This is a genomic window from Bradyrhizobium sp. SZCCHNR1002 (assembly GCF_032381435.1).
In the GTDB taxonomy this organism is placed as follows: Bacteria; Pseudomonadota; Alphaproteobacteria; order Rhizobiales; family Xanthobacteraceae; genus Bradyrhizobium; species Bradyrhizobium aeschynomenes.
The window spans coordinates 172,488-400,944 of the sequence record NZ_JAUHIS010000002.1 but is presented as its reverse complement, the minus strand read 5'-3'; the positions used below and the strand labels follow the sequence as shown (position 1 = coordinate 400,944).

Genomic DNA, 228,457 nt, shown 5'->3' with positions numbered 1-228,457 from the left:
TCATGGTGTCGTTGTTGACGAAATTGTAGTGCTCCAGCATGCCCGAGATGCGTTCCTCGTGAATGCTCGGGGCGAACAGCTCGGTCAGCGACGAGGCGATTGCCTCCAGCGGCGAGCGGTCGCGGCAGAAATGCACATAGGCCTCCACCGCGAAGCGCGTCGCCGGCAGGATGCCCTCGGTGGATTCCACATAGGAAGTATCGAGGCCGAGGCCCTCGGTCAGCTTCAGCCAGCGCTCGATGCCGCCTTCGCTGCCGACGTCGCCATCATGATCCTCGATGCGGTGCCGCCATTCCAGCCGCGTGGCGCGGTCGCGGAAGCGGGTCATCACCATCGCGTCCTTCAGCGGGATGGTCGACTGGTAGTAGTAGCGGTTCAGCGCCCAGGCCTGCACCTGGCCTTTGTTCAGCTTGCCGCCGTGCAGCAGCTTATGGAACGGATGATGATTGTGATAGCGCGTCGCCCCAATGTGGCGCAGCGCCGCTTCCAGCTCGCTCGCATTGTTCAGCGTCACGCCGCTGCCGATCGACAGCGCCGTCATTCCGCTCAGATTGACCTCACTCACAGTACGATCTCCATCCCTTCAGCGGGGATTTCCCATCCCTCGCGTTCCAACGTTTGCCGCTCGGGTGAGGCGTGCAGCCACGCCGGATTGGAGTTGTTGATGTGCAGGAAGATCTTCCTGCCGATCCCGAGGTCCGCCAGCTGCTTGATCGCGCCGCTCTCTCCGGACATCGCGATATGCCCCATGCTCTGCCCGGTCTTGTTGCCGAGTCCGGCCTGGATCATCTCGTCGTCGCGCCACACCGTGCCGTCGAACAGCACCAGCGGCGCGCCTTTCAATCTCGTTTTCAAGTCAAAGTCGACGTCGGCACAGGCGGCGATGACGTAGGCATATTGTCCGCTGTCGACGTCCTCGATCCTCAGGCCGAGCGTGTCGCCCGTCGAGGAGCTGCCGCCGGGATGCTGCTTGTCGCGCAGATACCAGGCGCTGGTGCCGGATACCGCGAAGGCGGTGATCTCCAGTCCCGACGGCGCGCCATCCTGCAGCAAGGGGCGGAATGGAACGTCGATCACGATCGGCACGCGCTTGACGTTCTCCTCCTTCAGCACGTCGAAGATGTTGTTGGAGCGGAGGATCGCAAGCACCTTGGGGTGCGCATGGATCGAAAAAGGCGAGCTCTCGCGCATCGACAGCAGCCCCGTGACCGCATCGATCTCGCCATTGGTCAGGATCACGCCGGCGATCGGGCTGTGGCGCAGCGCGCCCGGCTTCGGATGCAGCTGCGGCGTGTTGGTCACCTGCTGGCGCAAATCGGGCGAGGCGTTGATCAGGAACCAGTTGGCGCCGTCGGCGCTGACCGCGACCGAGGCCTGGCTATTGCGGATCTCGGGATGGCCGGTGCGCGCGGCGCGGCACACGGCGCAGCCGCAATTCCATTGCGGGACTCCGCCGCCCGCGGCGGCGCCCAGGACGACGAGGCGAAGCATGAGCCGTCTCCTGGAATTCAGCTGTGGTGACGCACGCGATTACCAGCGGCAGCACGACCGGCCGTCAGGACGACTGGCAGGTCGAGGAAGGTGACGAGGGTGGGACATCGGATCTGCGCAAGCGTCCTGCGCATGGGCCGGCACACACGCGATCGCTGATCCCCACCCTCAAGCGTCGACGTCCTGATCGGCGAGACCGGGACGTCACACCCGCGAATTATTTGCGAGCGGCGCAGGCATACATGTTGATTTCCATGCCGACCGGCACTTCAACGATCTTCGGTGCTTTCCAGGCCATTGTCCTCTCCTTCAAGACGGGACGGTTATCGTCCTCAGCATTAAACTACCGTGCTACGAAAAGTTCGCCAGTGGAATCTTTTTGTTTGAGCCTCTCAGGCCTGCTTATTGCAGTGCAAAGTCGCAAGCGCGAATTGCTGTCGTTTTCGCCGGATTGAGCCGCGAAAACAACGAATTCGTGATCGATGGCTTCGCAACGCCGTCCTGTTCCGCCATTAGCCTTGGGTGGAATGGGCTGGATAAAGCAGTTGTGAGACGTTCGAGACTTCAAAATCCCAGCGTGTGACCCCATTGGAAGCTGACGATGCCTAGATATTTCTTCAACACACGGATCGGCGAGGAACTGGTCTCCGACACCGACGGCGAAGTGCTGCGCAACCCCGATCGCGCCTGGGAAGTGGCGCGCGACATGATCAAGGAATTGCTGCGCACCGAAGGTGGCAACGCAGCGTTGATGACGGCGGTCATCGAGGTCACCGACGAGGATGGCGAGATCGTGCTGGAGTTTCCGTTCTCCGAGGCGATCTTCAGCATGCCCGCGCAATCGATGACGCGCCACTGAGCGCGCGTAGGCGCGGCGCGGTTGCTCGGTCGGCGTTGCCGCGGATCGAACGGGCGGGGCTGGGCCGCCGCGACGGTTGATGGCCCGTCGGGCTCAGACCGAATGCCGGGGACGCACGAGATCGCCGCGCGTGCTCGCGATCCCCATCTCGAAGCTGTCGGCGATGCGCCGCGCCCGGATGATGAAGAGCTCCGCGAGCTCCGGCGCGAACAGGTCCTTGGCCGTCGCCTCGAACAATCCCAGCCAGCGGTCGAAATGCGCGCCCTGCAGGTCCAGCAACAGATGCGGCCGCATCGGTGCGCCGCTGTAGCGGCCGGTCTTCAGGAACATCGACGACCAGAAATCGCTGATCTTGCCGATATGCTCGTCCCAATCCTCGACCGTGCGGTTGAAGATCGGGCCGATCAGTTCGTCCTCGCGCGCACGGCCGTAGAAGGTCTCGACCATGAGTCGGATCGCGGCGTCGTCGAGTTCCGGATGTTGGACCGCGAGGGGATGGCGGTCGGGCTGGGCGGCAGGCATGGTCATGGCGTTGGATATAGGCACTCGCAGCGCGGATGGAAACGCTGGAGCCATCCGGGCCTCATGGTTCGAGACGCCCGCCTCCGGCGGGCTCCTCACCATGAGGGGAGGCATCACAACGCGGAAGAATTCCTGCCGCACCCTCAGCCCCTCATCCTGAGGAGCCCGCCGGCGGCGGGCGTCTCGAAGGATGGCCGCAACAGCGGTGTTGCAGCCCGCCGCTCACGGCAGGCTGACGAATTCCACCCAGTTCGGCTTCTTGCCGACGGCGTAGGACTTCACCTTCTCCAGCGCGCCGCTCGTGGCATCGATCCGATACACCGTCATGCCGTTCGACACCTCGCCGACGGCGGCGAGAGTGTGCCCCGTGGGGTCGATGGCGAAGCCGCGCGGCTGGGTCTCGGTCGGCACGCTGCCGATCAGAGTCAGCTTCCCACTTGCCGGATCGACCTTGAAGCCGGCCAGCGTGTTCGAGCCGCGCTCCGAGGCGTACAGGAACTTGCCATCCGGTGTTGCATGAAGATCGGCCGCCCAGGGCTTGCCGGTGAAGCCCGGCGGCAGGGTGGTGATGCGCTGCTGCTCGCTCCACGTGCCGTTGTCCGCGTCATAGGCATAGACGGCGAGATCGGCGTTGAGCTCGTGCAGAAGGTAGATGAACTTGCCGTTCGGGTGGAAGATGAAGTGGCGAGGACCGGACTTCTCCGGCGTCTTCACCGTCAGCGCGTCCTTGGCCGTCAGCGTGCCCGTTGCCGCATCGAAGGCGAAGCCGAGCACCTGGTCGGAGCCGAGATTGGTCGCGAACACGAAGCGGTTGTCGGGCGAGGGAAGCACGGCGTGGGCGTTCAGCCCGGTCGGGATCACCTGGCTCGGTGCTCCGACCACGCCATTCGCCTGCAGCGGATTCACCGCCACCTTGTTGCCGCCATAGGAGGCGCTGAACAGCACCTTGCCGGTGCGGTCGAAGGCGATGTTGGCCATGCTGTCGGCCAGCGGTCCGTTGCCGATGTGGGTGAGCTGGCCCGTCTTGCCGTCGATCGCGAAGCTCTCCGCCTGGAAAGGCTGCGAGCGGACGCCGGCGACCAGCACGCGTCTGTCCGGGCTGATCGCGAGCGGGGTCGACGAGCCCGGCTTCTCGACGCCTGCGAACGCCGCCGTCTGCACCAGGGTCATCTCGCCGGTCGCGGCATCGAACTTGAACACGCTGATGTCGTTGCTGTCGGCATTGCCGACATAGGCGTAGGTCTCGGCAGAGACCGCGCGCGGCGCAAGCGTGGCCGCGGCGGCGAGGACGAATGTTGCGGCCATGATGGTGCCCGATCTGATCATGTGTTTCCCCCTTTGTGATGTTGTTGGTTGAGGTCTTAAAGTCGTTTGTCAGGCTTGACCAAGCCTGTTTCCGGATCGATCGATGCAGGACGGGTATTGATCGCGGGGCACCTTGCACCGCATTCCGCGCGCTCAGCTTGTTTCTCCGTCATGCCCGGGCTTGACCCGGGCATCCACGTCCATCCACGGGCGCCGAACGACGTGGATGGCCGGGACAAGCCCGGCCATGACCAGGAAGAGAGGGCGGGGAGCAACAACACCCATGCACTTTGTTGCATAGGCCTATCAGGAGGGCCGCGCCCAGACCGCTTTCTCCGTTCTGTCCGCCGCGCTAAGAACGCGGGACCATCACGGAGCCCCTCATGACCGATCTCTGGCGCCTGCCGGCTGCCGACCTTGCCGCCCTCATCAAGTCGAAACAGGTGTCCGCGCGTGATGCCGCGACATCGGCGCTGACGCGGCTCGATGCGGTGAACCCCGCGATCAACGCCGTGATCGACCACCGCCCCGAGGACGTGCTGCAGCAGGCCGACGCCATCGACGCCCGGCTGGCGCGCGGCGAGGATCCCGGGCCGCTCGCCGGCGTGCCGGTGACGATCAAGGTCAATGTCGATCAGACCGGCTACGCCACCACCAACGGCCTCAACCTGCAGAAGGACGCGATCGCGTCCGCGCACAATCCGGTGGTCAACAATTTCGTCAAGGCCGGCGCCGTGCTGCTCGGCCGCACCAATACGCCTGCGGTGTCCTATCGCTGGTTCACCAGCAACCTCATCCACGGCCACACCAAGAACCCGCGCGACCCCGGCATTACGCCGGGCGGCTCCTCCGGCGGCGCCGGCTCGGCGACCGCCGCCGGCATCGGCCATATCGGCCACGGCACCGACATCGCCGGCTCGGTGCGCTATCCCGCCTATGCCTGCGGCATCCACGGCCTGCGCCCGACGGTCGGCCGCATCCCCGCGTTCAACACCTGCCTGCCGGAGCGCCCGATCGGCCCGCAGATCAGCGCCGTCTCCGGCCCGCTCGCCCGCACGATCAACGACGTCAGGATCGCGCTGGCGGCGATGTCGGCGCGCGACGTCCGCGATGTCTGGTGGATGCCGGTGCCGCTCGAGGGACCGCCGCTGCCGAAGCGCGTCACGCTTTGCGTCAATCCCGACGGCCTCAACCCGGTGCCGGAAGTCGTCGCCGCGCTGCGCGATGCCGCGAGGCGCCTCGAAGCCGCCGGCTGGACCGTCGAGGAGATCGTGGACACGCCGCCGATGCAGGAGGCCGCGCTGCTGCAGACCCGGCTCTGGCTCGGCGACGGCTACGAGGCGCAACTCGCCGCCGCCGAGAAGGAAGGCGACCCCGGCGCGCTCGCCTGCCTGCGCGGCAACCGTGACAAGGTGCACCCGTTCGATCTGTCGGCGACGCTCGCACGGCGCGCCGCGCTGACCCGGCAATGGCTCCTGTTCATGGAGCAGCATCCGCTGCTGCTGCTGCCGGTCTCCGGCATGCTGCCGTTCGCCGACCAGCTCGACCGCAAGGACGAGGAATCCTTCAAGCAGGTCTGGCACGCCCAGCTGACGCAGATCGCGATTCCGTTCTTCGGCCTGCCGGGTCTCGTGGTCTCGACCGGCATGGTCGGCCGCGTTCCCGTCGGCGTGCAGCTCGTCGGCCAGCGCTTTCGCGAGGACATGTGCCTTGCCGCGGGCGAGGCGATCGAGGCCGGCGGCACGCCTCCGTCGCCGATCGATCCGGTGCTGGGCTGATGGCTGGCATCTACGATTTCACCGCGACCTCGCTGAAGGGCGAGGAAGTGCCGTTGAAGCGGTTCGAAGGCCAGGTGGTGCTGATCGTCAACACCGCCAGCGCCTGCGGTTTCACGCCGCAATACCGCGGCCTGGAAGCGCTGCACCGCGCCTACGCCGACAGGGGCTTTGCCGTGCTCGGTTTTCCCTGTAACCAGTTCGGCGCCCAGGAGCCCGGCACGGCCGAGGAGATCGGCGCGTTCTGTGCCGGCAAGTACGACGTCACCTTCCCGCTGTTTGCGAAGATCGACGTCAACGGCGCCGACGCGCACCCGCTGTACCGGTTCCTGAAGGGCGAGAAGACGGGCCTGTTGGGCTCGGCGATCAAATGGAATTTCACCAAATTCCTGGTCGATCGCACCGGCCACGTGGTGTCGCGCCATGCGCCGACCACCACGCCCGAGGCGTTGAAGAAAGAGATCGAGGCACTGCTGTGAGCGACAACGAGACCTTCACCTTCCCCGACCGCCTCTCGGTCGATCCGAAGAGCCCCTATTACAACGCGGAGATTCTGTCGCGCGACGTCGGCATCCGCTTCAAGGGCGCCGAGAAGACCAATGTCGAGGAATACTGCATCAGCGAAGGCTGGATCCGCGTCGCCGCCGGCACCGCCAAGGACCGCCACGGCAACCCGCTGACGATCAAGGTGCATGGCCCGGTGGAGCCGTATTTCAAGGATTGAGCGGCGGGGACGCTGCCCTGCTCATAGCCCTATCAGCCGGTCTCTGGCCTCTGCGATCAGGCAAATCGCCAACCCAGACCTCGTCATGCCCGGGCTTGACCCGGGCATCCACGTTTTTCGACGAGGCACGACGTGGATGGCCGGGACGAGCCCGGCCATGACGCTCGTGGCGCGGACGGCGCCCCCCTCACACTCCGCTGTCATCGTCCGCGCAGGCGGACGATCCAGTATCCCAGAGGCGGCAGTAATTGATCGAGAGGCCGCGGCGTACTGGATTCCCCGCCTGCGCGGGGAATGACACTGAGGGGGACGTGCGGGCGTCGGGCCTACGGACAGGAACCGATGCGCGGGAGCGGGGACTGAGCCTTGACCTCAAAAATATTTGAGCGTCGCTCAAAATATTTCTTGAACGTCGCTCACGTTCCGGTACACTCACCCCTATCCGCCACGCCGGCGTCGGCCCGGGACGCGCAACGCGAGCAGCGTTTGCGCGACCGGCCCCCTGTGCCCGTCTGCCGGCGGCCACCCGAGGTAACGACGATGTCCTACTCCGAAACCGACCTCCGCGCCGCGTCGAGTGCCGGGGCCATCAGCCCCGACGAGCTGCAGCGCCTGCTGGCCTATCTCCACCAGCGCGCCCCCTCCACCGACGCCCCCCGCGCCAAATTCGATGCTGCGCATCTGCTCTGGTACGCCGGCGCGCTGATCGTAATCGGCGCCATGGGCCTGTTCTCGACAGTGGCGTTCTCGCAAATGGGCGGCCGCGCCCTGACCGCCTGCGCGCTGGTCTACGCCTTAGCCTTCGGCTTCGCCGGCGACCACCTCTGGCGGCGCGACTTGCGCGTCCCCGGCGGCCTGCTGATCGCCATCGCCGTCTCGATGGCGCCGCTCGCCGTCTACGGCCTCCAGGCCGAGTTCGGCTGGTGGGGCAGGTTCGGCAAGCCCGGCACGGTCCATGACTTCTACGTCTGGATCAAGGGCAGCTGGCTGTTCATGGAAATCGCGACCGTCGTCGCCGGCTGCATCGCGCTGCGCTTCTACCGCGTGCCCTTCATCGTCGCGATCATCTCGGTGGCGTTGTGGTTCATGTCGATGGATCTGACGCCCTGGATCTTCAACGTCAGCCATTTCGACTGGGAGATGCGCCGCATCGTCTCGATCTGGTTCGGCTTCGGCATCCTCAGCGTCGCCTGGATCGTCGACTACACCAGCCGCAGCCGCGACTTCGGCTTCTGGCTGCATCTGTTCGGCCTGATGGCCTTCTGGGGCGGCATCAGCGCCACCGAAGGCGCCACCGAGCTCGGCAAGGCGATCTACTGCCTGATGAATGTCGGCCTGCTTGCCGTGGCCGTCATCATCGTCCGCCGCGCCTACGCCGTGTTCGGCGCCATCGGCATCACCATGTATCTCGGCCATCTCGCCGAAATCGTCTTCAAGGACTCGCTGCTCTTCCCCTTCGCGCTGTCGCTGATCGGCGTCGCGGTGGTGGCCGCGGGGCTGGCGTATCATAGGAAGCAGCGGGTGATCGCGGACTGGCTGGCGGCCAATCTGCCGGCGGCGGTGCTGCGGCTGCGGCCGCAGGGCGGAGCGGAGTAAAGAAGCGGCTGCGACAATTGGTGCGGTCGTCCTCGCGTGCGCCTCTTGAGGACGTTCGCATCCGCAGGCACTGCTGGAGTCCTCAGGGGGCGCGCGCCGCTGCGCGCCTCGAACCATCGGGCGTAAGCAATATGACTTCGGCGATCGAGGATCGGGGCACGCGTCGCTCAGCCCGTCCGAGAGCTCCGCCGCAATCTTGTCATTCGCTCGTAGGCATTGCATGCTCGCTTGAGAGCTGCATTCCCTCCGCGCGCAGGCTGGCCGCAACACGTGATCGAACATGGGGGCAACGCCGGGTCATGCTCTATCAGACGCTGACACTGATCCACATCATCAGCGCTACGGTTCTGTTCGGTGGCGGCGTCTTCGCCGGCGTGCTCGGGACCATTATCTATGGTTCTCACAAGACCAGATGGATCGCGGAATTCGGGCCTCCTATCGTCAAGGTCGAACTCTATATGACCGTCCTCGCGGCGCTCACTCAGGTGGTCACGGGATTTTGGATGGCCTCGATCGCGGACTACCCGCTTTCGAGCGGCTGGCTCGGTTGGGCCTTGATGCTGCTGTGCATCGCGGGCGTCTGCTGGATCTTCGGCGTGTGGCTGCAGCATCGCATGGTCGACCTTTCGAGCAAGGCTGTTGAGACGAACTCGGGATTGCCTGCCGAATATCACAAGCTGTTCAAGGTCTGGACCTTCCTGGGCCTGCCTTCAACGACGGCCATGATCGGCATCTTCTATCTGATGGTGTTCAAGCCGGGCTGATCGCTTTCGGCGGTGGTTCTCGCGATCGCTTGGATCACGCACAGATCGAGAGTGGTACCGTTAATTCAATCGGTGACAGGGCAATTCGGTGACCGCTGCGGCGGCAACGAATGACGCTCGTATCGCTTTGCGCATCGCAAAACCTGCGGCCTCATCCCTGGAGGTAAGATTTGTCGTATCCGTCTGTCGGGATCTGCCAGTCTGTATCGTCCTTCGAGCACAACTCCTGCACGTCTGCAGCGAGCCGTCAAATCGAACCAGGAGCAACGTTCATGCGGATCACCGTCGAAACCACCGTCGCAGCCCCGATCGATCAGGTCTGGCGCGCCTATACGACGCCGGCAGACATCGTGAAGTGGAACGCTGCGTCGGACGACTGGCATACGACCAAGGCCACGGTCGATCTGCGGGAGGGCGGAGATTTCTCGTCGCGGATGGAGGCCAAGGACGGCAGCATGGGTTTTGACTTCGCCGGGACCTACACGAAGATCGTCGAGCACAAGCTGATCGCTTACGTCTTCGGCGACCGGAAAGCGGACGTCCATTTCGAGACCGGTCCGAACGGCGTTCTCGTTCGCGTTGTCTTCGATCCTGAAACGACGCACCCGGTCGAGATGCAACAGCAAGGCTGGCAGGCCATTCTCGACAATTTCAAACGGCACGTGGAGGCGAAGGCGTCCTGAGTGTGCCGGGCGCACGGCGTCCCGATAGGGCGTCGTGAGCGGCCTGAATCTTCGCTCTTGACAAATTCCGAAAATCAGCAATACTGCCCGCATCCTGCCTCATCGCGGAGGGGCGTACGCGTCGTCACGAACGTCGGGGCAGGATGCGGTGGCCGCAGCGGCGACGGTGGACGACCGGCGTTCTTGCGGACGGAGAAGTCGTGTGGTCCTGGCCTCTCGACGCTGAGGTCAAGTCTGCGTTGTTGCTTGGCGGCACGCGCGGGCGATGGGGGCAAAAGAGCCCGATCCCCAGGGAGAGCACGAAGGACACCGTTCCAACCATCGCGCAGGGAAGGCCGGAATGCACCGGTCGTACCTGTGGTTCCTGCCCCGTGCATTTTCTCACGCACGGGGGCCATGGGTTGCGGCCAGCACCCGGTCTTCCCTGCGCCCTCTGTCTTTGATCGGAGGGACCTGCCGATGCAGCACTCGGGCGCGATGCGCCGCGAGGCTGCGGTCGCACGTCCTTCGAGCTGTTTGAGATGTGAAAGCGGTTTTCCCACAGCGTCGTCCCGGACAAGCCGTGACGCGCAAGGCGCGTCGCGGCGCCGATCCGGGACCCATACTCCGCGGCGGTCGTGGCGTGGCGCGGTCTAACGACGGGCCTGCCTCAAACGAGGTCCTGTGGTTATGGATCCCGGCCTTCGCCGGGATGACGGCGGTGGTTGCGGCGGGAGCACAGTACATCACCGGCGTCATTGCGAGCGAAGCGAAGCAATCCAGGGCTGCGCGCGAGACTCTGGATTGCTTCGTCGCTTCGCTCCTCGCAATGACGGAGTTTGGCGTGGGTAGCGCGCCCCAACAATGGCGCGAGGCGGATGCGAGACAGTGCTGCAGCCTGCCGCAGAACTACGACGACAACCGCATATCCAGCAGCCGCCGGCCTTCGCCGCGCAGCAGCTTCTTCACCGCGCTGGACGCCACCACCTCGCCCTCGTTCGCATACGCCTCGTGGTTCTTCTCGATGTCCTCGAGGCGGTAGAGATAGTTCACCATCACCGTCGCCGACTCGCGCTGGCCCTTGGCGGAGAGGTCGCCGAGCCAGTTGATGCGCTCGAGCCGGGCGCCGTTGCCGAGGTGAAAGCGGGCGACGGGGTCGATCAGCTTGCCCTTCGACGTGCGCGCCTTGAGGAAGTAGTGCGCGGCGAGCGGCTCGATCACGGTGCGCAGCTCCGCGGTGATCGAGGCGTCTTCGACCCAGCGCGGCTCGTTGAGCAGTTTGAGCACGTTGCGATCCTCTTCGGTCGCATCCTCGGTCGATTTCAGCCAGCCCATGAAGCCCGGCACCGGCGACAAGGTCACGAAGGTGTCGAGCTTCGGCAGCTCGCGGCGCAGCTCCTCGACCACCTGCTTGATCAGGAAGTTGCCGAACGAGATGCCGCCGAGGCCGCGCTGGGTGTTGGAGATCGAGTAGAACACCGCAGTGCGGGCGCGATCGGCGGGCACCGGCGCGCGATCCACCGCGAGGAGCGGCGCGATGGCGCCGGGGATGGTCTCGGTCAGCGCGATCTCGACGAAGATCAGCGGCGCGTCGGGCATCGCCGGATGGAAGAAGGCGTAGCAGCGGCGATCGACCGGATCGATGCGGCGGCGCAGATCGTCCCAGTCGTGGATCTCGTGCACCGCCTCGTAGCGGATGATCTGCTCGAGGATGTTCGCCGGCGTCGACCAGTCGATCTTGCGCAGCACCAGAAACCCCCTGTTGAACCACGAACTCAAGAGATGCACGATGTCGCGATCGAGCGCGGCGAGTTCCGGATTGGACTTCAGCAGATCCAGCAGATCGGTGCGCATCGCGACCAGCTCGGGCGTGCCGCCCGGCGCGCGGTTGAGGCGGCGGATCAGCTCCTGCCGCCGCGGCTCCGAGGCGAAATGCAGCGCGCTCGCGCCTTCGTCCGACGGCGCCGCGCGCCATGCCTCGATCGCCTTGGTAAGCCTGGCATTGTCAGGACCGAAATCGTGAACCAGGGAGGTGAAGAACGCCTTGCGGCCGTCGGCGTCGAGATCGTGATAGCCGTCGAGCACGTCGCGGGCCATCGCGGTGCCCGAAGCTTCGCCGGCACCGGACACCAGCGCCTCGCAGAGCTCGGCGAGGCTGGCGGCATCGTGCTTGTCGACCGCGGGCGTGCCGCCGCGCAGCAGTGTCCGGCCGCGCTCGGAAATGGTGGTGATCAGGTCAGTAAAAAAGGCGTTGGCCATCTGGTCTCAGTCGAATCCCGCAAAGCGTCAGGCTGTGATGTTACATGGATTTATGGCAAAGGTAGCGACATTCAAACATAACAAATCGTCAACGCCGCCGTCGCTGTCCGCATGCGCGGTAGCGCCGTCATTCCCTCGCGCCGGCGAATTCGGTCGGTGTGCGGCCGGTCACCTGCCGGAAGGCGTACGAGAACGCCGGTACGCTGGCGTAGCCGAGATCGGCCGCGAGCTGCTTGACCGAGAGATGACGGTCGGTCGACAGCCGCTCGATCGCCGCCGCGATGCGGGCGCGCTGGCACCATGCCTTGAAGCTCAGCCGCGTCTCCGCCGCGAACAGCCGCGACAGCGTGCGGGCCGAGCTGCCGACGGCGCTCGCGAGAGTCGCGAGATCCTGCTCGCTCGCGGGCGAGGCGAGCACGAGCAGCGCGGCGCGCCGCGCGCGCGGGTCCTGCGGCAGGGGAATGAAGGTCGAGGAATCCTCGGCGCGGCGGAGTTCGAGCAGGGCCAAGCGCACCAGCAGGGCGGTGCGCTCGGGCCCGCCGGTGGCGTCGAACAGCGCGAGGATCGCCTGATGCAGCAGCGGCGAGACCTGCACCACGAATTCGCGGTCGAGCCTGATACCGCGCGCCTCGCGTGCGAGCCAGTCGAGTTCGAAATACAGCGTGCGCATCTGGCTGTCGGCCAGCATGTCGATGGCATGCGCATGCCGCGCCGGCACCCACACCGCGCGGTCCGGCGGCACCAGCCAGCGGCCCTGCGGCGTCGTCACCTGCATGGTGCCGGCGGAGGCGTAGATCAGCTGCGACTCCCGGTGCATGTGCGGATCGAGCCGGGCGCCCTTGAGGTAGCTGCGCGCGATCAGATGCACGCCGGGCTCGGTCGTCACCCGGTCCGCGCCGAGCGGCTTCAATGGCGTGTCCACGATGGTCATTGGCGGCTTCTCGTTGGGGCGAGCCAGTATAACCGATTTGTCCGGGAATCGAGGAACCGCTCATGAACAGCCCCCGCCGCGTCATCGGCTTCGTCAACGCGGCCCATTTCATCGACCACTATGCGATGCTGATCTTCGCGGCCGCGGTCATCATCATGGGCCCCGCGCTCGGCATGGCCTATGCGGACCTGCTGCCCTATGCGACGCCGGGCTTCATCGCCTTCGGCGCCGGCGCGCTGGTGACCGGCTGGCTCGGCGACCGCTGGAGCCGGCGGCACATGATGCTGGTGTTCTATCTCGGCATCGGCCTGTCGATGATCTCTGTCGGTCTGGTGCAGACGCCGTGGCAGCTCGGCGCGGCGCTGTTCGCGATCGGCCTGTTTGCCTCGATCTATCATCCGGTGGGAACCGCGATGCTGGTGTCCTATGCCGACCGGCTCGGCCGCGACATGGGACTGAACGGCGTCTTCGGCAATCTCGGCGTCGCCTCCTCGGCGCTGGTGACGGGTGTGGTGGGGCAGTATCTCGGCTGGCGCTTCGCCTTCATCGTGCCAGGGGTGATCACGATCGGCATCGGCGTTGTCTTCGCGATGCTGGTCGCGCACGAGGACCGCCGCGGCTCGAAGCAGGCGGCGGCGCAGGCCCGCGTCGCGCGCGAGCAGATGTGGCGGGTGGTGCTGGCGCTGCTGCTGGTGGTGATCGCGATCTCCACCACATTCAACGCGATCACCGTGGCGCTGCCCAAGCTGTTCGCGGAGCGGCTGGCGGGGCTGACGCAAAGCCCGGCGCTGCTCGGCGTGATCGCGGCCGGTGTCTACGTGTTCGGCGCGATGACGCAGTACACGATCGGGCGCTTGCTCGATCGCCACACGCTGAAGGCGGTCGCGCTGCCGCTGTCGCTGGTGCTGGCACCGCTCTTGTATCTCGCCGCCGACGCCCGCGACTGGGCGCTGATCCTGGCCTCGATCGGCATCGTCATGGGCGCATTCGGCCAGGTCACGGTCAACGACGCCATGGTCGGCAAGTACACCGCGGAGGAGTGGCGCTCGCGAGCCTATGCCGTGCGCTATTTCGTCGGCTTCACCGCGGCCGGCGCCTCGGTCGGTCTGGTCGCCTGGCTGTACGAGCGTGGCGGCTTCGTCACCATGCTGCAGGCCTTCGCCGCGCTGGCCCTGGTCGCAATCATCGCCGCGCTGATCCTGCCTCCGGAGCTCCCAGTGGCGCGGCCGGCATTGCGGGAGGTGCCCGCCGAATGATGGTTCACTCCGCCGGCTGCGCGATCACCGGCTTGGCCTTGCGCGCCGCGCGCCAGTTCTCGAAGCGCTGCACCACGACGAAGAACGCCGGCACGAACAAGACGGCGAGGCAGGTCGAGGCCAGCATGCCGGAGAACACGGTGATGCCGATCGACTTGCGTGCGCTGGCGCCGGCCCCGGTCGCGAGCACCAGCGGCACGACGCCGAGGATGAAGGCGAACGAGGTCATCAGGATCGGCCGGAACCGCGACCGCGCCGCCTCGATCGCGGCTTCCATGAGCGGCTTGCCGTCGCGGCCGTGCAGTTCCAGCCCGACCTCGACGATCAGGATCGCGTTCTTCGCCGACAGCGCGATCAGGAGGATGAGGCCGATCTGGACATACAGATTGTTGTCGATCTTCAGCGCGGTCAGGACCGCCATCGGCCCGAGCAGCGACAGCGGCACGGCGAGGATGACCGAGACCGGGGCGTACCAGCTTTCATATTGGCCGGCGAGTACGAGATAGACCAGGAGGAGGGCGAGCGCGAAGGCGAGATAGATCTGATTGGAGACCACCTTCTCCTGATACGACATCGCGGTCCATTCATACCCCGCGCCCGGCGGCAGGGTCTTCGCCGCGATCTCCTCCATCAGCTTCAGCGACTGGCCGGAGGAGTAGCCCTGCGCGGGCAGGCCGACGATCGCGGCTGACGGATAGAGGTTGTAGAGGCTGATGAGCGACGGTCCGACTGACGGCTTGACCGTCGCGACCGTGCCGAGCGGGATCATGTCGCCCGACTGGTTGCGCACCATCAGGCTCTCGATCTGCCGCGACGTCAGCCGCGCGGTGGAATCGGCCTGGACATAGACCTGGAACACGCGGCCGAACTTGTTGAACTGGTTGACGTAGGAGGCACCGAGATAGGACGACAAGGCCGAGAACACCTGGTCGGTGGTGACGTGCAGGGTCTGGGTCTTGACCCGGTCGATCTCGACGTCGAACTGCGGCACCATGGCGCGGAACGGCGACTGCACGCGCTGCAGCGCGCTCTGGCTCTGGGCGCTGGCGACGATCGCCGAGGTCATCGCCTGCAGCTTGGCATAGTCGCTGTTGCCGTCGCGCAGCTCGACCTGCATCGCAAAGCCGGCGGCATTGCCGATGCCCTGGATGGGCGGCGGCGGCAGCACGAGGCTGCGGGCCTCGATGACTTCGGCGAGCTTGTCGTTGAGCCCATAGACGAGCGAGCGCAGATCCTCGCCCTTGCCGCGCGCCTCCCAATCCCTGAGGATGATGTAGGCGACCCCTGCATTGGCGAGGCTCGCGCTGTTGTCGAGCGCGGAGATGCCGGCGATGGTGATGACCTGGGCGACGCCGGGCGTGGCCTTTGCAATGGCGCCGACCTTGTCGAGCGCCTTCTGCGTCCGCTCCAGCGAGGCGCCGTCGGGCAGCTGGACGGCGGCGATCAGGTAGCCCTGGTCCTCGATCGGCAGAAAGCCCGTCGGCACGCGCGACAGCCCGTAGCCGCCGGCCGCGATCAGGACCAGCGCGACGACGACGGACGCGGTGCTGTGCCTGACGAGGCGCCCGATGAGATTTGTGTAGCGCCGCTCCAGCCGGGCATAGAGATCGTTGAAGACGCGGTAGAGGATGTTGCGCTGCTCCAGCGGCACCGGCGGCCGCAGCCACAGCGCGCATTGCGTCGGCTTCAAGGTCGCGGCGTTGATCGCCGAGAGCAGGGCGGTCGCCGCGATCACCAGCGCGAACTGCGCGTAGATGCGGCCCGTCAGGCCGGGCAGGAAGGCGGCCGGGAGGAACACCGCGATCAGCACCAGCGTGATGCCGACGATCGGTCCGAACAATTGGTCCATGGCGCGGATCGCCGCGTCGTGGCCGTTCATGCCGCGCTCGATGTTGTGCGCCGCGCCCTCGACCACGACGATGGCGTCGTCGACCACGATGCCGATCGCCAGCACGATCGCGAACAAGGTCGAGAGGTTGATCGTGAAGCCGAGCGCCGCCATCGCCGCGAAGGCGCCGATGATGGTCACCGGCACGGTCGTGGTCGGCACCAGCATCGCGCGCCAGTCCTGCAGGAAGATCAGGATGACGATCAGCACCAGCACGCCGGCCTCGATCAGGGTCTTGTAGACCTCATGGATCGAGGCATTGACGAACTTGGTGGTGTCGAACGGCGTGTCGTACTGGATTCCTTGCGGGAACGTCTTCGACAGCTGTGCCATCCTGGCCTCGACGGCCTTCTCCACCTCCAGCGCGTTGGCGCCGGGCGACTGAAACACGCCGATGCCGACGGCAGGCTGGCCGTTGAGCGAGAACATCTGGCCGTAGGTCTGTGCGCCCAGCTCGACCGAGCCGACGTCGCGCACGCGTGTGACGTCGCCATTGCTGCCGGTCTTGACGATGATGTCCTCGAACTCCCTGGTCTCATCGAGGCGGCCTGCGACGTTCAGCGTGTACTGGAACGCTTGGCCGGAGGGCGCGGGAGGCGCGCCGATCTGGCCGGCGGCGACCTGCTGGCTCTGCTGCTGGATCGCCTGGATCACGTCCTGCGGCACGAGGTTGCGCACCTGCAGCTTGCTCGGATCAAGCCAGATCCGCATCGAATACTGCCCCGCGCCGAACACGGTGACATTGCCGACGCCGGGCAGCCGCGCCAGCTCGTCCTTCAGGTTGATGGTCGCGTAGTTGCTTAGATAGAGGCTGTCGTACTTGGCCTCAGGCGAGGTCAGCGTGACGAACAAGAGGATCGACGTCGACCGCTTCTGCACCGTGACGCCCTGGTTCTGCACCGCCTGCGGCAATTGCGCGAGCGCACTGGAGACGCGGTTCTGGACCAGCACCTGCGCGAAGTTCAGATCGGTGCCGATCTTGAACGTGACCGTCAGCGAATAGCTGCCGTCCGCGCCGCTGTAGGACTGCATGTACAGCATGCCGTCGACGCCGTTGACCTGCTGCTCGATCGGCAGCGCGACGGTGTCGGCTACGGTCTTGGCGCTGGCGCCGGGGTAGCGCGTCGTGACCTGCACCGTCGGCGGCACCACCTCGGGATACTGCGCGATCGCGAGATTGAACAGCGCGACCGCGCCGATCAGCATCATCAGGATCGCGATGACGTTGGAGAGGACCGGGCGCTCGATGAAGAATTTGGAGATCACGGGCCGCTCCTATCTGGTCGCGGAGGCGGGCTGCTCGATGGCCTTCAACTGTGGATCGACCTTTTGCCCGGGAATGGCCCGCAGCAGGCCGGCGACGACGACGCGGTCGTTCGGCCTCAGGCCGTCGTCGATCACGCGCAGGCCGCCGTCGAGCGGGCCGACCTTGACCTTGCGCTGCTCGACGACGTCGTCGCCGTTCACGACGAGCACATAGCGCCCGCTCTGGTCGCTGCCGAGCGCGGTGTCCGGCACCAGCAGCGCGGCTTCCGTCCGATCGACCGGCACGCGGATGCGCACGAAATAGCCCGGCAGCAGCACGTGACCCGGATTCGACACGACGCCGCGCACCGCCAGCGTGCCCGTCGATGCGTTGATGGTGGGCGCGGCGTAGTCGAGCTTGCCCTGATGCGGATAGCCGTTCTCCGTCTGCAGGCCCAATTCGATCGGGAACTGCTTCAGATCGGAGGACGTCATGCCGCGGCGCCGCGCCTCGGCGCGGATGCGCAGCACGTCCTGCTCGTTGACGGTGAAGTTGACGTAGACCGGATCGAGCGAAACGATCGTCGCCAACTGGGTCGGCGACGCCACCCCGACGAGTTCGCCGACCGAGACCTGGTGCGCGCTGACGACGCCGTCGAATGGCGCGATGACTTTGGTGTAGCCGTAATTGACCTTGGCGATCTTGGTGTTGACCTGCGCCTGCTGCAGATTGGCCTGGGCGTTGTCGCGGGCCGATGTCGAATTGTCGAGCGCGACCTGCGAGGCGGCCTGGCGCGCGACGAGATCGGTCTGCCGCTTGTAGTCGGCCTCGGCCTGCTTGAACGAGGCCTGCGCACCGGCCTCGGCCGCCTGCGCCTGGTCGAGCTTGAGCTTGTAGGTCTCCGGCTCGATCGTGAACAGCGTCGTGCCCTCCTTGACGGTGTCGCCGTCCTTGTAGTCGATCGACTGCAGGAAGCCCTGGACGCGGGCGACGAGATCGACGCTCTTGACCGGCGCCGTGTTGCCGGTGGCCTCCAGATAGCGCGTCACGGTGCGCTGCACCGGTTGAGCCACCTCGACCTTTGGCGGAGGCGGCGGCTGGTAGCTGTTCTGCTCGCAGCCGGCGAGCAGCAGCGCCGCCGAACTGATGAGAAGTGCGACGGATCCGGCTCGCGGCACGGACGTCGTGGGCAGCTTCGGGGCTGCGGATGCCGTGGGAGTTTGTCGAGACGACGTGGGTCGATCCGGGCAGGTCGGCGCCATTCCGCTTTCCATATGCAATGACTGCGAACAATGTCGACGTCGAGAAACAACAAGAATGTTGGTCGCCTGAATAACAACAATCGTTCAGCGGAGGAACTGCAATGCGCAGTCGCAGCACGAAGAAATCTGCGCGCCATGCCGATCCACCCAATTTTTCCCACTTGCCAACTGCCGATCGGCGGCGCAGCGTTGCGTCATCATTTCTTCGGGCGCCGCTGGATGACGAGAGGTCGGCCGGCGGTGCCGAATTTGCGTGCGAACACATACTCACGAGCTCCAATCGAACGCCATGCACGCCGCCGCGCTGGCGACGACGGATTGACGCTCAAGACCATTGAGGATCGGCCCATGATCAATCGCTTCAGATGGATGCTCGCTCTCGGCATGGCGGCCGCGACCGGGTTTGTTGCAACGCAGGCGCTGGCGCAGACCGACGCCCAGCGCAATGCGATCAAATCGGCCTGCCGGTCGGACTACATGTCGAAATGCGCCAGCGTGCCGCCTGGCGGCGCTGCGGCGTTTCAGTGTCTGCAGAAGAACATGGCGAGCCTGTCGTCGTCCTGTCAGACGGCGGTGAAGGCGCTCGAGCCGGCGGCCGAAGCGAAGCCTGCGGCGGACGCGAAGCCCGCCGCCGAGGCGAAGCCGGCACCGCAGCCTGCTGCGAGCAAGCCGGCCGCCGCCGAAGCGAGCCAGCCGGCCGAGCCGCCGAAAACGGCCGCGCTGCCGGCGCCCGCAGCGCCTGCGCAGGCTGCAACGGCGAAATCAGAGCCGGCCAAGCCGGCAACGGCTGCGAAGCCAAGCGAAGCCCAGGTGGCGGCGATCCGCAGCGCCTGCAGTGGGGACTATCGCAAGGTCTGCAGCAGCGTGCCTCCCGGCGGCTCGGCGGCGCTGCAATGTCTGGAGCAGAACAAGGCCAAGGTATCCGCCTCCTGCGCCCAGGCGATCGCGGGCGCCGGCGGGGCTCCGGCGGCGAAAAGCGTCGCCGTGGCGGCTGCTCCCACGGCCTCGCCTGCTGCGACGCCGGCACCGGCGGCACCCGCCATGGTGCTGCGGCCGCTGCGGCCGCTGGAGGAATTGCGCATCGTCCGGGTTGCCTGCGGTTCGGATGCGCGCGCCTATTGCAGCGGGATCGAGCCCGGCGGCGGCCGGATCGCGCAATGTCTCGCGGCCAATGCGGGATCGCTGTCGCCGAGCTGCAAGGGCATGCTCGCGCAGTTCGCCGCTAGTCGGTAACCGGATGGGTGCTAGGGGAGTGCCGCAAGGAGGGGCACGAGCTCGCAGCTGTTTCGATCCACCCAAATTGTCACAGTTGTCAGGCGGCGGCGCGCTCGGCAAAGTTCTAACAGGGTGGATATTTTACTAACCAATGATGATCAGGAGTTCGACATGCGCGCCATTCTTTCACGTATCGTTCTTTCCACCCTGTGCGGCCTTTTCGTCCTGGCATTGATGCCCTTCGTGTCGATGTCGGACGCCAACGCCGTTGTCTGCGCACGCGGCGTCGTCCGTGCCGGCTGTGCCGGCGCGGCCGGCGCCGTGGTCGTCCGTAAGCCGCCGGTGGCTGCTGCGACGACGGCCTGCCGAACGGTGCTGGTCAACGGCGTCTGGGTGCGCCGCTGCGTTTAAGGCGCACTTAATAAGTATTTGGTATCGCCTTATTTGAATCGACAATTGCGGCGCGCAAGTTTTACGCGCCGCATGCTGCTTTGCATAAGCAAGGTAAGCTGTATTTAACGGGCTCCCGGCAAGGTGCGGTCTGGATTCACTTGCATCGGATGGGAGAGGGCCATGGCGTTCTGGCGCTGGCTGCGTGATGCAGCCCTGGCAGCTGCGGTAGTCACGGTTATCGGCAACACTGCATTCGCAGCCGGCCTGAAAGAAGAAATCGCGTCGACCGGCAAGCTCCGGGTCGCCATCGCCGTCGGCCCTGCGGGCGGCGCATTCTGGTGCGTCAAGTCCGACAGCGGCTATGCCGGCGTGCCGGTCGAACTCGGAAAGGCCATGGCGGCGCAGATCGGTGTGCCCGTCGAGTTCGTCGAGCATCCGAACTCCAATGCCATCACGGATGACGCGGGGAAGGGCATCTGGGATGTGGCGTTCATGCCGAAGGATTCCGAGCGCGAGACCAAGGTCTCGTTCGGACCGGTCTACGACTCGGTCGAGACCACGTTCATCATCCGCGCCGGTCTCGATATTCCCAACATGGCGTCGCTCGACCAGGCCGGCCATGAGATCGCGGCCATCAACGATACCACGGTGCTGCGTGGGGCCAAGGCGTTCCTGAAGAAGGCGACCGTGACCGGCTTCAAGTCCTACGAGGAGGTCTACGCCCTGCTGTCGGCCGGGGAGATCGATGCGCTGGCGCTCGCGCGTGATCAATTGACCCTCATTGCCAAGCAGGTCCCCGGCACCAAGGTGCTGGCCGAGACCTTCAAGAAGACGGACAGCGCCGTCGCGGTGCCGCAGAAGCGGCCGCAATCGCTGGCTTTCGTGACGAAGTTCATGACCGAAGCCAAGGCCAACGGTACGCTCAAGAAGGCCTACGGCGCCAACAATCTCAGCGAGTCGACGCTGCTCACGCAGTGAGCCCGTCCGCCGCCGTCAACTCCGCCCATGAAACTCTCCCTGCGCGTCGTGCGAGGGAGAGTTTTTCGTTGTGCCGTCGATGCGATCGGATCAGTTCGGAGACCTTCTGACGATCGGATCGAGTCCGCTCTCGGCGATCGTCTTGCGCGCGTCCGGTGAGCCCAGGAAATGGATCAGCGCCTTGCCGGCCTCCGGCTCCTTCGCCGCCATGGCGATACCGGCCGAGAACACCGTGATCTTCTGCAGCCCGGCCGGCAGCGGCCCGACGATGTCGATGCCGTGCACCGGCTTGAGCTCGCTGATCTGCTGGAAGCCGATCTCGGCCTCGCCCATGGCCACGATCTCGCCGACGGGAGTTGCCGGAATCATCCGCGCCTTGCCCTTCATCTCCTCCTTGATGCCGAGCTTGTCGAACATCTCGGTCGAGACGTAGACGCCGCTGGCGCTGTCCGAATAGGCAATCGTCTTGGCGGCGATCAGCATGCGCTTCACGGCGTCGGCGTTCGAGATGTCCGGATGCGGCGTGCCCGACTTCACCGCAATGCCGATCGGCGAGTTGGCGAGATCGGCACGGCTGTCGGGCATCACCTTGCCCTTGGTGGTGAGATCGCTCAGCGCATAGCCGACCATGATCAGCACATCGGCCGGCTCGCCGCGCTCGAGGCGAACCGGGATCGCATTCGCCGTCGTTCCCATCGACGGGCCGTAGGCGATCGTGACCTTGTGGCCCGAACGCCGCTCGAACTCCGGCACGAGCGACTTGAACGCAGCCGTCATGCCGCCGGAGATCATCACATGGATCTCCGCTGCGTGGACTGAGGTGGTCAGGAGGACGGCGGCCGAGACCGCAAGGCCGATGGTGCGCAGACGGGCGGTGATTGTCATGGCAGGCTCCGAGGCGGACCGCTGAAGGCGGAGGGCGCCCTGGATAGCGTGACCGTGCAGCGAAGGCCAGCCTTGGACTCAGCCTTCTCAGCCTTGGACCCGGCGACGCCCCTTCGACACGGCGGATGCGAGCGCCATTGGAGCCTGCTTTCGCACCGTCATTGGCCACGCTTGCGGCGCCGCGGTGTTTGCAGTGCGGCGCGCGCCCACGCCGCCTTCGCACGTCAACTCGCCTGGTAGGTCGGCGCGGATGCCAGGAAGCGGCCATATGCGTCCGCATCTGGCGGCGTGAACATCTCGGCCAATAGATGTCTCTTCCGCCTTGTCGCGCCGATGTCAGCGAGCAGTTCGTCGAAATGCTTGAAGTGATAGGGGGCGACGCACAAGCCGCCATAGACGGCTGCGGCCGGGCGCTCGACCCGCTTGAAGTGCAGCATCATCTCGATGTTGTCTCGCATGTCGCGCTCGCTCGGCTGATGCGCGAGCTGCTTGTCGGCGTAGCGAACCAGCCAGTGCGCTGCCATGTCGGCGCAGAGCACGGTGCAGAAGCTGGAGTTGAAGCCGACGAAGCCCATGTCGGGAAGATCCGGATTGGCGATCAGCCGATACAGCCGGTATTGCCCGTCGGGATCGATCAGCTTGGCGCGATCGGCCTCGGAGAGAAAGGGAACGCCGAGCTTGTAGCCGATGGCGAGCACGGCGACGTCGGCCTGAATGCGTTCACCGCTGCTGGCGACGATCGTGTTCGGCTCGTAGTGATCGAACGTGCCGATCACCGCCTTGATCCGGCCGTCGGCGACCATCGGGAAGAAGTCGGGCGTTGCGATCGGGACCGAGCAGTTCACGCCGTCCTCGATGCGCTCCTTGGGCACCATGTTGCATGTGGCCAGCTTGAGCTGCGCCTTGAGCAGGCTTTCCAGGCCGCGCCAATTGGCCCACACGAGAGGCTTGGCGAGACGGTGGGCGAGGCGCGCCAGCGGGCCGATGCCCCAGCTCGCGAACATCTGCTCCTGCGCGCGAATGTAGAGGATGCGCTTGAAGTTGATGAGACCGCCGATGAAATAGGGAATGCGCCACACCGGCTCGCGAAACACGATGGTCACCGAGCGCGCGCCTGAGCGCACGGCGTTGACGGCGATGTCGGTGGCCGATTTCGATCCGCCGAGCACGACGACGTTGCGGTCCTTGACCATGCCCGGGTCATTGTACTTCGACGAGTGCAGGACGACGCCGCCGGCGGCCGTGAACTGATCCTCGCCGGGAAGCGACAGCGTCTGCGGCTCGTTGAACTGTCCGGTGCATACGGCCACGAAATCGAAATCCTCACGGCCCGCATGATCGCCCGTCTTCAGATCGAGGGTCCAGCCCGGCTTGCCGTCCGCACGCCGCTGCATCGACAGAACGGTGGTGTTCAGCCGCATCAACCGCGTGAGGTCGTGGCTCCTCGCGTAGTCGGCCAGATAGGCGTAGACCTGCGGTCCCTTCGGCCACTCCGGATAGCTGTCGGGCATGGCCCTGTCGGTGTAGCGATAGAGCTCCTTCGGGCTCTGCGTCTGCACATCGGGGTAGGACCGCGCCGGCTCCCAGACGCCGCCGAGATCGGCGCTACGCTCCACGATGGCGACATTGTGGCCGCGCGCCGTGAATGCCTTGGCTGCAGCGAGGCCGGAGACTCCGGCGCCGATCACGCAGACGTTTTTTCGAGTGATCATGGGACCTCCTGTTGTCGAGCAAAAGCCGCGTGCGGCCAGCCGCGACCGGCCGCGCTGCAAGAGCTCGCTGAAGACGTGATGATGACGAAGGCCGCCCGGCGCGACCGCAGCATGCGACGATGGACAGGGCCAGCATCGAAGACCCGGCGAGACCGCTCTCGCCGTTCAGAAGTCGTTCAAGCCAAGCACCCGCTCATCCCGCAGGGCGTGCAGGGCCGATCGCGCTCACCGCGCGCCGCATTGCAATGATGAGCTTGTGCGTCCGGCGTCGTCGCGCCTAGTCGTTGGCCTCAGGCGGGAGGAAATTGACTTCGTGTTCGGCAGAGATCCGCACCACCTCGGCCGGGTCGGCAAGATTGTCCAGCATGTTGAACAACGCCTCCAGCTTCTGCATCGGCGAGACCCAGAACAGCGCCCGTGCAGGCTTGTCCGATTTGTTGAAGTAGCCATGCGGAATGCCGCGCGGCATGCGCACGAGATCGCCGGCATGCGCCTTCACCCAGGCGCCGTCGAGCTTGAGGTCGAGCACGCCCTCCTGCACCAGGATGAACTCGTCCTGGGTGGGATGAACGTGCACCGGCACGAACTGGCCGGGATCGCTGTTGGTCTCGAAGGCGAAGGTGGAGTCGGTGACGGCCTTGGGGAAGTAGAGCTGACCCAGGATGTTCCAGGTCTTGCCGGCATAGCCGGTGCCGGCGCGCGTGATGCCTTTTTCCAGTGTGGTCATGGCGGATCTCCTTGCTGCACACGAGGCGAGGATCGAGCAGGTCGCGACGACAAGTCTATCCAGAAAACGAATCCCTCGACGCCAGATGCTAATTATTATAGGTTTCAAATGATTTCGACGGACGATGTGAGCCATGACTGCCGATGCAGCCATCGATCGTAGTTGGAAGCTGCCCGCAGCGCCGCGGCTGGCGGCCTATGGTCGTGTTGCAACGCACGATGTCGATGAAGCCGCTGAACAAATAGGACGCATCTTCTGTCCGCACGGGTTGCAGCCGAAGGCCGAGACTGCGCGCGATTTCCTCGCGCTGCATAATTGTGCGGCATTCGATGGCTTCTCCATCAACTATGTCACCTATGGCGGCGTCGTCACCATCGATCCCGGCTGCCTCGATCGCTTCTTCCTGGTTCAGCTCCCATTCGCAGGGGCAGCAAGCATCCGCACGGCCGCGCGCGAAATTGCAACGGGTCCGGATTGTGCAGCCTCCTTGCTGTCGCCGACATTGCCGACGCGCATGGTGTGGGACAATTGCGCGCAGCTGATCCTGCTGCTGGACCGCGATCTTGTGGAGCAGCGCGCTGCGGCGCTGTCCGGGCGTGCGGTGCAGCCCGTCGAGTTCGAGCCCGCGGTCGCGCTGTCGACGCCTTACGGTTCGCGCCTGCGGGCCCACATGCTCGCGCTCACGGACCTCGCCGAGGGCCTGGGAGGTGAGCGCAGGCGGCCCGCCGCGATGGCCGCCAATTGGCGAGAGACGCTATTGGACATTCTGTTCGAGCACCCGAGCAACGGGCTGTCGGAGGCGATCAGACGTCATTCCGGCCGGATCGAGACGCTGCCGGGCGCTGTGCGCAGGGCTCGCGATCTGCTCGATGCGCAGGCCGCCGAGCCGCTCGATCTGTCCCAACTCGCCGCCGCGGCGGGCATCGGCATCCGTGCGCTGCAAGGCGGCTTCCGCCGTCATTTCGGCATGTCGATCTCCGATATGCTGCTCGACATCCGGCTGGCCCGGTTGAACGCGCAACTGATGACGGCGGCGCCCGAGGCACGGATCATCGATCTCGCCTTCGAACTCGGCTTCACCCATCTCGGCCGGATGGCGGGCGCTTATCGCGACAAGTTCGGCGAGACGCCGTCAGCGACGCTGCAACGGGCGCAGCGCCGTCGCGGTCGGCTCACGAATTGACGTGCACGAAATCCCGCAGCAGCGGGTAGATCTCGTTGTTCCACTTCTTGCCGCTGAACACGCCATAATGGCCGACGCCGGCCTGCATGTGATGCACGCGGCGATAGGCCCGGACATTGGTGCAGATGTCCTGCGCAGCGAGCGTCTGGCCGATCGAGCAGATGTCGTCGCGCTCGCCTTCGACGGTCATCAGGCCGATCCGCCGCACGGCCTTCGGATCGACCGGCCGGCCGCGGTGCATCAGTTTGCCCTGCGGCAGCAGATGCTCCTGAAACACGTCGCGCACGGTCTCGATGTAGAACTCGGCCGGCAGGTCCATGACCGCGAAGTACTCGTCGTAGAACGTCTTGATGGTCTCGGCCTTCTCGACCTCGCCCTTGGCGAGATGGTTGGCGAGATCCATATGCTGCTTGACGTGGCGTTCGAGATTCATCGACACGAAAGCCGTCAGCTGCACGAAGCCCGGATACACTTTGCGGAAGGCGCCCGTGCACTGAAAGGGCACGTAATGGATCAGATTGTTCTCGAACCAATCGATCGGCTTGCTCTTGGCGAACTCGTTGACCTTGGTCGGCTGCAGCCGGGTGTCGATCGGTCCGGCCATCAGGGTCAAGGTCGCCGGCCGCGAGGGGTGGTTATCCTCGCACATCACCGCGGTGGCTGCGAGCGCGGACACCGACGGCTGGCAGATCGCGACCATGTGCGGACGCGGACCGAGCTGGCCGAGGAAGGTGATGAGATGATCGGTGTAATCTTCCAGGCCGAAGCGGCCGTGATCGCGCGGAATGTCGCGCGGATTGTGCCAGTCGGTGATGTAGACGTCATGGTCCTGCAGCAGCGTCTTCACCGTGCCGCGCAACAGCGTTGCGAAATGGCCCGACATCGGCGCCACCAGCAGAACCTTGGGCTGGTCCGCCGCGCCGTCCTTCTTGAAGTGCAGCAGTGAGCCGAACGGCGTCTTGAACGTCACCTCCTCGGTGACGCCAAGCTCGCGGTTGCCGACCATCACGCTGTCGATCCCATAGGCCGGCCGCGCATAGGTCAGCGCCGAGCGCGAGATCAGCTCGAGGGCCGCCGACAGCCGCCGCATGGCGCGGCTTGAGAGCCCCGACGGGATCAGGTTGAGATAGCGCAATGCGGCCGCGGCGCCCTGGCGCCAGGGCTCGGTCAGGTCCATGTGATTCTGGTAGGCTTGGTACAGCAGCGCCATTTGGTCCCGTCCGTCACTCCAACGTCATGCATGCAATATCGAAGCCAGAGGCGGGGAGTCTTGCCTCAAAAACTGGCATGTCGCTTGCTGCGTGAAATCATTGGAGTATCCGGCTCCGGACCCGATCCTGAGCCGGCGGGGCAGCCGCACGTCGGACGGCGGCCGCATGACAAGCGACAAAGAGGGCAGGGCGATATGGCCAAAGCGACGTTGACCATCAGCAGCAAGAACTACTCGTCATGGTCGCTGCGCGGCTGGCTGCTCGCCAGGTTTGCCGGGCTCGATTTCGACGAGGTGATCGTCGGGCCCGACGATGCCTCCGCACGGGCTGAGATCCTGCTGTTATCGTCCTCGATCCTGGTGCCGTGCCTGCGGCACGATGGAGCGACGGTCTGGGATACGCTCGCGATCGGGGAATATCTCAACGAGACGTTCCCGGACGCCGGCCTGTTGCCCGCCGAGCGCATCCAGCGCGCGCATTGCCGCTCGATTTCGGGCGAGATTCACTCCGGCTTCACCACCTTGCGGGCCTCGCTCCCGGTCAATCTCAAGGGGCATTTCCCCGGCTTCAAGGTGTGGACCCGTGCCCAGGCCGACATTGATCGCATCTGGGCGATCTGGCGCGACTGCCTGGACAAGTCGGGCGGCCCATTCCTGTTCGGTCAGCGCGGCATGGCGGATGCGATGTACGCACCGGTGGTGACGCGCTTCGTCACCTATGACGTGAAGCTCGAGCCGCAGCTGAAGGCCTATGCCGATCTGGTCATGGCAATGCCGGAGATGCGCGAATGGATCGAGGCGGCCAAGGCCGAGCCGGAGGAGATCGAGGAGCTCGAGGTCGAGTATTAGCAACCGAGCGGGTTCGCGCGGCCGCGTGACTGCATCGCAAAGGCTCAGGGGAGCGGCAGGCGCTGCCCAATTTGAAGCCGTATGGCAGCCTCTCTCATGCTCGATCCCCGCGTGGCGTTGCGCGTCGTCACGTGCGCGGCCGGCGTCAAAAGTCGGTTGTTAACAATCAGTTCGGATTGCGACGACGGTTCTGGCGACCTGATTCGTGCGCTGCCGGCAGGGCGTGGCGCGGTTTTCGCATAGCAAAACGAGCTTTCGAGCGTGGTGGCCGCTGTGGCCGATCGATGGGCCACAACGGTTGCCGATGCCGCGATCAACCGGTGGAGGCGTCATGAACCAGCATGCAGTGGTGACCAAGTTCTCGCACGTGAAGCCCGAGGACACCGACTACAAGGGCGGTGGCTTGCGCGACTTCTTCCTCTATCGCGATCTCGGGATTGCCGACGCCACCGGCGGACAGGTGATCTGCCACCTCGTCAAGGCCAATCCCGATTGTCCGCCGGTCGACGGCACCGGCTGGCACCGGCACGATTGCGACTTCCAGATCGTCATCATGATGAAGGGCTGGGCGCGCTTCATGTATGAGGACAAGCCGACCTTGGTGAAGGCCGGCGACGTGGTGCATCAGCGCCCGGGGATCACGCACTACCTCTACGACTATTCTCCTGACATGGAATATATGGAGATCGTCAGCCCGGCCGATTTCAAGACGGTCGAGATGCCGCCGGCGACCGACAAGGTGCCGCCCGTGACGCCCTGGACGTGAGCAGGCCTGCGCCCACAACCGTTCGGCCCAGCCGTTAACTCCCTGCCATCCGGTCGCCGTCCGCGGCCGGATGCACCGTCTCAGGATCTCGTGGGTGACCGGCCGCGAGGCCGATATGTAGCCGTGAACGGGCGGCGTACCTGGCGCGCGGTCCGATTCGGACGCGATTCGTTCAGGGCGCGTTCCAGAGATTAAGGCGGCAACCCAGCACCGTCACGTTTTGAAACAACGTCGGTCCGATGCGGCGGTGGTCCGCTGTGACCTTGCAGCACGCGACGCTAGGACGACTCGTCCCGCGCCGGTACACAGCGGGCGAGGGGGAAATCGATCATGACACTGACCACATTGGCCTGGCTCGCATTGGCCGCCTATGGCGCGCACATCCTCGAGGAATACACCTTCGATTGGCGAAACTGGGCGCGGGCGGTGATGAAGCTGCCGGTCGAGTGGAGCGACTTCTACGTGACCAACGCCCTCGTCGTCGTGCTCGGCGCGGTGCAGGCAGAGCTCGCGGCGACATGGCCCCTGGCACCGCTCGCCTACGCCGCGCTGATGATCATCAACGCGGTGTTCTTTCACGTGCTGCCATTCGTGCGGAGCGGCGGCCGATTCTCTCCGGGCCTGGCGACGGCGCTGGTGCTGTTCTGTCCCGTCGCGATCGCAATGTGGCGGCGGGCGTGGAGTGACGGAGTGGTCGATGGCGCGACGGCGGTTGCTGCAATCGTGGCTGGCGCGCTGCTAATGGCCTATCCCGTCGTCATGCTCAATCTGCGTTCGAAATCATATTTTCGGCAAGACCGGCCCTGAGCGGAACTCAGGGCCCGGTGTGATCAATAAGACGAAGCGCGATCAGCAACGAAGCTCGCCTGCATGCGCCGCCCGTTGCGCTCGTCGAAACGCGCGCGCGGAAAGCGCCAGCCGATGACGGTGGCCTCGAGTGCGCCGCCGGATTCCTTGTTGTGCCATTTGCCATCAATGTAGAAACAGGGGAACGGCAGCTGATAGGTGCCGCTGTGATCCTCGCACAGCACCTCGACCGTCTGTCCGGGCGGCGGCTCACCGCTGCCGTCGAATTGCGCCAGCCGTTTTTCGCGCGTAGCCATTCTGTCCATCTCCCTAAAAACGGGTCCCGGCCCGAACTTCAATGCGCGATTGAGGTCTCAGTATGGTATCATTCTGGAAACAGCATCAGTTCCACGCAAAATCATGTGTTTGGCAAGCCAATGAGAAAATTGTGATGCGAATCATCGTTGCCGCACGAATCCTGTTTGCCGTGAGTGTGCTCGCAATGTGCATGGGCTCTGCCGGACATGCGCAGGATATTCCCGGCATCGAGATCTGCACCGCCGAAAAAGCGATGGACCGGCGGACATCATGTCTGCAGAGCAACATCGACTTCCTGCAGAAGACGATGACCAAGCAGTCGCTCGATCAGCAGCAGAAGCTCGATGCGGCCAATCGCCAGATCCAGGCGTTGAAGGCGGCCTTGATATCGCAGCAAGGTGCGATCGACGAGCTGAAGGCCTCGCACGCGAAGCTCGTCGACGAGCTGAAGAAGAAGGCCGATGCGTCGGCAAAGCCCGCGGGCAAATAGCAGGCATCTGCCGGTTCGACAGCAACAATTGTCAAGCGCCGCGGGCGCCGGTCGTGCACGATCGGCTGCTTCGTCCGGAGAGATGAGTGTCCAACAACCCGGCCCAGAAGGCGCTCTGGTATATCGAGAGTCATCTGTCGGCGCCGATGTCGCTCGACGACATCGCCGGCATTGCCGGCGTGTCGCGCTTCCACATCGTGCGTGCCTTCGCGGCCGCGACCGGCGTATCGGTGATGCGCTATGTCCGGCTGCGCCGTCTCAGCGAGGCGGCACGGGCCTTGGCCGGCGGCGCGCCCGACATTCTCGGTCTGGCGCTGGAAGCGGACTACGGCTCCCACGAAGCATTCACGCGCGCGTTCCGCGATCAGTTCGGCGTCACGCCGGAAGCGGTCCGCGCCCATGCACGCCTCGATGGCCTCGCATTGCAGGAGCCGATCCTCATGGACCAGACACCGCTCGATGATCTCGCCGCGCCGCGCTTCGTCACCGCCGAGCCGCTGCTCGTCGCCGGCCTTGGCGACCGCTTCACGTTCGAAAACGGCGCCGGCATTCCGGCGCTGTGGCGCCGCTTCAATGAGATCACGCAAGAGGTTCCGGCGCGGCGCGGCGCGGTGGCTTACGGTGTCTGCTGCAACGGCGACGATGCCGGCAATTTCGACTATGTCGCGGGCGTCGAGGTGGCCGATTTTTCCGACCTGCCGCGGACGTTCAGCCGCGTGCGGGTTCCGGCCGCGACGTTCGCCGTGTTCACCCATGCCGGCCACATCTCGTCGATCCGCCGCACCGTGCATACGATCTGGAATCGCTGGCTGCCGCAGTCGGGCTATGAGGTCGCCGACGCGCCGAACTTCGAGCGCTACGATCAGCGCTTCGACCCGCTCACCGGTGATGGCGGACTGGAAATCTGGCTGCCGGTGATCCGCTGAGCCGGCGCGCCAAACGCCGCTCACTTGCGTCGACACGCTGCAAGCGTCTTTCGCAGCAGGGCTGCTCTGCGGTCCCGCGGCCGGCCGCTTGCTTGGCAAGCCGGGCCGGCTTTGCGATAACCTCCCGCATAACAACAATGCGCCGCATCGCGGCAGACAAGCGGGAGGCCGTCAGATGTCCAACATGCGCGTGCTCGCCACCGATCTGGAATTTCCGGAAGGGCCCGTCGTGATGCCCGACGGCTCGGTGGTGCTGGTCGAGATCCGCGGCAAGCGCCTGACGCGGGTGTTTCCCGACGGGCGCAAGGAGATCGTGGCGCAGATTCCGGGCGGGCCGAATGGCGCTGCGCTCGGTCCCGACGGCAAGATCTACATCTGCAACAATGGCGGCTTCTCCTGGATTCCGACCGGCAAGATGATCATGCCGGGCCCGCAGCCCGCGGATTATCTCGGCGGCTCGATCCAAACAGTCGATCTGCAGAGCGGCAAGGTCGAGACCGTCGCGAGCCGCTGCGGCGAGCATGAGCTGCGCGGGCCGAACGACCTCGTGTTCGACCGTCATGGCGGCCTGTGGTTCTCCGACCTCGGCAAGCGCCGAGCCCGCGACATGGATGTCGGTGCGTTCTATTATCTCAGGCCCGGCATGACCGAGATCGTCGAGGCCGTGCACGGCATCCTGCCGGCCAACGGCATCGGCCTGTCGCCGGATGAGAAGACCGTCTACATCGCGGAGACGCCGACCGCGCGGCTCTGGGCCTATGACGTGCCGGAGCCCGGCACGGTGAAGCCGCGCGACGTGATCTATCGCGGCGAGCGCGGCCGGCCGATCTGCGGCCTCGGCGGTTACCAGATGTTCGATTCGCTCGCGGTCGAGGCCAACGGCAACGTCTGCGTCGCGACGCTGGTGTCCGGCTGCATCAGCGTCATCGCGCCGGATGGCACCCTGGTCGAGCAGGTCCCGACCGGCGACCGCGTCACGACCAACATCGCCTTCGGCGGTCCCGAATTGAAGACCGCCTACATCACGCTCTCCGGCAAGGGCGAGCTGGTGGCGATGGACTGGCCGCGGCCGGGCCTGCCGCTGAATTTTCTGAACAAGTGACGCGTCGCGTGATAGTGCCGTCATTGCGAGCGAAGCGCTTCGCATCCTCCGTCATTCCGGGGCGATGCGAAGCATCGAACCCGGAATCTCGAGATTCCGGGTTCGCTCGTTTCACTCGCGCCCCGGAATGACGGAGTCTTTGATGCCCTTTCTCGAACCGGTCACCCTCCGCGGCACGCACGCCAGCCTCGTGCCGCTCTCGCAGGACCACCACGACGCGCTGGTCGAGGCCGTCCGCGACGGCGAATTGTGGAACCTGTGGTACACCGCAGTTCCGAAACCCGAGACCATGGCCAAGGAGATCGAGCGCCGGCTTGGCCTGTTCGCCGCCGGCAGCATGCTGCCGTTCACGGTGCTCGACGCCGATGGCAAGGTCGCCGGCATGACCACCTACATGAACGTCGATGCCGCCAACCGCCGCGTCGAGATCGGCTCGACCTGGTACGCGAAGCGGGTACAGCGCAGCGCGCTCAACACGCAGTGCAAGCGGCTGTTGCTGGCGCAGGCCTTCGAGGCGATGGAGTGCATCGCCGTCGAGTTTCGCACGCATTTCTTCAACCACCAGAGCCGCCGCGCCATCGAGCGGCTCGGCGCCAAGCAGGATGGCATCCTGCGCAGCCACCAGATCGCGCCGAACGGCACGCTGCGGGATACCGTCGTCTACAGCATCACTGCGGCCGAATGGCCGACGGTGCGGGCGCATCTCGATTACCAGTTGAATGACAAGCCGCGCTGATCGCGCTATGGCCGCCTGGCCGCGTCATGCGGCAGGCATGACGAGACCGGGACGACAGACGAGATGGATAATTTCGACTATGTGATCGTGGGCGCCGGCTCCGCCGGCTGCGTGATCGCCAACCGCCTCAGCGAGGACCCCTCGGTCAGCGTCTGCGTGCTGGAGGCGGGCCCGCGCGACTGGCATCCCTACATCCATCTGCCGGCCGGCTTCATCAAGACCTTCTACATGAAGAGCATCAACTGGGGCTATCAGCAGGAGCCGGGGCCCTACACCGCCGGCCGCAGCATCTATGCGCCGCGCGGCAAGACCCTCGGCGGCTCCTCATCGATCAACGGCCATGTCTACAATCGCGGCCAGAGCCAGGATTTCGACACCTGGGCGCAGATGGGCAATCGCGGCTGGAGCTATTCCGACGTGCTGCCGCACTTTCGGCGCATGGAGAAGCGCATCGGCGCCGGCGACGAGCAGTATCGCGGCCGCGACGGCAGCCTCGAAGTCACCACCATGGAGTGGAAGGACACGCTGTGCGAGGCCTTCATGGACGGCGCGGTCTCGCTCGGCATCCCGCGCAATCCCGACTACAACGGCGCCATCCAGGAGGGCGTGTCCTACGTCCAGCGCACCATTCAAAACGGCCGCCGCGTGTCGTCGGCGACCGCGTTCCTCAAGCCCGCCAGCAAGCGGCCGAACGTCGAGATCCGCACCCACGCCCATGCCACCGGCATCATGCTCGAAGGCAAGCGCGCGGTCGGCGTGCGCTACAGCCGCGGCGGACGCGGCGGCGTGCCGGTCGAAGTGCGCGCGCGCAAAGAGGTGATCCTGTCCGGCGGCGCCTACAACTCGCCGCAGCTGCTGCAGCTCTCCGGCATCGGCGCGCCCGAGCTGTTGCAGGAGCACGGCATCGAGGTGCGCCATGCGCTACGCAGCGTCGGCGAGGGCTTGCAGGATCACTACGCGCCGCGCACGGTCGCGCGCGTCAAGAACATCAAGACCATCAACGAGCTCGCGCGCGGCCTCAATCTGTGGGGCGAGGCGCTGAAATGGGCGGTGACGCGCAAGGGCATCCTGTCGCTGTCGCCGACCATGGTCTATTGCTTCTGGCATTCCGGCGAGACCGCGGAGAGCTCCGACCTGCAGCTCACCTTTACGCCCGCGAGCTACAAGGAAGGCGTGCAGGGCCAGCTCGAGGACGAGCCCGGCATGACGGTCGCGTCCTGGCAGCAGCGCCCGGAGAGCCGCGGCTACGTCCGCATCCGCTCCGCCGATCCGTTCGCGCCGCCGCTGATCCAGACCAACTATCTCACCGCCGAGCTCGACCGCCGCGTCATCGTCGCCGGCATGAAGCTGGCGCGCCGGCTCTTGGCCTCGGCGCCGCTCGCGCCGTACTACGCCTACGAGGATTTCCCGGGCCCGAAGGTGAACAGCGACGACGAATTCCTCGCCGCCGCCATCCAACGCGCCACGACGACGTTCCACCCCGGCTGCACCTGCCGCATGGGCCCGGCCGACTCCACCTGGGCCACCGTCGACGACCAGCTCCGCGTTCACGGCCTCCAGGGCCTCCGCGTCGCCGACGCCTCGATCATGCCGCGCATGATCTCCGCCAACCTCAACGCCGCGACCTTGATGATCGGCGACAAGGCGGCGGATTTGATTTTGGGCAAGGCGAACGCGGGGGAGCGGCTGTCGGCGTAAGGCGGCGGACGCTCAGCTCAGCGGCAGTTCTATCGGGTGCTTTTCTGCCAGCGGGATACGAGCGCTCACGAAGTACGCGGTGCGCTCCCTCTCCCCGTTCTTACGGGGAGAGGGAGGGGGGCAGCCGCACCGGCGCTGCTGCTATGAGGCACTGGCTCTTGAGTCCGATGGAGCTGCGATATGGCTTCGTATGTGCTATGCCCCTCACCCGGATTGCTGCGCAATCCGACCTCTCCCCGCAAAGGGCAGGGAGAGGTTGCACCGCCGGTGCGGAGAGTGAGTGCGCCCACGCCTGGGCGTCGGAGAGTTGCTACTTCACCAGCCTGAACCTCCCGCCCTCGACCTTGATCAGGAACGCCGAGCGCTCGTCATAGCCGTTGTGGTCGGTTGGGCTCATGTTGGAGAGGCCGTTATTGAGGTAGACGTCCTTGCCGCGCTCCAGTTCGTCGCGCAGCGCGGCGCGGAATTCCGGCGTGCCTGGCTTGGCCGCCTTCAGCGCGCCGGGAATGGCGCCCTTGAGCAGGGTCGCGGTGTCCCACAGATGCGCGGCAAAAATGTTGGGCTTGTCGCCATTGGCGGCCTGATAGGCGGAGACGAACGCATCGTTGGCGCGGCGGAACGGATCCTCGGGGGCAAGATCGTCGGCGATCGAGAACGCCTCGCCGGCGAAGATCGCGCCCTCGACATTCTCCTTGCCGAGCTTGATGAACTCCTGCGTTGCCACGCCATGCGTCTGGAAGATCTTGCCGGCATAGCCGCGCTCGCGCAGCGCCTGCTGCGGCAGCACCGCCGGCGTCCCCGCCGAGGCGATGAACACCGCATCCGGATTCGTGGCGATCACCTTCAGGGCCTGGCCGGCGGCGCTGGTGTCGCCGCGCGCATAGACCTCGTGCGTGGTCACGGTGATGCCGAGCTTCGGCGCCAACTTGCTCACCTCCTGATAGTAGCCCTCGCCATAGCCGTCGGAGACGCCGATGAAGCCCAGCGTCTTGACGCCGCTCTTCGCGATGTATTTCAGCATCGCCGCCGCCATGATGTCGTCATTCGGCACCACCTTGAACGCCCACTTCCGCTTGTCGTCCATCGGCTGCACGATCGCGGTCGAGGCGGCCAGCGACAGCAGCGGCGTTCGGCTCTCCAGCGCGACGTCCAGCATCGGCATGGTGACCGGCGTCAGCGACGAGCCGATGATGACGTCGACGCCGTCCTGGATCACGAGGCGGCGCGCGTTCTGCAGGCCCTTCACGCTGTCGGACTCGTCGTCGAGCGCGATGTAGACGATCTTCTCGCCGCCGATCTCCTTGGGCAGCGCGGCGACCGCCTTGATCTGCGGCTGGCCGAGCGCCGAGCCAGGGCCGGTTGCGGACACCACGATACCGACCTTGATGTCGGCCCGCGCCGGCGCGCCGAGCGCCAGCATGGCAGCCATCCCGAGCGCTGTGAGTACGGCTCTCATCGCGATATCCTCCCCGTGAGCGTGCCCGGCGCGTTGATCGGCCGCGACTTCAGCCGCCAAACCTAGCCGCGCCGCGGCCGCGCGTCTGTCCCCGTGGTTGGTGACGCCGGGCGGCCTTTCAGGCAATGGCCGTTGCTGCTAGGCTGGAGCAAACGAGAGGTCGGGGAGAACACCATGGAGGCCATGACGCCGGGGGGCGATGCGACGGGCGCTGTCAGCGCCATGGTGCTCGCCATCGGCCAGCAATCGTTTCCAGAGGTCCTGATCGAGACGCTGCGCGCCATCGCCGGTGTCGGCCATTGCATGGTGTTCACCTTCGAGAACCAGCACTCGGCGCGCTGCCTGCTCAGCACCGGCAACATCGCGATCGGCCCTGACCTCGGCGCCGCCTATTCGCAGCATTTCCACACCGCCGATCCGAACCGCGAGGCGATCTTCGGCCAGCGCGCGCAGGCCCGTCACATCCTGCTGCCCAACTTCGCACGCCGCATGTATCCGCGGGGCTATCGCAAGCTGTTCTTCGAGGATTCCGAGATCGTCGACAAGGCGGCGACCGCGATCTGGGTCGGCGATCACTGCACCTATGTGAATTTCTATCGCACGGCGGCGCAGGGCGGCTTCGCCCCCGACGAGCGGCAGCGCATCACGGCAGTCGCCCCGCTCGTCGCGGCCATCGTCGCGCGGCACTGCCAGGCGCATGCGGCCGCAACGGACCCGGCCGACAAGCTCGCCTCACTCTTTGCGAGCGGCGGCCCGCTGTCGGTGCTGACGCCGCGCGAGAAGGATGTCTGCCGGCGCATTCTCTCCGGCTTCAGCTCCGAGGCGATCGCCGCTGATCTCGGCATCGCGTTGAACTCCGTCTTCACCTATCGCAAGCGCGCCTATGAGAAGCTCGGCATCGCCTCGCAGAACGAGCTGTTCGCGATCGCGCTGCGGCTGATGGCGGCGCCAAAGCCGCTGAACTGAGCGCACCGCAGGCTGTCACCCATCGCCGGGACAGACGCCGCTCGCGCCCGCAGCTAGGCTGCGACGTCTGACCGGAGACCACGTGTGAGCACCGCACCGCATGTCGACATCGATCCCGCAACGTTCTGGGCCGATCCCTATCCGGCGCTGGCAAAGATGCGCCAGGAGGCGCCGATCGCCTTCGTGCCGCAACTCGGCAGCACGCTGCTGTGCCGGCGCGACGACATCTTCGTCTCCGAGAAGCAGATCGAGGTGTTCAGCTCGCACCAGCCACAGGGGTTGATGAACCGGCTGATGGGCCACAACATGATGCGCAAGGACGGCGCGGCCCACATGGCCGAACGCCAGGCGATCGCGCCAGCGGTGTCGCCGCGTGCGGTGCGCGTGCACTGGCTGGCGCAGTTCCAGGCTCATGCCGACCGGTTGACCGACGCGCTCGATCCGGCGGCGGAGGTCGATCTCGTCCGCGATTTCGCGCTGCCGTTCTCGGCCGAATGCCTGAAGCTGATCACCGGCCTCACCAACATGCGCTTCCAGGACATGAACGCGTGGTCGCAGGCGATGATCGACGGCATCGCCAACTACACCGGCGATCCCCAGGTCGAGGCGCGCTGCAACGCCGCCACCTCAGGCATCGACGCCGCGATCGACGACATGCTGCCGGTGCTGGAAAAGACCCCGAACCAGAGCCTGCTCGGCGTCATGCTGGCCGTGGGCATGCCGATGGAGAGCATCCGCGCCAACATCAAGCTCGCGATCTCCGGCGGCCAGAACGAGCCGCGCGATGCGATCGCCGGCACGGTGTGGGCGCTGCTGACGCATCCGGAGCAGCTTGCGCTCGCCATGAATGGCGACGTGCGCTGGCTGCAGGTGTTCGAGGAATTCGCCCGCTGGATCTCGCCGATCGGCATGTCGCCCCGGCGCATCGCCAAGCCCTGGAGGATCCGCGACGTCGCCTTCGAACCGGAGGAGCGCGTGTTCCTGATGTTCGGCTCGGCCAACCGCGACGAGGCGCATTTTCCCGATCCCGATCGCTTCGATATCCGCCGCGACCTCACCAAGAGCATCGCCTTCGGCGCCGGCCCGCACTTCTGCGCCGGCGCCTGGGCCTCGCGCGCGATGATCGCCGACGTCGCCTTGCCGACGCTGTTCGCGCGGCTCGAGAACCTGCGGCTGCGCGATACCGAGCCGGTGCGCATCGGCGGCTGGGCCTTTCGCGGCCTGCTCAATCTGCCGGTGACCTGGGACGCGACGCAGGGGTGATCCTCGCCGCCGTCCCGGCGGGAAACGGCTCGCTCAGGCAGCTTACGCCCTGCCTGCTGCGATCGCCTGCGCCTCTGCGGCTGCGCGCTGCATGCTGGACGACATTTCGCCGGTGACCGTGCTCTGCTCCTCGACAGCAGCGGCGGTCGAGGTGACGTATTCGCTGACGTTCTGAATCTCGACCTTGATCGCGTTCAGCGCATTCACGACCTCGCTGGAAATCCCGTTCAGTCCGGCGATCTCGGCCCCGATCTTGTCGGTGGCGGACTTCGCCTGCGTGGCGAGATTCTTGACCTCCGACGCGACCACGGCAAAGCCGCGGCCGGCATCGCCGGCCCGCGCCGATTCGATGGTGGCATTGAGCGCCAGCAGGTTGATCTGCCCGGTGATGTTGCCGATCAGTTCGACGATGCCGCTCATCGCCTGTGTCGCCTCGCTGAGGCGCTTGGCCTGCGAATCGGCGGAGGCCACCCGGTCGGCCGCGCCCATTGCCGTCTCGCGCGACTTCGTCATGGCCTCGGAAATCTCGCGCACCGAGGCGTTCAACTCCTCGGCACCCGCGGCGACGGACTCCATCATGCCGCGGACGCGCTCATTGCCCATTCGCGTCAGCACCTGCCTGGTGACGTCGGTGGCGTATTTCACGACCTTGAATGGCTTGCCGTTGAGGTCGAGGATCGGATTGTAGGAGGCCTGAATCCAGACCTCGCGACCGCCCTTTCCGATCCGCTTGTATTCCGCGGCCTGATATTCTCCGCGGTTCAGGGCGGCCCAGAAGTTGCGATAGGCCGTACTGTCGCGCTCCGACGGATCGACGAACATCGAATGATGGCGGCCCTTGATCTCGGACAGCGTATAGCCGAGCGCCTGCAGGAAATTGTCGTTGGCGTTGATGACGGTGCCGTCCAGTTCGAACTCGATCACGGCCTGCGATTTGCTGATGGCGGCGATCTGTCCGGCGAGATCGGCATTCCGAAGCTTCTGGGCGGTCACGTCGGTGGCGAACTTGACGACCTTGAAGGGCTTTCCGTTCTGATCGAACACCGGATTATAGGACGCCTGGATCCATACCTCTTTGCCGCCCTTTCCGATCCGCTTGTATTCCGCGGCCTGGTATTCGCCGCGATTCAGGGCAGCCCAGAACTCGCGGTAGGCCGCGCTGTCGCGCTCCTCCGGCGGAACGAACATGCTATGATGCTTGCCCTGGATTTCCGGCAGGCTGTAGCCCAGCGCATTCAGGAAATTATCGTTGGCGGTGACGATGGTGCCATCCAGGTTGAATTCGATCACGGCCTGTGATCGGCCGATGGCCGCGACCTGAGCGCTGTAGTCGAGGTTCTGCAGCCGCACGCTGGCGTCGGACCACTCGACGACCGTTCCTGCGCGCGATCCATCCGGATTTTTCAAGGGCTGCGCGACCAGATCGAACGTCCACTTCCCGATCTTGATGGTGGCGCGGTGTTCGGAGGCGAGGGCCTGCAGCATGCGTCGCTGGTGGGTCGGATCCTTGTGGAAGACGTCGATGTTGGTGCCGATGAGTGCGTCGACACGGAAGTGCGGCAACTGCGTCTTGAGATCGGCCTCGGCCCCGCGCAACAGCTCCATCACCGCCTCGTTCATGTAGACGATGTTGAGCTTGTCGTCAGCGACCATCACCCTTGCGGTGATCGCGTTTGCGGCCAGGGCGGCCATGGCTGCGGCGTTGTTCTTGCGGCCAAACATGATGGTCTCCTGTGATGGAAGTCACGTCAGCGATGAGCAGGTGATCAAGATCACGCGATGGTTGCCATGATCGGAGACGGCGCCGACTGCGATCGTCCTGAACTCGATGACTCCCGTAGAATTCCGGGGTTCTATTCAATCTAACAGGTATTCAGTAAGATTCGGTTAGGCAGCAATCTGCAGCGATTGTTCTGATTGTGCAGGAACGGCCGCGTCGCGTGCGCCCGGATGGATCGAGTGTCGCAGGGCCGGCTTGCCTTAGGTCAATTTCGAGATTGTCGTTGCAGCTATGCTCCATGACGATTGGATGCTATCGGCTTGGACATGCCAGGGAAGGAAATTGCCGAAATCATCGCGTTGCCGAGGGTGTTTCTGGATAGCCTCGGCATCGGCATCTCGATCGTCGACAGTTCGACGGGACATATCCTGTTTGCGAATGCCGAATGCTGCCGGATCCTCGGATACCCGCTGGAGCAACTCAGGACCGGCGAACTGACCTTCATCGATCTGACCCATCCGGAGGATCGGGAGGGCAACCGGCTGCAGCACGACAAGCTGGTCACAGGCGAGGTCGCGAGCTATCAGCTCGACAAGCGCTACCTTCGTCAGGACGGAAGCGTCGTGTGGGGGCGCGTGATCGTCAACCCGATCAGAGACGCCAGCGGCCGCATGAAATGGTTCTGCGCCGTGGTCGAGGACATCACGGCGACCAAGATCCTGGAGCAACAGCTTGCAGCCGCGGAGAAGCTTGCTGGGCTGTCGACCTTCAACCTGATCGTCGACACGGACGATTCCAAGGGAGAGTTTCCGTCGGCGCCGTCATCGTCGGTGCGCGACATGTTGTGCCGCGTGCATCCGGAGGATCGAAACGGGCTCGAGCAGGCGATCGGTCGCGCGATCATGAAGCGAACCGGCTACACGCGCGACTACAGGGTTCTGACCAAAGATGGTGCGATGCGCTGGGTCCGCGGCATGGCGACCTCCGTCTACAGCCCGTCCGACGGACGAACCCGCCTCGTCGGCGCGACGATTGACGTCACCACCGATCATCTCGGTGGCGAGAACCACATGCCCGAGTCCATTCGCAACATCCTGGATCACATCGAGACGCACTGGGATCAGAAGATCTCGATCGAGCAGCTTGCGGCGCGCTACGGCGTCAGCCCCCGCACGGTCTACCAGTACTTTGCGAAGAACGGCATGTCCCTGGCCGAGAAGATCAAGCTGACACGCATGCAACATGCGCGCCGCATGCTGTACGATGCGAAAGCAGGGGATACGGTGACTTCTATCGCCTTGCGATGCTGCTTCAGCAATCCGGGGCATTTCGCCAGGGAGTATCGAAAGATCTATGGTGAGACGCCATCGGAAAGCCTGAGGCAGGCGTCATTGCGGCCGGCGTCGCACGACGATCCAACCATTGCTCCATCGATCCGTTAGGCGCCAGCCGGCCTTCACGAGGGCACGTCCGGAGGAGCACTGGCCGGATGTGCCCGACGGGCAATCCTCGCATGCGCGCCATGCGCCGATTGCCCGTCGTGTTAGTTTGTCGCGGACCGATCCCTTGCGTCGTCGGGCAAATCAGGTCGATTGTTCCGGCCAACCCGCCTCGTGCAGAGGGACGTACGCGTCGTCACGAACGTTGAGGTGGGCTGCGATGGACGTGACGGCTGCGCGGGACGAGCGTAGTCGGCACGGACGGCGAAGTCGTGTGGTCCTGGCCTCTCGACGCTGAGGTCAAGTCTGCGTTGTTGCTTATGGGCACGCGCGGGCGATGGGGGCAAGAAAGCCGATCCCCAGGGAGAGCACGAAGGACACCGTAAAGCCATCGCGCGGGGAAGGCCGGGTCTGTCCGGCTGTACCTGTGGTACCTGCCGCCTGCATTCTTTTGAGCAGGCGGGCCACGGGCCTCAGCCGAGGTCCGGCCTTCCTCGCGCCCTCTCATTGTTCAAGAGGGACAAGACGGATGCATCACCCGGGCTTTGTGGGCCGCGGGAAGGCGATGCTTTGTCCCAATGCCTGCCATGTGATGGAAGGCGCCGACCAGGATCTCCACTGTCGTCCCGGCCTTGCGCCGGGACCCATAACCCCAGGGTGATGTTTGAGGCACGGCGGTGGATACAGCTCTCCCAGCCACGACCGACTGTGGCTATGGGTCCCGGCGCAAGGCCGGGACGACACCGAATGCGACGCCCGAGCCGGGCAAACGAGACATCGATCGACGCCGCCGTCGCGGCTAGCCTACGCTTCCAGCGCCGTCCTGATCATGCGCGCGAGATCGGCGCTGACATATGGCTTCGCGAGCAGCAGCACGTCGGCATCGAGGCGGCCGTGATGCACGATCGCATTCTCGGTGTAGCCCGACGTGTACAGCACCTTCAGGCCTGGACGCCGCCGCTCGGCCTCGATGGCGAGCTGGCGGCCGTTCATGCCGCCGGGAATGATGACGTCGGTGAACAACAGGTCGATGCGCTCCTTCGCGTCGATCAGCGCGAGGCCTTCCGCGGCGTTGCTCGCGGCGAGCGTGCGATAGCCGAGCCGGCGCACCTGGGCGACGACGTAGTCGCGCACCAGCGCGTCGTCCTCGACGATCAGGATGGTTTCGTCCGCGCGCGCCATCGCCGGCCGCGTCGTGTCCGCGACGACCGCCTCCGGCGCGCTGGTGGCACGCGGCAGATACAGCTTCACCGTGGTGCCGTGACCTTGCTCGCTGTAGATCTTGACGTGGCCGTTGGACTGCTTGACGAAGCCATAGACCATGCTCAGCCCGAGGCCCGAGCCCTTGCCGACGTCCTTGGTGGTGAAGAACGGCTCGAACACCTTGTCGATCAACTGGGCCGCAATGCCCTCGCCGGTGTCGCTGACCGCGATCAGGACATAGCTGCCGGGTTTGGCTTCGCGGTTCAATTGCGCATAGTCGTCGTCGAGCGTGACGTTCTTGGTCTCCAGCGTGAGCTTGCCGCCGTCGGGCATGGCGTCGCGCGCATTGAGCGCGAGGTTGAGGATCGCGGTCGAGAGCTGGCTCGGATCGATCAGCGCCGGCGCGCTGTCGTGGCTGAGCATCGATTCGATCTCGATCTGCTCGCCCAGCGTCGGCCGCAGCAGGCGCGCCGCGTCGACCACGAGCGCGTTGATGTCGGTGGCGCGCGGCTGCAGCGGCTGGCGGCGCGAGAAGGCGAGGAGGTGCCGGGTCAGGTCGGCGCCGCGCTCGGCTGCGGCGCTGATCATGCTGGCGATGCCGGCGAGCTGCGGCTTGTCCTTGACCGCATCGGCGAGGATCTCGATCGTGCCGGTGATGACCGTCAGGATGTTGTTGAAGTCGTGCGCGACGCCGCCGGTGAGCTGGCCGATCGCCTCCATCTTCTGCGCCTGGCGGACCTGGGCCTCGTTCGCCTCGATCTCCTGGAACCGCTGCACCATCGCCTCGGCGGCGCGGCGTTGCCGGATCTCTTCCTCCAATCGTTCGTAGGCCTTCTGCAGCACGATGCGCGTCGGCAGCACCAGGATCTGGCGCAGCATCCTCACCATGGCCACGATGACCACGACCGAGATCACGGCGAGAAGCGCATAGACGAGGCTCTCGACTCTCGCGTCCGACATCCAGAGATCGAGGATCGCGAGCAGACGCGTCAGGCCGAACAGCGCCACGAACACCCCGAGCGCGGCCAGGGCGCCGCGGAACATGACCTCCTTCCAGCGCCGCCACAGGTACAGAGCGATGACGGTGGAGATCGTGAAGAAGGCGCACGCGATGATCGCGTTGGACACGACATACAGCCAGAACCATCCCGGCGCCTCCGGCAGGCCGGCCGCTTGCACCGTCAATGTCGGCATTTGCAAACCATCCTCAACAATGCACCGCGTCGCCCCCGAGGCCAGCCCGGCCTCGCGTCGTCTCAAACCGAAAGGATCATTCAGCTTTTCACCTCCGGCGCAAGGGCAATGGCGCCTCGGCGGAATGCCGTTCCCGGGGCTGCTGTCAAACCCGTGCCACACATCCTTAACCCCCCGGTCACGCGGCTGTTAACGCCGCCACCTAAGCCGCTCGACACCGTCATCACCTGTGGAGTGAACGAGATGTCGAACACGATCGCGCACAACCGGCGCGAGTTCTTGCGCCTGCTCGGAGCCTCGGCTGCAACCGCAGCTCTCAGTCAGAGCATCGAGCGCGCGCATGCCATTCCCGCCTTCCATCGGCATGGCAGCATCAAGGACGTCGAGCACATCGTGGTGCTGATGCAGGAGAACCGCGCTTTCGATCATTACTTCGGCGCGATGCGCGGCGTGCGCGGCTTCAACGACCCGCGCGCCGTGAAGCTGCCGAACGGCAATCCGGTCTGGCAGCAGCCGAACGGCACCGGATCGGTGATGCCGTTCCGCGTCGACAACGCCGGTCAGGTCTATGTCGAGGACGTGGCGCACGGCTGGAACGACGGCCAGAAGGCCTGGAACAACGGCAATTACGACAAGTGGATCGCCAACAAGGGCACCACGACGATGACCTGCATGAACCGGCAGGACCTGCCCTGGCACTACGCGCTCGCCGATGCGTTCACGGTGTGCGACCAGTACTTCTGCTCGGTCATGGGGCCGACTGATCCCAACCGCTATTATCTGTGGACCGGCTGGGACGGCAACGACGGTAAGAATGGCGGCCCGGTCATCACCAATGCCGAGGCCGGCTACGACTGGACCACGTTCCCGGAGCGGCTGGAGAAGGCCGGCATCTCCTGGAAGGTCTATCAGGATATCGGCGTCGGCCTCACCGCGGCCGGCTACTGGGGCTGGACCGAGAATCCGTGGATCGGCAATTACGGCGACAACTCGCTGCTCTACTTCCATCAATACCAGAACTCGCAGCCGGGCAGCCCGCTGTACGAGAAGGCGCTGCGCGGCAGCAACATCGCCAAGGGCGGCACCTTCGACAACCTGTTCGACGGCCTGCGCAACGACGTGCGCAACGGCACGCTGCCGCAGGTGTCGTGGATCGCAGCCCCCGAGGCGTTCAGCGAGCATCCGAACTGGCTGCCCGGACCAGGCGCCTGGTACATTTCCAAGGTGCTCGACATCCTGACGTCGAATCCGGAGCTGTGGAGCAAGACCGCGCTGATCATCAACTACGACGAAGGCGGCGGCTTCTTCGACCATGTCGTCGGTCCGTATCCGGCGATGTCGCAGGCCTGGGGCCAGTCGACCGTCGACGTCAGCACGGACCTGTTCGCCGGCGACGGCAGCCACTTGGCCGGTCCCTACGGTCTCGGCGTGCGCGTGCCGATGCTGGTGGTGTCGCCGTGGTCGCGCGGCGGCTTCGTGTGCTCCGAAGTGTTCGACCACACCTCGGTGATCCGCTTCATCGAGCGCCGCTTCCATCACAAGGCGCCGGATCTGTTCGAGACCAACATTCCGGCGTGGCGGCGCGCGGTGTGCGGCGATCTCACCTCGGCGTTCAACTTCACCTCGCCGAACGAAGGCATGGCGCCGCTGCCGAGCACGGCCGGCTACAAGCCGCCGGTGGCCGACATCACTTCGGGCGCGCGCTTCGACGACTATCATCCGGTGCCGCCGGCCAAGCAGGTGTTGCCGCAGCAGGAGCCCGGGATTCGCCCGGCACGCGCGCTGCCGTATGACCTCCGCGTCGACGGCGATGCGGATGCGGCGCGCAAAAAGTTCGGGATCCGCTTCGTCAATCCTGGGCAGGCGGGCGTCTGCTTCCACGTCCGCTCCGGCAACACCGCGACCGGACCGTGGAGCTACACGGTCGAGGCGGGCAAGTCGCTGAACGGCGTCTGGGACCTTGCCGCCGGCGCCGGCCAGTATGACCTGTCGGTGTACGGCCCGAACGGCTTCTACCGCCGCTTCAAGGGCGGCGTCGTCTCGACGTCGGCGCTGGTCGACGTCGACACCGTTCACATGTGCGACTGGGATGAAGGCGACGACGCCCGTAGCCTCGCGGTGGCGCTCACCAACAAGGGCGCGAGCTGCGTGGTGACGCTGACCGACAACTACACCGGACGCAGCGACCGGCATCGCCTGCAGCGCGGCCAGCGCCTGGAGACCAAGGTGCGGCTGCGCCAGACCCATGGCTGGTACGACCTGACGGTGACGGCGGACAGCGACGCCAATTTCAATTGGCAGCTCGCGGGCCACGTCGAGAACGGCCGGCCCAGCATCAGCGATCCGGCGATGGGCAAGATCGCCGCGAGCTGATCGCGGACAATATGAACGCGACGCGCCCGGAGCGATCCGGGCGCGTCGTCAGGACGAAGAGGTGACGAGCGATTGATCGGCGTCGTCGGCGTTGGGATCACCGGGCGCGGTGGCCCAGGCGAGTTCGACCAGGGTGACGATGCGGCGGCCGGCGCCGTCGAGCTGGCAGACGATCAGGCCCTGGTCCTCGATATAGGTCAGCAGCCGCTGCGCCCGGCGCAGCGAATGCGAGCCGTAGGCGCGCGCGATCGCGGCATCGCTCGGGCAGGGACGGCCGTCCTTGGCGGCGCGGGCGAGCATCATGAACACGCCCTGCATGTCCTCAGGGAGCAGCGAGGCGCGCAAGGTGACGTCCTGCCAGCCGGCATCGTCGGAGGTCGCGTCGTTGCCGAGCCCGGCGCGGGCGCGGGTGAGCATGCGGCGGAATTCGTTGAGGTCGGGCACCGCCGTGCCCAGCCCCTCGATGCGGCAGCGGACGACGAATTCCTGATAGAGCACGCCGACGGCGCGGAAACCGGCGTCGGGCTCGGCCAGCACGGCGCGCAGCACGCGCTCGACGCGGGCGCGGCGCTCGGCGAGCTCCTCTTCGCTGACCTCAGGCGGCGGCGGCTCGGGACGAAACTCCAGCGCGGCGGACTTGGCCGCCATGAGCTGGTCGAGCAGCTCGGGCTGCGGCTTGCGCTGCGGCCGCGGGTTGGTCTCGGGCGGCGGCGCGGCAAGGATGACCGAGCGGGCGTCCTCGAGCGAGGCCTCCGGCAGCGGCATCAGCCGCGGCGTCGCATTGCGCGGCTTGGTGTCGGTCGGACCGATGCGCAGGCCAAGGGGCCGGCGCGACAGCGCGGGTCCCAGCGCCATGAACTGGCCGCGCTCGAGGTCGCGGAAGGCCTCCGCCTGGCGGCGCTCCATGCCGAGCAGGTCGGCGGCGCGGGCCATGTCGATGTCGAGGAAGGTGCGGCCCATCAGGAAGTTCGAAGCCTCGGCCGCGACGTTCTTGGCCAGCTTCGCCAACCTTTGTGTCGCGATCACCCCCGCCAGACCGCGCTTGCGGCCGCGGCACATCAGATTGGTCATGGCGCCGAGCGAGGCCTTGCGGGCCTCGTCCGAGACTTCGCCGGCGACGGCCGGGGCGAACAGCTGGGCTTCGTCGACCACGACCAGCATCGGATACCAATGGTCGCGCGAGATCTCGAACAGGCCGTTGAGAAACGCCGCCGCCCGCCGCATCTGGTTCTCGGCGTCGAGACCTTCGAGATTGAGCACGGTCGAGACGCGATGGATTCGCGCCCGCTCGCCGGCGACCTGCAGGGCCCGCTCGGTGTGGTCCTCGGCCTCGATGACGAGATGGCCGAATCGCTCCGCGAGCGTAACGAAGTCGCCCTCGGGGTCGATGATGGTCTGCTGCACCCAGGGCGCGCTCTGCTCCAGCAGCCGCCGCAACAGATGCGACTTGCCGGAGCCGGAATTGCCCTGCACGAGCAGCCGCGTCGCCAGGAGTTCTTCGAGGTCGAGCGCCGCAGGCGATCCCGCCGCCGTCTGCCCCATCTCGATTGCAACGGTCATGTGCCCCGACTCAAACGCGCTTCCCGCAGAGGCTGGCGCTTAACAAGCCCGGACCGATGCGTCGAGCCTTCGTGCGGGCTTGTCCCAGATTCACCATCGGCTGTGGATGATTTCGGCAGGGAACTTCGAGGCTGCGGCGGGGCGGTCGAAGCCGCGGTCGACAGGAAACGCCCGGCGCTTGGCGCATGCTCGGGTTTCACGATACGATGCCGAAAAAAGGGGCAGCAAGTGAACGAGCATTCGGACGCCGTGCGCGCGGACACGCAGATGCTCGCGCCCCAGGCCGACGTCCTGCAGGGCGCCGATGCGATGGCGCGACTGCGCGCCAGCGAGGAGCGTTTCCGCGCCTTCGTGACCGCGAGCTTCGATGTCGTCTATTGCATGAGCCCGGACTGGAGCGAGATGCGCTTTCTCCGAGGCAAGGATTTCATTGCCGATACGATGACCCCGAGCCGGCGCTGGCTTGCGAAGTACATCCCTTCCGAAGACCAGCCGCAGGTGCTGGACGCCGTCGGCAGGGCCATTGCGACGAAGAGCGTGTTCGAGCTGGAGCACCGTGTCATCAGGGTCGACGGTACGCTCGGCTGGGCGCATTCGCGTGCCGTTCCCATGCTCGACGGCAACGGCGAGATCGTCGAGTGGTTCGGAGCGGCGCGCGACGTCACCGAGCAGAAGCTGGCCGAGCACGAGTTGCGCAAGAGCGAGGAGAGGCTGCGGAGTGCGGTCGAGGTCGGGCGGCTCGGCCTGTGGGACTGGAACGTCGCAACCGGCGAGGTCTACTGGTCGGACGAGCACTTCCGCCTGGAAGGCTATGGTGTCGGAGAGGTGAACCCGAGCTACGAGGCCTGGACGGCGCGTATTCATCCGGAGGATCGTGCCGGGACCGAGGCAGCGCTGCGCCGGGCGATGGAGGCCGGCGAGGAATATGTCCGCGAATTTCGCGTTGTGCATCCGGACGGTTCAATCCGCTATTTGTATGGTCGCGGGCGCTTCTTCTACGACGCCGCCGAACAGCCGATCCGCATGACCGGCGCGATGCTCGATGTCACCGAGCGGCGGGAGTGGGAGGAGCGGCAGAAGGTGCTGGTGGCCGAGCTGCAGCATCGCACGCGCAACCTGTTGGGCGTGGTCCGCTCGATGGCCGACAAGACGGCGCGCGCCAGCACCGATCTGGCCGATTTCCGCGCCCGCTACCGGGATCGGCTGGATACGCTGTCGCGCGTGCAGGGGCTCTTGTCGCGCCTGAACGAGCATGACCGGGTCACCTTCGACGACCTGATCCGCAGCGAGCTGTCCGCGGTTGCCGGCGTCTCCGAGCGCGTGGAGCTCGCCGGCCCATCGGGTGTACGGCTGCGGTCGTCGACGGTGCAGACGCTCGCCATGGCGCTGCATGAGCTCGCCACCAACGCGCTCAAATACGGTGCGCTGGGGCAACCGTCCGGTCGTCTCACGGTAACCTGGTCGCTCGAGCGTCATGGGGCGGAAGACAAGCCCTGGCTGCATATCGATTGGCGGGAGAGCGGCGTCGACATGCCGCCGCCCGGCGCGGAACCCGCCGGTACGGGGCAGGGGAGGGAGCTGATCGAGCAGGCCCTGCCGTATCAGCTCAGCGCCAAGACGTCGTACAATCTCGCGCCTGATGGCGTCTGCTGCACGATTTCGATTCCCGTCTCACTCACCACGCTGGAGCTCGATGAGCATGCCTGAACGCTCGCTGCGCGACCGCCATATCCTCGTCGTCGAGGACGAATACATGCTGGCCGACGAGCTGCGTTGCGCTCTCGGCGACGCCGGCGGCACGGTGCTCGGTCCGGTCGGAACCGTTCCCGATGCGCTCGCCTTGATCAGGCGCGAGGGACGGATCGAAGGCGCCGTCCTCGACGTCAATCTGCGCGGCGAGATGGCGTTTCCGGTGGCGGATCTGCTGGTCGCACGCGGCGTGCCCTTCGTGTTCACGACGGGCTATGACGAATCCATCATCCCGGAGCGCTTCTCGCACATCCTGCGTTGCGAGAAGCCGATTGCCGTCGATGGCATCGTCGGCGTGCTCGGGCGCATGGTCGTCGGGCGTTGAGGGCGGCCCCGGCATGTGGCTCGTCCCGCCAAGCCGCGACGTCTCACACCTCTCTGCGGCTGAGGAAGGCGAGGCGCTCGAACAGATGCACGTCCTGCTCGTTCTTGAGCAGCGCGCCGTGCAGCGGCGGGATCAGCTTGCGCGGATCGCGCTCGCGCAGCTGCTCGGGGCCGATGTCCTCGTTGAGCAGCAGCTTGAGCCAGTCGAGCAGCTCCGAGGTCGAGGGCTTCTTCTTCAGGCCGGGCACGTCGCGCACCTCGAAGAAGATCCGCAGGGCTTCCTCGACCAGCCGCTTCTTGATGTTCGGGAAGTGCACGTCGACGATGCGGCCCATCGTGTCGGCATCGGGGAACTTGATGTAGTGGAAGAAGCAGCGGCGCAGGAACGCGTCCGGCAGCTCCTTCTCGTTGTTCGAGGTGATGATGACGATCGGGCGCAGCTTCGCCTTGATGGTCTCGTTGGTCTCGTAGACGTGGAATTCCATCCGGTCGAGCTCGAGCAGCAGGTCGTTCGGAAACTCGATGTCGGCCTTGTCGATCTCGTCGATCAGCAGCACCGGACGCTGCTCGGCCGTGAAGGCCTCCCACAGCTTGCCGCGCTTGATGTAGTTCTTGATGTCGGAGACCCTGGAGTCGCCGAGCTGGCTGTCGCGCAGGCGGGAGACGGCGTCGTATTCGTAGAGGCCCTGCTGCGCCTTGGTGGTCGACTTGATGTGCCAGGTCAGCAGCGGCGCGTTGACGGCTTTCGCGACCTCCTCGGCCAGCACGGTCTTGCCGGTCCCGGGCTCGCCCTTCACCAGGAGCGGGCGTTCGAGCACGATCGCCGCGTTGACGGCCACCTTCAGATCATCGGTGGCGACGTAGTCCTGGGTGCCGGTAAATTTCATCGCGCCTCGCTTGTCGATCGAACTTGTGTTGAGTGGCTACGCAGCGGCGACCGCCGCTGCGGCTTTGAGATGATGGCTGCCATTGGAAGGGGAAATAATCAAGCGCGCCGGATCACGGCCAGGATCACGAGCACGATGACGGCACCGATCGTGGCGTCCAGGATCGCGCCCAGCGTGCCACTGGCCAGCGCGATGTGCAGCGCCGGCAGGACATAGCTTGCGACCAGCGCGCCGATGATGCCGACAACAATGTTGCCGATCAGGCCAAAACCGGCGCCGCGAACGATCAGGCCGGCCAGCCAGCCAGCAATGGCGCCAATGATGATGGCGACGATAAGACTCATAGGAAGCCCCCATTCAGAACTCTGTTCCATGGATTGTAGAGCAAAAAGGCGGCCGGTCCAGTACGCCCGGTTCCGACAGGCCTTGACGGGCGGAGAGGGGCGGGCAATCTAATGGGCATGTTCCTGCAATTCTTCACAGCACTGCGCGACGCGCAGGTCCCGGTCTCCTTGCGTGAATATCTCACGCTGATGGAGGCGATCGATGCCGATCTCGCCGAGCATTCGGTCGAGAACTTCTACTATCTGTCGCGCACGGCGCTGGTGAAGGACGAGCGCAATCTCGACAAGTTCGATCGCGTGTTCGGCACCGTGTTCAAGGGATTGGAAAATCTCCTGGATGCGATGGAGAAGGCCGAGATCCCCGAGGAATGGCTGCGGAAGCTCGCCGAGAAGTATCTGACCGAGGAAGAGAAGAAAGAGATCGAGGCCATGGGCTGGGACAAGCTCATGGAGACCTTGAAGAAGCGGCTGGAAGAGCAGAAGGGCCGGCACCAGGGCGGCAGCAAGTGGATCGGCACCGCCGGCACCTCGCCGTTCGGCGCCTATGGCTACAATCCCGAAGGCGTCCGTATCGGACAGGAGAAGAACCGCAACAATCGCGCCGTGAAGGTGTGGGACCGTCGCGAGTTCAAGGATCTCGACGGCAATGTCGAGCTCGGCATCCGCAACATCAAGGTGGCGCTGCGCCGCCTGCGCAAGTTCGCCCGCACCGGCGCGCCGGACGAGCTCGATCTGGACACCACGATCCGCGAGACCGCCAATCACGGCTATCTCGACGTGCACATGCGGCCCGAGCGGCGCAATGCGGTGAAGGTGCTGGTGTTCTTCGACATCGGCGGCTCGATGGACTCGCACGTCGCCCAGGTCGAGGAATTGTTCTCGGCCGCCAAGAGCGAATTCAAGCACATGGAATATTTCTACTTCCACAACTGCCTCTACGAAGGCGTGTGGAAGCAGAACAAGCGGCGCTTCACCGATCGCACGCCGACCTGGGACGTGCTTCACAAATATCCGCACGACTACAAGGTCGTGTTCGTCGGCGACGCGTCGATGTCGCCTTACGAGATCATGGTGCCCGGCGGCTCGGTCGAGCATGTCAACGAGGAGCCGGGCTCGGTCTGGCTGGACCGCGTGATCCGCACCTATCCGCATACGGTGTGGCTCAACCCGGTGGCGCAGAAGCACTGGGACTATTCCGAATCCACCACCATCATCCGCCGCCTCTTCTCCGAGCGCATGTATCCGATCACGATCGAGGGGCTGGAGTCGGCGATGAAGGAGCTGGTGCGCTAGAACGGTCCTTCATTCCGGGGCGGTCGCGACAGCGACCGAACCCGGAATGACGGCGAATGTGACGGCGTGCCAGATGCCAAGAGGACGCGCCAGAAGGAAACGAGAGAATGCCCCAGACCATCACCCGCGGCATCAAGGCGCTGCTCGACGAAGCCAATGCCGAGATCGAGACGCTCTCGGCGGCTGACGCGATCGAGGCGGCAAAGCGCGAGGATGTCGTGATCGTCGACATCCGCGACCCGCGCGAGATCGAGCGCGAGGGCAGGATTCCCGGTGCATTCTCCTGCACCCGCGGCATGCTGGAGTTCTGGATCGATCCGCAGAGCCCCTACGCCAAGCCGATCTTTCAGGCGGACAAGAGGTTCATCTTCCACTGCGCCGGCGGCCTGCGCTCGGCGCTCGCCGCCAAGACCGCGCAGGACATGGGCCTGACACCGGTCGCCCATATCGGCGGCGGCTTCGCCGCCTGGCGCGAGGCCGGCGGACCGGTCGAAGCGTGGGCGCCGAAGAAGAAGGATTGAACCTGATCGTCACACGCAGGCTTGACCCGCGTGTCCATCGCTTGAAGAAGATGGACCGCCGGACCAAAGCCGGCGATGAGGCAATGAAGCGATCCTTGGAGCCAGGCCATGACCACCCCAAACGACCCTCTCGTCTCGACGGACTGGCTCGCGGCGCATCTCGGCGACCCCAAGATCAAGGTGGTCGACGCGACGTTCAAGATGCCCGGCGTGCTGCCGCTGCCGAAGGATGATTACCTGAAGGCGCACATTCCCGGCGCCGTGTTCTTCGACGTCGATGAGGTCTCGGATCATTCCAACCCGCTGCCGCACATGTATCCGAGCGCCGAGCAGTTCGGCCGCGATGCCGCCCGGCTCGGCATCAGCAATGGCGATACGGTGGTGGTCTATGATTCAGGCGGCTGGGTCGCCGCGCCCCGCGCCTGGTGGATGTTCCTGTCGTTCGGCCACAAAGACATTCGCGTGCTCGATGGCGGCCTGAAGAAGTGGACCGCCGAGGGGCGGCCGGTCGACGGCGGCCAAGTGACGCCGGCGCTCGGCAGCTATGGCGCGAGCTTCGACGCCGCGCGCGTGCGCAGGATCGAGCAGATGGTCGCGAATCTCGCCGGCAATGCCGAGCAGGTGATCGACGCGCGGCAGGCGCCGCGCTTCGCCGGCGAGGTGGCGGAGCCCCGGCCCGGCCTGCGGTCCGGCCACATCCCCGGCAGCCGCAACCTGCCTTACGCGGAGCTGTTCGACGCCGCGACCGGCGTGATGAAGCCGCTCGAGGAGCTGCGCAAGGCGTTCGGCGCAGTCGGGGTCGATCTGGCAAAGCCGATCGTGACCTCCTGCGGCTCCGGCGTGTCGGCAGCCGTGCTGACGCTGGCGCTCTATCGCCTCGGCATCCGCGACACCGCGCTGTACGACGGCTCCTGGTCGGAATGGGGGGTCGAAAACGGCCCGCCGGTGGCGACGGGCCCCGCTTGAGCGGTTAGCGAGTCCGCGGCCCGGCCGCCTGCGGGCCAACGGCCTGGGGCTGACCGAACGGCTGCTGTCCGAACGGATCGGGGAAAGCCTGCTGCTGCTGTTGAGCGGCAGCGGCCTGTCGCGCCGAGCGGACCCGCTGCGCGATGCGGCGCTGCTTGGCCCGGCGCGCGGCGACCTGCTTCTCGCGGGCCAGACGCTTCTTCAGAATGCTCCGGCGCAACTGCACGCTCGCGATCTTCACCGAGGCACGGTGCTCGCCGGCGGCGGGCCGCTCCTGATGGGCCGGCTGTTCGGCGAGCGCAGCAAGCTTGGCCGCGATCGGATCGAGCACGGCGGCCGCCGGCGCGGACGGGATCGGAGCCGGGGTCGTCATCGCCGGATCCGCGCTGGCGAGGACCTGGGCGGCGGCTGCGATGGGAACGATCGCGGCGTCGCTCGAGACGGTCGCTGCTGATGCGGCGGCAGGTTGGGGAGTGGTGTCCATCCTGGGCCTGTCGGAGGCCTTGTCGATGGCAACGACGACCGAAGCAGTCAGCTCCGAAGCGGTGCGCTCCGGCTTACCGCTGTCGGTCCGCTCGTTCGGTTCAACTGTCACACTCTTGATCGCAGCGGAGACCGAGGCGGTGTCGACCGTCTCCGCAGGGAGCGATGGCGTCGGCAATGCGGGCGGTTCGGCCGCGACCGTCGCCTCGATCTTCTCCGTGACCGGAGCTGCAGCCGCCGGCGGGCTCGACGGCTCGGCCGCTGTCGCCGAAGGCGCATCGGTTGCGCTCAACGGCGGCGCGACGGGTTGCGCCGGGCTCGGCTCGACCCGCAGCACGGCCAGAACCGGCGTCGGCTCGGCCGGCGGCAGGAAGGCCGTGAAGCCGGAGGCCTGAGTCGAGCGCCAGGACGAGTTGCTGGCGAACTGCTCATGGGCGGCGCGCAACAGGGCTGCAGCGCCCATGCCGAAGATGGTGAGAGAGATCGAACAGAGGATCGCGGCGACGAGGAAACGAAAGCCGGGAAGCATTGACGGGAACTCTCGTCACGGCAGCGGGGCTGCCGAGACCTTCGAGCCAGTAGGGAACGCGGTGATCACAGGGAATGGCAGGGTTCACGACGGGGCCGGCTTCTGCCGTGCATCGCGAATCAGGCTGAGGTCAGAATACCGAAAGCGTTCCCGCTCGCTCGTCAAATCGCGGCGGAGATGCGGCTCGCGGCGGCTCTGCTGCACTTTTTCGGCGGCGTGAGACTTCCGTGCAACGACGGGGACATGATCACAAATTGCCGAAGTCGGACCGCTCCGGCCGGAATTGTCTTGAATGCGCCGCTATCTTCGGCCATTTGGCACAGCAAAGGTCCCAATCGGCGGCTTGGGGATATTGCAAGGGCAATGATGATCAGACACATCCTGACGGTTTGCGCGGTCGCGGCAGCGGGCGTGACGGCAACCTCGTTTGCCGAGGCACAGCAGGTCTATCAGACCGCGCCGGGCGCGTATTCACCGCAGCCCACGCCCTATCCGGCCGATGTGCGCGGACAGGCCCCTGATTTCGACGCGCTCGACGACGAGGATGCGCCGGGCAACTCGGCGGCTCTTCCGCCTCCTGGGCCGGTGATGTCGCCCGATGATCCCCGCTACGGCCGTCCCGCTGGCGCCCCGGTCTATGGCGCGGCGCCGACCGGCCCCGTGATGTCACCGGACGATCCGCGTTATGGCCGCCCGGCAAGTGCGCCGCCGGTGATTTACGCTGATCGGCCGGCCTCCGGTCAGCAGGCTTACGGCACCTATGGCAATGGTGCGCCCGGTGGCGACGCCGGTGCGCCGCGTCCGCCGGGCGTGGTGAGTGGCGCTACCAGCGTGCCGGGCACCGCGCAGGCGCCGGCCGGCGACCGCCCGATGACCGTCGCAGCGCTGCCGCCGGAAGAGCAGCCCGATGCCGCGCCGGCTCCGCTGCCGGCCAACCTGCGCCGCCAGGAGGTCGACTTCGTCACCAAGGAGCCGCCCGGAACCATCGTCGTCGATACGCCCAACACCTATCTCTATCTCGTGCTCGGGAACGGCCGGGCGATGCGCTATGGCGTCCGCGTCGGCCGCGAAGGCTTCACCTGGACCGGCGTGCAGAAGATCACCAAGAAGACCGAGTGGCCGGACTGGTATCCGCCGAGCGAGATGATCGAGCGCCAGCCCTATCTGCCACGCTTCATGGCCGGTGGGCCGGGCAACCCGCTCGGTGCCCGCGCGATGTATCTCGGCTCGACCGTCTACCGTATCCACGGTACCAACCAGCCGTCGACGATCGGTAAGTTCGTCTCGTCGGGCTGCATCGGCATGCTGAACGACGACGTCGCCGACCTGTTCGAACGCGTCAAGGTCGGCACCCGCGTCGTGGTCATGCCGGGCGGAGCACCTCCCGGCTCGAGCAAGAACATGGCGGCGGCGGGCCCAGCCGTGCCGGCGCAGCAGCAGGTCCAGATTCCGGTTCAGGCCCAGGCGACGGGTAGCCAGCCGACGACGGTGCAGCCGTTGCCGCCGCCGGTCACGATCCGCTGAATCGGGCTTCGATCAATTGAAACACCCTCCTCGCGGAGGGTGTTTTGCTTTGGGCTGTTGCGCGGGTCAGGCCAGCCGTCGCGGAGGTTCCGCGCCGCCGAGCCAGGCTGCGATGCAATCGACCATCTGGCTGTAATGGGCGCGAAAGCTCTCCTCGGTGACGTAGCCGAGATGCGGCGTCAGCACGACGTTGTCGAGCCCGCGCAGCGGGTGGACGACCGGCAGCGGCTCGACCGTGAACACGTCGAGGCCGGCGCCGGCGATGCGCTTCCCGCGCAGGGCCTGCAGCAGCGCCACCTCATCCACGATGGGGGCCCGCGAGGTGTTGACGAGATAGGCCGAAGGCTTCATCCGCGCGATGTCGGCGGCGCCGACCAGCCCGCGCGAACGGTCGCTGAGCACGACATGGATGGTGATGATGTCCGCGGTCGCAAACAGCTCCTCCTTGGTCGCGTAGCCGACGCCGGCCTCCTTGCAGCGCTCCGGCGTCAGGTTGGGGCTCCAGGCGATCACGTCCATGCCGAACGCCTTGGCGAGCCCCGCAACCTTGCTGCCGAGCTTGCCGAGCCCGATCACGCCCAGCGTCCTGCCCTCGATCTCGATGCCGCCCAGCGCCTGCCAGGGCTGGCCGGCGTGCATCCGGGCGTTCTCCTGGCCGATCCTGCGGGTCAGTTCCAGGATCAGGCCCATGGTGAGAGGTGCGGTCGGATCCCGACCATATTGCGTGCCGCAGACCACGATGCCCCGGGCCTTCGCGGCCTCGGTATCGATCGCAGCGTTGCGCATGCCCGAGGTGATCAGGAGCTTCAGCTTCGGCAGACGCTCGATCAGGGTGCGCGGCAACGGTGTCCGCTCACGCATCGCGCAGACGATGTCGACATCGGCCAGTGCGGCGGCGGCCGCATCCTCGCCGGCGAACGGATGGGTGAAGGCGGTGACGTCCACCTTGTCGGCCAGACGCGGCCAATCGGCCAGTGACAGCGCCGTATCGTAATAGTCATCGAGGATTGCACAGCGCAGCCGCGTCATCGGCAAAGGTCCATTCGTCGGGAGAGGGCGTCATTCGAGGAACGCCGTCGGGAATGGAGCCATGCTTGCGCGCAAAGTGCCGGCGGCGCAAGGCGCGGTCTCAGTCACCAGCGCAAGGCGCCAGGGGCGGGTGCAGGCGAGCGGTCAGTCGAGGTCGGCCTTCAGACGGAACGCGGCGTCGTTGCCGTATTTGGCCCGCCAGGCCGGTCCCGGGCCGCGCATGTAATGCAGTTCCGGCCGGTAGGGATGGAAGGCACGCGCAACGAATTCGCGCCAGAAGCCTCGGATGTCCTCGACGAGGCCGGATCGGTTCGGGCGTTCTGCCGCTGCAGCGGACAGGGAGACTGACGAAAGGGTTGCCATGACGGGCTCTCGCTGTTGTCGGCTGGGCTTGTCGCCGCTTGGGCGCGCGGTTCTTGCGTGCCGAGACCGAGTGTCCCGCTGAATTAATTAAAAGACGGTTGCAATTGTCGTGACCGGCCGCACACATCGTGTCGGATCCGTATTCGTCCGTGAGGCGGCAGGCCCACGCCGACCACCATGCGTCGGGCTTCTCCCGGCATTTGTTCCGGCCGGGACCGGCTCGCCGGTTGCCCTTTGGGGACCGCGCGGTTACATCAGCGGCAACCATTTTCCGAAAATTCAGGCAGGTTCGAGGGACACGCGATGGCGCGCCAGTTCGTCTATTTCATGCAGGGTCTGTCCAAGACCTATCCGACCCGCAAGGTGCTCGATAACATCCATCTGTCGTTCTACCCGGATGCCAAGATCGGCGTGCTCGGCGTCAACGGCTCGGGCAAATCGACCCTGCTCAAGATCATGGCGGGGATCGACAAGGACTATACCGGCGAGGCCTGGGTCGCAGAGGGCGCCCGCGTCGGCTATCTCGAGCAGGAGCCGCAGCTCGATCCGAAGCTCACCGTGCGCGAGAACGTCATGCTCGGCGTCGCCAAGCAGAAGGCGATCCTCGATCGCTACAACGAGCTGGCGATGAACTACTCCGAGGAGACCGCCGACGAGATGACCAAGCTGCAGGACGAGATCGAGGCGCAGGGCCTGTGGGATCTCGACAGCAAGGTCGACCAGGCGATGGATGCGCTGCGCTGCCCGCCCGACGATGCCGACGTCACCAAGCTGTCCGGCGGCGAGCGCCGTCGCGTCGCGTTGTGCAAGCTGCTGCTCGACCAGCCCGAACTGCTGCTGCTGGACGAGCCGACCAACCATCTCGACGCCGAATCGGTGTCCTGGCTCGAAGGTCATCTGCGCAATTATCCCGGCGCGATCCTGATCGTCACCCACGACCGCTACTTCCTCGACAACGTCACCAGCTGGATCCTGGAGCTCGATCGCGGCCGTGGCATTCCCTACGAGGGCAATTACTCGTCCTGGCTGCAGCAGAAGCAGAAGCGGCTGGAGCAGGAGGGCCGCGAGGACGCCGCGCATCAGCGCACTCTGGCGCGCGAGCAGGAGTGGATCGCGGCCTCGCCGAAGGCCCGCCAAGCCAAGTCCAAGGCGCGCTACCAGCGCTATGAGGAGCTGCTGAAGAAGGCCAGCGAGAAGCAGACCCAGACCGCGCAGATCATCATTCCCGTGGCCGAGCGGCTCGGCCAGAACGTCGTCGACTTCGAGGGGCTGTCCAAGAGCTTCGGCGACCGCCTCCTGATCGACAATCTCACCTTCAAGCTGCCGCCGGGCGGCATCGTCGGCGTGATCGGCCCAAACGGCGCCGGCAAGACCACGCTGTTCCGCATGATCACCGGGCAGGAGAAGCCGGACGCCGGAACCATCACCGTCGGCGAGACCGTGCATCTCGGCTATGTGGACCAGTCGCGCGACGCGCTCGACGGCAACAAGACGGTGTGGGAGGAGATCTCCGGCGGCAACGAGCTGATCCTGCTCGGCAAGAAGGAGGTGAACTCGCGCGGTTACTGCTCGGCGTTCAACTTCAAGGGCGCGGATCAGCAGAAGAAGGTCGGCGCGCTCTCGGGCGGTGAGCGCAACCGCGTGCATCTCGCCAAGATGCTGAAGTCGGGCGCCAACGTGCTGCTGCTCGACGAGCCGACCAACGATCTCGACGTCGACACGCTGCGCGCGCTCGAAGAGGCGCTGGAGGATTTCGCCGGCTGCGCCGTCATCATCAGCCATGATCGCTGGTTCCTCGATCGTATCGCGACCCACATGCTGGCCTTCGAAGGCGACAGCCATGTCGAATGGTTCGAGGGCAACTTCCAGGACTACGAGAAGGACAAGATGCGCCGGCTCGGCCAGGACAGCGTGATCCCGCACCGGGTCAAGTACAAGAAGCTGACGCGCTGACGGGCGGCATCACTCGGCGCGGCGCGGTCTCGCTTGCGGGACAATGCGCCGCGCCCCGCCTGCGGCCAGTTGTCGCTTCCCTGTGCGACATGATTGCGTAGATGGTAGGTTCCGCAATCGAATCTGGTCACGAGAAATCCCGACATGTCCCCTCCCGACGCCACCCTGTCCTCCAAGGGCGGAGCGCTGCGCCCCATTCCGATGCTGATTTTCGGCTCGCGCTGGCTGCAGTTGCCGCTCTACGTCGGATTGATCATCGCGCAGGGTGTCTATGTGGTGCTGTTCCTCAAGGAGCTCTGGCACCTGTTCGCGCATGCCTTCGACTTCTCCGAGCAGCAGATCATGCTCGCCGTGCTTGGCCTGATCGACGTCGTCATGATCTCGAACCTGCTCGTGATGGTGATCGTCGGCGGTTACGAGACCTTCGTGTCGCGGCTCAATCTGCAGGGCCATCCCGACGAGCCGGAATGGCTCAGCCACGTCAATGCCAGCGTGCTGAAGATCAAGCTGGCGATGGCGATCATCGGCATCTCGTCGATCCACCTGCTGCGCACCTTCATCGAGGCCGGCGCGCTGTCGTCGGGCAAGTCGACCTACACCGAGACCGGCGTGATGTGGCAGACCATCATCCACACGGTCTTCATCCTCTCGGCGATCGGCATCGCCATGGTCGACAAATTGTCGAATGCCGCGATCGAGGAGGCGAAGCAGGCCGCGGGACATTGAGGAGGGGAGCGCGAGTCGGCTGTTCACATTCTGTTCGCGGCGTGGTAGGCTCATGCCATGACCGAGGTGGAAAACATCGTCCTTGAACATCTGCGTCTGATCCGCGGGACGCTTGACTTGCTTCGCGAGGATGTCCGCGAGGTGAAGCTGCGCGTCGGTGGACTTGAACGCGAAGTTGCTCACGTTCACGTTGAGCTTGGCCAGGTTCACGTTCGGATCGCTGAGCTTTCGGAGCGCGTTGATCGTGTTGCGGGACGTTTGGAGCGTGTGGAGAAGCGCCTTGAATTGACAGAAGCTTAGGCGGACGCCGCAGTGTTGTTGCGCACGCTCTTGGCTTTGCTTCTCCTCGCATTTTCATCGTTCCTATCGATCGCGTACGCCGCCGACGCCGCCTTCACCCAATTCGTCGCCTCGCTCTGGCCCGAGGCCAAGGAGCAGGGCGTCTCGCGTGCGACGTTCGATGCCGAGACGCGCGAGCTCGAGCCCGACTACAAGCTCCCCGACCTGCTGCTGCCAGGCCGCCCGGCAACAGGCGCACCCGCGCAGGCCGAGTTCGTGCAAGTGCCCGCCGACTACATCAAGGAAGCTTCGATCGCGCGGCTCGCCGCGCATGGCCAGAAGCTGATCCAGCAATATCGTCCGGCGCTCGCCGAGATCGAGCGCCGCTTTGGCGTTCCCGGCCCGGTCGTGCTCGCGATCTGGGGCCGTGAGACCGATTTCGGTCGCTACGCGCTGCCCTATGATGCACTGCGCGTGCTGGCCACCCAGGCCTATGTCGGCCGGCGCAAGGAGCAGTATCGCACCGAGTTCGTCATGGCGCTGAAGATGCTCAGCGACGGCGTGGTCTCGCGCCGCGATCTCAGGGCATCATGGGGCGGCGCGGTCGGCCTGACGCAGTTCCTCCCGTCGGAATACTACAAGCACGGCGTCGATCTCGATGGCGACGGCAAGGTCGATCTCTGGCACTCGGTGCCGGACGCGCTGGGCTCGGCCGCGCAGCAGCTTGCCAACAAGGGTTGGCAGCGTGGCGTGCGCTGGGCCTACGAGGTCAAGCCGCCGGCGACTGTGGACTGCGCGATCGGCGTTCCAGAGGTGAAGAAGCCGATCGGCGAATGGCTCCGCGCCGGCTTTGTGCCGGTGCGAGGCCAGCGGCTCAGCGCCGCCGAGCAGCAGCAGCCCGCCTCGCTGCTGCAGCCTGAGGGCATCTATGGTCCGGCGTTCCTGACCACGGCGAACTACTTCGTCATCAAGGAATACAATTTCTCCGATCTCTACGTGCTGTTCGTCGGCCACCTGGCGGACCGCATGACGAGCCCGGCCGCGTTCGCGACACCGTGGGCGGCATCAAAGCAGCTTCGGAGCAAAGACGTCGAGGCGATGCAGAAGGGCCTGACACGACTTGGCCTCTACGCCGACAAGCTCGACGGCAAGGCCGGCATGCAGACCCGTGCCGCGCTCGGCGCATTCCAGAAGAGGGCGGGCCTGAAGGTGGACTGCTGGCCCAGCGAGGCTGTGCTGCAGGCGATCAACGCCGCGCGTTGACGCGCGTCGGTCGAGACGGCAACGACGACTCCGGGAAATGGCGGCGGCAAACAAAAAGCCCGGCCTTGAGGCCGGGCTTGATGCATTCTGACGTGGCGTCAGATCAGTAGCAGACGCGTACCGGGCGGGACACCCAGCCATAGCCGTCCCAATAGCGCTCACGGCGCCACACGCACGGCGGCGGGCCCGGCGGGGGCGCTTCGACATAGACCGGTCCGCCATAGGCCGGACGGCTGGAGGCAATCGCGCCGCCGATCAGGGCGCCGCCGATCAGGCCGGCAGCCACGCCGGCGCCAACGTCGCCAGCCTTCGCAGCCGGTGCGGTGACGCTCAGCGAACCTGCGATTGTCGCAACCGCGAGAACCGCGGTCAGGATCTTCTTCATGTTCCGAGATCTCCTGGAGGAAGCGCCGAAGCAGGCGCCGGGTGGTGAATTCTACGCACGATCAAAGGCCGTCAGTGTCGCGAGAAAACACGACAATCCGTCAACCCTTCGTAAACTCTGTCTGGCCTCATGCGACCGAAAAACGGTTTTTTGTGGCCAGAGGCGGCCGCCGTATTCGAAATTCCGGTGCAGGGTCAGAGAATTAATGAAGGTGAACGATCACTCGCACACCCGCACGCGGCGAATCCGCCAGCCATAACCGTCCCAGAACCGCTGACGCTGCCAGTAGCAGGCGTAACCCGGATCGGAGACGTAGGCCGGGCCACCATAATAGGAGTAGCCGGGTCCGTAGGAGTAACCGGGCGAATAGGAGTAGCCCGGCCCGTAATAATAGGGATTGCTGCCGGCGGCGATGGCACCACCAATGAGGGCGCCACCGAGCAGACCGGCAGCGACGCCGGCGGCGACACGACCGTTGCGCGCTTCGGCAGGAGCGGGGGCCAGCGCTGCGGTCGACAGCGTCGCGACGGCGGCCAGGGCCGCAAGAGTCTTCTTCATGACCTTAACCTCTCTCACTCCAGGTCGGCGGATCGCGCATCAGGCGATACGGCAGGTTCACATATCCCGCTTGAATGATCAATGAACGGGCGCGTCCCATTGGACGACCCATGTCGAGGATACGTTCAATGCTGCATTGCACAAAATGCATTGACCTGGAGCAGGCATGCCCAGTGCTTTGATCATCGCGGTCGCGATCTGCCTGGCCGCGGGCGCCTGCTACGTGCTGCTGGTCGTGGTGGATTGGAAGGGTCGGCGGAGGGCCGCCGATACGACAGGGGCGGACTCGGGTGGTTCGTGGCCCTGGGAATCAGGCGCCGCTTCCGGCTGGTTCAACAATACCGCAACCGACGCCATGGGAAATCCGATCGATGGCGGCGGCTCCGACGGCGGTAGCGACGGGGGCGGAGGCGACGGCGGCGGAGGCGATTGAGGTGTCTCGGCGCAGCGAGTTTGATCTGCGACAAGGTCGCATTCTTAGATCCGGTCTAAGTCTACTATCAGATTGGAATAGCTTCAAAAGCGCCGTTTTCCCTTTGCGCGGGTAGGTGCGGATGACTATCGATAGCTGACCGAAGACGATTGGCCGGTTTCTCATGATTGTTTGTTCCTGCAACGTCATCAGCGATCACGACATCCGCAAGGCGGTGACCTCCGCCGACGAATTGCCGCGCAGCCCGAAGCAGGTCTATGGCTGCCTCGGCTGCAGCGCGGAATGCGGTCGCTGTGCGCGCACCATCAAGACCATCATCGACGAGGCTTTGGGGCCCTGTGCGCGCAATTGCCAGGCCGGCTGCCAGCATGCCCATGCTCACGGTCATTCTTCCGTCCAGGTGACAGAGGACGACCTTCAAAGCCGCTTTGCGCTGGCTGCCTGCTGAAGCGCGCTTCTGCCTTCGATATCGCCTGTTTCGCCCCAAAAATGCACATGAACGGGGTCGTCTCCGCACTTCGAACCTGTTATTGAGCGCCTGCGGCCTCTAACTTTTTCGGAGCTTATCCATGCAGGGCGACCCCAAGGTCATCGAATATCTCAACAAGGGATTGCGCAGCGAACTGACTGCCATCAACCAGTATTGGCTGCACTATCGCCTGCTGAACAACTGGGGCCTTCTGGAGATGGCCAAGGTCTGGCGCAAGGAATCCATCGAGGAGATGGAGCACGCCGACAAGTTCACCGATCGCATCCTGTTCCTCGACGGTTTCCCGAACATGCAGGTGCTCGATCCCTTGCGCATCGGCCAGAACGTCAAGGAGATCATCGAATGCGATCTCGCCGCCGAGATCGGCGCGCGGACGCTCTACCAGGAAGCCGCAACCTATTGCCACGGCGTCAAGGACTACGTGTCGCGCGACCTGTTCGAGCAGCTGATGAAGGACGAGGAGCACCACATCGATTTCCTCGAGACCCAGCTCGATCTGATCGGCCGCATCGGTCTGGAACTCTATACGCAGAAGCACGTCGGCGGCCTCGAGAGCGAGCATTGATGCTCGCCGCCCGGCGGCATTCCCCATCGCAACAGGTTGGTTCAAGGCTGGTCTCGCAGGCCTTGAATCGACCCTGCAGGCCGATTTGAGAGCTCGGCGGGCTCAGTCGATGATCCCGAAAGCCGTCACGGGCATGACCCAATAGACGAGCTTGGTTCCTCCGAAAGCGCTCCTGAGCCGCTCCAGCAGCCGCTCGCAATCCGCTTCCTGAAGCACGATCCGCACCACGATCTCATCAGCATGACCCTTGACCCGCTCTGCGGCGCTGCGCAGCCGCACGCGCGCGCCATGTCCGGCTGCGTCCGAGGCGGTGAATCCCGTGACGAGGTCCGTCTGCTCGGTGATGTAGTCGAACAGCTCCTCGCGCAGCTCACACGGCGCGATCAGCGTCAGGCACGCCGCTTGGCCCGTCATGTCGCTTCCTTCGTTGCCGCGCCGTAGCGGCGGTACAGGATCGGCAGCAGGATCAGTGTCAGCAGTGTCGATGACAGCAGGCCGCCGATCACGACGATCGCGAGGGGGCGCTGAACCTCAGAACCTGGACCGGACGCAAACAGCAGGGGAATCAGTCCCAGTGCAGTGATGCTGGCCGTCATCAGCACCGGACGCAGCCTGCGCCGCGCGCCCTCGACGACGATGCGCTGCTCGGATAGTCCGTGACTTCGGAGCTGATTGAAATGCGATACCAGCACGACACCGTTCAAGACGGCAATCCCGAGCAGGGCGATGAAGCCGACAGAAGCGGGGACAGAGAGATATTCTCCCGTCGACACCAGCGCGAACACCCCGCCGATCAAGGCGAAGGGAATGTTGACCAGCACCAGCAGCGCCTGGCGAACGGAGCCGAACGTCGTGAACAGCAGCACGAAGATCAGGCCGATCGCCACCGGCACCACGATCGAAAGCCGCGCGGCGGCGCGCTGCTGGTTCTCGAACTGTCCGCCCCAGGTCATCCGGTACCCGGCGGGGAGCTGCAGCTCGGCTGCGACCTTCTGCTGGGCGGCCTGAACGAAGCCCACCATGTCGCGGCCGCGGACGTTGCTGCGTACCACGCTCATGCGATTGCCGTCCTCGCGGTCGATCTTCACCGGACCGTCGACGCGCTGGATGCGCGCGACCTGCGACAGGGCCACGTGCTGTCCGGCCGCCAGCGTCAGCGGCAGCATCGCGAGCAGGGTCGGGGCCTCACGCGTCGTCTCGCTGCCGCGGACCAGGATCGGTGTCCGTCGTCCCGTCTCCAGCGCGGTGCCGATCGTACGTCCCTCGATCTGGGTCCGAAGCGACGTGGCGATGGAATCGACCGTGAGACCAAGGCGGCCTGCTTCGAGCCGGTTGACCGTGACCGTGTAGTACTGCGCGCCCTCGTTCAAGGTCGTGTAAACGTCCTCGGCGCCGTCGACGCTCGACAGGAGCGCTGAAAGCTTGGCCGCGATGTCGTTGAGCCGTGCGATATCGGGCCCGAAGATCTTGACGGCGACGTCGCCCCGGACGCCGCTGATCATCTCCTGGACGCGCATGTCGATGGGCTGGGTGAAGCTCAGCGAGATGCCGGGAAAGGCGGTCAGCACGTCGCGAAGTTGCTGCAGCAGGGCTTCGCGGCTGGGGGTTTGCCGCTGGTCCGTCGGCTTGAGCACCAGGAACGTGTCGGTCTGGTTGGGACCCATGGGGTCGAGACCGAGCTCGTCCGAGCCGGTGCGCGCGATGATGCCGGCGATGTCGGGCACCTTCATCAAGGCCGCCTGCAGCCGCGCATTGATGGCAACGGATTCATCGAGATTGACCGACGGCAGCGTTTCCACGCTCACGATGATGTCGCCCTCGTCCATCGTCGGCATGAAGGTCTTGCCGAGCTGGGTGTAGCCGTAGCCGGCGGCGACGAGGCTGAGCATGGCGGCGAGGATGACCTTGCGCTCGTTGCCCAGCGCCCAGTCGAGCGCGGGTGCGTAGACGCGCTGCGCGGCCCGGATCAGCAGCGGATCTTCGTGGGAGGCCGATTTGAGCACGAACGACGTCGCGACGGGTATCACGGTGAGCGCCAGCAGCAGCGACGCCGCCAGCGCGAAGATGATAGCCAGTGCGACGGGGATGAAGAGCTTGCCTTCGAGCCCCTGCAGCGTCAGCAGCGGCACGAATACGATGATGATGATCAGGACCCCGGAGGCCACCGGCTGCAGCACCTCGCACACCGAGCGATAGATGATGTGGATCAGTGGCGTCGTCCTGTCGGGATCGTGCTTGCCGAGATTGCCGACGATGTTCTCGACTACGACCACCAGCGCATCGATCAGCATTCCGATCGCGATCGCGAGTCCGCCCAGGCTCATCAGGTTGGCGGACATGCCGACCGCGCGCATCACCAGCAGCGCGATCATGATCGCCAGCGGCAGGCTGAGCGCGATCACCAGCGAGGCGCGCCAATTGCCGAGGAAGAGCAACAGCAGCACCACGACCAGCACCGTCGCCTCGCCGAGCGCCCGCACCACCGTGCCGACGGCGCGGTTGACCAGCCGGCTGCGGTCGTAAAACACGTTGATCGTGACGCTGGCGGGCAACGATGGTTTCAGCTCGTCGAGCCGTGTCCGGACGTCGCGCACCAGCTGGCCGGCATTGGCGCCGCGCAGCCCGAGCACCAGTCCTTCGACGGTCTCGCCCTTGCCGTCGGCGGTGACGGCGCCGTAGCGGGTCAGGGCCCCGATCCTCACCCGTGCGACGTCGCTGACGCGGATCGGGATGCCGTCGCGGGTGTCGACGACGATCGCCCTGATGTCGTCGATCCCGCGGATGCTGCCTTCGATCCGCACCAGGGCGCTGTCCTCGCCCTGGTTCACGCGGCCGGCGCCGTCGTTGCGGCTGTTGGCCTCGATCGCCTTGCGGAACAGATCAAAGGAGATGCCGCGGGCCGCCAGCGCATCGTTGCGCGGAACGATCTCGAACGCGCGGACGTGGCCGCCCAGGGCATTGACGTCGGCGACACCCGGCACGGTGCGCAGCGCCGGCCGGATCACCCAATCCAGCAGGCTGCGACGCTCGGCAAGCGACAGCTCGGGGCTGTCGATCGTGAACATGAACATCTCGCCGAGCGGGCTGGTGATCGGCGCCAGGCCGCCGCTCACGCCTTCGGGCAAGTCGCGCGAGATGTTCGACAGCCGCTCCGATACCTGGTTACGCGCCCAGTAGATGTCGGTGCCGTCCTCGAAATCGACGGTGATGTCGGCCAGGGCGTATTTGGTGGTGGAGCGCAGGATCTTCTTGTTCGGCAGCCCGAGCAGCTCGAGCTCGATCGGCACGGTGATGCGCTGCTCGACCTCCTCGGGCGTGAGGCCCGGCGCCTTCATGATGACCTTGACCTGCACCGGCGAGACATCCGGGAAGGCGTCGATCGGCAGGCTCGGCAGGAAGACGGCCGCAGCACCGATCAACAGCATCACACTGAGAACGACGAACAGCCGCTGCGACAACGCGAAGGCGACGAGTCGCTGCAGCCTCATTGCCCGAGCCGCGAGAGAATGCCGCGCAACGCCGAGATGCCGCCGACCGCCACCTCGTCCTGCTCCGTGACCGGGCCGGACACGACGACGTGGTCCTGATCTTCGGCTAGCAGCGTGACCGGAACCTGGCGGAACCCGCCGGCGATCGCGACGAAGATCGAGGCCTGATCGCCGCGGCGGACCAGACCGCTATAGGGAATCTCCCAGGCGCTCTCGCCGGCGGAGATGAAGCCGATGCGTGCTGCCGCGGTCTGCCCGGAATGCAGCTCGCCATTGTTGGGGATCTCGGCGCGCACGAGGATCGTCTGGGTGGCCGCGTCGGTCGTTTCGGATACCAGGATGACGCGACCTGGTGTCGCGTAGCCGTCGATGTCGACACGTGCGCCGGCCTTGATGGCACCGATGTTGGTGGCAGGAATGGCGATCTCGGCCCAGAGGGGCGACAGCCGTGCGAGCTTCACCAGCGGGGCGGCCTGCTCCATGCGCTGGCCTGGCGACACCACGATGTCGACCACCGATGCGGCTTGCGGCGCGTTGACCGTCAGCGTCGCGCTGATCGCGGCCTCATTGGTCAGGCGCGTGATGGCCTCGTCGGAAAGGCCGCTGAGATGCAGCATCTGCCGCCGCTCTGCGACCACGATGCTGGCCTGGCGCGCCTCCGTCTGGCTGGACTCCAGGACGCGCTGCGGGATCGCCTTGCCTTCGAACAGGTCGGCGTTGCGCTTCAGCTGCTGGACCGCGAGAACCTCCTGCGCGAGGGCATGCAGATAGTCACGCTGCAGCGACACGTAGCTCGGGCTCTCCAGCGTCAGCAGCGGCTGTCCGGCAGTGACGCGGTCGCCACGCGCCACCGCCAGATTGGTGACCATGCCGGAGACCGGAGCGCTCACGACCCACAATTGCGGAGTCGGGATCACGATCTGGGCCGGATAGGGCAAGGTCCTGTCGGTCCGGCTCGAGATGGGGTGGGTGACGCGGATGCCGAGGTTCTGCGCCTGGGCCGGCGTGAGCTTCACATCCTCAGCGGACGCCGCGCACGGCAGCGCGGCGGATCCGAGCAGCAGAAGCGTGCCGGTCCAGAGAGCAGCGAAGCTGTGACGTGCACTGCGAGCGGGCTCTGGCATGACCGAGATCGGTTCCAGCTTCGGGGAATGACGCATTCATACCTAATTTCTGCCGCGTCGGTGGCCGTTGACCTGCATCAAACCCCGCGCTCACGACTTCCGGCGCGCATCCTTACCCGGCTCCAGCTGACGCCTCGCTGACGCATTCGGGCGAAACAGTGGCTTTTTCAGAGCTGCTCGCGCCACCGGGCGTCGGTCACGTCCTGCGGTTCGGGTGCACCGAGGCTGGTCTGATCGTGGATGATCTCGCTGATGCTCGGCATCGCCGAGCGTGGCACCTGCGCCTCCTGCGACCATAGTTTGGAGCGCATGATCGCCTTGCCGCAATGGAAGTAGATCTCCTGAACGGTAATCACGAGCACTGAGCGCGGCGGCTTGCCGAACTCCTCGAGCCTCGCGAGCAGGTCGGGATCGGTCGACAGCGATGCCGTGCCGCCGACGCGCAGGGTCTCGTTGATTCCGGGCACGAAGAAGATCAATTGCACCTGGCCCGAGCCGTCCGCCACGTTGCGGAGGCTGTCGAGCCGGTTGTTGCCGGGGCGATCCGGCATCAGCAGCCGCCGATCGCCGTCGATCTGGACGAATCCCGGATGCCCGCCGCGCGGCGAGGCATCGACGCTGCCGTCGCTGCCCGATGTCGCCATCACGCAGAACGGCGACAGCATGATGAACTTGCGGCTGTGAGCATCGAACCCCGGGCGCACCTTGGCGATCACCCGCTCGTTCGGTTTCGGATAGATCGCCGCAAGATCGGCATCGGCTGGGTCGCTCACGGCTCTTCTCCTGTTCGCATCATCTCGCCGTCACGCATCGTGGCGCCAGGGCCAGTCGATCACCGCTGCGCTGTAGAGCGCCCACCAGACCAGTACCGGCTGAAATGCCAGGCGCGGACCATGATACAGCCAGCTGCTGCCGAGATAGGGCAGGTCGATGCCCTCGATCGCATGCTTGACGTTTGCCGGCCACACGCACACGGCGTAGGCTGCAAGCCCGATCCCCGCCCAGCGCCGCAGCGGCCTCGTCACCAGTGCCGCGGCGCCGGCGAGCTCGCAAAGTCCGGTGAGCAGGATGACCTGCGGGGCAAACGGAACGACCGACGGCGTGATCCGCAGGAACGGCTCGGGGGTAACGAGATGCGCGACCCCCGCTGCGGTGTAGAACGCCGCCATCAGCCAGCGCATGACCGCGCGGGTCCCGTCGTCACGCAACGGCTCCGTCATGGCCACATCCCCACAACCGACCTCGCAGCGCCCAGCTCAGACGGCATCGGCGGGCACGAAGCAGCTGATGATGATGTCGCCGCGGTGATGAACATACCATACCACCGCCTCGCCGATCGGATTGCCGCGGTCGCGGATGATGGCGCGCTCCGGCACCGCCATCCAGCGCCCCTCGATCGGCACCCAATAGGTGCCGTCCCGCACGTCATAGATCGTTCGGTGGCCGTCGGAAACGTCGCAGCAGGGCACGCCGTTGGGGGCGATCACGCTCTTGAACCAGGCCCTGATATCGGGCGGCACGTTCTCGAACTGGCCGTTGTCGATGGCGAGCGCGCGGCTCGCGAAGGCTAGGGAGCCCATCAGAACAGCGGCCAGCGTCGCCTTGCGCATTCGTCCGTCCCTTCTCCGAGCTCAGGTGCCCCGCTGCGGCGCCGTGGCGAGCAGCTCGCGCAGCGGCTCCACATAGAATTTCGCGTTGCCGGTGGTGAGATGGCCGCGCGTTTCGGGCGAGGTCGGGATCAGCAGGACCTTGCCGTTGGCCACGCGCTTCATCGCCTCGGCGGTGACGCCCGTCTCCGGCGGATTGCGCTCGTCGTCGGCCGAGTTGATCAGCATGACCGTGGCCTTGATCTTGTCGAGATCGGCCGCCGGATTGTAGTCGTGCGAGGACTCCCACTGATAGATGAAGTCGTTGGCGTCGGTGGGGATCGGCGTGGCCAGCCGTTCCTCGACCATCTTGTCGGCCTTGGCCGCGGTCGGCGCCGCCAGCTGATAGGCGATGGTCCCGCCGGCGGTGGCCGTGCCATACGCCGCGACGGCGTATTTCATCATGCGCGGCTGCGCCGTGTAGTTGCCGCCATTGTAGTCGGGATCGTTGCGGATCGTCTCCAGCATGATCCGGCGCAGCATCCAGTTCCGGGCCGCCATCTCGGTCGGCTGCGAGGCCATCGGCACCGCGACATCCATGAAGTCCGGGTAGCGCGTCGCCCACACCCAGCTGTGCATCCCGCCCATCGAATTGCCGATCACGAGGCGGACGTGCTTGATGCCGAGACCCTCGGTCAGCAGCCGGTGCTGCGCGTCGACCATGTCGGCGTAGTCGTAGGCGGGAAACCTGGTCTTCAGCCCGTCGGACGGCTTCGACGATTTGCCGTGGCCGATGCTGTCGGGGATGATGATGTAGTACTTGGTCGCATCGAGCGGCTGGTCCTTGCCGAACAATTCGCCTGCAAACGGTGCCCCCAGCATGCTGGCGCCCGAGCCGCCGGTGCCATGCAGCACCAGGACCGGCTGACCGGTGGGCTCGCCGACGGTCGTGTAGTGCAGCTTCAGCTCGGGCAGCGTCTCGCCGGTGTGAAACTTGAAATCCTTGACGACGAAGTCGCCCTGCTTCGGGGCGGGGTAGTCGGCGGCGCGGGCCGGCGCGCAAAAAACCACGGCGGCGGCAAAGACGGCGGCAAGCGGTCGGAGCATGTGCTTCCCCTGCAAATGCGCGGCTCTTTGCGGCCGCGTCGGGGGCATGATAGCACGGTCTTCGACTTGGTTCAGCACCGGATTGGTCCCGTCATGTGCCGCAACATCAAGACGCTGTTCAATTTCGAGCCGCCGGCGACGGAGGCCGAGATTCAGGCCTCCGCACTGCAGTTCGTGCGCAAGCTCTCCGGCTTCAACGCCCCGTCGCAGGCCAACGAGGCCGCCTTCGCACGTGCGGTCGAGGACGTCGCCGAGGCGGCGCGGCGGCTTTTGACCTCGCTGCACACCCAGGCGCCGCCCAGGGATCGCGAGATCGAGGCGGCCAAGGCGCGCGAACGGTCCGCGATCAGATTCGGCAAGGGCTGAGACCGCAGCTTGCGTACGCTGTCGCGGCAGCGCTCAGAACCCGTCGTCGTCGCCGTGGTCTTCGCCTTGGTCGTCGCCGACATGCTTGCCGTGCTTCTTCTTCTTTTTCTTGTGCTTCTTCTTTTTCTTCTTCTTCGGCACGTCGATCGCGTGCGGATCGTCGTCCTCGAACGCCTCTTCCAGCGCCTCGTCATGCTCGGTCGATGCGAAGATGTCGCGCACCGCGATCAGCTGCGCGTCACGCTCCTGCGCCTCGCGATCCCTGTTGCGCTTGTAGTCGTCATAGGCCGCGAAGATCTGCTCCAGCCAGGGCATCAGCTGATCGATCGTCGGCAGCGTGCCGGGCTCGCCCTGTGGCCCCTGCGGTCCGGCCGGGCCCTGCGGCCCCGGCTTGCCGGGCGGTCCGGCCTCGCCGCGCGGACCTTGCGGTCCCGGCTTGCCCTGCGCGCCGGGCTTGCCGTCGGGACCGGGCTTGCCGCGCTGCCCATCCGGCCCGCGCCGTCCGGGCTGGCCTTGCGGGCCACGTGGACCCACGGGGCCCTGCAGGCCGCGTCCGGCCGGATTCTTTGCCACTACCGCAACTCCGCTACACACCTCTGATTCGCGGCGAAGCCTAACAGAGCCGCGACGAGGCCAGCAATTGCAGCAGGGCTGCGAGGCCGATTGATCAACATCAATCGGCGCCGCATCCTGATGAGTTCCGCGCGATGGGATGTCGCGTGGCCGCCATTGGTTCAGGCCGAATAGGCCGGCACCGCGATGCCGTCGGCCGTGTAGATGCGGATCTTGTTCCGCAAGGTGCGCACGGGCATGCCGAGCAGTCGTGCGGCATGGGTGCGGTTGCCGTTGCAGCGCGCCAGGGTCTGAACGATGAGCTCGCGCTCGATCTCGGACAAGGGCGTGCCGATCAACAGCGGCAGAACCTCCGCGGCGGAGCGCGACGGCGGCATGGCAAGTGGAACGAGTGAGGGACTTGCGGAATCGGCTGACAACTCTTGCGACATAACTCCTCCCGATCAACGCCCGCGCCTGAACTCGAGAGAGCGACGCGAAAACATCGAGACCAACTGAACACCCAGCCCGTAAATCACCGTGGTCGGACAAGGTTAATGGGGCCTTAACACCGGCCGCGGGCCATGGCGCTGCGGCCAAATACCCCGAAATCGCCTTGGTTTCGCTGATGTCTCGGCCCAATTCGCCGCCGACGCGCCGCACTGGCCCCGGCCTCGCCGCGCGGAGCGGGCCGGACGAGGATCGGCTCTGCATGTCGATCGCGCCGTGCCGCCCGGGCTCCATTGCCGTCCCGCGAGGGCGGCATTTCCGACACACTGGCGGCGCGGCATGCGCGCCGCCGCGCAAAGGGCTAAATTCGGCCCGATCGATTCGCTTGGTGGGGCATCATCGGCATGCGTGGCCATCGGATGACCTCAAGTTCACGCAGCCCACATTCACTTCGCTGGAGACTTCATCCATGAAAATTGCATCCTTGCTTCGCGGTCTGTTGGTGGCATTGACGGCCGCCACTGGCGCCATCCTGCCGGCCACGGCGCACGCGGATGGCGGCTTCATCACGCTGACCATCTACAAGGCGGGATGGATCATCGGCGGCTCCGGCGGCAGCGGCGTGCTGAACTTCCACGGCCGCGCCTATCCGCTGTCGACCGGCGGGCTCGACTGGGGCCTCGTCTTCGGCGGCTCGCGCACGGTGCTGCGCGGCCGCGTCAGCAACATCTGGCGTCCGTCGGATGTCGAGGGCGTCTACGGCGCCGCCGGCGCCGGCCTTGCGGTCGGCCGCGGCGTGCGCGGCATCGTGCTGACCAACCAGAAGGGCGCCGTGCTCGAGCTGTCGGGCGAGCAGATCGGCCTGCTGGCCAATGTCGACCTGTCGGGACTGGCGATCACGATCAGGTAGTCGCGGCTTGGGTGAGGTGCCCGACATCAGCAACGGCGCCGCAACTAACAACCGGTGTCGTCGCCCGGTCAGGCCGGGCGATGACAGTTGTGATGGTCGCGAGCATCCACCCATGTCGTGCATCTTGCTCTCGACCATTCCACCTTCCATGACACCGCGTTCTCGCCGCACATCGTGCGCGAGGGATGCTTCAGTCTGGCCCCATCGAAATTCGAGAGGGGCAGGGAAGGCCGGGAGCTCGCCGCTCCCATGGTCCGCGTGCAACAGATAAGCACGCGGCAGAACCACAGGTTCGGCAAGGACATCCCGGCCTTCCCTGCGCGCATGGTCTGACGGCTTATACGTGGTCTCCCTGGTGCGCCGGCTTGTTGGCCACCATGGCACGCGCCCAGCTTTCGCAAGAGCGCCTGCGTGATACCAGCGTCGGGGTATCAGGACGCCACGACTTCGCCGTACGTGACGGCCGGCGCTCGTCCGGCGCAGCCCTCACGTCCACCGCGGCCCACCTCCACGTATCGTGACGACGCGTACGTCCCTCTGCACGAGGCGGGTTGCGCGAGAACATCGTCCTGATTTGCCCGACATGACAAGCGCTGATGGCTGCGACAAACCAACACGACGGGCAGTTTGCGCATGGGGTGCATGCGACGATTGCCCGTCGGGCAGTGGCGTCGAAGGCTGGGCGATCTCGCCGAGCATTACGCTGTGCGATATTGCGCCCTCTCCCCCAAGGCGAAGCAAAGCTTCGCTAGGGAGAGAGGGCGCAGTCATGGGCATTCGCGGTCGTCTTCGAGGGGCTGTTTGTCGGAACGACGTGACTACTGATCACCATGAGGCGTCAGGTGATGGTCGCTCGTGTCACGCCCCGGCCACATGCACCGCCAGTTCCCGCCACGGCTGCAACGTCCACGCCCCCGATGCCGCCCCGGATGGTGATGCGAGCACGAACACGGTCGGGAAATCCGCATGCTCCGGCTGCCGCCCCAACGTGATCGCGCTCGTCGGCTTGCCGTAAAACAGGCTCGCCGCCTTCTTGCTGGTGAAGGCGATCGTCGCTGGGCGATGCTGCCGGATCTTCATCAGGAAGCCCGCGACGTCGACGCCGGCCTTCAGCGCGACATGGTCCATCCCGGCGCCCAGCTTGCACAGATCGGTGAAGCCGATGCCGAGCGACAGCAGCGCCGGAAACTCCGCCGGCTGATACAGCCGCGGCGTCAGTCCGACGTCATGCAGCGTGCGCCAGAAGCGGTTGCCGGGATGCGCGTAGTAATGGCCGGTCGCGGCCGAGCGCTCGCTGGCGGCGGTGCCGACGAAGACGAGGCGCAGGCCGGACTGGAGCTGGTCGGGCAGGCGGTCCATCGCGCGCTTGTCGCATTGTTGCACGGTCTGCAACAAGCCATTGATGCCGCGCGGCGTTGTTGATCGGGCGGCCTCGGCTTAGACCATGGGGCACAGCAATGGGAGCACCTGATGTCGCAACGCCGTCTCTACCACTTCGCCTTGTCGGGCCACGCGCATCGCGCGCGGCTGATGCTGAGCCTGCTCGCGCTGCCGTGCGAGCTCATCGACGTCGACCTCAAGGGCGGCGCGCACAAGCGGCCGGATTTCCTGGCGCTCAATCCGTTCGGCCAGGTGCCAGTGCTGGTCGACGGCGACGCCGTGATCCCCGATTCCAACGCGATCCTGGTCTATCTCGCCGGCCGCTACGACAGCTCCGGCCGCTGGTGGCCGCGTGATCCCGTGGGGCAGGCGCAGGTGCAGCGCTGGTTGTCGGCGGCCGCCGGTCCACTGGCCTTCGGTCCCGCGGCGGCGCGGGTGGCGACATTGTTCGGCGCCCCGCTCGACATGGCCCGGGCGCACCAGATCGCCAACAACCTGTTCGCGGTGATGGAGCGCGAGCTCAGCGTTCGCCCATTCCTCACCGGCACGACGCCGACCATCGCCGACGTCGCGCTCTACAGCTACACCGCGCACGCGCCCGAGGGCGGCGTGTCATTGACGCCCTATCCCAACGTCGAGGCATGGCTGGCGCGGATCGCCGATCTGCCCGGCTTCGTGCCGATGCAGCCGAGCGCGGTCGACGCGGCCTGACCGCCAGGCGCGAGCGCGTGCGAACGCCGCTTACAGGAAGCAGCGGCGCTCGTCGCGCAGCTTGAGCTGGATGTTGGTCGCCTCGACGAAGGTCGGCACCGGCTTGGAGACGATCTTGTAGGTCGACGGCCATTCCACCGGCTTCGACTGCAGATCGGTGTTCCAGATCTGGCAGATGCCGGTGTTGTCCCAGCGGATCACGTAGTAGCCGCTCTTGGGGGCAGGCGCGGCGAAGGCCGGCGCAGCGATCGAAGCGGCCGCAACCGCAGCGGCGACGGCGAGAGAGGTCAAGCGACGCATCGTCAATCTCCTGAAACGAACCAAACAAAGCACCCATGGCTGCACGCCGCGGTCCTTGCGACCGGGCGGCGGCAACCAGGGCGAAGTGGTGCGACAAAAGCGCTGCCAAGGCAAGGCGCCAGGATCAGCCGTTCACAGCGATGTCAGTGATCTCAGTGGGCGATGTCGTGCTCAGGCGGCGGGCGCAGCTTTGCTGCTCGTGTCTACAGCGTGCACCGTCCCTGCCGCCGCAGCTTGACCTGCAGCGTGACGGCGTCGTTGAAGGTCGGCACGGAACGGCTGATCACCTGGTAGCGGGACGGCCATTGGATCGGCCTGAACGTGAACGCCTCGCTCCAGACCTGGCAGACGCCGGTGTTGTCCCAGCGCAGGATGTAATAGCCGGCTTGTGCGGGGGCGGCGGCAACCAGCGCCGCAACTGCGCAAGCGCCCGCGAGAGCGATTGTGGTGAAACGAGACATCGTGAAAACTCCGGCAACAAACAGGCCCCAGCCGTCGGGCGCCTTGTCGCGGCGGTGTCGTTCGTTTTGAAGGCATTGACGGCCGCGTGATGCGGCAAATCCGCGCGCCGCGCTCAGCGCCCGGCCATCGAGCGATGGCGTGCGGGAGCGCTGGCCCCGTCGGGCTGCGAGGCCTGACGCGAGGCGAAGCCGAGGTCCGGATTGCCGATCGGCTCGGGCCTGAACCGCGAAGCCCCGACCGGGACCGGAACGGCGGTCGTGTTCGGGGGCGCTGCCGCCTGTGCCGGCGAGGCTTGCGACTTGCGCCGCAGGAAGTGCCGCTCCAGCAGGGCGTAGGACAACGTCGCGGCGACGATCGACAGCGGCAGTCCGACCAGCAGCCGCAGCGGCCACCACAGCCCGTAGCTGTCGAGGAAGTTGAGGATCGGCAGGTGCCAGAGATAGATGCCGTAGAAGATCCGGCCGAGGAAGATCGCGACCGGCATCTCGAAGATGCGGTGGAGGATCGTGCCGTGGCTGCGCGCCAGCATGGTCAGCACGAGGATGCCGGGCAGCACGCCGCACACCATGCTGCCGAACAGATAATAGTTCATGCTCGGCCCGTCCGCCGCCCAGAACACGAAGGTGACCGTGCCCCAATAGAGCAGCAGCGGCCAGGCCAGCTTCGGCCAGAGCCGGTCGAGCTTAGGGTAGGCGCCCTGCGGCACCAGCCGGAGCACGACGGCCATCGCGCAGCCCGCCATCAGCGCGTCGGCGCGGGTGTCGAACGCGGTGTAGAGCCGCCGCCACTCCGCGCCGCCGAGCACCAGCGATACGCGCCACGCCCAGATCGCCGCCGCGATGGCGCCGATCGCGCCGACCAGCCGCCAATTCACGCCGAAGCGCTTCACCAGCAGGGCGAAGGTCAGCGGCCACAGCAGATAGAACTGCTCCTCGGTCGACAAGGTCCAGGTGTGGCCGATGTCCTCGATCGTCTTGGGATCGAACACGTACCAATAGTTGGCGATGTAGCCGAGCGCGATCGCGGCGCGCTCCAGCGCCGGCAGGAACGGCGGCCGCAGCAGCCAGGTGAACAGCAGATAGGCTGCGAGCATCAGCAGCAGCGGCGGCACGATCCGGGCGAAGCGCCGGGCGTAGAACTGGCGGAAGCGGATCTGGCCGTGCTTGTCGATGTCCCGCAGCAGCAGTCCGGTGATGTAATAGGCGCTGGCAACGAAGAACAGGTCGATATAGAGCACCGCGCCCGGCACCAGCGTATGCGACACATGCGCCGTGACCACGCCCAGGGTCATCAGCCCGCGCATGCCGTCATGCGAGGGAACGTAGCCGAGCGGATAGACCTGCGCCCGGAAGGCATCGCGGATGGCGTCACGGAGCGACACGGCGGCATCGCGCAGGAGACCGGGCAGGGCGTGGATCGGCCAAAGATAAAACATTAATCGGGAGATTTTCTGATATAATGTTTCGGGTTATTTTGTAATATTTAAAAATTAAATGTGGCGCAAGAGGAGAAATAGAGCCGCGTGGGGCAGGACGACGCAGGGTTGCAGCGGGAATGGGCAGGGATGTGCAGTTTTGGGCGGCCCCAAGCCACGCAATGGTCCGCCACGGGACGCGCGCTGTCAGGCGGACAAAACCGTAGGCGCAGCCGGCAGCGTGCTCACCATCGAGCCGCAAGCACAGTGGTCAGATAGAGGCCCAAAAAATGCTGCCGAGCGCAACGCTGCCCGATACAGCGCCCTCGCCCCTTGTGGGAGAGGGCATGTACGGCCTCTCAGCACCCTCGGTTGGGTGAGGGGTCTCTCTCCGCGAGCGCGACTCGCCGAAGCATACCCCTCACCCAACCGAGCCCGCCGCGCTGTCCTACATGCCCTCTCCCACAAGGGGCGAGGGCGCAGTCACGCGCACCGCGCAAGTAGCTAGAGGCAGCAATTAGCCTGTGCCACTCCGCTACACCTTCCCCACCGCCGCAACCCCCTCGATCTCGATCAGCATCTTCGGATCCGGCAACGCCACCACCACGCACGTCGTCCGCGCCGGATACGGCGCCGGCCCGAACGCCGCAGCATAGAGCCGGTTCATCGCCGCCACATCGGCCGCGCGCGTCAGCAGCACGTTGACCTTGACGAGATCGCGAAGGCTGGCGCCGCCCTCGGTCAGCACGCTCGTGAAGTTGGTCACGACATTGGCGAACTGCGCCTCGAACTCATCGGGCAGCTTGCCGTCGGCATCGAAGCCGGGAATGCCGGAGATGAAGAGAAGATCGCCGACGCGGGTGCCGAAGGAGAGCGGCGGGGCTTTGATGTGCGGTGGGGCGGGGATGTGGTCCATGCAGCTCTTTGCGAAGTGGCTATGTGAATTCTCCGTATAGCAACCGTTGCTACTTCTTCATTTGCTTTATTGTGTCTTCTAGCAGTTGAATCACCGGAAGTAGCCATGCTCTGCTGCTGTCCATAGTGGCATATAGTCTTGCTGCCGGTAGCAACCGCTCGGCATATTTAAGATATCTAAGTTGATTCTGAGTTACGTTCTGTTGAACTGATTTTGCTGCGTCGACTACATGTTTGATATTGGTCTTCAGAAAATTCTCGACAGACCTCCAGACGCCGAGTTCGGCGGTCTTCTTTGTCAGAGGGTCTTCACTTGTCTCAATTAGTCGATCGAGCGCTTCTAGGACCGATGTGCTGGCAATATCTGTTGAGCCCTTTGTTTCGTTTGCAATGTGAGCCAGTAGTTCTTCTTGAGTGGTTGACGTTTCTTCGTCTGGATTGAAATTGGATGCATCCGCTTCGAATGCTCGCCACGCTGGAAATTGTCGCAGAACTCGCTCTTGGGAAAGTAGCAGGGCGGAAACTTCAGCTATCGCAAACCCTGGCAATTCGTCCTTCATCTCAACAAGATAAAATCGAAGCTTGTTTGAGAAGAGGTCTACCTTGATGGGGGAGAAGTTTTGCTCGGTGAGGGCGTCTATGTATTCATTTATAGCTGAGACAAATCGTCGGTCTACATTTGTTTGAGCAAGGCTGCTTGCGAGCGCGTGAGCTTCCTTGAGGAGTAGTGCGAGACCTTCGGTAGCTGTTGGTGTCGTCTCTGAATTCGGAGGGCTTGTCAGTTCAATTTTGAAGTCTTGGATGTCGAATAAATAGGGGGCGTCCAGTTGGTCGAGTCGTTCCCCAAAAACCTTCTGATAAACCTCCTTTTTTGCAGTTTCATCATTCTGAAATATAGCTTTTTCCGCCAGGTCGAGATCATTCTCGATGGATAAGATTACTTCTTTGTAGGCGAAAAGGTTGTGATCTGTTTTGGTGAATCGGACGAAGAAGTTTCTTGTCGATCTGTAGTATTCGGTTGCATCCCTCATTGAGCGAAGAGCTCTCGATGCTGTTCTGATCAGTTGATCCGAAGCGCTGCTGGATAATTTGGCGAGATGAAGCTCGTTTCGTCGCAGCTCCAATTCGTGGAAGTGTGCGTTGCCTTCTTCTTTTGCCTGCTTAGGAGCTTTTACGCTTCCGTTAAGCGATTTTTTTGCGCCATGCAGTATGTTGTAAATGCCGGTGTTCAGAAGTGCTTGAACGGTGTTCAATGTCTCAAGTGCAAAAACTCTGAGTATAGGATCTTTTACATCCTCGAGATCTGCCACGATCGTCCCCCTTGTGATCGTATGGACGCGAATGTTTGGCTCAGAAATTGAGGCCGACGCCCGTCTCTAAGCGGGTTCAAAGACAGGCGCCGGGTCACTAAAAGTGGAAACTGGCGTCAGGACAACGCCTTGTTGCTCTCTTTCACCTTCTCCGCATCGAGATACACGCTGCCGCCCATTTCCTTGAACTTGGCGCTCATCTGGGCCATGCCGTCCTCGATGGTGCCGCTGATGGTCATGCCGACGGTCGCCGGATCATTCAGCGTCGCCGCGTAGTCGCGGACGTCCTGGGTGATCTTCATCGAGCAGAACTTTGGGCCGCACATCGAGCAGAAATGCGCGACCTTGTGGGCTTCCTTCGGCAGGGTCTCGTCGTGGAAGCTTTTCGCGGTGTCCGGGTCGAGGCCGAGGTTGAACTGGTCGGTCCAGCGGAACTCGAAGCGGGCGCGGGACAGCGCGTCGTCGCGTAGTTGAGCTGCGGGATGGCCCTTGGCGAGGTCGGCGGCGTGGGCGGCGATCTTGTAGGTGATGACGCCGGTCTTGACGTCGTTGCGATCGGGCAGGCCGAGATGCTCCTTCGGCGTGACGTAGCACAGCATGGCGCAGCCGAACCAGCCGATCATGGCGGCGCCGATGCCCGAGGTGATGTGGTCGTAGCCCGGCGCGATGTCGGTGGTCAGCGGTCCCAAGGTGTAGAACGGCGCCTCGCCGCACTCCTTGAGCTGCTTGTCCATGTTGATCTTGATCTTGTGCATCGGCACGTGGCCGGGGCCCTCGATCATCACCTGGCAGCCCTTGTCCCAGGCGATCTTGGTGAGCTCGCCGAGCGTTTCCAGCTCAGCAAATTGCGCGCGGTCGTTGGCGTCGGCGATCGAGCCGGGGCGCAGGCCGTCGCCGAGGGAGAACGAGACGTCATACTTGCGCATGATGTCGCAGATCTCCTCGAAATGCGTGTAGAGGAAGCTCTCCTTGTGATGCGCGAGGCACCACTTGGCCATGATCGAGCCGCCGCGGCTGACGATGCCGGTGACGCGGGAGGCGGTGAGGTGGATGTATTGCAGCCGCACGCCGGCGTGGATGGTGAAGTAGTCGACGCCCTGCTCGCACTGCTCGATCAGGGTGTCCTTGTAGAGCTCCCAGGTCAGCGCGACCGGATCGCCGTTGCACTTCTCCAGCGCCTGGTAGATCGGCACGGTGCCGATCGGCACCGGCGAGTTGCGCAGGATCCATTCCCGCGTCGTGTGGATGTTGCGGCCTGTGGAGAGGTCCATCACGGTGTCGGCGCCCCAGCGGATCGCCCACACCATCTTGTCCACTTCCTCCTCGACCGAGGACGTCACCGCCGAGTTGCCGATATTGGCGTTGATCTTGGTGAGGAAGTTGCGGCCGATGATCATCGGCTCCAGCTCGGCATGGTTGATGTTGCAGGGAATGATGGCGCGGCCGCGCGCGATCTCGGCGCGGACGAACTCCGGGGTGATGAAGGCAGGGACGGCGGCGCCGAAGCTTTCGCCGTCGGCGAGCGCGGCCTCGGCGCGCTCCAACTGCTGCTTGCGGCCGAGGTTCTCGCGCTCGGCGACGTAGATCATCTCCTTGGTGACGATGCCGGCGCGGGCGAATTCGAGCTGGGTGATCTTGTGGCCGTCGAGGCCGCGCAGCGGCTTGTGATGCGCGGTGAACGCCTTCGCCGCCTTGTCGGCTCCGACATTGCCGTTGTCCTCCGGCTTGATGTCGCGGCCGACATACTCCTCGACGCCGCCGCGCTCCTTGACCCAGGCGGTGCGGTTGCGGGGCAGGCCGGCATTGACGTCGATCGTCACGGTGGGATCGGTGTAGGGGCCGGAGGTGTCGTAGACCGGCAGGTTCGGCTCGGAGGCCGCTTCCGACAGGATGATCTCGCGCAGCGGCACGCGCAGGTCGGGCGCGGCCTCGGGCGTCGCGTAGATCTTGCGCGAGGACGGCAGCGGGCCGGTGGTGACGGCGGGCAGGGTGGTGTCGGGATTGGAGCGGATGTTCATGGGATCCTCCTTCTCAATTGTTGTTGTCGGAGTGAATGGGGGACGTCATCGCGAGGAGCGCGAGCGACGAAGCAATCCAGGGCAGCACGCGCGGCCCTGGATTGCGTCGCTTCGCTCGCAATGACGGTGGAGAGAGTTGCGGTGCACATCGGCCCGTCGCTCAAGTGGAGCCGAGATGATTTGGCGCCGTGAGGGACGCACGCGGTTCAGGCTCCCTCCCCCCTTGTGGGGGAGGGTTGGGGAGGGGGGTAAGCCACACCCACCGACCCCGGAGCTACCCCCCTCCCTGGCCCTCCCCCACAAGGGGGGAGGGGACGACGGAGATCGGGGCCGCGGTCGGGCCCACTCACTGTCAGACGCATTCGCAAATGCGGCGCGCATCACGCCGGCTCCTTGGTGGCATCGAGCCAGGCGCGGACGCGGGCGTCCGGATCTGCATTCTGGGTGACATCACTGACCACCGCGATCGAATCCGCGCCGGCGGCAAAAATCTCCGCGGCCTGCTCCAGCTTGATGCCGCCGATGGCGACCAGCGGGATGGTGCCGACGCGCTGCTTCCACACGCTGATCTTCGCAATGCCCTGCGGCGCGAAGCGCATCGCCTTCAAGGTCGTCGGGAAGATCGGGCCGAGCGCGACGTAGTCGGGCTCGGCGGCGAGCGCGGTCTCCAGCTCGGCGTCGTCATGCGTGGACAGGCCGAGCGTCAGGCCGGCCTCCTTGATCGCCTTGACGTCGGCCTCCGCCAGATCCTCCTGGCCGAGATGCACGTGCTGGGCGCCGGCGACAACAGCGGCACGCCAATAGTCGTTGACGATCAGCTTGGTCGCCGTGCCCTTGGTGATTTGAAGCGCGTCGGTGACGATCTGCAGCGCCTGGCCGTCGTCGAGATTTTTCGCGCGCAATTGCACGGTGCCGACGCCGAGTTTCGTCAGGCGCTCGACCCAGGCGAGGCTGTCGACGACGGGATAGAAGCGATCAGGATACGGCATGCCAGAACGGGGTCCCAACGACAGGGGTGGAGGGTGAGGCGAAATCGCGGGCGTCCATCAGCCCGGCCTCGTAGGCGGTGCGGCCGGCCTCGACGCCGAGCTTGAAGGCGCGCGCCATGGCGACCGGGTCGGCGGCCTTGGCGATTGCGGTGTTGAGCAGCACGGCGTCGTAGCCGAGCTCCAGCGCTTCCGCAGCGTGGCTCGGGGCGCCGAGGCCGGCGTCGACGACGAGGGTGACGTCGGGCAGGCGGTCGCGCAAAAGCTTCAGCGCGTCGCGGTTGATGATGCCTTTCGCTGAGCCGATCGGCGCGGCCCAGGGCATCACCACCTTGCAGCCGGCATCGACCAGGCGCGTCGCGACGGTGAGATCCTCGGTGCAATAGGGGAAGACCTCGAAACCGTCCTTGACCAGGATGGTAGCGGCCTCGACCAGGCCGACGACGTCGGGCTGAAGCGTGTCGTTGTCGCCGATGACCTCGAGCTTGATCCAGGACGTGCCGAACAATTCGCGCGCGAGCTTGGCCGTGGTAACGGCCTCGCGCACGCTGCGGCAGCCGGCGGTGTTCGGCAACACCGTGACATTGAGCTCATTGATCAGCTTCCAGAACGCATCGCCCGTCTTGCCGCCAGCGGCTTCACGCCGCAGCGACACGGTGACGATCTCCGCGCCGGAGGCGCGGATCGCGTCCTGCATGATGGCGGGCGAGGGATACAGCGCGGTGCCGATGAGGAGGCGGGAGGTGACGGTCTTGTCGTAGAATTTCAGCATGGGAAAGCTCTCTCCCCGAATGACACTGTCATCCCCGCGAAAGCGGGGAGCCAGTATTCCAGAGGCAGTGCGGTTGAGCCGAGCGGCCGCGGTGTACTGGATCGCCCGGTCAAGCCGGGCGATGACAGCTGTGGGTGGTGCGCGGTCTTGCCCCCCACGTCGTCCCGGCGAACGCCGGGACCCAGACCGCGTGATCTCACATTGAGGCACACGGGGAGAGACCGAGTACCACCACGGCCGACGGTGGCTATGTGTCCCGGCGTTCGCCGGGACGACAGCGGAGGGCGTGGCGAGAGCGCGCGCTCCATCGACGTCACCCTCCCTGCCGGGGCGTGATGATCTCGATCTCGTCGCCGGCCTTGAGCGCGGTCTCGGACCAGCGGCTCTTCGGCACGACGTCGTAGTTCAGCGCGATCGCGAAATGGGTGCCCTCGTAGTCGAGCTCGGACAGCAGCGCGGCCACGGATGTGGCGCTGATGTCGCGGGCCTCGCCATTGACGGTCACGCGCATCGCATCACCTCATTGTCGATCTGGCCATGCGCGACGTAGTTCAAGGTCGCCTGCGCCAGCGCCGGCGCGATCAGGAAGCCGTGGCGGTAGAGGCCGTTGACGCGGATCTCGCGCTCGCTTGCGATCGTGATGCGCGGCAGGTTGTCGGGATAGGCCGGGCGCAGCCCCGAGCCGAATTCGAGGATGCGCGCCTCGCCGAATGCAGGATGCACGGAGTACGCGGCGCCCAGCAGCTCCAGCGCCGAGCGCAAGGAGACGCCGGTGTCCTCGGCCTCGAGCGAGGTCGCCCCCAACATGAACAGATTGTCCTCGCGCGGGATCAGATACAGCGGAAAGCGCGGATGCATCAGCCGCACGGGGCGTGCGAGGCTCACCTCGGAGGTCTCGATCAGGATCATCTCGCCCTTGACGCCGCGCAGCTCCGGCTCGGCGTCGCGCGCCTCCAAGCCGCGGCAGTCGATGACCAGCCCGTCGAGATCGCCAGCCTTGACGTCGCTGTTGAACAGCACGCGGCCGCCGGCCTCGACGATGCGCTGATGCAGTTTCGGCAGCACGCGGCGCGGCTCGACATGGCCCTCGGCCGGATAGAACAGGCCTTCGCGGAAGCGCCCCTCCAGCGACGGCTCCAGCTCCGCGAGGCCGGCCGCATCGAGGCGTTGATAGCCCGAGGTGCGGCGGGCGAAGCGGTCGTAATCGGCGCGGTCGCGGGCATGCGCGATCACCAGCGAGCCGTTGAACGGCGTCTCCGGCATCTCGCGCCGCCAGATGTCGAGCGAGGCCAGGCCGAGGCGGCTGATGACGGGCTCGGAGATCTCGCTCTCGCAATAGGGCGCGAGCATGCCGCCGGCCCAATGGCTGGTGGACAGCATCAGCGCGGCGTCGCTGCGCTCGTGCAGCGTGACATCGCGGCCGGCGCGCGCCAGCAGCAAGGCTTGCCAGGCACCCGCGATGCCGGCACCGATGATGGATACGGGGAGATCCCCGCGCGTGGGCGTCTGCTGCATCCCTGTCCCTTCGCCGGCATGACCCGGATCAGGTTCAAAGGGTCACCGCATCACGTGCGGTATCTCAGCTCCCCCTCGGAGCTCCCCTCGGAACGCGCTTAAAATAGACCGATACGGCCCCGTGTCAACGGAGTGTCACGGAAAGACGGTCGGGACCGGTGAGGAACCAAATGCGATCAGTGCGCCCGGGCGTGGCGGCCGGTTGCAATCTTCGGCGTGATGTCGAGCGGGGCGCTGACCCGCTCGGAGCGGCCGGCGGGCCGGGCGTCGGCGACGCGCTGCCGCTTGGCCTCCTCGTAATAGCCCTTGGCGAAATAGGCCACGGCACGATCGTGGTCGCCGCGGGCGGCGCGATAGGCGCCGGCGAGGTAGCGCACGCCATAGGTGAGGTTGGTGTTGGGATCGTGCAGGCCCTGGGCGTCGCCGGTGTAGCCGAGGCCGCGCGCAGTGCCGAGCTTGATCTGCATCAGGCCGATGCAGCCGCAGCGCCCGACCAGGTTCGGCTGGTACTTGCTCTCGCGCACGATCACGCGATGAATCAGCGCCTCGGGAATGTTGTTGGCAGCCGCGTGCACGGCGACCAGCGCATCGATATGCGGATGGCCGGTGTTCATGGGCTTGGGCTTGGCGTCGGCCGCCTTGCGCTCGCTGTCGCGCGGCTCGGCGGCGGGCGCTTCAACCGGAACGGCATCGGCCTCTGCCGGTGCTGCGGCAATGGCATCCATCGGGCGGGAGCTGTCGGCGCCGCTCACGGCCTCGATCGCCTCGACCTCACGCGCGGCCTTGGTCACGGCGCTGCGCGCCGCCAGCTCCTTGATTCCCTCGGAGCGGACATGCGCCAGCTTGATCTTGCCGGACCTCGCCTTGGTGTCCGATGCCGCGTTCGCATCCTCGGCCGCCATGACGGACGGCAGGTGACCAGCCATCGTGAAGCCCGCGATGCAGGCCGTCAGCACGAGTCGTTTCATGTGTCAGGATCCCCCGGGAACCATGCGCATGCCAAGCAGCCCCCCGGCACGCATTTACACTTTACGCACCGTAATTGGTGCGAACGCCGGGCGATAATGTGGCGAAATTGGGGCGAAGCGTCCGTGCAGTCCGGTGGAAATGCCGGTTTGCCTGTGCCCGCTGCCGCCCTCTGCGGGCGACCATTGCGCGACCCTCAGCCGGCCTTGTCGACGAACCGAGCCGAAGCTCTCCATCCGGTGGAGATTCGTTGAGGAGGACGGCTTCGGCAGCGATCTGAATCTGGCTCGGTTTGCCGCTCGTCGACCGCGGGACGTCCATCCCATCTCCGTGAGGTCGGATGTCGCGCGGCATCCGGGCGCGTGCAAATCGGCCGGCACGCCGCTATGATGATGTTGTTAGTTCGACAGCATGCCTGACTCATTCACGACATGAACAGAGAGGGAGCGCGTCATGGCCTTGAAGGCAACCGACATTCATTCGCGCGACGTCGATGCGATGCAGTCCACCGTCCGCGTCGTGGACCTGCCGCGCAACAATCCCTGTGCCCAATGCGGCGAGCCGATCGCGCTGCCGTCCTGGGTCGAGAAGGATGGCCGTCGCACCGCCTATCTCTGGCACTGCCGCCTCTGCGACTACCGTTACGAGACGATCGCGTTCTACGCGGAGGCCGTCGATGAGGACGGCGCGCTGGCGGCGTAGCGGGGGACGTGCGGGACGTCCGCAGTGAACCCGATGGATCGGATTTTATCGATCGACCCGACCTGTCCACCACGATGACGGTCTGCTCCCTCTTCCCGCCGGAACGGGGAGGGAGCAGACCGTGGTCGCGGTGACGGGTTCACATCGATCTCAATGTCACAAATGAGCACTGCCGTGTCGCACCGGGGCCGCTTGTCGCGGCGCGCGACGAAATCGTAGTTCCGTGGGAACGCCAACTGCCTGCTGCAGTTCTCTCGTCACCATTCACTGAGAGGAGACACCACATGGTGATGAAGACTGTTGCGGCCGGCCTTGCCGGTTCCCTGCTGCTCGCGACCGCCGCCTTTGCTGCGGAGAGCACCACCACGACCACCAGCACTACGACCTCGGCCAGCACGACCGCAGCGTCCTATCAGGGCGACTGGCGCAGCTCGAAGCTGGTCGGCGTGAAGGTGTACAACAACAACAACGAGAACGTCGGCTCGATCGATGATCTGCTCGTCGACAAGAGCGGCGCGGTCAAGGGCGTCGTGATCGGCGTCGGCGGCTTCCTCGGCATGGGCGAGCACCTCGTCGCCGTCTCGTTCGACCAGATCAAGTTCTCGGACCAGCCGGTGCAGTCGACCACTGCCGCCAACGCTCCGGCGTCCGGCACGACCTCGGCGACCACTCCGCCGGCCTCCACCACGACGACCGGCGCCGCCACCGGCACCTCTTCCTCCTCGTCGATGAGCTCGTCGAAGAGCCGCTGGTACCCCGACCACGCGATGATCAACTCGACCAAGGATCAGCTGAAGGCGATGCCCGAGTTCAAGTACTCGGAGTAACCTGCGTCATCGACGTATAGCCGACCTTTCACGCGGCGCGCCCGGATCGATCCGGGCGCGTTCGCGCGTCACGCTGCAGGACGCAGCGTGGTCTGGCTGAGCGGCAGCTCGATGCGCGCGATCAGCCCGCACGGCTTGCGGTCGTGCAGTGACAGCTCTCCGCCGTGGGCCAGTGCGATCGCCTTCGCGATCGAGAGCCCGAGCCCAAAGCCGGTTGCCTCGTCCATGTTGCGGGCGTCGTCGCCGCGCACGAACGGCTCCAGCATGTCGGACTTGCGGGCATCGGCGATGCCCGGCCCATCATCCTCGACATCGATCCTCAGGCGCTTGCCGGACACCGTCAGCCGGACAATGACCTCCTTGCCGTATTTGGTGGCGTTTTCGACCAGGTTGGTGACCGAGCGCATCACGTCGTCGGGCCGCACGGTCGCCATCGCACGCGTCGGCCCGACATAGCTGACGTTGTGACCGACGTCGGCGAACTGGTCGGTGACGAGTTGCAGGATGCTGGCGATATCGACCAGGGTCATCGGCTCGAGCTTGCGGCCGTTGCGCAGGAATGACAGCACCGAGCCCAGCATCGTATGCATCTGATCGAGATCGGCCAGCATGCGGCTGCGCTGCAACTCGTCCTCGACGAACTCGCAGCGCAGCCGCATGCGGGTCAGCGGCGTGCGCAGGTCGTGGCTGATGGCCGCGAGCATCTTGGTGCGGTCGTTGATCAGCGCGGTGATGCGCTGGTGCATCCGGTTCAGCGCCCGCGCCAGGGCGCGGATCTCCTCCGGTCCGCGCTCGGGCAAGGCCGGCGCATCGCCGTCGAGGCTGAAGGTCTCCGCGGCCTTGGCAAAGCCGGAGAGTGGCGAGGTCAGCGCGCGCGCCGCCCACAGGCCCAGCAGCGTGGTGCTGATCAGAGCGAACATGATCGTCGTCAGCCACGGGGCTCCCCAGAACGGCGGACGGCGCGGCGGCGCCGTCATCTTGGCCGAAACCATGGAACTGTCGGGCAGGGCGAAGATGATGCGATTGTCGCCGGATCGCTGTGGCATGAAGACGCGATAGCCCGGCCCAAGACCGCGAAAGCCGCCGACATTCGCCCGAGCGTCGAGATTGCTGCGGGGGGGCGGATCCTGCTCCTCGGTGCGCGGTCCGGCGTCCGGCGAGGGCCCGGAATGCGGCCTGATGTCGAATTCGGGATAGGCGCGGGCGATGTCCTCCATCAGTCGCGGTCGCTCGGCCGCCGGCGCGCGGCCGATGACGTGGACGACGGTCGCGAGCTGGAACGGTCCCGCTTCGACCCCGCCCTCGGGCTGGTCGGCGCGATGGATCAGGAACGCGGCGGTGATGATGGCGTGCAGCGCCACGATCGAAATGGCCACCAGGGCGGTGATCTGGCCGCGGATTCCCTTCAGGCTGAAAAAGCCGAACGACATCATGACACCGCTATCCGTGCCCGGCCGATCAATGGCTCTGCGGCGCGGTCACCACTTCGACGACGGGCGTGAACATGTAGCCGCCGGAGCGCACGGTCTTGATCATCGTCGCCTCCTGCGGATCGGGCTCGATCTTGCGGCGGATGCGGCTGACCAGGACGTCGATCGAGCGCTCGAACGAGCCGGCGCTGCGGCCCTGCGTCAGGTCGAGCAGGCTGTCGCGCGACAGCACCCGGCCCGGCCGTTCGCAGAAGGTGCGGAGCAGATCGAACTCGGCGCTGGTCATGGCGACGCGGGCGCCCTCGGGATTGCGCAGCTCGCGCAGGCGGAAGTCGATCTTCCAGCCGAGGAAGCTCAGCGCGGTCGCGCCTTCGGTGGCGCTCGCGGTCATCGCCGCCGCCTGCCGGCGCAGCACCGCATTGATGCGGGCGAGCAGCTCGCGCGGATTGAACGGCTTCGGCAGATAGTCGTCGGCGCCCATTTCGAGGCCGAGGATGCGGTCGACGTCCTCGCCGCGCGCGGTCAGCATGATGATCGGCACCTGCGATTCCGCGCGCAGCTTGCGGCACAAGGTGAGGCCGTCCTCGCCGGGCAGCATCACATCGAGGATCAAGAGGTCGATGCGATGATCCCCCATGATCCGGGTCATCTCGCGGCCGTCGGTCGCGGTCGTCACGTTGCAGGAATTGTTGCGCAGATATTTCGCGATCAGCGTTCGCGTCTCGCGGTCGTCCTCGACGACAAGGATGTGTGGTTGTGTCTGGGCCATACCGACAAGTGACCTAGAATCGCGGCGTTTTGCGAAGTTTTTTGTTACGGAATGTTTCATGGCGGCAACGTCGGGCAAGGACTGAAGCCGTCCAGAGCGGTGTTACGGCTTCCCAGTGGGCGCGTCGAGCCTGGTGCTGCCGGAGCGGTGCTACGGTAGTTCGGCTGCACCAGACTACCAAGCCATGCTGCAGTTTGCGCATGGATCGGATCAGCGGCGTCAAAGTCCCGGCAGTGAATTGACGCGAACCGACAGCGTGCCTTCCGCCGTCGCGATCACGCGCAGCGTGCTGGCGTCGAAGGCGATGTCGGTCAGGGCCAGATTGTTGACGTCGGTATCGACCCGGATGCCGTTCTCGTTCTTTTGCAGCTCGGCGATCGCGTTTGCGATCTTCTCCCGCACATTGTCGGCGAACGGCTTGAGATCGACCACCGATCGTTCCAGCAGGGCGCGTTGCAGATGCGGAACCGCGGCACGCGCGGCGGCGCCGAGCAGGCCGAAGGCGGCATCCGATTCGACGGCGAGCTGCAGGTCGGAGAGGCGCAGGATCTGCTGCGCCTGATCCACCATCGGGCGGCCCCAGATGTGCACGGTCGCGTCGGCGCCGAAGCCGAAGAAGCTTTCCTTCTCCTTGCCCTTGACCTGCAGCGAGATCAGCAGCCGGTTCCCCGAGGGGACGACGGTCGCATGCTTGACCGTCACCGCGACCGGGCCGGAGCCATCCTCCGGGAAGGTGCGTCCGGCGAGCTGCGAATCGACGAGTTTGTTGAGCTCGGTGAAGGGCACGTCGATCGGAACCGCGATGTTGATGCCGCCGGCCGTCGGCGGAATGATCGTGATCTTCTCGGGGAACGGGCACACCGGCTTGGTCTCCGCCGCGGTCACCCTGGTTTCCGCCTCGATCCCCATCGTGATGCTGGCGGCATTGGCATCGATCACGGGCTGCGCGGCGAGCGCACGCGTCGGCTTCACCTCCAGCCAGACGGCCGGCAATCCCGGAGCGGTGCCCTGGAGCGGCACCGAACGGCAGGCGCGCGCCCATTGCGCCTGGGCGTTGCGCCTGATCGTCGGGTCCTTGCGGATCCGCTCGCTGAGCGCGTTGAGCTGGTCATTGACGGTCTTGTCGATCACCGGCTTCATCTGAGCGGGCACGTTGACCCGGGCGCCGGCGACCGTGAGCGCGGTGTCGCCGAGACTGACCTGGGCCGAGAAGTTCGGCTCGACGTACCAGGATGCGGCCAGGCGCGGCCGCATCGCGATCAGGACATTGCCCTTGATGTCCGCGGTGGCATTCAGGTTCTTGATGTTGATGCCGCCGATCTGCTTGGCCGCATCGGAGCCGAGCAGGCCGCCGATGGCGTCGCCGAGCGCGCCGGTCGCCTTCGCCGACAGCGCGCCGGTGACGTTGAGCCGGCCCGACAGCGGCGTGGCCAGCGACAGCGTGTCCTGGCTGCCGGTCGCGGCGATGGCGCCGCGCGTGACGGTCCAGCCGATGTCGGCGTTCTGCAGCACCTGGGCGACGGGATTGTCGGCCTTGCCGGAGAAGTTGCGTGGCGTGGCCTTTTCGGCGGCGTCACGAACCGCGGCGAGCGAGATCGAGACCGGCGCCATGATGATCGAGTTGCGCGTCGCCGGCGGCAGTGGCGGCAGCGCGGCGAGCTGTGGGGCCGGCGTGCTCCCCGAGAACAGAAACACTTCCGCGACGATGATGCCAATCAGCACGATGGCGGCGAGGCCCGCGGCGCCGATCAGGATCAACCGCAGCCGTGGCGGCGAGCGCGGCGGTCGCCGCTGCGTCTTCGGAGCGAGCGGATGAGGCCTGCTCTGCCAATCCGGTCGCGGCGTCGGAAGGTTCATGTCGGATCCACGGACTCCAGCTGCCACGACGCCGGCTGACGCCGGTAGCGGGCGAGATCGCGGTTAATGCGAGATTGCCGAGCTTACAGGGCCGGACGGAGGCGCGCCAGGGCGGCCAATGCAGCAGGCAGCCATCAATCAGCCGTGATGGTGAATGGAGCAGGGCGCGCGCAAACGCGCAAAGAAGTGACCGCCGGGGCTGTGCCGCGGCGGTCCAGTCAGGGAGGATCGGGAAATGGGAAGGTGAGAGGCTCAGCGCGTGACGCGGCCGAGATCGGCGCGGCGCTCCATCGGCAGCACGATCACTTTGGCGCCGACATTGACGCGCGAATACAGGTCGATGACGTCCTGATTGGTCAGGCGGATGCAGCCCGACGACACATGCGTGCCGATCGTCTCGGGTGCGTTGGTGCCGTGGATGCGATAGACCGTGCCGCCGAGATACATCGCGCGGGCGCCGAGCGGATTGCCAGGGCCGCCGGCCATGTGACGCGGCAGATAGGGCTGGCGGGCGATCATCTCCGGCGGCGGCGTCCAGTCCGGCCATTCGGCCTTCTTCGTGACCGATTGCACGCCGGACCAGGTGAAGCCGTCGCGGCCGACACCGATGCCGTAGCGCATGGCCTGGCCGTTGCCGAGCACGTAGTACAAGTACTTGTTAGGCGTGTCGATCACGATCGTGCCCGGTGCTTCACGGGTCGTGTAGCTCACGACCTGGCGGCGCAACCGCGCCGGCAACTCATAGGCGCTGGCCTCGTCCTCGCGCGGATTGATCGTCTGCGGCGCCAACCCTGGCGGCTCGTAGCTCGCGACCGGCGGCAGCAGGAACGGGAACGGCAGCGGCGCCGGGGGCGCAGCCTTTGCCGGGGCTGCGGCCGCGAAGACGCAGGCGACGAGCGCGCCGAGAAGAAATTTGGATTGCGAACGGACTGTGCCTGACGCGAACATGGACGTCCCCTGTTTGAATGCTCTCGCCGCCATCGTCTCCGCCGGCGGATCTGAAATCAGTTGCCTGTCATCATGTTTGGCGCTTCGAGCGGCGCCTCGATGCTGCAACTCATAGGGGAGAAAAGTTTCGGTGCGTTTGCGCGCCCGGTGCAAAACGGTTTCGTGGCTTTAACCGATTGTTTCATGACGGTTTCGCGACAGACCCGTGCCGGGTTCGGCGATCAGACGCTGCGAAAATCGCGGATGACGGCAAAAACAGCCTTCGACAGTTCGATGACGTCACACGCCTGAAATAACAATGTCGGAATTTGCGGCCGTTCAGAATCGCTGCAACTTTCCGGATCGCCTTATGCGGATCTTAATCGCAACCGACGCCTGGCACCCGCAGGTCAATGGCGTGGTGCGCACCTTGACATCGCTGTCGCGCGCAGCCGCAGGCCTCGGCGCCGACATCACCTTCCTGACGCCGGAAGGCTTTCCGTCCTTCGCGGTGCCGACCTATCCGGGGCTGCGGCTCGCGGTGACCAATGGCCGCGAGATCGCCCGCCGGATCGAGGCGGCGGCGCCGGATGCGATTCATATCGCGACCGAAGGCACCATCGGCTGGGCGGTGCGCCGCTACTGCCTGCGTCATGGCTTGCCATTCACGACATCCTACACGACGCGCTTTCCGGAGTACGTCTCCGTGCGCACCGGCATTCCCGATGCCGTAGGCTATTGGGTGATGCGCCGCTTCCACGACGCCGCCGCGATGACCATGGTCGCGACGAATTCGCTGAAGCAGGACCTCGCGTCGCGCGGCTTCAAGCGGCTCGGCTTCTGGACACGGGGCGTCGATACCAAGCTGTTCAATCCGGACGCGCCGGCCGCGCTGGATCTGCCGCGTCCGGTGTTCATGACCGTCGGCCGCGTCGCCGTCGAGAAGAATCTGGAAGCCTTCCTGTCGCTCGACCTGCCGGGGTCGAAGGTGGTGATCGGCAATGGCCCGCAGAAGGCGGAGCTGGAGCGTCGCTTTCCGGCGGCGCATTTTCTCGGCGAGAAGACCGGCCCGGATCTGACCGCGCACATGGCGGCCGCCGACGTCTTCGTGTTTCCGAGCCTGACCGATACGTTCGGCGTCGTGCAGCTGGAATCGCTCGCCTGCGGGACGCCGGTCGCGGCCTTCCCCGTGACCGGTCCGCTCGACGTCATTGCCGATCATCCGATCGGCGCCATCGACTGGGATCTGCGCGCGGCATGCATGAAGGCGCTGACGATGTCGCGGGAAACCTGCCGCGCGTTTGCGCTCGACCGCTCCTGGGAGAACAGCGCGCGCCAGTTCATCGGCAATCTTGCGGTGCTGCAGCCATCTCGCGTCGTGCGTCCGACGCCGGTGCTGGCCGGGCAGAGCGCGGTGCGCGGCTGAACCTTGCGTTACCTCATCCATTCCAAACGTAGTGAGATGTTACGATGGCAGAAACGATGAAGCTCGACGGTGCGCGGGAGCTCGACTTCGACCGCGAGCAGGTCGAGCAGGCCTATGACCGCTGGGCGCCGGTCTACGACCTCGTGTTCGGTGGCGTGTTCGAGAAAGGCCGCAAGGCTGCGATCTCAGCCACCAACAAGCTCGGCGGCCGCGTGCTCGAGGTCGGCGTCGGCACCGGCATCTCGCTGCCACTCTATGCACCGCATGTGCGCGTGTTCGGCACCGACATCTCCGAGGCGATGCTCGGCAAGGCGATGCGCCGCGTCGCCGACCAGCGGCTGAAGAATGTCGAGGGGCTCGCGGTCATGGATGCCGAGAATCTCGATTTCCCTGATGATTCCTTCGACGTGGTGATGGCGCAATATGTCGTCACTGCCGTGCCGAACCCGGAGGTCGCGCTCGACGAGTTCGCCCGCGTGCTGCGTCCGGGCGGCGAGCTGATCATCCTGACCCGCGTCAGTGCCGATGACGGCCTGCGCCGGGTGATCGAGCAGGCCTTGCAGCCGGTGGTGCGCCGCCTCGGCTTCCGCACTGCCGAGTTCGGCTGGTCGCGCTACATGCGCTGGCTCGCCGGTGCGCAGCGCATGGAGCTGGTCGAGCGCCGGCTGATTCCGCCGCTGGGACACTTCTCGCTGGTCCGCTTCCGAAAGATGGAGCCCGCCGCCGCGGCCTGAAGCCGCGGTGACGTTCCGGCAGTCTCTCAAGTTCCGCGTTCATGTGTCCGGTGATGTGACAAGTCGATGTTGTCACATCACCTACATCGAATCCCCCTACACGCCTTGCAACTCAGTCCTCGGAGCAACCATGATCAAGCACTTCCTGGAGCAGCTGCGCATCCAGCGCTGGGACGACCATCGCTACTATCACCACAGCCGCATCAATCAGAGCCTGCACTTCGTCAGCGCGGTCAGCTTCATGATCGCCTATGTGATGATGGTGTTCGATCCCTTGATCTCGGCGCTGATCGGCTGGCTGGTGTCGATGACCTCGCGCCAGGCTGGGCACTTCTTCTTCGAGCCGAAGGGCTACGACCACGTCAACCAGGCGACGCACGAGCACAAGGAGGAGATCAAGGTCGGCTACAATCTGCAGCGCAAGGTCGTGCTGATGTCGATCTGGGCCGCCGCGCCGGTCGTCCTCTATCTGCAGCCGTCGTTCTTCGGTTTCCTCACGCCCTGGACGTCGGCGACGGATTTCGCCCGCGAGACCGCCAAGCTGTGGCTCGTGATCGGCATCGGCGGCCTGCTGTTCCGCACCATCCACCTGTTCTTCATCCGCGACGTCGAGACCGGCCTCGTCTGGATGACGAAGATCATCACCGACCCGTTCAACGACTTCATGCTGTACCGCAAGGCCCCGATCGCACTGCTGCGCGGCGAGTTGATCGATCCGGGTCTGGATCTGATGGGCGAAGGCCTCGAGGAGCAGCACGCCTGAGCTGGTCTGAAGTCTGAAATGTCGCGGTGCCCGGGCTGGTCCCGGGCATCGGTGTTTGTGGGGGATTGTGCAGTGGAATCGAGCGAGCGCGCAGCCACGCGGCCCATCTCAGCCTCCCCTGGAGGGGGAGGGTCGACGCGTGCGAAGCGCGCGTCGGGGTGGGGTGATCTCTCCGCAGGCACTGAACTGCGTGGAGGGATCACCCCACCCCGCCTTACGTGCCGCTGCGCGCCCCGTAAGGCGACCCTCCCCCTCCAGGGAAGAGTTATCGCATATGGCGATCGATGTTTTGCGCCCATCTCCCTCCGCGTCGTCATGGCCGGACTTGTCCCGGCCATCCACGTCGTCCAGCATGCCGAGAACGACGTGGATGCCCGGGACGGAGCCCGGGCATGACGATGTGGAGACGGTTTCGCGACACACTCAGATTGACCATATGCGATAGCCCTGCCCTCCAGGGGAGGGTGGCCGTTACCTCAGCGCCCAACCATGGCGCCGAGCATTTCCTTCAGGATCCGGCGCTTGATCGCCTTGTTGGTCAGCGTGCCGTCGTTCCACCACCAGCCGTCCTGCCGCATCTTTTCGGCTGCGGCGACGAAGCGCTTCGTCACCTCCGCGAAATCGGCGTCGGTGTAGTTCAGGCTGAAGATGAAGCGGCCGGTGCCGACCCAGCTCAGGGCGAGGCCCTCGGCGCGCAGATAATATTGCAGCATCCAATTGTAGCGCGACGGCACGGTGTACTCGATCAGCCAGATCGACTGCATGTTGGACACCCGCACCGGCAGGTCCTTGGCGGCGAGCTCCGCATTGAGCTGCGCGGCACGGCCGTTCCAGGTGTCGTCGAGGCCGTCATAGATGGCGCGGAAGTTCGGGCTGTCGAGCCGGCTCAGGAACTCGTCCATCGCCGTCATCACGTAAGGGTGCGAATTGAAGGTGCCGCGCGCGAAGCAGATGTCGGCCGGGCGGTCGTCGCGGAAGCGGCGCATCAGCTCCTTCTTGCCGCAGACCACGCCGATCGGCAGGCCGCCGCCGAGGCTCTTGCCGTAGGTCACCATGTCGGCGGTGATGCCGAAATACTCCTGGGCGCCGCCGGGCGCGAGGCGGAAGCCGAGGAAGACCTCGTCGAACAAGAGCACGATCCCGCTGGTGGTGCAGACCTCGCGCAGCTGCTTCAGCCAGGCGGTGTAGGCTGCGCGGTCGTAGTTGCCCTTGCGGGAGGAATCGACCAGCGCCGAATCGCCCGGTGCATTGCCGTTCGGATGCAGTGCCTGCAGCGGGTTGACCAGCACGCAGGCGATGTCGCGCCGCGTGCGCAGCACGTGCAAGGTCCGCTCGGACATCTCGGCCAAAGTGTAGGTCTCGTGCGGCGCGATCGGATTGCCGACGCCGGGCTGCACGTCGCCCCACCAGCCGTGATAGGCGCCGGCGAAGCGCACCAGATGGCTGCGGCCGGTGTGGTAGCGGGCGAGCCGCACCGCCTGCATGACCGCCTCGGTGCCGGACATGTGAAACGAGACCTCGTCCATGCCGGACAGCTCGGTCAGCCGCTTCACGTTGTCGGCGACGACCGGATGATACAGGCCGAGCACCGGGCCGAGCGCCTGCGCGCGCCGCTCGGCAGCGGCGATGCACTCCTTGTAGAAGTCGTAGCCGAAGATGTTGACGCCGTAGGAGCCGGTGAGGTCGTAGAACTGGTTGCCGTCGAGATCGGTGATGGTCACGCCGGACGACGACTGCATGAACGAGCCGGCGCCGAGCTGCTCCTTGACCAGCTTGCTGTACTGGAACGGCACCCGGTAGGCCTGCGTGAACTGCAGATCGGAGATGCGGCTCGCGGCCTCCGCCGTCAGCGCGCGGCTCTTGGCGAACTTCTCCTGAAACAGCGCGCCGAGCCGGAAGAAGCCGTCCTGGCGCCGGGTCGCGACGTCAGGCGGGGCGCCGTCGGAGCGGAAGAACTCGTCGATGTCGAACTCGTAGCGCGGGATCAGCTTGGAGATCCGGCGGGACATCTTGGAATGGCCGGCCAGCGAGCGGTGCTTGGCGCGCGACAGTTCGATGCGGGCCTTGACCTTCGGGGCGACGGCTGCCGTCACGGCAGCGCCAACGGCGAGCGATACATAAGGAATCGAGGTTTCCATCATGTCCAAAAGCGCTAACCCCACCTGCTGACAGATTCATGACAGTCAAAAACCTGATCGCCTCCGTCACCCAACAGGAAGACCTCAACTTCCTGCTCACCAACCGCGTGCCGCGGGCGGCGCTGACCCGCTTCATGGGCTGGTTCTCCAAGCTCGAGAATCCGCTCATCCGCGATGCCTCGATCGCGCTGTGGAAGCTGTTCTCCGATCTCGACCTGTCCGAGGCCAAGGAGAGCCACTTCAAGAGCCTGCATGCCTGCTTCACGCGCGAGCTGAAGCCGGGCTTGAGGCCGTTCGATCCCGATCCCGCGGTTGTGACCACGCCGTCCGACGGGATCATCGGCGCGCACGGCAGGATCCGCGACGGCGAGATGTATCAGATCAAGGGGGCACCTTATTCTCTGAAGGAGCTGGTCGCCGATCCCGCCGTGGTCGAGACCCATCGCAACGGCAGCTTCGTCACGATCCGGCTGACGTCGAGCATGTATCACCGCTTCCATGCGCCGGCCGACATGACGCTCGAGCATGTCAGCCTGATCCATGGCGACGTCTGGAACGTCAATCCGATCGCGCTGAAGCGCGTCGAGCGGCTGTTCTGCAAGAACGAGCGCGCCGTGATCCGCACCCGTCTCGCCACAGGCGAGCCATTCACCATCGTCCCGGTCGCCGCGATCCTGGTCGCGAGCATCCGCCTGCATGCGCTCGACCGCGTATTGAACGCGCAGACCGAGCGGCCGCTCGCCTACAGCTGTAACAATCATGTGCGCAAGGGCGACGAGCTCGGCTGGTTCGAGCACGGCTCGACCATCATCCTGCTCGCGCCCGGCGACTTCACGTTCTGTCCCGAGATCACGGAGGGCGCGCGCATCCGCGCCGGCCAGCCACTGTGGCGCAGGCGCGTCGCCGCCGGCTGAATGTGACATCGGCACCATCGGCATCTCGATTTCGCCGTTGCGCGTGCCCATGTCATGGCGTTGAACTGGCGAATCAACGGGCTGCAACCCCGTGGTGTGGGAGAGCTGATGGCGAGAGCGCCGATCATGGCGGCAGGCGGCATCGTGCTGCGGCGGGAGCAACCGCCGCGGATCGCGGTCGTGCGCCTGCGCAAGCGCGACGAATGGGTGCTGCCGAAGGGCAAGCTCGACGACGGCGAGACGCCGCGCGATGCGGCCAAGCGCGAGGTGCTGGAGGAGACCGGTCACAAGGTGACGGTGCACGAATTCCTCGGCACGCTGGTCCACGACACCGGCACCCGCTCCAAGGTCGTGCACTACTGGCGGATGGAAGCGGCCGGCACGCAGACGCAGCCGTTGATGGACGACGTCCGCGCCGTCGACTGGCTGACGCTCGATGCCGCGGTCGAGCGGCTGTCGCGCGATCACGAGAGGACGTTCCTGGAGACGGTCGGGCCCTATGCGTTGGCCGGTCTGATCCGCAAGGCCAAGGCCAAGCCGGCGCTGGAGCCCAAGGCGGCAGTCGAAAAGGCAGCGATCGAGAAGGCAGCGATCGAAAAGGCCGCAGACCACAAGCCGGTCATCGAAGAAGCACCCGTCGAAAAGGCCAGGGCTGAAAAGTCCGCAACGTCCAAGCGCCGCCGTAGCCGCGTGGCGCAGCCGGTGTCGTCGGAGCCGCCGGCGGTGCTGCCTGCTACGGTCGACTCGCCGGCGGCGATCCCGGAGATCGCAGGCGAGCCCGCGCTCGATGCAACGTCCCAGCTGGATCGCTCGGAGTCCGGTGCTTCCGAGGTGCCCGCGCCGGTGTCGGAGGCGGAGCCCGTGGTCGCGCCGTCAACGGAGCGCGTGCCGGCTGATCTCGAACGCATCGAGGCCGTGGCGGCCGCGATCAAATCCCTCGTCCCCGCGCCCTCGGAGCCGGCCGCCGAGGGCAGCCGTCAGAGCGAGGCCACGCCGCATTCCGACGCGCCGCATCCCGATTTGGAGGCCGAGCTGCAGGACGGCGCCACAGCCGCCACCGACGCGCCGGATGGCGGTGGCCGGCGCAGTCTGGCGCAGAAGATGCGGGCCTGGCTCGGCCGCGCCGCCTGAGCCATATTCGACATCGATGGATACGGCAGGCGGCGGGCCTCCCACGCGGCTCGGCAATGGCCGCTGTCCGCCGCCCGAAAATTGCTGAGAACCAATCGCGCCATCGCGGGTTGATGCGGGTCCGTCAACGGAGACCCCGCATGAGCCCGTCGCGCGAGAGTGCCGCATCCCTGAGCAGACCTGACCCGCTGTCCGTCACGCTGCAGATCAATGGCGAAAGCCGCACCCTGTCGGTGGCGCCCTGGACCACGCTGCTCGACCTCCTGCGCAATCATCTCGATCTCACCGGCACCAAGAAGGGCTGCGATCACGGTCAATGCGGCGCCTGCACGGTGCTGATCGATGGCCGCCGCGCGCTCTCGTGCCTGACGCTGGCGGTGATGAAGGACGGCGCGGAGATCACCACCATCGAGGGCCTGGCCAAGGGCGACGAGCTGCATCCGCTGCAGCAGGCCTTCATCGATCACGATGCCTTTCAATGCGGCTATTGCACGCCGGGCCAGATCTGCTCGGCCGCCGGCCTGATCGCCGAGGGAAGGGCGAAGACGAGAGAGGAGATCCGCGAGCTGATGAGCGGCAACATCTGCCGTTGCGGCGCCTATCAGAACATCGTCGGCGCGATCGAGCAGGCGATGGGAGGCGGCCGATGAACAATTTTGACTACGCGCGCGCGACCGATGTCGCCGAGGCTGTGAAGCTGAAGACGGCGACGCCCGACGCGAAATTCATCGCCGGCGGCACCAACCTGATCGACCTGATGAAGTATCACGTCGAGCAGCCGCGCCGGCTGATCGACATCAGCCGCCTGCCGCTGACCGCCGTGGAGGAAACCAGCGCAGGCGGCGTGAGGATCGGCGCGCTCGTGCCGAACAGCACGCTGGCCTATCACCCGCTCATCGAGAGCCGCTACCCGTTGCTGGCCAGCGCCATCCTCGCCGGCGCCTCGGCGCAGCTGCGCAACATGGCCTCGACCGGCGGCAACCTGCTGCAGCGGACGCGCTGCGCCTACTTCTATGACGTCGCGACGCCCTGCAACAAGCGGGCGCCCGGCGCGGGCTGCTCTGCGGCCGGCGGCCTCAACCGCAATCATGCGATTCTCGGCGCCAGCGCCGATTGCATCGCGACGCATCCTTCTGACATGTGCGTGGCGCTGGCCGCGCTGAATGCGACCGTGCAGGTGACGGGTGCGCAGGGCGAGCGCGCGATTGCCTTTGCCGATTTCCATCGCCTGCCCGGCGATCGTCCCGATCTCGACAACACGCTGCGGGCCGACGAGATCATCCTGGCCGTCGAGCTGCCGCCGCAAGGCTTCGGGGCCCATCACAGCTATCTCAAGATCCGCGATCGTCTGTCTTACGCCTTTGCGCTCGTCTCGGTCGCGGCTGCGCTGGAGCTCGATGGCGGCCGCATCGGCGAGGCGCGTCTGGCGCTCGGCGGAGTCGCGCACAAGCCGTGGCGCAACGAGGCCGCAGAAAACGCGCTGCGCGGGCAGGCCCCCGGGCACGAGGCGTTCGGCCGCGCCGCTGACATCCTGCTCAAGGATGCCAAGGGCTTCGCCCACAACGCCTTCAAGATCCCGCTCGCGCGCCGCGCCATCATCCGCACGCTGGCGCAGGCCGCTGATGGCACGCCGCAGGTTCAATCCACCAAGTCCATCCGGTGATCTCATGACAGCTCACATCGGCACTGCCACCTCCCGCGTCGACGGTCGCGCCAAGGTCACCGGCGCCGCCAAATATGCGGCCGAGTTCGCCGCGCCGGATCTCGCCTTCGGCGTCGTTGTCAGCGCCACCATTCCGAAAGGCCGGATCGTCAGCATCGACGCCAGTCGCGCGCGTGCGGTCGCGGGCGTCATCGACGTGCTCACTCACGCCAACCGGGTCCGAATGGCGGACAAGGATGAGGCCTATCGCGACGAGGTCGCGCCCGAGGACGGCGCCCCGTATCGGCCGCTCTACGACGACAGGGTGCATTTCAATTTTCAGCCGGTGGCGCTCGTCGTCGCCGAGGACGAGGACACGGCACGTTTCGCCGCGACGCTCGTCGACATCAGGTATCACACGGAGGAGTTCGCGACGGATCTCCATGCCCGGCGCGAGCAGGCCTACAAGGTTGACAAGCCGGTGAAACCGCGCGGCGACGCGACGAAGGCGCTCGCCGGCGCGCCCGTGCGCCACGATGCCGATTATGGCGTGCCGATCGAGTACCATAATCCGATGGAGCTCTACGGCTCCACCGTGCTGTGGCGCGAAGGCGGCAAGCTCGTGGTCTATGACAAGACCCAGGGCGTGCAGAACGTGCAGCGCTATGTCTGCGGCGTGTTCGAACTGAAGGAGGGCGATGTCCAGGTCATGTCGCCGTTCGTCGGCGGCGCCTTCGGCTCCGGCCTGCGCCCGCAATATCAGGTGGTGCTGGCCGCGATGGCGGCGCTCAAGCTGAAGCGGGCGGTGCGCGTGGTGCTCAGCCGCGCCCAGATGTACGGCCTGTGCTATCGCCCGGCGACCATCGAGCGTTTGGCGCTTGGCGCCACGAGCGACGGCGCGTTGAAAGCGCTGACGCACGAGGCGATCGCGATGACCTCGCAGCACGAGGCGTTCTCGCGCAACGACATCGGCTGGGGCGAGGTGCTCTACGCGTCGGCCAATTCGCGCGCGACGCATCGGCTGGCCAAGCTCGACGTGCCGACGCCCGGCGACATGCGCGCCCCCGGCGCGGCCAGCGGTGTCTATGGGCTGGAATGCGCGATGGACGAGCTTGCCGTCGCGCTCAAGATGGATCCGTTGGAACTGCGGCTGCGCTGCTATTCGGATCGCGATCAGGACAAGGACCTGCCGTTCTCGAGCAAGCGGTTGAAGGAGTGCTATCAGCAGGGCGCCGATGCGTTCGGCTGGTCGAAGCGCAGTCCCGAGCCTCGCTCGATGCGGGACGGCCGCGAACTCGTCGGCTGGGGCATGGCGAGCGGTGCCTGGGAAGCGATGCAGATGCCGTTCGCCACCCGCATCGTGATGACGGCCAATGGTCACGTGGAGGTCGCGAGCGCGACCTCCGACATCGGCACCGGCACCTACACCATCATGGCGCAGGTCGCCGCCGAGATGCTCGGCGTGCCGATCGACAGCATCACCGTGAAGCTCGGCGATTCGACCTTGCCGAAGGCGCCGGTCGAGGGCGGCTCGTGGACGGCCGCCTCGATCTCGCACGCCATCGTCAATGCGGCCGATGACATTCGCGCCGAACTGTTGACGATTGCGCAGACCATGCTGGATTCCCCGCTGCAGGGGCTGACGGCCGATGAGGTGACGTTGGCCGATGGCGCCATCGTCGCGATCGCCGATCGCGGCCGCTCGGTGGCGATGTCGGACGTCATGCGCCACGGCGGCAAGGACCGCATCGAGAAGGAGCGCGGCTCGGATTTCGAGGACGACGACAAGCACGCCCACAACACCCACTCGGCTGTTTTCGCCGAAGTGAATATTGATGAGGAGCTCGGCGTCATCAGGGTGACACGCATCGTCAGCGCCGTCGCCGCTGGCCGCATCCTCAACACCAAGACCGCATCGAGCCAGATCATGGGCGGCGTGGTCATGGGCATCGGCATGGCCCTGCACGAGGAGGCGCAGATCGATCACCGCTTCGGCCGCATCATGAACGCCAACATCGCCGAGTATCACATGCCGGTGAACGCCGACATTCACGACATCCAGGTGATCTTCGTCGACGAGGAGGATCGCATCATCAACAAGATGGGCATCAAGGGCGTCGGCGAGATCGGCATCGTCGGCGTACCCGCCGCGATTGCGAATGCGGTCTATCACGCCACCGGCAAGCGCGTGCGCGACCTGCCGATCACGCTGGACAAGCTGCCGGGGTGAGGAGCATCGCGCGAGTTCGCGCATATGTTTCCACGTCGTCATGGCCGGCTTGTCCCGCCGGCGCGGCCGAAAGCCGCTTCGGCGCGGCGAAGGCCCGGCCATCCACGTCGTCCTGCGCACTCGGAACCACGTGGATGCCCGGGTCAAGCCCGGGCATGACGGAGTGAGTAACAAATCGGCCTATCTGCAGACAATTTCGTAGTCCAACACCGGCGATGGGTGCCGATGGAACAGGGGTCTCGGGCCTTTGGCGGCACCTGGCTGGCGGACTGTCCTGGCGGTTGCGGGCATCGCCGCAATCACCAGCGGATTCTGAAACCCTCGATCGTAACCCGACCAATCCTGCCGCACTCTCTCCTTGGTTCGCGGTGTGCGGTGACATCTCTCCACCATTCCGCCCCATGCTGTCCGGATTGTCGGGAGACAAGCATGCGGCGCCGAAGCCGGCGCACATCGGTCAGCGTGAGGCGATCCGGGCATGGTCGACATCGAGCGTTTGGTCAGGTCGCGCAGGTCTCTGTCGCTTTCGCATCTTGCTGGACTGTGCGCGGCGCTCGGTCTCACCGGATGCGCCTCGGCGCCGATCACCCAGAGCGGCGCGCTGAAGTCCTATCAATCCTTGGCGGAGTCGAACGGCGTGCTCGCCAAGTCGGTGCTCAACGTCAACAAGGACAACGTGCTGGCGGCTTCGACGGTGCGCATCATGCCGACGACGTTCGCAGGCGATGTCGGCTCGGTGCTCAGCGAACCGCAGCAAAGATTGGTGACGAATGCCGTCGATCGCGCGCTGTGCCTCAATTTGAGTGAGCGCTTCACCGTGGTGGCGCCGAACGAGCGCGCCGATCTCACGACGCGTACCTTCATCACGCAGGCGGCCGCGACCGACCCGGTCGCGGCCGGCGCCTCGAAGGTCGTCTCCGCCGTGCCCGGCGCACTCGGCGTTCCCGTGCCGGTGCCGCGTCTGCCGATCGGGCTTGGCAGTCTCACCCTCGAAGCCGAGGCCGTCGACCGCCGGGGACGACAGCAGGCCGCGATGGTGTGGGCGCGGGGAGCCAACTCGTTCACCAACTCGCCGGTGATCTCGCAGGCCGGCGACGCCTATGACCTCGCCGGCTCGTTCAGCGCCGATTTCGGTCAGCTGCTGGTGACCGGCGAGACGCCGTTCGGCAAGCCGCCCAAGATCCCCTCGATCGAGCGCATCGGCGCCGCGCTCGGCGGCAAGCCGAAGAACGCCGCCTGCGAGGCGTATGGGAGAGATCCAGGCCTCATCGGCATGGTCGCCAACCGCCTCGGCGCCCCGCCGGAATGGGTCGACAAGGGCGCGGTGACGCAGGACGCGCAGGCGAGCACGCAGATGGCGGCGAAGCGGTAGGCAGTCGCGGAAGTAGATCGTCAGAAGTTGTCGGAGCTAACAGAGGACAGAGCAGCATTGTCCCCGAGCGACGCTGCGCTCCCTCTCCCCGTGAAGAACGGGGAGAGGGAGCGCACTGCCGCTGCTGCGCGCACTTGCCCCGCGCTGCTATTCAGTATCCATGCCCTACGAACTACTCCCTCGCCAGCGCCGTCGCGGGATCGAGCTGCGACGCGCTGCGGGCGGGCATGTAGCCGAAGCCGATGCCGATGGCCATCGAGATCACGGCGGAGCCGACCATCGCGAGCGGCGAGTAGATCAATTGGAAACCGAGATCGAGCGCGTTGAAGACGGTGCCGAAGCCGACGGCGAGCGACAGCCCCAGCGCGCCGCCGAGCAGGCAGACCAGCACGGCCTCGATCAGGAACTGCATCAGGATGTCGCTGCGGCGGGCGCCCACCGCCATGCGCACGCCGATCTCGCCGACGCGCTCGGACACCGACACCAGCATGATGTTCATGACGCCGATGCCGCCGACCAGGAGCGAGATCACTGCGATGGCCGCGACCAGCAGCGTCAGCACCCATGTCGTGCTCTCGACGGTCTTGCGGATGTCGTCGGTGTTGAGGACGAAGAAGTCCTTGGCGTTGTGCCGCGCCGTCAGCAATGCCGTCGCAGCGCGCTCGGCCTCCGCCATCGGCGTTGCCTCGTCGACGCGGACGCTGATGCTGCGCAGGACCTGGTTGCCGATGAAGCGGGCCTGCACGGTGGTGTAGGGCAGATAGACGATCGGCGTCGAGCTGGAGCCGAACCCGGCCTGCTGCTGCTTGGTGACGCCGACGATCCGGCACGGCACCTTGCCGATCAGGATCACGCTGCCGAGCGGGCTGATGTCGGCATCGGGGAACAGCGCCTTGCGCGCATTGTCGTCGATCACGGCATCCTGGGCATAGGACCTGACGGTGTCGGCATCGAGATAGCTGCCCTCGGCGAGCTCGGTGTTCTTGACGCGGAAATACTGCTCGCCGACGCCGGAGACCTGGGCGCTGACCTCGATGGCGCCATAGCGCAGCGTGCTGGTGGTCGAGACCGTCGGCGAGATTGCGTCGACATAGGGCTGCTGCGCCATCACCCTGGCGTCCGCCAGCACCAGCGTCCTGATCTTGCTCGACTTGGTGTCGCCGAAATCCTTGCCGGGAAAGAACTCCAGCGTGTTGGTGCCGAGCCGGTTGATGTCCTTGAGCACCCGCGCCTGCGAGCCGCTGCCGAGCGCCAGCACCAGAACGACCGAGGCGACGCCGATGATGATGCCGAGCATCGTGAGGAAGGCGCGCAGCCGGTGCGCATTCATCGCCAGCAGCGCCATCCGGGCCGCCTCGCGGAAGCGATCGAGATGAGCGTGCCACCATGCGCGGGTTTGTTGCTGGGGCATCGCGGGCGCGTCCCCAACCGCGCCGCCGGGCGCACGCGCATTGAGCCGGTCGGACAGCACGCGCCCGTCCTCGATCTCGATGATCCGCCGGGCGCGCTGCGCCACCCCTGCATCATGGGTGACGATGATCACGGTGCGGCCCGACGCGCTGATCTCCTCGAGGATGCGGAGCACCTCCTCGCCGCTGGCGCGGTCGAGCGCGCCGGTCGGCTCGTCCGCGAGGATCACGTCCGGATCGTTGACGAGGGCGCGCGCGATCGACACCCGCTGCTGCTGGCCGCCGGACAACTGTCCGGGCCGGTGATCGGTGCGGCTGCCCATGCCGAGACGCTGCAGCAGCGCCGCGGCCTTGCTGTGGCGTGCGGCCGGGCCGAGGCCGGCATAGACGGCTGGAACTTCGGCGTTCTCGGCCGCCGTCAGCTCGCCGAGCAGATGATAGCGCTGGAAGATGAAGCCGAAATGCTCGCGCCTGAGCGCTGCGAGCTCGTCGGGATCGAGCGAGCCCATCTCGCGGCCCGCAATCCGGTAGCTGCCGGATGTCGGACGGTCCAGGCAGCCGAGAATGTTCATCAGCGTCGATTTCCCGGACCCGGACTGGCCGATGATCGCAACCATCTCGCCGCGGGCAATCTGAAGGTCGACGCCGCGCAGCGCATGAACGGTGCCCTCGCCGGATGCGTAGCGCCGGCCGACGTTCTGCAGGTCGATCAGCACCTCGGCCATCACATGGCTCCGGCCGAGGGCGGCGGCGGCATCACGGCCTGCTTCGGTGCCTGGTCGGGGGCGGTGATGACCACGCGCTCGCCGGCGCGCAGGCCGGACGTCACCTCGGCCCTGATCTTGTTGTTCAGGCCGATGCGCACCGTCCGCCGGTCGAGCGCGCCCGCGCCGTCGAGCACGCGGATCGTATAGCTGCCGTCGACGTTGGCGCTGCTGAGCGCCGACGCCGGGATCGTCAGCACGTTGCGGGCCTCGCCGAGCAGGATATGGACCTCGGCGGTCATGTAGGTCATCAGCCGTCCGTCGGGATTGGCGACGTTGAAGACGCCATTGTAGTAGATCGCCGAGGAGGTGGAGCTCGACGACGAGCTGCTGCTGCTCGATGTCGTGGTCGAGGTCGAGGAGAAGCTCGAATCGCTCTTGATCGATTCCGGCGCCGGCTCGATGGTTCCGAGCTTGGCCTCGTAGCGATGATCGGGATCGCCGAGGATGGTGAAGTAGATGTTCTGACCCGGCTTCACCCTGACGACGTCGGCCTCGGAGATCTCGACTCGCACGGTCATCGTGTGGACCTGGCCGAGCACGACGATGGTTGGCGCCGATTGCACCGCGTTCACGGTCTGGCCCTGCTGGGTGGCGATCGACAGCACGGTGCCGTCGATCGGTGCGGTGATTCTGGTGTAGCCGAGGTTCACGCGTGCCGTCTCGATCGCGACCTCGGCCTCGACGATCTGCGCGTCGAGCTGCGCGATCTGCGCCTGGGTCTGCTTCACGGTGGCTTCGGCGCTGTCGTAGTCGGCGCGCGACGAGGCCTTCTGCGCCAGCGTCGTCTGTTGTCTGGCGAGATTGGCTTCCGCGAGCGCCAGGGTGGCGAGCTTCTCCTCGCGCTGGGCGCGCACATTGCGCAAGGATGCCTCGTTGGTGCGCAGCGTATTCTGCTGCGTGAGCGAGTCGATCTCGCCGATCAGGTCTCCCGCCTTGACCTCCTGGCCAAGCCAGACGTTGAGCGCGACGAGACGGCCGGAGGCCTGGGCGCCGACGGCAACCAGCTTGACCGGCTTCAACGTGCCGGTCGCGAGCACGGTCTGCTCGATGTCGCCGATCGTGACCGGCGCGGTGACGAGATCGGCGTTCGGGTTGCGCTTGAGCTTCATCACTGCGGCGCCGCCGGCGGCCAACGCGACCAGCAGTCCGATGATGAGCGGCGTCCGGCTGCGCTGTCGCTTGGGCGGCTGCGGCGGGACCGGGGTGTCGGTCTCGATTGGACGGCGAATCGGGGAGAGCGGCGCATTCATGGCTTCACTTCGGGTTCACGCAAGGAGTCACTTCGGCGCGATGGCTTGCGCCAGATGCGGACCGGTGTTGTCGTCGACGACGATGGGCGCGGAGCTGTCCAAGGCGCCGGTCCAGCCGCCGCCGAGCGCCTTGGCCAGCGCCACGTAGTTCTTCGCCAGCGTGGCGCGGCTGGCGAGCAGGCTGTCCTCGGCGGTGAATTGCGAGCGCTCGGCGTCGAGCACGTCGAGGAAGGTGCTGGATCCGGTCTGGTACAGCGCGCGCGACAGCTTGGCGGCCTCGCCATAGCGGCGCGCCGATTCCGACAGGCTGCGGATGCGGATGCGCTCCTGGGCGAGGCTGACGATGGCGTTCTCGACATCCTCCAGCGCGGTCAGCACCGCGCTCTGCCAGGCGACGTGATACTCGTCGCGCTGGGCCTGCGCGATCTCGACCGCCGCCTGCAGCTTGCCGCCGTTGAAGATCGGCAGCGACACGCTCGGGCCGATCGACCAGCCGATGGTCGAGCTCTTGCCGAGATCGCCAAGCTTGAGCGCCGTGGTCGAGACCGAGCCCGTGAGGCTGACGTCCGGATAGAGCGCAGCCGTGGCTTGTCCGATCTTGGCGGTATATTGCGCGAGCTGCCGCTCGGCCTTGCGCACATCGGGCCGCATCACCAGCACGTCGGCCGGGATGCCCTTCGGCAGCGGCAGCCGCGGCGAGGGGATCGCCGTGGCGCGCGCCAGCCGCAGGCTGAGCGCGGTCGGATCGCGGCCGAGCAGCACGCCGAGCCGGTGCACCGCCTGCTGATAGCTGCTCTCATAGGTCGGGATGGTCGCTTCCGTGCTGGCGGCGAGCGCGCTCGCCTTGGCGGTATCGACGGCCGAGGCCGAGCCGGCGTTCTGCTTGCGCTCGGTCAGCGCGGCGGTCTCGCGCTGCGAGGCGGCGGTGCGCCTGGCCAGCGCCACCCGGGCCTGATAGGCCCGCGCGTCGATGTAGTTGGAGGCGACATCGCCGATCAAGGTGAGCAAGGTCGCGCGCAGATCGTCCTCGGCGGCGTCGATGCCGTAGCCGGCGGCTTCGACGGCACGGCGATTGGCACCGAACAAATCGAGCTCCCAGCTGGAGTCGAAGCCGGCCTGGAACTGGCTGTATGTCGTCGGGGCGATCGCGATGCCGCTCGCGGAGGTGCCCGCGCTGCGGGTCTCGGTCGCCGAGCCCGTGCCGCTCACGCTCGGAAACAGCGCGCCTACCGCCTGGCGCTGCGTGGCGCGCGCCTCGCGGATGCGCGCCTTGGCAGCCGCGACGTCGAGATTGCCGCCGACGGCCTCGCCGATCAGCTGATCGAGCAGGGCGTCGCCGAAGCCGCGCCACCAATGCGCGAGCCGCAGCGTCTGCGCCGGCTGGTGGCGGTCGCTGCTCCAGCTCTGCGGCGTGCCGAAATCCGGCTTGACGTAGTCCGGGCCGACGGCGCAACCGGTGAGCAGCGGGGTGGCGAGGCAGAAGGCAAGCAGGATGGGCTTCACGGGATTGATGCGATCGCGGTTCGGAAGCGGGCCGTGCCGGCCGATTGGCCACGCCGCAGGACTTCCCTGTTGATGTCGTCTGATGGCAGGGACGGTAGGCGGGATGCCGATTGCGCAGGATTAAGTCGCGTGAAGAAATGTTTCCACCTTAACAATACAGCTTGATTTCGCCACGATCCGACGCGGCTTCGGGCTGTTCATTTCGGCCAAAATCGACCATGTTCCGCGCATGATGTCGTCACACAATACCGCCGTGGCAGCAGACGCGAACATACCGGCAGCCGCGCGCATCCTCTGCGTCGAGGACGATCGCGAGATCGCGGCACTGCTCACCGAGCTGCTGCAGGAGCACGGCTTCGCGCCGCGCTTCGTCGCCTCGGCGGCGGCGATGAACGACGTCCTGCAGCGCGAGCAGGTCGATCTCATCATGCTCGACCTAATGCTGCCGGACGAGGACGGCATGAGCATCTGCCGCCGCCTGCGCCAGATCTCGACCGTGCCGATCATCATGGTGACGGCGAAGGGCGAGGACATCGACCGCATCCTCGGCCTCGAGCTCGGCGCCGACGACTACGTCGTCAAGCCGTTCAATCCGCGCGAGCTGGTGGCGCGCATCCGCGCGCTGCTGCGCCGCTCGCAGCTGCATCCCGCTGTCATCGCCGCGCGGCAGGCGGCGATGAGCTTCGACGGCTGGCGCATCGAGCCGGCGACGCGCACGCTGTTCGATCCCGACCGCGTCAAGATCACCCTGACCAGCGCCGAGTTCGACATCCTGCTGACGTTCTGCCGCAATGCCGGCCGCGTGCTGTCGCGCGAGCAACTGATCGAGCAGGCGCATGGCGGCCAGGCCGGACCGGTCGAGCGCAGCATCGACGTCCATATCAGCCGCATCCGCCAGAAGATCGAGCCGGGCGCCAGGAGCTGGAGCATGATCAAGACCGTGCGCCTCGGCGGCTATGTCTTCACGCCAAAGGTCGAGACCATCGATGAAGCCTGACAGCAAGACGTGCCCGCGGCTCGGCCTCACCACTCAGATCGTGACCTTGGCGTCGCTGTCGTTGCTGTTCGGCATGGTCGTGATGATCGCCGCAGCGCTGCTGTTTCTCGATCCGCCGGACGAGCAGGAATCCCCGGCCTACGGCATCGCCCGCGTCGCCGAGGCCGTGCATTTCGTGCGCGCCGCGAACGACCCCGTGGCGGTCGACAGCAGCCTGTCGAGCCTGCGCAGCTCCGGCATCCAGGTCGAGCTGGTGCCGCTGACCGCGCTCACGCTGCTGGCCAAGCCGGTGCGCAACGTGCCCTTGACCTCGAAGCTCGCCCGCCGTCAGCTCGCCGTGTTGCGCGACATCACCATGCTGCACGGCGTCGGCTATGGCGCGGCGCCGCCGACCCAGATCATCGTCCAGGTCGACGGCGAGCGCGCGCTGGTGTTCGACGACGTGCCCCGGCTGGACCTCTGGCCGATGGTGGTCAAGCCGACGATGGTGTTCCTGTTCCTGATCCTGATCCTCGGCGTGCTGCTGTCGATCTATGCAGCGCGGGCGATCATCCGGCCGCTCTCGGAGATGGCGCGCGCAGCGGCCGCGTTCGGCCGCTCGCCGGGCGCGCAGGAACCGCTCGGCCGGCGCGGTCCGAAGGAGATCGTGCAGGTCGCCGACGCACTGAACGACATGCAGGCGCGCATCCGCGCGCTGCTCGACGACCGCACGCGGATGCTGGCCGCGATCAGCCACGACCTGCGCACGCCGCTGACGCGGCTGCGGCTGCGCTCGGAGCGGATCGGCCAGGCCGACATGCGCAGCGCGATGCTGCGCGACATCGACCAGGTCAGCCGCATGCTCGACGAGACGCTCGACTATCTGCGCGACGACACCAAGGCCGAGCAGCCGGCGCGGATCGAGCTGTCGAGCCTGCTCGAGACCATCTGCTGCGACTTCGCCGATGTCGGCCACGCCGTCAGCTTCGAAGGGCCGCAGCGCCTGGTCTGCGAGGGCCGGCCGCGAGCGCTGTCGCGCGCCGTCACCAACGTGGTCGAGAATGCGGTCAAGCACGGCAGCGAGGTCATCGTCAGCCTGTCGGCGGTGGCCGACGGCATGATCGCCATCGAGATCGCCGATGACGGCCCGGGCATTCCCCAGGCGCTGCAGGCGCGGGCGCTGGAGCCGTTCGTCAAGCTCGACCAGGCCCGCTCCGCCGGCGGCTTCGGCTTGGGCCTGTCGATCGCGCAGGAGATCATGAAGAAGCACGACGGCGGCATCGCCTTGATGCCGAACACGCCACGCGGCCTGCGGGTCCGCCTGTCGCTGCCGCTGCGTGCGATGGTGCCGGCGGCTGCGGCGATCCCGGCCAAGGTGGCGTGAGCCGCGCGCCGATCGAGAAGGGCCCCGCCGGTGCTTGATCCCGGCAGGGCCCCGGCGTCGCTGACGTCGAGGGACGGCGTCAGCTCACGCGTTTCCAGGTCTGGCCGCCGCAGAACAGGCCGCCGAAGGCGCAACCCTGGACCCGCAGCGTGTTCGGGTTCTTGAGCACCACGGTCGAGTCGTAGTTGCCGCCGCCGTCGGGATCATGGATGCGGCCGACCCATTTGCTGTCCTTCGGCTTCATGTTGATCAGGATCTTCTCGCGCGTCTTCTCGGCATAGCCGCAGATGTTGGGACCGCACGGCTCGATCACGACATTGCCCTTGCCGCCCTCGGTGGCCCACAGGCCGAGCGGCGAGTTCGGGTCCGCGGCCGGTGCGGGCTGAGCGGCCGGCGCGGCGGCAACGGTGGTCGGCACGGGCGCAGGGGCGGGCGCCGCAGCGACCGGCGACGGCGCTGCCACCGTCGCGGTCGAGGTGACGGGCGCCGGCGGCACCGGCATCTGCACCGTTGCGGAAGGCGCGACCGGAGCAGGGGCGGCCGGCGCCGGCGGCGCGACGGCCGGCGCCGTTGCGACGGAGGCTGGCGCGTTGACGACGGGGGAAGACGCCACCGGGGCTGTCGCCGCCGGCGCTGCTGCGGCGGGGGCCGATGTCGCCGGCGCATCGTCATCGTCGAGCTTGGATTTCAGCCCGCTGAGATCGATGCCGGACACCTGCAGGCAGGACAGCGACTGGCAGTTGCGCGGTACGGTGACGCGGATCTTGCGGCCGTCGAAATCGAACGCGATCGAGCTGCCGGCCTGCGCGGCGCTGCTGGCGATCAGAATGGCGGCTGCGGCCAGAAACACGGTCTTCATGGATGGAGCTCCCTCGGGCGGCGTCGTGAACCTGAGGGAACTCTTAAGGGGGCTGGAACCCACCGGTCTGTGATGCAGGTCACCGTCGCGTCTGCGCCGATCGGGCGACGCGGCCGGTCACGCGCGCGTCGAGCGCTGCGGCTTCTAGACCAGCCCGATCACGATTGCGCCAACGAAGGCAAACGCAGCATACGCGACCATCGTGCTCAACCGACCAGCAGGGGTCATGACACGGCTCCCGTTCTCAGCGTTTTTCGGACTGCGGCGGAGATTAACATGTCCGCATCGGCAGAAAAGACAGCGCCGCTGCCGCTTGCGCCGGTTTCGATCAGCTCGCGAGCCGCGATGGTTTCCGCACCGTCAACGGACGGCATTGACAGCTCCTTAAGCAAATTGCCGCAAACCTCTGCAGATGACGCGCGGAGTTCGTTTGTATCTCGTCGGCTCCATCGTCCTTGTCTCGCTTGCGGGTTGCGGCCGTGGATTCTTCCAGGAGCGCGAGCCGTGGCGGGCCGAGGCCGAGATCGCCTGCCTGAAATCAGGGGCCGTGAAGGAGAGCGCGGACATCGTCCGCATCGATCCGATCTCCGGCCCGGGCATGTGCGGCGCCGACTATCCGCTCAAGGTCGCGGCGCTCGGCGAAGCCACCGCGAGCTACGGCTTTGCCGACGAGAGCCTGCGTCCTCCGGCAACGATCGGCGGCCAGCCGCGCTGGCCGATCAACCGGTCGGCGCCGAGCTACTCACCGCCCACCACCTATCAGCCTTCAGCAGCGCCACCGCAGAGCTATCCGTCGTCGACCTATTCGTCGTCCAGCGTGGCGCCGCGCGCGCCATCCTATGGCGCACCCGCCGGTGCGCCGCTGCAGCTCGAGCCGCCGGCCGGCGAGGACGATGTCAACCTGCCGCCCGACGGCTCCTATCCCGCGTCGCCCTATCGCACGCAGCCTTCCGCTCCCCGATCGGCCTATCCGCAGCAGCCGGAGGCGCCGCCGCGGCTGGGACCGTCGCGCGATCCGGTCGGCACGGTCGGCCCCGTCGCGGTCAAGCCGACCGCGACGCTCGCCTGTCCGATCGTCTCGGCGCTGGACCGCTGGATCGCGGAGTCGGTGCAGCCGGCGGCGCAGCGCTGGTTCGGCACCAAGGTCGTCGAGATCAAGCAGATCTCGGCCTATTCCTGCCGGGGCATGAACGGCAATCCCAGCGCACATATTTCCGAGCATGCGTTCGGCAACGCGCTCGACATCTCCGCCTTCATGCTCGCCGATGGCCGCCGCATCACCGTCAAGGACGGCTGGATCGGGTTGCCGGAGGAGCAGGGCTTTCTGCGCGACATCCAGGGCGGGGCGTGCCAGCAGTTCACCACGGTGCTGGCGCCGGGCTCGAACGTCTATCACTACGACCACATCCATGTGGACCTGATGCGCCGCGCCAGCCGCCGCCTGATCTGCCAGCCGGCGGCGCAGTCCGGCGAGGCGGTGGCGGCGCGCGCCCAGCAGCGTCGCTACGGCTACGGCCAGCGTGAGCCTGACGTGACCAGCTCGATCCCCTCGCGCAAGCAGGCCAAGTCGATCGGCCAGCTGATCAACGAGGAAGACGAATTCCGGGATTATTGAGAACGAGGCGAATGGCGGGCGGCGAATCGGGAACGTTCGATTCGCTGCTCGCTATTCGCTCGCACGGCTGTGTGCGGCTGTGGATTTCTCGCCCCGGTAAGCGCCCTTGCGCGCCATCTGTCCCGCTGCGGAACGCAAATGCAGTCGGAGCGCGCGGCGCGTTAGGATTCTCTTCACCAGCTTCGCCGTCCGCCATTGGCCGACACTAGACCTGCCACAGTCGCCAGGAACAAGGCGCGCGGGGTCCTGGTTGCAGGCGGGATTGGGAGTGGCGGAGATGGCATTGTATCGCATCAGGGCGATTGGCTCAGGCTTCGAGGTCGGCACCGAGGAGCAGCCGGTTCTGCTGTGCCGCTCGCTGAAGATCGCGCGCCGCGCCGTCGCCGACGCGCAGCGGCTGGAGCGGATGCCGCCGAGGCCAATCCCGTGGCGCACTCCGCCGGAGCGGGCGATGGCCGCCGATGGCGCCGATGCCGCGCGCACCGATGAACTCGAGTTCGAGATTCCGGTCGTGCCGGATGGCCCGCCTTTGTGCTGCTGACTAACAGGCGCGGAAGCGGCAGAACTGGAACTGCTGCAGCGAGTCCCACGGCGTGCGGTGCGCCTCGGTGCAGCTGTCTTCCAGACTGAAGGCCGGGCCGAGCGCTGCCGCAAGGCTCGCGGCGTCGTAGCGCACCACCGGAAGCCCACTGCACCTCTCGGGACCCTCGGCTGCGAAAGTGCCGATGATGACGGCGCCGCCGGGCACGACGGCCATGCGCAGCCGATCGACATAGGCCGCGCGATCCCCAGGGCTCGTGAGGAAGTGGAAGGCGGCGCGGTCGTGCCAGACGTCGTAGCGTGCCTCCGGCATCCAGGTGGTCACGTCCGAGGCGATCCATTCAACGTCTGCCGCTGCCGTGCCGATCCGGCTGCGCGCCGTCGCCAGCGCCGCCTCGGAAATGTCGAGCACGGTGAGCGCGCGATAGCCGGCCGCGTGCAAGGCATCGACCAGTCGCGAGGCGCCGCCGCCGATATCGATGATCCGCGATGTAAGCGTCGCGCCGGCGTCCCGGATCAACCGCAGCGACGTTGCCGGGTCGTCCTGGTACCAGCTGACCTCGGTCTCGGCCTTGGTGGTGTAGACGGTCTGCCAATGGGCGGTGCGGTCGGTCATGGGACGGCTGTTCGGTATAGAGAACGGCGACTTAACGTAGCACGAGACGAGATCGTCATACGATATGGATGCCCTGCTCATCGGGATCGAGCTGTTGCCCAGGCGGCTGTGAACTCCCCTCCCCGCAAGGGGGAGGGGCGCCGACCGCCGTCGTGGCGATAGCGGCGCGCCTCAGAACGTCCCCGCCACCGTCACCCGGAACGTCAGCGGCTCGATCGGGTGCAGCACGCGGTCCATCACGCCGGTCTGGCAGACCTGTGCCGGCACGCCCGTCGGCGCACTGCCGTAGCAATCCTTGTAGAGCTGATCGGTCGGCAGCAGCGAGCCATAACCATACGAGATCTGGTTGGCCTTGGTGTTGAGCAGGTTCAGCACGTCGAGCTGGATGCGCCAGCCATTGGCGTCGCGGAAGCCGATGCGGCCGTTGAAGACGCTGGTGGCGGTCGAGCGGAAGTAGTTGTCCTCGGTCAGCGGCGTCGATCCGAGATAGCGCCAGCGCAAGGACCCGAACCAGCCGGTCTTCTCGCCCAGCGTGATGCCGGCCGAGGCGATCATCGACGGCGCGTTGGGGACGTAATTGCCGGGCGCGTTGCCGCGCAGCACCTCGGCCGTCGCGCCGGCCAGAACGAGGTCATTGTAGGCGTTGGCCTGGTCGGTGTTGTCGCCGACGAATCGCGCATGCGTCATCGCAAGGTCGGCGTCGATGTCGATCCACGGTAGCGGGCGATAATGGTTGGTCAATTCGAAGCCGTAACGCCGGCTCGGCCGGCTCGCTTCGGTATTTCCCGCATCGCCGGAGAACAGGATTTCGGAGTCCTGGTTCAGCATGAACAGGCTGAGCGATGAGTCGAGCCCCGGGATGATGCGCGTGCGCACGCCCACTTCGGCGCCTTTGGTCCGGACCAGCAGCGGAGAGGAGTCGACCCGGTTGCCTGGCGCGGTCGGATCGTCCGTGGTCGTCGCGCCGCGGGCGTCGTTGCTGTGCATGCCGTAGCCGGCGCCGAGGAAGAACTCGGTCTGATGGAAAGGCCCGAGCACCATGCGGAATTTCGGGCTGCCGAGGCTGGCTGCGGCGTCGCCGGTGTTGTTGCCATTGTAGAGCGAATAGACGTGGGTTTGGTAATAGTCGCCGCGATAGCCGACGGTCGTGCGCAGCCAGTCGGTCCAGCGTACCGTGTTCTCGACATAGAGCCCGACGCTGCCTTCGCCGACCTTGTCGTTGCGCACATAGCTCAGATAGTCGCGCTGCTTTGTGTAGCTCAGCGCCAGCGCGATGTCGTCATAGCGCGTCTGGACGCCGAACGTCGTCTCCATCGGCCGCCCGGCAAAGCTGCCGTTCAAGGTGCGCGACGCATTGGCGCCGAGCATCAGCCGGTCGTCGTGCTGGTGAAACTGATCGCCATTGTCGGGATCGCGCAGTGCGTAGGTGAAGTTGTTGTAGAGATCGAGCTGGCTCTTCACCACATAGGCGTTGGCCTTCCACGAGCCGGCCTCGTCCGTCCCCGCGATGCGGCCCGACAAGGCGAAGCGGTTGGACTTGCCGCCGTCGGTCGGATCGTACGCGTCGTAGCGGCCGAGATCGCCCGAGGTGATCGCGCGCTCCGGCACCTGGTCGGTCGACGTCCAGCGGTTCGCATAGCCCATGCCGGTGATCGAGAAACCGTCGGTCGCCGTGCCCTGCGAATAGCGCATCAGGCCGTTGATCTTCTTGGCGTCGTCCGGCGTGCTCCAGGGGCCGTCATAGCGGCCGGCTTCGCCCGCGATCAGCAGGTGGCCATCGCCGACATGCACCGAGTCCATGCCGAAGAAGCGGCGATAGCCGAAGCTGCCTGCCGTCATCTGCGCGATCGCCTTGGGTACGCTGTCGATCAGGCCGATATGGACACTTCCCACCGAGGCGAAGTCGCCTTCGTCGGCGAAGTAGGGGCCCTTGCGGACGTCGACCCGGCCGATCGTCTCCGGCATCAGCCAGTTCAGATCGGCATAGCCCTGGCCATGGGCATGGGTGCGCATGTTGACCGGCACGCCGTCGACGAACAGCGCGAGGTCGGTGCCGTGATCGAGATTGTAGCCGCGCAGAAAATACTGGTTGGCTTTGCCTTCGCCGGAATGCTGCGTGACGATCAGGCCTGGCACGGCTTCCAGCACCTCGCCGGGACGCGTCGCCGGGCGGGCGTTGATCTCCTCGCCGGTAATCACTGTCTCGCTCGCCATGTCCTGCGGGCGCGCCGCGCCTGAGCCGACACTGGGCGCTCCGGAAGGCGCCGAGGTCGCTGCAGCTGTCGCTGCCGGCGTTGCGCCGGAGCGCGGGCGTGCCGCACCCTGTTTCGGCTGTTGCGCCGCGCGTCGCGCCTGCGGCTTGGCGGTTCGCTTGGGGGCGTCGACATCGACGGTTGGCAATTCGGCGGGGGCACGTTCCGGATGGGCCTCCGCCTGCTGCGCCAATGCCGCCATCAGCACCCCAACACTCGCTCCACGCCACCGCATCGTCGCCACGCGCCTCGATCTCACCATCGGGCGTGCATCGTCGTTGGCCGCGAGCCCTCATTGGCCGGCGGCACGCTCGCTTGGATCGCCCCACTGTCGAGTGTTAAAGAACGCTAAGGTGACACCGGTATGATGTCAACGCGTAAACATCATACTCCGATGACACTGTTGCCGCCGGGAGACGATGCATGCAGCGCCTGACGATCACCATCGACGACGACCTGCTCGCGGAGGTTGACGCCTTCATGGCGAGGCGCGGCTACGACAATCGCTCGGAGGCGTTTCGCGACCTGCTTCGCAGCGGGCTCGAGAGCGCCGACAATGCCGGCACCGACAGCCGTGCTTGCATTGCGACGCTGAGCTACGTCTACGACCACGCCGCGCGCGAACTGCCGAAGCGGCTGACGCAGGAGGCGCATGATCACTCCGGCCTCGCCCAGGCCACCCTGCACGTTCACATCGACCAGGAGAGCTGCCTCGAAGTCACCGTGCTCAAGGGCGAGCGGGCGGAGGTCAAGGCCTTCGCCGACCACGTCATCGCCGAGCGCGGCGTCCGCCACGGTCACGTGGCGATGATGCCGATCGAGGCGGCGCATGGCCACGGGCATGCGCACAGCCATTCGCATAGTCACAGCAGCAGCCACAGCCATTCGCATTCCCACACGACCAAGAGCGGGAAGAAGTAGACGCCTCCTGGCCGCCACACACTCGGCCGTCATGCCCGCGGAGGCGGGCATCCAGTACGCCGCGGCCCGTCGGCGCTATCGCAACCGTCTCGGCGTACTGGATCGCCCGGTCAAGCCGGGCGATGACCGTTGAAGTCGAGGCGCAGACCTTGCCTACTCACGTCATTGCGAGACGCCTTGCGCCAACGCAGGGTAGGGTGGGCAAAGGCGCGTCTGCGTTGCTCATGAGGTACGTATCGCGCCGTGCCCGCCGCAACGCGGTTAGCATTCAGATTTGGCAGGGACGTACGTCAACCTGATCACGTCCTCTCCAATGCGATCGCTGGCCACGAGTCGGAGCCGCGGCTGTGGGTCAACGAAGAATGGCCGGCCGTGACCAAGCACGACGGGATGAAGGAAGAGTTGGTACTCATCGATCAGCCCAAGCCTGGTCAGGCTCGCCGCCAGCTTCGGCCCCCCAACCTCGATCTCGCCGACGAGATCGGCCTTCAGCTTTCGTACGGCATCGACATCGTCGCCGATCAACGTCGCATTCGGCCCCACCGCTTCAAGCGAACGCGACACCACCCATTTCGGCATGGCCCGCCACGCTTCCGCGAACGCGCGCAGATCGCCGCCCATCGCCGAGTCACCCTGCTCCCAATCGTTCCCATCCCAATAGCGCATCACCTCGTAGAGGCCGCGCCCATAGATGCTGCCGGCGGTTTTGCGCGTCTGCTCGATGAAGTATTTGAACATCACCGGATCAGGCGCGAACGCCTCGTGGTCGTGGTCGACGTAGCCGTCCAACGACGTGTTCATTCCGAATACGAGCTTGGCCATGGCGAACGATATCACAGGGCGTAACGCGTACAAGCAATTGCCGCCACTCGCGCAGCTGCAGCCATTGGCCATCGCGGACCATCGGTCGGCCGCAGCGGAACGGGTGTCTCTGCCCAGACGCCGCACCTCGTGCCGACGCAGGCCGAGGCGTTGGAGCTGACGCTTCCCGCCTCGAGACGCTGCCTGAACCCGATTGCGCGCCGCTACGACTACGGGTGCAAGACGCCGAGAGCGTTGGCAGCGAAAAGACGCTCCCCGACGAGGGCGTCACACAGGAGGACAGCCATGCGTATCATGACCGTGCTGATTCTGGCCCTAGCCTTTGCAGTGACGACCTTGGCAGTGACGACCTTGCATTCCGGGCCGGCAGCTGCTCAGTCCGGCCCGCCGAAGAGATCGGCTTCGACACGCCCGCCGGTTCCTTGCGATTGCAGCAATTGCAGCGCCCAGCACTGTGTTGGTGGTGGCGGCGGCATATTGATATTAGGCGGCATGATGGGCGTTTCGAGCAGCCGCCCAGCAGGTCCACATCAGCAGTATCGCCGGCGCTGAGCTCAGTCGAGCTGAACGGAAACACCGGTCGTGAGGAAGAGGCCTTTTCGGACCTCTACGCTCCGGCCGTGGGCACGGGCGGCGTTGCATCGTCCACCTCGTTGCGAGCGCACTTGCGCTGAGGCAACCCAGATATGCGGCGCTGCCGCGGGATCGCTTCGCTCGCGCGACGCCGCGCTGCGGCGGCCGCGCGCGAAAAACCGCGTGCGCGCAGAATCCAATTTCGTTCGTCCGATCAGACTGATTTGCCCTGTCCAGTCCTCCGGCGAAAAATATTCCTGTTTCTTTTTTTCGGAAATCGTGTTTGTCTGTCGCCATCCCGTCTCGATCGGCAAGGGGCGTTTCGCGATCGTCACGAACGTGGGAGGCGGGGAGCGGTGGCCTGTCGGGAGCGCAGCGCGCTTATCGCGAGCGGACGAACGTTTCCGGCAGGACGATGAAGTCGTATGGTCCTGGCGCCCCGACGCTGGCGCTAAGTCGTTCGGTGATGATCCGGACGACGACGGTGGCTACAAGCCCGGACACCGGGGAGAGTACGTATAAGTCGTAAGCCCATCGCGCAGGGAAGGCCGGGTGTTCTCGGCCAGACCTGTGGTACCTGCCGCCTGCATTTTTTTGAGCAGGCGGGCCACGGGCGCGGCCAGCGCCCGGCCTTCCCTGCACCCTCTGATCAAGACGAGGGTGATCCGATTGCAGAGCTCGGGCGTCATCCGCCGCGAGAAGGTGAGCGCATGTCCGATCGTGACGAGATCGTTGCCGCGCCGGCGGGCGTGCGTATCAGTCCGTCAGTTCTTCACGCCGTAGTGGGCCAGGAACATGCCCACGGCGCTGCCGATGACCTTGTGAACGCGGTCGGGCGAGGGGGCCGGCTCGGCCTGGAAGATGAAGGGCAGGAAGAGCGTGGCCTGGCACATCTGCTGAAACTGCGAGGCCGCCAGATGACAGTCGTCGATGGCGAGTTCGCCAGCTTCGACGCGGGCCTGCAGATAGGCCGCCAGCCGGCTGATCGTGCCATTGAGCACGCATTCGTAGTAGCGGCGGCCGACGTCCGGCATGCGTTCGGCGATCGCCATCACGGTGCGGATCGCCGATCCGCCGCCCGGCCGGCACACCACCGCGATCCAGGCCTTGCCGAACTCGCCGAGAACCGTCGCAGCATCGCGATCCGGATCGAAGCTGAAATTCGAGGCGCCGCGATGCACGCTCTCCTCTTCGACGATGGCCTCGAACAGGCGGAATTTGTCGGCGAAGTAGACGTAGAGCGTCCCCTTCGAGACGCCGGCGGCACGCGCGATCTCGCCCATGCTGGCGCCATCGAAACCCATGTCCATGAAGACCTTGCGAGCACCTTCGAGGATCTGACGCCGTTTCGAGGAATCCTCGTCCTGCGTCACCTGGGTAGTGTTGTCGGCAGCATCAATCATTGGTTTAGGCTGTTCCCGAAGATTTGGCCGGCGCCAACGTCACACAAGCATCTGCGCGGATATGTTGCGGTAGCGAAGATATAAATTGACCGAACGGTTCGGTCAATGATAGAAGTGAATTGACCGAACGGTTCGGTCGGATTTTTTTGCGGGGCCGGGGCGGCTCCGTTGTCATGGGTGGGAGTGGCTGATGGCTGCTGCGAGAGAACAGGCTGTGCGGGCACGCCGTCCGGAATCGGAGGATGCGCCGGGCCAGGGGACACGCGAGGCGATCCGCACGCATGACGCTGCTCCGCGCAAGCCGGCCGATGCAAAGGCCGTCGAGCCGAAGGCCGACGTGACCACCGAAGCTCCGCTCGAGCTGCCGGCGGCGGCCCCGGCCGGAGAGAAGCCGCAGGCCGCGCCGGCTGCCCCGCCCAAATCCGGCAAGCGCAAGCGTGTGCTCGCCGGCATCGGCCTGCTGCTGGCGCTCGCCGTCGCTGGCTACGCCACGCATTATTTCTTGGTCGGCCGCTTCATGGTCTCGACCGACGACTCCTATGTCCGCGCCAACAACACCATGCTCGGCGCGCGCGTCTCCGGCCACATCCAGGAGATCGTGCCGCGCGACAATTCGGCGGTGCGCAAGGGCGACGTGATCTTCCGCATCGACGACGGCGACTACAAGATCGCGGTCGACGCCGCGCGCGCGAAGATCGCGACGCAGGAAGCGACCATCGCCCGCATCGGCCGTCAGGTCGCCGCGCAGCAGAGCGCGGTCGAGCAGGCGCAGGCCAACCTGACCTCGTCCGAGGCCGCGATGAAGCGCGCCGGGCTCGACTATGAGCGCCAGCAGGCGCTGAGCACCAAGGGCTTTGCCTCGCACGCCACCTTCGAGCAGTCGGAAGCCGCCCGCGACCAGGGCATGGCCGCCGTGCGCGCCGCCCGCGCCGCGTTCGATGCCGCGCGCGACAATGTAGAGGTCACCAAGGCGCAGCAGACGGAGGCAGTGGCGCAGCTCGCCGAGCTCAAGACCTCGCTCGCCAAGGCCGAGCGCGATCTGGAATTCGCCACCGTGCGCGCGCCGGTCGACGGCACGTTCTCCAACCGTCTCGTCAACACCGGCGACTTCGTCGCGGTCGGCCAGCGGCTCGGCAACGTCGTGCCGCTCGATGACGTCTTCATCGATGCGAACTTCAAGGAAACCCAGCTCAAGCGCATCCGTCCGGGCCAGCCCGTGACGATCAAGGTCGATGCCTATGGCGCGCGCGGCTTCAAGGGCGTGGTCGACAGCATCTCGCCGGCATCAGGCTCGGTGTTCACGCTGCTGCCGCCCGACAACGCCACCGGCAATTTCACCAAGATCGTGCAGCGCCTGCCGGTCCGCATCCGCGTGCCGAAGGAAGTGGCGCGGCAGAACCTGCTGCGCGCCGGCATGTCGGTCTACGTGACGGTCGACACCACCGACGGCGCCAAGGATGCCGACAACGACGCCGACCTCGACGCACCGGCGACGGTGCAGGGGAAGTAGTTAGCTGATTGGACGTCAAGGCTGCAGATATATCGATTCTGCAGTCGACGTTGAACGAAGATGCGTCGACATCGACAGTGAGCTCCCTCCCCCCTTGTGGGGAGGGTTGGGGAGGGGGGTACTCCGGGCGAGACCGCCGTTGGGGACCCCCACCCCTGACCCCTCCCCGCCTAGCGAAGCTTCGCTTCGCGCGGGGGGAGGGGAGCGCACCATTTTTCGCGGCGCGGTCCTTGACCCAAGCGGACTAATTAGACCATGGCCACCGCCACCACAGCCAATCCCACCATGAGCGCGCCCGCGGCGCCGTCGGATCGCATTGCGCCGCGGCGGCTGTTTGCGTTCCTGATCATGGTGTTCGGCATGTTCATGGCGATCCTGGACATCCAGATCGTCTCGGCCTCGCTGAGCGAGATCCAGGCCGGGCTGTCGGCCAGCTCCAGCGAAGTCTCGTGGGTGCAGACCGCCTATCTGATCGCCGAGGTCATCGCGATCCCCTTGTCCGGATTCCTGTCGCGCGCGCTCGGCACGCGGCTGCTGTTCGCGATCTCGGCGGCCGGCTTCACGATCTCGAGCTTCCTGTGCGGCTTCGCCTCCTCGATCGAGCAGATGATCGTGTGGCGCGCGCTGCAGGGCTTCCTCGGCGCCGGCATGATCCCGACCGTGTTCGCCTCGGCCTACACGGTGTTTCCGCGCAGCAAGTTCCACATCGTCGGTCCGATCATCGGCCTGGTCGCGACGCTGGCCCCGACCGTGGGCCCGACGGTCGGCGGCTACATCACCGATGCGATGTCGTGGCACTGGCTGTTCTTCGTCAACATCGTGCCGGGCGTCATCATCACGGCAGGCGTGCTGGCGCTGGTCGATTTCGACCAGCCGAACTTCGCGCTGCTCGACCGCTTCGACTGGTGGGGCCTGTTGTTCATGGCCGGCTTCCTCGGCTCGCTCGAATACGTGCTGGAGGAGGGGCCGCTGCATGAGTGGCTGCAGGACACGTCGGTCGCGGTCTGCGCCGCGGTCTGCGCGGTCTCGGCGGTCTGCTTCTTCTGGCGCGTGCTCACGGCCGAGGAGCCGATCGTCGATCTCAGCGCCTTCGGGGATCGCAACTTCGCGGTCGGCTGCCTGCTGCAGTTCTGCATCGGTATCGGCCTCTACGGCCTGACCTACATCTATCCGCGCTATCTCGCCGAAGTCCGCGGCTACAGCGCGCTGATGATCGGCGAGACGATGTTCGTCTCCGGCGTCACCATGTTCCTGATGGCGCCGGTGGTCGGCCGCCTGATGGTGAAGATCGACATGCGCCTGATCATCGCCTTCGGCCTCGTCATCTTCGCGATCGGTTCCTACCAGATGACCGGCATCACCCGCGACTATGACTTCTGGGAGCTGTTCGTGCCGCAGGTGCTGCGCGGCGTCGGCATGATGTGCGCGATGGTCCCGACCAACAACATCGCGCTCGGCACCTTGGCGCCGGAGCGCGTCAAGAACGCGTCCGGCCTGTTCAACCTGATGCGCAATCTCGGCGGCGCCGTCGGCCTCGCCGTGATCAACCAGGTGCTGAACGACCGCACCGATCTGCACATCTCCCGCCTGCACGAGCGCGTGAACTGGGGCAACGCGACCGCGGTCGAGACGCTCAACATGCTGCAGCAGAAGCTGCAGGGCATGGGCGACTCGGCGCTGATGGCGATGAAGCAGCTGACGCAGATCGTGCATCGCCAGGCCGTGGTGATGGGCTATGGCGACGCGTTCTTCATGCTGACCTGCTTCTACATCGCGCTCAGCTTCATGGTGATGCTGCTCAACAAGCCGAGCTCGCCGATGGCCGGCGGCGGCGACGCACATTGACGTGAGCGGCCCGCGCGAGGAGCGCGGGTTGCCAAATCATAACAGCGATGGTATGGAACACGAATTGCCGCTCGAACCGGGGAGATCTGCATGACCACATCGCATCTGCAGACCGCATGCACCCGGTCGATGCTCGCGCTTTCGACCCTCGTGCTCTCGACGCCCGCGCGGTCGATGCCGGTCCTGGTGTTCCGCCGCTCGCATTGAGCGCCGCCACTTCACTTCCCAACGCCTGATAGTTCATTCGCAGACCGCGCGCAGTGTCGCGTCTGCCTCATTTGGAGCCGGCCCGTCGCCCGCGAGCGCGGCCGGATGATGCCATGACCATCAACGTCTCCGGCCTGAAGGCCGACAAGCGTCCCGCCGCCATCCGCGTCGTGATCCCGTTCGTCACCCGCCACTGGCTGAAGCAGCCGCGCATGACGCTCGGCATCGCTGTGTGCCTGCTCGGCGCCACCGCCGCCGACCTGTTCATGCCGCTGTTCTCCGGCAAACTCGTCGATGCCCTGACGCTCGGTCCATCAAATGCCGATGCCCGTCATAGCGCGCTGGTGGCGTTCGCCGCCATCGTCGCGCTCGGCTTCGCCTCGATCGTGCTGCGGCTGTCGGGGCTGCAACTGATCGTGCCGTTCACGCTCCGCATCATGTCCGACGTGGCGCGCGAGGCTTTCGTGCGCGTGCAGCGCTTCTCCACCGACTGGCACGCCAACAGCTTTGCCGGCTCGACGGTGCGCAAGATCACCCGGGGCATGTGGGCGCTCGACCTCTACAACGACACCATCCTGCTGGCGCTATTGCCGTCGCTGTCGGTGCTGCTCGGCTCGATGGTGCTGCTCGGCCTGCATTGGGGCGCGCTGGGCGGCGTCATCGCGGTGGGCGCCGTGCTGTACGTCGCGATGACGGTCGTGTTCTCGACCCGCTACATCGCGCCGGCCGCGCGGATCTCCAATGCCTGGGACACCAAGGTCGGCGGAACGCTCGCGGATGCGCTGAGCTGCAACGCGGTGGTGAAGTCGTTCGGGGCGGAGGCCCGCGAGGACGGTCGGCTGATGCGCGTCGTCAACCGCTGGTCCCGGCGCGTCAACCGCACCTGGCTGCGCTACAACACGACCGCCGCCGTGCAGCTCTGCGTGCTGCTGTGCCTGCGCTCGTCGGTGATCGGCGGCGCCGTGCTGCTGTGGATGGCCGGCAGGGCTTCGCCGGGCGATGTGACCTATGTGCTGACCAGCTACTACGTCATCCATGCGTATCTGCGCGACGTCGGCATGCACATCAACAACCTGCAGCGCGCGGTCAACGACATGGACGAACTGGTGGCGATCCACAGCGAGCCGATCGGCATCGTCGATGCCGCGGGAGCCAAGGCGATGACGGTGACCGGCGGACACATCGTGTTCGATGCCGTGACGTTCCACTATGGCGGCCATCGCGTTCCGCTCTACGACCGGCTGTCGGTCGACATCCGGCCGGGCGAGCGCATTGGCCTCGTCGGGCGCTCGGGTTCCGGCAAGACGACCTTCGTCAAGCTGGTGCAGCGGCTGTACGACGTGAGCGGCGGGAGGATCCTGATCGACGGGCAGGACATCGCCCATGCGAAGCAGGATTCGCTGCGCAGCCAGATCGCGATCGTGCAGCAGGAGCCGATCCTGTTCCACCGCTCGCTCGCCGAGAACATCGCCTATGGCCGCCCCGGGGCCAGCCAGGCCGAGATCGAGCAGGCGGCGCGGCTCGCCAACGCGCATGAGTTCATCATGCGCCTCCCCAAGGGCTACGGCACGCTCGTCGGCGAGCGCGGCGTCAAGCTGTCGGGCGGCGAGCGGCAGCGGGTGGCGCTGGCGCGGGCGTTCCTGGCGGATGCGCGCGTGCTGATCCTGGACGAGGCGACCTCGAGCCTCGATTCGGAGTCGGAGGCGCTGATCCAGGAGGCAATGGAGCGCTTGATGAAGGGCCGGACGGCGATCGTGATCGCGCATCGGCTGGCGACCGTGCGCAGCCTCGACCGCATCCTGGTGTTCGACCGCGGCCGCATCGTCGAGCAGGGCAATCACGCCGCGCTGGTCGGCCGGCCCGGTGGGCTGTACCGCAGCCTGTTCGAGCGCCAGGCCACCGAGTTCGGCCAGCTCTCGGCTGCGGGCTAAAATGGTGAGGGGCCCGGCGCCATCTGCGCCGAGCCCCTCATGAACATATCAGCCGGCCTGTAAGCCGGGTTCTGTAGGGCACCGCCACACTGGCGCATGACGATACGTGACGGCCATTCCTCTGGGATCGCGCTTGCGCGAGACCTCGGGCAACCTACCCGGACGGCGAGCCTGACATCGCTCCCGCGGACGTCATCGTCGAAACGATTGTCTCCGCGTGGCCGTCCCTATTCGGTTTTGCTCCCGGTGGGGTTTACCATGCCGGTTCCGTTGCCGGCCCCGCGGTGCGCTCTTACCGCACCTTTTCACCCTTACTGCCTCCCTTGCGGGAGGAAGCGGTTCGTTCTCTGTGGCACTGTCCCTGGGGTCGCCCCCGCCGGACGTTATCCGGCACCGCATGTCGATGGAGCCCGGACTTTCCTCCCCGGCCGCCTTTCGGCACCTGCCGGAGCGGCCGTCCGGCCGACTGATGCGCTGTGAATGGGGCTTTGCAGCCGGCACGTCAAGCCGTCGCCGCGCGGTCAAAAAATATTATCCTGAGCGTGTCGTTCCGCGTCGACGCCGTTCGACTGGATGTCGGCGATCCAGCCGAAGAGAGGAGCAAGTCCGATGCAGTACCTGTTGATGATCTACCTGAACGAGGTCGAATACGCGAAGATGGAGAAGGAAGCCGAAGGCAAGATGCTCGCGGAGTATCAGGCCTTCACCCAATCGATCATCTCGACCGGCAATTACAAGGGCGGTGACCGGCTGCAGCCGACCTCGACCTCCACGACCGTCCGGGTGCGCGACGGCAAGATCCTCACCACCGACGGACCCTTTGCCGAGACGCGCGAGCAACTCGGCGGCTACTACATGATCGAGGCCAAGAACATCGACGAGGCGATCGGCATTGCCGCGCGCATTCCCGGCGCGCGCCTCGGCTCGATCGAGGTCAGGCCGGTCTGGCAGTACAATCATTGACGCCGGCGCGACGGCCAGACGGGATGACGCCAGATCCAATCGAGAATGTGTTCCGCGACGAAGTGGGCCGCGCCCTCGCGACCCTGATCCGACTCGTCGGCGATTTCGATCTGGCCGAGGACGCGTTGCAGGATGCGTTCGCCGCTGCGCTGATCACCTGGCGGGGGTCAGAGGCCCCCGCCAATCCGCGGGCCTGGCTGGTGAACGTCGCGCGCAACAAGGCCATCGATCGCATCCGGCGGCAGCGCAGCTTCCGCGACAAGGAACAGGAGATCATCCATGCGATCGAGCGCGACGCTCTCCAAGACGAGGACACGGCGCGGTCCGATCTCGATGACGACATGCTGCGGCTGATCTTCACCTGTTGCCATCCGGCCTTCGCGCCGGAGGTGCAGGTTGCGCTGACGCTGCGCACGGTATGCGGCCTCACCACGGCGGAAGTCGCCCGCGCGTTCCTCACCAGCGAGGACGCAATGGCGCAGCGCCTGGTGCGCGCCAAGCAGAAGATCCGCCTCGCCGGCATCCCTTATGAGGTGCCCGGTCGCGACGCCCTCGATGAGCGCATGCGCGGCGTGTTGACGGTCATCTATCTCGTATTCACCGAAGGCTATCTCGCGACCTCCGGCTCCGCGTTGATCCGACACGATCTGGCGCGCGAGGCCATCCGGCTCGGCCGTCTCGTGCGGGACCTGATGCCGGAGGCCGCCGACATCTCGGGTCTGCTCGCTTTGATGCTGCTGCACGACGCGCGGCGCGCGGGGCGCACCGATGCCTCGGGCGACATCGTCCTGCTCGAGGACCAGGATCGCTCCACGTGGAATCGCGCGCAGATCGGCGAAGGTTTGGCCCTGGTCGAACGCGCGCTGGCCGTGAAAGGACGACCGCAGCCCTATACGGTGCAAGCGGCGATCGCCGCGCTCCATGCGCAGGCGTCGAGCTACGAGCACACGGACTGGCGGCAGATCGTCGGTCTCTACGAGGTGCTTTTGCGAATCGCGCCATCGCCGGTGATCGAGCTCAATCATGCAGCGGCAGTCTCGATGGTCGACGGCCCGGCGCGCGCGCTTGCGCTGGTCGACTCGCTGGCGGCGCGCGGCGGCCTGAAACAGTATGATCTGCTGCCGGCCGTGCGCGCCGATCTGTTGCGGCGGCTCGGACAGCGCGACGAGGCGCGCGCGGCCTATCATGAGGCGAGCTATGCGACGCAGCTCGTACCGCTGAAGCGTCTCTACGCGCGCCGGCTCGCCGAGCTCGACGCTGAGACCTGATCGCTCACGCTCGCGGCGGCGGCTCGTCCGCCGGCAGACTCGTCAGCAGGGCATGCAGCGTCCACAGCGTGGAGCGGTCGGCGATGCCGTCGACCTTCTCGGGACGGAAGTGCCGTTGGAACGCGGTCACGACCTCCATCGTGAGACCGTCGAACTTGCCGGTAATCGGCACGCCGTAGCCGTACTTGGCGAGCGCCTTCTGCAAGCCCTTGACGTCATCGCCGATGCTGCCGAGCTTCAGCGTCTCGCCCTTGGTGATCGCCGCCGGCTGCACCCAATGGCCGACTCCGGAATTGGCGAGGGAGTGCCAGGGGAACTTCTCGCCCGGATCCTTCTTGCGGGAGGGGGCGACGTCGGAATGGCCGAGCACGCGATGCGCCGGCACGTTGCGGCGGAGCATGATGCCGCGGCACAATGCGATCACGGCGGCGATCTGCCGTGGCGGAAAGTCCGGGTAGCCCCAGTCATGGCCGCGATTGACGATCTCGATGCCGATCGAGCAGGAGTTGATGTCCTCCTCGCCGCCCCAGGACGACAGCCCCGCGTGCCAGGCACGCAGCGCCTCGGGCACGCATTGGACGATGCGGCCGTCCTCGAGCACGATGTAGTGCGCCGACACCTCGGTGCCGGCGGTGCACAGTTTGGTGATCGCGCCCTCGACGTCCGGCATGCCGGTGTAGTGGAGGATGACCATGTCCGGCTGGCGGCCGCCCTTGCGCTCGCCGAAGTTCGCCGACGGGATCACGTCGGATGCGATCGACGAATCCGGCGTGAACATCGGCAGGTCTGAAACGCCCTTGGGGATCGGCAGCGCACGGGGACGCTTCGATTCCGGCTTGTCGGTGGAATTTGGCATGAACGACTCGAAGCGGGCGGCAAGGGCAATGGCTCAAATCGAATATGGGCAGGCACTACTCTTTTACATGTCCCAGCCGCAATCGAAATCGCATGCCGGCCCGTCATATTGATCCGACCGTTGCGCAAACGCGCCGAGAATCATCGAGGGTCCGTCGAGCGAGCTCGGCTCGCAGGGCAATCGCTTCTTCCGCGCTCGCGCTGCCGGCCCGGTCCAAGTGCCTCATATCCGCCACAGACCGTCAACGGTTTGTTAACGCTAAACGCCGTTACTAAGTGGTGAAGAGCCGAGCCGGCTTTCGAGACGGCAAGCCGCCATATGCAAGGTCCTGCACGGGATATTACTGTACCGAGTGCTGCCGGGGGCATCCGGCAGCGCTTGGTCGCTGATCAACGGGGGAATGCCCCGGCACGGAGTTCGCGTGCTGGGGGCCGGGCATTTGTGGGGCTGACCGTCGGCCGTTCTGGGCGATGGTTGGGCGAATTGACGGGGCGCGAGGATCGAAGGCGCGATGGGCTCGCAGCCAAGCATAGTCAGTCCGGATCGGCGGATTTCCTGTGGGGAAGCCGCGTGAGCACGGCTGACCAGCGCCACGTCCCGGTGCTCGGCCCTGAAGCGGTCGAGATGCTTTCACCGCGCGCCGGCGGAACTTATGTCGATGCGACCTTCGGCGCAGGCGGCTACACGCGTTTGATCCTGGCCACGCCGGGAACACGGGTGATCGGGATCGACCGCGACAGCACCGCGATTGCCGGCGGTGCCGATCTCCTCACCGAGGCAGGCGGCCGTCTCACGCTGGTGGAGAACCGTTTCTCTGCACTGGCCGACATCTGCTCTGCGCAAGGTCTCGGCCATGTCGATGGCATCGTGATGGATGTCGGCGTGTCATCGATGCAGCTCGATTCCGCCGCGCGCGGCTTTTCGTTTCGGTTCGATGGCCCGCTCGACATGCGCATGGGAGGGCAGGGGCCGACCGCCGCCGATATCGTGGCGCAGGCCTCCGAGCGCGATCTGGCCGACGTCATCTACATCTTCGGCGAAGAACGCCACTCCCGTGCGGTGGCCCGCGCCATCGTCGCCGCGCGGAAAGAGCAGCCGATCACCACGACGCGGCAACTCGCCGATCTCGTCGCGCGGGTCGTCAGGTCGAAGCCGGGCGACATCCATCCGGCGACCCGGACGTTCCAGGCGTTGCGTATCCTCGTCAATGAGGAGCTCGACGAACTCGAACAGGCGCTCTCGGCCGCAGAGCGCATCCTTGCGCCGGGCGGCCGTCTCGCGGTCGTCTCGTTCCATTCGCTCGAGGACCGCATCGTCAAGACCTTCCTCGCCGAGCGCAGCAAGACCGGCGGCGGCTCGCGCCATCTGCCGGAGATCGCGCAGGAGGCGCCGAGCTTCCAGTTGCTCAACCGCAAACCGGTCGTGGCGGACGAGGCCGAGACCGAGGCCAATCCGCGCGCGCGCTCCGCCAAGCTGCGTGGCGCCGAGCGCACGGCTGCGCCGACACATGTCGCAGCGAAGTCCTCTCCATGGCCGCGTCTGGCCGCTGTCCTGCGGGGAGGCTGACCGATGCGCCTCCTCCATCTGGTCGTGATCTGCTCGCTGATCTTCGCGGCCGCTTATGTCTACCGCATCAAGATGGAATCGACCGCGCGCGTCGAACGCGTGCTGCAACTCCGCGCCGAGATTCGCGAGCAGCGCGAGGCCATCGCTCTCCTGCGTTCGGAATGGGCCAAACTCGATGCGCCGCTCCGGTTGCAGGGCCTGGTCGAGCGGCATCTGCCGCTGAAGCCGCTCAACGCCACGCAGTACGACAGCCTCAAGAATCTCCCGGAGCGGCCGCCGCGGTTTACGCGCCCGGACAATCCGGATCCGATCGGATCTATGATCGATGCCATCGACGCGATCAATGAAGAGCCCCCCGTGACCGGATCGGTGCGTCGCCCGGAGGATCAGCAATGACCGATCAGCTTCGGCCCCAGCTCAAGTCACAGGAACCCTGGCGCCAGCGCTTGGTACGCACGCTGCTGTACGGGCGCGACGTCGATCGCACCGCCAAGGCGCGTGCCCGCATCGGGCTTGCGATCATCGCCTTCGCCGCGGTTTACGCGATCATCGGCGGCCGGCTCGTGATGTTTGCGGTCGGCTCCGACGGGCCGAGCGCGCGTCGTGCCGCGCAGCAGGACGCCATCGCGACGGCGCGGCCCGACATCGTCGACCGCAACGGGGCCGTGCTTGCCACCGACGTCAAGACGCCGAGCCTGTTCGCCGAGCCGCGCCGCCTGATCGACAAGGACGAGGCCATCGAGCTGCTCACCGCGACCTTGCCGGATCTCGATACGAGCGAGGTGCGCGACCGCCTGATGTCACGCAAGGGTTTCGTCTGGCTCAAGCGCGAGATGACGCCGAAGCAGCAGCAGGACATCCATCGCCTCGGTCTGCCGGGGATTGGGTTCCTGCGCGAGAACAAGCGCGTCTATCCGACCGGCAACGAGGTGGCCCACCTGATCGGCCTGGTGAACATCGACAACCAGGGCATCGCCGGCATGGAGAAGTGGCTCGACAATCAGGGCCTCGCCGACCTGCATCGCGCCGGCTTCGCCACCGACCGTCTGCAGCGGCCGATCGAGCTATCGGTCGACCTGCGCGTCGAGCATGCGCTGCGCGACGAACTGCTCAAGGCCAAGGAGAAGTTCAAGACCAAGGCAGCCTCCGGTCTCGTCGTCAACGTCAGGACCGGCGAGATTATCGCGATGGTGTCGCTGCCGGATTTTGATCCGAACAATCCAAAGGAGGCGCACGATCCCGACCGGATCAATCGTCTGACCACCGGCGTCTACGAGATGGGCTCGACCTTCAAGGCGTTCACCCTGGCGATGGCGCTCGACACCGGAAAGTATGATCTCAACTCGCTGTGGGATGCGCGCGGGCCGCTACATTATGGCAAGTTCACGATCCATGACGACGAGCCGAAAGGACGCTTCCTCAACATGAAGGAGGTGTTCTACTTCTCCTCCAACGTCGGCGCTGCCAGGATCGCGCTGACGCAGGGCGTCGAGGGCCACAAGGCGTTCCTGCGCAAGATGGGCCAGTTCGACCGGTTGCGCACCGAGCTGCCTGAGAGCGCCTCGCCGATCCTGCCCAAGCGCTGGGCCGAGCTGAATACGGTCACGATCGCGTTCGGTCATGGCATGGCGGTGGCGCCATTGCAGGGCGTGATGGGCGTCAGCGCGCTGGTCAATGGCGGCTATCTGATCCCGCCGACCTTCATGAAGCGCACCGAGGCCGAGGCGATGGCGATCGCCAAGCGTGTGATCAAGCCGGAGACCTCGGAGAAAATGCGCTATCTGATGCGTCTGAACGCCGAGGTCGGCACCGCGCGCAAGGCCGACGTGAAGGGCTATTACATCGGCGGCAAGACCGGCACCGCCGAGAAGGTGATCAACGGCCGCTACGCCAAGAAGAAGGTGCTGACCCTCTTCACCGCCGTGATCCCGGCCGACAAGCCGAAATACCAGCTGCTGATCATGCTCGACGAGCCGCAGCCGCTGAAGGAAACCTACGGCTTCATCACCTCGGGCTGGAATGCGGTGCCGACCGCCGGCAATGTGATCTCCCGGATCGGGCCGCTGCTCGGCATCGAGCCCCGTTTCGACCTGCCGCCGTCCGACCGCCAAATTCTTGCGGCATCGCGGCTGACACAGTAAGCCGTCCGCGAATCGTCGGCTTTGCAGGTTCCGCCGCCCGGGCGGGCCAGAATCGGTACGGGACCAGGATGAAACTTCACGACCTCTTCGGGGATCAGGCGGAGCTCGCCCCGCAGATCGCCGCCGTCGAAGTCTCCGGCCTTGCCGTGGACAGCCGCGCCGTCCGGCCCGGCGATCTGTTCTTCGCACTCTCGGGAACCAAGGCCGACGGCGCCAGCTTCATCACCGCTGCGATCGCAGCCGGTGCGGTCGCGGTAGCGGGCGCCGCAGCGCCAGGATCAGTGCTGTCCGTTCCCTTCATCACGCTGGCGAACCCGCGGCGGGCACTGGCGCTCGCCGCCTCGCGCTTCTTCCCGCGCCAGCCTTCCACCATCGCCGCCGTCACCGGTACGAGCGGAAAGACCTCGGTGGCCGCCTTCACGCGGCAGATCTGGCAGATGCTGGGCCACAGCTCGGCCAGCATCGGCACCGTCGGCCTCGTGTCGGACAAGCGCACCGTCTACGGCTCGCTGACCACGCCCGATCCGATCGCGCTACATCGGCAGATCGACGAGATCACCCGGGACGGCGTCACGCATCTGGCGTTCGAGGCCTCCTCGCATGGCCTCGATCAATTCAGGCTCGACGGCGTGAAGGTCTCGGCCGGTGGATTCACCAACCTGTCGCGCGACCACATGGATTATCATCCGGACCTCGCGCACTATCTGAATGCCAAGCTCAGGCTGTTCCGCGATCTCGTTCCGCCCGGCGGTCCCGCCGTGATCTCGGCCGATCATGAGTGCTCTCCGGAGGTCATCGCGGCGGCGCAAGCGCGCGGGCTTCGCCTGATGACGGTCGGAACGAGCGGCGACGGGACCGGGGAGGGCATCCGGCTCGTGGCCGCCGCGGTGGATGGCTTCACGCAACAGCTGGAGCTGCAGCATTGCGGCCGCATGTCTACGGTCCGGCTGCCGCTGGTCGGTGCGTTCCAGGTCGAGAATGCGCTGGTGGCGGCGGGCCTTGCCATCGGCACCGGCAGTGATCCCCAGGCGGTGTTTGAAGCGCTCGAGAGGCTCGAGGGCGCCAAGGGCCGGCTCGAGCTGGTCGGCGAGCACAATGGTGCGCCCATCTTCATCGATTACGCCCACAAGCCGGACGCGCTCGCCAAGGCGCTGCAGGCCGTGCGGCCCTATGCCTCAGGAAAGCTTGTGGTGGTGTTCGGCGCCGGCGGTGACCGCGACACCGGCAAGCGGCCGCTGATGGGGGCGATTGCCGCTGAAGAAGCTGACAGCGTCATCGTCACGGACGACAATCCGCGCAGCGAGGATCCCTCGGCGATCCGCGCCGCGATCTTGGCCGCGGCCCCAGGCGCCCGAGAGATCGGCGATCGCGCCGAGGCGATCCGGATCGCGATCGGCGAGCTGAAGCCGGGCGATGCGCTGGTGATCGCCGGCAAGGGCCACGAGACCGGACAAATCATCGGCAGCACGGTGCTGCACTTCAGCGATCATGAAGCGGTCGCGGACGCATTGGCAGCGAGGGCATCATGACGAAGGCGCTGTGGACGGTGGCCGAGGCGGCACGCGCGCTCGGCCTCACCGGCGATTATCCGGAGACGCCGATCGACTTCGTCACGCAGGACAGCCGCGCCGTGAAGCCCGGCAGCCTGTTCGTTGCGCTGAGCGGGACCCCGAGCGGCGGCTTCATCTCGAGCTTCGCCTCGAGCCGTGACGGTTGGGAGTTTGCCGCGAATGCCGAACTGGCCGGCGCCGTCGCAATGATCGTGCCGCGTCGGATCGAGGGCGTCACGGTGCCGCAGCTCGTGGTGGCGGATACGCTGATCGATGGGTTGTGGGCGCTCGCGCGTGCGGCACGGGCGCGTTTTCATGGGCCGGTGATCGGATTGACCGGGAGCGCGGGCAAGACCTCGACCAAGGAATTCATCGCGGCCTATCCCGGCGCTTCAGCCAGCCCGTCGAGCTTCAACAATTTCTGGGGTGTGCCGCTGACGCTGTGCAATGCCGATCCGGATGCGTCCGTCTGGGTGGTCGAGATGGGCATGAACCAGAAGGGCGAGATCGCGCGGCTGACCGAACTGTCGCAGCCGACGGTGGCGCTGGTGGTCAATGTGCAGCCCGTGCATCTGGAAAAGCTCGGCAGTCTCGAGGCGATCCGGCAGGAGAAGGCCTCGATCGCGCGTGGCTTGCCGGCGGACGGCATCTTGGTGCTTCCCGCCGATCTCGCTGCGCCCGAATGGAGCGGCAAAGTGGTCCGCTTCGGCGGCGACACAGAGGTTCGCGAGCTGTCGCACAGCTCCCGCGGCGAAAGCTGGGACGTCACTGCCGACATCGCCGGCCGCCATGTGGATTTTCTGCTGACACCCGGCGCCCCGCATCGCCTGCACAACGCGCTGGCTGCGCTGGCGTCGGTCGCCGCAGCCGGCCTCGATCCGGCGCAGCTGGCGCCGGCGCTTGGCCACGTCGGCATCATGACCGGCCGCGGCGTCGAGCAGAGCGTCGGCGACATCGTTTTGATCGACGACAGCTTCAATGGCAATCCGGCCAGCATGGCCGCGGCGCTCGACAGCCTGCAGGCGCGGCCGGTCCGGGGGCGGCGGATCGCCATCATCGGCGACATGCTGGAGCTCGGCGAGGAGGCGCCGGCCTATCATCAGGGAATGCTCAGCCATCTCGCGGGGATCGACGGCGTCTACTGCGTCGGCCCGCTGATGCGGCACCTGTTCGACGAGTTGCCACAGCAGAAGCGGCTGGGCTGGCACGAGGACCCGGTGACGCTGGATCCCGGCCACGTCGCGGCGCTGCTTGCACCTGGCGACGTCGTCGTCATCAAGGGCAGCAAGAAGATCTTCTGGGTCAACAAGTTCGTGTCGAAGCTGGCGGCGGCCCTGCGCCCTGCGACGTGAATCCGGCGATATCGCGGCGCTGCAGAATATCTTCCACTGGTGGCCGGGCTGCCGTGCCGGACGGGTCCCTCGTCGCAGGCAACGATTCGCACCCGGCCCCGATCATGGTTAAAAGAGATTGGACTGGATTCGCGATAGAATCCGTGTTCGCGGTCTCGGTGAGGCGGCATAGGCGGGTTGAATGTTCTACTGGTTGATCGAGCTCACGAATACCTTTCCAAGCCTGTCCGTGTTTCGCGGGCTGCTCAACGTGTTCCGCTACATCACGTTCCGGACCGGCGGGGCCGTCGTCACCGGGGCGCTCTTCGTGTTCCTGTTCGGGCCCTGGATCATCGACCATCTCCGCTTGCGTCAGGGCAAGGGGCAGCCGATCCGCACCGACGGACCGCAATCGCATATCATCAGCAAGAAGGGCACGCCCACGATGGGCGGGCTGATGATCCTGTCCGGCCTCGTCGTGTCCACCGTGCTGTGGGCCAATCCGCTCAATCCCTACGTCTGGATCGTGCTGGCTGTGACGCTCGGCTTCGGCTTCGTCGGTTTCTATGACGACTATCTGAAGGTCACCAAGCAATCGCATTCAGGCTTCGCCGGCCGCCTCCGTTTGCTGATCGAAGCGGCGATCGCGCTGGTCGCCTGCTATGCGCTGGTTCGCCTGGGACGCGATCCGTCCTCGACCGGGCTTGCCATTCCGTTCTTCAAGGATCTCGTCTTCAAATTCGGCTGGATGTACGTCATCTTCGGCGCGTTCGTGATCGTCGGCGCCGGCAATGCCGTCAACCTGACCGACGGCCTCGACGGCCTCGCCATCGTCCCCGTGATGATCGCCTCCGCCAGCTTCGGCTTGATCGCCTATCTCGCCGGAAATGCCGTGTTCTCCGACTACCTGCAGATCCACTACGTCGCGGGCACCGGCGAGCTGGCCGTGCTGTGCGGCGCGGTGCTCGGCGCCGGCCTGGGCTTCCTCTGGTTCAATGCGCCGCCGGCCTCGATCTTCATGGGCGACACCGGCTCGCTGGCGCTCGGCGGCATGCTCGGCTCGATCGCGGTCGCGGTGAAGCACGAGATCGTGCTGGCAGTGATCGGCGGCCTGTTCGTGCTCGAAGCCGTGTCGGTGATCGTGCAGGTGGCCTCGTTCAAGCTGACGGGAAAACGCATCTTCAAGATGGCGCCGATCCACCATCATTTCGAGCAACTCGGCTGGACCGAGCCGCAGATCGTGATCCGGTTCTGGATCATCTCGGTGATGCTGGCGCTGGTCGGCCTGTCCACGCTGAAGCTGCGCTGATGATATCGTTTCAAGCCCACCGTCATTCCGGGGCGCGCGCAGCGCGAACCTGGAATCTCCAGATTCCGGATCACCGCTGCGCGGTGTCCGGAATGACGGAGTTCTCCACATGATCCCCGTCACCTCATTCGCCGGCAAGACTGTCGCCGTGTTCGGGCTCGGCGGCTCGGGGCTGGCCTCGTGCCACGCGTTGCGGGCCGGCGGCGCGGAAGTCATCGCGGCTGATGATGGTGCCGAGCGTATGACGGAGGCCGCAAGGGCCGGGTTCATTACCGCCGATCTGCGCACCGTCTCCTGGGCGAACTTCGCCGCCCTGGTGCTGGCGCCCGGCGTGCCGCTGACCCATCCCGTGCCGCATTGGAGCGTGCTCAAGGCGCGCGAGGCGGGCGTCGAGGTGATCGGCGACATCGAGCTGTTCTGCCGCGAGCGCCGGCGCCACGCACCGGATGCACCGTTCATCGCGATCACCGGCACCAACGGCAAGTCGACCACAACGGCGCTGATTGCGCATCTGATGCGCGTGGCCGGCTACGACACCCAGATGGGCGGCAATATCGGCACCGCAATCCTGTCGCTGGAGCCGCCGCGGATGGGCCGGGTCCACGTCATCGAAATGTCGTCCTACCAGATAGACCTGACGCCGTCGCTCGATCCGAGCGTCGGCATCCTGATCAATGTCAGCGAGGACCACATCGACCGCCACGGCACGATCGAGAACTACGCGGCGGTGAAGGAGCGGCTGGTTGCGGGCGTCCAAGCCAGGGGCACCGCGGTCGTCGGCGTCGACGATGGTTTTTCGCGCGCGACCGCCGATCGGCTGGACCAGGCCGGCAAGCGCGTCGTGCGCATCTCGGTGCGGAACCCGCTGGCCGACGGGATGTATGTCGAGCATGAAACGATCGTGCGCAGCGCCGGCGGGGCGCGCAGCGAGATCGCGCGGCTCGGCGGCATCGGCTCGCTGCGCGGCCAGCACAACGCCCAGAACGCGGCCTGCGCCGCGGCCGCCGCGCTTGCGATCGGCGTCAAGGAAGACGTGCTGCAGCAGGGGCTGCGCAGCTTTCCCGGCCTCGCCCATCGCATGGAGCAGGTCGGCCGCCGCGCCAACGTGCTGTTCGTCAACGATTCCAAAGGCACCAATGCGGACGCGACCGCGCACGCGCTGTCGTCCTTCGCCGACATCTTCTGGATCGCCGGCGGCAAGCCCAAGGCCGGCGGCATCACCAGCCTGTCCGGTTTCTTCCCGCGCATCCGCAAGGCCTATCTGATTGGCGAGGCGGCGGCGGAATTCGCCGGGACGCTGGGCGAGAAAGTGCCCCACACCATGTCAGGCACGCTCGAGGTTGCGGTGGCCCAGGCGGCCGCCGATGCCGAAGCTTCGGGACTGAAGGATGCAGTCGTCCTGCTATCTCCCGCCTGCGCCTCGTTCGACCAATTCCGCAACTTCGAGATCCGCGGCACCCGCTTCCGCGAGCTGGTGCAGACGCTGCCGGGCGTGACACCTGTGGTGTGACCGCTCTCGCGTCACCGTTAGCTGTCGTCCCGGCGAACGCCGGGACCCATACCCCCAGGACGCAATTTGAGGCACGCCGGCAATTGGCTCTTCGCCCATCACGACGGCCGCGGGTTATGGGTCCCGGATCGGCGCCGTGATGCGCTTCGCGCATCACGGCTTGTCCGGGACGACAGTGGAGGGGGATCCTTAACCCTTCGATAACCATCCTGGGCGCCAATGGGCCGATTCCTCGGCTCAGGTGGTGGTCCGATGCTCTCCCGTGAAGAACGCAATCCGCTGTCCGATTGGTGGTGGACCGTCGACAAGCCGCTGCTCGGCTCGATCCTGGCGCTGATGCTGTGCGGGGTGATCCTGTCGCTGGCGGCGAGCCCGCCGGTGGCGACCCGGATCGGGCTCGATCCATTCCACTTCTTCAACCGCCACGTCCTGTTCCTGCTGCCGTCCTTCATCGTGCTGATCGGTGTCTCCTTCCTGTCGCCGCGGCAGATCCGGCGCAGCGCGCTGGTGGTGTTCACGATCGCCATCGTGCTGATCGTGCTGACGCTGGCGATCGGCCCGGAGGTGAAGGGCTCGCGCCGCTGGATCACGCTGGTCGGCGTCAACATCCAGGCGTCCGAGGCGGCGAAGCCGGCTTTCGTCGTCGTCTCCGCCTGGCTGTTCTCGGAGTCCGCGCGGCGGCCCGACATGCCGGCGACGACGATGGCGCTGGTGCTGCTGTTGATGCTGGTGTCGCTTCTGGTGATGGAGCCTGATTTCGGCCAGACCATGCTGATCCTGATGGTCTGGGGCTCGCTGTTCTTCATCGCCGGCATGCGCATGATCTGGGTCGCGGGCCTTGCCGGTGCCGCGGCCGCGGGCCTGTTCGGCGCCTATCTGCTGGTGCCGCACGTGGCGGGGCGCATCAAGCGCTTCATGAACCCGGCGTCGGGTGACACCTTCCAGGTCGACACCGCGATGGAGGCGTTCTCCAATGGCGGCTGGTTCGGCCTCGGGCCGGGCGAGGGCATCGCCAAGCGGAGTCTCCCGGACAGCCACACCGACTTCGTCTTTGCCGTCGCGGCCGAGGAGTTCGGCATCATCCTGTGCCTGGCGCTGGTCGCGCTGTTCGGCTTCATCGTGATCCGCACGCTGTCGCGCGCCTATGCCAGCGAGGACGGCTTCTCGCGCTTCGCAGCGTCGGGACTCGCGATCCTGTTCGGCATCCAGGCGGCCATCAACATCTCGGTCAATCTGCAGCTGATCCCGGCCAAGGGCATGACCTTGCCCTTCATCTCCTATGGCGGCTCGTCGATCGTGTCGCTGGCCTATGGTGTCGGCATGATGCTGGCGCTGACGCGGCAGCGGCCGCGGATCGAGATGGAGGCGACCGACGCGGCCGGCTCGCTGCGCAACTATGCGTGAGCCGCCTCGCTCGCAATGACGACACATTGGCTGTAAACAAGCGCGCATGACCTCAACTGCGCCCCTCATCCTGCTCGCGGCCGGCGGCACCGGCGGCCATCTGTTTCCTGCCGAAGCGCTCGGTGTCGAGCTGATCAGACGCGGCTATCGCGTCCGTCTCGTCACCGATGCGCGGGCGCTGCGCTACAGTGGCCTGTTCACCAAGGACATGATCGACGTGGTCCCGAGCGAGACGGTGCGCGGCCGCTCGCCGGTGGCGCTGGCGCGCACGGCGCTGCTGCTCGGCACCGGCACGGTTGCCGCCTTCAGCCTGATGCGCCGGCTGAAGCCTGCGGCGGTGATCGGCTTTGGCGGATATCCGACCGTGCCACCGCTGTTGGCAGCGCGGCTCGCCGGGGTGCCCAGCCTGATCCACGACGCCAATGCCGTGCTCGGCCGCGCCAATCGTTTTCTCTCCTCGCATGTGAAGGCGATCGCCACCTCGCTGCCCGGCGTACTCGACCGCGATCCCGCGCTGGCGGCCAAGACGACCACCGTCGGCACGCCGATGCGACCCGCGATCCTGGAAGCGGCGGCCGTGCCCTATGTTGCGCCGGAGACCGCAGGTCCGCTGCGGCTGCTGGTGGTCGGTGGCAGCCAGGGCGCCCGCGTGATGAGCGACGTCGTTCCTGGCGCGATCGAGCGGCTCGAGCCCGCCCTTTGGGGCCGGCTGGTGCTGACCCAGCAGGTCCGCCAGGAGGACATGGCGCGGGTGCGCGCGGTCTATGACCGGCTGAAGATCAATGCCGAGCTGCAGCCGTTCTTTACCGACCTGCCGGCGCGGCTCGCCGCCAACCATCTCGTGGTCTCGCGCTCCGGCGCCGGAACCGTGGCCGAGCTCGCCGCGATCGGGCGGCCCTCGATCCTGGTGCCCCTGCCCGGCGCCATCGACCAGGACCAGTTCGCCAATGCCGGCGTGCTGTCCGAGGCCAACGCCGCGATCCGGATCGTGCAGAGCGACTTCACGTCCGATCGACTGGCCTCGGAGATCTCGGCGCTCGCGGCCGAGCCTTCACGCCTTGCCGCCATGGCCCAGGCCGCGCGTGCGGCCGGCCGGCTCGATGCCGCGGAGCGGCTGGCCGATCTCGTCATCAAGACCGCCACGCCTTGAGCGGAGCGCGCGCAGGCCTGTCATGACTGGACTGACAGAGTCGCAGCACGATCCGATGCGCCTGCGGCAGCATCCGTCGTTTGTCCCGGTCTTTGTCAGCTTCTGCGACCAGCTGGTCGCGCCGCTGCGCGGCCAGCGCCTGATGATCAAGCTGTTCGGGCAGCGCGCACCGACCGAGATCGCCGCGCATATCGTCATGATGCATGTGTCGGCCGGCGACGCCACCGAGCGTCCGACCCTGACGCGCCTGCAGGCGCGGCTGCCGGGGCCGCGGCAGACGGCGGTCTTCGTTGCGATGCTGCGCGGTCTGTCGCTGGTGAAGGTGGAACGCGATCCCGACGATGCCCGCATCCGCTATTTGATTCCCGGGCCTGTCATCCTCGAAGGCCTGCGTGGTTGGCTCGCCCTCCACCTCGACTGCCATGCCCAGCTGACGCGAAGCGAGCGACTGAGTCCGCGTCTGCACAGCGACGACACGTTCTTCGCCGAGATGATCCGGCAATGCGCGACATGGCTGTGCCGCGCCAACCGGCCGCTGACGAGCTTTCCGGATCTCGCCTGGACCGATGAGCATGATAGCGGCATTCACCTCGCGCTGACGCTGGTCGCCCGCTCTGCGGCTGGCCAAGCCGCCGTCGACGTGTCGACCGCCGAGCTTGCGACCTCGCTCGGTGTGTCACGCTCGCATATCCGCAACCTGCTCACGGCGATGGAAGGGCGCGATCTGCTGCGCTTCGACGAGCGGCGCCAGCGGTTGTCGCTGACGCCGGATTTCGTGGACGCCGTCGAGGCCTGGTTCTGCCATCAGATCTGCTGGCTGGCGGCGGCCGGCGAGCGTGCCGATCGCGCGCTGCTGTCGGCCGGCGTCAAAGCGTGACGACGCGGCCGGACTCGATGTCGTAGACGCCGCCGATGATCTTCACCTTGCCGTCGGCAACCATGCTGCTGACGATCGGCTTCGCCTTCGACAAACGCTGCACGTTATGGCGGACGTTCTCCTTCGTCGCCTCTGCCAGCAGATCCTGCGGCTTCCTGGCGATTGCAGCCTCGACCCCCGGCTTCAGCGCGTTCACCAGCTCCGGCAGATGACCCGGCAGCTTGGTGCCGTCCTTCAACACCTTAATGGTGGCGTCGACGGCTCCGCAGCCGCTATGGCCGAGCACGAGCACGAGCGGAATGCCGAGGAACTTCACGCCATATTCCAGGCTGGCCAAACCGTCGTCATTGACGAAATTGCCGGCGACGCGGACCACGAACAACTCGCCGGGAGCCTGATCGAACACCAGCTCCGGTGCGACGCGGGAATCGGCGCAGCTCACGATCGCCGCGATCGGATATTGCGCGGTGGCGCGCGCGGCGCGTCCGGCCGAGAAGTCCTTGTTGTCGAGATTGCCTGCGGCGTAACGGGCATTGCCGTCCATGATCCGCTTCAGGGCCTCGTCTGCGGAAATGGCGTTGGGCACGGGCTGCTTCGCATCCTTGTTGGCATCCTTGGCCCAGGCGGTGCCGGCGCCCAGCGTGGCTGCGGCCAGCAGGCCGGCGCCGCTCCCGAGCAGCCGGCGGCGGGAGAGAGCGGGAGATTTGGTTTCACACAGCGCGCACATCGTCAGGTCACTCCATCGGCATTGCACGCGGCGCGTGTGGCCGCGGCTGGACAAGCGCCATGCCACGGCAGTGCGCGGAGTGAACGCGCAAAAACTGCAGGTATCTGACTGCGCCCGTCCGGCCTGAGGTTGCACTTAATGAATTGTGAAAGAATCTCGGGGGCGAGGGCAGGCGGCACCCGGGATTTTGGGGGAGCGGAGCCGGAAAATCGGCCAAAATCAGGCGGTTGACCCTCGATTTGGCGATTTTTGCGGTCGAAGCGGCTTGTCCCGGTCGGCCATGTCTTGCAAGAAGGGCGGGTGATTCGCGGTCGCTCGCCCTCCGACGGGCGTGGCGGAGCCCCCTTTGAGACGAGATGCCCCATGAGACTGCCGCGCGAGATCGGACCCATCCACTTCGTCGGGATCGGCGGCATCGGCATGAGCGGCATCGCCGAGGTGCTGTGCAATCTCGGCTACACGGTGCAGGGCTCGGATGCCTCCGACAATGCCAACGTCGCACGCCTGCGCGAGAAGGGCATCACCGTCAGCGTCGGCCATAAGACCGAGAACGTCGCAGGCGCCGACGTCGTCGTGGTCTCGACCGCGATCAAGCGCGACAATCCCGAGCTGATGGCGGCGCGTGCCCAGCGCATTCCCGTCGTGCGCCGTGCCGAGATGCTGGCCGAGCTGATGCGGCTGAAGAGCTGCGTCGCGATCGCCGGCACCCACGGCAAGACCACGACCACCTCGATGGTCGCGGCGCTGCTCGATGCCGGTGGGCTCGATCCGACCGTCATCAACGGCGGCATCATCAATGCCTACGGCACCAATGCGCGGCTCGGCGGCGGCGAATGGATGGTGGTGGAAGCCGACGAGAGCGACGGCACGTTCCTGAAGCTGCCGGCCGATGTCGCGATCGTCACCAATGTCGATCCCGAGCATCTCGATCATTTCAAGACCTTCGACGCCGTGCAGGACGCGTTCCGCGCCTTCGTCGAGAACGTGCCGTTCTACGGCTTCGCCGTGATGTGCATCGATCATCCCGTGGTGCAGGCCTTGGTCGGCAAGATCGAGGACCGCCGCATCATCACTTATGGCGTGAACCCGCAGGCCGACGTCCGGCTGGTCGATCTGACGCCGACGGGCGGCGGCTCGTCGTTCAAGGTCGTGTTCCGCGACCGCAAGAGCGGCGCGACGCACGAGATTGCCGACATCGTCCTGCCGATGCCGGGCCGGCACAATGCCTCGAACGCGACGGCGGCGATCGCCGTGGCCCGCGAACTCGGCCTGTCCGATGACGCCATCCGCAAGGCGATCGCCGGCTTCGGTGGCGTCAAGCGCCGCTTCACCCGTACCGGCGAGTGGAATGGCGTGACTGTGATCGACGACTATGGCCATCACCCCGTCGAGATCGCCGCCGTGCTGAAGGCGGCGCGCGAATCCACCAACGGCAAGGTCGTCGCCGTGGTGCAGCCGCATCGCTACACCCGGCTGCAGTCGCTGTTCGAGGAGTTCTGCACCTGCTTCAACGACGCCGACGCCGTCGTCGTGGCCGATGTCTATCCCGCCGGTGAAGCGCCGATCGAGGGCATCGACCGCGATCACTTCGTGCTCGGCCTGCGCGCCCACGGTCATCGCGACGTGCTGCCGCTGCCGAAGGCCGCCGACCTCGCCGGCATCGTCAAGGATCTCGCCAAGCCGGGCGACCTCGTCGTCTGCCTCGGCGCCGGCAACATCACGCAATGGGCCTACGCGCTGCCGAATGAGCTGAAGGCGCTGGGGTAGGGCGGTGAGCTTTCCCGACATCACGCCCGAGCTCAGAGCCGCGATGCCCGAATTGCGCGGGCGTCTGCTCGCCAATGAGAGCCTCGCGCCGCTCACCTGGTTTCGCGTCGGCGGACCGGCGCAGGTGCTGTTCACGCCAGCCGATGCTGACGACCTCGCCTACTTTCTGAAGCATCTCGCCGCTGATCTGCCGGTCTACGTCATCGGCGTCGGCTCCAACATGATCGTGCGCGACGGCGGCGTGCCGGGCGTGGTGATCCGGCTGGCGCCGCGCGCGTTCGGCGAGGTCAAGGCGGAGGGCGACATCGTTGCGGCCGGCACCGCGGCGCTCGACAAGCGGGTCGCCGAGGTTGCCGCTTCGGCCAATCTCGCCGGTCTGGAATTCCTGTTCGGCATCCCCGGCACCATCGGTGGCGCGCTGCGGATGAATGCCGGCGCCAATGGGGGCGAGACCAAGGATGTCCTGGTCGAAGCGACCGCGATCGACCGTCACGGCGAGACGCATCGCTTCACCAATGCCGGCATGAAGTTCACCTACCGTGCGAGCGGCACCGATCCCTCACTGATCTTCACGGCGGCGCGCTTCCGCGGCACGCCGTCCGCGCCTGACGCGATCCGCGCGCGCATGGCCGAGGTGCAGGCGCATCGCGAGACGGCGCAGCCGATCCGCGAGAAAACCGGCGGCTCCACTTTCAAGAATCCGCCGGGACATTCGGCCTGGAAGCTCGTCGATGCCGCCGGCTGTCGCGGCCTCCAGGTCGGCGGCGCGCAGGTCTCGGAGATGCACTGCAACTTCCTGATCAACACCGGCAGCGCGACCGCCGACGACATCGAAACGCTCGGTGAGACCGTCCGCGAGCGCGTCAAGGCGACTTCGGGCATCGAGCTGCAGTGGGAAATCAAGCGGATTGGACTCAAGGCGAGCTGAACGGCCCGCCTGTTGACGCAACTTCCGTATCGTCGCGACCGCGTTTTGAGATCAACCGGGAAGCCATTGATGCGCACCACGATTTTATTCGGCGGCTCCAACAAGGAACGCCTCGTCTCGGTCGCCAGCGCCAAGGCGCTGCATGCGGCGCTGCCGGAAGCGGACCTGTGGTTCTGGGAGGCCGACGACACGGTGCATCAGGCGAGCGGCGAGGCGCTGACCGCTCACGCCAAGCCGTTCGAGGAGCCGTTCACGGCCGACGGCGCGAGGATCGGAACGCTGACTGAAGCGCTCGATCGAGCCCGCGCGGAACAGCGACTCCTGGTGCTCGGACTTCATGGCGGACGCGCCGAGAACGGCGAGCTTCAACTGATGTGCGAGCTTCGCGGCGTGCCGTTCACCGGCTCGAGCTCAGCGTCCTCCCATCTTGCCTTCGACAAGGTGGCGGCCAAGCGCTTCGCCGTGCTCGGCGGCGTGACGGTGGCTGAGGGCGTCGCGCTGGAGGATGCCGAGGCTGCGCTCGCCCGCTACGGGCGGCTGATCGCCAAGCCGGTGAAGGATGGATCGAGCTTCGGGCTGATCTTCGTCAACGCCAGGCAGGACCTCGTCGCCGTCAAGGCGGCGGCTGCAACCGAGGAGTATCTGATCGAGCCCTTCGTCACTGGCACCGAGGCGACCTGTGGCGTGCTCGAACAGGCCGATGGCGCGCTGATCGCGCTGCCGCCGATCGAGATCCTTCCCGCCGATGGCGCCTTCAACTATTTCGCGAAGTACCTCGCGACGGCGACGAAGGAGATCTGTCCCGGGCGGTTCAGCCCGGAGGTGACGGCCGCGCTGCAGACCGAAGCGGTCAAGGCGCATCGTGCGCTGTCCTGCGGCGGCTATTCGCGCACCGATTTCATTGTCTCGGCCAATGGCCCTGTTTATCTCGAGACGAACACCCTGCCGGGGCTGACCGCCGCCTCCCTGTATCCGAAGGCTTTGAAGGCTGAAGGCATCGCCTTCGTCGATTTTCTGCAGCAGCAGATCGCCTTGGCCGAACGCCGCGTCCGCAGATAAGGCGTTCGATACGCGCACCGGAGGAACCCGGCCCGGCGTCCCCCGGTGGTTCCTGTAATCGGTAAAATGCTTAAGAATCCTGGGCAAGGTCCTCATAAATCGGAGAAAAAAATCGTCTCCCCGGACCGATTTTACTTTTTGTTTACCAGGACGTCCGAAGGTTAACGCTGGCGCTTCAGTGGTGCTCGGCTGCCGGGTCGAGCTGTCGTGACGATGCGCATCGCCATCGTCACCAGTATCGGCCGGCCGGGACCGTGGGCGTGGGTCCGCGAGTATTGCGGGCGCAACAGTTGATGAGCTCGTGCAATGGATGGTGCAGGACGCCTCGCTCGATCGCAGAGGCCTCAAGCTGACCTCAAAGCCGCTGCCCTTGGCGCGGTGATCCTGCTGCGCGAGTATGTCTCAGCCCGTCTTCCGCGCGTCAGGCTGCCGCGGCGACAGACGAAGCCGCAGCACGGCAGGCGGCCGCCGCGCGGGGATCGTGCGCAGGTGCCGGGCGCGCTGGCGCCGATGGTCGAGCGCGAGGCGCCGCCGCGCATCGTCGCGTTCGTCGAGCGCTATCTGCCGCGCCGGCTCGGCACCATTGCCACGGTGGCCCTGCTGTTCGGCAGCGTCTGGCTCGGCATCGTCAAGGGCGGCCACGCCCAGGATGTCAGCGCGGCTCTCTCCGACACCCGTAACGCCCTGGCCAATGCGGCCGGCTTCCGCATCACGGCGGTTGCGATCAATGGCCGCAAGCAGCTCACGCAGGACGAGGTGCTCGCGGTCGGCGGCGTCTCCGGCCGCTCCTCGCTGTTGTTCCTCGATGCCGCCGCGGTCCGCGACAGGCTCAAGGCCAATCCCTGGATTGCGGAAGCAACCGTGCAGAAGTTCTTCCCGAACCAGCTGCAGATCGACATCGTCGAGCGCAAGGCGTTCGCGCTGTGGCAGCAGGACGGCCGCCTCTCGGTGATCGCCGACGATGGCGCCGTGCTCGAACAATATGTGTCGCGCCGCTTCCTGACCCTGCCGCTCGTGGTCGGCAAGGGCGCCGAGAGCCGTGCGCGTGATTTCCTGGCGCTGCTCGCGCGCTATCCGCAGGTCCGCGCCGTGACCAAGGCTGCCGTGTTCGTCGGCGAGCGCCGCTGGAACCTGCGCACCAAGGACGGCCTCGACATCCGCCTGCCCGAATACGACGTCGGCAACGCGCTCGCCACCCTGAGCCAGCTCGATCAGGAGGAAAAGCTGTTCTCGCGCGACATCGTCGCCATCGACATGCGCCTTCCGGATCGGCTGACGGTGCAGCTCTCCGAAGATGCGGGCAAGGCGCGCGACGAGCTGTTCAAGGACAAGAAGTCCAAGAAGAAAGCCGGTGACGCATGACCGGCTTCGATCGCCAGACTCCGAAGACGCGCCCGATGGGCCAGAAGCGCACGGCGCTGGTCGCCTCGCTCGATGTCGGCACCAGCAAGATCGCCTGCATGATCGCGCGATTGAAGCCGGCGCCACCGAGCGACGCGCTGCGTGGCCGCACCCATGCCGTCGAGCTGATCGGCTACAGCCAGATCCAGTCGCGCGGCGTCAAGGCCGGCGCCGTGGTCGATCCGGTCGAATGCGAGCAGGCCGTCCGGCAGGCGGTTGCGCTGGCCGAGCGCATGGCCAAGGTGCGGGTCGAGTCCGTGCTGTTGCCGGTCGCCGGCGGCCGCGTGATGGGTCATCTGATCGAGGCCACGTCGGACATCCGCGGCGCTGCCGTGACCCAGGCCGATGTCAGCCGCGTGACCTCGACCGGGATGCACCATGCGACGGGCGAGGGCCGGGCGGTGCTGCATGCCCTGCCGGTCGGCTACACCCTCGACGGCGTGAAGGGCATCCGCGACCCCCGCGGCATGCTGGCGCGGCAGTTCGGCGTCGACATGAACGTCGTCACGACCGACGCCACCGTGGCCAAGAACCTGATGCTCGTGGTCGAGCGCTGCCATCTCAACGTCGAGGCGATGGCGGCGAGCCCGTATGTTGCCGGGTTGTCGGTGCTGACCGACGACGAGGCGGATCTCGGTGCGGCCGTGGTCGAGATGGGCGCGGGCACCACGACGATCGCGTTCTATTCCGGCGGCCGCTTCGTCCATGCCTCCGGATTTGCGCTCGGCGGGCATCACGTGACCATGGATCTTGCGCGCGGACTATCAGCGTGCATTGCAGATGCCGAGCGAATCAAGACGTTATATGGCACGGTGCTGACTGGCGGGTCCGACGCGCGTGAGTTGATGTCTGTTCCGACGGCGGGTGACAACGAGCGGGATGTTCCGCAGATCGTGTCCCGCGCCACCATCGCGAACATCGTCAGGCACCGCGCAGAGGAGATTTTTGAAATGGTCCGCGACCGGCTGAAGGATTCGCCCTTTGCGGCAGAACCCAAGGCGCGCGTCGTCCTCAGCGGAGGCGCCTCCCAGCTGACGGGGCTGGTCGAGCTTGCGACGCGGATCCTGGACCGGCCGGTCCGGGTCGGGCGTCCGCTCGGCTTTGGCCGCCTTCCCAACGAGGCCAAGAACGCTGCCTTCGCGGTCCCCACCGGGCTCCTGGTCTATCCGCAATACGCGCATCTCGAACATGTCGAACCGCGGCATACGCGGCAGGTCGGGACAGGAACCGACGGCTATTTCGGAAAGGTCGGACGATGGCTACGCGAGGGCTTCTGATGACCGCTATCCGCCCCAACCGATTTTCACCAACACCACCCACGGCCGGCGGCCGGGGCGAACCCACGCGCGCGTGATCGAGAGGCAATCATGGCACTCACTATTACCCCTCCTGATATCCACGAGCTGAAGCCCCGGATCACCGTGTTCGGCGTCGGCGGCGCGGGCGGCAACGCCGTCAACAACATGATCACGGCCGGCCTGCAGGGGGTCGACTTCGTCGTCGCCAACACCGACGCGCAGGCGCTGACCATGTCCAAGGCGCAGCGCATCATCCAGATGGGCACGCAGGTGACGCAAGGGCTCGGCGCCGGCTCGCAGCCGGACGTCGGCGCTGCCGCCGCGCAGGAGGTGATCGACGAGATCCGCGATCATCTCTCGGGTGCCAACATGGTGTTCGTGACCGCCGGCATGGGCGGCGGAACCGGCACGGGTGCGGCTCCCGTCATCGCCAAGACGGCGCGCGAGATGAACATCCTGACGGTCGGTGTCGTCACCAAGCCGTTCCACTTCGAAGGCGCGCGCCGCATGCGCACCGCGGAGTCGGGTATCTCGGAGCTGCACAAGGTCGTCGACACGCTCCTGATCATCCCCAACCAGAACCTGTTCCGGGTCGCCAACGAGAAGACCACCTTCGCCGACGCTTTCGCGATGGCCGACCAGGTGCTGTATTCGGGCGTCGCCTGCATCACCGACCTGATGGTCAAGGAAGGCCTGATCAACCTCGACTTCGCCGACGTCCGCGCTGTCATGCGTGAGATGGGCAAGGCGATGATGGGCACCGGCGAGGCGTCGGGCGAGAAGCGCGCGTTGACCGCGGCGGAAGCTGCGATCGCCAACCCGCTGATCGACGATTCCTCGATGAAGGGCGCCCGTGGCCTGTTGATCTCGATCACCGGCGGCAAGGACCTCACGCTGTTCGAGGTCGACGAAGCCGCGACCCGCATCCGCGAGGAGGTCGACCAGGACGCCAACATCATCGTCGGCGCCACCTTCGACGAATCGCTCGACGGCCTGATCCGCGTCTCCGTCGTTGCCACCGGCATCGAGCAGGCGCAGTTCAACCGCGGCGTCGCGACGACTGCACAGCCGGCGGCGGCTGTCGCTCCGATTGCCGCCGCCCCGACCGCTCATGCGGGTCTCCCTGAAAGCCGCCTCGCCGACCTGACGGCGCGCCTGCGCGCCGACAATCAGCGGCTGGCGGAACGCGCCGCCAAGCTCGAGCAGCAGGCGTCGCAGGCTCCGGCCGTCGCCACGTCCGCGCCCGCGCCGATGGCTCCGGCGCCGCGCCCGGCTCCGAATCTCGAGCGCGACACGCTGGCCGCCGTCGCCGCCGCGATGGCGAGCGAGCCGGCGCCGGTCGCTGCCCCCGTGCAGCCGGCCTCCTACGGCGACGTGACCGTTCGCCCGATTGCGCAGAAGCCGTCGCTGTTCCCCGAGCCGGAGGCGCAGCGCACCGCGCCGGTGGAACCGGCGGCGCCGCCGGAGACCTTCATTCCGCAGGCGGCCGAGCGGGTTCCGGTCCGCGCCCAGCGCATGCCGAAGTTCGAAGATCTGCCGATGCCGGCTCAGGCCGAGATCCGGCAGGCGAGGGGAGACGAGGGCGAGGAGCATCCGCAGAAGACCCGGATGTCGCTGCTGCAGCGTCTCGCCAATGTCGGCCTCGGCCGGCGCGAAGAGGATGGCGAGCAGTCGATCTCGGCGCGCAACGTCGCTCCGGCCATGCCGCAGATGCCGCCGCTGCCGGAACGCAAGCCGCAGCGGAGCGTTAGCCAGCAGGTCGCGAGCCACGAATCGCCGGTCTCGGAATATGCGCGCCGTCCCGCTCCGCAGGGTTTGGACGTCCATGGCCGCCCCGCGCCTGTGGCCCCCGCGCCACAGGGCGACGACCATTTGGATATCCCGGCCTTCCTGCGCCGGCAGGCAACCTGAGAATTGTTACAGCCCCGATGGCGCTGAACAGGCCCGGCTCGCGAGAGCCGGGCCTTTTTGTTGGGCTGCCGGGAGGCTCGAGTTGTGGTTCAACTAACTGATTTTAAATGATTAATTATTCTTTCGGTGCTTGGATGCGGAACCAGGAGGGTTAAGGCCACGTTCCAGTTTGGTTAAGGGTTGGCGCGAATACGGCAGAGATGGGGTAACAATCCGTAAAGAAGCGTGAGTTGGCGCTCTTTGGGGGGCTCGTTAAGTTCTGCCGTGACTTGGGGATGCCTGAAGATGAGTCGGTTCGCGAGGGGCGGCCGGTACGTTTCAGGCGGGGTCTTGGGCGATCGTCGATGAAATTCAGCCGGCAAACAACGCTTCGTTCGCAAGCCACCGTCACCGGTGTAGGCGTCCACTCCGGCGCGCCTGCCAGCCTGACGATCGGGCCGGCGCCGATCGATACCGGAATCGTGTTCCTTCGGACGGGACTGGATGGCGCCGACCGTGAGGTCCAGGCCGCTTTCGGCTCGGTGATCGCCACCGAGCTCGCGACCGTCCTCGGTGACCGCCAGGGTCCGCTGGTCTCCACTGCCGAGCATATTCTGGCCGCGCTGCGCGGCATGGGTGTCGACAACGCTTTGATTGAGGTCGACGGTCCCGAAGTTCCGATCATGGACGGCAGCGCTGCCCCGTTCGTGGCTGCGATCGACCAGGCCGGCATCATCAACCAGTCCGCTCCCCGCCGTTACATCCAGGTCCTCAAGCCCGTTCAGGTGACCATGGGGTCCTCGATGGGCGAGCTGCGTCCTTACAATGCGGGCTTCCGAGTCGAGGTCGAGGTCGACTTCTCGAACGCCGTGATCGGCCGTCAGGCCTACCATTTCGAGCTCAATCCTGAGCGCTTCCGCCGCGAGATCGCACGCGCCCGCACCTTCGGCTTCATGAGCGACGTGTCGCGGCTGTGGAATGCCGGCTTCGCTCTCGGCTCGTCGTTCGACAACACGCTGGTGTTCGACGAGGAGCGCCTGCTCAATCCGGAAGGTCTCCGCTACGCCGACGAATGCGCCCGCCATAAGGTGCTGGACGCGATCGGCGATCTGGCCTTGGCCGGCCTGCCGATGCTCGGCACCTACCGGTCGGTCCGTGGCGGCCACAAGCTGAACCACGCCGTGCTCACCGCTCTGATGGCCGATCGGACCGCGTGGCGGCTGGTCGAGGGCGAGACGGTGCGTCGTCCGCGCGTGGCGACCGAGGCGGTCGGCGGTATGGTCGGTGGCATGATCGCCCCGGCCTTCGGCCCGGACGTGTCCTGAGTTCATTTAGCCTGAACCAGCCGCGAGCTCGCGAGGCGGTCGGCTGATCGCGCCGCGGCGAGGCGGATCGCTTGCGGGTTCTGCGCGACGTCCCTTTCTCCACGAGTATTTCGTTAAGGAATGTTGCCGGCGGCCTGTGCACGGCCAGCAGCCGGTCGCTTGTAGCTGGTTTCCACCGCCTTTTCCGGAGGTAACCACGATGCGAGGCCGCAGCCTCGGTCTTGCCTTAATCCGGACGGATTGGCTGCCTATGCGGTTGGTTGACGAAGTGTTTTCGGTTAGAGAGGCGGTGGCAGCGTGATGCGCGCCACGAGCGGGGCTCTTCCTTCGCGGTCATGAGACGATGGTCATGGTCCGCGGCGTAGATCAGATCACAGGCATCGGGTTCCAAAGAAGCATGTCGATACAGCGTCTCACGCGCGAACTCCGTTCCCACGCAAGCCCTGCCGGCAGCCGTTTGCGGCTTGCCGCGTCGCTGGCCCTGCTGGCGCTTCCGCTGGCCGGTTGCGGCACTGGCGGCCTCTGGGACAAGTTCATGGCCAAGGACGACACCTTCGTCGATGAGCCTGCTGACAAGCTCTATAATGAGGGCTTGTTCCTGATGAACGAGAAGAAGGACGTCAAAGGCGCGACCAAGAAGTTCGAGGAGGTCGACCGCCAGCATCCTTATTCCGACTGGGCCCGCAAATCGCTGCTGATGTCGGCCTACGCGTCGTATCAGGCCGGCGACTACGATGGCTGCATTGGCGCGGCGACGCGCTACGTCACCTTGCATCCCGGCAGCCCTGATGCGGCCTATGCGCAGTATTTGATCGCGGCCTCGCATTACGACCAGATCCCGGACATCAGCCGTGATCAAGGGCGGACCGAAAAGGCCATCGCCGCCCTCGAAGAGGTGGTGCGCAAATATCCGACCTCCGAATACGCCACCAACGCCAAGACCAAGATGGAGGGCGCCCGCGACCAGCTCGCCGGCAAGGAGATGGACGTCGGCCGCTACTACATGCAGAAGCGCGACTACACCGCCGCCATCAATCGGTTCAAGACGGTGGTCACGCAGTACCAGACCACCCGCCATGTCGAGGAAGCCCTGTTCCGCCTGACCGAGGCCTACATGACGATCGGCATCGTCGGCGAGGCGCAGACCGCCGCCGCCGTGCTCGGGCATAATTTCCCGGACAGCAAGTGGTACAAGGACGCTTATAATCTGGTGAAGTCGGGCGGCGTCGAGCCCGAGGAGAACAAGGGCTCCTATATCTCCCGGGCCTTCAAGAAACTCGGACTGGGCTGAGCGGCGTCGGATCGCTCGATCTGATCCGTCTTTGTTCTCAATTCTTGTTTTGTTCTCTTTTTGCTGCTAGTGTCGAGTCGTTCGCTCAGGGGCTTTCCGCCCCCTTACGAAGGACTCTGGCTCCATGCTGGCGCGACTGTCGATCCGTGACATCGTCCTGATCGAACGACTCGATCTCGAGTTTTCCCATGGGCTTGCGGTGCTGACCGGCGAGACCGGCGCCGGCAAGTCGATCCTCCTCGATGCATTCGCGCTCGCCCTCGGCGGCCGCGGCGATGCCAGCCTGGTGCGGCATGGCGCCGATCAGGGCCAGGTCACGGCCGTATTCGAGATCGGCAAGGATCATCCGGCGGCCCGGATTTTGGCCGCCAACGGTCTGGACGCGGATGGTGAGATGATCCTGCGCCGCGTCCAATATGGCGATGGCCGCACCCGGGCTTTCATCAACGACCAGTCGGTGAGTGTGCAGACCTTGAAGGCGATCGGGGCCACCCTGGTCGAGATTCATGGCCAGCACGACGAGCGCGCGCTGGTCGATGCTGCCACCCATCGCCGGTTGCTGGATGCCTTCGCGGGCCTGGAGAAGGATGTCGCCGGGGTCGAGTCGCTCTGGGCAGCCCGCCGCACCGCGGTCACGGCGCTCGATCAGCATCGCGCGGGCATGGAGCGCGCCGCCCGCGAGGCCGACTATCTGCGGCACGCCTCGGACGAATTGAAGAAGCTGGCGCCGAAAGAGGGCGAGGAGACACAGCTCGCCGCCCGGCGCACGGCCATGATGCAGGGTGAGAAGATTGCCGGCGATCTGCGCGATGCCCAGGACGCTGTCAGCGGAAACCAGTCGCCGATTGCGGCGCTCGCGGCCGCGGTGCGTCGGCTGGAGCGACGCGCCGTCAGCTCGCCGGCTTTGGTCGATCCGGCGGTGAAGGCGATGGATGCCGCGATCAACGCGCTGGAGGAGGCTGATCAGCATCTGACCGCGGCGCTCGCGGCGACCGATTTCGATCCGCTGGAGCTGGAGCGCATCGAGGAGCGGCTGTTCGCGCTGCGCGCCGCCGCGCGCAAATATTCCACGCCGGTCGACGGTCTGGCGGCGCTCGCCGCGAAATACGCCGCCGATGTCGTGCTGATCGACGCCGGCGCCGAGCAACTCAAGAAGCTCGAAGCCGCGGCGGCTGCGGCAGACGGGCGCTATGCGGCGGCTGCCGCCAAGCTCTCCGCGGCGCGTATCAAATCCGCAGAGAAGCTGAACCGTGCGGTTCATGCCGAACTGGGTCCGCTGAAGCTGGAACGCGCCAAGTTCATGACCCAGGTCGACAGCGATGCGGAAGCGCCGGGACCGGAAGGCATCGACCGCGTCGAGTTCTGGGTCCAGACCAACCCGGGCACCCGGCCGGGCCCGATGATGAAGGTCGCCTCCGGGGGCGAGCTGTCGCGGTTCCTGCTGGCGCTCAAGGTCGTGCTGTCCGATCGCGGCTCGGCGCCCACGCTGGTGTTCGACGAGATCGATACCGGCGTCGGTGGTGCGGTCGCCGACGCCATCGGTGCCCGGCTGGCGCGGCTCGCACATGGCGTCCAGGTGATGGCCGTCACCCATGCGCCGCAGGTCGCGGCGCGGGCGGATCAGCATCTCCTGATCTCCAAGGACGCGCTCGACCGTGGAAAGCGCGTCGTCACCCGGGTCAACACGCTCGCCACCCTGCACCGCCGCGAGGAGATTGCCCGCATGCTGGCCGGCGCCGAGGTCACCGCCGAAGCCCGCGCCGCTGCCGACCGGCTCCTGGAGGCTGCCGCGGCATAAGTTGAGGGGGCGGACCGAAGGCTTTTGGCTCCGGCGCCCGCATTGTGTACACCGTCGTCTCGGCGCGGCCTCCGGACCGCTCCCGTTTTGACGCACAGACAGTACGCAGCATCATGCCCAAGACAGCCAAATCCAAGCAGCCCGTCGACGTCGCCGACCTCACCAAGGCGCAGGCCAAGGTGGAGTGGAAGCGGCTGGCGCTGGAGCTGGAGACCCACGACAGGCTCTATTACCAGGACGACGCTCCGAAGATCTCGGACGCTGCCTATGACGAGCTGCGCCGCCGCTTCAACGCCATCGAGGCACGCTTCCCCGAGATGGTCAGCAGCGAATCTCCATCGCAGAAGGTCGGTGCTGCGCCGTCCGGCCGCTTCAAGAAGGTGCGGCACGCCGTGCCGATGCTGTCACTCGACAATGCCTTTGCCGAGGAGGACGTGCGCGACTTCGCAAGCCGCATCGCACGGTTCCTCAAGCTTGCGGACGATGACCGGATTGATTTCTCCGCCGAGCCGAAGATCGACGGGCTGTCGATGTCTCTGCGCTACGAAGGCGGCGAGCTGGTCACGGCAGCCACGCGCGGCGACGGCGCCGAAGGCGAGGACGTCACCGCCAACATCCGCACTCTGAAGGACGTGCCGCTGAAGCTGCACGGACGCAATCTGCCCGATGTCTGCGAGGTGCGCGGCGAGGTCTACATGACCAAGCAGGCGTTCCTTGCGCTGAACGAGCGCCAGAAGGAAGCGGGCGACACGATCTTTGCCAATCCGCGCAACTCGGCCGCCGGCTCGCTACGGCAGAAGGACCCGACGATCACGGCCTCGCGTCCCCTCGGCTTCTTCGCCTATGCCTGGGGCGAGATGAGCGCGATGCCGGCGGAGACGCAGAGCGGCATGATCAAATGGTTCGAGCGTTGCGGATTTACCACCAACCCGCTGACAAGGCTCTGCCACTCGGTCGAGGAGCTGATCGCATTTCATCGCTCCATCGAGGAGCAGCGCTCCGAGCTCGACTACGACATCGACGGCGTCGTCTACAAGGTCGACCGTATCGACTGGCAGGAGCGGCTCGGCTTCGTGTCGCGCACGCCGCGCTGGGGCATCGCGCACAAATTCCCGGCCGAGCGCGCCATGACCGTGCTCAAGGACATCGAGATCCAGGTCGGCCGCACCGGCTCGTTCACGCCGGTCGGCAAGCTGGAGCCGGTCGGCGTCGGCGGCGTCATCGTGCAGAATGTGACGCTGCACAACGAGGACTACATCAAGGGCATCGGCAACAAGGGCGAGGTTCTGCGCGAAGGCCGCGACATCCGCATCGGTGACACGGTGGTGATCCAGCGTGCCGGCGACGTCATCCCGCAGGTGGTCGACGTGCTCGTCGACAAGCGCCCTGCCGACGCCGAGGAATTCCACTTCCCAAGAAAGTGCCCGTGCCCGCTGCACACCGATGTGGTGCGCGAGGAGATTGCGACCGGCGAGGAAGGCTCGCGCGCGCGCTGCACCGGCGAGTTCGCCTGTCCCTATCAGAAGATCGAGCACCTCAAGCTGTTCGCCTCGCGCCGCGCCTTCGACATCGACGGGCTCGGCGAGAAGCAGATCCAGTTCTTCTTCGACGAGGGCTGGGTGAAGGAGCCGGCGGACATCTTCACGCTGCAGAAGCGGAACGCGAAGCTCAAGCTCGAGGAGGTCGAGGGCTATGGCGAGACCTCCGTCCGCAATCTGTTCAACGCCATCGACGCGCGCCGCGAGATCGCGCTGGAGCGCTTCATCTTTGCGCTGGGCATGCGCCATGTCGGCGAGACCACGGCGCTGGCACTGGCGCGCGGCTATGGCTCCTGGGAGGCCTTTCACGAGGCGTGCCTCAAGGTGGCCGCAGGCGATGAGGAGGCGATCGCCGAGATGGATGCGCTCGACCAGATCGGAGATACCGTGATCAAGAGCGTTGCCGCTTATTTCGCTGAGGATCACAACCGCGGCATCGTCGAGCGGCTGACGAAAGAGGTGAAGATTCTCGACGCGGAGAAGCCGAAGCGCAACTCGCCGATCGCCACCAAGACGGTGGTGTTCACAGGTACGTTGGAGAAGATGACACGCGACGAGGCCAAGGCGACCGCGGAGCGGCTCGGAGCGAAAGTGTCGGGCTCGGTGTCGAAGAAGACAGACTACGTCGTCGCCGGTCCAGGCGCTGGCTCGAAGCTGAAGGATGCGCAGAAGCACGGCGTGCAGGTGCTGACCGAGGACGAGTGGCTGCAGCTGATCGGGGAATGACCGGCCGGCGACTTGAGCTACGCCCGGCGCTGGCTGAGACACCCACCGATGTCATCATCCGCGAAAGCGGATGATCCAGTATTCCAGAGACAGTCATTGTCGAGTCGAGGCGTCTCGGCGTACTGGATGCCCCGCCTGCGCGGGGCATGACACCGATGATTTATCTGGCCGTTTGGCCGCCTCATGGAGCGGCGCATGACAGCACGCGGAAGGGCGGCTGCTTCCTCGCTCCCTCTCGCCCCCCTCACATCACCCCGGCCTCGTCCTCTTCCGCAGCTTCGATCAGCTCCTTGGTCACCGTCACCGACGTGCGCGGGACCAGGAAGATCATGCTGGCGGCGCAGGCGAGCGAGAGCATGAGGATCGCAGAGGTCAGCGGCAGCGTGCTCGCATAGTGGCCGCCAAGATAAGCGCCGAGTTGCGACGTCAGCGCGCCGACGCCCATCTGCAGGAAGCCCATGGCGCCTGATGCGGTCCCCGCAGCCCCCGGCCGTACGCTGATCGCGCCGGCGGCGGAGTTGGCCATGACCGCAGCATTGGCGAACATGATCAGCATCTGCGTGCCGAACAACACGGACGGGACCTGGTTGAAGCCGAAGATGCTCCAGGTGAAGTTCAGCGCCGCGCCCGTGAGCTGCAATCCCAGTCCGAACCAGATCAGCCGGTCGAGGGAGTGGCGCGGCGCATAGCGCACGCAGAAAAGGTTTCCAACGAAGTAAGCAAAACCAGTCGTCGCGAACCACGCGCCATATTCGGCCGAGGAGCGGCCCATCTGCATCTCGACGATGTAGGGGCCGCCGCCGGCGAAGGCGAAGATGATCTGCGACGCCAGCACCTGGCACAGCATGTAGCCGAGGAAGGCGCGGCTCTTGACGAGAACGGCAACGTCGCGGCGGAAGCTCGCGCCGTCGACACGGGCAGGGCGGGTCTCCGGCAGCGCGAGGGTCACTGCGATCGCGATCCCGATCGACAGGGCCGCGACCACGTAGAAGATGGCATGCCAGCCGAACGCGATTTCGATCAGGCCGCCGGTCAGCGGCGACAGCATCTGCGCGATCATCATCACTGCGACGACGAGGCTGATCATCGCGCCGATGCGCTCGCGCGGATAGAGGTCGCGAATGATGGCGCGGCTGATCACCATGCCGCTGGCGCCGCCGAGCGCCTGGAAGAAGCGCGCCGCGATCAGCTGCGGCAAGGTGTCGGCGAAGATGCAGCCGAAGCTGGCGACGATCGAGAGCGCGAGGCCCACGAGCATCACCGGGCGGCGGCCGAAGCGGTCGGACAACGGACCGAGCAGCAGTTGCGAGATGGCGATGCCGATCATGTAGAACGACACCGTCATCTGCACCACGGAGGCGTCGCGCCCAAACGTGGTTGCAAGCAGCGGCAGCGCCGGCACCAGCAGATACAAGGAGATCGGCGCCAGCCCGGTCATGACGACGAGCAGGATCAGCACCGTGCGGGACGGGGCGGCGCGCGGTGGCGCAGCCACGGGCGGTCCGCTGATCATTCCATGCATCGAGAGCGCCGCTCGGATCGTTTCAGACCCGACCGACTGTAGCGACGTCCCGCGTCACGGAAACGCCTGTTTCCGCATATGCCCATGCGGCGAGCGATGCGCGCCGGTGGGATCAGAGCGGCGCGGTCGCCTGATCCAGCCAGAGCTGGTCGGGCTCGTCGAGCGCGGCGCGCACGGCGTCCCTGACGCGGGCGTGATAGGCATCGAGCCAGGCGCGCTCGTCGGTGGTCAGCATGTTCACGTCGATCAGGCGCCGGTCGATCGGCGCGAGCGTCAGCGCCTCGAAGCCGTTCATCGGCTTCTCGGCGCCGGCAATATCCTTCGGCACGACCAGCTCGAGGTTCTCGATCCGGATGCCGAAGGCGTCGGTCTTGTAGTAGCCGGGCTCGTTGGACAGGATCATGCCGCGCTTCAATGGCGTGGTGCCGAGCTTGGAGATCCGCGCCGGCCCCTCGTGCACCGACAGATAGCTGCCGACGCCATGGCCGGTGCCGTGCTCGAAATCGATCCCTGCCTGCCACAGGAACTGCCGCGCCAGGGTATCGAGCTGGGCGCCGGTAGCTCCGTCAGGGAAGACTGCGCGGGCGATGGCAAGATGCCCGCGTAGCACGCGGGTGAAGCGGTCCCGCATCTCGTCGGTCGGGGCGCCCACGGCGATCGTTCGGGTGACGTCGGTGGTGCCGTCCTCGTATTGCGCGCCGGAATCGATCAGCAGCAGGTCGCCGGGCATGATGCGGCGGTTGCTCTTGCGGGTGACGCGATAGTGTACGATGGCGCCGTTGGGACCCGTGCCCGAGATGGTCGGGAACGAGACGTCCTTCAGCGCGCCGGTGTCGCGGCGAAAACTCTCCAGCGCCTCGACGGCGTCGATCTCGGTCAAGCTGCCCTTCGGCGCCTCGCGATCGATGTAGGCGAGGAAGCGCGCCAACGCGACGGCATCGCGCCGGTGCGCGCGGCGGGCGCCTTCGATCTCGACACCGTTCTTGGCCGCCTTCAGCAGGCTGACCGGATCGGCGCCGCGCACCGGCTTGCCGCCGGCGCCCTGAATCAGCCGCGTCAGCGCGTCTGCCGCCGTCGCGCTGTCGAGCGCGATCGCAGCGCCGGATTGCGCAAGCTCGGTCAGCCGGATCGCCAGCGCGTCCGGCTCGGCCACCTCCGCGCTCTGCTCGAGATGATCGCGCGTCAGGTTCGAGAGCTTGCGGGAATCGATGAAGATCGTCGGCCGTCCACTCCGAGGGACGACCGCATAGGAGAGCGGCAGCGGTGTATGCGACACGTCGGCGCCGCGGATGTTGAACGTCCAGGCTACGTTGTGGGAATCGGACAGCACCAGCGCCTCGACGCCAAGCCGTTCGATTTCCTTGCGGATGCGGTCGAGCTTCTCAGCCTCGGCCTCGCCCGACAATTCCGCGCCGTGGATTGACACCGCGCCGAGCGGCGGCAGCGGCCGCTCGGTCCAGATGCTGTCGAGCGGATTGGTCTCGACCGGAACCAGCTCTGCGCCCGCCTTGGCACAGGCGGAGGCGAAGCGCTCGGCCGCCGCCGTCGTATGCAGCCACGGATCGAACCCGACGCGATCGCCGCTCTGCAGATGGCCGGTCAACCAGCTCTCCGGCGGCGGCTCGATCAGCGATTCCACGGTCCAGGCCTTGCCGTCGACCTGCTTGCCCGCCTGCAGGGTGTAGCGGCCATCGACGAAGATCGCGGCCTGTTGCGGCAGCACGATCGCCAGACCGGCCGAGCCGGTGAAGCCGGTCAGCCACGCCAGCCGTTCGTCCGAAGGCGGCACATACTCGTTCTGCTGCTGGTCGGCGCGCGGCACGATGAAGCCGGTGAGCCGGCGCCGGGCCAACTCCTCGCGCAACGCAGCGAGTCGCGCCGTCAGCGCCACACCGGTTTCAGGTTCTTCGAACGTCTGGAACAGGGCTTCGAACATCATTCTCATACTTTAGAAGTGGGTGTCGTCTGCGACGAATACTCTCCCAGGGAAAGGTGCAGTGCACGAAGAATCTCCTTGCATTCGCCAGTGCAAAAAGATTTGCTGTCGCATGCCGGTCATCCGAAAGAGATGCGGCGAGGAAACGTGATGGATGTGACGACCACGATCGTAAAGATCATCCACGGTCGCACAATCCGGGGAGTGCCTCAACTCAATGGCGAGGGGATGCACAATGCCTGCTTTTACCTTCGAGAAACTGTCGGCGCCGACGCCACGCGCACCGGCCTCACCACCTGTCGAGAAGCCGCGCAGCGCGCTGGCCGGTCTCGTCAATCGTCTGGTCGAACCGCGTCTTCGACGCGCGCCTCGCGACCAGTCCGACTCCGGCGCTCAGCCGAACCAACCGAAGACGTAGCGATCCTCCAAGCCGTCGTCCCCGGCCTAGCCTTGTTTCGCCGCCTCGAGTCGAACTGCTTCGTTATTGCCGTTTCTGCAGCAGCAGGCTGCTCCAACCCTCGATTTTCAGATGCCGGACGGGAATCAGACCGCGTGCGCGATAGGCGGCAACGACCGCGCGCGCCTGCGGCGTCAGTAGGCCCGACAGGATCACGAAGGCGCCTCGTGCCAGATGACGCTGCATCGGCGCAGCCAGCTGACGGAGCGGGTTGGCGAGAATGTTGGCCAGCACCAGGTCGAACGGGCCCCGTTCGGCAAAATCGTCGGCCGCGAAACCGGTGGCGCGGATGACCTGGACCAGGGGGCCTGCGCCGTTGAGCCGGGCATTGTCGCGGGCAACTGCGACCGAGGGGGCATCGATGTCGCTGGCCAGCACCGGCTGGTGAAGCGCCTTGGCGGCGGCGATGGCGAGGACGCCGGTTCCGGTGCCGAGGTCGAGCACACGCCGCGGCGCGCCCCTCTTCAAGACGTGGTCGAGCAGCAGCAGGCAGCCGCGGGTGGTGCCGTGATGGCCGGTGCCGAAGGCGAGCGCCGCCTCGATCTCGATGCCGAGCTTGTTGCCGGGCACGCGCTCGCGATCGTGGGCGCCGTGGACCAGGAAGCGGCCGGCCGGGACCGGAACGAGGTCGTCGAGGCTGGCCTTGACCCAGTCCTTGGCCTCGACAACGTCGAATGTCAGGCTTTGGGCCGTCTCGGGCCCCGCCGCTCCGCCGACGAGCTCGCGCACCAGGTCCTGGTCGGGCGGATCGGCGAAATGGACCGTGACGTCCCACTGTCCGTCCGGCCGCTCGAACGCCGCGACAGCCGCGTCGCCTTCGAAGAACACCTCGGTCAGCACGTCCACCGCCGGCCGCGCCGTCGCTTCGTCCGGAACCGTGAAGGTGGCTTTGTAGGTCGCAGGCGTCGTAGCTGATGTCATTTGGCTGGTCCGGGAACAAACTCCACGGTGTGGTTAAGCAATCTCACCGCCGGCGCAAGCTCTTTGGCCGAACCTCGCGGTTTTTGGGCAACTTCCGGCTGTCGTCGAGGGGGCATCTTCCGTGCCTAAAAGTTGCATCGTAATTGGCGTGAAATATCGTCACGAGTTGAGCGAGCCTCGTTAGACCAACCTTAGGTTCTCTCTGCGTAAGGTTCCCGTCATGGGAACCGGAAAAGCCTCGGTTCCTGGGTTGGGAAACGAGGTGAAGATGACGACCATTCTCTTGAAGTTCTTGCGCGATGAGTCCGGTGCAACCGCGATCGAATACGGCCTGATTGCGGCCGGCATTTCCCTCGCGATCATCGCGGCCGTCAACGGCCTGGGCAGCTCCATGAGCAGCAAGTTCGACTCGATCAATTCGTCCTTGAAGTGATCTGCGAAGCGGCGTTCTCGGAGGACCGGGCCTCAGCGCCCGGTTTTTCGTTTGGGACGCCGAATTCGACAGCTCAGCCACGATCGCCCCACAGCATTGTGCACCGTCTTCGCCGCGATCCGTCCACCGACTCACACGTCTCGCTTGCACAGCTTGTCCACGGGGTTACGGGCAAAGCCTTCCACAGTCTGTCCCCGGCTTGTCCTCAGCCGAACAAGGCCCGATGATCGGCCAGAATAGCCTGCGCCGCATTATGGCCGGGCGCGCCGGTCACGCCTCCGCCGGGGTGGCTGCCCGAGCCGCAATGGTAGAGGCCTTTCAGCGGCGAGCGATAATCGGCGTGGCCGAGCATCGGGCGGGCCGAGAACAGCTGGTTCAGGGTCAGGGCGCCGTGGAAAATGTCGCCGCCGAGCAGCCCGAACTGGCGCTCCAGATCCAGCGGTGACAGCACCTGCCGACCGATCACGCGGCCTGCAAAACCGGGCGCGTAGCGGTCGACCGTGGCGATCATGAGATCGGCGACCTCGTCGCGATGATCGTCCCAGGAGCGCCCATCCGGCAGCTCGGGCGCGACATGCTGGCAGAACAGGCTGGCAACGTGCTGCCCCGGCGGGGCGAGCGTCGGATCGAGCGTGGAGGGGATCAGCAGCTCGACCACGGGATCGCAGCTCCAGCCCTGCGCGCGAGCGTCGAGATAGGCCCGGTCCATATAGCTCAGGCTGGGGGCCAGGATGATGCCGGCGGAGAGATGATCGCCATCGCCCGACAGCGCGCTGAACGAAGGCAGGCCGCTCAGTGCCACGTTCATGCGGAACGTGCCGGAGCCGTTGCGCCAGTTGCGGATGCGGGTGAGGAACGGCTCCGGCAGGACGCCTGGCGGCACCAGCCGCGTATACAGCAGCTTGGGATTGACGTTGGCTGCGACATAGCGGGCGCGGAGAGCGCGGCCGTCCTCTAGCACGACGCCGACGGCGCGGCCGCGCTCGACGATCACCTCGCGCACGCCACATTCGACCTCGACCAGCGTGCCCAGCTCCTTCAGCGCGCTGGCCATCGCCTGGGTGATCGCGCCCATGCCGCCGATCGCATGGCCCCAGACGCCCTTCTTGCCGTTCACCTCGCCGAAGGCGTGATGCAGCATCACATAGGCGGAGCCGGCCGCGTAGGGGCTCGCATAATTGCCGACGATGGCGTCGAAGCCGAACAGCGCCTTCACCAGGTCGGTCTCGAAGATCTCCTCGAGCATCTCGCCGGCCGAGCGCGTGAACAGGTCGAGCAGATCGCGCTGCTGCTCCAGCGACAGGGCCCGCAGGGTGTTGGCTGTGCCGAGTGCGTTGAAGGCCTCGCGGATCGCCGGCAGCCCGAACTGGGCCACGAGATTCGGCGGCGCCCGCAGCACCAAGCTGCGGAGCACGTCCGCGATTGCTTCCAGCCGGGCTGAGAACGGCCCGATCGCTTCGGCGTCGCGGCTGCTGAGGCGGGCGATCGAGCCCTGCGTGCGGCCCTCACCGGTCAGCAGATAGCGGCCATCGGGCGACGGCAGAAAATTCTGCGCCCGCCGCTCGACGATCTCGAGCCCATGCTGATGCAGCTTCAGGTCGGCGATGACGCGCGGATTGAGCAGGCTCACCGTGTAGGAGGCGACGGAGTTGCGGAAGCCGGGATGAAATTCCTCGGTCACGGCCGCACCGCCGACCACCTTGCGACGCTCGACCACATGCACGCGCAGTCCCGCCATGGCAAGATAGGCCGCACAGGTCAGGCCGTTATGGCCCGCGCCGATGATGATCACGTCGGTTTCGTTCATGTGCGCTTCAAAAAGCCCTGATTAATGACCGACAGGAGTCCGTCCTTTCGGGAACCGTCGAGACGTGCTGTCGCCCCGGATCGGCGCCGCGTCAAGGGGAACTCGGTTTTGCCCCAGCTGCTCGCCATACCGCCTCTCGATCCGCTATGTCTCGTCTGCGCGTCGTGGTCTGGCCCCGCACCTGATTGACGGCCGCGCCGTTGCTGGAGTTGCCATGACCTCAATCGCCTCGTCCGCCGCCGTCGCCCATCCCTCCGCTGCGCGCAACCGGCTGGTCCTCGTCATCTATACCGCCGCGATCTTCGTCAGCGCGCTGCTGCTGTTCTCGGTGCAGCCGCTGTTCACCAAGATGGTGCTGCCGCGGCTCGGCGGTTCTCCCGCGGTGTGGTCGGTGGCGATGGTGTTCTTCCAGGCGCTGCTGCTCGCCGGCTACGCCTACGCCCATTTCCTCACGCAACTGCGCAGCCGGGTGATTCCGGTGGCGATCCATCTTCTGCTGCTCGGTTTTGCGCTTTTGAGTTTGCCGCTGTCGATCGCGGGTCATTGGGGCGATCCGCCGACCTCCGGCTATGCGCTCTGGCTGCTCGGCCTGTTCGCGGCCTCGATCGGCCTGCCGTTCTTCGCGCTCGCCGCCAACAATCCGCTGCTGCAGGCCTGGTTTGTGCGAACGGGCCATCCGGCCGGCCCCGATCCATACTTCCTCTATGCCTCGTCGAACATCGGCAGCTTTCTTGCGCTGCTGTCCTATCCTTTGCTGATCGAGCCCATCTTCAGCCTGCGCATGCAGAACCTGATCTGGACCGGCGGCTATGGCATGCTGATCGCGCTGATCGCAGGCTGCGGCGTGTTGCTGCTGCGCTCGCCCGTCACGGTGGCGAGCCTGCTGCAGAACGACGTGAGCGACGCGCCCGCGCCGCGCTGGCTGCTGCGCCTGCGTTGGATCTTCCTCGCAGCCGTGCCCTCGGGCCTGCTGATCGCAGTGACCGCGCACATCTCTACGGACGTCGCGGCCGCGCCGCTGCTGTGGGTGCTGCCGCTGTCGCTCTATCTGCTCACCTGGGTGCTGGTGTTTCAGTCGCGGCCGCTGCTGCCGCACAAATGGATGCTGGCGCTGCAGCCGCTCGCGATCGCCGGTGTCGTCGTGCTGCTGGCCTTCGGCGGCGAGCAGAACCTCGCGCTCACATTGGGTGGTCACCAGCTCTGCTTCTTCGTGATCGCGATGGCCTGTCATGGCGAGCTGGCCCGCACGCGGCCGGCCGCGAAATATCTCACCGGCTTCTATGTCGCGCTGTCGTTCGGCGGCATGGTCGGTGGCCTGTTCGCCGGGCTGATTGCGCCGTTCACCTTCTCCTGGGTCGCCGAATATCCGATCCTGCTGGCGCTCGCCGCGCTGTGCCGCCCGGCGGTGACCGAGCGGTGGCCGCGACTGACACGCTGGTACTGGATCTTGCTGGCGGCCATCGCCGTCGCGTTGCTGGTGCCGGCCGGGATGACCGGGAAGGTCACGACCTATCTCGAGGATCATCGCGTCTATGTCGCCGGCGCCGTGGGCGTGCTCGCGGCGCTGCTCGCGCTGCTGCTCAATGGCGGCCGCTGGAAGGTGTTCGCGACCGCCGCGCTCGCGCTCGTCCTCATCCGCGCCTATCCGGCCGACGACGGCCGCGTCGAAACGGTGCGCAGCTTCTTCGGCGTGCACAAGATCGTGGTGACCTCGGATGGCCACTACCACGTGCTGATGCACGGCACGACGATTCATGGTGCTCAGAAATATCTCAACGCCGACGGCTCCAAGGTCACCGGACGTCCCGAGCCGATCACCTACTACCACAAGGACGGCGGTATCGGCCGCGCCATCACCGCGATCCGCGAGCGCAAGGGCGCGCCGCTGAAGGTCGCCGTGATCGGCGTCGGCGCGGGCACGCTCACTTGTGCTGCCGAGCCCGGCGAAGATTGGAAATACTTCGAGATCGACCAGACCATGGTCGATACCGCCAGTGACCCGAAATATTTCAGCTACATCAGGAATTGCGCGCCAGACATCAAGCCCGTCATCGGCGACGCCCGGCTGACCTTCGCCAAGGAGCCCGATGGCGTCTACGACCTCATCATCGTCGATGCCTATTCGTCCGATGCGATCCCGATCCATCTCGCAACCGAGGAGGCGATGGCGATCTACAAGGCCAAGCTGGCGCCGCAGGGCGCGGTCGTCATGCACGTCTCCAACCGCCACCTCGAGCTCGAGAGCGTCGTCGTCGGCATCGCCGACGCCAACGACCTGAAGAGCTGGGTCTACAACGAAGACTCCGGGCGCGACGACGAGTACATCTTCTCCACCGACGTCGTCATCAGCGCCCGCGACGACGCCGACGTCGGCAAGCTCGCGTCGTCGAACAAATGGACCGAGACCGACCCGACCGAGGGCGAGCGGGTATGGACAGACGATTATTCCAACATTCTCGGCGCCGTGTATCGGCGGCTGCGCGACGGCGAATAGCGCAGGCGAAGGCTGCTCGCGCGCGCTGCCCGTTCCGTTGCCCTGGGCACCGACATCACGCGCGGCGATAAGAGGTGCGCACCTCGCAGTGCGCCTTCCTCTCGGTTGCATTGCAGTGGCAGTTCGCCATGCCGATCGTTTGGCGTTTAGACGTATTGCGCCGCAAAACGCTTAGATATTCATCTTCCTTCCGGCTTTGTTGCGCGGCTGCGCCGATCATGCTACCTGAGGTGCGTGCCTCATATGCTGGTCCCGATTGCGGTGCTTTTCGAAGGGCCAGCAGCTGGCATGCGCGGGCGATCTTAGATTCAAATCTCCACGACCCCATGGGCTGATGCCGCTGTGCCAGCGGGAATCAGCACGCCGGGCTGCCGAGATCGAGCTGAGACTCTCTGCCCGACCGAGCGGAAGCTTTCCTCTCGGCCCTATGAGTTCTTGTGGCGACTACAAAGCGCCGGCCGCATCAAGCAGGTCGGCTTCACATGGGAGGGGTTCGATGAAGCGTCTTTGGATGGCTGGTGCGTCTGCGTTGTTGGCGATGGCGCTCGGCGTAGGCTCGGCCGGAGCGGCGGACAAGAAGGTGCTGGCCTTCGTGGTCAACGGCGCGTCCGACTTCTGGAAGATCGCCGAGGCCGGCGTGAAGAAGGCGCAGGGCGAGCTGCCCGATTACAGCCTGCAGCTCAAATATCCGGAGCAGGCGGCCGCCGCCGTGCAACAGCGGATGCTGGATGACCTCGTCGCGGCGGGTGCGGCCGGAATCATGGTGAGCGCGGTCGATCCGAAGAACCAGACCGAGCACCTCAACAAGGTCGCCGGGCAGACGGTGCTCTTCACCACGGACAGCGACGCTCCGCAATCGAAGCGCATCGCCTATATCGGCTCCTCCAACACCGAGCTCGGCAAGGATGCCGGCAAGCTGATGCTGAAGGCGCTGCCGAACGGGGGCAAGTGCGTCGGCTTCGTCGGCCTGCTCGGCGCCGACAACGCGCGCGAGCGCATCGAGGGCGTGAAGGAGACGATCAAGGGCTCGAAGGTCGAGCTGGTCGACGTGCGCGGCGACGAGATCGATCAGACCCGCGCCAAGCGCAACGTCGAGGATATTCTCGCGGCGATGCCCGATGTGAGCTGCCTGGTTGGCTTCTACTCCTACAACACCCCGCGCATCTATGAGGTGCTGAAGGAGGCCGGCAAGCTCGGCAAGATCAAGATCATCGGCTTCGACGAGGATCCGATCACCCTCGGCGGCGTCAAGGACGGCGCGATCGAGGGTACCGTCGTGCAGCAGCCGTTCGAGTGGGGCTATCAGGGCATGAAGCTGATGGCCAAGGTCGTGCAGGGCGACAAGTCGGGCGTCCCGGCCAACGGCATCATCATCGTGCCCGGCAAGGTGATCGAGAAGTCGAACGTCGACGACTTCATGGCGCAGATGAAGACGATGCTGAAGAAGTGATGCGACGGCTGGCGTGCGCGAGCCCTTCCTCGAGCTGATCGACATCGGCAAGACCTATCCTGGCGTGGTCGCGCTCGACCACGTCAGCCTGTCGGTCGCGCCGGGCGAGGTGATCGCCCTGCTCGGCGAGAACGGCGCCGGCAAGTCGACCCTGATGCGCGTGCTCGGCGGCGTGGTCGCGCCGAGCAGCGGCACGATCCGGATCGATGGCGTCGATCGGACCGGCTACACCGTGACGGATGCGATCGCCGCCGGCATCGCGTTCGTCCACCAGGAACTGAACCTGTTCGACAATCTCGATGTCGCGGGCAACGTGTTCATCGGCCGCGAGCCGGTCTTTGGCGGCCCGTTGCGGCTGATCGACCGCGGCACGCTGCGCGCCAAGGTGCGGCCACTCATCGCGCGGCTCGCGGCCGATTTCGCGCCGGACACGCCGCTCGCGGAGTTGTCGCTGGCGCAGCGCCAGCTGGTCGAGATCATCAAGGCGCTGTCGCTCAACGCGCGCTGCGTCATCATGGACGAGCCGACCTCGAGCCTGACCCTGTCGGAGACCGAGCGGCTGATGCAGGTGATCGCCGGCCTGAAGGCCGACGGGGTCAGCGTCATCTTCATCACCCACCGCCTGAACGAGGTGGTGCAATGTGCTGATCGTGCCGTCGTGCTGCGCGACGGCCGCACGGTCGGCACGCTGACGCGCGGCGAGCTCAATCCGGCGGCGATGATCCGGCTGATGATCGGCCGTGATCTGCGGTCGCTCTATGTGCCGCCGGCCGCGCCGCCCGGCGACACGGTCCTCGACGTCGTCGATGCCGTCACATCCACCTATCCCAGCCGTGCGGTGAGCCTGCAGCTGCAGCGCGGCGAGATCCTCGGTCTCGCCGGGCTCGTCGGCTCCGGACGGACCGAGCTTGCCCGCGCCATCTTCGGTGTCGAACCCTTGCTGGCCGGCGGCATCCATCTTGATGGCGAGCCCGTCCGCATCTCGACGCCGCGCGCGGCGATCGATCGGGGGATCTATCTCATTCCGGAAGACCGCAAGGGCTGCGGCCTGCTGCTCGACTTTCCAATCGCCGAGAATATCTCCCTGCCGGATCTCGCATCCTATGCAAGCCTTGGATTGGTGGACAAGTCTCGCGAGACCGACAACGCCGACCGCCAGCGCGAACGCCTCAAGATCCGGGCCACCGACGTCAAGATGCAGGTCGGAACACTATCCGGCGGCAACCAGCAGAAGGTCGTGCTCGCCAAATGGCTGTCGATGCGGCCGAAGGTCCTGATCTTCGACGAGCCGACCAGGGGCATCGATGTCGGCGCCAAGCAGGAGATCTACGACATGCTGCGGCGGCTGGCCGATGCGGGCGTCGCGATCCTGATGATATCGAGCGACATGGAAGAGGTGATCGGGGTCAGCGACCGCATCGCGGTGATGCACGAGGGCCGGATTTCCGGCTTCCTGGCGCGCAGCGAGTTCAGCGAGCACAACGTGCTCCAGCTTGCCGTCGGCCATAGCATCTGAGAGGGGCGAACGTGCACAAGAAAGATCTCAGCCTGTTGGTCCTGATCCTGGTGGTCGGCGCGGTCGTGGCCTTCATCAATCCGCGCTTCCTGCTGGTCGGCAATCTCTCCAACACCGCCAACCAGGTCGGGATGTTCGGCATCTTCTCGATCGCGGAAGCCTTCGTCATCATCGTCGGCGGCATCGAGCTCGCGGTCGGATCGGTGATCGCGCTGCTCGGCGTGCTGTTCATCGACCTGATCGTCAACCGCGACGTCGACTGGATCCTGGCCTTCTTCCTCATCATCGCCGGCGGCATCGCCATCGGCACGATGCACGGCGTGCTCACCACCAAGATGCGCATCCAGCCTTTCGTGGTGACGTTGTGCGGGCTTCTGATCTACCGCGGCGCTGCGCGCTACTATACCGAGGATGCGACCGCCGGCTTCGGCTATGGCGCGAGCTTTCCGATGCTGGAATGGCTCGCGGCGGGCCGCACCAACGTGCTTGGCTTTCCGCTGCCGCACAGCGTCGTCGCGCTGGTGATCGTGGCCGGCATCGCCTGGCTGGTGCTGCACCGCTCGGTGTATGGCCGCTACTTCTACGCCGTCGGCAAGAACGAGGAGGCCGCACGCTATTCCGGCATCCGCTCCGATCGCGTCACGATATCGGCCTATGTGATCTGCGGCGGATTGACCGCGCTGTCCGCGGTGCTGATCGCGATGTACACCCGTTCGATCTCGCCGGCGGTGCACGGCTCGTTCTACGAGCTCTATGCGATCGCCGCGGCGGTGCTCGGCGGCTGCTCGCTGCGCGGCGGCGAGGGCTCGATCATCGGCGTCGTGCTCGGCACGATCCTGCTGCAGGTGCTGCAGAACCTGGTCAACCTGCTGGGCATCCCGAGCTCGCTGAATTTCGCGGTGATGGGCACGGTCATCCTGATCGGCGTGCTGGCGGACCAGTACTTCGTGCAGCGCCGCAAGCGCGCGCCGTCCGCTCGTGGGCAGGCTGCCGCCGAACCCGCGCCAGCATCGCTGGAGCGCGTCAACGCGGAATAGGGGACGAACGGAGCCGGCCGCTGAAGCGGCCGGCTCCGCCGATCGGCCGGATCAGTCCTGATAGGTGTAGTAGCCGCCGCGCGGCTGATAATACGAGCGCGGCTGGTAGTAGCGCGGCTGCGCATAGCTCGGATTGCCGTTGTCGTAGTAATACGACTGGTCCTGCTGCTGCGGATAGGCTTGAGCGTCATAGACGCGGCGGCCGGTGCCGCGCGGGGCAGGATAGCGAACACCGTTGTCGCTGCCGTCGGCCGGATAGATGTAGCCATCATCCGGGCGCTGCTGCGGAACGACCTGGCGACCCGGCAGCAATTGCGGCTGCGGAGTGAGCACCACCGGTTCGCCGCTGTCGTCATATTGCGGCGGGACGTCGCGCCGGGCGACGGCGGTGCCGCGGCGCGGATTGCGCGCCATCGCCACCTCGGCCGATCCGGTCAGGGTCACCGTGGTGTTGAGGACGCCATCCTTCTGCACCAGGGCGTAGAGCGTTGCGGCATTGGCTTTCGACAGACGGACGCAGCCATGCGAGGCCGGAGTGCCGAGCCGGCCTTCGGAGTCCGTGCCGTGAATGGCATGACCGGCCTTGGTGAAGAAGATCGAGTTCGGCATCGGCGCGTCGTCGAACTCCTTCGAATAGTGGTCGGCCTCCATGCGGAAGGCGCGGAAGGTGCCGTTCGGCGTCTCACGCGAGGGAATGCCGCTCGACACCGGCCAGCGATAGCGTTCGACGCCATCGACCGCCACGGTCATGATCTGGTTGTTCTTGTCGACGGTGATGTCGATCTTGGCGAGCGCCGGCGTGGCGGACAACAAGGCGAAGCCGGCAACCGCAAAAAGAATGGTACGCATGTAACCTCTGGCCTCCAGGCCCTCGACTTTGCCGAGACCTTCGAACGGGATTTCAGTGAACGCCGCGGATCATCGTCTCGGCCTGCAATATGTCGGAAATCCGGGCTTTGTTCCAGCTGAGGGCGACCTCAACCTTAATGGGCGGAACGCGCCGGGCAAAGGCTCGGGCGCGTCCTCCGGCGCTGACATTTCCGCGACCGGCTGCGGCCATTAGTTTAGGAGCCCTCTAATCCGGCCATTTCGTCACGAGCGCGCAACTTTTCGGCCGCATCCGCGTTTCAAGCATTCCTCCATGCGGTTCCCAGGATTCAAAATGCTCACGATGAAGGCCAAGACGGCGGTGCTCGACGACCGGGCTCCACAGAAGCTGACCTATCTGCTCGCCGCACTCGCGCTGTTCATCTTGGCGCTCGCCTGGCTGGCGCTCCCGCAATTTGCTCATGCCCAAGGCATCATCCGTGGCGCGCACGAGGGGGCGCACGAAGGTAACCGCATCGCCGGTCCGGTGGGTGGCGTCGTCGGAGGCGCTGTCGGCGCGGGCGTCGGCGGCGCAGTCGGAGCCGTCGAAGGCGTGCTCGGCATCCCGCATCGCTCCTACTACCACCGCCATTATCACTGCCGCGGCTATCGCGACGGCTATGGCCGCTTCCACTGCTACCGCTGATGAACGCCGGCTGAAGCGGCACCGGCTCAGCGCTTGAGCCGGTAGCCCGTCTTGAAGATCCACCAGATGATGGTCATGCAGATCGCGAGAAACGCCAGCGTCATGGCGACACTGATCTCGACCCTGACGTCGGCGATCTCGTAGAAGCTCCAGCGAAAGCCCGAGATCAGGTACACGACCGGATTGAGCAGCGCGATCGAGTGCCACGCCGGCGGCAGCATGTTGACCGAGTAGAAGCTGCCGCCGAGAAACGTGAGCGGCGTCACCACCAGCATCGGGATCATCTGCAGCTTCTCGAAGCCGTCGGCCCAGATGCCGATGATGAAGCCGAACAGGCTGAAGGTCACGGCCGTCAGCACCAGGAACGACAGCATCCACACCGGGTGCTGGATGTGCAGCGGCACGAACAGGCCGGCGGTGGCGAGGATGATCAGCCCGAGGATGATCGATTTCGTCGCGGCTGCCCCGACATAGCCGAGCACGATCTCGACATGCGAGATCGGCGCCGAGAGGATCTCGTAGATCGTGCCGATGAATTTCGGAAAATAGATCCCGAACGAGGCGTTGGCGATGCTCTGCGTCAGCACCGACAGCATGACGAGGCCAGGCACGATGAAGGTGCCGTAGCTCACGCCCTGCACCTCGCTGATGCGCGAGCCGATCGCGGCGCCGAAAACGACGAAATAGAGCGAGGTCGACACCACGGGCGACACGATGCTCTGCAGCAGCGTGCGCCAGGTGCGCGCCATCTCGAATTTGTAGATTGCGGCGACTGCGCGAAAATTCATTGCCGCACCAGGCTCACGAAGATGTCTTCCAGGGATGATTGCTTGGTCTCGAGATCGACGAAGCGGATGCCGGCCGTCCTGAGATCGCCGAGCAGGCTTGTGATGCCGGTGCGCTCGCCCTTGGTGTCGTAGTCATAAGCGAGCTTCCAGCCGTCGTCCGACAGAGCGAGCTGATACGGCGCGAGCGCCTCCGGAACGGCGTCGATCCGCTGCTGCAGGTGCAGGCTGAGCCGCTTGCGGCCGAGCTTCTGCATCAGCTGGGCCTTGTGCTCCACCAGCACGATCTCGCCCTTGTTGATCACGCCGACGCGGTCGGCCATCTCCTCGGCCTCCTCGATGTAGTGCGTGGTGAGAATGATCGTGACGCCGGCGGCCTTGAGCTCGCGCACGACGTCCCACATGCCCTTGCGCAGCTCGACGTCGACGCCGGCGGTCGGCTCGTCCAGGAACAGCACCTGCGGCTCGTGCGACAGCGCCTTTGCAATCATCACGCGGCGCTTCATGCCGCCGGACAGCGTGATGATCTTGGCGTCCTTCTTGTCCCAGAGCGAGAGATCCTTGAGGATCTTCTCGATGAGGGCAGGGTTCTTCGGCTTGCCGAACAGCCCGCGGCTGAAGCTGACGGTCGCCCAGACGCTCTCGAACGAATCGGTGTGCAGCTCCTGCGGAACGAGGCCGATCATCGCCCGCGCGGCGCGATAGTCGGCGTCGATGTCGTGACCGCCGACCGCGACCTTGCCCGAGGACGCGTTGACGATGCCGCAGATGATGCTGATCAGCGTGGTCTTGCCGGCGCCGTTCGGTCCGAGCAGCGCAAAGATCTCGCCGCGCTCGATCGAAAGGTCGATGTTGTTCAGCGATGTGAAGCCCGACGCATAGGTCTTCGACAGGCCGGAAACGGAAATGACGGGAGCCATCACGAGGGGATTCGATCAGAGGAGGATGGGGATGCGATTCGAACGCTGCGCCTTCAACAGGCACGGCAGCCGGAGAGAGGGCTCAGATAGGGACGGACCCATGCTCCTGCAATCGCGCGCCCCCTCCCGATCGTGTCGCTTGTTGGGCTTTTTCGTGGCTCGTTTGGTCGAGTGTTGCCGTGAGGCAACGTCCCGGGCATGAACGCATCTCCAAGCGGCCGGCGATGTTGCGTCCGCGAGCATCTTGGGTACGGTTCGCGCCGTCTCGACATTTCCGCCGCGGAGAAGGACCGATGACGCCATCGACCAGCACCATTCGAACCATCGCAACGCGCATCGTCTCGGCGCGCGGGCTGAGCATGGTCGCACTGGCCCTGGCGCTCGTTCTGCCGCTCGGGAGCGGACCGGTCCGGGCGGCGCCGAGCCCTGCGGCCGCCAGCGCAGCCAGCACCACGCATGTGTATCTCCTGCGCGGCGTGCTCAACATCTTCTCGCTCGGCCTCGACGACATCGCCGCCAAGCTGGATTCGCAGGGCATCCCGAACACGGTCGCGAATTTCGTGTCGTGGTCGTCGCTGGCCGACGAGGCCGCGGCCGCCTATCGCGCCGGCCGCATCAAGACCATCATCCTGGTTGGCCATTCCTCCGGCGCGACCGCGCTGCCCGACATGATCAACAAGCTCGGCCAGCTCGGCGTGCCCGTGAAGCTCGCGATCGGTCTCGACTCCGTGTTCAAGACCAAGCTCGTGGGCGGCAATGCCGAGCGCTACATCAACTTCTACATCGCCAGCGGCAACGGCGAGCCGGTCCGCCGCGACGACGGCTTCCGTGGCAAGCTCGAGAATGTCGACGTGGCGGCGGTGCCGGGCGTCGGCCACATCACCATCGAGAAGAACCAGATCATGCAGCAGAAGGTGATCGGGGCGATCGATTCGGTGGTGTTCGGCGGCAAGGGCCGGCCGGCTGCGCCTCCGACCCGCATGGCGGCTCCGCAGCGCGCCGCCAACGCCGCCGGCTACCGGTAATCGGCGGCCGCGCCATCGCGCGCGCGCCCCAAAATGCTCCCATTCGGCGCCGACAAGCGGTATGGCAGGGCCGTATGACCCTGTCCGATTTCAGCTTTGAGCTTTCCCGGGAGCACGAATGACCGGCGTGGCGCAGATCGCGAGGCGGTGGCTGGATGCAGCCAACCGGGCGGCCGACGGGAGGCTGACCGCGCTCCTGGTGACCGCAACCTTTCTCCTTGCCGGACTTGCCGCCTCGAGCAATTCGTTGGCCGCGCAGTCCGGCGCCGCTTCGGCCTCCGCGCCCACCCGATCCGCCAAAGCGTCCCCGGCATCCACTCCCGCCGCGATCCGCGCCGTGCCGCCCCCGCCGCCGGAGGCGACCCAGCCGCTGCCGCCGCCGCGAGTCTACCTGTTCCGCGGCGCGCTCGGGCCGCTGTTCTCCACCGGCATGGACCGGCTCGCGGAGAAGATCGAGAAGGCCGGGTTCTGGGCGAGCGTCTATGAATTCACGCTGTGCGACCTGATCGCGCTGCAGGTTGCCAAGAACTACCGCCAGGAGGGGGGCCCGATCGTGCTGATCGGCCACTCGATGGGCGGGCTGTGCAGCGTCCGGATCGCGATCACCCTGCAGGAGCAGAACATCCCGGTCGCCCTCGTGGTCACCGTCGATCCGGCACATGCGACCAAGAGCGTGCCGCCGAACGTGCAGCGCTTCATCAATCTGTTCCTGTCGGACAACATTCTCGGCGGCGGCGACGTGAAGCCCGAGCCGGGCTTCCGCGGCCACTACGCCAGCTTCGACATGAAGGATCATGACGAGGTCACGCACATCAACATCGACAAGATGGAGGATGTGCACGCCCAGCTGGTGACGATGATCAGCCAGCTCTCGCAGACCTCCGCGACGGCGGACATCGACCCGGTGCAGCTGCGCTATCTGGTCCCGCCCAAGACATCTGTGGAGCTGTGGGACAGCGGCACGGCCGTGGCGGTGCGGCCGGGCGAGACCCTCGACCAGATCGCCGCCAATTATCGCGTTCCGCTCTGGGCGTTGCAGCAGTCCAATCGCGGCCTCGCGGCCCAGCCTCTGGTCCCCGGGCAGCGCATCATCCTGCCGCGCCATCTGCTGCCGCAGGCTGCCAATCAGCCGGCTTCGCCGCAGCCCGAAGCCGTCGTCAGGCGCTGAGCGGCCTTGCGCGTCAGCCCGCCGGCATGAACGGGATGATCATCGGCACCCGCTGGCTGTAGGCAACGTAGTCGGGTCCCAGCTCCTGGGCCAGGAACACCTCTTCCATCTTGGCCTTCCAGGCCATGCCGAGTGAGATCAGGACGGCGCCGAGCACCGCGCTGACCGTCCCCACCGCAATGCCGGTCGCGATCATGCCGAGGATGAGGCCGGTATAGATCGGATGCCGGACCATGCCATAGGGACCGGTATCGATGACCTTGTGGCCTTCCTTGTGGGTGATGGCGTTCGACCAGAACCGGCCGAGATGGATGCGCGCCCACCAGGTGAAGGCGATGCCGGCCAGGGTCACCACAGTCAGCAGGTAGACCCCGGCCTCGCCGGGGTGCCAGAACGGCTTCTCGCCGAGCAGCCGCGAGGTCCAGGGTGTGAACAGGATGCCGCCGAGCACAATCAGCGCGTGATAGCGGCTGGTCTTGATCACGGTGACATGTTTGCGGGTCTGTCCGGACCAGAACGAGGCCCCGACCCAGCTGGCGAGCCAGATCAGCCAGATGATGGCGAGCAGGGAGGTGGGCCAGGTGGTGGTCCATCCGCTGAACGCAAACGACGAGATGGGGCTGGCATCGCCGGACATGTCTTGGAACCGTTATGAGACGTGGGACCGGCCGCTCTTAGCTATTCGGCCGCGGTGCGAAAAGGGTGTTGTTTGTCGTCGAGCCGTTTTCCCGGCTCGGAATCGAGCAGGAAGGCGATGGTCTCGCGCAAGGTGGGCTCGATCGGGCGGGGTGCGTAGCCGAGTTCCCGCTTGGCCCTGTCGATCGACAGATCGGAGGCGGATCGGGCGATCCGCACCCCCTCGGCGGTGCCGGAGGGGCAGCGCTTGGTGAGGTGATCGGAGACGAACTCCAGCATGCCCGCCGACAGTTCGGCCAGCCGGCCGGGAACCGGCAGCGCCACGTGCTTGCGGCCGCTGATCACCGCCATCAGCTCCAGGATGCGGCTGAGGCGCAGGCTCTCGCCGCCGAACACGTAGCGCCCGCCGACCTTGCCGCGCTCCATGGCCAGGATCAGGCCTGCGGCGACGTCGCGGACATCGACCAGGTTGACGATGAAATCGAGATAGAGCTGGACACGGCTGTCCAGGAAATGGCGCAGCATCTGTGACGGCGGTGTCAGGTTGCTGTCATGCGGTCCGATCGGCATCGTCGGGGTGCCGACCACGACCGGAAAGCCGTCCGCGGCGGCGGCCATGGCGCGGGCTTCGGCCAGCGCCTTCGACCGCGTATAGGCCCCCGGCATGGCCTCGGCCGGCGGCGCCGTGGGGGCCGAGGCGGCGCCCGTCGATCCCGGATAGTCGAACAGAATCGACTCGGTCGAGCAATGCAGGAAGCGGCGCACCCGGTTGGCGCGGGCCGCCGCCAGCACCGTTTCAGTGCCGACGCAATTGACTCGGTAGAAGTCCTCGCGGTCCGGCATCCACATGCCGGGCAGCCCGGCGAGATGATAGACCTGATCGACGCCGGCGACAGCCTGTCGCACCAGGCCTGCATCGAGCACCGAGCCCTCGATATATTCCACCTCGGCCATCATGTGCGTCGGGCAGCGGATATCGAGCACCCGCACCTCCGCGCCCCGCGCGACCAGCGCAGAGACGAGGTGATGTCCGATAAAACCACTGCCGCCGGTGACGAGGACTTTCATTAGGGACGTGAGCGTTGATCGCCTTGAAGAGGACGGGATGTGAGCCGGTCCGGCGACGGGTCGGACGCGACGAGATCGGCCACCGAAGGCTTGAATCCCAACGCCACGTACAACTTCGCCATCACGAACATCGGCCCGAGAAACAGATGCGCCGGATGATCCAGCAGTGACGGATTGTTGCGCTCGAACAGTTTGTGACCTACCGCCTGCGACACGAGGCCGAGGATCACGAGTGCGGCAAACAAGGCCCACAGGGCCAATCCGTGGACGTGATCGGCAATCATCATGGCCACAGAAAGGAACAGCACGGCAAAGGCAAGAATGCCGGCGCCGAGCGCCGCGTCGAGCAGCAGCCAATACAACAGCACCGGCAGCGCGAGCACGGCGCCGAGGCTGATGCGAATGCCGAACGCGTCGAAATGCCACAAGCTCAGCGGCAGCACCGCGCCGAGGAACAGCAAGATGATCCCGAGCACATGCATCAGGCCGTTGCGCGGATCGCGATGATATTCGACGTAGTCGATCATCTGGCGTCGGAACATGGCGTTCATGGCTATCTCGCTCGTCAATGCGATCGACCACCGCTCAATCGACGGCCGTAAAGACCGGGCTATACCATCAAGCGGCTGCATCGACAAACCGGCAATCGGTATGCCCCGGGCTCAGCGCAGCCGGGCTGCGCCGATTTGAGAACGGGTTCCAATAGCGCCGATCGTTGCAGCGTGCCGATGCCTATCCAGGACAGTCGCGCCCGGACGGCCCCGGGTTCACGGCATTCGCGCAGGGCTCATTTGCGTCAATTGCGGTGCTTGCGCGGAGCCTGCTTGCCGGATGCAGCCGGAGCAGGGGCCGGCGGCGGCAGCGCGGCCTCTTCGGCGGCCTTGGCGACCGTGATGATCTGGATCTGCTGATTGACGGGGGCGGTCGGCTTGCTCGGATCGAGCAGTTGCTCTTCGCCCAGGCCGATTGACTGCAGCCGCTTGACCGAGATCTTGAAGGTGTTCGCCAGGATGTCACGGATCGCGTCGGCGCGGCGCTGGCTCAGGATGACGTTGGACTCGCGCTTGCCGTTGGCTTCGACGTGCCCGACGATCAGGAAGCTGTAGGGAAGCAGCTCGGAATAGACCATCGCGTCGGCGATCCGGCCGACGGCCTGGTAGGATTCCGGCCGCACGATCGGCGTGTCCACGTCGAACTGGATGTCGACGTTGAACGCCGGCAGGGTCATCAGCTCCGGCGCGATCGGCGTCCGCTTCTGCGGCGGCGGTTCGTTGCGGCTGCGGATCTTGGAGCGTTCCTGGGTCTGCTGCTTGAGCGCGGGCAGATCGAGCGTCGGTGCCGTCTCGAACCGGCTGAGCTGGCGCACGATGTCGTCGCGCGTCACCTCCTGCGACCATGCCGGCGCGCTCGCGACCAGCAACGAAGCCGTGATCAACCCGAGCAATGCTGTCGCCGTCCGCTGCATCAGCGATACCCCGCCTCGCCCAGCGACTGCTGGCAGCGCGCGCCGACGCCGCTCGCGGTCATCAGGCAGGGAATCGATTTGCTGGTCTCCTTGGTCGAGCCGCCGCACAGCTTCACGATCTCGCGCTGGCAGGCATTGGCCACCGTGACCCGCGCGGAAATGCGCTTCTGGATCGCCTCGAACGCCTTGAAATAGGTGGCCTTGCACTGCGCGGACACCACGTCCTGGTTGCGCGACAGGCATTCCTTGAGGCGGTTGGAGTCGAGATTGACGCCGCGGCAATTGGCGGTGATGTCGGCACCGCAGCTCGAGGCAATCAGCCCCGCCGAGTCGCCAAAGCTCATCGTCTGCGCCGCCGCAAGCGACGGCGCGCTCAGCGCGATCGCAACACTCAACAGGATGTATCGCCGGACCATGGTTGCATCTCATACGATGCGCGCTGCCATGGTCAAGGCCTAACCAAGGCGAAGTGTGAAGTTCGATTGCCGCGGTCCGCGCCGGCCCGGCGGTGGCCGGCGCACCGTGGCCGTGGGGTCACGCCCTCTGCACGAAGCTGTCGACCACGTGCTTCTCGCCGGCCTTGTCGAAGGCGATGGTCAGCTTGTTGCCGTCGATCTTGATGACGCGGCCATAGCCGAACTTCTGGTGAAAGACGCGGTCGCCGACGGTGAATTCCGAGATGGTGCCGGTCGATTTGGCCACCAGCTCGCCCTCGATGGTCATCGGTCCGCGCTTGTTGCGTCCGAAATTACCGCCGAACGGATCACGCCCTGCGAATGGCGATTGCTGCTCGCTGAAGCCGCCCTCGGACGACCCGCGTGCTGCGCCGGGGCGGCGGGCCTGCGCGCGCTGCCAGCCCGGCGTCGAATAGCTCGATCCGAACGACTCGACATTGTCGAAGCGCGACGGGCCATAGCCGCCGGCGCCGCCCCAGCCCGAGCCGCCCTTGGATTCGGTGATCTCGACGCTGGCGGCCGGCAGTTCGTCGAGGAAGCGCGACGGGATGGTCGTGGTCCAGGTGCCGTGGATGCGGCGGTTGGTGGCGAAATAGATCTTGGCGCGCCGCCGCGCGCGCGTCAGGCCGACATGGGCGAGACGACGCTCTTCCTCCAATCCGGCGCGCCCCTGTTCGTCGAGGGTGCGCTGGCTCGGAAACAGGCCTTCCTCCCAGCCCGGCAGGAACACGTTGTCGAACTCCAGGCCCTTGGCCGAGTGCAGGGTCATCAGCGACACCGCTTCCTCGTCGGCCGCGCCCTCGCGGTCCATCACCAGCGAGATGTGCTCGAGGAAGCCATGCAGGTTCTCGAACTCCTCCATCGAGCGGACGAGCTCTTTCAGGTTGTCGAGCCGGCCCGCGGCGTCGGCCGAGCGGTCCTTCTGCCACATCTCGGTGTAGCCGCTCTCGTCGAGTACGATCTCGGCAAGCTCGGTGTGCGGCGTCACCTCGCGCTGGGCGCGCCAGCGCTCGAATTGCAGCAGGAGGCCGCGCAGCGAACCGCGCGCCTTCGGCTTCAACTCGTCGGTCTCGACCACAGCGCGCGCGGCCTCGAACAGCGGGATGCGGCGCTTGCGGGCGTGGTCGTGCAGCATCTGCACGGTGGCATCGCCGAGCCCGCGCTTGGGCACGTTGACGATGCGCTCGAAGGCGAGATCATCGGCCGGCGAGTTGATGACGCGCAGGTAGGCCAGCGCATCGCGGATCTCGGCGCGCTCGTAGAAGCGCGGGCCGCCGATGACGCGGTAGGGCAGGCCGAGCGTGACGAAGCGGTCTTCGAACTCGCGCATCTGATAGGAGGCGCGCACCAGGATCGCGACGTCGTTGAGGTTCTCGCCCTTGCGCTGCAGCTCCTCGATCTCCTCGCCGATGCCGCGGGCTTCCTCTTCCGAATCCCATGCGCCGGTGACGGTGACCTTCTCGCCCTCGACGTCCTCGGTGTGCAGCGTCTTGCCGAGCCGGCCTTCGTTGTGCGTGATCAGATGCGAGGCGGCGGCGAGGATGTGCCCGGTCGAGCGATAGTTGCGCTCCAGCCGAATGACTTTTGCGCCAGGAAAATCGTGCTCGAAGCGCAGGATGTTGTCGACCTCGGCGCCGCGCCAGCCATAGATCGACTGGTCGTCGTCGCCGACGCAGCAGATGTTCTTGGGGGCGGGGGCGGAGCTAGGCGCGGCAACACTTCTGTCGTCATCACCGGGCCGACGCGCAGCGTCGAGACCCGGTGATCCATCTTCCTCAGACGTGATGGATTGCCGGGTCGAGCCCGGCAATGACGAGCCGGAGGACGACGGCGCCTGCGACAGCAGCCGCAGCCACAGATATTGCGCGACGTTGGTGTCCTGATACTCGTCGACCAGGATGAACTTGAAGCGGCTCTGGTACTGCCGCAGCACGTCCGGGTTCTCGCGGAACAGCCGGATGCTTTCCAGCAGCAGGTCGCCGAAATCGGCGGCGTTGAGGATCTTCAGCCGCTCCTGATAGCTCGCATAGAGCTTGCCGCCCTTGCCATTGGCGAACACGGCGGCCTCGCCCGACGGCACCTGGGAGGGCGCCAGGCCGCGGTTCTTCCAGCCATCGATCAGCCCGGCCAGCATGCGCGCCGGCCAGCGCTTGTCGTCGACGTTCTCGGCCTGCAGCAGCTGCTTGAGCAGGCGGATCTGGTCGTCGGTGTCGAGCACGGTGAAATTGGACTTGAGCTGCACCAGCTCGGCATGGCTGCGCAGGATGCGGCCCGAGATCGAGTGGAAGGTGCCGAGCCACGGCATGCCCTCGACGGCCTGTCCCAGCATCTCGGCGAGGCGCGTCTTCATCTCGCGCGCAGCCTTGTTGGTGAACGTCACCGACAGGATCTCGCTCGGCCGCGCGCGGCCCTGGCTCAGGATGTGCGCGATGCGCGTGGTCAGCACGCGGGTCTTGCCGGTGCCGGCGCCCGCAAGCACCAGCACCGGGCCATCGAGCGTCTCGACCGCCTCGCGCTGCTCCGGATTGAGGCCCGCAAGATAGCGCGCACCGCCGCTCGCAGCCGCGCGTGCGCGCGCGGCGATGCCGCCGGCGACGGGCTGGTGGTCGGGCGCAGGAAAAGGGCTCACGCGGTTGGGCTCGGTCATCAGCGAATCAGTCTCGTCCCTCTGACCGCATCATACGACGGCATCGAGAGGTCTGCAGGAAGGAGCCCTCATAGCAGGGATTGACGGCTATATGGGGCCGGCCGAGGCGTTTTACAGCCCTAAATCGGGCAGGCTTGCGGGGCGGCGCCCCTCGCCCCGAGCTTTGTTCCGGCGAATCGCGAATTTTTAGCGGCGGGAGGCGCCGGAACCATTGTTCCCAGTCCCGATTGTTCTGGCAACGGCGCAAGCTCCGCGTCCCTTTGAACCGCAATCGAGAGACAGAGGTCGTGTCATGTTAGGCTGGGTCGTCACCTTCCTGGTTATCGCATTGATCGCCGGCATCCTCGGCTTCGGCGGCATCGCCGGTGCGTCCATCGAGATCGCCAAGATCATCTTCTTCATCGCTATCGTGCTGTTCCTGGTGTCGGCCGTCGTGGGTCTCGCCCGCGGCCGATCCCGCGTGTAGTCGGCCTCATCCCTGACAATGAGGTCGGCGAAGGGCGCAGTGCCTCGCAAGAGGTGCTGCGCCCTTTGCGTTGTGGGGGCGTCTCAGGCCGGCGCCGTCAGCGCCACCTGCACCTTGGCCAGCGCGGGATCGAGCGCCACGGACGCGAGCCGCGGATCGTTGGACAGCGCCGTCAGCGTCAGGGTCTGATCCTGCACCCGGAAGATGCGACACAGCGTCGTCGCCTCCGACGCATCGCGCAGCATGACCGACAGCGGTGCGACGCCGTGCTCGCCACTGACCTTCTCGGCGACCAGCGCCAGCCGCGTCGCCGCCGCCGCCAGCCGCTCGGTGTGGCGGCCGGCCGTGTTGGCCGCGAGCGGCAGGCCTTCCTCGTTCGTCAGCAGCACGGTTTCGAACCGCCCGACCTCGGCGATCCTGTCGAGCAGCGGCACCAGCTCGCGGCGCCGGCCCGGCCGGCTCGCGAGCTGAGCCAGATCGAGCGAGATGCGCTCGCGTTCGACCAGCGGCGCCAGCACGTCCTGGATCGCGCTGCGCAGGCTGGTTTCGCGCTCGATCGCGTCGTGGCTGCTCTGCTCCTGCAACTGATCCAGGCTCGCGGCCTGCAATTGCACCTGTCGCCGCAACTGATCGCGCGCCAGCGTGCCCTGGCGCGCGCCGAACAGATAGCCTGCGGTCAGCAGGAGAATGGCGGCGCCGAGGCCGCTCACGATGGCATAGATGGTCATGGTCGCTTTACCGCCGTGAGTTGATCGCAATCGTCGACGCCGGCAATGCGCAGCAGCGCCTTGCGGTCCGCGGCCACAGCCTCGGCATCGCCATGCGCCGCGCCGGCGCCGGCGGCGCGCACCGCGATCTGCTGGGCCGGGATGCCGTCCTTGCGCAACAGATCCGCGACGGCCTTGGCGCGCGAATAGCTCAGGAGCACGTTGAGATCCTCGCTGCCGCTGGCATCGGCATGTCCCTCGATGACGAGGGTCGCGTCGGCGTGCCGTGACAGCGCCTTCTGCAGGATCGCCCGCGAACGCTTCATGTCGGCAGGATTCGGTCGCGTGCTGCCGCGCTCGAACGCGATCGCCAGCGGCGCAAAACATTCGGTGCTCGCCTTGGCGGCGCCCGGCGGCTCGGCGCGAGCCGTCGGTGCGGCGGGGGCCGCCGGCGGTTCGACCGGGGCGGCGGAGGGCAACGGCAGCGGCGGCGCGACGATCAGAGCGGGGAGAGGCGCCGGGGGCTCGGGCGGTCTCCATGCCGGCTCGGCGACGATCGGCTGTGGTGCCGGGATTGCGGCCACCACTTGCGGCGCAGCCGGCGCCTGTTGCCACAGCGAGGCCGACATGATGGCGACCAGCGTGCCCGCGACGGCAAAGGCGGTTGCGAGCCAGACCGGCGCGTCCTCGCCGGCTACGACAGACGCATCGGCGCGCGCGGCTGGCGCGGAGAACGCGGCATTGGGGGAGGGCGCCAGCATGTCAACCTGCTGGCACCTTGAACATCGGCGTGATCAGGTCGATGCCGCATTCCAGTCCGGCACACCATTCGATGAACTGGCGCGACATCGCCGCGTCCGGAAACAGCGCGCCGTGTTGCGGAGCGATGATCTCGATGTCGAGCGGCCGCACCATCTGCGCCCACGCCTTCATCACGCGGTTCGAGACCATGTAGCGGCGGTGAAAGCCTTCCATGAAGCGGATATGCGCCTTGAAGTCGCGCGTGACGATGTAGTCGACGCCGATCGAAGCGCCGAGATCGCCGCTGTAGAGGATCTTGGAGATCGGATCGTAGAGCTGGAAATTGCCCTCGCTGTGCAGGAAGTGCGCGGGCAACGCATAGAGCTTGCAGCCGGCGAGATCGAATACCATGCCTTGGTCGGGGATCGGCTTCAGCCGGTCGGCGACGATGTGGTCGAAGCCGAAATGCGGCACGAAGCGGGTCCAGAGCTCCGAGATGTAGGCGTCGGCGTCGGTCGTCATCAGCCAGCCGTTGATCGCCGCGACGATGTCGGGGTCCTGGTGCGACAGGAATAGGTATTTCAGGCGTCCGCCGGAGAGCTCGCTGAAGGTCTCGCCCAGCACCTTGGAGTAGACCTTGTGGCCGCCGGGATCGAGCAGCATGCCGACGCGGTCGTGGATGATCAGATGCTGGTTCGCCTGCACGGCGAGATCGCCGGCGCTGAAATCCTCCAGCAGAATGTTCTTGTGAACGCCGTCATCATAGAGGACGGTATTGGCCATGAAGCTACTCCTGCCGGCGCAGCGCGCCGGCTTAACTGGATGACGACTGCGCTACAGCACCTTCTGCAGCGACCGGACGGCTTCGCGCATGTCGAAGAAGGTCAAGCCCAGCTTGCTGTTCTCGTTGGTCAGCGCGAGCAGCAGCGCGCCGCGGCCGGCGCTGACCAGCACCGCATAGCCGGACTCGCCGCGGATGATCACCTCCTGCAGATGGCTGCGGCCGAGCTCCATCGCGGCGCGGCCGCCGAGCGACAGCAAGGTCGCGGTCATGCCGGCGACCCGCGTCTCCTCCATGTCGGCCGCGAGCACGCTCGCGATCATCAGTCCGTCCTCCGAGATCAGCGCGCAGGCCTCGACGCCGAACGAGTCGCTCTGCAGCTTGCGCAGCACGCGGTTGATCTCATCGAGACGTGACATCGGCTTCTCCTCGACGGCGCGCGGTGAAAATCTGGAATTAAACTGACTTTGAGCCATGGTGGGATCCTGGGCGTCATCGGGGGCTGATGAAACGGAAGCAGTCGGAATGTCGGTATTGGCAGCAAAAAAGATGGGAGGGTCGTCGGGAACCAGCGGCGTTGGCGGTGTCTCAGCCTCATCCGGTGCCGTCACGGCCCGCGTCTCGATCGTGTCGACCGCGTCGTCGAGCGCGCGCTGCTCGGCCTTGATCCGTGATCGCGAGACCGGGGGATGCATGGCTTCGAGCTGGGTCACCAGCGCCTGGCGCGCCGACTGATAGACCTCGGCGCGACGTTCGGGACTGGAATCCGGCAGGTTCTCCATCGCGCGCGACAGCAGGATGAAGTAGTCGGCTGTCGTCACCGGCGCGGCCGCCGCATCCTCGTGCGGACCTTGCGCCCTGCTCAGCAGGCTTGCGAGGCGTCCCATCGCTCTCTCGTCCACTCTACGCAACTAACGATGCGTAAGGTTAGGTCGCCACAAGGGACGCCGCGAATGATCTGAATCAAATTAACTAGATTCGTGACGAGCGCTCGTCGTACGGCCATCATGCCTGCCGACATTCGCCATGATGTCGCCATGCTCATGGCTCTTGCGGCGCGATTTTGCCTTGATCAGTGCGACTGCGCCGCTGTTGCAGCCAGAATCAGCTACCATGGCGGCCAGTGGCAGTCGCCGCGGGGAGGGGATTGTGAACGTTCAGGACTATCTGCAGCGTGATGCGGTCGCGCTGGCTGAAGCCGTCCGCTCCGGCGAGACGACCGCCTCCGAGCTGCTGCAGCTCGCGCTGAGGCAGAGCGAGCGTGCGCAGTCCAAGACCAACGCCCTTTGCAAGCTGATGGAGCGCGAGGCGCGGGCGCAACTGGCCAAGCTCGCGGATGGCCCTTTCACTGGCGTGCCGTTCCTGATCAAGGACTGCGCGCAGGACTATGCAGGTCTTCCGACGGCCTATGGCAGCAAGGCGCTGTCGGGCATCGTTGCGAGCGAGCATGCCCACGTGGTGCGGCGCTATCTCGACGCCGGCTTCGTCATCTTCGGCAAGACCAACCTTCCGGAGCTCGCGCTCAAGGGCGTGTCGGATTCGCTTGCCTTCGGCCGCGTCAGCAATCCCTGGAATGCGGCGCATACGCCGGGCGGCTCCAGCGGCGGCGCCGCCGCGGCTGTTGCCTCCGGCGTCGTGCCGATGGCCGCCGGCAATGACGGCGGCGGCTCGATCCGTATTCCCGCCGCCTGCTGCGGCCTGTTCGGGCTGAAGCCGTCGCGCGGCCTGGTGTCGTCGGGACCGGGCTTCGGCGAGTACTGGTTCGGGGCCTCCAGCGAGGGCGTGCTGTCGCGCAGCGTACGCGACACGGCGTCGGCGCTGGACGTCATCACGGGCAGCGAGCCCGGCGATCCCTTCCTGGTGGCCGAGCCCGGCGTGGTCTATGCGAATGCGGTCGCGCGCGATCCCGGCCGCCTGCGCATCGGCTACATGGCGGCCTCTCCGATCGGTACGGAGGTGCATGCCGAAGCGAAGCTTGCGGTCGAGAACGCCGTGAAGCTGCTGCAGGGCCTCGGTCACGAGGTCGAGGAGGCCACGCCCGACATCGATGGCGCCGCGCTCGCGACGTCGTTCCTGCACATCTATTTCGGCCAGGTCGCGGCGCTGGTGGCCGATGCGCGCGCCAAGGGCGCCAGGCGCGAAGAGTTCGAGCTGCTGACGCGGGTGCTGTCGACGCTCGGCGGCGCGATCTCGGCCGGCGCGCTGACGACGCAACTGCTCAAATGGAACGGGTTCGCCCGCGCGCTCGCCCGTTTCCACGCCCGCTACGATCTGCTGTTGACGCCGACGCTCGCGCACCCTCCGATCCGGCACGGCGAGGGCGATCCGGGCACCGCCGAGCAGACGCTGCTCGACATGCTCGATCGCATCGGCCTGCTCGGGCTGTTGACGCGCTGGGGCGCGCTCGACGGCATGATCGACAAGATCGCCCGCGACAGCCTGCAATACGTGCCGTTCACGCAGCTCGCCAATCTCACGGGCACGCCGGCGATGAGCGTGCCGCTGCATTGGACGCGCGATGGCCTGCCGCTCGGCGTGCAGTTCGTCGGTCGCCTCGGCGACGAGGCCCGGCTGCTGCAGCTCGCCCGCCAGCTCGAGCAGGCGCAGCCCTGGTTCGACCGGCTGCCGGATTGGGTGCGCGACACCGCTGCGGCTGACTAGATCGCGTTGCGTCTTTTTGAAGTTTGCTTCCCTCGCTATACTGCCTCTGGTTGCGAGGGAGATTTCAATGACGATCATCTATATTCACGGTGTGAACGTCCGCTCGCCCGAGCATGGCGTCGAACTCCAGAAGCCCTTCCTGCGCTGGCTCGGCGCCAAGGTGTCCGAGCCCAATGCCGCGCAATACGAGCCGGTCTATTGGGGCGATCTGGCCTCCGACTTTCGCTGGAAGCTCGCCTCGCGGCCGCGCACGGCGCTGCTGGGCCAGGGTGGCACTGCAGGCTTCGAGTCGCTCGGCCAGCTGCGCGAGGCCGGGACGGGCGCGTTCGAGCCGGCGCCTGTCGTCGATGACGGTCCGGTGCTGGGTGGGCCTGCCGTGGCCGGCGGCGCGTCTGTGACGCCGCCACTGTCGTCGGTTCCGGCCGACAAGCGCGCCGACTTCCTCGCCGATTTGTATCTCGCGGTGCGAACGCGCGCGCGGCGCAGCCAGCAGCCGGCGGGCTATGTCGATCCGATCGCCGACGAGCCGCGCGCGGCAGGACTTGCCGCTGCTGCAGACGACGTCGCGGCGCGGTGGGATGCGATCGTGGCCCAGGAGCAGAGCGAAGATGCGCGCGCGCAGGCGCTGCTCGCCGCGGTCGACAACGAGCTCGCCGGCGACGCTCTGGTCGGCATGGGCGGCTGGTCCGACTGGACCGAGTGGGCCGGCGAGGTGCTGCGCCGCGCGGCCGCGCTGCCCGGCGATGCGCTGTCCACCGTGGCGGCGGAGCTGCGCCCCACGATCAATGCCTTCGTCGCCAATTTCGTCGGCGACGTCTTCTCCTATCTGGACCGGCGCGAGCAGGGCGGCCAGCCCGGCGAGATTCCGCGCCGCGTGCTGGCGGCGCTGAAGCGCGCGCATCAGCGCAAGCAGCAGACCGGCGAGAAGATCGTCGTCCTGACCCATTCGATGGGCGGCCAGCTGCTGTACGACGCCGTCACTTATTTTGCCCGGCAGGACCCCGCGCTCGCCGGCCTCGAGATCGACCATTGGTTCAGCTGCGGCTCGCAGGTGTCGCTGTTTGCCGAGCTCGGGCTGTTCAAGGGGCAGCCCGATGTGCGCGCGCCCGACCAATTGTCGCGGCCGGCGGCGGTGCGCGGCTGGACCAACTACTACGATGGCAACGATCTGTTCGGCTTCGTCATGGCGCCGGTGTTCAAGGGCGTCGTCGACCGCGACTATTCGACCGGCTACGGCCTCGCGTTCGCCCATACCGGCTATCTGGCACGGCCGAGCTTCTTCCAGGAGCTCGCCACCCGTCTCTGACCTGCGCTCGAGGAGTCCGTGCCGTGACGCTGATCGCCGACACCGATACCAAAGGACTGTGGACCGCCGCTGACAAGCCCAGATCCGGGAGTCACGCGCTGATCGTCGGGGTCAGCGACTATCCCTATCTGTCCGGCGGCAGCGCCAGGGAGCGCGCGCCCAATTCCGGCGGCCTCGGCCAGCTGGCGCTGAGCGCGGTGACGGCGGCACGGGTGTTCGACTGGTTCAGCAAGGCCGGCCGGGTCGCCGGCGCGCCGGTGGCCTCGTGCCGCCTGCTGCTGGCGCCCTCGGCCGGCGAGATGGCCGAGATCAACCGTCTCACCAATGGTCATTTCGCGCGGCCGGATTTCGCCGTGCTGCGCGGCGCGATCGAGGCGTGGCGCGACGCCATCTACAAGGGCCGCACCGGCGACGAGAATACCGCGTTCTTCTTCTTCTCCGGCCACGGCGTCGAGCATCTCGCCTCGCCCGCATTGCTTGCGGCCGACATCCTCGACCCCAACGCCGCCGGCAGCGAAGCCCGCGCGGTCGCGATCGAGGCGGTGGCGCGCGCGGTGAAGACGTCGGGGATCGACCGCGCGCTGTTCTTCGTCGACGCCTGCCGCAATGCGCCGGCGCTGGCGATGACGCTCAACATCGTCGGCGACGAGATCCTGAAGCCGCAGCCCTATCTGTCGAAGAGCCCGGACGCCGTCATCAGCCTGCAATCGACGCGCTCGGGGCTGCAATCATTCCAGGTGCCGGGAGAGGATGCCACCATCTTCGGCCGCGCACTGCTCGAGGCCTTGCAGGGGGCGCCGCCCGAATTCGTTCCCTACGACACGCATGGTACGCCGTGGCGGCTGGTGTTCGCGAGCCTGGAGAGCCACGTCAAGAACCGCGTCCGCGAGCTGCTCGCGGCCCACACCGCGGCGAAGATCCAGCCGGTGGAGCCGTCCGGCATTCCCTATGACGGCGCAATGATCGTGGCTGAGCGCGCGCCCGCCGTCGTCATGGTGGGGCTGGCGCCGGAGCCGCCGGAAGCGGCCCCGCCGGATTCGGTACCGCCCGACTCCGGGGGACCAGGCTCGTCCGGCGGCGGCCCGGCGCCGGAGATCGCATGGACGCCCGAGATCAAGCTCGACGAGCTGGCGCTCGACAGCATCGTCAGCAAGCGCGCCGATACCATGCTGCGCCGCTTCAAGACGTTTAGGGCCGGCATCGACGCGGCGCCCGGCGGTGGCGGAGGTGACCTGCACGACTTTCGCACCATGCACGACATTCTCGGCCATGAGAGCGTGACCGGACCGTTCCTGAATGCGCTGTCGATCCGCGACGCCTGGAGCGGCGCGCGGCTGAGTGCGCAGGAGTTCAAGCTGACCCAGGGGCGCAGCAACGAGGTCGGCGACAGCCTGACCTCGTGGATCGACGTCGAGATCCCGCCCGGGAAAGGGCATGTCGTGTGGTTCGGCGTCGCCGGCATGGGCGACGTCTCGTTCGGCGTCGCGATCCCGCGCGATGCTGCGCTGGCGATGCCCGTGCGCCTCGATGTCGGCTTCAGCCGCAGTGGCCGGGACTGGGCGGTCGAGCAGTTCAGCGCCCGCCTCGGCGAGCCCAGGGGCGACGATGTCGCCGGCAAGATGTTCTGGCGCCCGCTCTGGGAGTTGCAGCGCATCGAAGCCTTCTCCGATCTCGCCGCGGCCGGCCTCAAGATCCGCGGGCTCGATGATCTTCTCGACATCGTGGTCCGCAAGGTGGAGTCGCCGGTGGCCGCGGCCATCGCGATGAGCCTGCTGCTCCGCTCCGGCAATCTCGACGTCCTCAAGGACTGGCCACGCAATCTGGCGGGCTGGTTTCCGTGGCTGCCCGACGGCAGCATCCTGTGGGCGGAGACGCTGTTGCGGCGCGCCGAGGGCCGTCCCGTCGATCCGAAGGCCCAAGAGAAGGACCAAGAGAAGGACCAAGAGAAGGCTCAAGAGGAGGCCTTCTCGTATTTCGTGAAGAGCGCGACGCAGGGCCCGCCGCTGCTGACGCCGAGCCTGCGCATGGCGATCACCCAGATGCAGATGTGGCGCAGCCGATTGAAGCCGGACGACCCCAAGCCGGACGATCACAAGCCGGATCCCAAGGCCGCCGCGCTCGCCGGCGCCTCCCGCGTGATCGAGACCGCCGCGCGCCATCTCGTCTCCGGCAGCCTGTTCGCGAGCTTCGCGCGGATCGTCAGCGCCGATCCGCCGATGCCTGCGCTGACCGCTGCCGACGTGCTGTCGCGCGCCGGCTGATCGATGTGCCGTCAGCGCCTGGGCATGCCGATCGCGCGGCCGAGGCCATCGGGGCGCGGCAGCGCGGCGTGGGCCTGAAGCACCCGGCCGATATTGTCCTGGATATCCGGCGGGAACGGCGCGACCTTGCGCTTGGTCATGTCGATGTGCACCGACATGTTCTCGGAGGTCGCGGAGATCCAGCCTTCTTCGGCGTGGCGCAGCTCCTCGAACGTATGCAGCCGCTTCTCGTCGGCGGCGATCAGCCAGACCGCGACCACAACGGGATCGCCGAGATGGATCTCGCGCAGATACCTCACATGGCATTCCGCCGTGAAGGTCGAGCCGTGGCGCTCCTTCATATAGGCGGGGCCGATGCCGAGCTCGGCCCAGATCTGGTCGATCGCACGGTCGAACATCACGTTGTAATAGGCCATGTTGAGATGGCCGTTGTAATCGATCCATTGTGGTTCGATCTGCATGATCGATGAGAGGAACGGCCCGCTCGCGGCGGACCTTGTGGGCGTTGCTTGTGTGGGCACTGCATTATCGCTCATCGGCTCTTCCGTTTGCTCCCTTGACCCTTGTTGCGTCCTTTGCCACGGTCCGCCCAACTTCCGGAGGACTAAAGTGGCGACGACGATCCCTCATCACGACCTGAAGCGGCCCGCGCCGGAGGCGCTCAAGAGCGCGCTCGACGCGCTCGCCGCCCGCTTCGGCAACAAGCTCATCACCTCGCAGGCCGTGCGCGAGCAGCATGGCCATACCACGACCTGGCTGCCGACGCAGCCGCCGGATGGCGTGGTGCTGGCGCAGGAGACCGCCGACATCCAGGACGTCGTCCGCATCTGTGCGCCGCTCGGCGTGCCGATCATTCCGTTCGGCACCGGCACCTCGCTGGAGGGCCAGGTCAACGCGCCCGCGGGCGGCATCTGCATCGACATGCGCGACATGAACAAGGTGCTGGAGGTGCATGCCGAGGATCTCGACTGCGTGATCCAGCCCGGCATCACCCGCAAGACGCTCAACGAATATCTGCGCGACCAGGGCCTGTTCTTCCCGATCGATCCGGGCGCCGACGCATCGCTCGGCGGCATGGCCTCGACGCGTGCCTCCGGCACCAATGCGGTGCGCTACGGCACCATCCGCGAGAACGTGCTGGCGCTGAAGGTCGTGCGCGGCGACGGCGAGATCATCAAGACCGGCACCCGCGCCAAGAAGTCCGCCGCCGGCTACGACCTGACGCATCTGTTCATCGGCGCCGAAGGCACGCTCGGCATCATCTGCGAGATGACCATCCGCCTGCGCGGCATTCCCGAGACCATCGCTGCGGCGTCATGCTCGTTCGAGACGGTGCGCGGCGCCTGCCAGGCGACGATCCTCGCCATCCAGACCGGCATTCCCGTCGCCCGCATCGAGCTGCTCAATGCCGCGCAGGTGAAGGCCTGCAACGCCTATTCGAAGCTGACCCTGCCGGAGACGCCGCTGCTGCTGCTGGAGTTTCACGGCAGCGAGGCCGAGGTCGCCGAGCAGTCGAAGAACTTCGCCGAGATCGCCGCGGAGTGCGGCGGCGGCGACTTCGCCTGGACCACCAAGCCGGAGGATCGCACCAGGCTGTGGCAGGCGCGTCATGATGCCTATTGGTCGGTGAAGGCGATCCGGCCCGGCGTCGGCGTCGTCGCCACCGATGTCTGCGTGCCGATCTCGCGTCTCGCCGATTGCGTCGGCGAGACCGAGGAGGATCTCGCGCGCCTCCGCCTGACGTCGCCGATCGTCGGCCATGTCGGCGACGGCAATTTCCACTGCTCGCTGATGTGCGATGTCGACGATGCCGACGAGATGGCACGCGGCGAGGAGTTCATGCATCTGCTGGTGGAGCGCGCCCAGGCGATGGGCGGCACCTGCACCGGCGAGCACGGCATCGGTCAGGGCAAACAGAAGTACCTGAAGTCGGAGCTCGGCCAGGAGGCGCTGGACGCGATGCGCGCCGTGAAGCAGGCGCTCGATCCGCAGAACATCTTCAACCCCGGAAAGATCATCCCGGCGAGCTGATCGTGGTCGTCTGAGCCGAGCCCTCGCTGCATCAGCGGTGCGCTCCCTCTCCCCGTGAATGACGGGGAGAGGGGGGCAGCGTGCGACAGTTCGGGTCCTACGCGCTGCTGGAATCCGCCAACAAAAAACGCCGCCGCAACTGATTGCGGCGGCGTTGTCGTGTTCACGTCAGGCGCTCAGCGGCAGACGCGGCGCGGTCCCCACGGGGTCGGACGGATGAAGCAGGTGCGCGGGGCGTAGACATAGCCCGGGCCGTAACCGTAGCCGGGGGCGTACACGCGCGGGGCCGGGCGGCATCGGCCGAACCGGTCACGGAACCAGCCGGGTCCGCAGCCGCCGGCAACGCTCTCGACGTTGATCTCCGGAGCCGAAGGCTGGCCCGGCAGGGTGAAGGCCTGGGCGGCCGATCCGCCGAGCATGACGGTCGCGGCGAGCAGGGCGGAGGTGAACAGATTGCGCATTGCAGTGCGGTCCTCTCGGTTGGTTTCGAATCAGTCCAGTCGTTAGACGTCGTCGGACGCGTTTTGGTTTCGCAATTTTTTCGACGTCGCGAAACCCCTTCCCGATACCAAAGTGGCGGGTGCGGAGCTGATCAGGCGGTGCAAGCCTGCTGATCAGTCGACGCATTGCGGCGATCCTAATCGCTGCCATGCGTCGGCGACAGTGTATTTGCCTCAAGGAACATGAACGGTGGCTGACATCCTTTGAAGTGCGTCCGCCGGACGCGGCATCATTTGCCGCTCTTCTGCGCCTTCGCGTCCTTCACAGCGCTCCTGCAGGCGTCGGACAGCTGGTCGAATTTCTCGATCATGCACTGCTTGATGCGCCCGCCGCCGGGCATGATGCCGGCGCAGAGCGTGCGCACCTCGTCACCGCAGGCCTGACGGACGGCCGTCGTGTCCTGTGCCTGTGCGGTGGCAATCGACCCGACGATGAACAGCAATGGCAGCAGCTTGCGCATGAATGACGATCCTTCTCGTGTGCCGCGGCCGACGGGCCGGGCGTCATGAAGGGAGGACTTGTCGCCGCTGAACTTTGCCGGGATGTGTCGTGCCGAGTTGCGCTTCGTAACGATTTGTATCACGCGCTGCTGATCCCGCTCGGCTCATGCCCCCTGCAGCTTCTGCAGTGCGTGATCCACGCTGTGGAACACGCGATCCCGCGGCAGCACGTCGTAGAGGCCGAAGCGCTCGAACGCCGCCTGGGCCCGCAGCGATTCCAGTCGCGCCACGGCGAAGACGATGCCGCTTTCATTGCACATCCTGATCACCTCCCGCAGCGCCTGCGCCGCCGTGAAGTCGATCTCGACGATCGCGCTGGCCTCGAACACCACGATCCGAGGCTTCCGGCTCTGCAGCAGGTGCTGCAGGTCGGCGCGGAACGTTGCGGCATTGAGGAAGCTGAGCGGGGCCTGGAAGCCGACCACGGCGACGTCGGACAGCTCCTCGCCCTTGATCTGCGGATGCGCCGGCCACCAGATCGTCGTCTCCGGCACGCGCTCGAAGCTGATGAGGTGCGCGCGCGTCGTGCTCCAGATGCCGTGCAGCAGCGACAGCGAAATGCCGAGCGCGACGCCCTGCTCGATCGGCAGAGCGATGATCGCGAAGGCGGTGGCGACGATCAGCAGGAACTCGCCCTTGGAGGCACGGTAGACGCTGGCGATCTGCGTCACGCGGATGATGCGCAGCGCGACGAACAGCAGGATGCCGGCGAGCGCGGCCTCCGGCACATGCGCCAGCAGCCGCGCCCCGAACAGCACCAGCAGGAGCACGATCGCGGCCGCGAGCAGGCCTGCGACCTGCGAGCGTCCGCCGGTCTCGACCACGATGCCGGTGCGCGGCGGGCTGGCGTTGACCGGAAACGCACCGAACAATCCGGCGAGCAGGCTGCCGACGCCAGCGCCCAGAAAGTCGCGATCGACCTCGGCAGGATGATCCGGCTCGGAGGGGAACGAGCGCGTGGTGGCCGCCGTCTGCATCATCACGACGACGGCGATCAGGAAGGCCAGCGGCACCAGCTTCGCCCATTGCTCGGGTCCGATCAGCGGCACCGACGGCATCGGAACCTTGCCGGAAAGGGGGCCGATGACCGCTACGCCGCGCGCGTCCAGACCGGCCGCGATCACGAAGGAGGTCGAGGCCGTGAGCGCGATCAGGGCGCCGGGAATGCGGGCGCTGATCCGCTCGCAGAGCATCACCGTCGCGAGCACGCCGAAGCCGATCAGGACCGTAGCCGGGTTGGCCTTGCCGAGCTCTTCCGCCAGCGTCGCGATCCGAACCAGCGTCGGTCCGCTCGGCGACGGCAACCCCAGCACGCCCGGCAACTGTGAGACGATGATGTGCACGGCGATGCCGGCGAGAAATCCGACCGTGACCGGCACCGACAGCAAATTGGCGATGCCGCCGAGCCTGAAGCCGCCCGCCAGCACCAGCATCACGCCGACCAGCAGCGCCAATGCTGCGGCGAGGTTGCCATATTCCGGCGTCCCGCTCGCCGCGAGCAGCGCGAGGCCGCCGGCGAAGATCGGCGTGATCGTGGAATCCGCGCCGCAGGACAGGAAACGGTTCGCGCCGAACAATGCGAAGCCGAGCGAGCCCGCGATGAACGCGAAGAACCCGGTCTCCGGCGTGAAGCCGCCGAGCTTGGCGGTCGCCATCTGTTCGGGGATCGCGATCGCGGCGAGCGTCAGGCCCGCGGCGAGATCGGAGGGCAGCGCGCTGATCCGCCAGCTTTGCAGGGAGCGCAACATCGGCCAATGATGCTCGCCGTCGTGGCGTGGTTGCTCGGTCATGTCGAGGTCTCCGTACGCACCGCGCGGAAGCTGGCTGGCGGCTCAGGCAATGCCGCGATCCCAGGGGGGCTCCGGCGCGAAGGCTGCGGCGAGGTAGTCGATGAAGGCGCGTACCTTGGCCGAGGGCGTGCGGTCCGGCAGATAGACCGCGTGCACGGCCAGCAGATCGGAAGGCGGCACATCGAGATGGATCGCCACCAGCCGTCCTGCACGCAACTCGTCACCGACGATGAAGGTCGGCTGATAGATCACGCCTTGCCCCGCCAGCGCCGCGGCGAGCAGCGCATCGCCATTGTTGGCGCGCAGATTGCCGCTGACGGTGACATCGACCGCCGCCTTGCCGCCCATCCGCCAGCGCGACGGACCGGCAGCCGCCAGCGTATAGCCGAGACAGTTGTGCTCGGCGAGATCGGCCGTGGTGCGAGGCGCGCCGTGCGTGGCGAGGTAGGACGGCGCGGCGCAGACCATCATCCGGCATGGTGCGAGCCGTCGCGCCACCAGCGTCGAATCCTTCAACGTGCCGATCCGGATCGCAAGATCCCAGCCTTCCTCGATCAGGTCGACCAGCCGATCGTTGAGGCCGAGCTCGACGGTGACGCCGGGATAGAGCTTTGAAAACCGCGCCAGCAGCGGGGCGATCTGCCGGGTGCCGAAGGCCAGCGGAACGTTGAGACGCAGCAAGCCGCGCGGCTCGACCCGGTCGGCCGCGATCGCACTCTCGGCCGCCTCGAAATCGCCGAGCACGCGCTCGGCAAGATCGAGATAGCGCCGGCCGGCCTCGGTGATGGTCAGCCGCCGGGTCGTGCGATGGAAGAGCTTGGTGCCGAGCCGGGCCTCGAGGGCCGCGAGATGCTTCGTGACCATCGTCTGCGACATGCCCAGCGCGCGTGCGGCTGCGGACAGGCTGCCGGAGCTCGCGATCCGCGACATCACTTCCAGCCCGGTCAGACGGTCAAGCATTCAGCCTCACTCGCACGGTGTGAGGTGTTTCGCTAGCAGACTCTCGCCAGGCAGGGAATCGTCACTCTGCAGGCGGGAGCGGAGGCGGGGCCTCTCGCCAACCTGGTGCGGCAGTCCGTCATGAAGATGGTCGAATCAGTCACGCCGCCTTCGCGTCATCGCACTGCAAGTGAAAAGATGTCGCAGCAAGTCCGGGTTCTCGCCGGTATCGGCTTCCGCGCCACGCTCCGGTCCCGAACAATACCGCATTTGATCACGCCTCGACCCAAAGCGGGTCAATTTGGTGCCCGACTTCGCTTTCAGTTTCCGCCGCACGCCAGCGCCTTCTGGGGACGCGCTCGCTTCCATGTGTCATGAGTTAGTAAGGATGGGTTGATGAAAGCAGTGTACAATCTCGCCGTTGCCGCCTGTGGCGTTCTGCTTGCCGGCACGGCAGCGCAGGCAGGAGATTTCAGAGCCCAGCGGCCCGTCGCGGTCTACAATGCTCCGTACTACAATTGGACCGGCTTCTATGCCGGTGCATTCGCCGGCGGCGCGCATGGCGTCTGGACCGTCGACTTCTACCGCAACAACAATCACGGCCATTCGGAGCAGGGCGCCGACGGCTTGGCCTTCGGTCTGTATGGCGGATACAACTATCAGTTCGCCAGGAACTTCGTGATCGGCGCGGAGGTCGATCTCGGCAGGTCCACCGCCTCGCAGAGCAACGACATCTTCGACAACGATACGTCCTACGCCAAATACGGCATGTTCGGCTCGGCACGCGCGCGCGCCGGCTATGCGTTCGACCGCCTGCTGGTGTTCGGCACGCTCGGCGTCGGCATCGCCGACCTGACCAACACCATTCAGAAGGGCCGCAATGCCGGCGAGCAGGTGGTGTGGGAGAATCAGGTGAAGGCCGGTCTGACGACAGGCGTCGGCGTGGAATACGCCTTCACCAACAATTGGGTCGGACGCGGTGAATATGTCTACACCGACTACGGCAGCGTGACGCTGTTCAACCGCGACGGCAATCGCGCCGACTTCAAGAACGAACTGCATTTGATCCGCGCCGGCGCGAGCTACCGGTTCTGAGCTGGCGGCGCCGACACCAGCGTCCGGTTTCCGGAGCCGTGTCGGCGCCGTGCCTCTGCGGATGAATGCGGGCCTTGACATGCCGGCACCCAACCGTCTCTGACGGTCATCTGATACCCAATCTCACCTTTTTGGTTTGAGCTGTCTTTCCTGGTGGCGCGATTATCGTCTCCTGGGGAATGATCTATGTCTCGGCGAAGTTCATTTGGAGCCCGAGATGATCGATTCCCGTACCGCGCCCTACGCCGCCCTTCTGCTCCGCCTCACGCTCGGCGGCCTGTTCCTGGCCCATGCCGGCCTGAAGCTGTTCGTCTTCAGTCCGGCCGGCACCGCGAAGTTCTTCGCCAGCATCGGCCTGCTGCCCGAACTCGCTTATGCCACCATCACCGCCGAGATCCTGGCCGGCATCGCGCTGATCCTCGGGGTCGCCACGCGCTGGGTCGCGCTCGCCGCGGTGCCGATCCTGCTCGGCGCCATCTTCACCGTGCACGGCTCGGCCGGCTTCTTCTTCAGCAATCCAAAAGGCGGCTGGGAATATCCGGCGTTCTGGGCCGTCACGCTCGTGGTGCAGGCTCTGCTCGGCGACGGCGCCTATGCGCTGAGCGCTCTGCGCGGCAACCTCGTCGGTGGCCAGTTGCGTAGCGCACACTGATCGTCAGGGGCGGTTCACTGCCGCTACAATCTCGGTGTCATCCCGGCGAACGCCGGGATCCATAACCACTGGCCGGACTGAGTTGAGCACGCTGGTCGACATCCAGCCTGCCTCAAACTGAGATCACGCGGTATGGGTCGAGGCCGGGACGACGGTTGTGGGTGAGGCGCGACCTGAGATACCAATCGAACGAGGAGCCATGACATGACCCTGCCCAGCATCTTCCTGTCGCACGGCTCGCCGATGCTGCCGCTGACGGCGTCCGCCGCGCGTGACTTCCTTGCCGGCCTCGGCAGCAGCCTGCCGCGGCCGAGGGCCATCCTCGTGATCTCGGCGCATTGGGAGACCGACATCCCCGCCGTCAACGTCGTCGCCGAGAACGACACGATCTACGATTTCTACGGCTTCCCGCCCGAGCTCTATCGGCTGCGCTATCCAGCACCCGGGGCGCCCGATCTCGCCCGCGCCGTCGCGGAGCGCCTGCAGGCCGCCGGCCTTCCCGTCGGCGTCGATCGCGAGCGCGGCCTCGACCACGGCGCCTGGGTGCCGCTGCTGCTGATGTATCCGCAGGCCGACATTCCCGTCGTGCAGCTGTCGATCCAGACCGAGCAGGGGCCGGCGCATCACCTCGCGCTCGGCCGCGCGCTGGCGCCGCTGCGCGACGAGGGCGTGCTGATCATCGGCAGCGGCAGCTTCACGCATAACCTCGGCGAATTCCGCAAGCGCCGGCCCGACATCGACGATCCCGCGCCATCCTGGGTGGTCGATTTCGCCGACTGGGTGCACAGCGCCGCGATCGAAGGCCGCATCGACGACCTCGTCAACTACCGTGCCCTCGCGCCGCATGCCCGCGACAACCACCCGACCGACGAGCACTTCCTGCCGCTGTTCGCCGCGCTGGGCGCCGCCGGAGAGAACGCCCGCGTCGAGCGCCTGCACAACAGCGCGAACTACGGCGTGCTGCGTATGGACGTCTATGCGTTCCATGGTGCAGATCAGGCGAAGGCGGCGGCGTAGGCCGCCGAACTTATTAGTTCGACATCGACGTCATTCCGGGGCAAGGCCGCAGGCCTTGAACCCGGAATCCCGACATTGGCTTGCATTCTTCTTCAACAACCTCGAGATCCCGGGTTCGATCCTCCAAACGCAGTCGCGTTGCGACAGCGTTTGGAGGATCGCCCCGGAATGACGAGAGCGTGTTGTTTGCCCGTCGGGTTACTATGTCGCAGCTGATTTCCCTTGCCTCGTCGGGCAAATCACCACGATCCTCTCGCGCATCCCGCCTCATCATGAAGGGGCGTTGCGCGCGATCGTCACGACACGCGAGGCGGGGAGCGGTGGCCGCGAGAGCTCGCAGCATATCCTTACGGATGTGCGGACGAACGAGTCTCTTGCGGACGTGAAGTCGCAGCGTGCTGACACCCCGACGCTGGTGTCCCGCGCAATGCGTAAGCATTGTCGCGAATGGTGGCCAACAAGCCCGGCGCACCAGGCAGACTGCGTATAAGCGTGAAGACCATCGCGCAGGGAGGGCCGGGCGTTCTCGGCCAGACCTGTGGTACCTGCCGCCAGCATTTCTTTCGCTGGCGGGCCACGGGCGCGGCCAGCGCCCGGCCTTCCCTGCGCCCTTCTACTTTCGAGGGCGATCCATTGGCAGAGCTCGGACGCCGCCGGCGCCGCGAGGAGCGTGCAGCCATGATCCACGCAGCGCGCCACACCTTCGATGTCGTCCCGGCCTTGAGCCGGGACCCATAGCCACAGGGTGGTGTTTGAGGCACGCGGGACGACCAGTCTTTTCTCACCGCGAGATCACGCGGTATGGGTCCCGGCGCGGAGGCCGGGACGACACCGATCATGAGGACAGTGCACCGCACACATGACGTCGGAGGTAACTGACACCGTCGCGGCCTGCGCAGAAAGTCCTTGACCCCTCCGCAGGCAAATGATGCGAAGGGTGCACCAGGGAGTGAGAACAACAACAATGCGCCTGCCGTTCTATTATGGCTGGGTCATCGTCGCGGTGACCTTCGTGACGATGGCGATTGGCGTCAATGCGCGCACCGCGTTCTCGCTGTTCTATCCGCCCATCCTCGCCGAATTCGGCTGGGACCGCGGCGTCACCGCCGGCGCCTTCTCCTTCGGCTTCGTTGCGTCGGGCATCGTCAGTCCGCTGATCGGACGGCTGATGGACCGGACCGGTCCGCGTGCGGTCATGGAACTCGGCGTCGCGCTGATGGCCGGCGGCCTGCTGCTGGCGCCGCTGACCTCGCAGCCCTGGCATCTCTACCTCACCATCGGCGTGATGGTCGGCGCGGGAAGCGTCTGCCTCGGCTATTCCGGCCAGTCGCTGTTCCTGCCGAACTGGTTCATCCGCCGCCGCGGCCTCGCCATCGGCATCGCGTTCGCCGGTGTCGGCTTGGGCTCGATGACCCTGCTGCCCTGGGTGCAGCACATGATCGCGCAGACCAACTGGCGCACCGCCTGCACCGCGATGGGCATCGTCGTGCTGGTCGTGCTTGCGCCGATCAATCTGCTGCTACGCAAGAAGCCGGAGGAAATGGGCCTCCGTCCCGACGGCGACGCCGCGCCGCTCGCCAGCGCCGCCAAACCCGTTTCGAACATTGTCGACGCCGCCTGGGCCGGCATCGACTGGACCCTGTCGCGCGCGCTGCACACGACGCGGTTCTGGTGGCTCGCGCTCGGCTACTTCTTCGGCCTCTACGTCTGGTACGCGGTGCAGGTGCATCAGACGAAATACCTGCTCGAGATCGGCTTCAGCTCGAGCGTCGCGGTGTGGGCGCTCGGCGCGGTCAGCCTGCTCGGCATTCCCGGCCAGATCGCGCTCGGACATCTCTCCGACCGGCTCGGTCGCGAGGCAGTGTGGGGGCTCGGCTGTCTCGGCTTCGCGATCTGCTTCGCCGCGCTGATCGCGCTCAAGGCGTCGCCGTCGCTGCTGCTGATCTACGTGATGGTCGCAACCCAAGGCGCGCTCGGCTACGGCCTGACCTCGGTGATGGGCGCGGTCGCGCTGGAAATATTCCAGGGCGCGCATTTCGGCAGCATTTTTGGAACGCTGATGCTGATCGGGCTGTGCGGCGGTGCCGCAGGCCCCTGGGTCACCGGCGTGCTGTATGATGTCACGGGCAGCTATACGCCGGGCTTTGCGATCGCCTTCGCCGGCGCGTTTGTTTCGGCGGCCGCGATCTGGATCGCGGCGCCGCGCCGGGTGCGCGTCGTCGCCGGACAGTTACATAGGTTGAAGACGCCGGCGGAAGCTGCGGCATGATGTGTGAACTGGTCGACTTGCCATGACGCTGCGGCCGTGAACCAATAGGCAAACTCCGGGAAAGGGACCCCATGAACGAGCATGTCCAGGCTGCCAAGGCCGCGCCGCTGTTCAATCCGCTGTCGCCGGAGTTCATCCGCAATCCCTATCCGTTCTATCAGCAGCTCCGCGACAATGATCCGGTGCATGTGACGCCGTTCGGCTCGTTCCTCGCCAGCCGGCACGCGGAGTCGAGCCTCGTGCTGCGCGACAAGCGCTTCGGCAAGGACTTCGTCGCCCGCTCGATCCGCCGCTACGGCCCGGAGATCATGAACGAGCCGATCTTCCGCAGCATGAGCCATTGGATGCTGCAGCAGGATCCGCCGGATCACACACGGTTGCGCGGCCTCGTGGTGAAGGCCTTCACGGCGCGCCGCGTCGAGGACATGCGGCCGCGCATCCAGGCGATCGTCGATTCCACGCTCGACGAGATCATCCCGCACGGCCGGATGGACCTGATCGAGGACTTCGCCTTCAAGCTGCCGGTCACGGTGATCTGCGACATGCTCGGCATTCCCGAGGAGCATCGCGAGGCGTTCTACAAGAGCTCGCGCGAGGGCGGGCGGCTGCTCGAGCCGGTGCCGCTGTCGAAGGCGGAGATCGCCGAGGGCAATGCCGGCAATGCGGTCTCCCGGGCGTATTTCCAGCATCTGTTCGAGCTGCGCCGCAAGCAGCCCGGCGACGACCTGACGACGCAGCTGCTGCAGGCGGAGGAGGACGGTGCCAAGCTGTCGCATGAGGAGCTCACCGCCAACATCATCCTGCTGTTCGGCGCGGGGCACGAGACCACGGTCAATCTGATCGGCAATGGCCTGCTGGCGCTGCATCGCAATCCCGATCAGCTGGCGCTGTTGAAGGCGCGCCCCGAGCTGATGACCAACGCGATCGAGGAGTTCCTGCGCTACGATTCCTCAGTGCAGCTGACCGGGCGGGTCGCGCTCGAGGACATCGATGATCTCGGCGGCCGCCGGATCCCGGCGGGCGAGACCGTGCTGTGTCTGCTCGGCTCGGCGAACCGCGACCCGGCGGTCTATCCCGACAGTCCGGAGCAGCTCGACATCACCCGCGCGAACATCAAGCCGCTGTCGTTCGGCGGCGGCATCCACCATTGCCTGGGGGCGCAGCTCGCCCGCATCGAGGCCGAGGTTGCGATCGGAACCCTGCTGCGGCGGCTGCCGGAGTTGAAGTTGGACGATCCCGACAACCCGGAATGGCGGCCGACCTTCGTGCTGCGCGGCCTCAAGCGGCTGCCGGCACACTGGTAACCATCTTCGTTAACGGAGTTGTTGTGCAACGCCCCCGGAAACAACGACAGCGCTGTGACTTCGCCATACTTAATCCTATATGATGCAACGCTCCGGTCTCGATGCCTGTGGGGCTGCGGTCGCACGGGATGACGGGTTTGGGACGCCGGAGCGTTGTCCTTTGAGGGAGACCCCGTGCAGACGACCCTGCTCGGTTTGGCGATTGCCTTCATCCTTGCGCTCCTTGCTGCGCTGATCGGCCCGTACTTCGTCGACTGGAACCAGTTCCGGCCGCAGTTCGAGGCCGAGGCGGGCAAGATCATTGGCGTGCCCGTGCGGGTCGCCGGTGCGCTGGACGCACGGCTGCTGCCGACGCCGACCTTGCGGCTGCGCCAGGTCACATTCGGCGGCGCCAATCATCTCGGCAAGCTGCGCGCCGACAAGCTCGACGTCGAATTCAGCCTCGGCGACCTGATGCGCGGGGAATGGCGCGCCAACGAGCTCACCATCGGCGGCATGGCTGCCGATCTCGGGCTCGACGCCAAGGGCCAGGTCGACCTGCCGGCCGCCTCGGGCCGCTTCAATCTCGCCGCGCTCGCGATCGACCGCTTCAACCTGACCGGCCGCGTCGCGCTGCATGACGCGGCCAGCCGCTCGACGCTGGAGCTCACCGACATCGTGTTCTCCGGCGACGTCCGCTCCCTCGCCGGCTCGCTGCGCGGCGACGGCGCGGTGTCGATTCGCGGCGGCCGCTATCCGTTCCGGGTGTCGTCGAGCCAGGACAAGGATTCCAACGGCCTGCGCGTCCATCTCAACATCGACCCCGGCGAGCGTCCGGTCATGGCCGATATCGAAGGGCTGATCAGCTTCCCGAATCGCTCGCCCAGATTCGAGGGCGCGCTGACCTTGTCGTCGCCGCCGAAGGAGCAGGGTGAGGGCAAGGACAAGCCGGCCGGGGATCAGCCCGCGAAGGAGCCGTCCGCCAAGCCGTCCGGAACCGCGAGCCAAGCCGCCGCCACGCCGTGGCGCATCGCCACCAAGATCGTCGGCGACCAGGCCGCCGCCAAGCTCGACCAGATCGAGGTCAGCTTCGGCCAGGAGGATCGCTCGTTGAAATTCGCCGGCAATGGCGACGTCCGTTTCGGCGCCACCCCGACGCTGAAGGCATCGCTCTCCGCGCGTCAGCTCGATGCCGACAAGCTTCTCGCCGGCGGTGACGAGGTCAAGGACAGGCGAGCCATCGCGCCGGCGCTGGTGCTGCCGGCGCTGCGCAACTGGATCGCCCAGCTGCCGACCCTGCCGATGCCGGCCAATGTGCAGTTCTCGACCGAGCAGATCATGCTCTCGGGGCGTCCGGTGCAGAATTTCACCGCCGACCTGCACAACGAGCCGACAGCCTGGAGCCTCGAGAAGGTCGATCTGCGCGCGCCGGGCTCGACGCGCCTGACCTTCCGAACCATCGGCATTTCGACCTCGGTGACGGCGGGCTTCACCGGCGCGCTCGATCTCGACTCTTCGGAGCCTGATACTCTGGTGGCCTGGTTGCAGGGCCGCAGCGACGGCAGCTACCGCACCCAGCGCCCGCTGCGCCTGCGCGGCGACCTCAACGTGGCGCCGGACCGGGTCGCGATCACCAGCCTCAAGGCGGACATCGATGGCGGCTCCGTCGATGGCCGTGTTGCTCTCCTCAATCGCTCGACCGGCGCCGGCTCGCGTTTCGAGGCTGTGCTGAAAGGCGACAGGCTCGATCTCGATGCTGCCATGGCGGTGACGCGTTCGCTGGTCGGCGTCACGGGCGAGTGGCCCGCCGAGGCCAGCGTCGCGCTGGATGTCGGCCGCGCCAAGCTCAGCGGCCAGGAACTGCGTCCGCTGACGGCACGCTTCTCCTACGATCCGAAGACGATTGCGGTCGACCAGCTCAAGTTCGGCCAGAGCGGCGGCGTGACCAGCGAGGGCTCCGGCCGCTTCGATCGCGCCGACGCCACCGGGCGGCTTGCCGTGACCTCGATGGCCGGCTCGCTCAAGGAGATCACGGCGCTGGTGCAGCCCTTCGCACCGCAGATCGCCGCGCGCTTCGATGCGCTGGGTACGCCTGCCGGCGCGGCGCGGCTGAAACTGACGCTGGACCTCGCCAAGGATCCCGCCAATGCCGACCGCAGCCAGGCCAAGGCGGTGCTCGATCTCGATGCGCCGCAGCTGAAGGGCTCGGCCACGTTGACGGCGAAGCCATCGGCAGCCGCGCTGCGCAGCTTCGAGGTCGATGCCATCGATCGCACCGAGCTCGGCGTCGAGAGCCGGGTCTCCGCCGAGCAGGGCAATGTCGTGCTGGCGCTGCTCGGCCTGGATCGCGTCGCAGCCGCCGGCAATGGTCCCGCCGAGTTTCAATCCAGCGTGGCCGGCAGCTGGCGGACGCCGCTGCGGGTGATGGCCAAGCTCACCGGTGCCGGACTCGATGGCGATGCGCAGGGCACTGTCGATCCCTGGGGCGATGCCACCAAGGCCAATGTCAATCTCCGCCTGCGTGCTGCCAATCTGGCTCCGCTGCTTGGACTGAAGCCGCAGGATCCGGCCGCGCAGAACATCCGCCTGTTCGGGCGGCTTGGACTCTCCGGCAGCCGGGCGACGCTCGACGATATCGACAGCACGGTCGGCGGCTCGCGGGTGCGCGGCCGGGTGGCCGTGAATCTCGACGACGACAAGCAGATCGAGGGCGAGCTCGGGCTGGACGCGCTCGATGTCCCCCAGGTCTTTTCGGTGCTGATCGGCGCGGCCGGGCGCGAGCAGGCGGAGCCGCTGGGAGCCGGCCTCTCGAAGGGATGGCGCGGCCGCGTCTCGTTCCAGTCGCTGAGCGGCGCGGTCATGAGTGGGATCGATCTGCGTCCGCTCGGCGGCGCGATCAGGAGCGACGGCCAGTCGCTCACCATCGAGAATCTCAAGGGCAAGCTCGGCGGTGGCGAGCTGACGGCGACCGTCGAGGCGCGGCCGAATGCCAACGGCCTCGTCCTCAACGGCCGTGTCGAACTCGCCGGCGTCGATGGCGGCGCACTGCGCTATCGCAGCCTCAAGATGCCGGCAGGCAAGGTGTCGGCGCAGATGACGCTGGCGGCCGAGGGGCGCAGCGTGCAGGGGCTGGTGAACGCGCTCTCGGGCAACGGCACGGTGTCGCTGGACAACGCGTCGATTCCGAATCTCGATCCGCGCGTGTTCGACGTCGCCTTGCGTGCGGCCGACGCCGGGCAGGTAAGCGATGACGGCAAGCTCCGGCAGGTGGTCGAGCCGGTGCTGACATCCGGCAGCCTGCCGGTCGCATCGGCGCAGATCCCCTTCATCATTCGCGATGGCCGCGTGCGGGTCGGCGCCACGACGCTGGAAGCACAAGGCGCGCGCGCGATCGTCTCGGGAGGCTTCGACATTCCGGCCGACCAGGCCGATATTCGCGCCAGCCTGAGCTCGAACACCGTCGGCAACGCCAACAGCCGTCCGGAGCTGCAGTTGTTCGTGGTCGGTACGCCCGACGCGCTGACGCGGGCCGTCGACGTGACGTCGCTGTCGTCCTGGCTCGCGGTCCGCGCCATCGATCGCGAGACGCGACGCCTCGATGCGATCGCGCGCGGCGAGGTGCCGCCGGCCTATCCGTCGTCGACGGCGTCGCTGCCGGGCGGTCCCGATGCCAATGCGGCCGTGCCCGGCACAGTTGACGTGCCGCTGCCCGGGCGCGATCCGCGCCGCGATCCGCGCGCCAAGCTCGGCGGTCCGCGTGCGGCCGTGCCGCCGCTCAATGCGCCGCTGTCGGCTCCCGCGGCTGCGCCGCCGCCACCGGCTGCGCCTGTGGCGGCGAGCCAGCCACAGGTCGCGCCCTTGCCGCCGCCGGTCGAGATCAAGCCTGCGCCGGGCGCGCTGCCGCCGCGCCCACGGCCCGTGCCCCGTCCCCCGGTCGTGCTGACGCCGCCGGGCAGCCCATGACATCAGGGCGCGTGGGGGAGGGACCGCGCCGATGATGACGCTGCGCCAGGTCGAGGTCATCCGCGCGGTCATGGTGACCGGCACCATCAACGGCGCCGCGCGGCTGCTGAAGGTCTCGGCGCCCGGCGTCAGCCGTCTCGTGAAGTACACCGAGCGCTCGCTCGGCATCCGCTTCTTCCAGCGTCAGAACGGCCGCTACTTCCCAACGCCTGAAGCCCAGAACATCTTCGAGCAGATCAACAGCGTCTACGAGAAGGTCGACGACCTCAGCTACATCATTTCCAACATCGGCCGCGGCGCGCTGTCGGAGTTGCGCATCGGCTCGGTGCCCAGCATCTCCCAGGTGATGGTGCCGCGCGCGATCGAGCGCGTCCGCCGCCGCTATCCCGACCTCGGCATCGACATCAACATCCTCAAGATCGAGGAGGCGATCGACTATCTCATGCTGGGCAAGGGCGAGTGCGTGGCGATGAGCTATCGTCTCGATCATTCCGCGCTCGAATTCCTCCCTCTCGCGTCGGGCGAATTGTTCTGCATCGTCCCGCCCGGCCATGAACTCGCCGGTCGCAAGCAGGTCTCGGCCGCGGAGATGACGCGCTATCCGCTGATCGGCATCGATCCGAACGACCCTTACGGCCGGATCATGGCCGAGATCTTCGCGCGCAACAAACTCAGCTACAACATCTCGATCAAGGCGCGCTTCGGCACCACCGTCTGCGCACTGGTGAAGGCAGGGTTGGGCATCGCCGTGATCGATCAGTTCACGGTGGCCCATGGCGGCTATCCCGGCATCGAGCTGATCAAGATCGCCGAGCCGACCCGCTTCGACACCTACATCGCCGTCAAGCGCGGCACCCCGCTGTCGCTCTCAGCCGAGCACTTCATCGACTGCCTGCGCGCGGAGATGCGCGCTCTGGAGCCGGGCCGCCCGCCGGCGGCGAAGTCGGTGAAGGCTGCCGGAAAAAGATAACATGATGTTAGGTTCGGCGGATATTTGGGTAATTGTGTTAGCGGACAGACGCGCTATCGTCCGCGGCGACATTCATCGCTCGTGCGGCGATCGCGCGAGGCGGCAGCAGAGACTGAAGCGAACGTGCCTGATCTTTCCGCGCTCAAAGCCCGCAAATTCCTGACCGGCTTGATCGGTGCGCCGATCGCGCATTCGGCGTCTCCCGCAATGCACGAATACGCGGCGGCGGTTCTCGGCGTGCGCTGCCACTATCAGCTGATCGAGGTTGCCGGCGCCGACCGCGCGGGACTGGCGTCGCTGCTCGAGGGCGTGCGCCGGCTCGGCTTTGCCGGCGTCAACGTGACCTATCCCTACAAGGAAGCCGTGGTCGAACTGCTCGACGAGCTCGCGCCGAAGGCGGCGGCGATGGGGGCCGTCAATACCGTCGTCGTCCGCGACGGCCGGCTGATCGGCCACAACACCGATACAACCGGCTTCGAGCGCGCTGTCGCGCCGCTCGTCGGCCAGAGCGGACGCGGCGCCGTCGCACTGATCGGGGCGGGTGGTGTCGGCAAGGCGATCGCCTTCGCACTTGCGAATCTGAACGTTGCCGGCTTGCGGATTTTCGACACCGAGCGGGTGCGTACCGAGAGGCTGGCGAGTCTGCTGCCGGCCGGTACGAAGGTGACGGTTGTCGACAGCGTTGACGAGGCCTTGCAGGGTGCGGTCGGCGTCGTCAACGGCACGCCGATCGGGATGCTGCCGAACCGAGGTATGCCGGTGCCGGAGCATCTGCTGCGCGCCGACCTCTGGGTCGCCGACGCCGTCTATTCGCCGTTGTGGACGCCGCTTCTCAAGGCCGCCAGGGCGAGGGGCGCCCAGGTTCTGCTCGGGCGCGAGCTCGCGATCTACCAGGCCGCCGACGCGTTTGAGCTGTTCACCGGGCTGTCGCCCTCGACCGAGGCGATGGGCGCGGCGTTCGACAATCACATGGCGGAGAGATATCCGGCGGTTGACGCCGCCTGAGCTGACCGCCAATACGCGGCGGAACACGTCTTTCAAGCAAGAAACGCAAACAAGCGTTTAAGATAGAGGAGGAGACAACGTGAGATCGACCATCCTGGCTGGCCTGTGCTCGGCCGTGCTGCTGTCCGGAGCCGCCTATGCGCAGTCCGGCGCTCCCATCAAGATCGCCAATGTTGCCGAACTCTCCGGCGGCGGCGCCACCGTCGGCAACAATTGGAAGAACGGCATCGACCTCGCCGTCGAGGAGATCAACGCCAAGGGCGGCATTCTCGGCCGCAAGATCGAGGTCAGCCACGCCGACTCCCAGTCCAACCCCGGCGTCGCGCGTGCCCAGGTACAGAAGGCGCTCGACGGCGAGCCCTACGTGCTGCTCGGGCCGGGCTATTCCGGTTCGGTCAAGGTGACGGCGCCGCTGGCGGCCGAGGCCGGCATCACCCAGATCATGGGCGGCGAGGCCGCTGAGCTGACGCAGGCCGGCAACAAGTTCTTGTTCCGCACCTCGTTCGGCCAGCAGTCCTCGATGCCGAAGGTCGCCAAGTACATCAACGACGAGCTGAAGGCGAAGTCGGTCGCGGTCGTCTGGGTCAACAACGATTTCGGCCGCGGCGGACGCGACGTCATCACCAAGGAGTTCAATCGCCTCGGCATCAAGGTCGCAGCGGACCTGTCGACCGAAGCCGGCCAGGCGGACTTCGCCGCCGACGTCAGCAAGATCAAGGCGGCGGCGCCGGACGCGGTCTTCATCTACGTCAACGAGGAAGAGAGCGCGCGCATCCTGAAGGAGATCAAGCGTCAGGGCGTGACCGCGCCGCTGATCGGCGAGACCACGCTGGTCGGCCAGAAGGTGATCGAGCTCGCCGGCGATGCCGCCAACGGCGCCCGCGGCCATGTCGGCCTCACCACCGACGCGCCCGTCGAGGCCGTCAAGGCGTTCCGCGATCGCTTCGTCAAGAAGTACAACTACGTGCCCGACCACAACGGTCTGAAGGGCTATCTGGCGATCTACATGGTCAAGGCCACGACCGAGAAGATGGGCAAGGTCGACTCCAAGGGCTTCGCCGACGCGCTGCACGGCCTGACCATCAAGACGGCGACTGAGCCGAACATCCTGATGGACGTCACCTTCGACCAGAACGGCGACATCGACCGCCAGGGCTTCCTGGTCGAGGTCGTCGAAGGCAAGCAGGTCGTGAAGCAGGTGCTGCCGAAGCTCAACTGAGGACAAGGATGGATCGGCGGCGCAGGTGGGGATGCCTGAGCCGCCGCCATCCAAGGGCCTACGGGGAAACCATGTCCAATCTGCTCGACCTGATCGTGGCGGGTCTCGCCACCGGCGCCATCTACGCGCTCGTTGCCGTCGGCTTCACCTTGCTGTGGCAGACCTCGCAGACCATCAACTTCGCCCAGGGCGAGTTCGTGATGCTGCCGGCCTTCCTGATGCTTGCAGTGATGCATCTCGGCGCGCCGTTCTGGCTCGCTGTCCTCGTTGGTGTGCTGCTGTCGGCGCTGCTGCTCGGTCTCGCCTTCAAGATGCTGCTGGTCGATCCGATGTTGCGCCATGGCGTGCTGCCGCTGGCGATCGCCACCATGGCGCTGGCGATCGGCCTCAAGGAGGCCGTGAAGCAGTTCTTCAGCGCCGAGGCCTCGCCGTTTCCATCGATTGTTCCCGCCGGCGATATCAGCGTTCTTGGCCGTGCGATCTCGCTGCAGAGCCTCGGCGTGCTCGCCGTCGCGATCCTGGCCGTCGTGGGCCTGACCATGCTGCTCAACCGCACCTCGCTCGGTCATCAGATGCAGGCGGCAGCGCAGAACCCGACGGTGGCGCGGATCATCGGCGTACCCGTCGAGCGCATGATCCTGCTGACCTTCCTGATCAACGCCGTGCTGGTGGCGCTGGCCTCGCTGCTGATCACGCCGATCTATCTCGCCAAATTCTCCAGCGGCGAGGTGCTGGGGCAGGCGGCGTTCATCGCCGCGATCGTCGGCGGCTTCAACCAGGTGCGCGGTGCCATCGCCGGCGGTCTCCTCATCGGCGTCGTCGACAACCTCGCCGCAGCCTATGTCTCCACCCAGTATCGCGCCGCCGTGCCGATGCTGCTGTTGATCCTGATGATCCTGTTCCGGCCGCAGGGCCTGCTCGGTCGAGCCGAGGAGCGCACGGTATGAGCAAGCACAACAGACTGCTTCTCGTTGCGCTGTCGATCATCGTCGTCGCCGGCCTGATCATCATCCCGATGAACTTCAACCGCTACGGCCTCTATATCCTGAGCCAGTGGGCGGTGATGACCATCGCCGCCATGGGCCTGAACCTGACGCTCGGCTATGCCGGGCAGGTGTCGCTGGCGCAGGGCGCTTTCGTCGGCATCGGGGCCTATGGCGCGGCGATCCTGACCACCCATGGCTGGCCGCTGATCGCGGCGCTCGGGCTCGTGATCGTGATCTGCTTCGTCGTCGGCTGGCTGCTCGGCTATCCGGCGCTGCGGGTGCAGCATCACTATCTCGCCTTCGTCACGCTGGCGTTCTCGACCCTGATGTTCCTGGTGTTCCGCAACGAGAGCTGGCTGACCAACGGCATCTACGGCATCAGCAACATCCCGCGTCCCGAGGTCTTCGGCTTTCCCACCCGCAAGCCGCTGCCATTCTACTATCTCTGCCTCGGATCGCTCGGCCTCGTCACGCTCGCGATGTGGTGGCTGATCCGCTCGCCCTGGGGCCGCGCCTTCATGGCGCTGCGCGAGAATCCGATCCGGGCGCAATCGCTCGGCATCGACACCCGCCGTTACACGTTGATGGCTTTTGCGATCGGGTCCGTGCTCGGCGGCATTGCCGGTGTGCTCTATGCGCCGCTGACGCAATATGTCGACCCCGTGCCATTCAACCTGCAGCTCTCGCTCGATCTCCTGATGATGGTGATCGTCGGCGGCTCTGGCTTCATGTTGGGTCCGTTCCTCGGCGCGATGATTGCGGTGCTGCTGCCGGAATGGCTTCGGTTTGCCGAAGGCTATTATTTGATGCTCTACGCGGCCGCCGTGATCGTGCTGCTGATCTATTCGCCCTCCGGCATTCTCGGCATCCTCGATCGCTATCTCAGCTCAAGGCGGACCCAGGCCGCATCCGCGCTGCGCGCCGCCGCTCAGTCCAAGCTGGAGGCCGCGCAATGACCGCAGTCCTCGACGTTCGCGACGTCAAGAAGAGCTTCGGCGGCATCACCGCCGTGAACGGCGTCAGCTTCGATGTGCAGGAGGGCGAGATTCTCGGCCTGATCGGGCCCAATGGCTGCGGCAAGTCGACCTTGTTCAACTGCATTCTCGGCCAGTTGGTCCCGAGCGCGGGTGAGGTCAGGGTCGACGGCAAGCTCGTCACCGGGCAGCGGCCGTCGGAGCTCAATCGTCTCGGCGTCAGCCGGACCTTCCAGCTGCTGCAGGTGTTCCCGAAACTTTCGGTGCGCGACAATCTGATCCTCGCCGGGCAGGAGCATCGCGGCAGCATGCTGTCGCGCCTGTTCGGGCCGTCGGACGCCGGTCTCACCACCACTGCCGATCAGATGATCGGTTTCTTCAAGCTGGAGCATCTCGCCAACGAGCCGGCCGGCGGCCTGTCCTACGGCCAGCAGAAGCTGCTCGATGCCGCCATGGCCTTCATGGGCGGTCCGCGCCTCGTGCTGCTCGACGAGCCCGCCGGCGGCGTAAATCCGACCATGCTCGGCGATCTCAAGGAGCGGTTGATCGCGATCAATCGCGAGCGCCGCGCCACCTTCGTCGTCATCGAGCACAACATGGAGTTCGTGATGTCGCTGTGCTCGCGCGTGATGGTGATGGCGGAAGGCAAGGTGCTGGCGATCGGCAAGCCCGACGAGATCAGGGCCAATCCGGCCGTGATCGAAGCCTATCTCGGACATTGACGGAGGCGGCCGTGAGCGATCCCATTCTCGACGTCCAGAACCTCGTCGGCGGCTACGGCAAGATGACGATCCTCAACGGCACCACCTTCTCGGTGCCCAAGGGATCGATCACCACCGTGATCGGCCCGAACGGCGCCGGCAAGTCGACCGTGTTCAAGGCGATCTTCGGACTGCTGAAGCTCCGCGAAGGCAAGGTGATCTTCAAAGGGCGCGATGTCACGGGCCTGAGCCAGCGCGCGCTGCTCGGCGCGGGCATCTGCTACATCCCGCAAGGCCGCAACATTTTTGGTGAGCTGTCGGTGCGTCACAACATCGAGCTCGGCGGCGTGGCCGCACCAGCGAACATTGATCTTCCGGGCCGGGTCGAGGCGGCGCTCGACGTGTTCCCGGTGCTGCGCAAGAAGGCGGACCGGCAGGCATCGACTCTCTCGGGTGGCGAGCAGAAGCAGCTCGAGATCGCGCGCGGGCTGCTGCTCGAGCCGCAGCTGGTGCTGATCGATGAGCCCTCGATCGGTCTGTCGCCTTTGATGGTGCAGCAGACGTTCGACATGCTGAAGCGGCTCCGCGAGCGCGGCGTCTCGGTGCTGCTGATCGAGCAGAATGCGCGCTCGGCGCTGGAGATTTCCGATTTCGGCATCGTGCTCGAGCTCGGTCGTACAAGGATCATCGACAAGGCCGATCGCGTGCTGGCCGATCCCCGCGTCGGCCAGCTGTTCCTGGGCGGCGCGATGGAGGAGACGGCGGCATGAACAAGCGCTCGATCGCAACGGTTTCCATCTCAGGCGCGCTCGACGAGAAGCTCAAGGCGATCGCTGCCGCGGGCTTCGATGAGGTCGAGATCTTCGAGAACGATCTCGTCGCCTTCGGGATGCGGCCGCGCGAGATCGGGCAGATGTGCCGCGACCTCGGGCTTGCGATCTGCGCCTACCAGCCGTTCCGCGATTTCGAGGGCATGCCGGAGCCGCAGCGCGCGCGCAATTTCATCCGCGCCGAGCGCAAGTTCGACCTGATGCAGGAGCTCGGCACCGACCTGCTGCTGATCTGCAGCAGCGTCTCGCCGGCCTCGCTCGGCGGCATCGATCGCGCCGCCGCTGATTTCCACGAGCTCGGCGAGCGCGCGGCGAAGCGCGGCCTGCGCGTCGGCTACGAGGCGCTGGCCTGGGGCCGTCATGTCCATGACTATCGCGATGCCTGGGAGATCGTGCGCCGGGCCGATCACAAGGCGATCGGCGTCATCCTCGACAGTTTTCATGCGCTGGCGCCGGCGCTGCCGACCAACGCGATCCGCGCCATTCCGGCCGACAAGATCTTCCTGGTTCAGCTCGCCGACGCGCCGAAGCTCGAGCTCGACGTGCTGTCCTGGAGCCGGCACTTCCGCAGCTTCCCAGGGCAGGGCGATCTGCCGGTCGGGGAGTTCATGGCCGCCCTGGCCGCGACCGGCTATTCCGGACCGCTGTCCCTCGAGATCTTCAACGACCAGTTCCGGGCCGGCTCGGCGCCGCGCACTGCGCTCGACGGCATGCGTTCGCTGCTGCTGCTGCAGGATGATCTGGCCGGGACGATGCCCGTCGCGGCGGAGCCGCGCTTCGAGCCCCGCGTCAGGAGTCACGGCATCGGCTTCGTCGAATTCGCCGTCAGCGAGGATAAGGCGCAGTCGCTCGCCGCGTTGTTCGCGCAGCTCGGCTTCCGCAACACCGGGCGGCATCGCAGCAAGGCGGTGCAGCGCTGGTCGCAGGGCGCGATCGAGCTCGTGATCAATTGCGAGCCGGCGAGCTTCGCGCATTCGCACTATGTGACGCATGGTCCGGGTGTCTGCGCGCTGGCGCTCGAGGTCGACAGCGCCGATCGGGCCATGGCGCGGGCGCAGTCGTTGAAGACGCGCACCTTCACCCAGCCGGTCGGTCCGGGAGAACTGGAGATTCCGGCGATCCATGGCGTCGGCGGCAGCCTGCTGTATTTTCTCGACACGCATGGCCGGCATTGGGATGTGGACTTCGAGCCCGTCGTCAGCGACAAGGCCGCCGATCGGCTCGTTGCGGTCGATCACATCGCGCAATCGATGCCGCACGAAGAAATGCTGTCCTGGCTGCTGTTCTACGCCGGGATCATCGATTTCTCGCGGCTGCCGCAGATGGAGATCGCCGACCCCAGAGGCCTTGTGCAGAGCCAGGCGATCGTCAACGGTGATCGCAGCCTGCGCTTCATCCTCAACGGCTCCACGGCGACGCGCACGCTGTCGTCGCGCTTCATCTCCGAGTTCTTCGGCTCCGGCGTCCAGCACATCGCGTTCTCCTGCGACGACATCTTTGCTGCGGTGGCCGAGATGCGCGCCAGAGGCGCGGGATTCCTCGACATCCCCGACAATTATTACGACGATCTCGAAGCCAAATACGATCTTGCGCCCGAGACGATCGCCGCGCTGCGCGCCAACGAGATCCTGTACGACCGTGACGGCGACGCCGAGTTCTTCCAGGTCTACACTCACATCTTCGAGGAACGCTTCTTCTTCGAGATCGTGCAGCGGCGCAACTACCAGGGCTTCGGCGCGGTCAATGCGCCGATCCGCCTCGCCGCGCAGGCACGCGAGGTTCGGCCGGATACGATGCCGCGGCTTTGAGTCAGGGCTCCGGCCGGATGCCCGGCAGGCGGACGATCTCCCCGGCGAGATAGTCGATCAGCAGCCGCACGCGTGCGATGCCGGCGCGCTCCGGCACGATCAGCATGTTGAGAGGCGTCGATGACAGACGGTGGTCGGGCAGGATGACGGCCACTCTGCCCGCGGCAATGAGGTCGTCGACCAGCCAGGCATGGCTCGCACCGATGCCGCGCCCGGCCACCACGGCCTCTCGAACCCCCAGTCCGTGATTGGTGCGGAAGCAGCTTCTGAACGGCACCTCGTGGCGCGCTCCGTCCGGTCCCATGAGGACGAGCATCTCGCTGCCCGCAACATTGGTCATGCGGATGCCGTCATGCCCGATCAGTTCCTGCGGCATGCTCGGCGTGCCGCGCTTCTCCAGATAGTCCGGCGAGGCGACAAGAAGCCGGTGCGAGTAGCCGAGCGATCGCAGCTTCAGCGAGCTGTCGGTAAGGGGGGCGAGGCGCAGCGCGATGTCGACACCCTCGCGTACGAGGTCGATGCGCTCGTCGGTCAAATTGAGATCGATGGCGATATCCGGGTAGCGATCCTGGAAAGCGAAGACGAGCCGCGTGATGTGCAGGATTCCGAAGGCCGCCGTACAGGAGATCCGGATCGTGCCGGCGGCGGCACCCCGCGCCCCGCGTGCCTCGTCGCCGGCCTGGTCGATCAGGCGGAGGATCTGGACGCAGTTCGCATAATAGCGGCTGCCCTCGTCGGTAAGGGTCACGCGCCGGGTGGTGCGGCTGAGCAGCGGCACGCCAATCGTGTCTTCCAGCTCTTGCAGATGTCGCGAGACCGTGGACTGGCCAATTCCGAGCTCGCGCGCGACCGCGGACAGGCTGCCGCGCTCCGCCACCCGGACGAAGCTGCGCATGTTGACGATGCTGACGTCAGATTTATCCATAAATCGGCATGATATTATCGATAGTAGTCATATAGTGGATGAGTGAGGGGGCGTCTATGTCTTGGCGAGTTCCAGCAGAGGATCCAGCCATGAACGTCCTGCTCGTCTTTGCCCATCCCGAACCCCGCTCGCTCAACGGCGCCCTGCGCGATGTCGCCGTCGCCGAACTCCAGGCTCAGGGCCATCAGGTGAAGGTCTCAGACCTCTACGCGATGGGCTGGAAACCGGCCGCCGACCGCGCCGACTTCCCGCAGCTGCCGGCGGAAGCGCGTCTGAACGTCGCCACCGCATCGGGCGAAGCCTTCAAGACCCACACGCTCACCGACGACGTTCGGGTCGAGCAGGACAAGCTGCTCTGGGCCGACGCCGTCATCCTGCAGTTTCCGCTGTGGTGGTTCACGATGCCGGCGATCCTGAAGGGCTGGGTCGACCGGGTCTATTCCTACGGCTTCACCTATGGCGTCGGCGAGCACAGCGACAAGCGCTGGGGCAATCGCTATGGGGAAGGCGTGTTCGCCGGCAAGCGCGCGATGCTGGTGGTCACCACGGGCGGCTGGGAAGAGCATTATTCCGAGCGCGGCATCAACGGGCCGATCGACGACCTCCTGTTTCCCATCAACCACGGCATCCTGTTCTATCCGGGCTTCGACGTGCTGCCGGCGTTCGTGGCGCACAAGGTGAACCGGCTCGATGACGCGGGTTTTTCAAATCTCGCCGAGCGGTTGCGGGCGCGGATGCGGACGCTGTTCACGGCAGAGACGATCCCATACCGGCGGCAGAACCACGGCGACTATCTGATTCCGTCGATGCAGCTGCGGCCCGAACTCGGTGTACCCGGCGCGCGCGGCTTCGCGCTCCATACGGACGCGTCGCGATGACACGTCAGGGCGCGGGGATGACTCAGCCCGCGCCCATCGCGACGGCGATGCGGTAGGTCGTAAACGCCGCCGCATAGGCGAGCGCGAACATGTAGACGAAGGTCACGGCCATCCAACGCCAACTGCCAGTCTCGCGGCGGATGACCGCAAGCGTCGAGGCGCATTGTGGGGCGAAGATGTACCAGGCGAGCAGCGCCAGCGCCGTGGCGAGGCTCCATTTGCTGGCCAGCACCTGGCCGATCTGTTCGGCCGCTTCCTTGCCGCCTTCGATGGCGTAGACGGTGCCGAGCGCAGCGACGGCAACCTCACGGGCGGCCATGCCGGGCACCAGCGCCACTGCGATCTGCCAGTTGAAGCCGACGGGCGTGAGCAGGGGCGCGATCGCCTGGCCGATCATCGCGGCCAGGCTGTAATTGATCGCGGGCTCGGTGGCGGCCTCCGGCGGCTGCGGGAACGAGGCCAGGAACCAGATCAGCACCATCATCGCGAAGATCGTGGTGCCCGCGCGCTGCAGGAACATCTTGGCGCGGGTGTAGACGCCGATCGCGATGCCGCGCAGCCGCGGCAGCTTGTAGTCCGGCAGCTCCAGCATGAACGGCGCCGGCTGGTAGTCGCGCATCAGGAAGAACTTGACCAGGAACGACACCAGCAGCGCGCTGACGATGCCCGCCGCATAGAGCCCGAACATCACGAGGCCCTGCAGGTTGATCAGGCCCCAGACCTTGGTCGGCGGGATGAAGGCCGAGATGATCAGCGTATAGACCGGGATGCGCGCCGAGCAGGTCATCAGCGGCGCGATCAGGATCGTCGTCAGACGGTCGCGGCGGTTGTCGATGACGCGCGTCGCCATGATGCCGGGGATCGCGCAGGCGAAGCTGGAGAGCAGCGGGATGAATGCGCGGCCATGCAGGCCGGCGCCGCCCATGATGCGGTCCATCAGGAACGCGGCCCGCGCCATGTAGCCGAAATCTTCCAGCAGCAGGATGAACAGGAAGATGATGATGATCTGCGGCAGGAAGACGATGACGCTGCCGACGCCGGAGATCACCCCGTTCTGCAGGAAGCTCTGCAGAAGGCCTTCCGGAAGCTGGTCGTGGACCAGCTGGCCGAGTGCATCGAACGCCGCCGACAGCAGCTGCATCAGCGGCTGCGCCCAGGCGAACACGCCCTGGAACATGACGAACAGGATCGCCAGCAGGATGAGGAGGCCGCCGACCGGATGCAGTGCGACGGAATCGATGCGGGCCGTCCATGTGTCGGGCCGCTCCGGCAGGCTGACCGTGGCCGCGATGATGCGATCGGCTTCGCGCTGGGTCGCGCGCAACTCCGGAACGGTGAGGGGACGCCAGGTGTTGGCGCGGTCACCGGTGGCCGCCTCGGCCCGGGCCAGCAAGTGATCGGTAAGCTGCAGGAGGTCGTCGGTGCCGCCCTTGCGGACGGCGATCGAGGTCACGACAGGGACGCCCAGCGCCTGCGACAGGCCCGCGACGTCCACGGTCACACCACGCCGCTTGGCGATGTCGAACATGTTGAGTACGAGCGCCAGCGGCCGGCCCGTGCTCTTGAGTTCGAGCAGAAGCCGGATCGTCAACCGCAGGTTGGTGGAATCGGCAACGCAGAGCACCAGGTCGGGCAGGACCTCGCCGGTGGCGCGTCCGAGCACGAAATCCCGCGTGATCTCCTCGTCCGGGCTGCGGCCGCGCAGGGAATAGGTGCCCGGCAGGTCGACCAGCGAGATCTGGCGGCCCTGCGGGGTGACGAAGCCGCCCTCTTTCCGCTCGACGGTGACCCCGGGATAGTTCGCAACCTTCTGGCGGCTTCCCGTCAGGGCATTGAAAAGCGAGGTCTTGCCGCTGTTGGGCGTACCCACCAGGGCCAGATGCAGCAGAGGGCTTTCCATGAGCGAGGCTTTCCGCGCGGCTTACGCCACGATCACGGCCATGGCTTCGCGCCGGCGGACCGCGACGGTGATGTTGTCCACGCGGACGGCGATCGGGTCGCGCCCGACGATCCCTTCATGCAGGATTTCGACCCGAGCGCCCTCGACGAAGCCGAGTTCGATCAGTCTGCTCTCCAGCTCGACGTCCGGGAGGGACGACGTCGCGCCGCCAGCGGCAAGATGCTGGATCGTTCCGGTGTAGCCACGCCGGGCCAGACCGAGCGGCAGAGGCGGCCGTGTATCGCAGATTTCGCTCATAGCCTGTATTTTCAATCGCGTGCCAAGAGGTCAAGCGCGGCATGGTCAATGCCGCGGCATCTTAGAGCGATTTTAAACAGACCGGGCGGGCCGCCGTCTGATCTGCCTCAAGGAGCCGCGGCGGATGCCGTGTGCCTGCTGTCCACCGTCGCCTTCGGCTCGAGGCCGGAGGAGGCCGCGGCGCGGCTCTTGAAGTGGTCGAGCACGAACAGCCGGATCGCCGAGGACAGGTTGCCCTGCTGGCGATTGTTGTCGATCTCTCCGACCAGCTCGGACAGGGTCATGTTCCGGAGACCCGAAATCTCCTTCATTCCGTTCCAGAACGCCTCTTCGAGGCTGACGCTGGTCTTGTGACCTGCGACCACGATTGAACGTTTTACGACGGGCGACTTCATCACGCGTCCTCGCCATTGATACGATGTTGATCGAGTAAATCATTCGCGCGCTTGTCGCGTTGTGCGTCAGTTGCGCGTTCGGACTTCGTCCTGCCATGGCGAGCACGGTTGCTTTCGGCGACCTTCGCTGCCTGATCGCGCTCTACGCGCTTTCTAAAACGCTTCAAGTTGATGACGTCCCCCATGCTTGCTCCAATCATCTAAGGCATCGAACGTTGCGAAGAGAGCATGCGCGTTGCGCAGATGAGCCTTGGCGTTATCCAGACAATCACGTCATCGCTCCCTGATAGTTCGATAGCCGTTCGCGACTGTGCGAGCGGGTTTTGTATTCACTGAACGCAGCAGAACTTGTAGTCGAGAGTATCCTTTAGGGGTTAACAGCGAGAATTGCATCACCCCCCGTAGTACTACGGGACTACCGTCATGACCTTCCCGGTCTCGTCATCATCTCTGGCTGTACGAGGCGGTCGAATTCATCCTCGGATACGAAGCCGAGCCGCACGGCTTCCTCTTTCAGCGTGGTGCCGCGCTGATGCGCTGTCTTCGCCACTTTGGCGGCGTTGTCGTAGCCGATCCTCGGCGCGAGCGCTGTCACCAGCATCAGAGAACGCTGCATCAGTTCGCGAATTCGCGCTTCGTCCGCTTGGATTCCGGCCACGCAATGTTCGCTGAATGAACGGGCGGCGTCACCTAGTAATTGTATGGACTGCATCATGCAATGTGTGAGTAATGGTTTATAGACGTTCAATTCGAAATGGCCCTGGCTGCCCGCCAGAGTAATTGCGGTGTGATTCCCGAATATCTGGCAGCATACCATGGTCAGCGCTTCGCACTGAGTCGGATTCACCTTCCCCGGCATGATCGAGGAGCCCGGCTCGTTCTCGGGCAGGATCAGCTCGCCGAGCCCCGAGCGCGGACCCGAGCCCAGCAGGCGGATGTCGTTGGCGATCTTGAACAGGGCGGTGGCGGCGGCGTTGATCGCGCCGTGCGCATAGACATAGGCGTCGTTCGAAGCCAGAGCTTCGAACTTGTTCGGCGCGCTGGTGAACGGAAGTCCGGTGATCGCGGCGACGTGCTTGGCGAACAGCTCTGCAAATCCCGGATCCGCGTTGAGGCCGGTGCCGACGGCGGTCCCCCCTTGGGCGAGCGGCAACAGGTCGCGTGCGGCCGTCTCGATCCTGGCGACGGCGCTCTCGACCTGCGCGGCATAGCCGGAAAACTCCTGGCCGAGCGTGAGCGGCGTGGCGTCCTGCGTGTGGGTGCGGCCGATCTTGACGATGTCCTTGAACGCCTCCTGCTTGGCGCGCAACGCCGCCAGCAGTTCCGACAGAGCCGGCACGAGATGGCCGGAAACGGCCCGCGCTGCGGCGATATGCATCGCCGTCGGGAACGAGTCGTTGGACGACTGGCTCATGTTGACGTGATCGTTCGGATGCACGGGCTTCTTGGTGCCGCGCTCGCCGCCGAGCAGCTCGCTGGCGCGATTGGCGATCACCTCGTTGAGGTTCATGTTGGTCTGCGTGCCGGAGCCGGTCTGCCAGACCACCAGCGGAAAATGGTCGTCGAGCTTGCCGGCGACGATCTCCTGCGCAGCTTCGATGATCGCATCCGCCATCCGCGGCTCCAGCAGCCCGAGCTCCCGGTTGGTCTGCGCCGCCGCGAGCTTGACGAGCGCCAGCGAATGCACGAGGCCCATCGGCATGCGATCATGCCCGATGCGGAAATTATGCCGGCTGCGCTCGGTCTGTGCGCCCCAATAGCGATCGGCCGCGACCTCGATCGGACCGAAGCTGTCGGTCTCGGTCCGCGTCGGTCCGGAGGACGATGAACTCGCTGATTTTGTCATGACGCATGCCCATGATTGGTCGCGAACCGGCATTCGCCGGTTCAAGCATGCGTCAATCTATGGGCTCCCGGGCCGTTCCGCGCGCGACGAATCGCGCCTACTTCTTGCGAAAGCGGTCGAGACGGACGACCTCGGCGCCTTCGCCTGGGCTGGGCGGAGCGGCCGGCTTGTCCTCGCCTGCGTCGGCTGTCGGACCAGGCAGCGGGGCCGCGACGGCCACCGGGGCAGGAGCAGCCGGAAGCTTCGGGCTGGGCGGCGTTTCGGCGATCGCTTCCGACGGTTCGAATTGCAGGCCGAACTGGACCGACGGGTCGAAGAAGCTCTTGATGGCGTGGAAGGGCACCACCAGCCGCTCCGGGACGCCGCCGAACGACAGCCCAACCTCGAAACGATCCTCCGACACGACCAGATCCCAGAACTGGTGTTGCAGGATGATCGTCATCTCCTCCGGATATTGCGCAAGCAGCCGCGGCGACAATTTCACGCCCTCGGCCTTGGATAGGAAGGTGATGAAGAAATGGTGCTCGCCCGGGAGGCCATGCACGGCGGCATCGCTCAGCACCCGGCGCAGCACCCCGCGCAGCGCATCGCGCGCCAGCACATCGTATCGAATATGATCGGTCGCCATGATCGGTCCTGTATCGTGATGGGCCGCGCCCCGCCTTGCCGCAACACCGCGCCCGCAAGCGCAGCAGCATCCCCGACTCGCGTTTCGTCCATCGTACCCCGGCTGGGCGCCGAGGTCAGCAGCCAAGCCGGTTCGACCGGACATATGGGAACGCGCAGAAGCCGGCGGAAGTCCGGAAGATGAAGGAATGAAAGCGAAGGGGTACCAACGGAAGGGGGGCAAAAGAGGGGGTGCAAAGGAGGGCGTGCCAAACGAAGGACCCCGCAAAGGACCTCCCATGCGTCGTGCACGTGAAAGTGGAGGCTTCTGCTTATGCGGGAGTAAGCTGCTGGCAAAGAACAGTTTTTTGTTTTTGGGTAATCCTACGGTAAGCCATTGGGATACCAAACTGATCTGCCCCTTCCAGCCTTTGCCCCGTCAACCTCACATAGGATGGCGATCCACACGGGTAGGGCGATTCGGAATGCAACCCTTGTTGTGTTGCATCCTGGCCGCGGTAATATTGGGGCAATCTACCACACGTGGTTTCGGAGAGCGGATTCGCGATGTCGGTGCTATTTCAGGACGATCTTCCGCACATAGTGTTGAACGTTAGAACTCGGAACCCGATCCAGCTAAACGACTTCGTATCGACTTTTTCCTCACTAGCAAGTCAGTACGAAAAGTTCGTTCAAGACGAAGTCCCTGCCTTGTCCGACGATGCAAATATTTTTGTCCGCGAAGTGCGCGCAGGTTCGATTGAGGCCGACCTGATACCTTGGGCCATGAGTGGTTTGAGTTCGGTTGTGAATGTGATCCAACAGATTGATCATTGTAAAGTTTGTTCGTACATACGGAGCTTCGCTTTCGACGTACCTTGAAGGCTCGCAGAACAGTAATGCGACCCGCTCCGACCTTAAAGATTTCATGGGAGCCGTTACCGCAATCGCCAACGATCCTGATGGGCGCGCAACGTTGCAGGCAGTCGCGTTCGAGGACGGGGCAAAAAAGGTCAAGGCTGCAATTTCATTCGACACCTCGGAAGCGCGAGAGGCTCAGCGTCAAATCGAGGCGCAAAGGCGCTCGTTGGAAACGTCATCCAGCGCAGATCATCAACGCATGCTTATGGTCTTTACGCAATCGAACGTTAAAGACGTGGCAACAGGAAAGCGCACCGGCGAACGTGTTCTGATCGAGGACATCTCTCAGCGAGATTTGCCTCTGATCTATGCATCTGAACTCGCAGAGCAGCGAATAAAACATGAAGTCAGGGACGCCGACGAAAATGTCTACAAGAAGGGCTTTATCGTCGACGTAAATGTACAACTGGCGGGCGGAAGGCCGGCGGGGTATCGGGTGACAAACCTGCATCAGGTGATCGATTTGCCTAGTGATCAAAGGAGCTAGTTCCGCCTAGCGGCTAGAAGTTGGGCGTGCGCTGGGCAGCGCTTCCCGCATTGCACCGATAGTCTGTTGACAAACCAACTTCAGCTGCTACTCGATTCCGTTCTGTTTGCGATTTGAGAGCTGCGCAACGGATCTTTTCCGCGCCTTCCTAAGTAGGTTGAGCTTGCGTGCTTACTACGGAGAATTCTGTTGGGGCGTTACGCGATTGTCTTTCACAATCCGACAGGAAGGTTCGCTCTGGAAGCCGGATGGGGGGGTGCAGCGAAGCTCCATTAGGACACCGTCCTTCGAAGGAACGGTGACAGTCTGCAATTCATCCAAGCCGGCAGTATTTCCATTCCCCTTTGGGGTCTGGGGCAGCTCAACGCTGACATCATAAGGAGGGATTTCGCGCGGACTTTGAGATGGCATCTGCTGAGGATCGATTGGCGCGAAAGGCCGCGTACCGATGTTCCAATAAATCGCCGCAGCATGAACTCCGACTGACGCTAGAAAGCCGAAAGCTGCAAACATCCAACTACGCCGATATTTGAATTTTTTAGTCTTGCGGCTTCCTTCATATGTTCCGCGAAAGCCGGAGACATCGATCTCAAGCTTGTAGCGCGAACTAACTTCTTTGCTGCTTCCTTCCTCGCTACTGCCGGCACTTCCGCTTATCGGATCGATATCCTCACGCATCGGTGACCTCGCTAGGCATTGCACCTATGGAACCATTATCATGAATCTTGTTCAAATCCTAGGCGTGATCAGCGATTTTGTTTTCGAATCCCCGAAATAGCGTCGTCGACGGGCGCAGCATCGATGCAGGCTCTTCTAGACCCGAATCCGATTGGTGATTTGATGGTGCTCCAACGAGAATGACGCGAAGAATTCGGCGGTGGAGGCTCTCGATGTCGAGTTCGTCGGCTTCAGCCGTGGCAGTCACGGACCGTCCTTTTGGCAACTTTATTTTCTCCCGAGTCATAGTTTCGAGAGGATGTGGAACATTCCGATTAAAAAGTGCCCGCCGCAAATTTGCTTGTTCTTACCCCGATGCAGCGCGACTCCGTGCTGGTAATCGATCGGTAAGCCTACGAAAAAGTACTCGGAGATCCTCGAGGTTTTTCGACAACGAAGACCGAAATATACAAACGGAATCAACATGCAATACTGACGAGTAATAGTGGAGGCTTCTGTTGCCAGGTGCCTCCGAACCCCGCCTAACGGAGCTTAACCCGTTAGGACTTTAAGGTGGTCTTTCAAACTGCGTTACGCAGCCTGAGCAACCGGAGCAAAGTTGTCGTTGGCAACTATTGCAGTAGCCCGATAACGGCGGAACAATACCGGGAAAAAGCTCGCCCTTTACGCCCTCGTCGATCCTATTTCGCCCCCGCCAAAACCCATGCTTCGGTGGGCTTTGGTGGAGGCGCCGGGTACCGCCCCCGGGTCCGAATGGTTTATTTCGACGGCGATTTATTTCCATAGCCGGCAAGCCGGCACCCCCTATATAGGCCGTCGGCCGCCGGCTGCACAGGGCCCACGGGCCCCGACCTTCGACAAAAATGTGGGCCGTTGCACAGGAACTTTCCGTCCTGCCTTGGCAGACCGGATTTTGTCCTCCTAGAGTGCATTATGCCTCCCGAGATTGCGCCGGCTGTCCATCCCGCGGCCGACATCGCGAAAATTCCGCCCAGCCTGCGCACGCTCTTCTTCGCATTCGCGAAAATGTCGCTGTCGGGCTTCGGGGGCGTGCTGGTGTTCGCCCGCCGCGCGATCGTCGACGAGCACCGCTGGATGACGGCGGAGGAATTCAACGAGACGTTTGCGCTCTGCCACTTTCTCCCCGGACCGAACATCGTGAATCTTGCCATGGTGTTCGGCGCGCGACTGCGAGGGATCGCCGGCGGACT

The 228,457-nt window shown here is 66.0% G+C and carries 205 protein-coding genes, 2 other RNA genes and 1 riboswitch (2 of these 208 only partly in view); of the genes, 112 read left to right on the top strand and 95 right to left on the bottom strand.

Annotated features, from left to right (window positions below; all coding sequences use genetic code 11):
* The 3 genes from pqqC to pqqA form a co-directional block, all read right to left on the bottom strand.
* Positions 1 to 541: the 5' portion of a pyrroloquinoline-quinone synthase PqqC gene (pqqC, locus tag QX108_RS14320; protein WP_409998522.1), read on the bottom strand. Its footprint begins 215 nt before the window's first position; 541 of the gene's 756 nt are visible here — the first part of the coding sequence; it begins with the start codon at positions 539 to 541; the stop codon falls past the left edge of the window.
* A 20-nt stretch (positions 542 to 561) separates the two neighbouring features.
* On the bottom strand, positions 562 to 1,491 hold the full coding sequence (gene pqqB, locus QX108_RS14315; protein WP_315799460.1) for a pyrroloquinoline quinone biosynthesis protein PqqB: 930 nt from the start codon (positions 1,489 to 1,491) through the stop codon (positions 562 to 564).
* Between the two features lie 217 nt (positions 1,492 to 1,708).
* Positions 1,709 to 1,789 carry a pyrroloquinoline quinone precursor peptide PqqA gene (gene pqqA, locus QX108_RS14310; protein WP_012029362.1) on the bottom strand — a complete coding sequence of 27 codons (81 nt, stop codon included), beginning with the start codon at positions 1,787 to 1,789 and terminating at the stop codon, positions 1,709 to 1,711.
* 303 nt (positions 1,790 to 2,092) lie between these two features.
* Here pqqA and QX108_RS14305 point away from each other — a divergent pair, with 303 nt between their 5' ends.
* A complete protein-coding gene (locus QX108_RS14305; RefSeq protein ID WP_315725511.1) occupies positions 2,093 to 2,350 on the top strand; it encodes a DUF6894 family protein in 258 nt (85 codons plus the stop codon).
* A 93-nt stretch (positions 2,351 to 2,443) separates the two neighbouring features.
* Here QX108_RS14305 and QX108_RS14300 read toward each other — a convergent pair whose 3' ends face one another.
* Both QX108_RS14300 and QX108_RS14295 read right to left on the bottom strand, forming a co-directional pair.
* Complete coding sequence (locus QX108_RS14300) at positions 2,444 to 2,878, bottom strand: group III truncated hemoglobin (protein ID WP_315725513.1); 435 nt, start codon at positions 2,876 to 2,878, stop codon at positions 2,444 to 2,446.
* A gap of 216 nt (positions 2,879 to 3,094) precedes the next feature.
* Entirely contained in the window at positions 3,095 to 4,198 is a 1,104-nt protein-coding gene (locus tag QX108_RS14295) for a lactonase family protein (protein WP_315799459.1), read from the bottom strand.
* A 362-nt stretch (positions 4,199 to 4,560) separates the two neighbouring features.
* Here QX108_RS14295 and QX108_RS14290 point away from each other — a divergent pair, with 362 nt between their 5' ends.
* From QX108_RS14290 to QX108_RS14265, 6 genes are all read left to right on the top strand, one after another.
* The gene (locus QX108_RS14290) at positions 4,561 to 5,955 is read left to right on the top strand and encodes an amidase family protein (RefSeq protein ID WP_315799458.1); all 1,395 of its coding nucleotides are present in this window, start codon (positions 4,561 to 4,563) and stop codon (positions 5,953 to 5,955) included.
* Positions 5,955 to 6,431 (top strand): glutathione peroxidase, encoded by a 477-nt coding sequence (locus QX108_RS14285; protein ID WP_315799457.1) that lies wholly within the window; start codon positions 5,955 to 5,957, stop codon positions 6,429 to 6,431. Before QX108_RS14290 ends, QX108_RS14285 begins: the two co-directional genes overlap by 1 nt.
* Entirely contained in the window at positions 6,428 to 6,676 is a 249-nt protein-coding gene (locus QX108_RS14280) for a DUF3297 family protein (protein WP_006614234.1), read from the top strand. The genes QX108_RS14285 and QX108_RS14280 overlap by 4 nt, the downstream gene beginning before the upstream one ends.
* 540 nt (positions 6,677 to 7,216) lie before the next feature.
* A complete protein-coding gene (locus tag QX108_RS14275) occupies positions 7,217 to 8,272 on the top strand; it encodes a hypothetical protein (RefSeq protein ID WP_315799456.1) in 1,056 nt (351 codons plus the stop codon).
* 299 nt (positions 8,273 to 8,571) lie between these two features.
* On the top strand, positions 8,572 to 9,036 hold the full coding sequence (locus QX108_RS14270) for a DUF2269 domain-containing protein (protein ID WP_315725527.1): 465 nt from the start codon (positions 8,572 to 8,574) through the stop codon (positions 9,034 to 9,036).
* A 272-nt stretch (positions 9,037 to 9,308) separates the two neighbouring features.
* On the top strand, positions 9,309 to 9,719 hold the full coding sequence (locus tag QX108_RS14265) for an SRPBCC family protein (RefSeq protein WP_315799455.1): 411 nt from the start codon (positions 9,309 to 9,311) through the stop codon (positions 9,717 to 9,719).
* Between the two features lie 888 nt (positions 9,720 to 10,607).
* Here the strand turns inward: QX108_RS14265 and QX108_RS14260 are convergent.
* Positions 10,608 to 11,957 carry a malonyl-CoA decarboxylase gene (locus QX108_RS14260; protein WP_315725532.1) on the bottom strand — a complete coding sequence of 450 codons (1,350 nt, stop codon included), beginning with the start codon at positions 11,955 to 11,957 and terminating at the stop codon, positions 10,608 to 10,610.
* A gap of 127 nt (positions 11,958 to 12,084) precedes the next feature.
* Positions 12,085 to 12,888: a helix-turn-helix transcriptional regulator gene (locus tag QX108_RS14255; protein ID WP_315799454.1), complete on the bottom strand. Its 804-nt coding sequence runs from the start codon at positions 12,886 to 12,888 to the stop codon at positions 12,085 to 12,087.
* Positions 12,889 to 12,950: 62 nt separating this feature from the next.
* Here QX108_RS14255 and QX108_RS14250 point away from each other — a divergent pair, with 62 nt between their 5' ends.
* Positions 12,951 to 14,144 carry an MFS transporter gene (locus QX108_RS14250; protein WP_315799453.1) on the top strand — a complete coding sequence of 398 codons (1,194 nt, stop codon included), beginning with the start codon at positions 12,951 to 12,953 and terminating at the stop codon, positions 14,142 to 14,144.
* Between the two features lie 4 nt (positions 14,145 to 14,148).
* Here the strand turns inward: QX108_RS14250 and QX108_RS14245 are convergent, their stop codons facing one another.
* Both QX108_RS14245 and QX108_RS14240 read right to left on the bottom strand, forming a co-directional pair.
* Positions 14,149 to 17,298 (bottom strand): multidrug efflux RND transporter permease subunit, encoded by a 3,150-nt coding sequence (locus QX108_RS14245; RefSeq protein WP_315799452.1) that lies wholly within the window; start codon positions 17,296 to 17,298, stop codon positions 14,149 to 14,151.
* Between the two features lie 9 nt (positions 17,299 to 17,307).
* Entirely contained in the window at positions 17,308 to 18,456 is a 1,149-nt protein-coding gene (locus QX108_RS14240) for an efflux RND transporter periplasmic adaptor subunit (protein ID WP_315799451.1), read from the bottom strand.
* Positions 18,457 to 18,888: 432 nt separating this feature from the next.
* On the opposite strand from QX108_RS14240, the gene QX108_RS14235 reads away from it, so the two are divergent.
* From QX108_RS14235 to QX108_RS14225, 3 genes are all read left to right on the top strand, one after another.
* The gene (locus tag QX108_RS14235) at positions 18,889 to 19,773 is read left to right on the top strand and encodes a hypothetical protein (protein ID WP_315799450.1); all 885 of its coding nucleotides are present in this window, start codon (positions 18,889 to 18,891) and stop codon (positions 19,771 to 19,773) included.
* 153 nt (positions 19,774 to 19,926) lie between these two features.
* Positions 19,927 to 20,166 (top strand): hypothetical protein, encoded by a 240-nt coding sequence (locus tag QX108_RS14230; RefSeq protein ID WP_172111152.1) that lies wholly within the window; start codon positions 19,927 to 19,929, stop codon positions 20,164 to 20,166.
* A 162-nt stretch (positions 20,167 to 20,328) separates the two neighbouring features.
* Complete coding sequence (locus QX108_RS14225) at positions 20,329 to 21,126, top strand: transporter substrate-binding domain-containing protein (RefSeq protein WP_172111151.1); 798 nt, start codon at positions 20,329 to 20,331, stop codon at positions 21,124 to 21,126.
* A 90-nt stretch (positions 21,127 to 21,216) separates the two neighbouring features.
* On the opposite strand, the gene QX108_RS14220 is transcribed toward QX108_RS14225, so the two are convergent.
* The 3 genes from QX108_RS14220 to QX108_RS14210 all read right to left on the bottom strand — a co-directional run bounded on the left by QX108_RS14220 (position 21,217) and on the right by QX108_RS14210 (position 24,450).
* Positions 21,217 to 22,011 carry an extracellular solute-binding protein gene (locus tag QX108_RS14220; protein WP_315725547.1) on the bottom strand — a complete coding sequence of 265 codons (795 nt, stop codon included), beginning with the start codon at positions 22,009 to 22,011 and terminating at the stop codon, positions 21,217 to 21,219.
* Between the two features lie 224 nt (positions 22,012 to 22,235).
* Positions 22,236 to 23,723: an NAD(P)/FAD-dependent oxidoreductase gene (locus QX108_RS14215; RefSeq protein WP_315799449.1), complete on the bottom strand. Its 1,488-nt coding sequence runs from the start codon at positions 23,721 to 23,723 to the stop codon at positions 22,236 to 22,238.
* A 277-nt stretch (positions 23,724 to 24,000) separates the two neighbouring features.
* Positions 24,001 to 24,450, bottom strand: coding sequence for a cupin domain-containing protein (locus QX108_RS14210; RefSeq protein ID WP_315725551.1), 450 nt, complete (start codon positions 24,448 to 24,450; stop codon positions 24,001 to 24,003).
* 133 nt (positions 24,451 to 24,583) lie between these two features.
* Between QX108_RS14210 and QX108_RS14205 the strand changes: the two genes are divergently transcribed.
* The gene (locus tag QX108_RS14205) at positions 24,584 to 25,633 is read left to right on the top strand and encodes an AraC family transcriptional regulator (protein ID WP_315799448.1); all 1,050 of its coding nucleotides are present in this window, start codon (positions 24,584 to 24,586) and stop codon (positions 25,631 to 25,633) included.
* On the opposite strand, the gene QX108_RS14200 is transcribed toward QX108_RS14205, so the two are convergent.
* Positions 25,623 to 26,843 carry a polyhydroxyalkanoate depolymerase gene (locus QX108_RS14200; protein WP_315725556.1) on the bottom strand — a complete coding sequence of 407 codons (1,221 nt, stop codon included), beginning with the start codon at positions 26,841 to 26,843 and terminating at the stop codon, positions 25,623 to 25,625. The two genes, QX108_RS14205 and QX108_RS14200, sit on opposite strands and share 11 nt — an antisense overlap.
* Positions 26,844 to 27,038: 195 nt before the next feature.
* Here QX108_RS14200 and QX108_RS14195 point away from each other — a divergent pair, with 195 nt between their 5' ends.
* The 3 genes from QX108_RS14195 (at position 27,039) to QX108_RS14185 (ending at position 29,265) form a co-directional block, all read left to right on the top strand.
* Positions 27,039 to 27,692: a glutathione S-transferase family protein gene (locus tag QX108_RS14195; protein WP_315725557.1), complete on the top strand. Its 654-nt coding sequence runs from the start codon at positions 27,039 to 27,041 to the stop codon at positions 27,690 to 27,692.
* A 331-nt stretch (positions 27,693 to 28,023) separates the two neighbouring features.
* Positions 28,024 to 28,458 carry a cupin domain-containing protein gene (locus tag QX108_RS14190; protein ID WP_315725558.1) on the top strand — a complete coding sequence of 145 codons (435 nt, stop codon included), beginning with the start codon at positions 28,024 to 28,026 and terminating at the stop codon, positions 28,456 to 28,458.
* A gap of 330 nt (positions 28,459 to 28,788) precedes the next feature.
* On the top strand, positions 28,789 to 29,265 hold the full coding sequence (locus QX108_RS14185) for an HXXEE domain-containing protein (protein ID WP_315799447.1): 477 nt from the start codon (positions 28,789 to 28,791) through the stop codon (positions 29,263 to 29,265).
* Positions 29,266 to 29,288: 23 nt separating this feature from the next.
* Here QX108_RS14185 and QX108_RS14180 read toward each other — a convergent pair whose 3' ends face one another.
* Complete coding sequence (locus QX108_RS14180) at positions 29,289 to 29,561, bottom strand: hypothetical protein (protein ID WP_172111136.1); 273 nt, start codon at positions 29,559 to 29,561, stop codon at positions 29,289 to 29,291.
* A 134-nt stretch (positions 29,562 to 29,695) separates the two neighbouring features.
* On the opposite strand from QX108_RS14180, the gene QX108_RS14175 reads away from it, so the two are divergent.
* From QX108_RS14175 to QX108_RS14155, 5 genes are all read left to right on the top strand, one after another.
* Positions 29,696 to 30,052 carry a hypothetical protein gene (locus QX108_RS14175; protein ID WP_315799446.1) on the top strand — a complete coding sequence of 119 codons (357 nt, stop codon included), beginning with the start codon at positions 29,696 to 29,698 and terminating at the stop codon, positions 30,050 to 30,052.
* An 86-nt stretch (positions 30,053 to 30,138) separates the two neighbouring features.
* A complete protein-coding gene (locus tag QX108_RS14170) occupies positions 30,139 to 30,978 on the top strand; it encodes an AraC family transcriptional regulator (protein ID WP_315725560.1) in 840 nt (279 codons plus the stop codon).
* 175 nt (positions 30,979 to 31,153) lie between these two features.
* A complete protein-coding gene (locus QX108_RS14165; protein WP_315799445.1) occupies positions 31,154 to 32,080 on the top strand; it encodes an SMP-30/gluconolactonase/LRE family protein in 927 nt (308 codons plus the stop codon).
* Between the two features lie 142 nt (positions 32,081 to 32,222).
* A complete protein-coding gene (locus QX108_RS14160; RefSeq protein WP_315799444.1) occupies positions 32,223 to 32,816 on the top strand; it encodes a GNAT family protein in 594 nt (197 codons plus the stop codon).
* Positions 32,817 to 32,879: 63 nt separating this feature from the next.
* Positions 32,880 to 34,514 carry a GMC family oxidoreductase gene (locus QX108_RS14155; protein ID WP_315799443.1) on the top strand — a complete coding sequence of 545 codons (1,635 nt, stop codon included), beginning with the start codon at positions 32,880 to 32,882 and terminating at the stop codon, positions 34,512 to 34,514.
* Positions 34,515 to 34,824: 310 nt separating this feature from the next.
* Here the strand turns inward: QX108_RS14155 and QX108_RS14150 are convergent, their stop codons facing one another.
* Complete coding sequence (locus QX108_RS14150) at positions 34,825 to 35,970, bottom strand: ABC transporter substrate-binding protein (RefSeq protein WP_315799442.1); 1,146 nt, start codon at positions 35,968 to 35,970, stop codon at positions 34,825 to 34,827.
* A gap of 174 nt (positions 35,971 to 36,144) precedes the next feature.
* Between QX108_RS14150 and QX108_RS14145 the strand changes: the two genes are divergently transcribed.
* Positions 36,145 to 36,936, top strand: coding sequence for a helix-turn-helix transcriptional regulator (locus QX108_RS14145; protein ID WP_315799441.1), 792 nt, complete (start codon positions 36,145 to 36,147; stop codon positions 36,934 to 36,936).
* An 84-nt stretch (positions 36,937 to 37,020) separates the two neighbouring features.
* Positions 37,021 to 38,199, top strand: a complete 1,179-nt coding sequence (locus QX108_RS14140; protein WP_315799440.1) for a cytochrome P450 — start codon at positions 37,021 to 37,023, stop codon at positions 38,197 to 38,199.
* 42 nt (positions 38,200 to 38,241) lie between these two features.
* On the opposite strand, the gene QX108_RS14135 is transcribed toward QX108_RS14140, so the two are convergent.
* A complete protein-coding gene (locus QX108_RS14135) occupies positions 38,242 to 39,921 on the bottom strand; it encodes a PAS domain-containing methyl-accepting chemotaxis protein (RefSeq protein WP_315799439.1) in 1,680 nt (559 codons plus the stop codon).
* A 324-nt stretch (positions 39,922 to 40,245) separates the two neighbouring features.
* On the opposite strand from QX108_RS14135, the gene QX108_RS14130 reads away from it, so the two are divergent.
* Positions 40,246 to 41,361: a helix-turn-helix transcriptional regulator gene (locus QX108_RS14130; protein ID WP_315799585.1), complete on the top strand. Its 1,116-nt coding sequence runs from the start codon at positions 40,246 to 40,248 to the stop codon at positions 41,359 to 41,361.
* A gap of 801 nt (positions 41,362 to 42,162) precedes the next feature.
* Here the strand turns inward: QX108_RS14130 and QX108_RS14125 are convergent.
* Positions 42,163 to 43,755, bottom strand: a complete 1,593-nt coding sequence (locus QX108_RS14125) for an ATP-binding protein (protein WP_409998517.1) — start codon at positions 43,753 to 43,755, stop codon at positions 42,163 to 42,165.
* Between the two features lie 243 nt (positions 43,756 to 43,998).
* Between QX108_RS14125 and QX108_RS14120 the strand changes: the two genes are divergently transcribed.
* Positions 43,999 to 46,128 (top strand): phosphocholine-specific phospholipase C, encoded by a 2,130-nt coding sequence (locus QX108_RS14120; RefSeq protein ID WP_315799438.1) that lies wholly within the window; start codon positions 43,999 to 44,001, stop codon positions 46,126 to 46,128.
* A gap of 48 nt (positions 46,129 to 46,176) precedes the next feature.
* Here QX108_RS14120 and QX108_RS14115 read toward each other — a convergent pair whose 3' ends face one another.
* Positions 46,177 to 47,688 carry an ATP-binding protein gene (locus QX108_RS14115; RefSeq protein ID WP_315799437.1) on the bottom strand — a complete coding sequence of 504 codons (1,512 nt, stop codon included), beginning with the start codon at positions 47,686 to 47,688 and terminating at the stop codon, positions 46,177 to 46,179.
* Positions 47,689 to 47,916: 228 nt separating this feature from the next.
* Between QX108_RS14115 and QX108_RS14110 the strand changes: the two genes are divergently transcribed.
* Positions 47,917 to 49,395 (top strand): sensor histidine kinase, encoded by a 1,479-nt coding sequence (locus QX108_RS14110; protein WP_315799436.1) that lies wholly within the window; start codon positions 47,917 to 47,919, stop codon positions 49,393 to 49,395.
* Positions 49,388 to 49,762, top strand: coding sequence for a response regulator (locus QX108_RS14105; RefSeq protein ID WP_315725583.1), 375 nt, complete (start codon positions 49,388 to 49,390; stop codon positions 49,760 to 49,762). The genes QX108_RS14110 and QX108_RS14105 overlap by 8 nt, the downstream gene beginning before the upstream one ends.
* A 43-nt stretch (positions 49,763 to 49,805) precedes the next feature.
* Here the strand turns inward: QX108_RS14105 and QX108_RS14100 are convergent, their stop codons facing one another.
* Entirely contained in the window at positions 49,806 to 50,648 is an 843-nt protein-coding gene (locus tag QX108_RS14100; RefSeq protein ID WP_008964954.1) for an AAA family ATPase, read from the bottom strand.
* A 98-nt stretch (positions 50,649 to 50,746) separates the two neighbouring features.
* On the bottom strand, positions 50,747 to 50,992 hold the full coding sequence (locus QX108_RS14095) for a GlsB/YeaQ/YmgE family stress response membrane protein (RefSeq protein ID WP_172111121.1): 246 nt from the start codon (positions 50,990 to 50,992) through the stop codon (positions 50,747 to 50,749).
* A gap of 117 nt (positions 50,993 to 51,109) precedes the next feature.
* On the opposite strand from QX108_RS14095, the gene QX108_RS14090 reads away from it, so the two are divergent.
* From QX108_RS14090 to sseA, 3 genes are all read left to right on the top strand, one after another.
* A complete protein-coding gene (locus QX108_RS14090; RefSeq protein WP_172179547.1) occupies positions 51,110 to 52,285 on the top strand; it encodes a vWA domain-containing protein in 1,176 nt (391 codons plus the stop codon).
* Between the two features lie 107 nt (positions 52,286 to 52,392).
* Positions 52,393 to 52,806 carry a rhodanese-like domain-containing protein gene (locus tag QX108_RS14085; protein ID WP_172111120.1) on the top strand — a complete coding sequence of 138 codons (414 nt, stop codon included), beginning with the start codon at positions 52,393 to 52,395 and terminating at the stop codon, positions 52,804 to 52,806.
* A gap of 108 nt (positions 52,807 to 52,914) precedes the next feature.
* Complete coding sequence (gene sseA, locus QX108_RS14080) at positions 52,915 to 53,772, top strand: 3-mercaptopyruvate sulfurtransferase (protein WP_172111119.1); 858 nt, start codon at positions 52,915 to 52,917, stop codon at positions 53,770 to 53,772.
* Positions 53,773 to 53,776: 4 nt separating this feature from the next.
* Here sseA and QX108_RS14075 read toward each other — a convergent pair whose 3' ends face one another.
* Positions 53,777 to 54,784, bottom strand: coding sequence for a hypothetical protein (locus tag QX108_RS14075; RefSeq protein WP_315799435.1), 1,008 nt, complete (start codon positions 54,782 to 54,784; stop codon positions 53,777 to 53,779).
* Positions 54,785 to 55,147: 363 nt separating this feature from the next.
* Between QX108_RS14075 and QX108_RS14070 the strand changes: the two genes are divergently transcribed.
* Positions 55,148 to 56,308, top strand: coding sequence for a L,D-transpeptidase (locus QX108_RS14070; protein WP_315725592.1), 1,161 nt, complete (start codon positions 55,148 to 55,150; stop codon positions 56,306 to 56,308).
* Between the two features lie 66 nt (positions 56,309 to 56,374).
* On the opposite strand, the gene QX108_RS14065 is transcribed toward QX108_RS14070, so the two are convergent.
* Positions 56,375 to 57,337, bottom strand: a complete 963-nt coding sequence (locus tag QX108_RS14065) for a D-2-hydroxyacid dehydrogenase family protein (RefSeq protein WP_315725594.1) — start codon at positions 57,335 to 57,337, stop codon at positions 56,375 to 56,377.
* A gap of 144 nt (positions 57,338 to 57,481) precedes the next feature.
* A complete protein-coding gene (locus tag QX108_RS14060; protein ID WP_172131644.1) occupies positions 57,482 to 57,700 on the bottom strand; it encodes a hypothetical protein in 219 nt (72 codons plus the stop codon).
* Between the two features lie 303 nt (positions 57,701 to 58,003).
* Between QX108_RS14060 and ettA the strand changes: the two genes are divergently transcribed.
* From ettA to QX108_RS14040, 4 genes are all read left to right on the top strand, one after another.
* Positions 58,004 to 59,653 carry an energy-dependent translational throttle protein EttA gene (ettA, locus tag QX108_RS14055; RefSeq protein ID WP_172131645.1) on the top strand — a complete coding sequence of 550 codons (1,650 nt, stop codon included), beginning with the start codon at positions 58,004 to 58,006 and terminating at the stop codon, positions 59,651 to 59,653.
* A gap of 144 nt (positions 59,654 to 59,797) precedes the next feature.
* Positions 59,798 to 60,379, top strand: a complete 582-nt coding sequence (locus QX108_RS14050) for a TIGR00645 family protein (RefSeq protein WP_315799434.1) — start codon at positions 59,798 to 59,800, stop codon at positions 60,377 to 60,379.
* A 57-nt stretch (positions 60,380 to 60,436) separates the two neighbouring features.
* Positions 60,437 to 60,679: a hypothetical protein gene (locus tag QX108_RS14045; RefSeq protein WP_315725598.1), complete on the top strand. Its 243-nt coding sequence runs from the start codon at positions 60,437 to 60,439 to the stop codon at positions 60,677 to 60,679.
* A gap of 30 nt (positions 60,680 to 60,709) precedes the next feature.
* On the top strand, positions 60,710 to 61,921 hold the full coding sequence (locus QX108_RS14040; protein ID WP_315799433.1) for a lytic murein transglycosylase: 1,212 nt from the start codon (positions 60,710 to 60,712) through the stop codon (positions 61,919 to 61,921).
* A gap of 103 nt (positions 61,922 to 62,024) precedes the next feature.
* On the opposite strand, the gene QX108_RS14035 is transcribed toward QX108_RS14040, so the two are convergent.
* Entirely contained in the window at positions 62,025 to 62,306 is a 282-nt protein-coding gene (locus tag QX108_RS14035) for a hypothetical protein (RefSeq protein ID WP_008964967.1), read from the bottom strand.
* Positions 62,307 to 62,525: 219 nt separating this feature from the next.
* Positions 62,526 to 62,864, bottom strand: a complete 339-nt coding sequence (locus QX108_RS14030) for a hypothetical protein (RefSeq protein WP_172111111.1) — start codon at positions 62,862 to 62,864, stop codon at positions 62,526 to 62,528.
* A gap of 166 nt (positions 62,865 to 63,030) precedes the next feature.
* On the opposite strand from QX108_RS14030, the gene QX108_RS14025 reads away from it, so the two are divergent.
* From QX108_RS14025 to bfr, 3 genes are all read left to right on the top strand, one after another.
* Complete coding sequence (locus QX108_RS14025) at positions 63,031 to 63,297, top strand: hypothetical protein (RefSeq protein WP_315799432.1); 267 nt, start codon at positions 63,031 to 63,033, stop codon at positions 63,295 to 63,297.
* 163 nt (positions 63,298 to 63,460) lie between these two features.
* Positions 63,461 to 63,745 (top strand): bacterioferritin-associated ferredoxin, encoded by a 285-nt coding sequence (locus QX108_RS14020; RefSeq protein WP_315799431.1) that lies wholly within the window; start codon positions 63,461 to 63,463, stop codon positions 63,743 to 63,745.
* A gap of 121 nt (positions 63,746 to 63,866) precedes the next feature.
* A complete protein-coding gene (gene bfr / locus QX108_RS14015) occupies positions 63,867 to 64,352 on the top strand; it encodes a bacterioferritin (RefSeq protein ID WP_006615586.1) in 486 nt (161 codons plus the stop codon).
* A gap of 102 nt (positions 64,353 to 64,454) precedes the next feature.
* Here bfr and QX108_RS14010 read toward each other — a convergent pair whose 3' ends face one another.
* From QX108_RS14010 to QX108_RS13980, 7 genes are all read right to left on the bottom strand, one after another.
* The gene (locus QX108_RS14010; RefSeq protein ID WP_172111108.1) at positions 64,455 to 64,766 is read right to left on the bottom strand and encodes a DUF3240 family protein; all 312 of its coding nucleotides are present in this window, start codon (positions 64,764 to 64,766) and stop codon (positions 64,455 to 64,457) included.
* Positions 64,763 to 67,840 (bottom strand): CusA/CzcA family heavy metal efflux RND transporter, encoded by a 3,078-nt coding sequence (locus QX108_RS14005; protein WP_315799430.1) that lies wholly within the window; start codon positions 67,838 to 67,840, stop codon positions 64,763 to 64,765. Before QX108_RS14005 ends, QX108_RS14010 begins: the two co-directional genes overlap by 4 nt.
* A complete protein-coding gene (locus QX108_RS14000) occupies positions 67,837 to 68,964 on the bottom strand; it encodes an efflux RND transporter periplasmic adaptor subunit (protein ID WP_315799429.1) in 1,128 nt (375 codons plus the stop codon). The genes QX108_RS14005 and QX108_RS14000 overlap by 4 nt, the downstream gene beginning before the upstream one ends.
* 167 nt (positions 68,965 to 69,131) lie before the next feature.
* Positions 69,132 to 69,737, bottom strand: coding sequence for a pyridoxamine 5'-phosphate oxidase family protein (locus tag QX108_RS13995; RefSeq protein WP_315725615.1), 606 nt, complete (start codon positions 69,735 to 69,737; stop codon positions 69,132 to 69,134).
* A gap of 30 nt (positions 69,738 to 69,767) precedes the next feature.
* Positions 69,768 to 70,184 carry a DoxX family protein gene (locus QX108_RS13990; RefSeq protein WP_315725617.1) on the bottom strand — a complete coding sequence of 139 codons (417 nt, stop codon included), beginning with the start codon at positions 70,182 to 70,184 and terminating at the stop codon, positions 69,768 to 69,770.
* Between the two features lie 36 nt (positions 70,185 to 70,220).
* Positions 70,221 to 70,574, bottom strand: a complete 354-nt coding sequence (locus QX108_RS13985) for a hypothetical protein (protein WP_409998516.1) — start codon at positions 70,572 to 70,574, stop codon at positions 70,221 to 70,223.
* Between the two features lie 21 nt (positions 70,575 to 70,595).
* Positions 70,596 to 71,657: an alpha/beta fold hydrolase gene (locus QX108_RS13980; protein WP_315799428.1), complete on the bottom strand. Its 1,062-nt coding sequence runs from the start codon at positions 71,655 to 71,657 to the stop codon at positions 70,596 to 70,598.
* Between the two features lie 93 nt (positions 71,658 to 71,750).
* Between QX108_RS13980 and QX108_RS13975 the strand changes: the two genes are divergently transcribed.
* On the top strand, positions 71,751 to 72,023 hold the full coding sequence (locus QX108_RS13975; RefSeq protein WP_315725622.1) for a DUF2277 domain-containing protein: 273 nt from the start codon (positions 71,751 to 71,753) through the stop codon (positions 72,021 to 72,023).
* 33 nt (positions 72,024 to 72,056) lie between these two features.
* On the opposite strand, the gene QX108_RS13970 is transcribed toward QX108_RS13975, so the two are convergent.
* Together QX108_RS13970 and QX108_RS13965 are read right to left on the bottom strand one after the other, a co-directional pair.
* Positions 72,057 to 72,596, bottom strand: coding sequence for a collagen-like protein (locus QX108_RS13970; RefSeq protein WP_315799427.1), 540 nt, complete (start codon positions 72,594 to 72,596; stop codon positions 72,057 to 72,059).
* Between the two features lie 161 nt (positions 72,597 to 72,757).
* Positions 72,758 to 73,027 carry a helix-turn-helix domain-containing protein gene (locus tag QX108_RS13965; protein ID WP_172179567.1) on the bottom strand — a complete coding sequence of 90 codons (270 nt, stop codon included), beginning with the start codon at positions 73,025 to 73,027 and terminating at the stop codon, positions 72,758 to 72,760.
* Positions 73,028 to 73,494: 467 nt separating this feature from the next.
* Between QX108_RS13965 and QX108_RS13960 the strand changes: the two genes are divergently transcribed.
* Positions 73,495 to 73,935, top strand: a complete 441-nt coding sequence (locus QX108_RS13960) for a hypothetical protein (protein WP_172111098.1) — start codon at positions 73,495 to 73,497, stop codon at positions 73,933 to 73,935.
* Between the two features lie 858 nt (positions 73,936 to 74,793).
* Here QX108_RS13960 and QX108_RS13955 read toward each other — a convergent pair.
* Complete coding sequence (locus QX108_RS13955) at positions 74,794 to 75,294, bottom strand: mismatch-specific DNA-glycosylase (protein WP_315799426.1); 501 nt, start codon at positions 75,292 to 75,294, stop codon at positions 74,794 to 74,796.
* A gap of 111 nt (positions 75,295 to 75,405) precedes the next feature.
* On the opposite strand from QX108_RS13955, the gene QX108_RS13950 reads away from it, so the two are divergent.
* A complete protein-coding gene (locus QX108_RS13950; protein ID WP_315799425.1) occupies positions 75,406 to 76,026 on the top strand; it encodes a glutathione S-transferase in 621 nt (206 codons plus the stop codon).
* A gap of 30 nt (positions 76,027 to 76,056) precedes the next feature.
* On the opposite strand, the gene QX108_RS13945 is transcribed toward QX108_RS13950, so the two are convergent.
* The 11 genes from QX108_RS13945 to QX108_RS13895 form a co-directional block, all read right to left on the bottom strand.
* Positions 76,057 to 76,326, bottom strand: coding sequence for a hypothetical protein (locus QX108_RS13945; protein WP_315799424.1), 270 nt, complete (start codon positions 76,324 to 76,326; stop codon positions 76,057 to 76,059).
* Positions 76,327 to 76,529: 203 nt separating this feature from the next.
* Positions 76,530 to 76,787: a hypothetical protein gene (locus tag QX108_RS13940; protein ID WP_315725632.1), complete on the bottom strand. Its 258-nt coding sequence runs from the start codon at positions 76,785 to 76,787 to the stop codon at positions 76,530 to 76,532.
* 113 nt (positions 76,788 to 76,900) lie between these two features.
* Positions 76,901 to 78,169: an acyltransferase gene (locus tag QX108_RS13935; RefSeq protein WP_315799423.1), complete on the bottom strand. Its 1,269-nt coding sequence runs from the start codon at positions 78,167 to 78,169 to the stop codon at positions 76,901 to 76,903.
* A gap of 568 nt (positions 78,170 to 78,737) precedes the next feature.
* Positions 78,738 to 79,118, bottom strand: a complete 381-nt coding sequence (locus tag QX108_RS13930) for a RidA family protein (protein WP_315799422.1) — start codon at positions 79,116 to 79,118, stop codon at positions 78,738 to 78,740.
* Between the two features lie 49 nt (positions 79,119 to 79,167).
* The gene (locus QX108_RS13925; protein WP_315799421.1) at positions 79,168 to 80,427 is read right to left on the bottom strand and encodes a hypothetical protein; all 1,260 of its coding nucleotides are present in this window, start codon (positions 80,425 to 80,427) and stop codon (positions 79,168 to 79,170) included.
* A gap of 116 nt (positions 80,428 to 80,543) precedes the next feature.
* Positions 80,544 to 82,445, bottom strand: a complete 1,902-nt coding sequence (thiC, locus tag QX108_RS13920) for a phosphomethylpyrimidine synthase ThiC (protein ID WP_315799420.1) — start codon at positions 82,443 to 82,445, stop codon at positions 80,544 to 80,546.
* Positions 82,446 to 82,825: 380 nt separating this feature from the next.
* The gene (locus QX108_RS13915; RefSeq protein ID WP_315799419.1) at positions 82,826 to 83,434 is read right to left on the bottom strand and encodes a thiamine phosphate synthase; all 609 of its coding nucleotides are present in this window, start codon (positions 83,432 to 83,434) and stop codon (positions 82,826 to 82,828) included.
* Complete coding sequence (locus QX108_RS13910) at positions 83,421 to 84,203, bottom strand: thiazole synthase (RefSeq protein WP_315799418.1); 783 nt, start codon at positions 84,201 to 84,203, stop codon at positions 83,421 to 83,423. Before QX108_RS13910 ends, QX108_RS13915 begins: the two co-directional genes overlap by 14 nt.
* A 313-nt stretch (positions 84,204 to 84,516) precedes the next feature.
* Positions 84,517 to 84,714, bottom strand: a complete 198-nt coding sequence (thiS, locus tag QX108_RS13905; RefSeq protein ID WP_172111087.1) for a sulfur carrier protein ThiS — start codon at positions 84,712 to 84,714, stop codon at positions 84,517 to 84,519.
* Positions 84,705 to 85,718, bottom strand: coding sequence for an FAD-dependent oxidoreductase (locus QX108_RS13900; protein ID WP_315799417.1), 1,014 nt, complete (start codon positions 85,716 to 85,718; stop codon positions 84,705 to 84,707). Before QX108_RS13900 ends, thiS begins: the two co-directional genes overlap by 10 nt.
* Positions 85,706 to 85,816, bottom strand: a riboswitch (TPP riboswitch). It overlaps the preceding gene by 13 nt.
* Before the next feature lie 78 nt (positions 85,817 to 85,894).
* Complete coding sequence (locus QX108_RS13895) at positions 85,895 to 86,686, bottom strand: lytic transglycosylase domain-containing protein (RefSeq protein WP_315799416.1); 792 nt, start codon at positions 86,684 to 86,686, stop codon at positions 85,895 to 85,897.
* A 451-nt stretch (positions 86,687 to 87,137) separates the two neighbouring features.
* On the opposite strand from QX108_RS13895, the gene QX108_RS13890 reads away from it, so the two are divergent.
* Both QX108_RS13890 and QX108_RS13885 read left to right on the top strand, forming a co-directional pair.
* Complete coding sequence (locus QX108_RS13890) at positions 87,138 to 87,386, top strand: hypothetical protein (RefSeq protein ID WP_315725652.1); 249 nt, start codon at positions 87,138 to 87,140, stop codon at positions 87,384 to 87,386.
* A 284-nt stretch (positions 87,387 to 87,670) separates the two neighbouring features.
* Positions 87,671 to 88,213 (top strand): PRC-barrel domain-containing protein, encoded by a 543-nt coding sequence (locus tag QX108_RS13885; RefSeq protein ID WP_172111083.1) that lies wholly within the window; start codon positions 87,671 to 87,673, stop codon positions 88,211 to 88,213.
* 68 nt (positions 88,214 to 88,281) lie between these two features.
* Here QX108_RS13885 and QX108_RS13880 read toward each other — a convergent pair whose 3' ends face one another.
* From QX108_RS13880 to QX108_RS13865, 4 genes are all read right to left on the bottom strand, one after another.
* Complete coding sequence (locus tag QX108_RS13880; RefSeq protein WP_315725655.1) at positions 88,282 to 89,646, bottom strand: ATP-binding protein; 1,365 nt, start codon at positions 89,644 to 89,646, stop codon at positions 88,282 to 88,284.
* A 25-nt stretch (positions 89,647 to 89,671) separates the two neighbouring features.
* Positions 89,672 to 90,412 (bottom strand): response regulator, encoded by a 741-nt coding sequence (locus QX108_RS13875; protein WP_172111081.1) that lies wholly within the window; start codon positions 90,410 to 90,412, stop codon positions 89,672 to 89,674.
* 219 nt (positions 90,413 to 90,631) lie between these two features.
* A complete protein-coding gene (locus QX108_RS13870) occupies positions 90,632 to 92,269 on the bottom strand; it encodes a DUF4403 family protein (protein WP_315725658.1) in 1,638 nt (545 codons plus the stop codon).
* 252 nt (positions 92,270 to 92,521) lie between these two features.
* Positions 92,522 to 93,217, bottom strand: coding sequence for a L,D-transpeptidase (locus QX108_RS13865; protein WP_315725660.1), 696 nt, complete (start codon positions 93,215 to 93,217; stop codon positions 92,522 to 92,524).
* Positions 93,218 to 93,277: 60 nt separating this feature from the next.
* On the opposite strand from QX108_RS13865, the gene QX108_RS13860 reads away from it, so the two are divergent.
* The 4 genes from QX108_RS13860 to QX108_RS13845 all read left to right on the top strand — a co-directional run bounded on the left by QX108_RS13860 (position 93,278) and on the right by QX108_RS13845 (position 96,119).
* Positions 93,278 to 93,508 carry a hypothetical protein gene (locus tag QX108_RS13860; RefSeq protein WP_315799415.1) on the top strand — a complete coding sequence of 77 codons (231 nt, stop codon included), beginning with the start codon at positions 93,278 to 93,280 and terminating at the stop codon, positions 93,506 to 93,508.
* A gap of 58 nt (positions 93,509 to 93,566) precedes the next feature.
* Positions 93,567 to 94,622 (top strand): glycosyltransferase family 1 protein, encoded by a 1,056-nt coding sequence (locus QX108_RS13855; RefSeq protein ID WP_315725664.1) that lies wholly within the window; start codon positions 93,567 to 93,569, stop codon positions 94,620 to 94,622.
* Between the two features lie 44 nt (positions 94,623 to 94,666).
* A complete protein-coding gene (locus QX108_RS13850; RefSeq protein ID WP_315799414.1) occupies positions 94,667 to 95,356 on the top strand; it encodes a class I SAM-dependent methyltransferase in 690 nt (229 codons plus the stop codon).
* Between the two features lie 130 nt (positions 95,357 to 95,486).
* Positions 95,487 to 96,119 carry a hypothetical protein gene (locus tag QX108_RS13845; protein ID WP_315725668.1) on the top strand — a complete coding sequence of 211 codons (633 nt, stop codon included), beginning with the start codon at positions 95,487 to 95,489 and terminating at the stop codon, positions 96,117 to 96,119.
* 476 nt (positions 96,120 to 96,595) lie between these two features.
* On the opposite strand, the gene QX108_RS13840 is transcribed toward QX108_RS13845, so the two are convergent.
* On the bottom strand, positions 96,596 to 98,257 hold the full coding sequence (locus tag QX108_RS13840; RefSeq protein WP_315799582.1) for an aminotransferase class III-fold pyridoxal phosphate-dependent enzyme: 1,662 nt from the start codon (positions 98,255 to 98,257) through the stop codon (positions 96,596 to 96,598).
* Positions 98,258 to 98,295: 38 nt separating this feature from the next.
* On the opposite strand from QX108_RS13840, the gene asd reads away from it, so the two are divergent.
* The 6 genes from asd (at position 98,296) to QX108_RS13810 (ending at position 105,546) form a co-directional block, all read left to right on the top strand.
* Positions 98,296 to 99,171 (top strand): archaetidylserine decarboxylase, encoded by an 876-nt coding sequence (asd, locus tag QX108_RS13835; RefSeq protein WP_315799413.1) that lies wholly within the window; start codon positions 98,296 to 98,298, stop codon positions 99,169 to 99,171.
* Between the two features lie 108 nt (positions 99,172 to 99,279).
* A complete protein-coding gene (locus QX108_RS13830) occupies positions 99,280 to 100,302 on the top strand; it encodes an NUDIX domain-containing protein (protein WP_315799412.1) in 1,023 nt (340 codons plus the stop codon).
* A 140-nt stretch (positions 100,303 to 100,442) separates the two neighbouring features.
* The gene (locus tag QX108_RS13825) at positions 100,443 to 100,952 is read left to right on the top strand and encodes a (2Fe-2S)-binding protein (protein WP_315725674.1); all 510 of its coding nucleotides are present in this window, start codon (positions 100,443 to 100,445) and stop codon (positions 100,950 to 100,952) included.
* Positions 100,949 to 101,965: a xanthine dehydrogenase family protein subunit M gene (locus QX108_RS13820; protein WP_315799411.1), complete on the top strand. Its 1,017-nt coding sequence runs from the start codon at positions 100,949 to 100,951 to the stop codon at positions 101,963 to 101,965. The genes QX108_RS13825 and QX108_RS13820 overlap by 4 nt, the downstream gene beginning before the upstream one ends.
* Before the next feature lie 4 nt (positions 101,966 to 101,969).
* Positions 101,970 to 104,174, top strand: coding sequence for a xanthine dehydrogenase family protein molybdopterin-binding subunit (locus tag QX108_RS13815; RefSeq protein WP_315799410.1), 2,205 nt, complete (start codon positions 101,970 to 101,972; stop codon positions 104,172 to 104,174).
* Positions 104,175 to 104,652: 478 nt separating this feature from the next.
* The gene (locus QX108_RS13810; protein ID WP_315725679.1) at positions 104,653 to 105,546 is read left to right on the top strand and encodes a DUF3313 domain-containing protein; all 894 of its coding nucleotides are present in this window, start codon (positions 104,653 to 104,655) and stop codon (positions 105,544 to 105,546) included.
* Between the two features lie 172 nt (positions 105,547 to 105,718).
* On the opposite strand, the gene QX108_RS13805 is transcribed toward QX108_RS13810, so the two are convergent.
* Genes QX108_RS13805 through QX108_RS13795 form a run of 3 tightly spaced genes read right to left on the bottom strand, consistent with a single transcriptional unit; the run spans position 105,719 to position 110,475 of the window.
* On the bottom strand, positions 105,719 to 107,680 hold the full coding sequence (locus QX108_RS13805) for a MacB family efflux pump subunit (RefSeq protein WP_315785613.1): 1,962 nt from the start codon (positions 107,678 to 107,680) through the stop codon (positions 105,719 to 105,721).
* A complete protein-coding gene (locus QX108_RS13800) occupies positions 107,680 to 108,972 on the bottom strand; it encodes an efflux RND transporter periplasmic adaptor subunit (protein WP_315785611.1) in 1,293 nt (430 codons plus the stop codon). Before QX108_RS13800 ends, QX108_RS13805 begins: the two co-directional genes overlap by 1 nt.
* A 27-nt stretch (positions 108,973 to 108,999) precedes the next feature.
* The gene (locus tag QX108_RS13795; RefSeq protein WP_315785609.1) at positions 109,000 to 110,475 is read right to left on the bottom strand and encodes an efflux transporter outer membrane subunit; all 1,476 of its coding nucleotides are present in this window, start codon (positions 110,473 to 110,475) and stop codon (positions 109,000 to 109,002) included.
* A gap of 229 nt (positions 110,476 to 110,704) precedes the next feature.
* Here QX108_RS13795 and QX108_RS13790 point away from each other — a divergent pair, with 229 nt between their 5' ends.
* Together QX108_RS13790 and QX108_RS13785 are read left to right on the top strand one after the other, a co-directional pair.
* On the top strand, positions 110,705 to 111,472 hold the full coding sequence (locus QX108_RS13790; RefSeq protein WP_315725687.1) for a response regulator: 768 nt from the start codon (positions 110,705 to 110,707) through the stop codon (positions 111,470 to 111,472).
* Entirely contained in the window at positions 111,462 to 112,835 is a 1,374-nt protein-coding gene (locus QX108_RS13785; RefSeq protein WP_315785608.1) for an ATP-binding protein, read from the top strand. Before QX108_RS13790 ends, QX108_RS13785 begins: the two co-directional genes overlap by 11 nt.
* 79 nt (positions 112,836 to 112,914) lie before the next feature.
* Here QX108_RS13785 and QX108_RS13780 read toward each other — a convergent pair whose 3' ends face one another.
* The gene (locus tag QX108_RS13780) at positions 112,915 to 113,694 is read right to left on the bottom strand and encodes a DUF2147 domain-containing protein (RefSeq protein ID WP_315785607.1); all 780 of its coding nucleotides are present in this window, start codon (positions 113,692 to 113,694) and stop codon (positions 112,915 to 112,917) included.
* Between the two features lie 224 nt (positions 113,695 to 113,918).
* Positions 113,919 to 114,068, bottom strand: a complete 150-nt coding sequence (locus tag QX108_RS13775; protein ID WP_315725693.1) for a hypothetical protein — start codon at positions 114,066 to 114,068, stop codon at positions 113,919 to 113,921.
* A 38-nt stretch (positions 114,069 to 114,106) separates the two neighbouring features.
* Here QX108_RS13775 and QX108_RS13770 point away from each other — a divergent pair, with 38 nt between their 5' ends.
* On the top strand, positions 114,107 to 115,309 hold the full coding sequence (locus QX108_RS13770) for an extensin family protein (protein ID WP_315725695.1): 1,203 nt from the start codon (positions 114,107 to 114,109) through the stop codon (positions 115,307 to 115,309).
* A 277-nt stretch (positions 115,310 to 115,586) separates the two neighbouring features.
* Positions 115,587 to 115,850, top strand: a complete 264-nt coding sequence (locus QX108_RS13765) for a hypothetical protein (RefSeq protein WP_315725697.1) — start codon at positions 115,587 to 115,589, stop codon at positions 115,848 to 115,850.
* On the opposite strand, the gene QX108_RS13760 is transcribed toward QX108_RS13765, so the two are convergent.
* Both QX108_RS13760 and QX108_RS13755 read right to left on the bottom strand, forming a co-directional pair.
* Complete coding sequence (locus QX108_RS13760) at positions 115,851 to 116,465, bottom strand: class I SAM-dependent methyltransferase (protein ID WP_315785604.1); 615 nt, start codon at positions 116,463 to 116,465, stop codon at positions 115,851 to 115,853.
* A 171-nt stretch (positions 116,466 to 116,636) separates the two neighbouring features.
* Positions 116,637 to 118,919, bottom strand: coding sequence for a TonB-dependent receptor (locus QX108_RS13755; RefSeq protein WP_409998515.1), 2,283 nt, complete (start codon positions 118,917 to 118,919; stop codon positions 116,637 to 116,639).
* Between the two features lie 221 nt (positions 118,920 to 119,140).
* On the opposite strand from QX108_RS13755, the gene nikR reads away from it, so the two are divergent.
* Positions 119,141 to 119,638, top strand: coding sequence for a nickel-responsive transcriptional regulator NikR (nikR, locus tag QX108_RS13750; protein ID WP_315725703.1), 498 nt, complete (start codon positions 119,141 to 119,143; stop codon positions 119,636 to 119,638).
* A gap of 261 nt (positions 119,639 to 119,899) precedes the next feature.
* Here the strand turns inward: nikR and QX108_RS13745 are convergent, their stop codons facing one another.
* The 3 genes from QX108_RS13745 to QX108_RS13735 all read right to left on the bottom strand — a co-directional run bounded on the left by QX108_RS13745 (position 119,900) and on the right by QX108_RS13735 (position 122,436).
* Entirely contained in the window at positions 119,900 to 120,460 is a 561-nt protein-coding gene (locus tag QX108_RS13745) for a dihydrofolate reductase family protein (protein ID WP_315785599.1), read from the bottom strand.
* 554 nt (positions 120,461 to 121,014) lie between these two features.
* Positions 121,015 to 121,347, bottom strand: a complete 333-nt coding sequence (locus QX108_RS13740) for a hypothetical protein (protein ID WP_315725705.1) — start codon at positions 121,345 to 121,347, stop codon at positions 121,015 to 121,017.
* Positions 121,348 to 121,797: 450 nt separating this feature from the next.
* A complete protein-coding gene (locus QX108_RS13735) occupies positions 121,798 to 122,436 on the bottom strand; it encodes a TetR/AcrR family transcriptional regulator (RefSeq protein WP_315785596.1) in 639 nt (212 codons plus the stop codon).
* Positions 122,437 to 122,626: 190 nt separating this feature from the next.
* On the opposite strand from QX108_RS13735, the gene QX108_RS13730 reads away from it, so the two are divergent.
* The 3 genes from QX108_RS13730 to QX108_RS13720 all read left to right on the top strand — a co-directional run bounded on the left by QX108_RS13730 (position 122,627) and on the right by QX108_RS13720 (position 127,929).
* Positions 122,627 to 123,946, top strand: a complete 1,320-nt coding sequence (locus QX108_RS13730; protein WP_315785594.1) for an HlyD family secretion protein — start codon at positions 122,627 to 122,629, stop codon at positions 123,944 to 123,946.
* Positions 123,947 to 124,201: 255 nt separating this feature from the next.
* A complete protein-coding gene (locus tag QX108_RS13725; protein ID WP_315785591.1) occupies positions 124,202 to 125,791 on the top strand; it encodes a DHA2 family efflux MFS transporter permease subunit in 1,590 nt (529 codons plus the stop codon).
* A gap of 320 nt (positions 125,792 to 126,111) precedes the next feature.
* Positions 126,112 to 127,929 carry an ABC transporter ATP-binding protein gene (locus QX108_RS13720; RefSeq protein WP_315785588.1) on the top strand — a complete coding sequence of 606 codons (1,818 nt, stop codon included), beginning with the start codon at positions 126,112 to 126,114 and terminating at the stop codon, positions 127,927 to 127,929.
* 44 nt (positions 127,930 to 127,973) lie between these two features.
* On the opposite strand, the gene rnpB is transcribed toward QX108_RS13720, so the two are convergent.
* Positions 127,974 to 128,399: RNase P RNA component class A (rnpB, locus tag QX108_RS13715), an RNA gene on the bottom strand.
* A gap of 139 nt (positions 128,400 to 128,538) precedes the next feature.
* On the opposite strand from rnpB, the gene QX108_RS13710 reads away from it, so the two are divergent.
* Both QX108_RS13710 and QX108_RS13705 read left to right on the top strand, forming a co-directional pair.
* On the top strand, positions 128,539 to 128,892 hold the full coding sequence (locus QX108_RS13710) for a YciI family protein (RefSeq protein WP_172111052.1): 354 nt from the start codon (positions 128,539 to 128,541) through the stop codon (positions 128,890 to 128,892).
* A gap of 23 nt (positions 128,893 to 128,915) precedes the next feature.
* On the top strand, positions 128,916 to 130,160 hold the full coding sequence (locus tag QX108_RS13705) for an RNA polymerase sigma factor (protein ID WP_315785585.1): 1,245 nt from the start codon (positions 128,916 to 128,918) through the stop codon (positions 130,158 to 130,160).
* Positions 130,161 to 130,164: 4 nt separating this feature from the next.
* Here QX108_RS13705 and QX108_RS13700 read toward each other — a convergent pair whose 3' ends face one another.
* Positions 130,165 to 131,016 (bottom strand): N-acetylmuramoyl-L-alanine amidase, encoded by an 852-nt coding sequence (locus QX108_RS13700; protein ID WP_172179602.1) that lies wholly within the window; start codon positions 131,014 to 131,016, stop codon positions 130,165 to 130,167.
* 570 nt (positions 131,017 to 131,586) lie between these two features.
* Between QX108_RS13700 and rsmH the strand changes: the two genes are divergently transcribed.
* The 10 genes from rsmH (at position 131,587) to QX108_RS13650 (ending at position 143,854) form a co-directional block, all read left to right on the top strand.
* The gene (gene rsmH, locus QX108_RS13695; protein WP_315725719.1) at positions 131,587 to 132,582 is read left to right on the top strand and encodes a 16S rRNA (cytosine(1402)-N(4))-methyltransferase RsmH; all 996 of its coding nucleotides are present in this window, start codon (positions 131,587 to 131,589) and stop codon (positions 132,580 to 132,582) included.
* Between the two features lie 3 nt (positions 132,583 to 132,585).
* A complete protein-coding gene (locus QX108_RS13690) occupies positions 132,586 to 132,978 on the top strand; it encodes a hypothetical protein (protein ID WP_172111048.1) in 393 nt (130 codons plus the stop codon).
* A complete protein-coding gene (locus tag QX108_RS13685; protein ID WP_315785580.1) occupies positions 132,975 to 134,723 on the top strand; it encodes a penicillin-binding protein 2 in 1,749 nt (582 codons plus the stop codon). Before QX108_RS13690 ends, QX108_RS13685 begins: the two co-directional genes overlap by 4 nt.
* Positions 134,724 to 134,791: 68 nt before the next feature.
* A complete protein-coding gene (locus tag QX108_RS13680) occupies positions 134,792 to 136,252 on the top strand; it encodes a UDP-N-acetylmuramoyl-L-alanyl-D-glutamate--2,6-diaminopimelate ligase (RefSeq protein WP_315785577.1) in 1,461 nt (486 codons plus the stop codon).
* A complete protein-coding gene (gene murF, locus QX108_RS13675) occupies positions 136,249 to 137,625 on the top strand; it encodes a UDP-N-acetylmuramoyl-tripeptide--D-alanyl-D-alanine ligase (RefSeq protein ID WP_315785574.1) in 1,377 nt (458 codons plus the stop codon). The genes QX108_RS13680 and murF overlap by 4 nt, the downstream gene beginning before the upstream one ends.
* 181 nt (positions 137,626 to 137,806) lie before the next feature.
* Positions 137,807 to 138,913 carry a phospho-N-acetylmuramoyl-pentapeptide-transferase gene (gene mraY, locus QX108_RS13670; RefSeq protein ID WP_315725727.1) on the top strand — a complete coding sequence of 369 codons (1,107 nt, stop codon included), beginning with the start codon at positions 137,807 to 137,809 and terminating at the stop codon, positions 138,911 to 138,913.
* Positions 138,914 to 139,022: 109 nt separating this feature from the next.
* Positions 139,023 to 140,423 carry a UDP-N-acetylmuramoyl-L-alanine--D-glutamate ligase gene (gene murD / locus QX108_RS13665; protein ID WP_315785570.1) on the top strand — a complete coding sequence of 467 codons (1,401 nt, stop codon included), beginning with the start codon at positions 139,023 to 139,025 and terminating at the stop codon, positions 140,421 to 140,423.
* Positions 140,424 to 140,675: 252 nt separating this feature from the next.
* Positions 140,676 to 141,827 carry a putative lipid II flippase FtsW gene (ftsW, locus tag QX108_RS13660; RefSeq protein WP_172179612.1) on the top strand — a complete coding sequence of 384 codons (1,152 nt, stop codon included), beginning with the start codon at positions 140,676 to 140,678 and terminating at the stop codon, positions 141,825 to 141,827.
* Positions 141,828 to 141,873: 46 nt separating this feature from the next.
* Complete coding sequence (gene murG / locus QX108_RS13655; RefSeq protein WP_315785567.1) at positions 141,874 to 142,977, top strand: undecaprenyldiphospho-muramoylpentapeptide beta-N-acetylglucosaminyltransferase; 1,104 nt, start codon at positions 141,874 to 141,876, stop codon at positions 142,975 to 142,977.
* Positions 142,978 to 142,999: 22 nt separating this feature from the next.
* Positions 143,000 to 143,854, top strand: a complete 855-nt coding sequence (locus QX108_RS13650) for a hypothetical protein (protein ID WP_315785565.1) — start codon at positions 143,000 to 143,002, stop codon at positions 143,852 to 143,854.
* On the opposite strand, the gene QX108_RS13645 is transcribed toward QX108_RS13650, so the two are convergent.
* Positions 143,844 to 144,581 (bottom strand): carbonic anhydrase, encoded by a 738-nt coding sequence (locus tag QX108_RS13645; RefSeq protein WP_315725736.1) that lies wholly within the window; start codon positions 144,579 to 144,581, stop codon positions 143,844 to 143,846. The two genes, QX108_RS13650 and QX108_RS13645, sit on opposite strands and share 11 nt — an antisense overlap.
* 363 nt (positions 144,582 to 144,944) lie before the next feature.
* Between QX108_RS13645 and murC the strand changes: the two genes are divergently transcribed.
* From murC to ligA, 10 genes are all read left to right on the top strand, one after another.
* Positions 144,945 to 146,348: a UDP-N-acetylmuramate--L-alanine ligase gene (murC, locus tag QX108_RS13640; RefSeq protein WP_315785563.1), complete on the top strand. Its 1,404-nt coding sequence runs from the start codon at positions 144,945 to 144,947 to the stop codon at positions 146,346 to 146,348.
* Between the two features lie 4 nt (positions 146,349 to 146,352).
* Positions 146,353 to 147,276, top strand: coding sequence for a UDP-N-acetylmuramate dehydrogenase (murB, locus tag QX108_RS13635; RefSeq protein WP_315785561.1), 924 nt, complete (start codon positions 146,353 to 146,355; stop codon positions 147,274 to 147,276).
* 69 nt (positions 147,277 to 147,345) lie between these two features.
* Positions 147,346 to 148,335, top strand: coding sequence for a D-alanine--D-alanine ligase (locus QX108_RS13630; RefSeq protein WP_315785560.1), 990 nt, complete (start codon positions 147,346 to 147,348; stop codon positions 148,333 to 148,335).
* A 306-nt stretch (positions 148,336 to 148,641) separates the two neighbouring features.
* Entirely contained in the window at positions 148,642 to 149,697 is a 1,056-nt protein-coding gene (locus QX108_RS13625; protein ID WP_315785558.1) for a cell division protein FtsQ/DivIB, read from the top strand.
* Entirely contained in the window at positions 149,694 to 151,013 is a 1,320-nt protein-coding gene (gene ftsA, locus QX108_RS13620; RefSeq protein ID WP_172111034.1) for a cell division protein FtsA, read from the top strand. The genes QX108_RS13625 and ftsA overlap by 4 nt, the downstream gene beginning before the upstream one ends.
* A gap of 90 nt (positions 151,014 to 151,103) precedes the next feature.
* Positions 151,104 to 152,945, top strand: coding sequence for a cell division protein FtsZ (gene ftsZ / locus QX108_RS13615; protein ID WP_315785555.1), 1,842 nt, complete (start codon positions 151,104 to 151,106; stop codon positions 152,943 to 152,945).
* 344 nt (positions 152,946 to 153,289) lie between these two features.
* Entirely contained in the window at positions 153,290 to 154,249 is a 960-nt protein-coding gene (gene lpxC, locus QX108_RS13610; protein WP_172111032.1) for a UDP-3-O-acyl-N-acetylglucosamine deacetylase, read from the top strand.
* Positions 154,250 to 154,646: 397 nt separating this feature from the next.
* Complete coding sequence (locus tag QX108_RS13605; RefSeq protein WP_315725751.1) at positions 154,647 to 155,540, top strand: outer membrane protein assembly factor BamD; 894 nt, start codon at positions 154,647 to 154,649, stop codon at positions 155,538 to 155,540.
* A gap of 124 nt (positions 155,541 to 155,664) precedes the next feature.
* Positions 155,665 to 157,338, top strand: a complete 1,674-nt coding sequence (recN, locus tag QX108_RS13600; RefSeq protein ID WP_315785552.1) for a DNA repair protein RecN — start codon at positions 155,665 to 155,667, stop codon at positions 157,336 to 157,338.
* 113 nt (positions 157,339 to 157,451) lie between these two features.
* Positions 157,452 to 159,602: an NAD-dependent DNA ligase LigA gene (ligA, locus tag QX108_RS13595; RefSeq protein ID WP_315785549.1), complete on the top strand. Its 2,151-nt coding sequence runs from the start codon at positions 157,452 to 157,454 to the stop codon at positions 159,600 to 159,602.
* Between the two features lie 244 nt (positions 159,603 to 159,846).
* Here the strand turns inward: ligA and QX108_RS13590 are convergent, their stop codons facing one another.
* The 3 genes from QX108_RS13590 to QX108_RS13580 all read right to left on the bottom strand — a co-directional run bounded on the left by QX108_RS13590 (position 159,847) and on the right by QX108_RS13580 (position 164,438).
* Entirely contained in the window at positions 159,847 to 161,124 is a 1,278-nt protein-coding gene (locus tag QX108_RS13590) for a multidrug effflux MFS transporter (protein ID WP_315785546.1), read from the bottom strand.
* A gap of 112 nt (positions 161,125 to 161,236) precedes the next feature.
* Positions 161,237 to 163,060: an aminopeptidase P family protein gene (locus QX108_RS13585; RefSeq protein ID WP_315785628.1), complete on the bottom strand. Its 1,824-nt coding sequence runs from the start codon at positions 163,058 to 163,060 to the stop codon at positions 161,237 to 161,239.
* Positions 163,061 to 163,541: 481 nt separating this feature from the next.
* Positions 163,542 to 164,438, bottom strand: coding sequence for a 50S ribosomal protein L11 methyltransferase (locus tag QX108_RS13580; RefSeq protein WP_315785543.1), 897 nt, complete (start codon positions 164,436 to 164,438; stop codon positions 163,542 to 163,544).
* Positions 164,439 to 164,706: 268 nt separating this feature from the next.
* On the opposite strand from QX108_RS13580, the gene QX108_RS13575 reads away from it, so the two are divergent.
* The gene (locus QX108_RS13575; protein WP_172111026.1) at positions 164,707 to 164,871 is read left to right on the top strand and encodes a Flp family type IVb pilin; all 165 of its coding nucleotides are present in this window, start codon (positions 164,707 to 164,709) and stop codon (positions 164,869 to 164,871) included.
* A 205-nt stretch (positions 164,872 to 165,076) separates the two neighbouring features.
* Here the strand turns inward: QX108_RS13575 and QX108_RS13570 are convergent, their stop codons facing one another.
* A complete protein-coding gene (locus QX108_RS13570) occupies positions 165,077 to 166,678 on the bottom strand; it encodes an NAD(P)/FAD-dependent oxidoreductase (RefSeq protein ID WP_315785538.1) in 1,602 nt (533 codons plus the stop codon).
* Between the two features lie 214 nt (positions 166,679 to 166,892).
* Here QX108_RS13570 and QX108_RS13565 point away from each other — a divergent pair, with 214 nt between their 5' ends.
* The 4 genes from QX108_RS13565 (at position 166,893) to QX108_RS13550 (ending at position 173,175) form a co-directional block, all read left to right on the top strand.
* Positions 166,893 to 169,172, top strand: coding sequence for a fused MFS/spermidine synthase (locus QX108_RS13565; protein WP_315785535.1), 2,280 nt, complete (start codon positions 166,893 to 166,895; stop codon positions 169,170 to 169,172).
* 496 nt (positions 169,173 to 169,668) lie between these two features.
* Positions 169,669 to 170,622 carry a sugar-binding protein gene (locus tag QX108_RS13560; protein WP_409998514.1) on the top strand — a complete coding sequence of 318 codons (954 nt, stop codon included), beginning with the start codon at positions 169,669 to 169,671 and terminating at the stop codon, positions 170,620 to 170,622.
* 13 nt (positions 170,623 to 170,635) lie between these two features.
* On the top strand, positions 170,636 to 172,138 hold the full coding sequence (locus tag QX108_RS13555; protein WP_315725768.1) for a sugar ABC transporter ATP-binding protein: 1,503 nt from the start codon (positions 170,636 to 170,638) through the stop codon (positions 172,136 to 172,138).
* A gap of 11 nt (positions 172,139 to 172,149) precedes the next feature.
* Entirely contained in the window at positions 172,150 to 173,175 is a 1,026-nt protein-coding gene (locus QX108_RS13550; protein WP_315725770.1) for an ABC transporter permease, read from the top strand.
* A 51-nt stretch (positions 173,176 to 173,226) separates the two neighbouring features.
* Here the strand turns inward: QX108_RS13550 and QX108_RS13545 are convergent, their stop codons facing one another.
* The gene (locus tag QX108_RS13545) at positions 173,227 to 174,024 is read right to left on the bottom strand and encodes a L,D-transpeptidase family protein (protein ID WP_315725772.1); all 798 of its coding nucleotides are present in this window, start codon (positions 174,022 to 174,024) and stop codon (positions 173,227 to 173,229) included.
* Between the two features lie 313 nt (positions 174,025 to 174,337).
* On the opposite strand from QX108_RS13545, the gene QX108_RS13540 reads away from it, so the two are divergent.
* On the top strand, positions 174,338 to 174,688 hold the full coding sequence (locus QX108_RS13540) for a hypothetical protein (RefSeq protein WP_172131709.1): 351 nt from the start codon (positions 174,338 to 174,340) through the stop codon (positions 174,686 to 174,688).
* 26 nt (positions 174,689 to 174,714) lie between these two features.
* Here the strand turns inward: QX108_RS13540 and QX108_RS13535 are convergent, their stop codons facing one another.
* The gene (locus QX108_RS13535; protein ID WP_172131710.1) at positions 174,715 to 175,476 is read right to left on the bottom strand and encodes an ABC transporter permease; all 762 of its coding nucleotides are present in this window, start codon (positions 175,474 to 175,476) and stop codon (positions 174,715 to 174,717) included.
* Positions 175,473 to 176,393 (bottom strand): ABC transporter ATP-binding protein, encoded by a 921-nt coding sequence (locus tag QX108_RS13530; RefSeq protein WP_172131711.1) that lies wholly within the window; start codon positions 176,391 to 176,393, stop codon positions 175,473 to 175,475. Before QX108_RS13530 ends, QX108_RS13535 begins: the two co-directional genes overlap by 4 nt.
* Before the next feature lie 293 nt (positions 176,394 to 176,686).
* Here QX108_RS13530 and QX108_RS13525 point away from each other — a divergent pair, with 293 nt between their 5' ends.
* Together QX108_RS13525 and QX108_RS13520 are read left to right on the top strand one after the other, a co-directional pair.
* Positions 176,687 to 177,418, top strand: a complete 732-nt coding sequence (locus QX108_RS13525; protein WP_315725775.1) for a hypothetical protein — start codon at positions 176,687 to 176,689, stop codon at positions 177,416 to 177,418.
* A 118-nt stretch (positions 177,419 to 177,536) separates the two neighbouring features.
* Complete coding sequence (locus QX108_RS13520) at positions 177,537 to 178,586, top strand: alpha/beta fold hydrolase (protein ID WP_315785529.1); 1,050 nt, start codon at positions 177,537 to 177,539, stop codon at positions 178,584 to 178,586.
* 13 nt (positions 178,587 to 178,599) lie between these two features.
* Here the strand turns inward: QX108_RS13520 and QX108_RS13515 are convergent, their stop codons facing one another.
* From QX108_RS13515 to QX108_RS13490, 6 genes are all read right to left on the bottom strand, one after another.
* The gene (locus QX108_RS13515; protein ID WP_315725779.1) at positions 178,600 to 179,223 is read right to left on the bottom strand and encodes an isoprenylcysteine carboxylmethyltransferase family protein; all 624 of its coding nucleotides are present in this window, start codon (positions 179,221 to 179,223) and stop codon (positions 178,600 to 178,602) included.
* Positions 179,224 to 179,264: 41 nt separating this feature from the next.
* Positions 179,265 to 180,290, bottom strand: a complete 1,026-nt coding sequence (locus QX108_RS13510) for an NAD-dependent epimerase/dehydratase family protein (protein WP_315725781.1) — start codon at positions 180,288 to 180,290, stop codon at positions 179,265 to 179,267.
* Complete coding sequence (locus tag QX108_RS13505) at positions 180,290 to 180,841, bottom strand: Mpo1-like protein (RefSeq protein WP_315726706.1); 552 nt, start codon at positions 180,839 to 180,841, stop codon at positions 180,290 to 180,292. The genes QX108_RS13510 and QX108_RS13505 overlap by 1 nt, the downstream gene beginning before the upstream one ends.
* Positions 180,842 to 181,086: 245 nt before the next feature.
* The gene (locus QX108_RS13500; protein WP_315785524.1) at positions 181,087 to 181,755 is read right to left on the bottom strand and encodes an OmpA family protein; all 669 of its coding nucleotides are present in this window, start codon (positions 181,753 to 181,755) and stop codon (positions 181,087 to 181,089) included.
* Complete coding sequence (locus QX108_RS13495) at positions 181,755 to 182,171, bottom strand: hypothetical protein (RefSeq protein WP_315725785.1); 417 nt, start codon at positions 182,169 to 182,171, stop codon at positions 181,755 to 181,757. The genes QX108_RS13500 and QX108_RS13495 overlap by 1 nt, the downstream gene beginning before the upstream one ends.
* Positions 182,172 to 182,289: 118 nt before the next feature.
* The gene (locus QX108_RS13490; protein ID WP_315785521.1) at positions 182,290 to 184,857 is read right to left on the bottom strand and encodes an ATP-dependent helicase; all 2,568 of its coding nucleotides are present in this window, start codon (positions 184,855 to 184,857) and stop codon (positions 182,290 to 182,292) included.
* Between the two features lie 292 nt (positions 184,858 to 185,149).
* Here QX108_RS13490 and QX108_RS13485 point away from each other — a divergent pair, with 292 nt between their 5' ends.
* Positions 185,150 to 185,323, top strand: a complete 174-nt coding sequence (locus QX108_RS13485) for a DUF1328 domain-containing protein (protein ID WP_006614063.1) — start codon at positions 185,150 to 185,152, stop codon at positions 185,321 to 185,323.
* An 83-nt stretch (positions 185,324 to 185,406) separates the two neighbouring features.
* Here QX108_RS13485 and QX108_RS13480 read toward each other — a convergent pair whose 3' ends face one another.
* The 4 genes from QX108_RS13480 to QX108_RS13465 are packed head-to-tail and all read right to left on the bottom strand — an operon-like array spanning position 185,407 to position 188,439.
* On the bottom strand, positions 185,407 to 186,051 hold the full coding sequence (locus QX108_RS13480) for a hypothetical protein (RefSeq protein ID WP_210267840.1): 645 nt from the start codon (positions 186,049 to 186,051) through the stop codon (positions 185,407 to 185,409).
* Positions 186,048 to 186,791, bottom strand: a complete 744-nt coding sequence (locus tag QX108_RS13475; RefSeq protein ID WP_315725792.1) for an OmpA family protein — start codon at positions 186,789 to 186,791, stop codon at positions 186,048 to 186,050. The genes QX108_RS13480 and QX108_RS13475 overlap by 4 nt, the downstream gene beginning before the upstream one ends.
* A gap of 1 nt (position 186,792) precedes the next feature.
* Entirely contained in the window at positions 186,793 to 187,554 is a 762-nt protein-coding gene (locus QX108_RS13470) for an MBL fold metallo-hydrolase (RefSeq protein WP_315725794.1), read from the bottom strand.
* 51 nt (positions 187,555 to 187,605) lie between these two features.
* Positions 187,606 to 188,439 (bottom strand): roadblock/LC7 domain-containing protein, encoded by an 834-nt coding sequence (locus QX108_RS13465; protein WP_315725796.1) that lies wholly within the window; start codon positions 188,437 to 188,439, stop codon positions 187,606 to 187,608.
* A 262-nt stretch (positions 188,440 to 188,701) separates the two neighbouring features.
* Between QX108_RS13465 and QX108_RS13460 the strand changes: the two genes are divergently transcribed.
* The 3 genes from QX108_RS13460 to QX108_RS13450 all read left to right on the top strand — a co-directional run bounded on the left by QX108_RS13460 (position 188,702) and on the right by QX108_RS13450 (position 193,780).
* Positions 188,702 to 190,213 (top strand): amidase, encoded by a 1,512-nt coding sequence (locus QX108_RS13460; RefSeq protein WP_315785517.1) that lies wholly within the window; start codon positions 188,702 to 188,704, stop codon positions 190,211 to 190,213.
* Positions 190,214 to 190,280: 67 nt separating this feature from the next.
* Positions 190,281 to 191,519 (top strand): hypothetical protein, encoded by a 1,239-nt coding sequence (locus QX108_RS13455; RefSeq protein WP_315725800.1) that lies wholly within the window; start codon positions 190,281 to 190,283, stop codon positions 191,517 to 191,519.
* Between the two features lie 23 nt (positions 191,520 to 191,542).
* The gene (locus tag QX108_RS13450) at positions 191,543 to 193,780 is read left to right on the top strand and encodes a caspase family protein (protein ID WP_315785514.1); all 2,238 of its coding nucleotides are present in this window, start codon (positions 191,543 to 191,545) and stop codon (positions 193,778 to 193,780) included.
* Between the two features lie 11 nt (positions 193,781 to 193,791).
* Here QX108_RS13450 and QX108_RS13445 read toward each other — a convergent pair whose 3' ends face one another.
* Complete coding sequence (locus QX108_RS13445; protein WP_315725804.1) at positions 193,792 to 194,316, bottom strand: thioesterase family protein; 525 nt, start codon at positions 194,314 to 194,316, stop codon at positions 193,792 to 193,794.
* Positions 194,317 to 194,389: 73 nt separating this feature from the next.
* Here QX108_RS13445 and QX108_RS13440 point away from each other — a divergent pair, with 73 nt between their 5' ends.
* Positions 194,390 to 195,811, top strand: coding sequence for an FAD-binding oxidoreductase (locus QX108_RS13440; protein ID WP_315725806.1), 1,422 nt, complete (start codon positions 194,390 to 194,392; stop codon positions 195,809 to 195,811).
* A 176-nt stretch (positions 195,812 to 195,987) separates the two neighbouring features.
* Here QX108_RS13440 and QX108_RS13435 read toward each other — a convergent pair whose 3' ends face one another.
* The 4 genes from QX108_RS13435 to QX108_RS13420 form a co-directional block, all read right to left on the bottom strand.
* Positions 195,988 to 196,272 (bottom strand): GCG_CRPN prefix-to-repeats domain-containing protein, encoded by a 285-nt coding sequence (locus tag QX108_RS13435; protein WP_172111001.1) that lies wholly within the window; start codon positions 196,270 to 196,272, stop codon positions 195,988 to 195,990.
* 269 nt (positions 196,273 to 196,541) lie between these two features.
* On the bottom strand, positions 196,542 to 196,772 hold the full coding sequence (locus QX108_RS13430) for a hypothetical protein (protein ID WP_172179656.1): 231 nt from the start codon (positions 196,770 to 196,772) through the stop codon (positions 196,542 to 196,544).
* A 144-nt stretch (positions 196,773 to 196,916) separates the two neighbouring features.
* Positions 196,917 to 198,602: a SulP family inorganic anion transporter gene (locus QX108_RS13425; protein ID WP_315725810.1), complete on the bottom strand. Its 1,686-nt coding sequence runs from the start codon at positions 198,600 to 198,602 to the stop codon at positions 196,917 to 196,919.
* Between the two features lie 42 nt (positions 198,603 to 198,644).
* Positions 198,645 to 199,562, bottom strand: coding sequence for a LysR family transcriptional regulator (locus tag QX108_RS13420; protein ID WP_172131725.1), 918 nt, complete (start codon positions 199,560 to 199,562; stop codon positions 198,645 to 198,647).
* A gap of 375 nt (positions 199,563 to 199,937) precedes the next feature.
* Between QX108_RS13420 and QX108_RS13415 the strand changes: the two genes are divergently transcribed.
* The 14 genes from QX108_RS13415 (at position 199,938) to QX108_RS13350 (ending at position 218,313) form a co-directional block, all read left to right on the top strand.
* Entirely contained in the window at positions 199,938 to 200,636 is a 699-nt protein-coding gene (locus QX108_RS13415) for an outer membrane protein (protein ID WP_172110997.1), read from the top strand.
* Positions 200,637 to 200,853: 217 nt separating this feature from the next.
* On the top strand, positions 200,854 to 201,288 hold the full coding sequence (locus QX108_RS13410) for a DoxX family protein (RefSeq protein ID WP_315785507.1): 435 nt from the start codon (positions 200,854 to 200,856) through the stop codon (positions 201,286 to 201,288).
* Between the two features lie 204 nt (positions 201,289 to 201,492).
* Positions 201,493 to 202,305 carry a class III extradiol ring-cleavage dioxygenase gene (locus QX108_RS13405; RefSeq protein WP_315725815.1) on the top strand — a complete coding sequence of 271 codons (813 nt, stop codon included), beginning with the start codon at positions 201,493 to 201,495 and terminating at the stop codon, positions 202,303 to 202,305.
* 964 nt (positions 202,306 to 203,269) lie between these two features.
* On the top strand, positions 203,270 to 204,574 hold the full coding sequence (locus QX108_RS13400; protein ID WP_315785504.1) for an MFS transporter: 1,305 nt from the start codon (positions 203,270 to 203,272) through the stop codon (positions 204,572 to 204,574).
* A gap of 71 nt (positions 204,575 to 204,645) precedes the next feature.
* Positions 204,646 to 205,878, top strand: coding sequence for a cytochrome P450 (locus QX108_RS13395; RefSeq protein WP_315785501.1), 1,233 nt, complete (start codon positions 204,646 to 204,648; stop codon positions 205,876 to 205,878).
* Positions 205,879 to 206,052: 174 nt separating this feature from the next.
* Positions 206,053 to 209,820 carry an AsmA-like C-terminal region-containing protein gene (locus QX108_RS13390; protein ID WP_315785498.1) on the top strand — a complete coding sequence of 1,256 codons (3,768 nt, stop codon included), beginning with the start codon at positions 206,053 to 206,055 and terminating at the stop codon, positions 209,818 to 209,820.
* A 31-nt stretch (positions 209,821 to 209,851) separates the two neighbouring features.
* Positions 209,852 to 210,790: a LysR family transcriptional regulator gene (locus tag QX108_RS13385; RefSeq protein WP_315725823.1), complete on the top strand. Its 939-nt coding sequence runs from the start codon at positions 209,852 to 209,854 to the stop codon at positions 210,788 to 210,790.
* A gap of 123 nt (positions 210,791 to 210,913) precedes the next feature.
* Positions 210,914 to 211,795: a shikimate dehydrogenase gene (locus QX108_RS13380; RefSeq protein ID WP_315785495.1), complete on the top strand. Its 882-nt coding sequence runs from the start codon at positions 210,914 to 210,916 to the stop codon at positions 211,793 to 211,795.
* Positions 211,796 to 211,874: 79 nt separating this feature from the next.
* Positions 211,875 to 213,014 (top strand): ABC transporter substrate-binding protein, encoded by a 1,140-nt coding sequence (locus tag QX108_RS13375; protein ID WP_315785492.1) that lies wholly within the window; start codon positions 211,875 to 211,877, stop codon positions 213,012 to 213,014.
* Between the two features lie 71 nt (positions 213,015 to 213,085).
* A complete protein-coding gene (locus QX108_RS13370) occupies positions 213,086 to 213,961 on the top strand; it encodes a branched-chain amino acid ABC transporter permease (protein ID WP_315785489.1) in 876 nt (291 codons plus the stop codon).
* Positions 213,958 to 214,956: a branched-chain amino acid ABC transporter permease gene (locus tag QX108_RS13365; RefSeq protein ID WP_172110987.1), complete on the top strand. Its 999-nt coding sequence runs from the start codon at positions 213,958 to 213,960 to the stop codon at positions 214,954 to 214,956. The genes QX108_RS13370 and QX108_RS13365 overlap by 4 nt, the downstream gene beginning before the upstream one ends.
* Positions 214,953 to 215,696 (top strand): ABC transporter ATP-binding protein, encoded by a 744-nt coding sequence (locus tag QX108_RS13360; protein ID WP_315725831.1) that lies wholly within the window; start codon positions 214,953 to 214,955, stop codon positions 215,694 to 215,696. The genes QX108_RS13365 and QX108_RS13360 overlap by 4 nt, the downstream gene beginning before the upstream one ends.
* 11 nt (positions 215,697 to 215,707) lie before the next feature.
* On the top strand, positions 215,708 to 216,445 hold the full coding sequence (locus QX108_RS13355; protein WP_315725833.1) for an ABC transporter ATP-binding protein: 738 nt from the start codon (positions 215,708 to 215,710) through the stop codon (positions 216,443 to 216,445).
* Positions 216,442 to 218,313, top strand: coding sequence for a bifunctional sugar phosphate isomerase/epimerase/4-hydroxyphenylpyruvate dioxygenase family protein (locus QX108_RS13350; RefSeq protein ID WP_315785485.1), 1,872 nt, complete (start codon positions 216,442 to 216,444; stop codon positions 218,311 to 218,313). The genes QX108_RS13355 and QX108_RS13350 overlap by 4 nt, the downstream gene beginning before the upstream one ends.
* A gap of 1 nt (position 218,314) precedes the next feature.
* On the opposite strand, the gene QX108_RS13345 is transcribed toward QX108_RS13350, so the two are convergent.
* On the bottom strand, positions 218,315 to 219,238 hold the full coding sequence (locus QX108_RS13345; protein WP_315785482.1) for a LysR family transcriptional regulator: 924 nt from the start codon (positions 219,236 to 219,238) through the stop codon (positions 218,315 to 218,317).
* Positions 219,239 to 219,327: 89 nt separating this feature from the next.
* On the opposite strand from QX108_RS13345, the gene QX108_RS13340 reads away from it, so the two are divergent.
* On the top strand, positions 219,328 to 220,116 hold the full coding sequence (locus QX108_RS13340) for an NAD(P)H-dependent oxidoreductase (protein ID WP_315785480.1): 789 nt from the start codon (positions 219,328 to 219,330) through the stop codon (positions 220,114 to 220,116).
* A 22-nt stretch (positions 220,117 to 220,138) separates the two neighbouring features.
* On the opposite strand, the gene QX108_RS13335 is transcribed toward QX108_RS13340, so the two are convergent.
* The 6 genes from QX108_RS13335 to QX108_RS13310 form a co-directional block, all read right to left on the bottom strand.
* Complete coding sequence (locus QX108_RS13335) at positions 220,139 to 222,016, bottom strand: ferrous iron transporter B (RefSeq protein ID WP_172110981.1); 1,878 nt, start codon at positions 222,014 to 222,016, stop codon at positions 220,139 to 220,141.
* A 21-nt stretch (positions 222,017 to 222,037) separates the two neighbouring features.
* Positions 222,038 to 222,313, bottom strand: coding sequence for a ferrous iron transport protein A (locus QX108_RS13330; protein WP_172110980.1), 276 nt, complete (start codon positions 222,311 to 222,313; stop codon positions 222,038 to 222,040).
* Between the two features lie 107 nt (positions 222,314 to 222,420).
* Positions 222,421 to 222,708, bottom strand: a complete 288-nt coding sequence (locus QX108_RS13325; RefSeq protein WP_172110979.1) for a ribbon-helix-helix domain-containing protein — start codon at positions 222,706 to 222,708, stop codon at positions 222,421 to 222,423.
* Positions 222,708 to 222,893: a DUF4169 family protein gene (locus QX108_RS13320; RefSeq protein WP_172110978.1), complete on the bottom strand. Its 186-nt coding sequence runs from the start codon at positions 222,891 to 222,893 to the stop codon at positions 222,708 to 222,710. Before QX108_RS13320 ends, QX108_RS13325 begins: the two co-directional genes overlap by 1 nt.
* Positions 222,894 to 223,129: 236 nt before the next feature.
* The gene (gene fumC, locus QX108_RS13315) at positions 223,130 to 224,554 is read right to left on the bottom strand and encodes a class II fumarate hydratase (protein WP_315785476.1); all 1,425 of its coding nucleotides are present in this window, start codon (positions 224,552 to 224,554) and stop codon (positions 223,130 to 223,132) included.
* Positions 224,555 to 224,651: 97 nt separating this feature from the next.
* Entirely contained in the window at positions 224,652 to 225,182 is a 531-nt protein-coding gene (locus QX108_RS13310; RefSeq protein WP_315725849.1) for an SspB family protein, read from the bottom strand.
* A gap of 804 nt (positions 225,183 to 225,986) precedes the next feature.
* Here QX108_RS13310 and QX108_RS13305 point away from each other — a divergent pair.
* Positions 225,987 to 226,568 (top strand): hypothetical protein, encoded by a 582-nt coding sequence (locus QX108_RS13305; RefSeq protein WP_315785473.1) that lies wholly within the window; start codon positions 225,987 to 225,989, stop codon positions 226,566 to 226,568.
* A gap of 174 nt (positions 226,569 to 226,742) precedes the next feature.
* Here QX108_RS13305 and QX108_RS13300 read toward each other — a convergent pair whose 3' ends face one another.
* Positions 226,743 to 227,246 (bottom strand): hypothetical protein, encoded by a 504-nt coding sequence (locus tag QX108_RS13300; protein ID WP_315785471.1) that lies wholly within the window; start codon positions 227,244 to 227,246, stop codon positions 226,743 to 226,745.
* Positions 227,247 to 227,729: 483 nt separating this feature from the next.
* Positions 227,730 to 228,084, bottom strand: a transfer-messenger RNA (tmRNA) gene (gene ssrA / locus QX108_RS13295).
* Positions 228,085 to 228,179: 95 nt separating this feature from the next.
* Here ssrA and QX108_RS13290 point away from each other — a divergent pair.
* Positions 228,180 to 228,457, top strand: the beginning of a protein-coding gene (locus QX108_RS13290) for a chromate transporter (RefSeq protein WP_315725851.1). The gene runs 319 nt beyond the window's last position; the window shows 278 of its 597 coding nt (coding positions 1-278); it begins with the start codon at positions 228,180 to 228,182; its stop codon lies beyond the right edge, outside the window.

Coding starts and splice junctions, on each gene's coding strand:
- asd (WP_315799413.1), top strand. CDS start 98,296: ATGACAGTCAAAAACCTGATCGCCTCCGTCACCCAACAGGAAGACCTC.
- QX108_RS14130 (WP_315799585.1), top strand. CDS start 40,246: ATGCCAGGGAAGGAAATTGCCGAAATCATCGCGTTGCCGAGGGTGTTT.
- QX108_RS13430 (WP_172179656.1), bottom strand. CDS start 196,772: ATGCGCAAGCTGCTGCCATTGCTGTTCATCGTCGGGTCGATTGCCACC.
- QX108_RS14200 (WP_315725556.1), bottom strand. CDS start 26,843: ATGGCGCTGCTGTACCAAGCCTACCAGAATCACATGGACCTGACCGAG.
- QX108_RS13495 (WP_315725785.1), bottom strand. CDS start 182,171: ATGGTCCGGCGATACATCCTGTTGAGTGTTGCGATCGCGCTGAGCGCG.
- QX108_RS13765 (WP_315725697.1), top strand. CDS start 115,587: ATGGCATTGTATCGCATCAGGGCGATTGGCTCAGGCTTCGAGGTCGGC.
- QX108_RS13455 (WP_315725800.1), top strand. CDS start 190,281: ATGACGATCATCTATATTCACGGTGTGAACGTCCGCTCGCCCGAGCAT.
- QX108_RS13420 (WP_172131725.1), bottom strand. CDS start 199,562: ATGCTTGACCGTCTGACCGGGCTGGAAGTGATGTCGCGGATCGCGAGC.
- QX108_RS13705 (WP_315785585.1), top strand. CDS start 128,916: ATGACGCCAGATCCAATCGAGAATGTGTTCCGCGACGAAGTGGGCCGC.
- QX108_RS13745 (WP_315785599.1), bottom strand. CDS start 120,460: ATGGCCAAGCTCGTATTCGGAATGAACACGTCGTTGGACGGCTACGTC.
- murG (WP_315785567.1), top strand. CDS start 141,874: ATGACCTCAACTGCGCCCCTCATCCTGCTCGCGGCCGGCGGCACCGGC.
- QX108_RS13325 (WP_172110979.1), bottom strand. CDS start 222,708: ATGAAGTCGCCCGTCGTAAAACGTTCAATCGTGGTCGCAGGTCACAAG.
- QX108_RS13405 (WP_315725815.1), top strand. CDS start 201,493: ATGACCCTGCCCAGCATCTTCCTGTCGCACGGCTCGCCGATGCTGCCG.
- QX108_RS13930 (WP_315799422.1), bottom strand. CDS start 79,118: ATGGACCACATCCCCGCCCCACCGCACATCAAAGCCCCGCCGCTCTCC.
- QX108_RS13320 (WP_172110978.1), bottom strand. CDS start 222,893: ATGGGGGACGTCATCAACTTGAAGCGTTTTAGAAAGCGCGTAGAGCGC.
- QX108_RS13515 (WP_315725779.1), bottom strand. CDS start 179,223: ATGTCCGGCGATGCCAGCCCCATCTCGTCGTTTGCGTTCAGCGGATGG.
- nikR (WP_315725703.1), top strand. CDS start 119,141: ATGCAGCGCCTGACGATCACCATCGACGACGACCTGCTCGCGGAGGTT.
- QX108_RS13880 (WP_315725655.1), bottom strand. CDS start 89,646: ATGATGTCGTTCGGCTTTTTCAGCCTGAAGGGAATCCGCGGCCAGATC.
- QX108_RS13630 (WP_315785560.1), top strand. CDS start 147,346: ATGCGCACCACGATTTTATTCGGCGGCTCCAACAAGGAACGCCTCGTC.
- QX108_RS13350 (WP_315785485.1), top strand. CDS start 216,442: ATGAACAAGCGCTCGATCGCAACGGTTTCCATCTCAGGCGCGCTCGAC.
- QX108_RS13865 (WP_315725660.1), bottom strand. CDS start 93,217: ATGTTCGCGTCAGGCACAGTCCGTTCGCAATCCAAATTTCTTCTCGGC.
- QX108_RS14150 (WP_315799442.1), bottom strand. CDS start 35,970: ATGAGAGCCGTACTCACAGCGCTCGGGATGGCTGCCATGCTGGCGCTC.
- QX108_RS14175 (WP_315799446.1), top strand. CDS start 29,696: ATGCGAATCATCGTTGCCGCACGAATCCTGTTTGCCGTGAGTGTGCTC.
- QX108_RS13580 (WP_315785543.1), bottom strand. CDS start 164,438: ATGACATCAGCTACGACGCCTGCGACCTACAAAGCCACCTTCACGGTT.
- murF (WP_315785574.1), top strand. CDS start 136,249: ATGACGAAGGCGCTGTGGACGGTGGCCGAGGCGGCACGCGCGCTCGGC.
- murD (WP_315785570.1), top strand. CDS start 139,023: ATGATCCCCGTCACCTCATTCGCCGGCAAGACTGTCGCCGTGTTCGGG.
- QX108_RS13310 (WP_315725849.1), bottom strand. CDS start 225,182: ATGGCGACCGATCATATTCGATACGATGTGCTGGCGCGCGATGCGCTG.
- QX108_RS13805 (WP_315785613.1), bottom strand. CDS start 107,680: ATGGCCGAGGTGCTGATCGACCTGCAGAACGTCGGCCGGCGCTACGCA.
- thiC (WP_315799420.1), bottom strand. CDS start 82,445: ATGAACATCCGCTCCAATCCCGACACCACCCTGCCCGCCGTCACCACC.
- QX108_RS14295 (WP_315799459.1), bottom strand. CDS start 4,198: ATGATCAGATCGGGCACCATCATGGCCGCAACATTCGTCCTCGCCGCC.
- QX108_RS14070 (WP_315725592.1), top strand. CDS start 55,148: ATGATGATCAGACACATCCTGACGGTTTGCGCGGTCGCGGCAGCGGGC.
- QX108_RS14165 (WP_315799445.1), top strand. CDS start 31,154: ATGTCCAACATGCGCGTGCTCGCCACCGATCTGGAATTTCCGGAAGGG.
- QX108_RS13535 (WP_172131710.1), bottom strand. CDS start 175,476: ATGAATTTTCGCGCAGTCGCCGCAATCTACAAATTCGAGATGGCGCGC.
- QX108_RS13735 (WP_315785596.1), bottom strand. CDS start 122,436: ATGATTGATGCTGCCGACAACACTACCCAGGTGACGCAGGACGAGGAT.
- QX108_RS13900 (WP_315799417.1), bottom strand. CDS start 85,718: ATGCAGCAGACGCCCACGCGCGGGGATCTCCCCGTATCCATCATCGGT.
- QX108_RS13490 (WP_315785521.1), bottom strand. CDS start 184,857: ATGACCGAGCCCAACCGCGTGAGCCCTTTTCCTGCGCCCGACCACCAG.
- QX108_RS14265 (WP_315799455.1), top strand. CDS start 9,309: ATGCGGATCACCGTCGAAACCACCGTCGCAGCCCCGATCGATCAGGTC.
- QX108_RS14230 (WP_172111152.1), top strand. CDS start 19,927: ATGCGCGCCATTCTTTCACGTATCGTTCTTTCCACCCTGTGCGGCCTT.
- QX108_RS13875 (WP_172111081.1), bottom strand. CDS start 90,412: ATGGCCCAGACACAACCACACATCCTTGTCGTCGAGGACGACCGCGAG.
- QX108_RS13825 (WP_315725674.1), top strand. CDS start 100,443: ATGAGCCCGTCGCGCGAGAGTGCCGCATCCCTGAGCAGACCTGACCCG.
- fumC (WP_315785476.1), bottom strand. CDS start 224,554: ATGACAAAATCAGCGAGTTCATCGTCCTCCGGACCGACGCGGACCGAG.
- QX108_RS13465 (WP_315725796.1), bottom strand. CDS start 188,439: ATGGGACGCCTCGCAAGCCTGCTGAGCAGGGCGCAAGGTCCGCACGAG.
- QX108_RS13480 (WP_210267840.1), bottom strand. CDS start 186,051: ATGACCATCTATGCCATCGTGAGCGGCCTCGGCGCCGCCATTCTCCTG.
- QX108_RS13385 (WP_315725823.1), top strand. CDS start 209,852: ATGATGACGCTGCGCCAGGTCGAGGTCATCCGCGCGGTCATGGTGACC.
- QX108_RS13590 (WP_315785546.1), bottom strand. CDS start 161,124: ATGCATGGAATGATCAGCGGACCGCCCGTGGCTGCGCCACCGCGCGCC.
- QX108_RS13410 (WP_315785507.1), top strand. CDS start 200,854: ATGATCGATTCCCGTACCGCGCCCTACGCCGCCCTTCTGCTCCGCCTC.
- QX108_RS13485 (WP_006614063.1), top strand. CDS start 185,150: ATGTTAGGCTGGGTCGTCACCTTCCTGGTTATCGCATTGATCGCCGGC.
- QX108_RS14050 (WP_315799434.1), top strand. CDS start 59,798: ATGTCCCCTCCCGACGCCACCCTGTCCTCCAAGGGCGGAGCGCTGCGC.
- QX108_RS13810 (WP_315725679.1), top strand. CDS start 104,653: ATGGTCGACATCGAGCGTTTGGTCAGGTCGCGCAGGTCTCTGTCGCTT.
- QX108_RS14100 (WP_008964954.1), bottom strand. CDS start 50,648: ATGAAATTTACCGGCACCCAGGACTACGTCGCCACCGATGATCTGAAG.
- ftsZ (WP_315785555.1), top strand. CDS start 151,104: ATGGCACTCACTATTACCCCTCCTGATATCCACGAGCTGAAGCCCCGG.
- QX108_RS14255 (WP_315799454.1), bottom strand. CDS start 12,888: ATGACCATCGTGGACACGCCATTGAAGCCGCTCGGCGCGGACCGGGTG.
- QX108_RS13570 (WP_315785538.1), bottom strand. CDS start 166,678: ATGAACGAAACCGACGTGATCATCATCGGCGCGGGCCATAACGGCCTG.
- QX108_RS14190 (WP_315725558.1), top strand. CDS start 28,024: ATGAACCAGCATGCAGTGGTGACCAAGTTCTCGCACGTGAAGCCCGAG.
- QX108_RS13760 (WP_315785604.1), bottom strand. CDS start 116,465: ATGACCGACCGCACCGCCCATTGGCAGACCGTCTACACCACCAAGGCC.
- QX108_RS13820 (WP_315799411.1), top strand. CDS start 100,949: ATGAACAATTTTGACTACGCGCGCGCGACCGATGTCGCCGAGGCTGTG.
- QX108_RS13475 (WP_315725792.1), bottom strand. CDS start 186,791: ATGCTGGCGCCCTCCCCCAATGCCGCGTTCTCCGCGCCAGCCGCGCGC.
- QX108_RS13340 (WP_315785480.1), top strand. CDS start 219,328: ATGAACGTCCTGCTCGTCTTTGCCCATCCCGAACCCCGCTCGCTCAAC.
- QX108_RS13815 (WP_315799410.1), top strand. CDS start 101,970: ATGACAGCTCACATCGGCACTGCCACCTCCCGCGTCGACGGTCGCGCC.
- QX108_RS14125 (WP_409998517.1), bottom strand. CDS start 43,755: ATGCCGACATTGACGGTGCAAGCGGCCGGCCTGCCGGAGGCGCCGGGA.
- QX108_RS13725 (WP_315785591.1), top strand. CDS start 124,202: ATGGCCACCGCCACCACAGCCAATCCCACCATGAGCGCGCCCGCGGCG.
- QX108_RS14180 (WP_172111136.1), bottom strand. CDS start 29,561: ATGGCTACGCGCGAAAAACGGCTGGCGCAATTCGACGGCAGCGGTGAG.
- QX108_RS14095 (WP_172111121.1), bottom strand. CDS start 50,992: ATGAGTCTTATCGTCGCCATCATCATTGGCGCCATTGCTGGCTGGCTG.
- QX108_RS13845 (WP_315725668.1), top strand. CDS start 95,487: ATGATCAAGCACTTCCTGGAGCAGCTGCGCATCCAGCGCTGGGACGAC.
- QX108_RS13365 (WP_172110987.1), top strand. CDS start 213,958: ATGAGCAAGCACAACAGACTGCTTCTCGTTGCGCTGTCGATCATCGTC.
- QX108_RS14145 (WP_315799441.1), top strand. CDS start 36,145: ATGGAGGCCATGACGCCGGGGGGCGATGCGACGGGCGCTGTCAGCGCC.
- QX108_RS14160 (WP_315799444.1), top strand. CDS start 32,223: ATGCCCTTTCTCGAACCGGTCACCCTCCGCGGCACGCACGCCAGCCTC.
- QX108_RS13885 (WP_172111083.1), top strand. CDS start 87,671: ATGGTGATGAAGACTGTTGCGGCCGGCCTTGCCGGTTCCCTGCTGCTC.
- QX108_RS14090 (WP_172179547.1), top strand. CDS start 51,110: ATGTTCCTGCAATTCTTCACAGCACTGCGCGACGCGCAGGTCCCGGTC.
- QX108_RS13415 (WP_172110997.1), top strand. CDS start 199,938: ATGAAAGCAGTGTACAATCTCGCCGTTGCCGCCTGTGGCGTTCTGCTT.
- QX108_RS14270 (WP_315725527.1), top strand. CDS start 8,572: ATGCTCTATCAGACGCTGACACTGATCCACATCATCAGCGCTACGGTT.
- QX108_RS13950 (WP_315799425.1), top strand. CDS start 75,406: ATGTCGCAACGCCGTCTCTACCACTTCGCCTTGTCGGGCCACGCGCAT.
- QX108_RS13840 (WP_315799582.1), bottom strand. CDS start 98,257: ATGGAAACCTCGATTCCTTATGTATCGCTCGCCGTTGGCGCTGCCGTG.
- QX108_RS13300 (WP_315785471.1), bottom strand. CDS start 227,246: ATGCGTGAGGATATCGATCCGATAAGCGGAAGTGCCGGCAGTAGCGAG.
- QX108_RS14025 (WP_315799432.1), top strand. CDS start 63,031: ATGCCCAGTGCTTTGATCATCGCGGTCGCGATCTGCCTGGCCGCGGGC.
- QX108_RS14235 (WP_315799450.1), top strand. CDS start 18,889: ATGATCAATCGCTTCAGATGGATGCTCGCTCTCGGCATGGCGGCCGCG.
- QX108_RS13625 (WP_315785558.1), top strand. CDS start 148,642: ATGGATGGTGCAGGACGCCTCGCTCGATCGCAGAGGCCTCAAGCTGAC.
- QX108_RS13990 (WP_315725617.1), bottom strand. CDS start 70,184: ATGACGGAGCCGTTGCGTGACGACGGGACCCGCGCGGTCATGCGCTGG.
- QX108_RS13775 (WP_315725693.1), bottom strand. CDS start 114,068: ATGCCGTCCGTTGACGGTGCGGAAACCATCGCGGCTCGCGAGCTGATC.
- QX108_RS14035 (WP_008964967.1), bottom strand. CDS start 62,306: ATGAAGAAGATCCTGACCGCGGTTCTCGCGGTTGCGACAATCGCAGGT.
- ettA (WP_172131645.1), top strand. CDS start 58,004: ATGGCGCGCCAGTTCGTCTATTTCATGCAGGGTCTGTCCAAGACCTAT.
- QX108_RS13910 (WP_315799418.1), bottom strand. CDS start 84,203: ATGCTGAAATTCTACGACAAGACCGTCACCTCCCGCCTCCTCATCGGC.
- QX108_RS13470 (WP_315725794.1), bottom strand. CDS start 187,554: ATGGCCAATACCGTCCTCTATGATGACGGCGTTCACAAGAACATTCTG.
- QX108_RS14060 (WP_172131644.1), bottom strand. CDS start 57,700: ATGGCAACCCTTTCGTCAGTCTCCCTGTCCGCTGCAGCGGCAGAACGC.
- QX108_RS13890 (WP_315725652.1), top strand. CDS start 87,138: ATGGCCTTGAAGGCAACCGACATTCATTCGCGCGACGTCGATGCGATG.
- thiS (WP_172111087.1), bottom strand. CDS start 84,714: ATGCGCGTGACCGTCAATGGCGAGGCCCGCGACATCAGCGCCACATCC.
- QX108_RS13330 (WP_172110980.1), bottom strand. CDS start 222,313: ATGAGCGAAATCTGCGATACACGGCCGCCTCTGCCGCTCGGTCTGGCC.
- QX108_RS14120 (WP_315799438.1), top strand. CDS start 43,999: ATGTCGAACACGATCGCGCACAACCGGCGCGAGTTCTTGCGCCTGCTC.
- QX108_RS13685 (WP_315785580.1), top strand. CDS start 132,975: ATGACCGATCAGCTTCGGCCCCAGCTCAAGTCACAGGAACCCTGGCGC.
- QX108_RS13585 (WP_315785628.1), bottom strand. CDS start 163,060: ATGTTCGAAGCCCTGTTCCAGACGTTCGAAGAACCTGAAACCGGTGTG.
- ftsA (WP_172111034.1), top strand. CDS start 149,694: ATGACCGGCTTCGATCGCCAGACTCCGAAGACGCGCCCGATGGGCCAG.
- QX108_RS13425 (WP_315725810.1), bottom strand. CDS start 198,602: ATGACCGAGCAACCACGCCACGACGGCGAGCATCATTGGCCGATGTTG.
- QX108_RS13650 (WP_315785565.1), top strand. CDS start 143,000: ATGACTGGACTGACAGAGTCGCAGCACGATCCGATGCGCCTGCGGCAG.
- QX108_RS13565 (WP_315785535.1), top strand. CDS start 166,893: ATGACCTCAATCGCCTCGTCCGCCGCCGTCGCCCATCCCTCCGCTGCG.
- QX108_RS13690 (WP_172111048.1), top strand. CDS start 132,586: ATGCGCCTCCTCCATCTGGTCGTGATCTGCTCGCTGATCTTCGCGGCC.
- QX108_RS14000 (WP_315799429.1), bottom strand. CDS start 68,964: ATGCCAGAGCCCGCTCGCAGTGCACGTCACAGCTTCGCTGCTCTCTGG.
- QX108_RS13870 (WP_315725658.1), bottom strand. CDS start 92,269: ATGAACCTTCCGACGCCGCGACCGGATTGGCAGAGCAGGCCTCATCCG.
- QX108_RS13530 (WP_172131711.1), bottom strand. CDS start 176,393: ATGGCTCCCGTCATTTCCGTTTCCGGCCTGTCGAAGACCTATGCGTCG.
- QX108_RS13980 (WP_315799428.1), bottom strand. CDS start 71,657: ATGCTCCGACCGCTTGCCGCCGTCTTTGCCGCCGCCGTGGTTTTTTGC.
- QX108_RS13730 (WP_315785594.1), top strand. CDS start 122,627: ATGGCTGCTGCGAGAGAACAGGCTGTGCGGGCACGCCGTCCGGAATCG.
- QX108_RS13895 (WP_315799416.1), bottom strand. CDS start 86,686: ATGAAACGACTCGTGCTGACGGCCTGCATCGCGGGCTTCACGATGGCT.
- QX108_RS13335 (WP_172110981.1), bottom strand. CDS start 222,016: ATGGAAAGCCCTCTGCTGCATCTGGCCCTGGTGGGTACGCCCAACAGC.
- QX108_RS13525 (WP_315725775.1), top strand. CDS start 176,687: ATGACGCCATCGACCAGCACCATTCGAACCATCGCAACGCGCATCGTC.
- QX108_RS14115 (WP_315799437.1), bottom strand. CDS start 47,688: ATGACCGTTGCAATCGAGATGGGGCAGACGGCGGCGGGATCGCCTGCG.
- QX108_RS13400 (WP_315785504.1), top strand. CDS start 203,270: ATGCGCCTGCCGTTCTATTATGGCTGGGTCATCGTCGCGGTGACCTTC.
- QX108_RS14105 (WP_315725583.1), top strand. CDS start 49,388: ATGCCTGAACGCTCGCTGCGCGACCGCCATATCCTCGTCGTCGAGGAC.
- QX108_RS13940 (WP_315725632.1), bottom strand. CDS start 76,787: ATGTCTCGTTTCACCACAATCGCTCTCGCGGGCGCTTGCGCAGTTGCG.
- QX108_RS14250 (WP_315799453.1), top strand. CDS start 12,951: ATGAACAGCCCCCGCCGCGTCATCGGCTTCGTCAACGCGGCCCATTTC.
- QX108_RS14085 (WP_172111120.1), top strand. CDS start 52,393: ATGCCCCAGACCATCACCCGCGGCATCAAGGCGCTGCTCGACGAAGCC.
- QX108_RS14285 (WP_315799457.1), top strand. CDS start 5,955: ATGGCTGGCATCTACGATTTCACCGCGACCTCGCTGAAGGGCGAGGAA.
- QX108_RS14215 (WP_315799449.1), bottom strand. CDS start 23,723: ATGATCACTCGAAAAAACGTCTGCGTGATCGGCGCCGGAGTCTCCGGC.
- QX108_RS14205 (WP_315799448.1), top strand. CDS start 24,584: ATGACTGCCGATGCAGCCATCGATCGTAGTTGGAAGCTGCCCGCAGCG.
- QX108_RS13780 (WP_315785607.1), bottom strand. CDS start 113,694: ATGAAGACCGTGTTTCTGGCCGCAGCCGCCATTCTGATCGCCAGCAGC.
- QX108_RS14045 (WP_315725598.1), top strand. CDS start 60,437: ATGACCGAGGTGGAAAACATCGTCCTTGAACATCTGCGTCTGATCCGC.
- QX108_RS13605 (WP_315725751.1), top strand. CDS start 154,647: ATGTCGATACAGCGTCTCACGCGCGAACTCCGTTCCCACGCAAGCCCT.
- QX108_RS13540 (WP_172131709.1), top strand. CDS start 174,338: ATGCTCACGATGAAGGCCAAGACGGCGGTGCTCGACGACCGGGCTCCA.
- sseA (WP_172111119.1), top strand. CDS start 52,915: ATGACCACCCCAAACGACCCTCTCGTCTCGACGGACTGGCTCGCGGCG.
- QX108_RS13360 (WP_315725831.1), top strand. CDS start 214,953: ATGACCGCAGTCCTCGACGTTCGCGACGTCAAGAAGAGCTTCGGCGGC.
- QX108_RS13960 (WP_172111098.1), top strand. CDS start 73,495: ATGAAAATTGCATCCTTGCTTCGCGGTCTGTTGGTGGCATTGACGGCC.
- QX108_RS14300 (WP_315725513.1), bottom strand. CDS start 2,878: ATGACCATGCCTGCCGCCCAGCCCGACCGCCATCCCCTCGCGGTCCAA.
- QX108_RS13545 (WP_315725772.1), bottom strand. CDS start 174,024: ATGCGTACCATTCTTTTTGCGGTTGCCGGCTTCGCCTTGTTGTCCGCC.
- QX108_RS13445 (WP_315725804.1), bottom strand. CDS start 194,316: ATGAGCGATAATGCAGTGCCCACACAAGCAACGCCCACAAGGTCCGCC.
- QX108_RS13720 (WP_315785588.1), top strand. CDS start 126,112: ATGACCATCAACGTCTCCGGCCTGAAGGCCGACAAGCGTCCCGCCGCC.
- QX108_RS14155 (WP_315799443.1), top strand. CDS start 32,880: ATGGATAATTTCGACTATGTGATCGTGGGCGCCGGCTCCGCCGGCTGC.
- QX108_RS14020 (WP_315799431.1), top strand. CDS start 63,461: ATGATTGTTTGTTCCTGCAACGTCATCAGCGATCACGACATCCGCAAG.
- QX108_RS13645 (WP_315725736.1), bottom strand. CDS start 144,581: ATGTGCGCGCTGTGTGAAACCAAATCTCCCGCTCTCTCCCGCCGCCGG.
- QX108_RS13575 (WP_172111026.1), top strand. CDS start 164,707: ATGACGACCATTCTCTTGAAGTTCTTGCGCGATGAGTCCGGTGCAACC.
- QX108_RS13855 (WP_315725664.1), top strand. CDS start 93,567: ATGCGGATCTTAATCGCAACCGACGCCTGGCACCCGCAGGTCAATGGC.
- murC (WP_315785563.1), top strand. CDS start 144,945: ATGAGACTGCCGCGCGAGATCGGACCCATCCACTTCGTCGGGATCGGC.
- QX108_RS13435 (WP_172111001.1), bottom strand. CDS start 196,272: ATGCGCAATCTGTTCACCTCCGCCCTGCTCGCCGCGACCGTCATGCTC.
- QX108_RS14225 (WP_172111151.1), top strand. CDS start 20,329: ATGGCGTTCTGGCGCTGGCTGCGTGATGCAGCCCTGGCAGCTGCGGTA.
- QX108_RS13755 (WP_409998515.1), bottom strand. CDS start 118,919: ATGGCGGCATTGGCGCAGCAGGCGGAGGCCCATCCGGAACGTGCCCCC.
- QX108_RS13700 (WP_172179602.1), bottom strand. CDS start 131,016: ATGCCAAATTCCACCGACAAGCCGGAATCGAAGCGTCCCCGTGCGCTG.
- ligA (WP_315785549.1), top strand. CDS start 157,452: ATGCCCAAGACAGCCAAATCCAAGCAGCCCGTCGACGTCGCCGACCTC.
- QX108_RS13790 (WP_315725687.1), top strand. CDS start 110,705: ATGATGTCGTCACACAATACCGCCGTGGCAGCAGACGCGAACATACCG.
- ftsW (WP_172179612.1), top strand. CDS start 140,676: ATGCTCTCCCGTGAAGAACGCAATCCGCTGTCCGATTGGTGGTGGACC.
- QX108_RS13850 (WP_315799414.1), top strand. CDS start 94,667: ATGGCAGAAACGATGAAGCTCGACGGTGCGCGGGAGCTCGACTTCGAC.
- QX108_RS13370 (WP_315785489.1), top strand. CDS start 213,086: ATGTCCAATCTGCTCGACCTGATCGTGGCGGGTCTCGCCACCGGCGCC.
- QX108_RS14135 (WP_315799439.1), bottom strand. CDS start 39,921: ATGTTTGGCCGCAAGAACAACGCCGCAGCCATGGCCGCCCTGGCCGCA.
- QX108_RS14275 (WP_315799456.1), top strand. CDS start 7,217: ATGTCCTACTCCGAAACCGACCTCCGCGCCGCGTCGAGTGCCGGGGCC.
- QX108_RS13395 (WP_315785501.1), top strand. CDS start 204,646: ATGAACGAGCATGTCCAGGCTGCCAAGGCCGCGCCGCTGTTCAATCCG.
- QX108_RS13965 (WP_172179567.1), bottom strand. CDS start 73,027: ATGTCGCAAGAGTTGTCAGCCGATTCCGCAAGTCCCTCACTCGTTCCA.
- QX108_RS13680 (WP_315785577.1), top strand. CDS start 134,792: ATGAAACTTCACGACCTCTTCGGGGATCAGGCGGAGCTCGCCCCGCAG.
- mraY (WP_315725727.1), top strand. CDS start 137,807: ATGTTCTACTGGTTGATCGAGCTCACGAATACCTTTCCAAGCCTGTCC.
- QX108_RS13710 (WP_172111052.1), top strand. CDS start 128,539: ATGCAGTACCTGTTGATGATCTACCTGAACGAGGTCGAATACGCGAAG.
- QX108_RS14195 (WP_315725557.1), top strand. CDS start 27,039: ATGGCCAAAGCGACGTTGACCATCAGCAGCAAGAACTACTCGTCATGG.
- QX108_RS13800 (WP_315785611.1), bottom strand. CDS start 108,972: ATGAATGCGCCGCTCTCCCCGATTCGCCGTCCAATCGAGACCGACACC.
- QX108_RS13785 (WP_315785608.1), top strand. CDS start 111,462: ATGAAGCCTGACAGCAAGACGTGCCCGCGGCTCGGCCTCACCACTCAG.
- QX108_RS14260 (WP_315725532.1), bottom strand. CDS start 11,957: ATGGCCAACGCCTTTTTTACTGACCTGATCACCACCATTTCCGAGCGC.
- pqqB (WP_315799460.1), bottom strand. CDS start 1,491: ATGCTTCGCCTCGTCGTCCTGGGCGCCGCCGCGGGCGGCGGAGTCCCG.
- QX108_RS14220 (WP_315725547.1), bottom strand. CDS start 22,011: ATGACAATCACCGCCCGTCTGCGCACCATCGGCCTTGCGGTCTCGGCC.
- QX108_RS13510 (WP_315725781.1), bottom strand. CDS start 180,290: ATGAAAGTCCTCGTCACCGGCGGCAGTGGTTTTATCGGACATCACCTC.
- QX108_RS14065 (WP_315725594.1), bottom strand. CDS start 57,337: ATGACGCGGCTGCGCTGTGCAATCCTCGATGACTATTACGATACGGCG.
- QX108_RS14290 (WP_315799458.1), top strand. CDS start 4,561: ATGACCGATCTCTGGCGCCTGCCGGCTGCCGACCTTGCCGCCCTCATC.
- QX108_RS13520 (WP_315785529.1), top strand. CDS start 177,537: ATGACCGGCGTGGCGCAGATCGCGAGGCGGTGGCTGGATGCAGCCAAC.
- QX108_RS14005 (WP_315799430.1), bottom strand. CDS start 67,840: ATGAGGCTGCAGCGACTCGTCGCCTTCGCGTTGTCGCAGCGGCTGTTC.
- pqqA (WP_012029362.1), bottom strand. CDS start 1,789: ATGGCCTGGAAAGCACCGAAGATCGTTGAAGTGCCGGTCGGCATGGAA.
- QX108_RS14185 (WP_315799447.1), top strand. CDS start 28,789: ATGACACTGACCACATTGGCCTGGCTCGCATTGGCCGCCTATGGCGCG.
- lpxC (WP_172111032.1), top strand. CDS start 153,290: ATGAAATTCAGCCGGCAAACAACGCTTCGTTCGCAAGCCACCGTCACC.
- QX108_RS13985 (WP_409998516.1), bottom strand. CDS start 70,574: ATGCGCAAGGCGACGCTGGCCGCTGTTCTGATGGGCTCCCTAGCCTTC.
- QX108_RS14030 (WP_172111111.1), bottom strand. CDS start 62,864: ATGAAGAAGACTCTTGCGGCCCTGGCCGCCGTCGCGACGCTGTCGACC.
- QX108_RS14210 (WP_315725551.1), bottom strand. CDS start 24,450: ATGACCACACTGGAAAAAGGCATCACGCGCGCCGGCACCGGCTATGCC.
- QX108_RS13975 (WP_315725622.1), top strand. CDS start 71,751: ATGTGCCGCAACATCAAGACGCTGTTCAATTTCGAGCCGCCGGCGACG.
- QX108_RS13560 (WP_409998514.1), top strand. CDS start 169,669: ATGAAGCGTCTTTGGATGGCTGGTGCGTCTGCGTTGTTGGCGATGGCG.
- QX108_RS13345 (WP_315785482.1), bottom strand. CDS start 219,238: ATGGATAAATCTGACGTCAGCATCGTCAACATGCGCAGCTTCGTCCGG.
- recN (WP_315785552.1), top strand. CDS start 155,665: ATGCTGGCGCGACTGTCGATCCGTGACATCGTCCTGATCGAACGACTC.
- QX108_RS13915 (WP_315799419.1), bottom strand. CDS start 83,434: ATGCCGTATCCTGATCGCTTCTATCCCGTCGTCGACAGCCTCGCCTGG.
- QX108_RS14075 (WP_315799435.1), bottom strand. CDS start 54,784: ATGCTTCCCGGCTTTCGTTTCCTCGTCGCCGCGATCCTCTGTTCGATC.
- bfr (WP_006615586.1), top strand. CDS start 63,867: ATGCAGGGCGACCCCAAGGTCATCGAATATCTCAACAAGGGATTGCGC.
- QX108_RS14305 (WP_315725511.1), top strand. CDS start 2,093: ATGCCTAGATATTTCTTCAACACACGGATCGGCGAGGAACTGGTCTCC.
- QX108_RS13830 (WP_315799412.1), top strand. CDS start 99,280: ATGGCGAGAGCGCCGATCATGGCGGCAGGCGGCATCGTGCTGCGGCGG.
- QX108_RS13500 (WP_315785524.1), bottom strand. CDS start 181,755: ATGCAGCGGACGGCGACAGCATTGCTCGGGTTGATCACGGCTTCGTTG.
- QX108_RS13945 (WP_315799424.1), bottom strand. CDS start 76,326: ATGCGTCGCTTGACCTCTCTCGCCGTCGCCGCTGCGGTTGCGGCCGCT.
- QX108_RS14010 (WP_172111108.1), bottom strand. CDS start 64,766: ATGACGGGCCAAGCGGCGTGCCTGACGCTGATCGCGCCGTGTGAGCTG.
- QX108_RS13955 (WP_315799426.1), bottom strand. CDS start 75,294: ATGGACCGCCTGCCCGACCAGCTCCAGTCCGGCCTGCGCCTCGTCTTC.
- QX108_RS13770 (WP_315725695.1), top strand. CDS start 114,107: ATGACGCGCGGAGTTCGTTTGTATCTCGTCGGCTCCATCGTCCTTGTC.
- QX108_RS13505 (WP_315726706.1), bottom strand. CDS start 180,841: ATGAACGCCATGTTCCGACGCCAGATGATCGACTACGTCGAATATCAT.